Source organism: Aureimonas sp. Leaf324 (assembly GCF_001423245.1).
Taxonomy (GTDB): Bacteria; Pseudomonadota; Alphaproteobacteria; order Rhizobiales; family Rhizobiaceae; genus Aureimonas.
Window position 1 is genome coordinate 1 of the sequence record NZ_LMOH01000028.1, and the last position, 220,760, is coordinate 220,760.

223 protein-coding genes, 2 tRNA genes, 1 other RNA gene, 1 pseudogene and 1 riboswitch (1 of these 228 running past the window's edge) are annotated in these 220,760 nt (G+C 68.9%); of the genes and pseudogenes, 116 read left to right on the top strand and 111 right to left on the bottom strand.

Going from position 1 to position 220,760, the window contains the following annotated elements:
* Window positions 1–984: porin (locus ASF65_RS18025; RefSeq protein ID WP_055892359.1), on the top strand; the 984-nt coding region annotated here is incomplete at its 5' end.
* Window positions 985–1,264: 280 nt separating this feature from the next.
* Window positions 1,265–3,544 carry an NADP-dependent malic enzyme gene (locus ASF65_RS18030; RefSeq protein ID WP_055892362.1) on the top strand — a complete coding sequence of 760 codons (2,280 nt, stop codon included), beginning with the start codon at window positions 1,265–1,267 and terminating at the stop codon, window positions 3,542–3,544.
* 184 nt (window positions 3,545–3,728) lie between these two features.
* Here ASF65_RS18030 and yjfF read toward each other — a convergent pair whose 3' ends face one another.
* The 6 genes from yjfF to ASF65_RS18060 all read right to left on the bottom strand — a co-directional run bounded on the left by yjfF (window position 3,729) and on the right by ASF65_RS18060 (window position 10,881).
* On the bottom strand, window positions 3,729–4,691 hold the full coding sequence (gene yjfF, locus ASF65_RS18035; protein ID WP_055892978.1) for a galactofuranose ABC transporter, permease protein YjfF: 963 nt from the start codon (window positions 4,689–4,691) through the stop codon (window positions 3,729–3,731).
* 5 nt (window positions 4,692–4,696) lie between these two features.
* A complete protein-coding gene (locus tag ASF65_RS18040) occupies window positions 4,697–5,731 on the bottom strand; it encodes an ABC transporter permease (RefSeq protein ID WP_055892364.1) in 1,035 nt (344 codons plus the stop codon).
* Window positions 5,728–7,242, bottom strand: a complete 1,515-nt coding sequence (gene ytfR, locus ASF65_RS18045; RefSeq protein ID WP_055892367.1) for a galactofuranose ABC transporter, ATP-binding protein YtfR — start codon at window positions 7,240–7,242, stop codon at window positions 5,728–5,730. Before ytfR ends, ASF65_RS18040 begins: the two co-directional genes overlap by 4 nt.
* A gap of 155 nt (window positions 7,243–7,397) precedes the next feature.
* Window positions 7,398–8,366: a galactofuranose ABC transporter, galactofuranose-binding protein YtfQ gene (ytfQ, locus tag ASF65_RS18050; RefSeq protein ID WP_156369381.1), complete on the bottom strand. Its 969-nt coding sequence runs from the start codon at window positions 8,364–8,366 to the stop codon at window positions 7,398–7,400.
* 505 nt (window positions 8,367–8,871) lie between these two features.
* A complete protein-coding gene (locus ASF65_RS18055) occupies window positions 8,872–10,344 on the bottom strand; it encodes a mannitol dehydrogenase family protein (protein ID WP_055892369.1) in 1,473 nt (490 codons plus the stop codon).
* Between the two features lie 96 nt (window positions 10,345–10,440).
* On the bottom strand, window positions 10,441–10,881 hold the full coding sequence (locus ASF65_RS18060) for a MarR family transcriptional regulator (protein WP_055892373.1): 441 nt from the start codon (window positions 10,879–10,881) through the stop codon (window positions 10,441–10,443).
* A 255-nt stretch (window positions 10,882–11,136) separates the two neighbouring features.
* Here ASF65_RS18060 and ASF65_RS18065 point away from each other — a divergent pair, with 255 nt between their 5' ends.
* Complete coding sequence (locus ASF65_RS18065; RefSeq protein WP_055892375.1) at window positions 11,137–12,720, top strand: aldehyde dehydrogenase (NADP(+)); 1,584 nt, start codon at window positions 11,137–11,139, stop codon at window positions 12,718–12,720.
* Window positions 12,721–12,763: 43 nt separating this feature from the next.
* On the opposite strand, the gene ASF65_RS18070 is transcribed toward ASF65_RS18065, so the two are convergent.
* A complete protein-coding gene (locus tag ASF65_RS18070; protein ID WP_055892984.1) occupies window positions 12,764–13,675 on the bottom strand; it encodes a LysR family transcriptional regulator in 912 nt (303 codons plus the stop codon).
* A gap of 256 nt (window positions 13,676–13,931) precedes the next feature.
* On the opposite strand from ASF65_RS18070, the gene ASF65_RS18075 reads away from it, so the two are divergent.
* Genes ASF65_RS18075 through ASF65_RS18095 form a run of 5 tightly spaced genes read left to right on the top strand, consistent with a single transcriptional unit; the run spans window position 13,932 to window position 18,530 of the window.
* Window positions 13,932–15,140, top strand: coding sequence for an ABC transporter substrate-binding protein (locus ASF65_RS18075; protein ID WP_055892378.1), 1,209 nt, complete (start codon window positions 13,932–13,934; stop codon window positions 15,138–15,140).
* A gap of 11 nt (window positions 15,141–15,151) precedes the next feature.
* Window positions 15,152–15,973 carry an ABC transporter ATP-binding protein gene (locus ASF65_RS18080; RefSeq protein WP_082505833.1) on the top strand — a complete coding sequence of 274 codons (822 nt, stop codon included), beginning with the start codon at window positions 15,152–15,154 and terminating at the stop codon, window positions 15,971–15,973.
* Window positions 15,966–16,670, top strand: a complete 705-nt coding sequence (locus ASF65_RS18085; protein WP_055892381.1) for an ABC transporter ATP-binding protein — start codon at window positions 15,966–15,968, stop codon at window positions 16,668–16,670. The genes ASF65_RS18080 and ASF65_RS18085 overlap by 8 nt, the downstream gene beginning before the upstream one ends.
* A gap of 5 nt (window positions 16,671–16,675) precedes the next feature.
* On the top strand, window positions 16,676–17,563 hold the full coding sequence (locus ASF65_RS18090; protein ID WP_055892383.1) for a branched-chain amino acid ABC transporter permease: 888 nt from the start codon (window positions 16,676–16,678) through the stop codon (window positions 17,561–17,563).
* A 52-nt stretch (window positions 17,564–17,615) separates the two neighbouring features.
* Window positions 17,616–18,530: a branched-chain amino acid ABC transporter permease gene (locus ASF65_RS18095; RefSeq protein WP_244486822.1), complete on the top strand. Its 915-nt coding sequence runs from the start codon at window positions 17,616–17,618 to the stop codon at window positions 18,528–18,530.
* A gap of 12 nt (window positions 18,531–18,542) precedes the next feature.
* Here the strand turns inward: ASF65_RS18095 and ASF65_RS18100 are convergent, their stop codons facing one another.
* Window positions 18,543–20,552, bottom strand: a complete 2,010-nt coding sequence (locus tag ASF65_RS18100; protein ID WP_055892385.1) for a diguanylate cyclase — start codon at window positions 20,550–20,552, stop codon at window positions 18,543–18,545.
* Window positions 20,553–20,736: 184 nt separating this feature from the next.
* Here ASF65_RS18100 and ASF65_RS18105 point away from each other — a divergent pair, with 184 nt between their 5' ends.
* Window positions 20,737–23,406, top strand: a complete 2,670-nt coding sequence (locus ASF65_RS18105) for a bifunctional acetate--CoA ligase family protein/GNAT family N-acetyltransferase (RefSeq protein WP_055892388.1) — start codon at window positions 20,737–20,739, stop codon at window positions 23,404–23,406.
* 10 nt (window positions 23,407–23,416) lie between these two features.
* On the opposite strand, the gene ASF65_RS18110 is transcribed toward ASF65_RS18105, so the two are convergent.
* The gene (locus ASF65_RS18110) at window positions 23,417–23,611 is read right to left on the bottom strand and encodes a hypothetical protein (protein ID WP_055892390.1); all 195 of its coding nucleotides are present in this window, start codon (window positions 23,609–23,611) and stop codon (window positions 23,417–23,419) included.
* 220 nt (window positions 23,612–23,831) lie between these two features.
* On the opposite strand from ASF65_RS18110, the gene ASF65_RS18115 reads away from it, so the two are divergent.
* Window positions 23,832–24,947: a matrixin family metalloprotease gene (locus ASF65_RS18115; RefSeq protein WP_082505836.1), complete on the top strand. Its 1,116-nt coding sequence runs from the start codon at window positions 23,832–23,834 to the stop codon at window positions 24,945–24,947.
* A gap of 28 nt (window positions 24,948–24,975) precedes the next feature.
* Here ASF65_RS18115 and ASF65_RS18120 read toward each other — a convergent pair whose 3' ends face one another.
* The 7 genes from ASF65_RS18120 to ASF65_RS18150 all read right to left on the bottom strand — a co-directional run bounded on the left by ASF65_RS18120 (window position 24,976) and on the right by ASF65_RS18150 (window position 30,102).
* On the bottom strand, window positions 24,976–26,034 hold the full coding sequence (locus ASF65_RS18120; RefSeq protein ID WP_055892396.1) for an HlyD family secretion protein: 1,059 nt from the start codon (window positions 26,032–26,034) through the stop codon (window positions 24,976–24,978).
* A gap of 35 nt (window positions 26,035–26,069) precedes the next feature.
* A complete protein-coding gene (locus ASF65_RS18125) occupies window positions 26,070–27,665 on the bottom strand; it encodes an MFS transporter (RefSeq protein WP_055892995.1) in 1,596 nt (531 codons plus the stop codon).
* A gap of 113 nt (window positions 27,666–27,778) precedes the next feature.
* Window positions 27,779–28,237, bottom strand: coding sequence for a MarR family transcriptional regulator (locus ASF65_RS18130; protein WP_082505837.1), 459 nt, complete (start codon window positions 28,235–28,237; stop codon window positions 27,779–27,781).
* Window positions 28,238–28,310: 73 nt separating this feature from the next.
* Window positions 28,311–28,634 (bottom strand): hypothetical protein, encoded by a 324-nt coding sequence (locus ASF65_RS22175; RefSeq protein ID WP_055892401.1) that lies wholly within the window; start codon window positions 28,632–28,634, stop codon window positions 28,311–28,313.
* Window positions 28,635–28,749: 115 nt separating this feature from the next.
* Window positions 28,750–29,163, bottom strand: a complete 414-nt coding sequence (locus tag ASF65_RS18140) for a curlin (RefSeq protein ID WP_055892404.1) — start codon at window positions 29,161–29,163, stop codon at window positions 28,750–28,752.
* 64 nt (window positions 29,164–29,227) lie between these two features.
* Window positions 29,228–29,617: a curli-like amyloid fiber formation chaperone CsgH gene (gene csgH, locus ASF65_RS18145; protein ID WP_055892407.1), complete on the bottom strand. Its 390-nt coding sequence runs from the start codon at window positions 29,615–29,617 to the stop codon at window positions 29,228–29,230.
* Window positions 29,618–29,667: 50 nt separating this feature from the next.
* On the bottom strand, window positions 29,668–30,102 hold the full coding sequence (locus ASF65_RS18150; protein ID WP_055892410.1) for a curlin: 435 nt from the start codon (window positions 30,100–30,102) through the stop codon (window positions 29,668–29,670).
* A gap of 297 nt (window positions 30,103–30,399) precedes the next feature.
* Here ASF65_RS18150 and ASF65_RS18155 point away from each other — a divergent pair, with 297 nt between their 5' ends.
* Window positions 30,400–30,702: a hypothetical protein gene (locus ASF65_RS18155; protein WP_055892413.1), complete on the top strand. Its 303-nt coding sequence runs from the start codon at window positions 30,400–30,402 to the stop codon at window positions 30,700–30,702.
* Between the two features lie 147 nt (window positions 30,703–30,849).
* Window positions 30,850–31,254, top strand: a complete 405-nt coding sequence (locus tag ASF65_RS18160) for a host attachment protein (RefSeq protein ID WP_055892415.1) — start codon at window positions 30,850–30,852, stop codon at window positions 31,252–31,254.
* Window positions 31,255–31,321: 67 nt separating this feature from the next.
* Here ASF65_RS18160 and ASF65_RS18165 read toward each other — a convergent pair whose 3' ends face one another.
* Window positions 31,322–31,528: a hypothetical protein gene (locus tag ASF65_RS18165; protein ID WP_055892418.1), complete on the bottom strand. Its 207-nt coding sequence runs from the start codon at window positions 31,526–31,528 to the stop codon at window positions 31,322–31,324.
* Between the two features lie 267 nt (window positions 31,529–31,795).
* Here ASF65_RS18165 and ASF65_RS18170 point away from each other — a divergent pair, with 267 nt between their 5' ends.
* The 4 genes from ASF65_RS18170 to ASF65_RS21570 all read left to right on the top strand — a co-directional run bounded on the left by ASF65_RS18170 (window position 31,796) and on the right by ASF65_RS21570 (window position 35,293).
* Complete coding sequence (locus tag ASF65_RS18170) at window positions 31,796–33,847, top strand: PAS domain-containing sensor histidine kinase (protein WP_055892421.1); 2,052 nt, start codon at window positions 31,796–31,798, stop codon at window positions 33,845–33,847.
* 96 nt (window positions 33,848–33,943) lie between these two features.
* Window positions 33,944–34,609 (top strand): helix-turn-helix transcriptional regulator, encoded by a 666-nt coding sequence (locus ASF65_RS18175; RefSeq protein ID WP_055892422.1) that lies wholly within the window; start codon window positions 33,944–33,946, stop codon window positions 34,607–34,609.
* An 82-nt stretch (window positions 34,610–34,691) separates the two neighbouring features.
* Window positions 34,692–34,940 (top strand): hypothetical protein, encoded by a 249-nt coding sequence (locus tag ASF65_RS18180; RefSeq protein WP_055892425.1) that lies wholly within the window; start codon window positions 34,692–34,694, stop codon window positions 34,938–34,940.
* A gap of 209 nt (window positions 34,941–35,149) precedes the next feature.
* Window positions 35,150–35,293, top strand: coding sequence for a hypothetical protein (locus ASF65_RS21570; RefSeq protein ID WP_156369384.1), 144 nt, complete (start codon window positions 35,150–35,152; stop codon window positions 35,291–35,293).
* Window positions 35,294–35,363: 70 nt separating this feature from the next.
* Here the strand turns inward: ASF65_RS21570 and ASF65_RS18185 are convergent, their stop codons facing one another.
* On the bottom strand, window positions 35,364–35,801 hold the full coding sequence (locus tag ASF65_RS18185; protein WP_055892428.1) for a pyridoxamine 5'-phosphate oxidase family protein: 438 nt from the start codon (window positions 35,799–35,801) through the stop codon (window positions 35,364–35,366).
* Between the two features lie 213 nt (window positions 35,802–36,014).
* On the opposite strand from ASF65_RS18185, the gene ASF65_RS18190 reads away from it, so the two are divergent.
* Window positions 36,015–36,998 (top strand): DUF808 domain-containing protein, encoded by a 984-nt coding sequence (locus ASF65_RS18190; RefSeq protein ID WP_055892997.1) that lies wholly within the window; start codon window positions 36,015–36,017, stop codon window positions 36,996–36,998.
* A gap of 13 nt (window positions 36,999–37,011) precedes the next feature.
* Here the strand turns inward: ASF65_RS18190 and ASF65_RS18195 are convergent, their stop codons facing one another.
* On the bottom strand, window positions 37,012–37,410 hold the full coding sequence (locus ASF65_RS18195) for a DUF1761 domain-containing protein (RefSeq protein ID WP_055892431.1): 399 nt from the start codon (window positions 37,408–37,410) through the stop codon (window positions 37,012–37,014).
* Between the two features lie 152 nt (window positions 37,411–37,562).
* Between ASF65_RS18195 and ASF65_RS18200 the strand changes: the two genes are divergently transcribed.
* Both ASF65_RS18200 and ASF65_RS18205 read left to right on the top strand, forming a co-directional pair.
* Window positions 37,563–38,378, top strand: coding sequence for a cyclase family protein (locus tag ASF65_RS18200; protein WP_055892433.1), 816 nt, complete (start codon window positions 37,563–37,565; stop codon window positions 38,376–38,378).
* 193 nt (window positions 38,379–38,571) lie between these two features.
* Window positions 38,572–39,186, top strand: coding sequence for a hypothetical protein (locus tag ASF65_RS18205; RefSeq protein WP_055892436.1), 615 nt, complete (start codon window positions 38,572–38,574; stop codon window positions 39,184–39,186).
* Window positions 39,187–39,235: 49 nt separating this feature from the next.
* On the opposite strand, the gene ASF65_RS18210 is transcribed toward ASF65_RS18205, so the two are convergent.
* Window positions 39,236–40,024, bottom strand: coding sequence for a hypothetical protein (locus ASF65_RS18210; protein ID WP_156369385.1), 789 nt, complete (start codon window positions 40,022–40,024; stop codon window positions 39,236–39,238).
* Between the two features lie 397 nt (window positions 40,025–40,421).
* On the opposite strand from ASF65_RS18210, the gene ASF65_RS18215 reads away from it, so the two are divergent.
* On the top strand, window positions 40,422–40,910 hold the full coding sequence (locus ASF65_RS18215) for a CreA family protein (RefSeq protein ID WP_055892443.1): 489 nt from the start codon (window positions 40,422–40,424) through the stop codon (window positions 40,908–40,910).
* Window positions 40,911–41,117: 207 nt separating this feature from the next.
* On the opposite strand, the gene ASF65_RS18220 is transcribed toward ASF65_RS18215, so the two are convergent.
* Window positions 41,118–41,192 (bottom strand) — tRNA-Thr (locus ASF65_RS18220).
* 163 nt (window positions 41,193–41,355) lie between these two features.
* On the opposite strand from ASF65_RS18220, the gene ASF65_RS18225 reads away from it, so the two are divergent.
* Window positions 41,356–41,431, top strand: a tRNA-Phe gene (locus ASF65_RS18225).
* Window positions 41,432–41,468: 37 nt separating this feature from the next.
* On the opposite strand, the gene tenA is transcribed toward ASF65_RS18225, so the two are convergent.
* The 6 genes from tenA to ASF65_RS21075 all read right to left on the bottom strand — a co-directional run bounded on the left by tenA (window position 41,469) and on the right by ASF65_RS21075 (window position 45,698).
* A complete protein-coding gene (gene tenA / locus ASF65_RS18230) occupies window positions 41,469–42,155 on the bottom strand; it encodes a thiaminase II (RefSeq protein ID WP_055892446.1) in 687 nt (228 codons plus the stop codon).
* 161 nt (window positions 42,156–42,316) lie between these two features.
* Window positions 42,317–43,153 (bottom strand): bifunctional hydroxymethylpyrimidine kinase/phosphomethylpyrimidine kinase, encoded by an 837-nt coding sequence (gene thiD / locus ASF65_RS18235; RefSeq protein WP_055892449.1) that lies wholly within the window; start codon window positions 43,151–43,153, stop codon window positions 42,317–42,319.
* Window positions 43,150–44,100: an ABC transporter substrate-binding protein gene (locus tag ASF65_RS18240; protein WP_055892451.1), complete on the bottom strand. Its 951-nt coding sequence runs from the start codon at window positions 44,098–44,100 to the stop codon at window positions 43,150–43,152. Before ASF65_RS18240 ends, thiD begins: the two co-directional genes overlap by 4 nt.
* Entirely contained in the window at window positions 44,097–44,891 is a 795-nt protein-coding gene (locus tag ASF65_RS18245; RefSeq protein ID WP_055892454.1) for an ABC transporter permease, read from the bottom strand. Before ASF65_RS18245 ends, ASF65_RS18240 begins: the two co-directional genes overlap by 4 nt.
* 135 nt (window positions 44,892–45,026) lie before the next feature.
* A riboswitch (TPP riboswitch) is annotated at window positions 45,027–45,131 on the bottom strand.
* 104 nt (window positions 45,132–45,235) lie between these two features.
* Entirely contained in the window at window positions 45,236–45,487 is a 252-nt protein-coding gene (locus ASF65_RS18250; protein ID WP_055892457.1) for a DUF2171 domain-containing protein, read from the bottom strand.
* 40 nt (window positions 45,488–45,527) lie between these two features.
* Window positions 45,528–45,698: a DUF2934 domain-containing protein gene (locus tag ASF65_RS21075; RefSeq protein ID WP_082505838.1), complete on the bottom strand. Its 171-nt coding sequence runs from the start codon at window positions 45,696–45,698 to the stop codon at window positions 45,528–45,530.
* A 374-nt stretch (window positions 45,699–46,072) separates the two neighbouring features.
* Between ASF65_RS21075 and ASF65_RS18255 the strand changes: the two genes are divergently transcribed.
* Window positions 46,073–47,983 (top strand): potassium transporter Kup, encoded by a 1,911-nt coding sequence (locus ASF65_RS18255; protein WP_055892460.1) that lies wholly within the window; start codon window positions 46,073–46,075, stop codon window positions 47,981–47,983.
* A gap of 143 nt (window positions 47,984–48,126) precedes the next feature.
* Window positions 48,127–48,369: a hypothetical protein gene (locus ASF65_RS22180; RefSeq protein WP_055892462.1), complete on the top strand. Its 243-nt coding sequence runs from the start codon at window positions 48,127–48,129 to the stop codon at window positions 48,367–48,369.
* Between the two features lie 78 nt (window positions 48,370–48,447).
* Here ASF65_RS22180 and ASF65_RS18265 read toward each other — a convergent pair whose 3' ends face one another.
* Entirely contained in the window at window positions 48,448–49,509 is a 1,062-nt protein-coding gene (locus ASF65_RS18265; protein WP_055892465.1) for a glycosyltransferase family 1 protein, read from the bottom strand.
* A gap of 119 nt (window positions 49,510–49,628) precedes the next feature.
* Between ASF65_RS18265 and ASF65_RS18270 the strand changes: the two genes are divergently transcribed.
* Entirely contained in the window at window positions 49,629–50,807 is a 1,179-nt protein-coding gene (locus ASF65_RS18270) for an NAD-dependent epimerase/dehydratase family protein (protein WP_055892468.1), read from the top strand.
* Window positions 50,808–50,827: 20 nt separating this feature from the next.
* Here ASF65_RS18270 and ASF65_RS18275 read toward each other — a convergent pair whose 3' ends face one another.
* Window positions 50,828–51,157, bottom strand: a complete 330-nt coding sequence (locus tag ASF65_RS18275) for an antibiotic biosynthesis monooxygenase (protein WP_055892472.1) — start codon at window positions 51,155–51,157, stop codon at window positions 50,828–50,830.
* A 291-nt stretch (window positions 51,158–51,448) separates the two neighbouring features.
* On the opposite strand from ASF65_RS18275, the gene ASF65_RS18280 reads away from it, so the two are divergent.
* Window positions 51,449–52,264 carry a lytic murein transglycosylase gene (locus tag ASF65_RS18280; protein WP_055892475.1) on the top strand — a complete coding sequence of 272 codons (816 nt, stop codon included), beginning with the start codon at window positions 51,449–51,451 and terminating at the stop codon, window positions 52,262–52,264.
* A 102-nt stretch (window positions 52,265–52,366) separates the two neighbouring features.
* On the opposite strand, the gene ASF65_RS18285 is transcribed toward ASF65_RS18280, so the two are convergent.
* The 4 genes from ASF65_RS18285 to ASF65_RS18300 form a co-directional block, all read right to left on the bottom strand.
* Window positions 52,367–53,098 (bottom strand): glutathione S-transferase, encoded by a 732-nt coding sequence (locus tag ASF65_RS18285; RefSeq protein WP_055892478.1) that lies wholly within the window; start codon window positions 53,096–53,098, stop codon window positions 52,367–52,369.
* Between the two features lie 130 nt (window positions 53,099–53,228).
* Window positions 53,229–54,020 carry an ATP-binding cassette domain-containing protein gene (locus tag ASF65_RS18290; protein ID WP_055892480.1) on the bottom strand — a complete coding sequence of 264 codons (792 nt, stop codon included), beginning with the start codon at window positions 54,018–54,020 and terminating at the stop codon, window positions 53,229–53,231.
* The gene (locus ASF65_RS18295; RefSeq protein WP_055892483.1) at window positions 54,020–55,096 is read right to left on the bottom strand and encodes an ABC transporter permease; all 1,077 of its coding nucleotides are present in this window, start codon (window positions 55,094–55,096) and stop codon (window positions 54,020–54,022) included. Before ASF65_RS18295 ends, ASF65_RS18290 begins: the two co-directional genes overlap by 1 nt.
* 165 nt (window positions 55,097–55,261) lie before the next feature.
* On the bottom strand, window positions 55,262–56,236 hold the full coding sequence (locus ASF65_RS18300; protein ID WP_244486823.1) for a sugar ABC transporter substrate-binding protein: 975 nt from the start codon (window positions 56,234–56,236) through the stop codon (window positions 55,262–55,264).
* A gap of 262 nt (window positions 56,237–56,498) precedes the next feature.
* Between ASF65_RS18300 and ASF65_RS18305 the strand changes: the two genes are divergently transcribed.
* On the top strand, window positions 56,499–57,737 hold the full coding sequence (locus ASF65_RS18305; protein WP_082505839.1) for an ROK family transcriptional regulator: 1,239 nt from the start codon (window positions 56,499–56,501) through the stop codon (window positions 57,735–57,737).
* A 43-nt stretch (window positions 57,738–57,780) separates the two neighbouring features.
* Here ASF65_RS18305 and ASF65_RS18310 read toward each other — a convergent pair whose 3' ends face one another.
* Entirely contained in the window at window positions 57,781–59,388 is a 1,608-nt protein-coding gene (locus ASF65_RS18310) for a bifunctional metallophosphatase/5'-nucleotidase (protein ID WP_055892487.1), read from the bottom strand.
* A gap of 173 nt (window positions 59,389–59,561) precedes the next feature.
* On the opposite strand from ASF65_RS18310, the gene ASF65_RS18315 reads away from it, so the two are divergent.
* On the top strand, window positions 59,562–61,739 hold the full coding sequence (locus ASF65_RS18315; RefSeq protein ID WP_055892490.1) for a malate synthase G: 2,178 nt from the start codon (window positions 59,562–59,564) through the stop codon (window positions 61,737–61,739).
* Window positions 61,740–61,747: 8 nt separating this feature from the next.
* Entirely contained in the window at window positions 61,748–62,212 is a 465-nt protein-coding gene (locus tag ASF65_RS18320; protein WP_244486821.1) for a YqaA family protein, read from the top strand.
* A gap of 4 nt (window positions 62,213–62,216) precedes the next feature.
* On the opposite strand, the gene ASF65_RS18325 is transcribed toward ASF65_RS18320, so the two are convergent.
* Both ASF65_RS18325 and ASF65_RS18330 read right to left on the bottom strand, forming a co-directional pair.
* Window positions 62,217–63,608, bottom strand: a complete 1,392-nt coding sequence (locus tag ASF65_RS18325; protein WP_055892493.1) for a DUF459 domain-containing protein — start codon at window positions 63,606–63,608, stop codon at window positions 62,217–62,219.
* Between the two features lie 5 nt (window positions 63,609–63,613).
* Window positions 63,614–64,837 (bottom strand): lytic murein transglycosylase, encoded by a 1,224-nt coding sequence (locus ASF65_RS18330; protein WP_055892496.1) that lies wholly within the window; start codon window positions 64,835–64,837, stop codon window positions 63,614–63,616.
* 228 nt (window positions 64,838–65,065) lie between these two features.
* On the opposite strand from ASF65_RS18330, the gene galU reads away from it, so the two are divergent.
* Window positions 65,066–65,983, top strand: a complete 918-nt coding sequence (gene galU, locus ASF65_RS18335; protein ID WP_055892500.1) for a UTP--glucose-1-phosphate uridylyltransferase GalU — start codon at window positions 65,066–65,068, stop codon at window positions 65,981–65,983.
* A gap of 58 nt (window positions 65,984–66,041) precedes the next feature.
* Here galU and ASF65_RS18340 read toward each other — a convergent pair whose 3' ends face one another.
* The gene (locus ASF65_RS18340) at window positions 66,042–67,796 is read right to left on the bottom strand and encodes an outer membrane beta-barrel protein (protein ID WP_156369387.1); all 1,755 of its coding nucleotides are present in this window, start codon (window positions 67,794–67,796) and stop codon (window positions 66,042–66,044) included.
* A gap of 148 nt (window positions 67,797–67,944) precedes the next feature.
* Between ASF65_RS18340 and ASF65_RS18345 the strand changes: the two genes are divergently transcribed.
* Entirely contained in the window at window positions 67,945–68,943 is a 999-nt protein-coding gene (locus tag ASF65_RS18345; protein ID WP_055892504.1) for a KpsF/GutQ family sugar-phosphate isomerase, read from the top strand.
* Window positions 68,944–68,981: 38 nt separating this feature from the next.
* Here ASF65_RS18345 and hemH read toward each other — a convergent pair whose 3' ends face one another.
* The 4 genes from hemH to ASF65_RS18365 form a co-directional block, all read right to left on the bottom strand.
* Window positions 68,982–70,046: a ferrochelatase gene (gene hemH / locus ASF65_RS18350; RefSeq protein WP_055892507.1), complete on the bottom strand. Its 1,065-nt coding sequence runs from the start codon at window positions 70,044–70,046 to the stop codon at window positions 68,982–68,984.
* Between the two features lie 146 nt (window positions 70,047–70,192).
* On the bottom strand, window positions 70,193–70,570 hold the full coding sequence (locus ASF65_RS18355; RefSeq protein ID WP_055892509.1) for a hypothetical protein: 378 nt from the start codon (window positions 70,568–70,570) through the stop codon (window positions 70,193–70,195).
* Window positions 70,571–70,656: 86 nt separating this feature from the next.
* A complete protein-coding gene (locus tag ASF65_RS18360) occupies window positions 70,657–71,133 on the bottom strand; it encodes a nuclear transport factor 2 family protein (protein ID WP_055892512.1) in 477 nt (158 codons plus the stop codon).
* 130 nt (window positions 71,134–71,263) lie between these two features.
* Complete coding sequence (locus ASF65_RS18365) at window positions 71,264–72,709, bottom strand: homospermidine synthase (RefSeq protein WP_055892515.1); 1,446 nt, start codon at window positions 72,707–72,709, stop codon at window positions 71,264–71,266.
* 126 nt (window positions 72,710–72,835) lie between these two features.
* Here ASF65_RS18365 and ASF65_RS18370 point away from each other — a divergent pair, with 126 nt between their 5' ends.
* Window positions 72,836–73,807, top strand: a complete 972-nt coding sequence (locus ASF65_RS18370; RefSeq protein ID WP_055892518.1) for a small ribosomal subunit Rsm22 family protein — start codon at window positions 72,836–72,838, stop codon at window positions 73,805–73,807.
* A gap of 4 nt (window positions 73,808–73,811) precedes the next feature.
* On the opposite strand, the gene ASF65_RS18375 is transcribed toward ASF65_RS18370, so the two are convergent.
* Window positions 73,812–75,641 carry a M3 family oligoendopeptidase gene (locus ASF65_RS18375; RefSeq protein WP_055892521.1) on the bottom strand — a complete coding sequence of 610 codons (1,830 nt, stop codon included), beginning with the start codon at window positions 75,639–75,641 and terminating at the stop codon, window positions 73,812–73,814.
* A gap of 319 nt (window positions 75,642–75,960) precedes the next feature.
* Between ASF65_RS18375 and ASF65_RS18380 the strand changes: the two genes are divergently transcribed.
* Both ASF65_RS18380 and ASF65_RS18385 read left to right on the top strand, forming a co-directional pair.
* On the top strand, window positions 75,961–77,718 hold the full coding sequence (locus ASF65_RS18380) for a DUF882 domain-containing protein (RefSeq protein WP_055892525.1): 1,758 nt from the start codon (window positions 75,961–75,963) through the stop codon (window positions 77,716–77,718).
* A gap of 348 nt (window positions 77,719–78,066) precedes the next feature.
* Window positions 78,067–78,492 carry a MucR family transcriptional regulator gene (locus tag ASF65_RS18385; protein ID WP_055892529.1) on the top strand — a complete coding sequence of 142 codons (426 nt, stop codon included), beginning with the start codon at window positions 78,067–78,069 and terminating at the stop codon, window positions 78,490–78,492.
* A 77-nt stretch (window positions 78,493–78,569) separates the two neighbouring features.
* Here ASF65_RS18385 and ASF65_RS18390 read toward each other — a convergent pair whose 3' ends face one another.
* Window positions 78,570–78,830 (bottom strand): DUF2312 domain-containing protein, encoded by a 261-nt coding sequence (locus tag ASF65_RS18390; RefSeq protein WP_055892534.1) that lies wholly within the window; start codon window positions 78,828–78,830, stop codon window positions 78,570–78,572.
* Window positions 78,831–78,931: 101 nt separating this feature from the next.
* Window positions 78,932–79,231 (bottom strand): DUF1244 domain-containing protein, encoded by a 300-nt coding sequence (locus ASF65_RS18395; protein WP_055892539.1) that lies wholly within the window; start codon window positions 79,229–79,231, stop codon window positions 78,932–78,934.
* Window positions 79,232–79,416: 185 nt separating this feature from the next.
* Here ASF65_RS18395 and ASF65_RS18400 point away from each other — a divergent pair, with 185 nt between their 5' ends.
* Together ASF65_RS18400 and pyk are read left to right on the top strand one after the other, a co-directional pair.
* Complete coding sequence (locus ASF65_RS18400) at window positions 79,417–79,887, top strand: DUF1036 domain-containing protein (protein ID WP_082505841.1); 471 nt, start codon at window positions 79,417–79,419, stop codon at window positions 79,885–79,887.
* Window positions 79,884–81,320, top strand: a complete 1,437-nt coding sequence (gene pyk, locus ASF65_RS18405; RefSeq protein ID WP_055892542.1) for a pyruvate kinase — start codon at window positions 79,884–79,886, stop codon at window positions 81,318–81,320. The genes ASF65_RS18400 and pyk overlap by 4 nt, the downstream gene beginning before the upstream one ends.
* Window positions 81,321–81,324: 4 nt before the next feature.
* On the opposite strand, the gene ASF65_RS18410 is transcribed toward pyk, so the two are convergent.
* The 5 genes from ASF65_RS18410 to ASF65_RS18430 form a co-directional block, all read right to left on the bottom strand.
* Window positions 81,325–81,984 carry a tetratricopeptide repeat protein gene (locus tag ASF65_RS18410; RefSeq protein ID WP_055892545.1) on the bottom strand — a complete coding sequence of 220 codons (660 nt, stop codon included), beginning with the start codon at window positions 81,982–81,984 and terminating at the stop codon, window positions 81,325–81,327.
* Between the two features lie 72 nt (window positions 81,985–82,056).
* The gene (gene ykgO, locus ASF65_RS18415; protein WP_019998227.1) at window positions 82,057–82,182 is read right to left on the bottom strand and encodes a type B 50S ribosomal protein L36; all 126 of its coding nucleotides are present in this window, start codon (window positions 82,180–82,182) and stop codon (window positions 82,057–82,059) included.
* Between the two features lie 151 nt (window positions 82,183–82,333).
* A complete protein-coding gene (locus tag ASF65_RS18420) occupies window positions 82,334–83,416 on the bottom strand; it encodes a 5-(carboxyamino)imidazole ribonucleotide synthase (protein ID WP_055892548.1) in 1,083 nt (360 codons plus the stop codon).
* Between the two features lie 25 nt (window positions 83,417–83,441).
* Window positions 83,442–83,945 carry a 5-(carboxyamino)imidazole ribonucleotide mutase gene (gene purE / locus ASF65_RS18425; protein WP_055892552.1) on the bottom strand — a complete coding sequence of 168 codons (504 nt, stop codon included), beginning with the start codon at window positions 83,943–83,945 and terminating at the stop codon, window positions 83,442–83,444.
* Entirely contained in the window at window positions 83,942–84,145 is a 204-nt protein-coding gene (locus ASF65_RS18430) for a YdcH family protein (RefSeq protein ID WP_055893011.1), read from the bottom strand. Before ASF65_RS18430 ends, purE begins: the two co-directional genes overlap by 4 nt.
* A 289-nt stretch (window positions 84,146–84,434) precedes the next feature.
* Here ASF65_RS18430 and ASF65_RS21080 point away from each other — a divergent pair, with 289 nt between their 5' ends.
* The 8 genes from ASF65_RS21080 to ASF65_RS18465 all read left to right on the top strand — a co-directional run bounded on the left by ASF65_RS21080 (window position 84,435) and on the right by ASF65_RS18465 (window position 90,801).
* Window positions 84,435–84,608: a DUF465 domain-containing protein gene (locus tag ASF65_RS21080; protein ID WP_082505842.1), complete on the top strand. Its 174-nt coding sequence runs from the start codon at window positions 84,435–84,437 to the stop codon at window positions 84,606–84,608.
* Window positions 84,609–84,769: 161 nt separating this feature from the next.
* The gene (locus ASF65_RS18435) at window positions 84,770–85,429 is read left to right on the top strand and encodes a thiamine phosphate synthase (protein WP_055893014.1); all 660 of its coding nucleotides are present in this window, start codon (window positions 84,770–84,772) and stop codon (window positions 85,427–85,429) included.
* A complete protein-coding gene (locus ASF65_RS18440) occupies window positions 85,426–86,460 on the top strand; it encodes a tetratricopeptide repeat protein (protein WP_055892555.1) in 1,035 nt (344 codons plus the stop codon). Before ASF65_RS18435 ends, ASF65_RS18440 begins: the two co-directional genes overlap by 4 nt.
* Window positions 86,461–86,607: 147 nt before the next feature.
* Window positions 86,608–87,462, top strand: a complete 855-nt coding sequence (locus tag ASF65_RS18445; protein WP_055892558.1) for an inositol monophosphatase family protein — start codon at window positions 86,608–86,610, stop codon at window positions 87,460–87,462.
* 147 nt (window positions 87,463–87,609) lie between these two features.
* On the top strand, window positions 87,610–88,656 hold the full coding sequence (locus ASF65_RS18450) for a hypothetical protein (RefSeq protein ID WP_055892561.1): 1,047 nt from the start codon (window positions 87,610–87,612) through the stop codon (window positions 88,654–88,656).
* A gap of 4 nt (window positions 88,657–88,660) precedes the next feature.
* Window positions 88,661–89,695, top strand: coding sequence for a peptidoglycan -binding protein (locus ASF65_RS18455; RefSeq protein ID WP_055892565.1), 1,035 nt, complete (start codon window positions 88,661–88,663; stop codon window positions 89,693–89,695).
* Window positions 89,692–90,384, top strand: a complete 693-nt coding sequence (locus tag ASF65_RS18460; RefSeq protein WP_055892569.1) for a YafY family protein — start codon at window positions 89,692–89,694, stop codon at window positions 90,382–90,384. Before ASF65_RS18455 ends, ASF65_RS18460 begins: the two co-directional genes overlap by 4 nt.
* 48 nt (window positions 90,385–90,432) lie before the next feature.
* Window positions 90,433–90,801, top strand: coding sequence for a hypothetical protein (locus ASF65_RS18465; protein ID WP_055892571.1), 369 nt, complete (start codon window positions 90,433–90,435; stop codon window positions 90,799–90,801).
* A 38-nt stretch (window positions 90,802–90,839) separates the two neighbouring features.
* Here the strand turns inward: ASF65_RS18465 and ASF65_RS18470 are convergent, their stop codons facing one another.
* The gene (locus ASF65_RS18470; protein ID WP_055892575.1) at window positions 90,840–92,063 is read right to left on the bottom strand and encodes a PLP-dependent aminotransferase family protein; all 1,224 of its coding nucleotides are present in this window, start codon (window positions 92,061–92,063) and stop codon (window positions 90,840–90,842) included.
* A gap of 77 nt (window positions 92,064–92,140) precedes the next feature.
* Window positions 92,141–93,871, bottom strand: coding sequence for an ABC transporter transmembrane domain-containing protein (locus ASF65_RS18475; RefSeq protein ID WP_156369391.1), 1,731 nt, complete (start codon window positions 93,869–93,871; stop codon window positions 92,141–92,143).
* Window positions 93,872–94,146: 275 nt separating this feature from the next.
* On the opposite strand from ASF65_RS18475, the gene rpmE reads away from it, so the two are divergent.
* A complete protein-coding gene (gene rpmE, locus ASF65_RS18480; RefSeq protein WP_055892581.1) occupies window positions 94,147–94,368 on the top strand; it encodes a 50S ribosomal protein L31 in 222 nt (73 codons plus the stop codon).
* A gap of 130 nt (window positions 94,369–94,498) precedes the next feature.
* Here rpmE and ASF65_RS18485 read toward each other — a convergent pair whose 3' ends face one another.
* Window positions 94,499–95,020, bottom strand: a complete 522-nt coding sequence (locus ASF65_RS18485) for a DUF1465 family protein (RefSeq protein WP_055892584.1) — start codon at window positions 95,018–95,020, stop codon at window positions 94,499–94,501.
* 353 nt (window positions 95,021–95,373) lie between these two features.
* Here ASF65_RS18485 and ASF65_RS18490 point away from each other — a divergent pair, with 353 nt between their 5' ends.
* Window positions 95,374–96,375, top strand: coding sequence for an NAD(P)H-quinone oxidoreductase (locus ASF65_RS18490; protein ID WP_055892587.1), 1,002 nt, complete (start codon window positions 95,374–95,376; stop codon window positions 96,373–96,375).
* 145 nt (window positions 96,376–96,520) lie between these two features.
* The gene (locus ASF65_RS18495; RefSeq protein WP_055892590.1) at window positions 96,521–97,225 is read left to right on the top strand and encodes a DUF1013 domain-containing protein; all 705 of its coding nucleotides are present in this window, start codon (window positions 96,521–96,523) and stop codon (window positions 97,223–97,225) included.
* A 58-nt stretch (window positions 97,226–97,283) separates the two neighbouring features.
* On the opposite strand, the gene ASF65_RS18500 is transcribed toward ASF65_RS18495, so the two are convergent.
* Both ASF65_RS18500 and ASF65_RS18505 read right to left on the bottom strand, forming a co-directional pair.
* Window positions 97,284–98,099, bottom strand: coding sequence for an SDR family oxidoreductase (locus tag ASF65_RS18500; protein ID WP_055892592.1), 816 nt, complete (start codon window positions 98,097–98,099; stop codon window positions 97,284–97,286).
* Window positions 98,086–99,954 carry a glycoside hydrolase family 15 protein gene (locus ASF65_RS18505; RefSeq protein WP_055892595.1) on the bottom strand — a complete coding sequence of 623 codons (1,869 nt, stop codon included), beginning with the start codon at window positions 99,952–99,954 and terminating at the stop codon, window positions 98,086–98,088. Before ASF65_RS18505 ends, ASF65_RS18500 begins: the two co-directional genes overlap by 14 nt.
* 206 nt (window positions 99,955–100,160) lie before the next feature.
* Between ASF65_RS18505 and ASF65_RS18510 the strand changes: the two genes are divergently transcribed.
* The 8 genes from ASF65_RS18510 (at window position 100,161) to phoB (ending at window position 108,884) form a co-directional block, all read left to right on the top strand.
* Window positions 100,161–101,135 carry a hypothetical protein gene (locus tag ASF65_RS18510; RefSeq protein ID WP_156369388.1) on the top strand — a complete coding sequence of 325 codons (975 nt, stop codon included), beginning with the start codon at window positions 100,161–100,163 and terminating at the stop codon, window positions 101,133–101,135.
* 28 nt (window positions 101,136–101,163) lie between these two features.
* Window positions 101,164–102,447, top strand: coding sequence for an ATP-binding protein (locus ASF65_RS18515; RefSeq protein WP_055892601.1), 1,284 nt, complete (start codon window positions 101,164–101,166; stop codon window positions 102,445–102,447).
* 146 nt (window positions 102,448–102,593) lie between these two features.
* Window positions 102,594–103,637, top strand: coding sequence for a substrate-binding domain-containing protein (locus tag ASF65_RS18520; protein WP_055892603.1), 1,044 nt, complete (start codon window positions 102,594–102,596; stop codon window positions 103,635–103,637).
* A gap of 103 nt (window positions 103,638–103,740) precedes the next feature.
* Complete coding sequence (pstC, locus tag ASF65_RS18525; RefSeq protein WP_055892607.1) at window positions 103,741–105,219, top strand: phosphate ABC transporter permease subunit PstC; 1,479 nt, start codon at window positions 103,741–103,743, stop codon at window positions 105,217–105,219.
* Window positions 105,219–106,547, top strand: a complete 1,329-nt coding sequence (pstA, locus tag ASF65_RS18530) for a phosphate ABC transporter permease PstA (protein WP_055892610.1) — start codon at window positions 105,219–105,221, stop codon at window positions 106,545–106,547. Before pstC ends, pstA begins: the two co-directional genes overlap by 1 nt.
* A gap of 14 nt (window positions 106,548–106,561) precedes the next feature.
* Entirely contained in the window at window positions 106,562–107,371 is an 810-nt protein-coding gene (gene pstB, locus ASF65_RS18535; protein ID WP_280137651.1) for a phosphate ABC transporter ATP-binding protein PstB, read from the top strand.
* Between the two features lie 53 nt (window positions 107,372–107,424).
* Complete coding sequence (gene phoU, locus ASF65_RS18540; RefSeq protein ID WP_055892616.1) at window positions 107,425–108,147, top strand: phosphate signaling complex protein PhoU; 723 nt, start codon at window positions 107,425–107,427, stop codon at window positions 108,145–108,147.
* A gap of 2 nt (window positions 108,148–108,149) precedes the next feature.
* Window positions 108,150–108,884: a phosphate regulon transcriptional regulator PhoB gene (gene phoB / locus ASF65_RS18545; RefSeq protein ID WP_055892619.1), complete on the top strand. Its 735-nt coding sequence runs from the start codon at window positions 108,150–108,152 to the stop codon at window positions 108,882–108,884.
* A gap of 64 nt (window positions 108,885–108,948) precedes the next feature.
* On the opposite strand, the gene ASF65_RS18550 is transcribed toward phoB, so the two are convergent.
* Both ASF65_RS18550 and ASF65_RS18555 read right to left on the bottom strand, forming a co-directional pair.
* Entirely contained in the window at window positions 108,949–109,218 is a 270-nt protein-coding gene (locus tag ASF65_RS18550) for a DUF3297 family protein (protein WP_055892621.1), read from the bottom strand.
* Window positions 109,219–109,344: 126 nt separating this feature from the next.
* On the bottom strand, window positions 109,345–109,944 hold the full coding sequence (locus ASF65_RS18555; RefSeq protein WP_055892626.1) for a GcrA family cell cycle regulator: 600 nt from the start codon (window positions 109,942–109,944) through the stop codon (window positions 109,345–109,347).
* 414 nt (window positions 109,945–110,358) lie between these two features.
* Between ASF65_RS18555 and ASF65_RS18560 the strand changes: the two genes are divergently transcribed.
* The 7 genes from ASF65_RS18560 (at window position 110,359) to ASF65_RS18590 (ending at window position 117,864) form a co-directional block, all read left to right on the top strand.
* Window positions 110,359–111,564 carry an aspartate aminotransferase family protein gene (locus ASF65_RS18560; protein WP_055892628.1) on the top strand — a complete coding sequence of 402 codons (1,206 nt, stop codon included), beginning with the start codon at window positions 110,359–110,361 and terminating at the stop codon, window positions 111,562–111,564.
* Entirely contained in the window at window positions 111,561–112,496 is a 936-nt protein-coding gene (argF, locus tag ASF65_RS18565) for an ornithine carbamoyltransferase (RefSeq protein ID WP_055892632.1), read from the top strand. The genes ASF65_RS18560 and argF overlap by 4 nt, the downstream gene beginning before the upstream one ends.
* A complete protein-coding gene (locus tag ASF65_RS18570; RefSeq protein ID WP_055892636.1) occupies window positions 112,489–113,487 on the top strand; it encodes an Hsp33 family molecular chaperone in 999 nt (332 codons plus the stop codon). Before argF ends, ASF65_RS18570 begins: the two co-directional genes overlap by 8 nt.
* Before the next feature lie 152 nt (window positions 113,488–113,639).
* On the top strand, window positions 113,640–114,353 hold the full coding sequence (locus ASF65_RS18575; RefSeq protein WP_055892638.1) for a glutathione S-transferase family protein: 714 nt from the start codon (window positions 113,640–113,642) through the stop codon (window positions 114,351–114,353).
* A 71-nt stretch (window positions 114,354–114,424) separates the two neighbouring features.
* On the top strand, window positions 114,425–115,138 hold the full coding sequence (locus tag ASF65_RS18580; RefSeq protein WP_055893017.1) for a GntR family transcriptional regulator: 714 nt from the start codon (window positions 114,425–114,427) through the stop codon (window positions 115,136–115,138).
* Window positions 115,139–115,176: 38 nt separating this feature from the next.
* Window positions 115,177–116,376, top strand: a complete 1,200-nt coding sequence (uxuA, locus tag ASF65_RS18585; RefSeq protein ID WP_055892642.1) for a mannonate dehydratase — start codon at window positions 115,177–115,179, stop codon at window positions 116,374–116,376.
* A gap of 81 nt (window positions 116,377–116,457) precedes the next feature.
* A complete protein-coding gene (locus ASF65_RS18590) occupies window positions 116,458–117,864 on the top strand; it encodes an FAD-binding oxidoreductase (RefSeq protein WP_055892645.1) in 1,407 nt (468 codons plus the stop codon).
* On the opposite strand, the gene ASF65_RS18595 is transcribed toward ASF65_RS18590, so the two are convergent.
* The 5 genes from ASF65_RS18595 to ASF65_RS18615 form a co-directional block, all read right to left on the bottom strand.
* Window positions 117,861–119,084: a serine hydrolase gene (locus ASF65_RS18595; RefSeq protein WP_055892652.1), complete on the bottom strand. Its 1,224-nt coding sequence runs from the start codon at window positions 119,082–119,084 to the stop codon at window positions 117,861–117,863. The genes ASF65_RS18590 and ASF65_RS18595 overlap by 4 nt on opposite strands.
* Before the next feature lie 76 nt (window positions 119,085–119,160).
* Entirely contained in the window at window positions 119,161–119,691 is a 531-nt protein-coding gene (locus ASF65_RS18600) for a TIGR02281 family clan AA aspartic protease (protein ID WP_055892655.1), read from the bottom strand.
* A 109-nt stretch (window positions 119,692–119,800) separates the two neighbouring features.
* On the bottom strand, window positions 119,801–120,430 hold the full coding sequence (gene upp, locus ASF65_RS18605; protein ID WP_055892658.1) for a uracil phosphoribosyltransferase: 630 nt from the start codon (window positions 120,428–120,430) through the stop codon (window positions 119,801–119,803).
* Window positions 120,431–120,511: 81 nt separating this feature from the next.
* Complete coding sequence (locus ASF65_RS18610) at window positions 120,512–121,705, bottom strand: phosphopentomutase (protein WP_055892661.1); 1,194 nt, start codon at window positions 121,703–121,705, stop codon at window positions 120,512–120,514.
* 72 nt (window positions 121,706–121,777) lie between these two features.
* Window positions 121,778–122,224 (bottom strand): pilus assembly protein N-terminal domain-containing protein, encoded by a 447-nt coding sequence (locus ASF65_RS18615; RefSeq protein ID WP_055892664.1) that lies wholly within the window; start codon window positions 122,222–122,224, stop codon window positions 121,778–121,780.
* 241 nt (window positions 122,225–122,465) lie between these two features.
* Between ASF65_RS18615 and ASF65_RS18620 the strand changes: the two genes are divergently transcribed.
* The 9 genes from ASF65_RS18620 to ASF65_RS18660 all read left to right on the top strand — a co-directional run bounded on the left by ASF65_RS18620 (window position 122,466) and on the right by ASF65_RS18660 (window position 131,258).
* Window positions 122,466–122,642 carry a Flp family type IVb pilin gene (locus tag ASF65_RS18620; protein ID WP_055892668.1) on the top strand — a complete coding sequence of 59 codons (177 nt, stop codon included), beginning with the start codon at window positions 122,466–122,468 and terminating at the stop codon, window positions 122,640–122,642.
* A 66-nt stretch (window positions 122,643–122,708) separates the two neighbouring features.
* Entirely contained in the window at window positions 122,709–123,200 is a 492-nt protein-coding gene (locus ASF65_RS18625; RefSeq protein ID WP_055892670.1) for a prepilin peptidase, read from the top strand.
* 128 nt (window positions 123,201–123,328) lie between these two features.
* On the top strand, window positions 123,329–124,150 hold the full coding sequence (cpaB, locus tag ASF65_RS18630) for a Flp pilus assembly protein CpaB (protein WP_055892674.1): 822 nt from the start codon (window positions 123,329–123,331) through the stop codon (window positions 124,148–124,150).
* 2 nt (window positions 124,151–124,152) lie between these two features.
* Window positions 124,153–125,736 (top strand): type II and III secretion system protein family protein, encoded by a 1,584-nt coding sequence (locus ASF65_RS18635; protein ID WP_055892678.1) that lies wholly within the window; start codon window positions 124,153–124,155, stop codon window positions 125,734–125,736.
* Window positions 125,733–126,440, top strand: a complete 708-nt coding sequence (locus tag ASF65_RS18640) for a CpaD family pilus assembly lipoprotein (RefSeq protein ID WP_055892681.1) — start codon at window positions 125,733–125,735, stop codon at window positions 126,438–126,440. The genes ASF65_RS18635 and ASF65_RS18640 overlap by 4 nt, the downstream gene beginning before the upstream one ends.
* A 14-nt stretch (window positions 126,441–126,454) precedes the next feature.
* Window positions 126,455–127,729, top strand: coding sequence for a CpaE family protein (locus ASF65_RS18645; RefSeq protein ID WP_055892684.1), 1,275 nt, complete (start codon window positions 126,455–126,457; stop codon window positions 127,727–127,729).
* Window positions 127,730–127,742: 13 nt separating this feature from the next.
* A complete protein-coding gene (locus ASF65_RS18650; RefSeq protein ID WP_055892687.1) occupies window positions 127,743–129,209 on the top strand; it encodes a CpaF family protein in 1,467 nt (488 codons plus the stop codon).
* Complete coding sequence (locus ASF65_RS18655; RefSeq protein WP_055892690.1) at window positions 129,206–130,207, top strand: type II secretion system F family protein; 1,002 nt, start codon at window positions 129,206–129,208, stop codon at window positions 130,205–130,207. The genes ASF65_RS18650 and ASF65_RS18655 overlap by 4 nt, the downstream gene beginning before the upstream one ends.
* Before the next feature lie 61 nt (window positions 130,208–130,268).
* Window positions 130,269–131,258, top strand: coding sequence for a type II secretion system F family protein (locus ASF65_RS18660; RefSeq protein WP_055892693.1), 990 nt, complete (start codon window positions 130,269–130,271; stop codon window positions 131,256–131,258).
* Between the two features lie 76 nt (window positions 131,259–131,334).
* On the opposite strand, the gene ASF65_RS18665 is transcribed toward ASF65_RS18660, so the two are convergent.
* On the bottom strand, window positions 131,335–132,216 hold the full coding sequence (locus ASF65_RS18665) for a tetratricopeptide repeat protein (RefSeq protein ID WP_055892695.1): 882 nt from the start codon (window positions 132,214–132,216) through the stop codon (window positions 131,335–131,337).
* Between the two features lie 98 nt (window positions 132,217–132,314).
* On the opposite strand from ASF65_RS18665, the gene ASF65_RS18670 reads away from it, so the two are divergent.
* The 3 genes from ASF65_RS18670 to ASF65_RS18680 all read left to right on the top strand — a co-directional run bounded on the left by ASF65_RS18670 (window position 132,315) and on the right by ASF65_RS18680 (window position 134,981).
* Entirely contained in the window at window positions 132,315–133,697 is a 1,383-nt protein-coding gene (locus tag ASF65_RS18670) for a leucyl aminopeptidase family protein (RefSeq protein WP_055892698.1), read from the top strand.
* Between the two features lie 73 nt (window positions 133,698–133,770).
* Window positions 133,771–134,121, top strand: coding sequence for a MarR family transcriptional regulator (locus ASF65_RS18675; protein WP_055892700.1), 351 nt, complete (start codon window positions 133,771–133,773; stop codon window positions 134,119–134,121).
* Window positions 134,118–134,981 carry a C40 family peptidase gene (locus ASF65_RS18680; protein WP_055892703.1) on the top strand — a complete coding sequence of 288 codons (864 nt, stop codon included), beginning with the start codon at window positions 134,118–134,120 and terminating at the stop codon, window positions 134,979–134,981. The genes ASF65_RS18675 and ASF65_RS18680 overlap by 4 nt, the downstream gene beginning before the upstream one ends.
* On the opposite strand, the gene ASF65_RS18685 is transcribed toward ASF65_RS18680, so the two are convergent.
* From ASF65_RS18685 to ASF65_RS22360, 9 genes are all read right to left on the bottom strand, one after another.
* Entirely contained in the window at window positions 134,982–135,923 is a 942-nt protein-coding gene (locus ASF65_RS18685) for a glyoxylate/hydroxypyruvate reductase A (RefSeq protein WP_055892705.1), read from the bottom strand. It lies immediately after the preceding gene.
* The gene (locus tag ASF65_RS18690; protein ID WP_055892708.1) at window positions 135,920–136,579 is read right to left on the bottom strand and encodes an NUDIX hydrolase; all 660 of its coding nucleotides are present in this window, start codon (window positions 136,577–136,579) and stop codon (window positions 135,920–135,922) included. The genes ASF65_RS18685 and ASF65_RS18690 overlap by 4 nt, the downstream gene beginning before the upstream one ends.
* Entirely contained in the window at window positions 136,576–138,231 is a 1,656-nt protein-coding gene (locus ASF65_RS18695; RefSeq protein WP_082505844.1) for an ABC transporter ATP-binding protein, read from the bottom strand. The genes ASF65_RS18690 and ASF65_RS18695 overlap by 4 nt, the downstream gene beginning before the upstream one ends.
* Before the next feature lie 15 nt (window positions 138,232–138,246).
* A complete protein-coding gene (locus tag ASF65_RS18700; RefSeq protein ID WP_055892711.1) occupies window positions 138,247–139,302 on the bottom strand; it encodes a cation diffusion facilitator family transporter in 1,056 nt (351 codons plus the stop codon).
* Window positions 139,303–139,309: 7 nt separating this feature from the next.
* The gene (locus ASF65_RS18705) at window positions 139,310–140,533 is read right to left on the bottom strand and encodes an ABC transporter permease (RefSeq protein ID WP_082505845.1); all 1,224 of its coding nucleotides are present in this window, start codon (window positions 140,531–140,533) and stop codon (window positions 139,310–139,312) included.
* A gap of 4 nt (window positions 140,534–140,537) precedes the next feature.
* A complete protein-coding gene (locus tag ASF65_RS18710) occupies window positions 140,538–141,623 on the bottom strand; it encodes a microcin C ABC transporter permease YejB (RefSeq protein ID WP_055892714.1) in 1,086 nt (361 codons plus the stop codon).
* 38 nt (window positions 141,624–141,661) lie between these two features.
* Window positions 141,662–143,542, bottom strand: a complete 1,881-nt coding sequence (locus ASF65_RS18715; protein WP_055892717.1) for an extracellular solute-binding protein — start codon at window positions 143,540–143,542, stop codon at window positions 141,662–141,664.
* A 10-nt stretch (window positions 143,543–143,552) separates the two neighbouring features.
* A complete protein-coding gene (locus ASF65_RS18720; protein ID WP_055893025.1) occupies window positions 143,553–145,532 on the bottom strand; it encodes an extracellular solute-binding protein in 1,980 nt (659 codons plus the stop codon).
* A 217-nt stretch (window positions 145,533–145,749) separates the two neighbouring features.
* Window positions 145,750–146,760, bottom strand: a complete 1,011-nt coding sequence (locus tag ASF65_RS22360; protein ID WP_082505846.1) for a cytochrome c family protein — start codon at window positions 146,758–146,760, stop codon at window positions 145,750–145,752.
* 212 nt (window positions 146,761–146,972) lie between these two features.
* On the opposite strand from ASF65_RS22360, the pseudogene ASF65_RS22190 reads away from it, so the two are divergent.
* Window positions 146,973–147,686, top strand: a pseudogene (locus ASF65_RS22190) (3-deoxy-manno-octulosonate cytidylyltransferase); the annotation flags it as partial.
* Between the two features lie 30 nt (window positions 147,687–147,716).
* The gene (locus ASF65_RS21720) at window positions 147,717–148,571 is read left to right on the top strand and encodes a prephenate dehydratase (RefSeq protein WP_280137652.1); all 855 of its coding nucleotides are present in this window, start codon (window positions 147,717–147,719) and stop codon (window positions 148,569–148,571) included.
* A 63-nt stretch (window positions 148,572–148,634) separates the two neighbouring features.
* Here ASF65_RS21720 and ASF65_RS21095 read toward each other — a convergent pair whose 3' ends face one another.
* The 3 genes from ASF65_RS21095 to ASF65_RS18740 form a co-directional block, all read right to left on the bottom strand.
* Window positions 148,635–148,781, bottom strand: a complete 147-nt coding sequence (locus tag ASF65_RS21095; protein ID WP_082505848.1) for a DUF1127 domain-containing protein — start codon at window positions 148,779–148,781, stop codon at window positions 148,635–148,637.
* Between the two features lie 143 nt (window positions 148,782–148,924).
* Window positions 148,925–149,845: an NAD(+) diphosphatase gene (gene nudC / locus ASF65_RS18735; RefSeq protein WP_055892719.1), complete on the bottom strand. Its 921-nt coding sequence runs from the start codon at window positions 149,843–149,845 to the stop codon at window positions 148,925–148,927.
* The gene (locus tag ASF65_RS18740; protein WP_055892722.1) at window positions 149,845–150,264 is read right to left on the bottom strand and encodes an HIT family protein; all 420 of its coding nucleotides are present in this window, start codon (window positions 150,262–150,264) and stop codon (window positions 149,845–149,847) included. Before ASF65_RS18740 ends, nudC begins: the two co-directional genes overlap by 1 nt.
* 30 nt (window positions 150,265–150,294) lie before the next feature.
* Between ASF65_RS18740 and ffs the strand changes: the two genes are divergently transcribed.
* The 5 genes from ffs (at window position 150,295) to ASF65_RS18760 (ending at window position 154,855) form a co-directional block, all read left to right on the top strand.
* An RNA gene (gene ffs, locus ASF65_RS21100) (signal recognition particle sRNA small type) lies at window positions 150,295–150,391 on the top strand.
* Window positions 150,392–150,599: 208 nt separating this feature from the next.
* A complete protein-coding gene (locus tag ASF65_RS18745) occupies window positions 150,600–152,531 on the top strand; it encodes a DNA polymerase III subunit gamma/tau (protein ID WP_055893031.1) in 1,932 nt (643 codons plus the stop codon).
* A 25-nt stretch (window positions 152,532–152,556) separates the two neighbouring features.
* Entirely contained in the window at window positions 152,557–152,880 is a 324-nt protein-coding gene (locus ASF65_RS18750) for a YbaB/EbfC family nucleoid-associated protein (RefSeq protein WP_055892723.1), read from the top strand.
* Window positions 152,881–152,948: 68 nt separating this feature from the next.
* The gene (recR, locus tag ASF65_RS18755) at window positions 152,949–153,554 is read left to right on the top strand and encodes a recombination mediator RecR (RefSeq protein ID WP_055892726.1); all 606 of its coding nucleotides are present in this window, start codon (window positions 152,949–152,951) and stop codon (window positions 153,552–153,554) included.
* Between the two features lie 77 nt (window positions 153,555–153,631).
* Complete coding sequence (locus tag ASF65_RS18760; RefSeq protein ID WP_055892729.1) at window positions 153,632–154,855, top strand: lytic murein transglycosylase; 1,224 nt, start codon at window positions 153,632–153,634, stop codon at window positions 154,853–154,855.
* 61 nt (window positions 154,856–154,916) lie between these two features.
* On the opposite strand, the gene ppa is transcribed toward ASF65_RS18760, so the two are convergent.
* The 4 genes from ppa to ASF65_RS18780 all read right to left on the bottom strand — a co-directional run bounded on the left by ppa (window position 154,917) and on the right by ASF65_RS18780 (window position 157,675).
* Entirely contained in the window at window positions 154,917–155,492 is a 576-nt protein-coding gene (gene ppa / locus ASF65_RS18765) for an inorganic diphosphatase (RefSeq protein ID WP_055893033.1), read from the bottom strand.
* Window positions 155,493–155,596: 104 nt separating this feature from the next.
* Entirely contained in the window at window positions 155,597–156,103 is a 507-nt protein-coding gene (locus ASF65_RS18770; RefSeq protein WP_055892732.1) for a GNAT family N-acetyltransferase, read from the bottom strand.
* 157 nt (window positions 156,104–156,260) lie between these two features.
* The gene (locus ASF65_RS18775; RefSeq protein ID WP_055892735.1) at window positions 156,261–156,644 is read right to left on the bottom strand and encodes a PH domain-containing protein; all 384 of its coding nucleotides are present in this window, start codon (window positions 156,642–156,644) and stop codon (window positions 156,261–156,263) included.
* Window positions 156,644–157,675, bottom strand: a complete 1,032-nt coding sequence (locus tag ASF65_RS18780) for a zinc-binding alcohol dehydrogenase family protein (protein ID WP_055892737.1) — start codon at window positions 157,673–157,675, stop codon at window positions 156,644–156,646. Before ASF65_RS18780 ends, ASF65_RS18775 begins: the two co-directional genes overlap by 1 nt.
* A 162-nt stretch (window positions 157,676–157,837) precedes the next feature.
* On the opposite strand from ASF65_RS18780, the gene ASF65_RS18785 reads away from it, so the two are divergent.
* Window positions 157,838–159,277: an Nramp family divalent metal transporter gene (locus ASF65_RS18785; protein WP_055892740.1), complete on the top strand. Its 1,440-nt coding sequence runs from the start codon at window positions 157,838–157,840 to the stop codon at window positions 159,275–159,277.
* Between the two features lie 111 nt (window positions 159,278–159,388).
* On the opposite strand, the gene ASF65_RS18790 is transcribed toward ASF65_RS18785, so the two are convergent.
* The 3 genes from ASF65_RS18790 to ASF65_RS18800 all read right to left on the bottom strand — a co-directional run bounded on the left by ASF65_RS18790 (window position 159,389) and on the right by ASF65_RS18800 (window position 163,743).
* Window positions 159,389–159,580: a hypothetical protein gene (locus tag ASF65_RS18790; RefSeq protein WP_055892744.1), complete on the bottom strand. Its 192-nt coding sequence runs from the start codon at window positions 159,578–159,580 to the stop codon at window positions 159,389–159,391.
* Window positions 159,581–159,739: 159 nt separating this feature from the next.
* Window positions 159,740–161,569 (bottom strand): translational GTPase TypA, encoded by a 1,830-nt coding sequence (typA, locus tag ASF65_RS18795; RefSeq protein ID WP_055892747.1) that lies wholly within the window; start codon window positions 161,567–161,569, stop codon window positions 159,740–159,742.
* A gap of 125 nt (window positions 161,570–161,694) precedes the next feature.
* Window positions 161,695–163,743: a M3 family metallopeptidase gene (locus tag ASF65_RS18800; RefSeq protein WP_055892750.1), complete on the bottom strand. Its 2,049-nt coding sequence runs from the start codon at window positions 163,741–163,743 to the stop codon at window positions 161,695–161,697.
* Window positions 163,744–163,891: 148 nt separating this feature from the next.
* Between ASF65_RS18800 and ASF65_RS18805 the strand changes: the two genes are divergently transcribed.
* Window positions 163,892–164,380, top strand: a complete 489-nt coding sequence (locus ASF65_RS18805; protein WP_055892754.1) for a MarR family winged helix-turn-helix transcriptional regulator — start codon at window positions 163,892–163,894, stop codon at window positions 164,378–164,380.
* Window positions 164,381–164,384: 4 nt separating this feature from the next.
* Here the strand turns inward: ASF65_RS18805 and ASF65_RS18810 are convergent, their stop codons facing one another.
* From ASF65_RS18810 to ASF65_RS18820, 3 genes are all read right to left on the bottom strand, one after another.
* Window positions 164,385–165,401, bottom strand: a complete 1,017-nt coding sequence (locus tag ASF65_RS18810; protein WP_055892757.1) for an LLM class flavin-dependent oxidoreductase — start codon at window positions 165,399–165,401, stop codon at window positions 164,385–164,387.
* Between the two features lie 137 nt (window positions 165,402–165,538).
* Window positions 165,539–166,759, bottom strand: coding sequence for an argininosuccinate synthase (locus tag ASF65_RS18815; protein ID WP_055892759.1), 1,221 nt, complete (start codon window positions 166,757–166,759; stop codon window positions 165,539–165,541).
* Window positions 166,687–167,676: a phosphatase PAP2 family protein gene (locus ASF65_RS18820; protein WP_055892761.1), complete on the bottom strand. Its 990-nt coding sequence runs from the start codon at window positions 167,674–167,676 to the stop codon at window positions 166,687–166,689. Before ASF65_RS18820 ends, ASF65_RS18815 begins: the two co-directional genes overlap by 73 nt.
* Before the next feature lie 225 nt (window positions 167,677–167,901).
* Here ASF65_RS18820 and ASF65_RS18825 point away from each other — a divergent pair, with 225 nt between their 5' ends.
* Window positions 167,902–168,540 (top strand): LysE family translocator, encoded by a 639-nt coding sequence (locus ASF65_RS18825; protein WP_055892764.1) that lies wholly within the window; start codon window positions 167,902–167,904, stop codon window positions 168,538–168,540.
* Window positions 168,540–168,959: an EamA family transporter gene (locus tag ASF65_RS18830; RefSeq protein WP_055892766.1), complete on the top strand. Its 420-nt coding sequence runs from the start codon at window positions 168,540–168,542 to the stop codon at window positions 168,957–168,959. Before ASF65_RS18825 ends, ASF65_RS18830 begins: the two co-directional genes overlap by 1 nt.
* A 6-nt stretch (window positions 168,960–168,965) precedes the next feature.
* On the opposite strand, the gene ASF65_RS18835 is transcribed toward ASF65_RS18830, so the two are convergent.
* The 8 genes from ASF65_RS18835 to ASF65_RS18870 all read right to left on the bottom strand — a co-directional run bounded on the left by ASF65_RS18835 (window position 168,966) and on the right by ASF65_RS18870 (window position 174,533).
* Complete coding sequence (locus ASF65_RS18835) at window positions 168,966–169,625, bottom strand: glutathione S-transferase (RefSeq protein WP_055892771.1); 660 nt, start codon at window positions 169,623–169,625, stop codon at window positions 168,966–168,968.
* 46 nt (window positions 169,626–169,671) lie between these two features.
* Entirely contained in the window at window positions 169,672–169,893 is a 222-nt protein-coding gene (locus tag ASF65_RS18840; protein ID WP_055892774.1) for a BrnA antitoxin family protein, read from the bottom strand.
* An 11-nt stretch (window positions 169,894–169,904) separates the two neighbouring features.
* Window positions 169,905–170,342: a hypothetical protein gene (locus ASF65_RS18845; RefSeq protein ID WP_055892775.1), complete on the bottom strand. Its 438-nt coding sequence runs from the start codon at window positions 170,340–170,342 to the stop codon at window positions 169,905–169,907.
* 31 nt (window positions 170,343–170,373) lie between these two features.
* Entirely contained in the window at window positions 170,374–171,540 is a 1,167-nt protein-coding gene (gene rlmN / locus ASF65_RS18850) for a 23S rRNA (adenine(2503)-C(2))-methyltransferase RlmN (RefSeq protein WP_244486831.1), read from the bottom strand.
* Between the two features lie 253 nt (window positions 171,541–171,793).
* Window positions 171,794–172,294 carry an invasion associated locus B family protein gene (locus ASF65_RS18855; RefSeq protein WP_055892780.1) on the bottom strand — a complete coding sequence of 167 codons (501 nt, stop codon included), beginning with the start codon at window positions 172,292–172,294 and terminating at the stop codon, window positions 171,794–171,796.
* Between the two features lie 270 nt (window positions 172,295–172,564).
* Window positions 172,565–173,026, bottom strand: coding sequence for a YkvA family protein (locus tag ASF65_RS18860; RefSeq protein WP_082505849.1), 462 nt, complete (start codon window positions 173,024–173,026; stop codon window positions 172,565–172,567).
* Window positions 173,027–173,110: 84 nt separating this feature from the next.
* Window positions 173,111–173,692 (bottom strand): RNA 2',3'-cyclic phosphodiesterase, encoded by a 582-nt coding sequence (gene thpR / locus ASF65_RS18865; protein WP_055892782.1) that lies wholly within the window; start codon window positions 173,690–173,692, stop codon window positions 173,111–173,113.
* Between the two features lie 187 nt (window positions 173,693–173,879).
* Window positions 173,880–174,533 carry an arylesterase gene (locus ASF65_RS18870; protein WP_055892784.1) on the bottom strand — a complete coding sequence of 218 codons (654 nt, stop codon included), beginning with the start codon at window positions 174,531–174,533 and terminating at the stop codon, window positions 173,880–173,882.
* A gap of 95 nt (window positions 174,534–174,628) precedes the next feature.
* Between ASF65_RS18870 and ASF65_RS18875 the strand changes: the two genes are divergently transcribed.
* The 5 genes from ASF65_RS18875 to ASF65_RS18895 all read left to right on the top strand — a co-directional run bounded on the left by ASF65_RS18875 (window position 174,629) and on the right by ASF65_RS18895 (window position 180,159).
* The gene (locus ASF65_RS18875) at window positions 174,629–175,339 is read left to right on the top strand and encodes an ABC transporter ATP-binding protein (RefSeq protein WP_055892787.1); all 711 of its coding nucleotides are present in this window, start codon (window positions 174,629–174,631) and stop codon (window positions 175,337–175,339) included.
* A gap of 68 nt (window positions 175,340–175,407) precedes the next feature.
* Window positions 175,408–177,900, top strand: coding sequence for an ABC transporter permease (locus ASF65_RS18880; protein WP_055893040.1), 2,493 nt, complete (start codon window positions 175,408–175,410; stop codon window positions 177,898–177,900).
* A 213-nt stretch (window positions 177,901–178,113) separates the two neighbouring features.
* A complete protein-coding gene (locus ASF65_RS18885) occupies window positions 178,114–178,893 on the top strand; it encodes a Bax inhibitor-1/YccA family protein (RefSeq protein WP_055892790.1) in 780 nt (259 codons plus the stop codon).
* Between the two features lie 139 nt (window positions 178,894–179,032).
* Window positions 179,033–179,590: a GNAT family N-acetyltransferase gene (locus ASF65_RS18890; RefSeq protein ID WP_055892792.1), complete on the top strand. Its 558-nt coding sequence runs from the start codon at window positions 179,033–179,035 to the stop codon at window positions 179,588–179,590.
* Window positions 179,587–180,159, top strand: a complete 573-nt coding sequence (locus ASF65_RS18895; protein ID WP_055892794.1) for a cysteine hydrolase family protein — start codon at window positions 179,587–179,589, stop codon at window positions 180,157–180,159. The genes ASF65_RS18890 and ASF65_RS18895 overlap by 4 nt, the downstream gene beginning before the upstream one ends.
* Here ASF65_RS18895 and ASF65_RS18900 read toward each other — a convergent pair.
* From ASF65_RS18900 to acnA, 3 genes are all read right to left on the bottom strand, one after another.
* The gene (locus ASF65_RS18900) at window positions 180,140–180,520 is read right to left on the bottom strand and encodes a DUF2794 domain-containing protein (RefSeq protein ID WP_082505850.1); all 381 of its coding nucleotides are present in this window, start codon (window positions 180,518–180,520) and stop codon (window positions 180,140–180,142) included. The two genes, ASF65_RS18895 and ASF65_RS18900, sit on opposite strands and share 20 nt — an antisense overlap.
* Window positions 180,521–180,650: 130 nt before the next feature.
* Window positions 180,651–181,433 carry a DUF1223 domain-containing protein gene (locus tag ASF65_RS18905; protein ID WP_082505851.1) on the bottom strand — a complete coding sequence of 261 codons (783 nt, stop codon included), beginning with the start codon at window positions 181,431–181,433 and terminating at the stop codon, window positions 180,651–180,653.
* 177 nt (window positions 181,434–181,610) lie between these two features.
* Entirely contained in the window at window positions 181,611–184,364 is a 2,754-nt protein-coding gene (gene acnA, locus ASF65_RS18910) for an aconitate hydratase AcnA (RefSeq protein ID WP_055892798.1), read from the bottom strand.
* A 385-nt stretch (window positions 184,365–184,749) separates the two neighbouring features.
* On the opposite strand from acnA, the gene ccmA reads away from it, so the two are divergent.
* From ccmA to ASF65_RS18935, 6 genes are read left to right on the top strand one after another with little or no spacing between them, the layout of a single operon-like run.
* Window positions 184,750–185,418, top strand: a complete 669-nt coding sequence (ccmA, locus tag ASF65_RS18915) for a heme ABC exporter ATP-binding protein CcmA (RefSeq protein WP_055892800.1) — start codon at window positions 184,750–184,752, stop codon at window positions 185,416–185,418.
* Window positions 185,418–186,077, top strand: a complete 660-nt coding sequence (gene ccmB / locus ASF65_RS18920) for a heme exporter protein CcmB (protein WP_055892801.1) — start codon at window positions 185,418–185,420, stop codon at window positions 186,075–186,077. Before ccmA ends, ccmB begins: the two co-directional genes overlap by 1 nt.
* 11 nt (window positions 186,078–186,088) lie before the next feature.
* Window positions 186,089–186,517 carry a GNAT family N-acetyltransferase gene (locus ASF65_RS18925; RefSeq protein ID WP_055892805.1) on the top strand — a complete coding sequence of 143 codons (429 nt, stop codon included), beginning with the start codon at window positions 186,089–186,091 and terminating at the stop codon, window positions 186,515–186,517.
* A 41-nt stretch (window positions 186,518–186,558) separates the two neighbouring features.
* Complete coding sequence (locus ASF65_RS18930; RefSeq protein ID WP_055892808.1) at window positions 186,559–187,311, top strand: heme ABC transporter permease; 753 nt, start codon at window positions 186,559–186,561, stop codon at window positions 187,309–187,311.
* Between the two features lie 5 nt (window positions 187,312–187,316).
* On the top strand, window positions 187,317–187,472 hold the full coding sequence (gene ccmD, locus ASF65_RS21105) for a heme exporter protein CcmD (protein ID WP_082505852.1): 156 nt from the start codon (window positions 187,317–187,319) through the stop codon (window positions 187,470–187,472).
* Complete coding sequence (locus ASF65_RS18935; protein WP_055892810.1) at window positions 187,469–188,062, top strand: DsbE family thiol:disulfide interchange protein; 594 nt, start codon at window positions 187,469–187,471, stop codon at window positions 188,060–188,062. The genes ccmD and ASF65_RS18935 overlap by 4 nt, the downstream gene beginning before the upstream one ends.
* Here the strand turns inward: ASF65_RS18935 and ASF65_RS22315 are convergent.
* Together ASF65_RS22315 and ASF65_RS18940 are read right to left on the bottom strand one after the other, a co-directional pair.
* Window positions 188,059–188,184, bottom strand: a complete 126-nt coding sequence (locus ASF65_RS22315) for a hypothetical protein (RefSeq protein WP_280137649.1) — start codon at window positions 188,182–188,184, stop codon at window positions 188,059–188,061. The two genes, ASF65_RS18935 and ASF65_RS22315, sit on opposite strands and share 4 nt — an antisense overlap.
* Window positions 188,181–189,395 carry an MFS transporter gene (locus ASF65_RS18940; protein ID WP_055892813.1) on the bottom strand — a complete coding sequence of 405 codons (1,215 nt, stop codon included), beginning with the start codon at window positions 189,393–189,395 and terminating at the stop codon, window positions 188,181–188,183. Before ASF65_RS18940 ends, ASF65_RS22315 begins: the two co-directional genes overlap by 4 nt.
* Before the next feature lie 112 nt (window positions 189,396–189,507).
* Between ASF65_RS18940 and ASF65_RS18945 the strand changes: the two genes are divergently transcribed.
* Window positions 189,508–190,074, top strand: a complete 567-nt coding sequence (locus ASF65_RS18945) for an NUDIX hydrolase (protein WP_055892815.1) — start codon at window positions 189,508–189,510, stop codon at window positions 190,072–190,074.
* Here the strand turns inward: ASF65_RS18945 and ASF65_RS18950 are convergent.
* The 8 genes from ASF65_RS18950 to ASF65_RS18985 form a co-directional block, all read right to left on the bottom strand.
* Window positions 190,071–190,664 (bottom strand): YigZ family protein, encoded by a 594-nt coding sequence (locus ASF65_RS18950; protein WP_055892818.1) that lies wholly within the window; start codon window positions 190,662–190,664, stop codon window positions 190,071–190,073. The genes ASF65_RS18945 and ASF65_RS18950 overlap by 4 nt on opposite strands.
* A gap of 34 nt (window positions 190,665–190,698) precedes the next feature.
* Window positions 190,699–191,559: a tellurite resistance TerB family protein gene (locus ASF65_RS18955; RefSeq protein ID WP_055892820.1), complete on the bottom strand. Its 861-nt coding sequence runs from the start codon at window positions 191,557–191,559 to the stop codon at window positions 190,699–190,701.
* A 94-nt stretch (window positions 191,560–191,653) separates the two neighbouring features.
* Window positions 191,654–192,307 carry a septation protein A gene (locus ASF65_RS18960; RefSeq protein ID WP_055892823.1) on the bottom strand — a complete coding sequence of 218 codons (654 nt, stop codon included), beginning with the start codon at window positions 192,305–192,307 and terminating at the stop codon, window positions 191,654–191,656.
* A gap of 52 nt (window positions 192,308–192,359) precedes the next feature.
* Window positions 192,360–193,634 carry a signal recognition particle-docking protein FtsY gene (gene ftsY, locus ASF65_RS18965; protein WP_348271183.1) on the bottom strand — a complete coding sequence of 425 codons (1,275 nt, stop codon included), beginning with the start codon at window positions 193,632–193,634 and terminating at the stop codon, window positions 192,360–192,362.
* Between the two features lie 110 nt (window positions 193,635–193,744).
* Window positions 193,745–194,026 (bottom strand): hypothetical protein, encoded by a 282-nt coding sequence (locus tag ASF65_RS21580; protein WP_055892824.1) that lies wholly within the window; start codon window positions 194,024–194,026, stop codon window positions 193,745–193,747.
* A 23-nt stretch (window positions 194,027–194,049) separates the two neighbouring features.
* Window positions 194,050–195,282 (bottom strand): tRNA (N(6)-L-threonylcarbamoyladenosine(37)-C(2))-methylthiotransferase MtaB, encoded by a 1,233-nt coding sequence (gene mtaB, locus ASF65_RS18975; RefSeq protein WP_244486841.1) that lies wholly within the window; start codon window positions 195,280–195,282, stop codon window positions 194,050–194,052.
* 56 nt (window positions 195,283–195,338) lie between these two features.
* The gene (gene dapF, locus ASF65_RS18980; RefSeq protein ID WP_055892829.1) at window positions 195,339–196,232 is read right to left on the bottom strand and encodes a diaminopimelate epimerase; all 894 of its coding nucleotides are present in this window, start codon (window positions 196,230–196,232) and stop codon (window positions 195,339–195,341) included.
* 62 nt (window positions 196,233–196,294) lie between these two features.
* Window positions 196,295–197,059: a sulfite exporter TauE/SafE family protein gene (locus tag ASF65_RS18985; protein WP_055892833.1), complete on the bottom strand. Its 765-nt coding sequence runs from the start codon at window positions 197,057–197,059 to the stop codon at window positions 196,295–196,297.
* A gap of 200 nt (window positions 197,060–197,259) precedes the next feature.
* On the opposite strand from ASF65_RS18985, the gene rplS reads away from it, so the two are divergent.
* From rplS to leuC, 3 genes are all read left to right on the top strand, one after another.
* Entirely contained in the window at window positions 197,260–197,718 is a 459-nt protein-coding gene (gene rplS / locus ASF65_RS18990) for a 50S ribosomal protein L19 (RefSeq protein WP_055892835.1), read from the top strand.
* Window positions 197,719–197,826: 108 nt separating this feature from the next.
* Complete coding sequence (locus ASF65_RS18995) at window positions 197,827–198,879, top strand: bile acid:sodium symporter family protein (protein ID WP_055892838.1); 1,053 nt, start codon at window positions 197,827–197,829, stop codon at window positions 198,877–198,879.
* A 292-nt stretch (window positions 198,880–199,171) separates the two neighbouring features.
* On the top strand, window positions 199,172–200,587 hold the full coding sequence (leuC, locus tag ASF65_RS19000; protein WP_055892840.1) for a 3-isopropylmalate dehydratase large subunit: 1,416 nt from the start codon (window positions 199,172–199,174) through the stop codon (window positions 200,585–200,587).
* 45 nt (window positions 200,588–200,632) lie between these two features.
* On the opposite strand, the gene ASF65_RS19005 is transcribed toward leuC, so the two are convergent.
* Window positions 200,633–201,829 (bottom strand): GGDEF domain-containing protein, encoded by a 1,197-nt coding sequence (locus tag ASF65_RS19005; RefSeq protein ID WP_055892843.1) that lies wholly within the window; start codon window positions 201,827–201,829, stop codon window positions 200,633–200,635.
* 182 nt (window positions 201,830–202,011) lie between these two features.
* On the opposite strand from ASF65_RS19005, the gene ASF65_RS19010 reads away from it, so the two are divergent.
* A complete protein-coding gene (locus ASF65_RS19010) occupies window positions 202,012–202,482 on the top strand; it encodes a GNAT family N-acetyltransferase (RefSeq protein WP_055892846.1) in 471 nt (156 codons plus the stop codon).
* A gap of 39 nt (window positions 202,483–202,521) precedes the next feature.
* Here the strand turns inward: ASF65_RS19010 and ASF65_RS22320 are convergent, their stop codons facing one another.
* The gene (locus ASF65_RS22320) at window positions 202,522–202,647 is read right to left on the bottom strand and encodes a hypothetical protein (RefSeq protein ID WP_280137650.1); all 126 of its coding nucleotides are present in this window, start codon (window positions 202,645–202,647) and stop codon (window positions 202,522–202,524) included.
* A gap of 10 nt (window positions 202,648–202,657) precedes the next feature.
* On the opposite strand from ASF65_RS22320, the gene sdhC reads away from it, so the two are divergent.
* The 7 genes from sdhC (at window position 202,658) to dps (ending at window position 208,844) form a co-directional block, all read left to right on the top strand.
* Entirely contained in the window at window positions 202,658–203,047 is a 390-nt protein-coding gene (sdhC, locus tag ASF65_RS19015) for a succinate dehydrogenase, cytochrome b556 subunit (protein WP_055892848.1), read from the top strand.
* Between the two features lie 14 nt (window positions 203,048–203,061).
* The gene (sdhD, locus tag ASF65_RS19020; protein ID WP_055892851.1) at window positions 203,062–203,439 is read left to right on the top strand and encodes a succinate dehydrogenase, hydrophobic membrane anchor protein; all 378 of its coding nucleotides are present in this window, start codon (window positions 203,062–203,064) and stop codon (window positions 203,437–203,439) included.
* A 5-nt stretch (window positions 203,440–203,444) separates the two neighbouring features.
* Complete coding sequence (gene sdhA / locus ASF65_RS19025; RefSeq protein WP_055892854.1) at window positions 203,445–205,280, top strand: succinate dehydrogenase flavoprotein subunit; 1,836 nt, start codon at window positions 203,445–203,447, stop codon at window positions 205,278–205,280.
* 178 nt (window positions 205,281–205,458) lie between these two features.
* Window positions 205,459–206,613, top strand: a complete 1,155-nt coding sequence (locus ASF65_RS19030) for a phosphatase domain-containing protein (RefSeq protein WP_055892857.1) — start codon at window positions 205,459–205,461, stop codon at window positions 206,611–206,613.
* A gap of 145 nt (window positions 206,614–206,758) precedes the next feature.
* Entirely contained in the window at window positions 206,759–207,538 is a 780-nt protein-coding gene (locus ASF65_RS19035; RefSeq protein WP_055892860.1) for a succinate dehydrogenase iron-sulfur subunit, read from the top strand.
* A gap of 70 nt (window positions 207,539–207,608) precedes the next feature.
* A complete protein-coding gene (gene msrA, locus ASF65_RS19040; RefSeq protein ID WP_055892864.1) occupies window positions 207,609–208,232 on the top strand; it encodes a peptide-methionine (S)-S-oxide reductase MsrA in 624 nt (207 codons plus the stop codon).
* 108 nt (window positions 208,233–208,340) lie between these two features.
* Window positions 208,341–208,844 carry a DNA starvation/stationary phase protection protein Dps gene (gene dps, locus ASF65_RS19045; protein WP_055892866.1) on the top strand — a complete coding sequence of 168 codons (504 nt, stop codon included), beginning with the start codon at window positions 208,341–208,343 and terminating at the stop codon, window positions 208,842–208,844.
* A 102-nt stretch (window positions 208,845–208,946) separates the two neighbouring features.
* On the opposite strand, the gene fsa is transcribed toward dps, so the two are convergent.
* A complete protein-coding gene (gene fsa, locus ASF65_RS19050) occupies window positions 208,947–209,600 on the bottom strand; it encodes a fructose-6-phosphate aldolase (RefSeq protein ID WP_055892869.1) in 654 nt (217 codons plus the stop codon).
* Window positions 209,601–209,865: 265 nt separating this feature from the next.
* Here fsa and ASF65_RS19055 point away from each other — a divergent pair, with 265 nt between their 5' ends.
* From ASF65_RS19055 to ASF65_RS19095, 9 genes are all read left to right on the top strand, one after another.
* Window positions 209,866–212,058 carry a primosomal protein N' gene (locus ASF65_RS19055; RefSeq protein WP_244486842.1) on the top strand — a complete coding sequence of 731 codons (2,193 nt, stop codon included), beginning with the start codon at window positions 209,866–209,868 and terminating at the stop codon, window positions 212,056–212,058.
* A 77-nt stretch (window positions 212,059–212,135) separates the two neighbouring features.
* Complete coding sequence (locus tag ASF65_RS19060; RefSeq protein WP_055892871.1) at window positions 212,136–212,633, top strand: hypothetical protein; 498 nt, start codon at window positions 212,136–212,138, stop codon at window positions 212,631–212,633.
* A gap of 75 nt (window positions 212,634–212,708) precedes the next feature.
* Window positions 212,709–213,104, top strand: coding sequence for a DUF4345 family protein (locus ASF65_RS19065; RefSeq protein WP_055892873.1), 396 nt, complete (start codon window positions 212,709–212,711; stop codon window positions 213,102–213,104).
* Between the two features lie 211 nt (window positions 213,105–213,315).
* The gene (locus ASF65_RS19070) at window positions 213,316–213,876 is read left to right on the top strand and encodes a F0F1 ATP synthase subunit delta (RefSeq protein ID WP_055892877.1); all 561 of its coding nucleotides are present in this window, start codon (window positions 213,316–213,318) and stop codon (window positions 213,874–213,876) included.
* Window positions 213,876–215,405, top strand: a complete 1,530-nt coding sequence (gene atpA / locus ASF65_RS19075; RefSeq protein ID WP_055892880.1) for a F0F1 ATP synthase subunit alpha — start codon at window positions 213,876–213,878, stop codon at window positions 215,403–215,405. The genes ASF65_RS19070 and atpA overlap by 1 nt, the downstream gene beginning before the upstream one ends.
* Window positions 215,406–215,460: 55 nt before the next feature.
* Window positions 215,461–216,348 (top strand): F0F1 ATP synthase subunit gamma, encoded by an 888-nt coding sequence (locus ASF65_RS19080; RefSeq protein ID WP_055892882.1) that lies wholly within the window; start codon window positions 215,461–215,463, stop codon window positions 216,346–216,348.
* Window positions 216,349–216,454: 106 nt separating this feature from the next.
* A complete protein-coding gene (gene atpD / locus ASF65_RS19085; protein ID WP_055892884.1) occupies window positions 216,455–217,906 on the top strand; it encodes a F0F1 ATP synthase subunit beta in 1,452 nt (483 codons plus the stop codon).
* A complete protein-coding gene (locus tag ASF65_RS19090; protein ID WP_055892887.1) occupies window positions 217,906–218,139 on the top strand; it encodes a hypothetical protein in 234 nt (77 codons plus the stop codon). Before atpD ends, ASF65_RS19090 begins: the two co-directional genes overlap by 1 nt.
* Window positions 218,132–218,536: a F0F1 ATP synthase subunit epsilon gene (locus tag ASF65_RS19095; RefSeq protein WP_055892890.1), complete on the top strand. Its 405-nt coding sequence runs from the start codon at window positions 218,132–218,134 to the stop codon at window positions 218,534–218,536. The genes ASF65_RS19090 and ASF65_RS19095 overlap by 8 nt, the downstream gene beginning before the upstream one ends.
* 82 nt (window positions 218,537–218,618) lie before the next feature.
* On the opposite strand, the gene ASF65_RS19100 is transcribed toward ASF65_RS19095, so the two are convergent.
* The 3 genes from ASF65_RS19100 to ASF65_RS19110 form a co-directional block, all read right to left on the bottom strand.
* Window positions 218,619–219,140, bottom strand: a complete 522-nt coding sequence (locus ASF65_RS19100) for an N-acetyltransferase (protein ID WP_055892892.1) — start codon at window positions 219,138–219,140, stop codon at window positions 218,619–218,621.
* Window positions 219,137–219,652: an RNA pyrophosphohydrolase gene (locus ASF65_RS19105; RefSeq protein ID WP_055892896.1), complete on the bottom strand. Its 516-nt coding sequence runs from the start codon at window positions 219,650–219,652 to the stop codon at window positions 219,137–219,139. Before ASF65_RS19105 ends, ASF65_RS19100 begins: the two co-directional genes overlap by 4 nt.
* 77 nt (window positions 219,653–219,729) lie before the next feature.
* Window positions 219,730–220,760: the 3' portion of a divergent polysaccharide deacetylase family protein gene (locus tag ASF65_RS19110; protein WP_055892899.1), read on the bottom strand. The gene runs 145 nt beyond the window's last position; only the last 1,031 of its 1,176 coding nucleotides appear in the window; the start codon falls outside the window, past its right edge; it ends in the stop codon at window positions 219,730–219,732.

Here is a 220,760-nt window from a genome sequence, read left to right on the forward strand (position 1 = left end):
GTCCGCGCCCGTCTGAACTTCGACGCCCGCGAAGAGACCGAGCTCGGCACCCTGCGCGCCTTCGCCCGTCTCCAGGCGACCAACACCTCGGGCGCCAATAACGGCGTGGCGATGGACCAGGCCTACATCCAGCTCGGCGGCCTGCTCATGGGCTACCGTGACACGATGTGGTCGTCGAACATCGGCGGCATCGAGGACGGCCTCCTGACCGACACCGACCTCGTGGTCGGCGACTTCAACACCAACCAGGTGTCCTACACCTTCGCCCTCGGCGGCTTCTCGGCCTCGATCGGCCTCGAGGATGACGGCACCGGCGACGTGGTTCCGGACGTCCACGGCAAGCTCGTCTACTCGGGCGCGTTCGGTGGTGCCTACCTGTCGGCCGTCTACGACGAGACCTTCAACCGCGAAGATCTCCGCACCGCCTTCGGCAACAACTTCAACTTCGTGACGCTCTCGGGCAACTTCCCGACGCTCCTCGAGGACGGCAACAACGACGCCTTCGCTCTGAAGGGCGGCGTGCTCCTGAAGGACCTGGTCGCGGCCGGCTCGCAGCTGAAGATCGAAGGTCACTACGCCTTCGACCCGACGGTCTACTCGTCGATCTCGGGCCTCGCGACGGTCAATACCTTCGCCGCCAACAACCCGAACATCCTGAACCCGACCCCGGGCTCGCTGCCGATCTTCCTCGAGTGGGCCGCTGGCGCCGGTTACGCCCAGGCGTTCGGCAAGCTCGGCCTCGCGGTCTCCGGTCAGTACGGTGAGACCTTCGACACCCGCTTCTTCGCCCTCAGCCCGATCGGCACGGTCGTTCCGGTCGATCTGTCCGGCGAGTACTACTCGTTCGTCGGCAACGTCGGCTACCAGATCACGAACAACTTCGCGACGCTGGCCGAAGTCTCCTACCGGAACGTCGACTTCGGCGGCCCGATCGGCGACACCGACCAGGTCAACGGCTTCCTGCGCTTCCAGCGCAACTTCTAAGCCGATCGCGATACCGAAGGGGCTCCGGCCCCTTCGTCTCCTGCCTCCAGTTTCGAGGAGAGACCTGTCGTCCCGGGTCTCTCCTTTTTCGTTGGACGACCCGCACGGATCGCCCTGGCCGAGGTCGGTTCGCCGTCGCCCCCGGCCCCCGCGCAAAGCCTTGCGCCGCCGGGGGATTCGCTGCACTGCCGCATGCCCGACCCGTTGACGCGGCCCGGTCGACACGAAACAACGGCCCTCCGGTCGGCTCGTCGAGCCGGCCCAGCGAGCGAGGGATCCCATGGCCGAAACGACGCGACGCAGCGGCATCCGTACCACCGAGGCGGAAGCGCTCGCCTTCCATGCCGACGGTCGGCCCGGCAAGCTCGAGATCGCGCCGACGAAGCCGATGGCGACCCAGCGCGACCTCAGCCTCGCCTACTCGCCGGGTGTCGCCGTGCCCGTGAAGGCGATCGCCGAGGATCCGGCCCGCGCCTTCGACTATACGACGCGCGGCAACATGGTGGCCGTGATCTCGAACGGCACCGCGATCCTCGGCCTCGGCAATCTCGGGCCGCTCGCCTCCAAGCCGGTGATGGAGGGCAAGGCGGTCCTCTTCAAGCGCTTCGCCGACGTCGATTCCATCGACCTCGAGGTCGACACCGAAGACCCGGAGACCTTCGTCAACGCCGTGCGCTACCTCGGCCCCTCGTTCGGCGGCATCAACCTCGAGGACATCAAGGCCCCCGAGTGCTTCATCATCGAGCAGCGCCTGCGCGAGCTGATGGACATTCCCGTCTTCCACGACGACCAGCACGGCACCGCCATCATCGCCGCCGCCGGCATCATCAACGCGCTGCACCTGACGGGGCGCGAGATGAAGGACATCAAGCTGGTCTGCAACGGCGCCGGGGCGGCGGGCATCGCCTGCGTCGAGCTCGTCAAGGCGATGGGCGTGCCGCATGACAGCGTCATCCTGTGCGACACCAAGGGCGTGATCTACCAGGGCCGCACCGATGGCATGAACCAGTGGAAGTCGGCCCATGCCGCCCACACGGACGCGCGCACGCTGGAGGACGCGATGCGCGGCGCCGACGTGTTCTTCGGCGTCTCGGCCAAGGGGGCGCTGACGGCCGAGATGGTCCGCTCGATGGCGGCGAACCCGATCATCTTCGCGATGGCCAATCCCGACCCCGAGATCACGCCGGAGGAGGCGCACGCGATCCGCGACGACGCGATCGTGGCGACCGGGCGTTCGGACTACCCGAACCAGGTCAACAACGTCCTCGGCTTCCCCTACATCTTCCGCGGCGCGCTCGACGTGCGTGCGACGCAGATCAACGACGCGATGAAGATCGCGGCGGCCGAGGCTCTGGCCGCGCTCGCGCGCGAGGACGTGCCCGATGCCGTCGCCTCGGCCTACAAGGGCTCCGGCCGGCCGAAGTTCGGCCGCGACTACATCATCCCCGCGCCCTTCGACCCGCGCCTCATCACCCATATCCCGGAAGCCGTGGCCCGCGCCGCGATGGAATCGGGCGCCGCGCGCAAGGACATCGCGGACTGGACCGCCTATCGCAACCAGCTCGCCTCGCGCCGCGACCCGACCGCCGGCACCTTCCAGAACATCTTCGCCACGCTCCGCCAGCGCCCGCGCAAGGTCGTCTTCGCCGAAGGCGAGGAGGAACAGGTCATCCGCGCGGCGACGAACTACGTCACGCAAGGGCTCGGCCAGGCCGTGCTCGTCGGCCGCGAGGACCGCATTCGCGAGACGGCGCGCTTTGCCGGCGTCGAGCTGAAGGACGGGATCTCGATCAACAATGCGCGGCTTTCGGAGCGCACCAGCGCCTATTCCGAGCATCTCTACGGCCGGCTTCAGCGCCACGGCTACCTGCAGCGCGACTGCCACCGCCTGATCAACACCGACCGCAATCACTTCGCCGCCGCCATGGTGGCGCTCGGCGACGCCGACGCGATGGTGTCGGGCCTCACGCGCAACTACTCGGTCGTTCTCGACGACGTGCGCCACGTCATCGACCCGAAGCCGAACCGCGCCGTGATCGGCATCTCGATCGTCATCTCCAAGGGTCGCACGACCTTCGTCGCCGACACCGCCGTCCATGACATGCCGACCGCGCCGCAACTGGCGCGCATCGCCACCGAAGCCGCCCGCTTCGCCCGCAAGCTCGGCCACGACCCCCGCGTCGCCTTCCTCGCCCATTCGACCTTCGGCCATCCGGCCTCGGAGCGTTCCGAGCGCGTGCGCGAGGCGGTGGCGCTGCTCGCGCAGAACAGCGTCGACTTCGAGTTCGACGGCGAGATGGGCGCCGATGTCGCCCTCAGCCCCGAACTGATGGCCCTCTACCCGTTCTGCCGCCTCACGGGGCCCGCCAACGTCCTCGTCATGCCCGCCTTCCACTCGGCCTCGATCTCGACCCGCATGGTGCAGGAACTCGGCGAGGCTACGGTGCTCGGCCCCGTCCTCGTCGGCCTCGAGAAGCCGGTGCAGATCGTCAAGCTCGGCGCGACCGACATCGACATCGTCAACATGGCCGCCTTCGCGGCGTTCTCGGCGGAGGGATGAGGGCAGGGGCGCTGCCCCTGCACCCCGCCAGGGACATGATGTCCCTGGACCCTCCTCATTCGAAGGGTGTTCAAAGACAAAGGGGGCCGTTGGCCCCCTTTGTCTTTGGAAAACTCTCAAATGAAAAGAAGGGTTCGGGAATTCCTTCCCGAGCGGGGACCGGGGCGGCAGCCCCGCCATTCCCTCAGGCCGCGGCGGCCAAGCTGGTGCGCTTGGTGAGGCCGCGCTGGAGGGTGATGAAGGCGAAGAGGAGGATGCCGATGGCGATCTTGGTCCACCAGGACGAGAGGGTGCCGTCGAAGACGATGTAGGTCTGGATGAGGCCCGAGATCAGGATGCCGACGAAGGTGCCGGCGATGAAGCCGACGCCGCCGGTCAGAAGCGTGCCGCCGATGACGACCGCGGCGATCGCGTCGAGCTCGACGCCGACGGTCGCGAGCGAATAGCCGGAGGAGGTGTAGAGCGCGAAGACGACGCCCGCGACGCCGGCGAGCAGGCTCGACAGGGCGTAGATGCCGATGGTCACGCGCGCGACCGGCACGCCCATGAGTTCCGACGAGGTCGGGTCACCGCCGAGCGCGTAGACATAGGTGCCGAAGCGCGTCTTGTGGGCGATCAGCATGCCGACGGCGAAGACGGCGAGCATGACCATGGCGACGAAGGACAGGCGCCCGCCCGTCGGGATCGCCCAGTAGATGCGCTTCAGCGCGTCGAAGGCCGGGTGGTCGATCGGCACGGATTCGGTGGTGAGGAGGTAGCAGCCGCCGCGCGCGAGAAACATGCCGGCGAGCGTCACGATGAAGGGCGGCGTCTCGAGATAGTGGATCATCGCCCCCATCAGCGCCCCGAAGAGCGCCGATATGACGAGGATCGCGGCGATCATCGGGTAGGGGTGGTAGCCGTCGCGAATGGTGACGGCGAGGAAGACCCCGGTGAAGGCGATCACCGAGCCGACCGAGAGGTCGATGCCGCCCGACAGGATGACGAAGGTCATGCCCACCGCGACGATGCCGAGGAAGGCATTGTCGGTCAGGAGGTTGGCGACGACGCGCGTCGACAGCATCGCCGGGAACTGCACCGACGACAGGGCGAAGGCGACGACGAAGACGGCGATCGTGATGACGAGGGGCAGGAAGCGCGCGTTCATCAGCATCAGACCTTGCGGGGATTGGCGGCGGTCGGCGCGGCCGGGCCGGGCGCCGGGGCGCGGCGGGCCGTCAGGAGGCCGGTGACGCGCGCCATGGCCGGCGACTGGAGGACGAGGATCAGCGCGATCAGGACGGCCTTCAGGATGAGGTTCATCTCCGGCGGGAAGCCCGACAGGAGGATGCCGGTGTTCATCGCCTGGATGATGAGCGCTCCGACGAGCGCGAGCGGGATCGAGAAGCGCCCGCCCATCAGCGATGTGCCGCCGATGACGACGGCGAGGATCGCGTCGAGTTCGAGCCAGAGGCCGGCATTGTTGGCGTCGGCGCCGCGAATGTCGGCCGCCGCGATCAGGCCGGCGACGGAGGCGCAGAGGCCGGAGGTCATGTAGGCGGCGATCAGGACGGCCTTGGCGTCGATACCGGCGAGCGCCGAGGCGCGGCGGTTGATGCCGGTCGCCTCGATCAGGAGGCCGAGCGCGGTGCGCCGGACGAGAAGGATGACCAGCGCCGCCATCGCGAGCGCGATCACCACCGGCATCGGCAGGAACAGGAAGGACCCCGAGCCGATGAAGAAGAGCGTCGGGTCGTTGAAGGTGACGATGAAGCCCGAGGTGACGAGCTGCGCGATGCCGCGGCCCGCGACCATCAGGATGAGGGTCGCGATGATCGGCTGGATATCGAGGACGGCGACGAGGATGCCGTTCCAGAGGCCGCAGACGAGACCGACGCCGAGCGAGGCGAGGATGACGAGAGGGATCGGGACGCCCGCGACCGTCAGCGTCGCGGCGACCGCGCCCGAGATCGCCATGATCGCACCGACCGAGAGATCGACGCCCTTGGTGGCGATGACGAGCGTCATGCCGATGGCGAGCAGCATCACCGGCGCGCCGCGGTTGAGAACGTCGATCAGCGGCCCGTAGAGGCGCTCGTTGCGCACCGTGAGGTCGAAGAAGGAGGGAAACACCAGGGCGTTGACGCCGAGCACCAGGGCGAGGGCGAGAAGCTGGGGCAGCGCGGAGCGGAGGCGGGCGAGGGTCACGGGCGCATCTCCTCGGACGGCGTTCCGGCGATGGTGCGCATGATCGCGCCCGGCGAGACGTCCTCGCCCGTCAGGTCGCCGAGATGGCGACGGTCGCGCAGGACGCGCACGCGCGAGGCGTAGGTCGTGATCTCGTCGAGTTCGGAGGAGATGACGAGCATCGCCATGCCGTCCTCGCAGAGTTTCTCGATGAGGCGGACGATCTCGGCATGGGCGCCGACGTCGATGCCGCGCGTCGGTTCGTCGAGGATCAGGAAGCGCGGCTCGGTGGCGAGCCAGCGGGCGAGGATCGCCTTCTGCTGGTTGCCGCCGGACAGGAGGCGGATCGGCTTCTCGATGTCGGTCGTTCGGATATCGAGCGCCTTCACGAAGCGGTCGGCGATGCGCACCTGCTCGCGCATCGACAGGGGTTTCGCCCAGCCGCGCCGCGCCTGGAGGGCGAGGATGATGTTCTCGCGCACCGAAAGGTCGCCGACGATGCCCTCGACCTTGCGCTCTTCCGGGCAGTAGCCGAAGCCGGCGCGAATCGCCGCGCGCGGATTGACGAGGCGCACCGGCTTGCCGTCGACGATCGCCTCGCCCGTATCGGCGCGGTCGGCGCCGAAGACGAGGCGCGCGGTCTCGGTGCGACCCGAGCCGAGAAGGCCGGCGACGCCCACCGCCTCGCCGGGGCGGATCGCGAGGTCGAACGGCTCGACGCTGCGGCGGCGTCCGAAATTACGGAAGGCGACGCGCGGCTCGCCGGCCGCCTCCCGTGCGGGCGGGGCGTGGTGCACGGCCTCGCCAAGCTCGCGGCCGAGCATCATGGTGACGATGTCCATGCGCGAGGTCTCGGCGATCGCGCGCTCGCCGACGAGGCGGCCGTTGCGCAGCACCGTCGCGCGATCGCAGACGGCGAAGACCTGGTCGAGGAAATGGGTGACGAAGACGATCGCCATGCCCTGGTCGCGCAAACGCCGCATGGCGGAGAACAGGAGCTCGACCTCGGCCGCGTCGAGGCTCGCCGTCGGCTCGTCGAGGATCAAGACCTTGCCGGAGATGTCGACGGCACGGATGATCGCGACGAGCTGCTGCACGGCGACGGAGAGCTGCCCGAGCGTGGCGGACGGGTCGATCTCCAGCCCGTAGGCCTTCAGAAGCTCGGCGGTGCGGCGGCGCATGGCGCGGCCGTCGGTCAGGCCGAAGCGCGTCGGCTGGCGTCCGAGGAAGAGGTTCTCGGCGACCGACAGGTTGGGCAGGAGGTTGACCTCCTGGTAGACGGTGCCGATGCCGAGAGCCTGCGCCTGCCGGCTGTCGGCGGGGTGGATCTCGGTGCCGTCGAGGAGGATGCGCCCGCCGTCGCGGCGATAGACGCCGGTCAGCGTCTTGATCAGCGTCGACTTGCCCGCGCCGTTCTCACCGAGAAGCGCGTGGATCTCGCCCGCGCGCAGCGTCAGGTCGACCCCGTCGAGCGCCGTCATTCCGGCAAAGGTCTTGGTCAGGCCGCGGATGGCCAGAAGGTCGTGGGGCATGGCGTCGCTCGGGTCGGGGGAGCCGGGGGCGGTCCGTTCCGGCCGGCGCCTGGCGCGCGGCGGGTTCCCTGCCCCGAAAGGACCGCGCCGTCGGCCCGTGAGGCGACGGCGCGGCTGATCGAACTGACGGGACGGGTCCCGTCAGGCGGATCGGCTCAGTAGCCGAGGCCCTTCTTCGATTCCATCACGGCCTTCGGATCGTCGGCCTGCGTGTAGAGCTTCGATTCGGTCTGGATCCACTTCTTCGGCTCGGTGCCGTCCTTCTTGTAGGCTTCCAGCGCATCGAAGGCAGGGCCGGCCATGTTCGGCGTCAGCTCGACCGTCGCGTTCGCCTCGCCGGCCGCCATGGCGGCGAAGATGTCGGGCACGGCGTCGATCGAGACGACCATGATGTCGGAGCCGGGTTTCAGGCCCGCTTCCTTGATCGCCTGGATGGCGCCCACCGCCATGTCGTCGTTGTGGGCGTAGACGGCGCAGATGTTCTTGCCGCCGTTCTCGGCCTTGATGAAGCTCTCCATGACTTCCTTGCCCTTGGTGCGGGTGAAGTCGCCGGTCTGCGAGCGGGTGAGCTTGATGTTGTCGTGGCCCTTCAGCGCTTCCTCGAAGCCCTTCTTGCGGGCGATCGCGGGCGAGGAGCCCGTGGTGCCCTGGAGCTCGACGACGTTGCAGGGCTTGGAGCCAACCTGGCCGACGAGGTAGTCGCCGGCGACCTTGCCCTCGTGGACCTGGTCCGAGGTCACCGCGGTGAGGTAGAGCGAATCGTCGGTGGTCTCGATGTTGCGGTCGAGGAGGACGACTGGGATCTTGGCTTCCTTGGCTTCCTCGAGCACGTCGTCCCAGCCGGTGGCGACCACGGGGGCGAGAAGGATCGCGTCGACGCCCTGCGCCACGAAGGAGCGGATCGCCTTGATCTGGTTTTCCTGCTTCTGCTGGGCGTCGGCGAACTTCAGGTCGATGCCGCGCTTCTCGGCCTCCTGCTTGGTGACCGCGGTCTCGGCCGCGCGCCAGCCCGATTCGGAGCCGACCTGCGAGAAGCCGACCACCATGCCGCCCTGCGCGAAGGCGGGCGCGCCCATCACGGTCGCCAAAGCCAAGGCCGCAGCCAGCTTGCCCAACTTACCCATGTTCTTCCTCCCTAATGCCGGAGTCGAGCCGGCCGAAATCGAACCGGCCTCCCGAGCCGGCGAACGGGTCCGGCCGCGCCGGCCCCGCCCTTGCGGTCCTGTGATCCGCAATAACTCATACAAGTTCGAAACCCGGGCGTCTGTCAACTCGATTTCTCACACATGCGTGTTGACGCCTCGGCCCACCATTTCCCTGTGGATTTCGAGGGGAATGGCGAATTCAGCAATTTGATGAAACCGGGCGGAAACAAGGCCGTTGTAGGATCGAATTGCCGACTACGAGGAGAGCTTCCGGTGCGCATCGAGACCATGGTGTCCGTTTTCGTGAACCTGACCGCGCTGGCCATGCTGGCCGCGGGCACGACGCTGGCCGTCGCCATCCTCTTCCCCTGACCGCTCCGTCGGCCGATCGGGCTGGCGACCAACCGAAACGACGAAGGGCCGGACCTCGACGAGGTCCGGCCCTTCGGATTCCGTGGCTGGAGCGGGCCTTCCGGCTTGGGTGTCAGCCTGCGCGGTGGGCGAGGTATCCTTCCAGAACCGGGCGCACGCCGTCGCGCCACAGCGCCTTCAGATGGCCGGAGAAGGCCCCAGCATAGACGGGGTTCTCGGCAAGGTCGCCGAAGATGTCGCGCTGTTCCAGGAAGCGTCGGGGCTCGTCCTTGGCGGTGCGCGCGGCCGCCTGCAGCGCGTCCCAGTTCGGATCGTTCGGCTCGATTGCGGTGCCGTCCTCCAGCGTGCCGTAGCAGTAGCGGCACCACAGGGCGCCGACGAGCGCCAGGCCCGAAATGTCCTCGCCGCGGGCCAACCGCTCGCGCACCGAGGGCAGGATAAACTTCGGCTGGCGGTTGGAGCCGTCGAGGGCGAGGCGCCGCAGCGTGTCGGCGATCGCGGGATTGGCGAAGCGCGACGTCACGGTGGCGAGGTAGTCCTCGCGGCTGACGCCCTCGATGCCGGGCGCCGTCGGCAGGAGTTCGTTCTCCTCGACGTCGCGGAAGAAGCGAAGAACGAGGTCGTCGCGCATGGCGTCGTGCGCGTAGGTCAGGCCGAGGAGCGCCGCCGGATAGGCGATCGTCGCATGACCCGCGTTGAGGATGCGCAGCTTCATCAGTTCGTAGGGCGTGACGTCCTCGACGAAGGTGACGCCCACGGTCTCGAGCGCCGGCCGGCCGTTGCAGAAGTTCTCCTCGACGACCCACTGGATGAAGGGCTCGCAGAAGACCGGGCGCTTGTCCTCGATGCCGGTCTCCTCGCGCAGCGACTGGGCCTGCGCCGGGGTCGTGGCGGGCGTGATGCGGTCGACCATCGAGTTCGGGAAGGCGACGGCGGTCTCGATATGGTCGGCGAGTGCGGCGTCGGCCTTGCTGGCGAGGCCGGTGACGAGCTTGCGCGTCAGGTCGCCGTTGTGGGGCAGGTTGTCGCAGCAGAGCACGGTGAAGGGCGCGGTGCCCGCCTTCTGCCGCTCGGCGAGCGCCGCGACGATCAGGCCGAACACGGTGCGCGAGGCGGACAGGTCGGCAGCGTCGGCGGCGAGGTCGGGATGGTCGAGGTTCGGCTTGTCGCCGGAGAGGTAGTAGCCGCCCTCGGTGATCGTCAGCGTGACGATGCGGATCGCGGGATCGGTGAGGACCGCCATCGTGGCGGCGCGGTCGCCAGGCTCGACGAGGCGAACCACCGAGCCGATCACCCGCGTGCGGCGAACGCCCTCGTCGACCTCGGTCACGGTGTAGAGGCCGTCCTGCGCCGTGAGATCGGCGAAGGCCGCCTTCTCCTCCGGCCGCACGCCAAGGCCGACGACGGCGAAGTCGTGGCCCGCGCCGGTCGCGAACAGGTCGTCGAGGTAGACGCACTGGTGGGCGCGGTGGAAATTGCCGACGCCGAAATGCGCGATGCCGGGCGTCAGCGCGCCGCGGTCATAGGCCGGCACGTCGGCCGTCTTCGAGATTTCGGCCAGATTGCCGTTGCCGAGCGCCACCATCGTCGATCCTCCCTCGCGCGGCGCCGTCCTCGGCCGCCGCAGTCGGGCGATCTCATAGCGGATAAGTCGCCGCTCCGCACCAGTGGCCGCGTGGCGTCAGGTCGGATCGGCGTGGTTGAGCGCGTCGCGGATCGAGACGAGCTGGTGCCGCAGATCGGTCAGCTCGGCCATGGTCGAACCGCTCGCCGCCTTGGCCGCCTCGGGCAGCGGGCAGGCGTCGGCGCGCAGCGAGCGCCCGACCGGCGTCAGCGTCACCTCCACCACGCGCTCGTCGCGCAGCGACCGGTTGCGGCTGACGTAGCCCGCCGCCTCCAGCCGCTTCAGGAGCGGCGTCAGAGTGCTCGAATCGAGAAGCAGCCGCTCGCCGATGCTGCCGACCGTCTGCGGCTCCTCCTCCCAGAGCACCATCATCACGAGGTACTGCGGATAGGTCAGGCCGAGCCGGTCGAGCCTCGGCTTGTAGAAGCGATTGAAGGCGTGAGTCGCGGAATAGATCGCAAAGCACAGCTGCTCGTCGAGGAGAAGGTCCTTGCTCATCGGTGCTGCCGCCACTTCTTACAAAGGAATACCAACCTCACATGCCGCAATGCGGCTTCGTACGCAACACTTAGGTTGTCGCGCCTGATGCAGAGGCACCAGAGACCCCCTGTCGTTTGCATGTTCGAGTTCTCATTTGTCCGAGGAAACCGTCCCGAACGGGCCGCGCGAGGTTCCCTCCGCGGCGTCGAGGCTGTAATCGGAGCGCGAAGCGGCGGGCGCGCCGCACGGGTCGGGACACCACGGAGACCTCTCATGACCATTCAAGGCGAACAGATCATCGGCCAGGCCATCTCCAAGGGGGGGCAGGGCACGGTCTACGGCATCGAGGCGGCGACGGGCGAGAAGCTCGAGCCGGGCTTCGGCGGCGCCAGCCGGGCCGACCTCGACCGCGCCTGTGCGCTCGCGGACGCCGCGTTCGACACCTATCGCGAGGCCAGCCTCGAGGACCGGGCCCGGTTCCTCGAGACGATCGCCGACGAGATCCTCGCGCTCGGCGACGAGCTGGTCGAACGCTGCATGGCGGAGAGCGGCCTGCCGCGTCCGCGCATCGAGGGCGAGCGCGGCCGCACCATGGGCCAGCTGCGCCTCTTCGCCGGCGTCCTGCGCGACGGCGGCTATCTCGACGCGCGCATCGACCCGGCGATGCCGGACCGCCAGCCGCTGCCGCGCCCGGACCTGCGCCTTCGCAACGTGCCGGTCGGACCGGTCGCCGTGTTCGGCGCCTCGAACTTCCCGCTCGCCTTCTCGGTCGCCGGCGGCGACACGGCCTCGGCGCTCGCCGCCGGCTGCCCGGTCGTCGTCAAGGCGCACTCGGCCCATCCCGGCACGTCCGAGCTCGTCGGCCGCGCGGTGCACGCAGCGGTCGAGAAGTGCGGCATGCCGGAGGGCACGTTCTCGCTCCTGTTCGCGGCCGAGCGCGCCATCGGCGAGGGCCTCGTCGCCGACCACCGCATTAAGGCGGTCGGTTTCACCGGCTCGCGCACCGGCGGCACGGCGCTGATGAAGATCGCGGCCAACCGGCCGGAGCCGATCCCGGTCTACGCCGAAATGAGCTCGATCAACCCGGTGCTGCTCTTCCCGGGCGCGCTGAAGGACCGGGGCGCCGCGATCGGCAAGGCCTTCGTCGGCTCGCTGACGCTCGGCGCCGGCCAGTTCTGCACCAATCCCGGCCTCGTCATCGCGGTGGAGGGCGAGGGGCTCGACGCCTTCCTGAAGGCCGCCGAGGAGGCGCTCGTCGCCGCACCCGCCGCCGTCATGCTGACGCCGGGCATCTCGTCGGCCTATGCCAAGGGCGTCGCGGCGGTCGAGGGCCATGCCTCGGTGTCGGTGGTCGCCAAGGGGCAGGCCGGCGAGACGCTGCGCGGCCAGGCGGCGCTCTTCCGCGTCTCGGCCTCGGACTTCATAAAGTCGGCCGAGCTGCAGGACGAGATGTTCGGCTCGGCCTCGATCGTCGTCGTGTGCCGCGATGCCGCCGAGATGAAGTCGGTCGTGGCCGCGCTGGAAGGCCAGCTCACCGCGGCGATCCACATCACGGAAGCCGATCACGAGGCGGCACGCGCCGTCCTGCCGCTCCTGGAGCGCAAGGCCGGCCGCATCCTCGTCAACGGCTTCGGCACGGGCGTCGAGGTGGCGCATGCCATGGTCCACGGCGGTCCCTATCCGTCCACGGCCGACGGCCGCTCGACCTCGGTCGGCTCCAAGGCGATCGACCGCTTCCTGCGCCCGGTCTGCTACCAGGACCTGCCGGACGGCTTGCTGCCCGACGCCCTGAAGGACGCCAACCCGCTCGGCCTCTGGCGCCGGATGGACGGCAAGATGACCGCGCCAAAGGCCTGAACGGTCCGACGCTTCTGGAAAGGCCGCCTCCGGGCGGCCTTTTTCATGAGAGGAGCGGCGCGCCCGCGAAGGTGTCCGCCGCCGACTGCGCGGCGTCGCGGATGAAGTCCGACAGGAGCCGGATGCGCGGCGCGGCGACGAGATCGTCGTGGCAGATGAGCCAGTAGGCCCGCTCGATATGCACCTCGCGCGGCAGGACCGGCACGAGGTCGGGGTAGCGGCTGGCGATGAAGAAGGGCAGGACCCCGAGGCCGAAGCCGGCGCGCGTCGCGGCGAGCTGCGCCTGGATGCTGGAGCTCTGGTAGCTTGCCCGTGTGCCCGGCAGGACCTCGCGGAGGTAGTCGAGCCCTGGCGCGAAGATCATGTCCTCGATGTAGCCGATCACCGGATGGGCGGCGAGGTGCGCTGCGCTCCGGATCGGGCCGTGCGCGTCGAGATAGCCGCGCGAGGCATAGACGAAGAGCCGGTAGGACAGGATGCGCTCGCGCCGGTACGGCCCGCTCGACGGCGAATGCAGCGCCACCGACAGGTCGGCCTCGCGGCGCGACAGCGACATGATCTGCTGGATCGGCACGAGCTCGATGAGGAGCGCGGGATGGCTGCGGGCAAGCCCGGGCAGGTGGTCGGCGAGGAAGAAGTTGCCGAACCCTTCCGGCGTCGCGAGCCGCACCGTGCCGCGCGGTGTCGCGGGACCCTCGGTCGCCGCCTCCGCAAAGACCGCCGCATCGCGCTCCATCGCGTCCGCCCGTTCCACCAGCCGTTCGCCGAGCGCGGTCAGTCGGTAGCCGCGCGGCGAGCGCTCGAAGAGGCGCACGCCGAGGTCGCCCTCCAACCGATCGAGCCGGCGTGACACGGTGACGTGATTGGTGCGCAGCTCGCGCGCGGCCGCCGACAGCTGGCCGGTCCGGGCGACGGCAAGAAAGAAGGGCAGGTCGTCCCAGGAAAAGTCGCTCATGATCGTCTCCGTCTGTACGTTTTTGTACAGGTCATTTTCGGAAATGAACATTCATCTGCCGGCGAGGCGATGCTAGCGTTCCCGCATCGGCAGCATCGCGGGGCGGGAGGCCCCGGGTGCTGCAGGCGAATGGTCCGAACCGGCGCGATCGAAGGACGCGGGACGGACGGGGGAGGTTGCTTTGGGAAGGGAGGGGAAAACCCCCTTGCGCAAGGCACCTCTTCCCGACGTTCGTCGCAACCTGGGAGGACACCTGATGACCCGACTCGCCGCGCTTTCGACGCTTCTTCTCGCCGCCACGGTCCTGCCGGCCGCCGCCCAGGTTTCGGACGGCAAGGTGAAGATCGGCATCCTCAACGACCAGTCCGGCGTCTATGCCGACTTCGGTGGCCGCTGGAGCTTCGAGGCAGCGAAGATGGCGGTGGAGGACTTTGGGGGCAAGGTCCTCGACGCGCCGATCGAGGTCGTCACCGCCGACCACCAGAACAAGCCCGACGTCGCCTCCAACATCGCCCGCCAGTGGTACGACACCGAGCAGGTCGATTCGATCATGGAGCTGACGACCTCCTCGGTCGCGCTCGCCGTGCAGGGCCTGTCGAAGGAGAAGAAGAAGGTCACGATCACGACGGGCGCCGCGACCGTCGAGCTCACCGGCAAGCAGTGCAGCCCCTACGGCTTCCACTGGGCCTACGACACGCATGCGCTCGCGGTCGGCACCGGCGGCGCGCTGGTGAAGCAGGGCGGCGATACGTGGTTCTTCCTCACCGCCGACTACGCCTTCGGCTATTCGCTGGAGGAGCAGACCTCGAATTTCGTGAAGGCCAACGGCGGCCAGGTGCTGGGCTCCGTGCGCCATCCGCTCTCCACCACCGACTATTCCTCGTTCCTGCTGCAGGCGCAGTCGTCGGGCGCCAAGGTCATCGGCATGGCGAATGCCGGCCTCGATACCGCCAACGCGGTGAAGCAGGCGGCCGAGTTCGGCATCGTGCAGGGCGGCCAGCGGCTGGCCGCGCTTCTCTTCACGCTCGCCGAGGTCCACGGCCTCGGCCTCGAGGCGGCGCAGGGCTTGTCGCTGACCGAGGGCTTCTATTGGGACCGCGACGACGAATCGCGCGCCTTCTCCCAGAAGTTCTTCGATCGTACCCAGCGCATGCCGAACATGATCCAGGCCGGCACCTATTCGGCCGTGACGCAGTACCTGAAGGCGATCCAGAAGGCCGGCACCGACGAGACCGAGGCCGTCTCCAAGGCGCTGCACGAGATGCCCGTCGAGGACGTCTTCGCGCGCGGCGGCAAGGTCGGCGCCAACGGCCGCATGATCTACGACATGTACTTGATGGAGGTGAAGACGCCGGCCGAGAGCACCAAGCCCTGGGACTACTACAAGGTGCTCGCCACCGTGCCGGGCTCGGAGGCCTATATCGATCCGGCCAAGAGCGGCTGCCCGCTGGTCGCGGCGCAGTAGGCGGGGCCGAGATGGCGGGCGCGACCGTGCGCATCGACCGGCCGGGCATCGCCCCGGCCGGTGCCTCCCCGATCGCCGCCCGAGGCGAGGTCGTGCTCGCCTGCCGGGGCCTCCGGCGTGACTTCGGCGGCTTCACCGCGGTCAAGGACGTCGATCTCGACGTCCGCCATGCCGAGGTCCACGCGCTGATCGGGCCGAACGGGGCGGGCAAGACCACGGTCTTCAACCTCCTGACGAAGTTCCTCCAGCCGACCGCCGGCACCATCACGCTGATGGGCGAGGACATCACCAGGACCTCGCCCTCCAGGGTCGCGCGCATGGGCCTCGTGCGCTCGTTCCAGATCTCGGCGACCTTCCCGCACATGAGCGTCTTGGAGAACGTGCGCGTCGCGCTCCAGCGCCCGGCCGGGCTCGCCACGCAGTTCTGGCGCAGCCTGTCCGCCCTCGATCGGCTCGACGCGCGGGCGATGGAGCTCCTGCGCGAGGTGGGTCTGGAGGACGCCCGCCACCTGCAGGCGGCCGACCTGTCCTATGGCCGCAAGCGCGTCCTCGAACTCGCGACGACGCTCGCGCTCGACCCGAAGGTTCTCCTCCTCGACGAGCCGATGGCCGGCATGGGGCACGAGGACGTCGGCACGGTCGCGGCCATTATCCAGCGCGTCGCCGAAACGCGCGCCGTCCTGATGGTCGAGCACAATTTGAAAGTGGTCGCCGATCTCTGCGACCGCGTGACGGTGCTCCAGCGCGGCGAGATCCTGGCGGCGGGCGACTATGCCACCGTCTCCACCGACGAGCGCGTGCGAACCGCCTACATGGGGACCGACCATGGCTGAGCCCTTGCTTCGCGTGCGCGGCCTCAACGCCTGGTACGGCGAGAGCCACGCGCTGCACGGCGTCGACCTTGACATCCTGCCCGGCGAGACGGTGACGCTGGTCGGGCGCAACGGCGTCGGCAAGACCACGACGCTGCGCGCCATCATGGGCATCATCCCCAAACGCACCGGCGAGATCCGCTTTGACGGCCGCGACATGATCCGCGTGCCGCTGCATCGCACGGCCCATCACGGCATCGGCTTCGTGCCGGAGGAGCGCGCGATCTTCTCGAGCCTGACGGTGGAGGAGAACCTCCTCCTGCCCCCCGTCGTGGCGCCGGGCGGCATGGAGGTCGCCGAGATCTACCGCCTCTTCCCCAATCTCGAGGAGCGCCGCGGCTCGCCCGGCACCAAGCTTTCGGGCGGCGAGCAGCAGATGCTGGCGATCGCCCGCATCCTGCGCTCGGGCGTGAAGCTCATGCTCCTCGACGAGCCGACCGAGGGCCTCGCGCCCGTCATCGTCCAGCGCATCGGCGAGATCCTGACCACGCTGAAGGCCAGAGGCATGACGGTGCTTCTCGTCGAGCAGAACTTCCGCTTCGCCGCCAAGGTCGCCGACCGCTTCTATCTCATGGACCACGGACAGGTGCTCGACGGCTTCCCCGTCTCCGAGCTTCCCGCCCGCATGGCCCAACTCACCGAAACCCTCGGAGTCTGACCGGCATGACCATGGTCTTCGGCATTCCGATCCAGGCGCTTCTCGGCCAGCTTCTCGTCGGCCTCATCAACGGCTCGTTCTACGCGATGCTCTCGCTGGGCCTGGCCATCATCTTCGGGCTCCTGCGCATCATCAACTTCGCCCACGGCGCGCAGTACATGCTGGGCGCCTTCGTCGGATACCTGCTTCTGACCAACCTCGGCATCGGCTTCTGGTTCTCGCTGCTTCTGGCGCCGCTGATCGTCGGGGTCATCGGCGCGGTGATCGAGCGGCTCGCGCTCTCGCGCCTCTACGACCTCGACCATCTCTATGGCCTCCTCTTCACCTTCGGCCTCGCGCTCGTGATCGAGGGCACGTTCCGCTACCTCTACGGTGCCTCGGGCCAGCCCTACGCGCCCCCGGCCGCGCTCACCGGCGGCACCAATCTCGGCTTCATGTTCCTGCCGAACTACCGCGCCTTCATCGTCGTGGCCTCGCTCGTCGTCTGCATCGGCACCTGGGCGCTGATCGAGAAGACGCGGCTCGGCGCCACCTTGCGTGCGGCGACCGAGAACCCGGTCATGGTGCGCGCCTTCGGCATCAACGTGCCGCTCCTCCTCACCTTCACCTACGGGCTCGGCTCGGCGCTGGCCGGGCTTGCCGGCATCATGGCGGCGCCCGTCTATCAGGTGTCGCCGCTGATGGGCTCCAACATCATCATCGTGGTCTTCGCGGTCGTCGTCGTCGGCGGCATGGGCTCGATCGGCGGGGCGATCCTGACGGGCTACATGCTCGGCCTCTTCGAGGGGCTGACCAAGGTCTTCTATCCCGAGGCCTCCTCCATCGTGATCTTCGTCATCATGGCCATCGTGCTTCTCGTGCGCCCGGCCGGACTGTTCGGAAGGGCGGCTTGAGATGACGCAATCCACCATGACCCTGCCGCGCGAGCGCCCGGCCGCCAAGGTGATGGGCTTCGCGCTGGCGGCGATCGTCCTCGCCGCGCTCCTCGTCGCGCCGTTCCTCGTCTATCCAATCTTCCTGATGAAGGTCCTGTGCTTCGCGCTGTTTGCCGCGAGCTTCAACCTTCTCCTCGGCTATACCGGCCTCCTGTCCTTCGGCCATGCCGCCTTCTTCGGCGGCGCGGCCTATGCCACCGCCCATGCGGTCAAGGTCTGGGGTCTGCCGCCTGAGCTCGGCCTTCTCGCAGGCGTTCTGGCAGGCGCGCTGCTCGGTCTCGTGATCGGCTTTCTCGCGATCCGGCGGCAGGGCATCTACTTCTCGATGATCACGCTGGCGCTCTCGCAGATGTTCTTCTTCTTCTGCCTCCAGGCGCCCTTCACCGGGGGCGAGGACGGGCTGCAGGGCGTGCCGCGCGGGTTCGGACTTGGTCTCTTCGACCTCTCCCAGCCGCTCGCGATCTACTTCTACGTGCTCGCCGTGGTCCTGATCGGGCTGTTTGCGATCTGGCGCATCGTCCATTCGCCCTTCGGCATGATCCTCAAATCGATCCGCGAGAACGAGACGCGCGCGACCTCGCTCGGCCTCTCGGTCGGCTCCTACAAGCTCGCCGCCTTCGTCATGTCGGCGGGGCTGGCGGGGCTGGCGGGTGGTCTCAAGGCGCTGGTGTTCCAGTTCGCCACGCTCACCGACGTGTCCTGGCAGATGTCGGGCGAGGTGATCCTGATGACGCTGCTGGGCGGCATCGGCACGATGGCAGGGCCGCTCGTCGGCGCCGCGCTCGTCGTCTCCCTGCAGAACTATCTCGCGACCTCGGCCTTCCCCGTCACGGTGATCACGGGCCTCACCTTCATGGTCTGCGTGCTTCTCTTCCGCCGCGGCATCGTCGGCGAGATCGCCCATCGCCTCAAGCGGCGGGGCTGATACGATCCGCCGTCAGGCGGCGCGGGCGCGCACCTGGTTGCGGCCGGCGGCCTTGGCGGCATAGAGCGCCTCGTCGGCCTTCTGGATGATCTCGGTCGGGCCCGCCTTGGTGACCGAAAGCTCGGACCGCGAGGCGACGCCGATGCTGACCGTCAGCGTGCCGCCGTTGGCGTCCGCGTGCGGGATGGCGAGCGCGGCGACCGCGCGGCGGATCGTCTCGGCCCGCAGCAGCGCCTCGGCCGGGCCGATGCCGGGCAGGATGAGGGCGAGTTCCTCGCCTCCGTAGCGCGCGCCGATCTCGTCGTCCTTGCGCACGCAGGCGGCCAGCGTATCCGACACCATCGCGAGGCAGCGATCGCCGGCGGGATGGCCATAGCGGTCGTTGAACGCCTTGAAGTGGTCGACGTCGAGAAGGAGCAGGCTGAAGTCGGCGCTGCCGCTGGTCTCGGCAAAGGCTTCCTCCAGCCGGCGGTTGAAGGTTCGCCGGTTGGCGAGGCGCGTCAGTTCGTCGGTCGCGGCCAGAAGCTCCAGCTGGCGGTTCGCTTCCGCGAGCGCCGCCTCCGTCCGCTGCCGCTGGTCGACGTCGCGCATCGACACGACGCAGCCGCCGATCTCGTCGATCGGCCGCCCGGACAGCTCGACCCAGATCACCGTGCCGTCCTTGCGGCGCACGCGGTATCGCACGCCGCTCGCCTCGCCGCCGGTGCGGAACGTGTCGAGCAGCGAGCGCACGATCGGGCGATCCTCCTCGACGGCGAGATCCACGGGGCTCAGGCCCATCAGCTCGGCTGGCTCGTAGCCGAGGATGCGGCGGCTGGCGCCGGTGACCAGGGTCCGTTGGCCCTCGGCGTCGACGCAGGAGATCATGTCGACCGTGTTGTCCGCCACGAGCTGGAAGCGCCGCTGGCCGGCCGCGACGGCCTCTTCGGCGGCCTTGGCCTGCGCCAGCGTGAGTGCCGCGCGGTCGACCAGCTGGCCGAGGCGCCGGAACTCGGGCGCCTGCCAATGTCCCATGCCGGTGCGAACGTCGAAATTGCCGGCTCCGATCCGTTGCGCAGAGCGCGACAAGAGGGCGATCGGGCGCAGCTGCATCCAGTAGGCGATGAGCGCGGTGCCGCCGAGCGCCAGGATCAGGGCGCCGGCGCTGGCGAAGAGCGTCCAGCGCAGCCGGTTCTGCACGGTCGCGAAGACTTCCGCCGGCGGAACGCCGACGGCCAGCCACAGATCACCGGTGCTGGCGTTCGGGATCGGCTCGAACCCGTAGATCGTCGGCTGGCCGGCGAGGCTCTTTACGGCCGTCGTCCGGCCCGTCCGACCGGCGCGGATGACCGGAAACAGCTCGAAGTCGGGCGCCACGGTGCCGAACTCGACCGCGTGCGGCCAGCCGAGAATGACGCGCGTTGCGCGCGGCTGAACGATGGTCCAGGAATGGCCGGCCTCCTCCGACAGGAGCTGCACGTCGCGCTCGATCATCGACAGGTTGAGGGAGGCGAAGATGATGCCGCCGGAGGCGCGGCCGGGGGTCGGCGGCAGACGCATCGCGACCGCGATCGTGGGACGGCCGGTAATCGGGCTCACGAGGAAGTCGCCGACCACAAAGCGGTTGCCGCGCGAGTTGATCGTCTGCTCGAACAGGTCCTCGTCGTGGAAGAGCGACCCCGTCACCCCGCGGCTGTGGCAGAGGATCGTGCGGTCCGGCGCGATCACGCCGATCGACAGGAGCTGCGCGCGCTCGGCCTTGAGGCCCGCCAGCAGCGTGTTGCAGGTCGGCTGCTCGGCCTGCAAGACCTGCGGCATGTGCCGCAGCGTGGCCAGGAACTCCTGCGCGTCGTCGAAGACGCGGGCCATCTTGGCGGCGCCGAGGCGCGCCTCGTTGGCGACGTTCCGGTGCGCCTCGTGCTCGGCGTCGCGATAGGAGATGACGAGGCCGGTCACGATCAGTCCGATCAGCGGCAGCATGGCCGCCGCGATCAACAACAAGAGGCGAGCGCGCACGCCAATGTTGCGGAGGACGTTCATCATGGCCTTTCGATCGATCCTCAGCTGTCGTCTGCGCCACGTCGCCGTGCCGTCATCGCCCGGTTCTACGCTGTCGCCGCTTAACAATTCGGATGGCGATTGTCGTGATTTCTCGCCACCGCGACGGCGGCCGTCGAGGTGCCGCTGCGGCCTTGCCCGCGGCCGCCTCCCGCGCGAATGATGAGCCATGTCGATCCGAAACCTCGATGCCCTGTTCGAGCCCCGCTCCATCGCCCTGATCGGGGCCAGCAACCGCGCCGGTTCGGTCGGCGCGGTGCTGGCCCGCAACCTCTTCGGATCGGGGTTCAACGGGCCGGTGATGCCCGTCAATCCGCGCGAGACCTCGATCCGCTCCGTGGTCTGCTACCCCTCGCTCGACGCCTTGCCGATGGTGCCGGACCTTGCCCTCATCGCGACGCCCGCCGCGGGCGTGCCGGCGCTCGTCTCCGACCTCGGGCAACGGGGCTGCCGAGCGGCCGTCGTGATCTCGTCCGGTTTCGACGCCGACGGGCGGCGCGCGCTTCTCGAAGCCGCCCGGCCCCACCTCCTGCGCGTCGTCGGGCCGAACTGCCTCGGCGTCCTGTCGCCGCCGTCTTCCTTGAACGCGAGCTTCGCCCACCTGACGCCCCGCAAGGGGGATCTCGCCTTCGTCAGCCAGTCGGCCGCCATGGCGACCACGGTGCTCGACTGGGCCGACGTGCGCGAGATCGGCTTCTCGCATGTGGTCGCGACGGGCGACATGAGCGACGTCGATATCGGCGACCTTCTCGACCACCTCGCGCTCGATGCGCGGGCGCGGGCGATCCTCCTCTACATCGAGACCATCACGGACGCGCGCAAGTTCATGACCGCCGCGCGAATCGCCGCGCGCACGAAGCCCGTGGTCGTGATCAAGGCGGGCCGCAACGCCGGGCTTCAGGCGGAGCTTCGCCCCGAGATCGGTGGCGGGCGGGGCGCCGACGACGTCTACGACGCCGCCTTCCGGCGCGCCGGCATGTTGCGGGTCGAGACGCTGCGCGAACTCTTCGAAGCCGTTGCGACGCTCGCCACCGGTCTGCGGCCGAGCGGCGACCGGCTGGCGATCCTCACCAACAGCGACGCCGCCGGCACGCTCGCGCTCGACGCGCTCAGCGCCTTTGGCGGGCGGCTCGCGCGGTTCTCGGACGGGGTGTGGGAGCGGCTGCGGCCGGTCCTGCCGGGCTCGCCGTCGCCGCTCGGCCTCGTGAAGCTCGCACCCGACGCCTCGGCGAGCGCCTATTCCGACGCGCTGGCCGCGATCCTCGAGGCGGGCGAGCAGGACGCCGTCCTGGTGATGAACTGTCCGCAGGCGATCGCCGACGGCACGCAGGCCGCCCATGCGACGGTCGAGGGCGCGCGCAAGGCCCGCCGTACGCCGGTTCTCACCTGCTGGCTCGGCGAGCGCGCGGCGCGCACCGCGCGGCGCGTCTTTGCGGCCAGCAACGTACCGACCTACCAGACGCCGGACGAGACCGTGCGCGCCTTCACGCAGCTCGTCACCTACCGGCGCAATCAGGATCTCCTGATGCAGACGCCGGCCGTCGTGGCCCCGTTCGGCGTCGACCGGGAAGCCGTCGACCGGCTCGTCGGCGGGGCGCTCGCCGAGGGGCGCACGGCGCTCAGCGAGCCGGAATCGAAGGCGCTTCTCGCCGCCTACGGCATCGCCTCGGTGCCGACCGAGATCGCCGCCGACCCGGCGGAGGCCGCCACGCTCGCCGGTCGCATCGGTTTTCCCGTGGCGCTCAAGATCCTGTCGCCCGACATCGCCCACAAGAGCGACGTCGGGGGCGTGCGCCTCCAGCTCGACGATGCCGCGATGGTGCGCGAGGCGGCCGAGCACATGATCCGCACGGTGGCGGAACGCCAGCCCGGCGCCCGCATCGAGGGCTTCACGGTCCAGGCGATGATCCGGCGCGCCAACGCGATCGAACTGAGGCTCGGCATCGCCGCCGATCCGGTGTTCGGCCCGATCGTCCGCTTCGGGCAGGGTGGTACGGCCTCCGACATTCTCGACGACCGGGCCGTGGGCCTGCCGCCGCTGAACGCGGTGCTCGCCCGCGACATGATCGACCGGACCAAGGTGTCGCGGCTTCTCATGGGCTACAGCGACCGCCCGCCTGCCGATCTCGAGGCGGTGGTGGCGACCCTCGTCACCCTGTCGCGGATGGCGGCCGACCTTGCAGCTGTCGCCGAGCTCGACATCAACCCGCTTCTGGCCGACAGCGACGGCGTGCTGGTGCTCGATGCGCGCGTCGTGCTGCGCGCGGCGGCTGCCGCGGGCGAGGCGCGCTTTGCGATCCTGCCCTATCCCGAAGACCTCGAGACCGAGGTCGCCTCGCGCAAGGCACGGTTCCGGCTTCGGCCGATCCGGCCGGAGGACGAGCCGGCGCTGGTGCGCATGGTGGAGGCGAGCGATCCCGAGGACGTGCGCCTTCGCTTCTTCGCGCCGATGCGCCGCATCGGCCACGCCTTCGCCGCGCGCCTCACGCAGATCGACTATTCGCGCGAGATGGCGCTGGTCGCCGAGGATGCCGCAGCCGCGGAGCCCGGAGTGATCCTCGGCGTCGTGCGCCTCATCGCCGATCCCGACGGCGATCGCGCCGAGTTCGGCATCATGGTGCGCTCCGACCAGAAAGGCCGGGGGCTCGGCCGCATCCTGATGGATGCCATCCTCGGCTATGCGCGGGGGCAGGGCATGCGGACCATCTATGGCGAGGTCCTGGCCGAAAACGCCGCGATGCTCGCCATGGCGCGGCGCATCGGCTTCCGCCAGAAGGTCCATGTCGAGGATCCGGGGCTGCGGATCCTCGAATACGACCTGTCGGCGAAGACGACCTGAAGCTGGCGCTTCAGCGCGCGGGCTTGAGACCCCGGCGCACGAAGCCGGCCGAGACGTCCGCCTGGAAGCGGTGCTCGAGCTCGTGCTGGCGGCGGGCAAGGTTGCGGATGGCGGCGAGGAGATCGCCCCCGGCCTGGGCCACGGCCTCGTCCACGGCGGCGTCGAGTTCGTCGTGGCGTACGGCGGCGTTGATCATGATGCGCATTCCCGATTCCCGTTTCACTGAGGATGCCGGGTCGTCCGCAGGCAGGAAACCGGCAGCCGTTGCCTTTCCACCGATTCCGTCCCCGCCGTTCACGTTTACGGCATCACAAGGGTCGGGCACGATTTCATGGAGTCACATGGAGGACGTCTGCTAGAGAGCATACGAGAGAGGTCTATGGCCTTCCGTTAGGGAAGTTTGCTGAACCAACGAGGATTCGACGATGGCCGCCACACCCTTGACGGGATCGAAATGGGGCGACTCCGGCGTGGCTGGAACCCCGGCCGGCGCCGTGACCTGGAGCTTCGACACCACCGGTTCGCGATACTACGCCTACGACGACATTATCGCGTCCGAGGGCTATCGCAGCCTCGTGCGCCAGGCGTTCGACGCCTGGGAGAAGGTCGCCGCCATCGATTTCGTCGAGGTGGGGAGCGGTCCCGCCGAGATCCAAGTCGGACTGGACGCCATCGACGGGCGCGGTGGGACGATCGGCCAGGCCGTCTGGTATTCACGGGGGTCGGTGACCACGCATGCCGAGATCGCCGTCGACAGCGCCGAGACCTGGAGCCCGTTCGTTCCCAACGGCTCCAACTTCTTCGGCATGATGGTGCACGAGATCGGCCACGCGATCGGGCTGGAGCACTCCGACGATCCGTCCTCGATCATGTATCCGATCGCCAGCGCCTACATGGCCTTCTCCAACGAGGACCTTGCGGCGATCCAGGCGCTGTACGGTCCTGCCGCCGTGGCGGGACGGCTTCTCTACGGGACGTCGGCGCCCGACCTCCTCGTCGGCGCGTCCGGCAACGACACGGTCTACGGCTTCGAGGGGGCGGACAATCTCTTCGGCTACGCCGGCAACGATCTGATCGCCGGCAATCAGGGCAACGACCAGATCTTCGGCGGTCAGGGCAACGACATCGTCTACGGCGGGCGCGACCAGGACACCGTGTCCGGGAACCTCGGCAACGACACGGTCTATGGCGATCTCGGCAACGACACCGTTTATGGCGGGCAGGGCGACGATCTCGTCTATGGCGGTCGAGGCGACGACCTCGTCTCGGGCGACCTCGGCAACGATACGCTGGTCGGCGGCTTCGGCAACGACTGGCTCGCGGGCCGGGCCGGCGCGGACGTCTTCGTGTTCGAAGCCGGACAGGGCGACGACGTGATCGTCGACTTCAACGCGGCCGAAGGCGACCGGCTGGTCCTGTCCGGCCAGACCTACACGACGGCCGAGGTCAACGGCTCGGAGGTCCTCACCCTGTCGGGCGGCGGTACCATCACGCTTCTGGGCGTCGGCACCGCGCCGCTGGAAGCGGCCGCGCTCGCCTGAGCGCGGCGCGCCAACCCACGCGGATCCTTCAGTTCGCGTTCGGCACCGCGGCCTCGGCCGCCGTGTCGAGCCGCACCACCACCGACATGCCCGGCACGAGGTTCTCCGCCGCCGGCTGACCGGGATCGATGGCGATGCGGACCGGCAGGCGCTGCGCCACCTTGGTGAAGTTGCCGGTCGCGTTGTCGGGCCGCAGGACGGCAAATTCCGAGCCTGTGGCCGGCGCGAAGCGCTCGACGCGGCCGGACAGCCGTGCCCCCTGGAGCGCATCCACCGTGAAGTGGACGGGCTGACCCACGGTCATGCCCGGAAGCTGCGTTTCCTTGAAATTGGCGACGACCCAGACCGCCGAGGGCACGAGGCTCGTCAGCTGCGTTCCCGCCTGCACGAACTGGCCGAGCTTGACGCCGACCTCGCCGAGCCGGCCGGCCTTCGGCGCGAGGATGCGGGTGTTGGCGAGATCGATCTCGGCCAGCCGCACGGCGGCTTCCGCCCCTTCCACCGCGGCCTCGAGCGACTGGCGCGCCACGATCACGGTCTGCAGGTCCTGCCGCGACACTTCGAGCGAGGCCTTGGACTGGTCGAGCGCGGCCGCCGCCTGGTCGCGCGTGCGCGTCGCCACGTCGAGATCGCTGCCCGGCACGTAGCCCTGGCTCGCCAGCGGCGCGATACGGGCGAAGTTGGCCGTGGCCGTGTCGAAGGCGGACTGGGCGCTCGCGACCGCCGCCTCGCTCGCCGCGACCTTCGCCTCGGCCGACCGCCGCCCCTGCTGCGAATTGGCGAGCTGCGCCTTCTGCCCCGCCAGCGTCGCGCGCGCCTGCGCCACCCTTTGCGAGAAGATGCGATCGTCGATGCGTGCGATGAGCTGGCCCTCGGTGACGCTCTCGTAGTCCTGCACCGCCACCTCGGCGATCGTGCCGGCGAGCTGCGGGGCGATCACCGTCACCTGGCCCCGGACATAGGCGTCGTCGGTGGTCTCGACGCTGGTGGCGAAAGGCGGCAGGCGCCAGGCGTAGAGCACCAGCGCGACGCCGGCGAGGCCGACCGCGATGGCGAAGAGGGTGGAAAGGGAGCGGAGGAGCTTCATCGATCGGGCTTCGGAGGAACGGGGGAACGGACGGATCAGGCGGTCTGGACGTCGGCCGGGCCGGCGCGCCAGCGCTTGAGGTGGATGACGGCAAGATGCACGAGAAGAACGGCTAATCCGACCGAGGCCAGGATCGATACGGCCAGGAAGGCGTCGTTATAGGCGAGGATGTTGGCCTGCCGGGTCGCCTGCGTGCCGAGCGTCGCGAGCCCCTCGGCCTGCCGCAGGGCGGCGTCCGGCAGGACGCGGGCATAGGCCGCGCCGGTCTGCGTGATGCGCGCGGCGACGATCGGGTCGGAGAGGACGATGTTCTCGGCGAGCTGGCTCGAGTGGAACTTCTCGCGGATCGTCACGAAGGTGCGAAAGAGGGCCGAGCCGATGGCGCCGCCGAGCGACTGCGTCGTCAGGAACACGATCAGGAAGGACAGGATGTAATTCATCCCGCGCTTCATCGCAGAGCCGAAGCCGACGGCCAGCGCTGGCGGCAGAAACAGGACGCCGGCCGCCGAGATCAGCCCCTGACTGAGGAACATCTGCTCCGGGCCCGTCAGGACGGTCGCGCGTGAATCGAGATAGGAGCCGACGATCAGGCAGGAGAGCGCCGCAATATGGATATACGGGGCCCGGCCGGGACGCACGATCACGGTGCACAGGAGGCCGGCCGCGATCGCCGCGCCGATCATCACGAGGTAGAGCACCGTCATCTGCTCGTTCTTGAGGCCGAGCACCTGGAAGAAGCCGGTCGCTCCGCTCGCCTGCTCCGACAGGAGAAGGCGGAACAGGAGGAGCGTGCCGGCGAAATGCAGGATCTCCTTCGAGGTGATCCAGCGGATGTCGATCAGCGGGTTCGAGCGGTTGAGCTCGACCACGACGGCGACCGTCAGGCTGGTGAGGCCCAGCGCCAGAAGGCCGCCGATCCAGGGCGCCTCTAACCACCAGTAGAACGGGCCGACCGTCGCCACCACGGCGAGCGAGCCGAGGCCGACGGCGATGAAGACGTAGTTCACGACGTCCATCGGCTCGATCACCGGCGTCTTCGGCGGCGAGTTGAGCGGCAGGAGGCGGATGAAGGCGAAGCTGACCAGCGCCAGCGCGGTCTCGAGCAGGAACAGCCCGTTCCACCCGCCGAGATCGAGCAGCGTCGGCGACACGACGCGGGCGAGCGGGGCGGCGATCGACAGGTTGGTCATCGCGAGGCTGACGCCGACGGTCATCTTCCGCTCCGGCGGAAATGACTCCAGCATGTAGAGGAAGGCGAGCGAGGACATCGGCGAGGCGGCGACGCCCGCGAAGAAGCGCACGACGATCGCCGACTGGATGTCGTCCACGACGAGATGCAGCGAGGCGACCGCGACGAAGGCGACGATCGCCCAGGTCGCAAAGATGCGCAGGCCGAACTGCGCGCGCATCTTGGTCAGAAGCAGCGTCAGGCTGACATTGGGCGCGAGATAGGCGGCCGAGAGCCACACGGTCTCGTTGAGCGAGGCACCGAGCGGGCCCTGGATCTGGTAGAGGTTGGCGGTCACGAGGTTGAGGCCGAGCCCCTGCGTCATCGCGATCAGGGTCGAGGCGAGGATGTAGAGCCCCGCGAGCCAGGCGGGCTTGGGCACGAAGGGCGCGGGCGCCGGCATCGGCTGGCCGCGGCGGCGCGGGGCGGCGGCGGCCGCCGATCCGTCCGGCATGATGTCGGCGGGTGCGGGGCCGCCGACCTGCGCGGTCGCTCGCAGGGCGCTGGCGTCGTCGCTCATGCTCCGTTCCCTTCCGCCGGTGCATCCAGAACCGAGGCGATGCTGCGCAGGACCGTCAGCGCGGTCCCGACGTCGGCCGCCTCGCAGGTCGACAGGATCGTGTCGCGCAGGCGCGCCGAGATCGCGGCGACGACCTCCGCCTGCCTCGAGCCGTGGTCCGTCAGTTCGACATGCTTGGCGCGCCGGTCGCCCGGCACGGCGCGGCGCACGATCAGCCCGAGCGTCTCCATGCCGTCGAGCAGGCGGACCACGGTCGGTCCTTCAAGTTCGAGATCGCCCGCAAGTTCCGTCTGGCGCAGCGGCTGGCGCTCGGCGAGGACGGCCAGGACCCTTGCGCGCGGGTAGGTCAGCCCGTGCCGAACCACCTCGGCGTTGAAGCGCGTGCGCAGCTTGCGCCCGGCCTTCACCAGGGTTTCGGCAAACTCCGCCTTCAGCTCGGGGTCTATCAACGTCATTGACGCGATATAGATAGCGCCCTACCAATAAGCAAGAGACCGTTTCGCGCCACCGCTATGCCGGTGTCCACTTTCAGGCGCGCGCCTTGCGCGTCGGCGCGTGAAAGTCCGGCGGCTTGTTGCCGATCCACTTCAGGAACCGGTCGAGGTCGGGGTTGGACGCGAGGGGGATGCCGCTTTCGGCGTGCCGCTCGAGGTCGGTGTTCGTGAAATAGGCATGGAGCGTCCGATGGCAGATCGGATGCACCGGCACGGTCTCGCGCCCGCCGCGGCTCTTGGGGATCGGATGATGCCATTCGACCCGCGCGCCGAGCGGCCGGCCGCAGAGCCAGCAGGTCTGCGCCGCCCCATCCGGCCGAAGCTCGCCGACCTCCTCGTCCCGCCGCTTCCTCGCCACCCCGACCCTTCCTCGCATCGACTTCGTGCGAGATGCGGCGAACTCCGCACGCTTCAATGGGGCGAGCGGACGCAGGCCGGCGAAGGGCCTCCCGAGGTCCAGGCGGCAGGCCGTCCTACCAGCCGTAGCTGAAGGTCGCGCCGCTGCCGCCGTTGCCGCGTTGGACGATGTGGTCGTCGGTGCCCCGGCCGAACTGGAAGAGGCCGTAGGCGTTGCGGTTGCCGTCCTGCTCCAGCGTGCCGGAATGGCCGCTGCCGCGCTGCTCGACGAGGCCGAGATTGCCGCGCCCGCGCTGCACGAGGCCGGCGACGTTGTCGCGGCCCGTCTGGCGGATCGAGCCGTCGCGCACGTCGTTGTAGATCGAATAGAGGCGGAGCCCCGTCGCGAGCGCCCCGCCGGCCTCGCGGCCGGCCGGCGCATAGGTCCAGGACACGCGGCCGCCGGCGTCGGCCGGCGAGGCGAGGGCGCCGAGCGCGGCGGCGCCGAGCGCAAGGGCGATGGCGATGGAGTGCGGGCTGCGGCGGGTCATGGCGATCTCCGGTGGCCCGACGATCGCGGGCCGATGACAGGACTGGAAGGGAAGGGGCGGCGGATCAGATCCCGCCGCCGATGCGTTGCGAGCAGGACAGCGTCTCGCCCCCGACATCGAGATCGAGGTCGGCGCGGGCGGTGCCGCCGGAGAGGCCGAGCGAGACGGTGCCGAGCGTCGCCGCCCGGCCGGGCGCGGCCTCGAACGGACCGCCCTGCCGGATGTCGGTGCCCGCCCCCGACACCCGAAGGCTGTAGCGGCCGGCCACGGGCTTGTCGGCGTGGGCGAGCGCGGTGAGCGTCACCGATCCGCCGTTGCGATCGAGCCGGATCTCGCAGCGCACGGGCCCCGCCTCGCGCGGGGCCGCCATGGTCAGTCCCGCCGCCGCCATGGAGGCGACGGCGGCCAGGAGGAGCGCGCCGGCGCGGCGCGTGGCGGATGGGGTCGACGGCATGGCGTGGCTCCTGTTGGGCGGTGGGGTCGTTGTCGGGGCGAGGCTCGCGCTCAGTTGCAGGCCTGGACGAAGGCCGCGACGTTGCCGCTGCCCCCTTGGGCGACGTTCGCTTCGCAGCCGCGACCGACCTGCACGCCGGCCGCGATGTTGCCGTTGCCGTCCTGCGTCAGGATCGAGGTGTGGTGCGAGCCGAACTGGCCGATGCCAGCGGCGTTGCCGTTGCCGCGCTGGTAGGTGGCGGCGTCGTTGGTGCGCCCTTCCTGGCCGATGGCCGCGAGGTTGCGGTCGCCGCGCTGATGGGCACCGATGCGGTTGGAGACGCCGTCCTGCTGGACGCGGATGCGGTTGCGGAAGCCCGTCTGCGCACCGCCGGCCGCGTTCGACCAGCCGTACTGGTCGATGCGCACGTCGTTGGCGTGGGCGGGGGCGACCGCGGCAAGGCCGGCAAGGGCGAGAAGCGCGGCGGCGAGGGACTGGCGGACCATGGGGACGTCTCCGGAAAGAGCCAAGGGGGCTCGGGGGGTATCGACGCCCCCTTTGTGCGCCCCGCCGCCGGAACCCACTCTGAAGGGCGCATTCATCGCGCCTTCAGGGAGCCGCCCCAGGCTAACCGCGTCGGCGCTTGCGGTGGCGCATTCGTTCCTATTTTGTTCCAATCATGGGAATCGATTCCGGAGGCGATGGAATGCCGATGAAGTGCGGACGCTTGTGGAATGGCACGGGGGGCGAGGAACCAGCCGGGGCGCGGGGCGGTCCGCACGCCCGGCCGGAGCGAGCGCGCTATGGGCCGGCCGGCTGACGCCGTGGTCCAGCCGATCCGTAGCTTCGACGAGGGATGCCGGCGGCGCCTCGGGATCGTGATCGAATGCCGGTCCTGCGGGAAGCGCGTCACCTATCGAGCGCAGGACTTCGTCGGCTTCATCGCGCCGTCGGCCGAGATCGAGACCCTGCGGTGGCGCTGCGCCTGGTGCCGGACGCCCGCCGAGAGCGCCCGTTACGTCATGATCGAGAAGATGGACCGGCAGGATCTCGCGCAGTGGAAGCCGCCGCCCTGGATGAAGCAGCGACGCGGTCCGGTTGCGTGATCGGCGGGCCACGTCGGAACCCGCATCTGGAACCCGGCTGTTGCCCTGGGTCGGCAACGCCACCGGCGCAGGGAGCCTTCCCCGACGTTCGTGCGTTGCCATGCTCCACAGGCAGCGGATCGCCCGCTGCGACGAACGGAGACAGTGATGCAGATTCCCAAGGGCGCGACGGTCGCGGTGGTCGACGGACAGAAGCTCAGCCTGTTCGAGAACGGCGGGGACGCGGCGTCGCCCAAGCTGAACGCCCTGCCGATGGGCGACATCAACACCGACAACAAGAGCGGCGGCAGCGGCCATACGAGCAGCGCAGCCAATCCCGACGACGACACGCAGGACGAGGACGGCTTCGTGGCGGGCGTCGTCGACGTCCTCAACAAGCGGGCGATCGCCGGCAAGATCTCCGACATCATCATCGTCGCCGCGCCGCGCGCGCTCGGCGAGATGCGCAAGCACTACCACGTGAAGCTGAAGGAGGCCCTCGTCGGTGAACTGTCGAAGGACCTGACGGGCCAGACCTCGGCCGACATCGAGAAGGCGATCGCGGCGGCCTGATCGCCGGCGGTCGCATGAAGCCGCATCGGGGCCGGGCATCCGCGCCGGCCCCGACGACGGTGCGGGATCAGATGCTGCCGGGCATGCCGGGAACCGACGGCCCCGGCCGCGTCGGGTCGGGCTCGCCCGCGGGATTGGGGCCGACGGGCTTCGTTGGCAGGTCGTTGCCGAAGCCGGGGCTCACATCCGGGCGGCCGGCGACGTCGCTGTCCCCCGGGCCGGGAAGATCGGGCGCCGGCAGATCCTGCCCGGGCTGGTTGATCGTGTTCGACATGGTCATCTCCCTAAAATGGCTCCCGGGAAGGACGCTCGCCGAGACCGTTGGTTCCGGTCGGTGCTGCGGCTGAGGACCCGCGCAGCGCCGGCCACCCCCGGCGCCTTTCCTTCGTTGGCCAGCTTGCGACAGGCCGGGCGTGCGCTGTTCGCCGGGCGCGAGTTCGGCTAAGCCCTTGGGCAGCGCTGTTCGGCCCGACCGGCGCGATCGGCAGGGGCGACGCGGCGGCGTGCCGCGCCAACACCTTCATGGATCGACGACGTGAGCATGTCCGATGCATTCCTGGCCGGCGGCGGGGCCGCCTCGCGCATGATCCTCGAGCGCAACTGGTCCGACCATCCGCTTGGACCGATCGCGGGTTGGCCGAGCGAGCTGCGCGCCGCGCTCAGCCTGATCCTCAACTCGCCTGAATCCATGATCCTCGCCTGGGGGCCGGAGCTCAGCTTCTTCTTCAACGAGACTTATTTCCCGCTCCTCGGACCGCGCCTGCCATGGGCGATGGGCGAGCGCTTCGACAAGGTGTGGGCGGATGCCTGGGCGCAGGCGAAGCCCATCATCGACGCGGCCTTCGAGGGCCGCAGCCAGCGCTTCGTCGACCTGCCCTGGACCCTCGACACCGACCGGGGCGTGCGCGACACGTGGTGGTCGTTCTCCTATTCGCGCGTCCTCGATGCGCGGGGCGAGGTCGCCGGCCTCTTCATCTTCACCAACGAGACGACGGCGCGCGTGCTCGCCGATCGGGCGCTCTCCGAAAGCCAGGGCCAGTTGCGGACGGCCAACGAGACGCTGGAACGGCTCGTGGAAGAGCGCACCACCGAGCGCGACCTGATGTGGACCGCCTCGCCGGACCTGATGGTGGTGATCGACGGCGATGGGGTCTTCCACCGCGCCAACCCGGCCTGGACGCAGCTTCTCGGCTACGACCCGGACGAGCTCGTCGGCCGCCACGTCAACGAGTTCGTTCTGGCCGGTGACCATCAGGAGACCGTCGACGCCTACCTCCTGGCGGCGAAGGGCGGGTCGCCGCGGATCGTCAACCGGTACCGCCACAAGGACGGATCGGTCCGCTCGATCGCCTGGGCGACGATCCCGAACGGCGACGTGACCTTCGCCTTCGGGCGGGACGTGACCGAGGAGAGGGAGCGCGCCGAGGCGCTGCGCCTTGCCGAGGAGGCGCTGCGCCAGAGCCAGAAGATGGAGGCCGTCGGCCAGCTGACCGGCGGTCTCGCACACGACTTCAACAACCTTCTGGCCGGGATTTCCGGGTCGCTCGACATGATCCAGACGCGCATCCGCGAAGGCCGCGTCAGTGAGCTCGACCGCTACGTCGTCGGCGCGCAAGGGGCGGCGCGCCGCGCGGCCGCCCTGACGCACCGCCTCCTCGCCTTCTCGCGGCGCCAGACGTTGGAGCCCAAGCCCACCGACGTGAACCGCCTCGTGGCCGGTATGGAAGACCTCGTGCGCCGGACCGTCGGTCCGCAGATCGCGGTGGAGACGCGGCCTGAGCCCTGGCTCTGGCCGGCGCTCGTCGATCCCAACCAGCTCGAGAACGCGCTCCTCAACCTGTGCATCAACGCGCGCGACGCGATGCCCGATGGCGGGCGCATCCGGATCGAGACCGCCAATCACCGTCTCGACGAACAGGCGGCGCTCGAAACCGACCTTTCGCCCGGCGACTACCTCGCCCTGTGCGTGTCCGACACGGGCACCGGCATGACAGCCGACGTCCTGGAGCGGGCCTTCGACCCGTTCTTCACCACCAAGCCGATCGGCGTCGGAACCGGGCTCGGCCTGTCGATGATCTACGGCTTCACACGCCAGTCCGGCGGGCAGGTCCGCATCCGCTCCGACGTGGGCGTCGGGACCACCGTCTGCATCTATCTGCCGCGCCACGACGAGGAGGAGGCGATCGAGCCGGTCGCCCCGATTACCCTTCACCGCGCCGACAATGCCGGCCGGACCGTCCTCGTCGTCGACGACGAACCGCTAGTGCGCATGCTGGTGGTCGACGCCGTCGAGGACCTCGGATTTTCCGCGATCGAAGCCGAGGACGGCGTGCAGGCGCTGGAGGCGCTGCGCTCGGGCGCTTCGATCGACCTTCTCGTCACCGACGTCGGCCTGCCGAACGGGATGAACGGGCGGCAGGTCGCCGACGCCGCGCGCGAATTGCGCCCCGGCCTCAAGGTGCTGTTCGTCACGGGATATGCCGAGAATGCCGTCCTCAACGACGGCCATCTCGATCCCGGCATGCAGGTCGTCACCAAGCCCTTCGACATGACCGGCTTGTCGAACCGCATCCAGGGCATGGTCGGCGATTGAAGCATGTCCGCACTGGGCCCGCGACACGCACGGGACAGGGCCGGGCCCAGCCGTTAAACTCTAGCGTGCATCGTCATGCTCGGATAAAGTGTCGGGGTGCGAAAGAACCTGATCCCCGTCCTTCTGCAGGAGCATGCCGCAGGGCAGCTCGATTCTCTGGAGAACATTCACCGGATCGGATCGAAGCTCGCCCTCGAGGAGAGCGCTCACCACAACCTCTGGATCACCGACACGTCGCCGGCCGATCCCCTCGATTTCCGCTCGCTCGGCTCGGTCGAGACCATGGACGTGCGCGGAAGCCTGGCGCGGCTGCGGGATTATCCCGACCAGCCGTTCATCCGGCGCGACGTGATCCGCCCGATGCTCCATGTCATGGCGAACCGAACGCCGACGGTGTTCCACCTGAAGGCGACGATCCAGGACCATGTCGCCGTCTACGACAAGCTGATCATCCAGGTCGGCTCCTACAACGTCACCCTCGTTCAAGCCTATCTGGTGCTTCGCGTGTTCACGGAAGAACAACTCGCCCCTCGGGAGGAACAGCTTCTCGATCTCCTGGCCTCCGGCTATTCCGCCAAGGAGATCGGTCTCCTGACCAAGGTCTCGTTCCGCACGGTCGAGACGCAGATCGCGCAGCTTCGCGAGAAGATCGGTGCGCGCAACACGGCGCACGCGGCCGCCATCGGCACGGCGAGGCGCTTGACCCGGACGAACGGCGAACGACCGGACCGCGCGGCCGGGGGCGGGCGCGGCGGCACGTAGAAATACGCAAGGGTCGGATCGGTCTTCCCAGACACCCGCGTTCCGTTCGAAGAACGTCGGTGGACAACGCGAAGGACGATCCATGCGACATCGGCGCAGCTGCCGCTACACGAGCCTCGACCTGACCAGCATCCAGTCGCTCCGGCTGGCGGAAGCCGGCACCGTGCCGCGCCCCGTCGCTCGCCCGCGGGTCCAGAGCGGTGATCCGGTTGTCGACGTCTGCGAACTCGCTCTCGAGATCCTGAGGATCAGCGTGATCCACGAGTTCTCCGATGCCCGGACCTCGGCCGAACTCATCCTGCATTCCATGCTCAGGCCGGTCCGGCACTAGCGATCGTGCGCGCCCGAAGCTGGCCCCTCCGACGTGCGGGCGATCGGCGCGACGGCCGTGGGAACCGACCCCGCGCTCCGGCCCCCGCCGACGCAGGCCGTTCTCGGGAACCGGCGGACCTCTAAGACCTTTGAGAGGCTACGGGCCCGCAAGGCATGAAGCGCTCATTTCCGGGCCTTTGCAGCGTCGGGACATGACGGGAGACGTCCATGAAAGCCTTCACCATCACCGCGCTGCTGATTTCGGCCCTGGCTGTCGCGGGCTGCCAGTCGGCCAGCCCCGGGCGCGTGGCGCCGAGCGGCAAGAACTCGACCCCGTCCGGCGGCATCGTGCCAGCGCAGACGCCGGAGTAACGCCGGAAGCGGACCAACCGGCGGCGCCCTCGGCCCGCCGGTTGGTTTGGGCAACGCTTCGGCGGCGCGGTCAGCGCACCGGCACTTCGCCCTCGTCCTCGCCGTTCCAGAAATGGATGCGCGTCGCGTGGACCTTGATCAGGACGAGGTTCGGCGTGTCGACGCCGTCCTTAAACCAGTATTCGAGATCCTTCGTCCAGTGCGCCTCGAAGGCCGCCTTGTCGCGGATCAGTTCGGCCCGCCCTTCCACCGAAATGAACATCGGCGGCCGTCCGAGGAGCCCCTTCTTGCCCTGGAAGCCAAGCCCGACCCGCGGGTCGCGCTCGATGTCGGACACGGTCCGGGCCTCCGCGTAGGTGAAGAAGTACGAGTCGCCCTCGTAGGCGACGTCGCCGTTGTTGGACATCGGACGCGCCGCGATGTCGCCGCCCTCGGTGCGGGTCGACAGCATGCAGAAGTCGATGTCGGCCATCGCCTCGGAAATGTCCTTGAGCGTCATCTCGACCATGTCGGTCTCCGTTATTGGGACGACAGCAACGCAGGACCGCCCGCATCGCTCCCGGCAGATTCGCACGACGGGATCGCTCGACCTGCGCAGCGTCGAAGGCCCGGGGCTCGACGTCGTCTCGCTCGGGATGGCACGGTCGGTCCCACCACGGCTTCCTCGCCGCCGCCGTCACCCCATATGGCGGCGGGATACGACAACCGGAGCGACCTGCACGTGAGCGTTGGCCTTCTCGCCCTTCTCGACGACGTCGTCGCCCTGACGAAGGTCGCCGCGGCGTCCCTCGACGACGTCGCCGCCCTCACGGCCAAGGCCGGGACCAAGGCCGCCGGCGTCGTGATAGACGACGCGGCCGTGACGCCGCGCTACGTCGTCGGCTTCTCGCCCGACCGCGAGTTGCCGATCGTCTGGCGCATCGCGCGCGGCTCGCTCTTCAACAAGCTGGTCATCCTCCTGCCGATCGCGCTCCTGCTGCAGGCGTTCGCGCCTTGGGCGATCACGCCGCTACTCCTCGTCGGCGGCCTCTACCTCGCGTTCGAGGGAGCCGAGAAGATCTTCGAGATGATCGTCCCGCACGAGGCGCACGCCCACGAGCCGGCCTCGGCCCCGGCTGCGGCCGATCCCGTCGTCCTGGAAAACGAGCGCGTCGCCAGCGCCATCCGCACGGATTTCATCCTGTCGGCCGAGATCATGGCGATCACGCTCGCCAGCCTCGATGCGGCGTCGATCGGGATGCAGGCCGTCATCATGGCGCTCGTCGCGGTCGGCATCACCGCGGCGGTCTACGGCGCGGTCGCGCTGATCGTGAAGGCCGACGACGCCGGACTGGCGCTCGCCCAGCGCGGCACCGGCACGCTCGCCGCCTTCGGGCGCGCGCTCGTCCGCGGTATGCCGGGCTTCCTCAAGGCGCTGGCGCTCGTCGGGACGGCCGCGATGGTCTGGGTCGGCGGCGGCATCGTCGTCCACAGCCTGGCGACCTTCGGCATCGACGCGCCGGAGCACCTGATCCACGAGATCGCGGTTGCAGTGGGTGGCGCCGTGCCGGCGGCCACCGGCGCCGTGGAATGGATCGTGACGGCGGTCGGGTCGGGGATCGTCGGTCTCCTCGTCGGCTTCGCGATGATCCCGATCGCCGGCAAGGTCATCGCGCCCCTGTGGACGGCCGTGCGGGGCAGACGGGCCGCATCGGCCGGCGCCTGACGGGCCGGCGCGCTCACGCCGGCGGCTGCGTCAGGCCGATCGACCGGAGCACGACGGCCTGCAGCACCATGACGGCGAGCCAGTGGCCACTCTCGGCGGCAATCGTGCGGACAGACCATCCGCGCCGTCCGAAGCTGACCACCAGCGCCGGCAGCACGAAGCCGACCCAGATCACGACCGGCGTTCCGATCGCCATCACCCATTCGCCGGCCTCGGGCGGCGCCAGGATCAGCGCTCCCGCCAGAATGCAGGCGAGCCAGAACTCGGCCGCGAAGGCGAGCGCGACGAAGCCGCCCGATCGGGCCCGGCTGCCGGGCTGGGGATCGTCCGCCCTCCACCAGACGAGACCGACGAGCAGCCCGGCTACCGCGGCGGCGAGGATGGGTACGAGATTGTCGAGGATGTAGACCATCGGGCGCTCCCTTGTCGGGCAGCAACTGCGCCGGGGCGGGAAGCGATCCATCGGCGGGGTCGGGAAGCGCTGGCTTGCCCGACCGATCGGGACCGGCCTAGTCTCGACGCCGTGCCTCGCGCATCGGTCGAGGCGATGGGGGAGAAGCGGGCATGTGCCACCACTGCGTCATCGAGACGGTGAAGACGTCGATGCTCTCGCGCCGGTCGTTCCTCGGCGGCGCCGCCGCCGCCGCGGGCGGCTCGCTTGCGTCGAGCCTCGTCGTACCCCGCCCGGCACTTGCCGAGACCCGTGGCCGCGTCGTCGATCTCACCCACGCCTATGACGAGACGTTCCCGACCTTCGACGGCAAGCCGGGCATCGTCGCCGAGGAGGCGGTGAACTTCGACACGAGCGGGTATCAGCTCTTCAAGCTTACGATCTACGAGCACACCGGCACCCACATCGACGCGCCGCTGCACTTCAGCAAGGACGGCAGAAGCGTCGACGAACTGGAGCCGCAGAGCCTCGTCTGCCCCTTGTGCATCATCGACATCACGGCAAAGGCCGCGGACGACCCCAACGCAACCGTCGAGGCGGAGGATGTCGAGGCCTGGATCTCGGAGAACGGGGAGATTCCGGCCGGCGCCTGCGTCGCCATGCGGTCGGGCTGGGCCCGGAAGGTAGGCAGCCCCGCGTTCCGCAACGACGAGGCCAACCGCTTCGCCTTTCCCGGCTTCGGCCGGTCGGCGACCGACCGGCTCGCCGCGCTCGATGTCGCTGCCATCGGCGTCGACACGCTCTCGCTCGATCCCGGCAGTTCGGCGGACTTCGCGGTCCACACCTCCTGGCTCCCCGGCGGTCGCTACGGGATCGAGTGCCTGAACAACCTCGAGGATCTGCCGGTAAAGGGCGCGACCCTGTTCGTCGGGGCGCCCAAGCACAAGGGCGGGACCGGTGGTCCGGCCCGGGTCCTCGCCCTCGTCTGACGACGGATCGCCAGGCGAACCGCCGGTTGAAGGAGAGGCGATCCTCGAACGCATGTCCTCGCCCCCCAAGGTCGCGTCGGGAGGTCCGCTGCGACCAAGCGCGCTCGCCTTGAATTCACCGAGATCGGCGCCGTCTTCTGCGGGTCCCGGTCAGCCGCCCGACCGCCGGGCGCTCGAGGAAAGGCTTCTCGTCATGCGTCGACTGACACAAACCGCCGTTCTCCTGATCGGCACGCTGGCCGCATCAATGTCCCTTGCCGCCGCGCAGGACGGGCAGCCGTCCCGCGTGCGCGGCACGATCGCCGCCGTCGACGGCAGCACGCTGTCCGTCACCTCGCGCGAGGGGCCCGTGGTGACGATCACCATGGCGCCCAATGTCGGCGTTCGCGGCATCAAGGCGGCGTCGGCCAGCGACATCAAGACCGGTGACTATGTCGGCGCCGCCACGCTGCCCGCCGAGGGCGGCAAGGCGGGGGCGCTGGAGGTCCTGATCTTCCCGGCCACGATGAAGGGGGCGAACGAGGGCAGTTTTCCCTGGGATCTCCAGGCCAACTCGACCATGACCAACGCCACGGTTTCGAACGCCGTGGAAAGCGTTTCGGGCCGCGAACTGACGCTGACCTATCCGACGGGCTCCAAGCAGATCACCCTGCCGCCGGGCATTCCCGTCGTCACCTTCGCCGACGCGACGACCGCCGACCTGAAACCCGGCGCGCCGGTGTTCGTCCCGGCGACGAAGGCCGCCGACGGCTCGCTCTCGACGGCGTTCGTCGTCGTCGGCAACCAGGGCATCGTGCCGCCGATGTGAAGTGCGTCGTGATCGGCCCGGCCAAACGGCCGGGGCGGCCACGGCCCGATCACGCGGCGACGGCCGTGTCTTCGGTGCCATCGAACCGGACCGGCAGTCCGAAGGCCGCCTCGACGTCCGGATCGAGCGCATCCGTGATCCACTGCGCGTCCGCCGGCGCCAGCGGGTCGTAGCGTGTCGGCTCGAACACCCGGTTGCCGTTGCCCTTGTAGGACCAGACGCGCTCGAACTCGCCGGGCGTCGGAAGCCCGGTCGCTGCGGCGAGTTCGGCGACGACCCGCCGCGCATCGGTCTGCAGCGTCTCGTGCGAGAGAAGGGCGAGATTGGGTGCGCGCGTCTGGAGTTCGGCCCAGTGGCGCAGCTTCGCCGTCCGCTTGGCGATCGGGCTCGAAAACCGCAGGCCGGTCGCCGGATCGCGCTCGTGCATCATTTCCTGCCCGTGCAGCGGATGCTCCGGCGTGATGCCCCAGAACTCGTCGTCCCAATAGGCGTGCCAGGGCGAGCGCAGAAAGTCCGCGAAGGGGAGTGCCTTCACGTCCGGATGGGCATGCCACGGCTGCCGGTGCAGGCTGCACGTCCAGTCGAAGGCGTTGCGCGCGATGACCAGCACCAGAACATCGTCCCGGAAGAGAACCTGATCCGGCACGAACCAGTGTTTGAAGCCGTAGGCCTCGGTTCGTACCCCTTCGCCGAAGTTCGCCTCGATCGTCCGGGCGATCGCATGCGTTCCGGAACAGCGCTGGCCATAGATCTGGATGTGCCGGATGGCGCCCGAACCCCTCTTGAGGATGCGCAGGCCCGGCATCGGCTCGTTCCAGTCCAGTGTTGCGATCGACATGGCTCGGTCCTTCAGTGCCGCCCGTTCCCCCGAACGGACCCGGCCTCGCCCTGCTAGCAGACGCCGCCGGGGTCTGCCTCTGCATGCGCACCGCTAGCGGCATTCCGCCTCACATCGGGCTGCAGCCGCGGCGAGGCGAAGAGAAACCCGTTCGATCGCTTCGGCCGGAGCTCCGAGGCCGCGGCGTCGCTGTCGTGCTCAGCCGTCCATCCAGCCCGTCGACGGAGCCCAGCACTCGACGTTTCCGGTTGAACGGACGCGCTCCGCCCGCGGCGGCGTGTCATGCGGCGAATTGGGGGAAACGTCAGCCATTTTCCGCAAGCGATGATCCTCGGACCGCCGACAACTGCGGCCACCGACCTACCTCTTCCGTTCAGTCCGAACCCGGTGGTCCCCCATGATGCGCTTTCTCCTCCTCGTCGCCCTCGTTCTCCCGGTCGAGGCATACGCCCGCGACATCGGCGAGGTTTCCACCGCCTTCAAGCTGATCGGCCCGAACCACAAGATCGTCGTCACGGCTTTCGAAGACCCGAAGATCGCGGGAATCATCTGCTACGTCGCCCGACCGCGAACCGGCGGCCTCCGGGGTGCGGTCGGGCTGGCCGAGGATCCATCGATCGCCAGCGTCTCGTGTGTCCAGACGGGCCCGATCGTCTACAACGACACGATCAGCGGTGACGAGGAGGGCGAGCAGGTCTTCGACGAAAGCCGCTCCCTGATCTTCAAGTCGCTGGAAATCGACCGGCTGTTCGACAAGACGAACGGTAGCCTCGTCTATGTCGCGCGAACGACCCGCCTGATCGACGGCTCGCCGGACACCTCGCTCTCGGTCGTCGCCCCGATGGCGTGGAACGGCACGCAGCCGGCGACCCCCAGGGTTCGCTGAGCTGGCCATTTCGCAACGTTCTTCCGTCGAATCGGTCGCGTTTCCCCAGCATGGCATGCCAGGACAGCGCTGCGACGCCGTCGATCGAATCGGACGGTCGTCCGCAGGGCGCACGATGACGATGCGGCCCGCAAAGGCCGATCGAACCGCGTCTATCAGATCACCTGTCGGGAGAAGGTCGGGTGTCCCAGCCGAAGCCGGACGGGATGGTGCTGCGAGAGAGGATTGAACTCTCGACCTCTCCATTACCAATGGAGTGCTCTACCACTGAGCTACCGCAGCAAGCCGACGGCGGCTCTATTGCCACAGGCGGGCGGGGAGCGCAAGGCGTGACGTGCGACGCTTTTTTGACGACGCGTTTCACGGGGGGTGGACAGGCGATGAGGGCCTGACTATAAGGCGCGAACCGAACGGAACGACCCGCCTGGGCCGGCTCCCGAACGGCGCCCAAGTAGCTCAGTTGGTAGAGCATGCGACTGAAAATCGCAGTGTCGGTGGTTCGATTCCGCCCTTGGGCACCATTCCTTTCGGTGATCTGCTTCTCCTGATCCGGTCCTCCTACATCTGCGCGCTTTCGGCTTTGTCCAGGGCGTTCGAGCGATCGATACCCATTTGCCAGAACTCGGCCTCGAGCCTGCAGGCGGCCGAAAAGATGTTTTCGACCTCTCCGAGGCGCGCAATAGTCAGCGAGCGTTCCGCGAGGTGATCAAGATGCGCCCGGGCGCGGGCTGCCACTGTCTGGTAGGCGTCCCCCGCATATTCCGCGATCCATTCGCGATAGGGATGATCGGGCGTCACCGATGGCGCCAGCCGCGCGGCGATCTCGGCATAGCCGATCACGCAGGGCGCCAGTGCGACGTTGAGATCGAGGAGGTCGCCCGACTGGCCGCAGTCGAGGACGAATCGCGTGTAGGCGAGCGTCGTCGTGTGCTCGCTGGCCGCCTCCAGGGCCTCGGCCGTCACGCCCCAGCCAGCGCAGAGCCTGACATGGAGGGAGAGTTCGACGTCGAGGATGGCCTTCAGCGCGTCGTGAGCCGCCCGCATGTCGGCGAGCGTCCGGCTCTTCGTGATGGCCAGGGCGTTGGCGCGCGCGAACTGGATCAGGAACAGATAGTCCTGTTCGAGATAGGCGCGGAAGGCCGTGGCCGGCAGCGTGCCGGCGCCCATCCGCCGGACGAACTCGTGTTCGGCATAAGCGGTCCAGTCCGCGTGGGCGACCTCAGTCAAGCGGTCGAAAAGATCCATGGCAGGTCCTTTTGAGATGACGTGCGGCACGTTCGCGGACCCCCTACCGTTCCAGGTGCGGCGATGCCGTTCGGGCCGACAGGCTCGCGGTCGAGGCCCTGTCATCGGAGCGATGCGGGGATCCCGGCATCGGGCCGGCCCGGCCCGGCGTCGCTTGGGGATCAGGGCGCTTTGCTGTGCGCACTTCCTTCGGGAGGGGAAGCCGGCCACCAGCGATGGAAATGGTGGACCGGCCCTCGGCCCGAGCCGACGCGCAGGTCCGCGCCGGCGGCAAGCGCTTCGGTGAGATAGGCCTTGGCACGCGCCGCTGCCTCGTCCAGCGACGATCCGCGGGCGAGTTCGGCCGTGATCGCAGCGGCGAGCGTGCAGCCGGTTCCATGATCGTTCGAGGTGGCGACGCGCACGGCCGACAGGCGTTCGACGTCGTCCGGCCGGATCAGGAGGTCGACGCTTCGGGCGCCCGTTCCATGCCCGCCTTTGACGAGGACGGCGCGCGCGCCGAACCCGAGGATCGCGCGGCCCTGGGCCTCCATCTCGGCCTCGTCCGCGGCCCGCGACCGTCCGACGAGAAGCGCCGCCTCAGGAAGATTGGGCGTCGCGACGTCGGCAAGCGGCAGGAGTTCGGCGCGCAGGGCCTCGATCGCTTCCTCGCGCAGGAGCCGATCGCCGGAGGTCGCGACCATCACGGGGTCGACCACGGCGCGCCGGCTGTGCGCGCGCAGGCGCTCGGCGATGGCGCGGATGGTTTCGATGCGCGAGACCATGCCGATCTTGATCGCGCCGACCGTCAGATCCGACAGGACGGCGTCGATCTGCGCCGCGACGATGCCGGGCGACAGGTCCTCGATCGCGGTGACGCCGTGCGTGTTCTGCGCCGTGACGGCGGTGACGACACTGGCGCCGAAGACGCCAAGCGCCGAGAAGGTCTTGAGATCGGCCTGGATGCCGGCGCCGCCGCCAGAATCCGAGCCGGCGATGGTGAGGGCGATCGCGGTCACGGCTTGAGCTCCACGGCATAGTCGGCAAGCTCCGGCACGACGTCGATAAGGCCCTTGTCCTTCATGAAGGCGGCGAAGCGTTCATAGCGTCCGGCATCGAGCGCGAAGGGGCGCTTGGCGAAGCGCGGCAGCGTGTCGGCGAAGGCGCGCCGGTTGAGCTCGTCGTCGAGGTCGGGATAGGCCTTCAGGAACAGCGCCAGCGCCTCGTCCGGATGATTGGTCGCAAAGATCGCGGCCTTCTCGACGGCCGCGAGAAAGCGCGGAAGCCGCGGATCGTCGAGCTTGTCGCGGCTGGTGACGAAGATCAGCTCGTCATAGGCGGGCACGCCGTTCTCCTCGGGGAAGAAGGCCCGGCCCTCGTGCCCTTCGCGGCGCATCTGCGTCAGTTCGAAGTTGCGGAACGCGCCGATCGTGGCGTCGACCTGCCCCGCCAGAAGCGAGGCGGACAGGGCGAAGTTGACGTTCACGAGCTCGACGTCGGAGAGCTTCAGGCCGGCCGAGCCGAGCATCGCCGAAAGGACGGCCTCCTCGATCCCGGCGACGGAATAGCCGATCCTGCGACCCTTGAGGTCGGCAAGTGTCCTCACCAAGCCGTCGGCGCGCACCATCACCGTGTTGAGGGGGGTCTCAATGAGCGTGCCGAAGCGCACGAGCGGCAGGCCGGCCTTCACGTCGAGCATCAGGTTGGGTTGGTAGTGGACCGCGACATCGGCCTGGCCGGCCGCCAGAAGCCGGGGCGGAGCGGAGGGATCGGCGGGCGGCACGAGATCGACGTCCAGCCCCTCGGCCTGGAAGAAGCCCTTCTCGCGCGCCACGACGAGGGGCACGTGGTCCGGGTTGACGAACCACTCGAGGAGCACGGTCAGCTTGTCGGCCGCGAGCGCTGGGATAGGCGCAAGTGCGGCGAGGGCGAAGCCGGCGGCGGCCAGAAAAGTGCGGAAGGTCATCGGGCCGGGATCCTCGACAGGGCAGGGCGTTTCAGGAGGTAAGGGGGCGCCTCTTCGGCCGCCCAGGGGGCGAGGCGCGGCGCGATCTGATCGACCAGCGCGCGCAAGGCGAGGGTGAGCGCGGCCAGGATGGCGAGCGCGGCGAAGAGGAGATCGGTCTGCATCCGCGCGTTCGCCTGGATCATCAGGAAGCCGAGGCCGCCGGACGCGCCGACCCATTCGCCGATCACCGCGCCGAGCGGCGCCAGCGGTGCCGCGACACGAAGGCCGCTGACGAGGGCGGGCATGGCGAGCGGAATGCGCACATGCGCGAGCGCCTGAAAATGGCTCGCCTCGGTCATGGCGGTGGCGTCGAGAAGCTCGGGGTCCGTGCGCCGCAGCCCGTCGGCGAATGCCGAGGCGACGGGGAAGAAGATGATGAGCATGGCCATCACCACCTTCGAGGCGAGGCCGAAGCCGAACCAGAGGACGAGAAGCGGCGCGAGCGCGAAGACGGGCATCGCCTGCAGGATCAGGACCTGCGGCCAGAGAACGGCGCCGAACCGCGGCAACGCGACGGTCGCAAGGCCCGTGGCCGCACCGGCCGTCACCCCGAGGATCAGCCCGAGTGCGACCTCGACGAGGGTGACGAGCGATTCGCGTGCCAGCCGGCCGGACTGCGCGACGAGCGCATGCGCGACGTCGGCCGGCGGCGGCAGCATGTAGCGCGGCGGCTCGAGAAGAACGACGATCGCCTGCCAGGCGAGAAGCCCCGCCAGGAGGCCGAGCGCGACGGACCGGAGGGTGCGCACGCTGGATCAGGCCGGGCGCTGCGGGCGATCCGGGCGCGGCGGTGACACTTCGGCGAGATGAAAACGGCGCATGCGATCTCCCCGGCCGGGCGACGGCCACAAGAGATCCGGATGTCGAGCGGAGACAACGAAGGCGAGGACGCCCATTCCCGTTCCTACGCCGGTATGACCCGGATCAGGTTCAAGGGTTCGGCCGTCCGGCCATCTCAGCACCTGTGCGGTGCACCCCTCGGAATGTCGAAATGATTGCGCAGCAAACCTGCGAAGTCAACGAGGCCCGGTCCGTGGGCCCCGCTCTTGCGGCCCGGGACGCCCGGCGCCCCTCGCCGCCGCGAAGTCACGGGTCAGGCCGGCGAGCCGTCGCCTTCCTCTTCCATCGAGACGGCGACGTCGGCATTGGCCGACAGGCGCACCGTGCGGCCCTCGACCTCGGCGACGAGGCCGATCGGGACGTAATGATGGTGGCCCTTGTGCTCGCCCTCGCCGCTGTCGCGCTTCGTCAGCTTGATCCGGTGCTCCTCCACCCGGTCCACCGTGCCGACGTGAACGCCGTCGGCGCCGATCACGTCCATGTGCTCCGCGATATCCTGCCGCATGATGGTCTCTCCCGTCCCTGGTTTCGTCGATCCGTCCGCGTCAGCGCGCGACGAAGCGGTTCTCGTGGGTGCCGTCGTCCTTGCGCTGGTCGCCCTCGATCTGGCGGGCGGCCGCGGCCCAGAAATCATGTTCGTGCCCGGCCGGTCGACCGGCCTTTTCCCATAGGAAATAGGCCAGGTTCCGGATTTCCTGATCCCTGTCCGACGTCATCGCGGTCTCCTCGCACGCGTTCCGGTCCTGCTTCCGTAGCCTCGGGCGCGCATTGCCGCCACAGCGCTGGACTCCGACCTTTTGCTCTGGGTACATATGCCGCCGCGTTCGACCGGGAAGACGTGGCGAGCGGTGCCGGCGGGGCAATTTTCCGTCGCGCATCCACCCCGCGGCGGTGAGGCGACGCGCGTCATTTGCCGGACCGCATTTCCATGCTATGGCCGCTGCCGCATGGTCCGTGCACCCGTTCGCGGGGGAGCGGCGAGCGTTCCAACTGGCGCCGTCCCGACCCGGGCGTGCCATCAGCGAGAGGCGAAGGCGTCGAGCCTCTTGACCCCACCGTTCCGATCCATCCCGGAGGCCTCGTTCGAGGAATGACCAGCGGTCAGGCGGCCCCTGCGGCCGAGACGCAGATCCAGACGCGCGAAAACCCCCACGCCAAGAGCCTCGGACCTCTCGTCCTCGGCAGTATCGGCGTGGTCTATGGCGATATCGGGACGAGCCCGCTCTACGCCATGAAGGAATCGTTGCTGCATGTCGGCGGCGTGCCCTCGGCGAGCGAGATCATCGGCATCGTGTCGCTGCTCGTATGGTCGCTGATCTTCGTCGTCACCGTCAAATACGTGATGCTGGTGCTGCGTGCGGACAACCAGGGCGAGGGCGGTGCCCTGTCCCTGATGGCGCTGGCGCAGAAGGCGCTGGCCAAGCCCAACAAGGTGATCCTCGGCCTCGGCATCGTCGGCGCGGCGCTGTTCTACGGCGACGCGATCCTGACGCCGGCGGTCTCGGTGCTCTCGGCGGTGGAGGGCCTCAAGGTCGCAGCGCCCGGGCTCGATCCCTACATCGTGCCGATCGCGCTGGTGATCATCATCGGCCTCTACATGGTGCAGTCCTTCGGCACCTCGCAGGTCGCGCGCTTCTTCGGCCCCATCATGGCGGTCTGGTTCATCGCGCTGGCTGCGATCGGCGTCTCGCATATCGGCGACGCGCCGCAGATCCTGCACGCGCTCAACCCGATCAACGGCCTGTGGTTCATGACCAGCCACGGCATCATCGGCTTCACCGTCCTCGGGTCGGTGTTCCTGGCGGTGACGGGCGCCGAGGCGCTCTATGCGGACATGGGCCATTTCGGCAAGCGGCCGATCCAGATCGCCTGGCTCGGCTTCGTCGGTCCGGCGCTCCTCCTCAACTATCTCGGGCAGGGCGCCTACGCGCTGCACGACCCGGCGGTGCTGCCGAACCTCTTCTTCCTGTCGGCGCCCGAATGGGCGCGGTTCCCGCTGGTGATCCTCGCCACGATGGCGACCGTCATCGCCGGGCAGGCGGTGATCACCGGCGCCTTCTCGCTGACCCAGCAGGCGATCCAGCTCGGTCTCCTGCCGCGCCTGCAGATCGAGTACACGTCCGAGACCGAGCAGGGCCAGATCTACCTGCCGACCGTCAACTGGCTGATGCTGATCGGCGTCGTGCTGCTCGTCCTCTTCTTCCAGGATTCGTCCTCGCTCGCCGCCGCCTACGGCATCGCCGTGACCGGCACGATGGTGGTGACCAGCCTCCTGGCGATCGTCGTCTTCGCCTATGGCTGGAAGTGGGGGCTCGGCCTTGCGATCGCGGTGGTCACGCCGTTCCTGATGATCGACATGGCCTATCTCGCTGCCAACCTCCTGAAGCTGGCCGACGGCGGCTACCTGCCGCTGGTGATCGGCGGCTGCATCGTGGTGCTGATGGGCGTCTGGGTCCGGGGCGTCAGGCTCCTGAATTCCAAGGCCGCGCAGCAGAACCTGTCGCTCGAGACCTTCATCAAGGCGATGGAGACCTCGTCGGTCTCGCGCGTGCCGGGGACGGCGCTCTACCTCACCTCGACGCCGGAGACCGTTCCGTCGGCGCTCCTGCACAACCTGAAGCACAACCGCGTGCTGCACGAGCGCAACGTCATCGTCACCATCCGCACGGTGAACACGCCCTACGTGCCCTTGGCCGAGCGCATCGACTACCGGGAACTCGCGCCGGGATTTGCCCGGATCGAGCTGCATTACGGCTTCCTGGAGGAGCCGAACCTTGTGCAGGCCCTCATCCAGCTGCGCGAAAAGGGGATCAAGTTCGACGTGATGTCGACCACCTTCTTCGTTGGGCGCCGGCGCATCCGCTCGGCGGTTCGCTCCGACATGCCGCGCTGGCAAAGCCAGCTCTTCATCAAGATGGCGCGGCACTCCTATGACATGATCGACTACTACAAGATCCCCGCCAACCGGGTCGTGGAACTGGGCACCTACGTCACACTGTAAGGGTCGATCGCCCTCGCAAATCGGCCCCAGCGCCCTAGTTATCGTGTCAGGCGGTCGCTCCGGCCGCCATGTCGGGTTTTCCGTGCGCGCGGGCTTCGTTCTGCGCCGCCGGATCAAGGTCCCGGCCGGGAAGGACATGCATCATGGATATGCCAGTCAGGAGCGAGGCGTCGCGCTCGAGCGAGCTCGGCGACATCGCCAATCGCGCCGAAAAGGGTTCGGCGATGCGCATGATTAGCGCCGAGACCAAGGCGACGAACGACAAGACCAACCGCCTGCGCGCGCTGCGTTTGGCGCGCGAGGCCGAGGAAGCCGTGGCAGCGGCGGCGATCGTGGCGGCCAAGCCCGTCAAGCGGACCCGCAAGGCGGTGGCCAAGGCGGTCTGAACGATCACAGACCTTTCCGGTGGGTCGGATGCGACCCGCCGGACCACCGGTTCGACCGAGAATTCGGGGCAGGCGCCCTCAGGCCGCTTCGGCCAGCCGCACCGGCGGCACCCAGATTTCCTGCGGAATGCAGACGAGATTCGCCTCGAACTCGCGCGAACATCGCTCCCACGAAAACCCTTCCGCAAACTGCCGGCAGCCGTCCCGATCGATCGACAGGGCGCTGAGCGCCGCCGCGCGCAGGTCTTCCGACAGGACGGCATGCGGCGTGCCGCCGACGATGTCGCGCGGGCCGGGAACGGGCAGCGCCGCGACGGGCGTGCCGCAGGCGAGCGATTCCAGCACCACAAGCCCGAAGGTCTCGAAGCGCGACGGGAACACGAAGACGTCGGCCGCCGACAGGTGGCGCGCGAGGTCCGCGCCGTGGCGGTAGCCGAGGAAGTGGGCGTCCGGATGGGCGGCGGCCAGCCGCACCTTCGCCGGGCCGTCGCCCACCACGACCTTGGAGCCCGGCAGGTCGAGCCCGAGGAAGGCCGGCAGGTTCTTCTCGTCCGACACGCGGCCGAGATACAGGAAGATCGGGCGCGGCAGGTTCAGGAAATCCACGTCGAAGCCGGCCTCGCCGCGGCAGGGATGGAACAGCTCGGTGTCGACCGCCCGTCCCCAGCGCGAGATGTTGCGGAAACCGCGCGCCGTCAGCTCCTGCTCTAAAGTGTCGGTCTGCACCATCATGCCCGCCCCGCCATTGTGGAACCAGCGCTGCACAGCATAGGCCGCCGTGGAGCCGAAGCCGAACTTGCGGTCGAAGTAGTCGCCGAAGCGCGTGTGGAAGGACGTCGTGAACGGGATGTTGCGCGTGCGGCAGAAGCGGCGCATCGACAGCCCGATCGTGCCTTCCACCGGAATGTGGATCGAGTCCGGCCGGAAGGCCTCGATGCGGCTGGCGATCGTGCGGCCGGGCGCGACGGCGAGGCGCACTTCCGGGTAGCCCGGCGCCGGGATCGAATGCGGGCAGTCCTCCGGTCCGAAGAGTTCGACCTCGTGGCCGAACCGCCTCAGCCATCCGGCCGTGGTCTCCAGAACGCGGACGACGCCGTTCACCTGCGGCGCCGCCGCGTCCGATCCGATCAGGATGCGCATGTTTCACAGTCCCCCGATGCCGCGAAACGGAAGGTCCGTTTCCGAATGCTTTTTGCAATGATAGAGCTTGCGCTGACCGAGTGCGCCGGGGCGCGCCACGAGACGAAAGTGATGTCCGCATGAAGGTGATTGTTCTGGGTGGCGACGGGTTCTGCGGATGGGCCACCTCGCTCCACCTGTCGGCCGAGGGGCACCAGGTCACGATCGTCGACAACCTGGTTCGCCGGCGGACCGACGAGGAGCTCGGCGTCTCCAGCCTGACGCCGATCCGCTCGATCGAGGAGCGACTGCAGGCGTGGCGCGAGACGCGCAACACGCCGATCGACTTCGTGGAGCTCGACGTCGCGAAGGACTACGACCGGCTGGAGGCGCTGTTCCGTCAGGTCGCGCCGGACGCCATCGTGCATTTCGCCGAGCAGCGCGCCGCGCCCTATTCGATGAAGTCGCCCTGGCACAAGCGCTACACGGTGGACAACAACGTCAACGCGACGTCGTCGGTGCTGTGCGCCATGGTGGAGGCGTGTCCCGATGCCCATCTCGTCCATCTCGGCACGATGGGCGTCTACGGCTACGGCAAGACCAAGGGGATGACGATCCCGGAGGGGTATATCGACGCGACCCTGCGCTCGGCGGGCGCGGAGGCGACCGTCGAGATCCTCTATCCGGTGGATCCCGGCTCGATCTACCATATGACGAAGACCCTCGATCAGCTGCTCTTCCTGTACTACGCCAAGAATGACGGTTTGAAGATCACCGATCTGCATCAGGGCATCGTCTGGGGCACCTCGACGCCCGAGACCGACCTCGACGAGCGCCTCGTCAACCGGTTCGACTACGACGGCGACTACGGAACGGTGCTGAACCGCTTCCTGGCGCAGGCCGCGATCGGCCATCCCCTGACCGTCCACGGCACGGGCGGGCAGACCCGCGCCTTCATCCACATCCGCGACACGGTGCGCTGCATCGCGCTCGCCATCCAGTCGGCGCCCCGGCGCGGCGACCGCGTCAAGATCATGAACCAGATGACCGAGACGCACCGGGTGGGGGATCTCGCCCAGATGGTGTCGCGGATGACCGGCGTGCCGGTGGAGCATCTCGACAATCCGCGCAAGGAGATGGCCGAGAACGACCTCGTGGTCGCCAACGATTCGCTGATCAAGCTCGGCCTCGAGCCGACCCGCCTGTCGGATGGGCTGATGGAGGAGGTCGTCGAGATCGCCGGGCGGCACAAGGACCGCTGCGATACGAGCCGCATCGTCTGCTCGTCGCTCTGGGTACGCCCCATCGCGGCCGAATAGGGAGGCGCCGTCCGGCGCCCTCAGCTGCGCCGGCCCTCGGCGTCCACGGTCTGGATGACCTCGAAACCCTCGAATTCCGGATGACCGAGATAGAGCGGGCGCGTGCCGCCCGCTCCGCGATGGGCGGCGCGGAAGGCCTCCGATCGCGTCCATCCCTCGAACGCCTCGCGGCTCGCCCAGATCGTGTGCGAGGCGTAGAGCCCATGATCGTCGCGCTCCGGGCCTTTCAGCATGTGGAACTCGCGAAAGCCCGGCACCGTGTGGAGATGCGTCTCGCGGTTGGCCCACAGCGCCTCGAATTCCTCCGCCGCGTCGGGCAGGACCTTGAAGCGGTTCATGGCGATGAACATCGGCAGACTTTCGATCACGGGGATGAATGAGCTGGAGTTGGAGCCTCGATCCCGCCTTTCCAGCCCCTTCGTGTCGAACGGGGCTCGCGAAAGCGTGACGGCGCGGTGCAACGGCACGCGACGCAAAGCCGGTCCGCTCGCCACTTCGCAAACGCTTTCTTGTTGTTTAAGGCCGAAGAATCAATCGACGGTGGTGCATTGGCACCCACTTCACTCATTCGCCTGAACCAGCGCCGACCGGACCTTCGAGGGGGATCGCGGCGGCGGGCCAGACCACAAGGGGACCAACGCATGAAGAGACTTCCGCTGTTCCGGGCGGCCCTTGCCGCTGCCGCCATCAGCTTTGCGGCACCCGCGCTCGCCCAGAGCTGCGGCAACTCCTCGGCCGGCTTCCAGCCGTGGCTCGAGAACTTCAAAAGCCAGGCCGCCGCCAGCGGCATCTCGCAGGAGACGCTGCAGACCGCGCTCGGCAACGTCACCTACGATCCCAAGGTCATCAGCCTCGACCGCAACCAGAAGAGCTTCAAGCTGTCGCTCGACGCCTTCATGGAGCGCCGCGCGCCCGCCTCCTTCGTCAAGAAGGGCAAGGGCATCATCGCGCAGAACCGCGACCTCCTGAACCGCATCGAGCAGCGCTACGGCGTCCAGAAGGAGATTCTCGTCGCGATCTGGGGCATGGAGACCGGGTTCGGCGCCAACTCCGGCAACATGAACATCTTCCGCTCGCTGGCGACCCTGTCCTACGACTGCCGCCGCTCGGACTTCTTCACCGAGGAGCTGATGGCCGCGCTCCAGATCGTCAACCGAGGCGACAAGCGCGCGGCCGACATGAAGGGCGCCTGGGCCGGCGAGATCGGCCAGACGCAGTTCCTCGCCAAGAACTACCTGCGCTATGCCGTGGACTTCGACGGCGACGGCCGCCGCGACCTCATCCGCTCCAAGGCGGACGTCCTCGCCTCGACGGCCAACTTCCTGAAGCAGCATGGCTGGATCGCGGGCGCCGGCTACAATCCGGGCGAGCCGAACTTCGCGCGCCTCGTCGACTGGAACCGGGCGACGGTCTATCAGCAGGGCCTCGCGCTCTTCGCCACGAAGCTCGCGAACTGACCGCACGCCGCCGCGGCGGTGGTCGTCCAACGGAAGAGGGGCGGCGGCAGCGATGCCGTCGCCCTCTTTCTCATCAGGCATGGCCGGGCGGCAATCCGACGCTCACGCCCCGTCGAGTTCGGGATAGTGCCGAAAGATCCCGTCCTCGTTGAACGGAACGCGGCGCGGGCTCGCGAGATAGCACGCGACCGCCGGATGCTGCGCCACGGCGTCGTGGAGCGCGATGACACGGGCGTAATCGCCTTCGATCGAACCCATCCGACGCGGGAAGGCGTAGCGCAGGCCCTCCACCACCTGGAACAGGCCGAGATCGGCATAGGTGAGGCGATCCCCGACGAGGACGCCGTGGTCGTTCATCTGGAGAAGCCACTCGTACCAGCCGAGAAACTTCGGCATCCGCTCGCGCCGGAACGCCTCGGCCCGGCGCAGCGCCTCGGGCTTCTGGTCCTCGTAGTAGAGGCCTGTCCCGACGGGATGATGCGTGTCGTGCGCTTCCGTCACGAGGTCGGCCGTCGTCAGCGCGATGGTGCGCGCGAAGAGGCGATCGGCCTCCGCCTCCGGCGCGAGGCCGAGCCGTTCGCCGAGATAGGCCGAAATCGCGGCCGCCTGCGCGACGAGCCGGTCGCCGACGACCAGGAAGGGCGGTGCGAAGGGGATGTGGTGCCCGATGCCGGTTTCCAGGATGCGCATCATCGCGGCAACGCCGCCGCCGTCCGCTTCGTCGAGGCGCGCCATGTCGCGATAGGGCGCTTCGGCGGCTTCCAGCACCAGGCGTGGGAACTCGCCGCGGCCCTGGAGGCCGGGCCAGTAGTAAAGGTCGTAGCGTTCGCTCATGGCGCCGGTCTCTGGTGGCGGATCGTCCCGGAAGCTCGCCTCTTCCGGCCGCGGGTCAAGGCGAGGCGCGCCCTGAAACGCACGAAGCCGGCTCGCAGGCCGGCTTCGGAACGTTGGCGGTCTGGGCCGGTCAGGCCGCGAGGATCTCCGGCTCCGGTGCCTTGGCGCCCGTCATCAGTGCCACGGCATCCGACATCGTGATCGACTTCGGGTCCACCACGCACAGGCGCTTCGACAGGCGATGGATGTGGATGCGGTCGGCGATCTCGAAGACGTGCGGCATGTTGTGCGAGATCAGGACGATCGGCAGGCCGCGCGCGCGCACCTCGAGGATGAGGTCGAGAACCTTGCGCGATTCCTTGACGCCGAGCGCGGCGGTCGGCTCGTCGAGGATCAGGACCTTGGAGCCGAAGGCCGCCGCGCGTGCCACCGCGACGCCCTGGCGCTGGCCGCCCGACAGCGTTTCCACCGCCTGATCGATGTTCTGGATCGTCATCAGCCCGAGTTCGGACAGCTTCTCGCGGGCGATCTTGCGCATGCGCGGCTTGTCGAGCATGCGCAGGTACGAGCCGAGCGGACCCGGACGGCGCAGCTCACGGCCGAGGAACATGTTGTCGGCGATCGACAGGGCGGGCGAGAGGGCCAGCTGCTGGTAGACCGTCTCGATGCCGGCGTCGCGCGCGGCTTGCGGGTTGGCGAAGGTGACGGGCTTGCCGTCGAGGCGGACCTCGCCGGCGTCCGGCGTCACCGCGCCCGACAGGGCCTTGATCAGGGTCGACTTGCCGGCGCCGTTGTCGCCGATCACGGCGAGGATCTCGCCGGGATAGAGGTCGAAGTCGGCGTTGTCGATCGCCACCACGCGGCCGTAGCGCTTGTTCAGGCCGCGCGCCTGGAGAACGGGTTGGGTGCCGTACTGAACCATTACGCCGAGACCTTTCTGATCCACTGGTCGGCCGCCACGGCCAGGATGATGAGAGCACCGACGGTGAGGCGTGTCCACTGCGGATCGGTGCCGTAGATGCGCAGTCCCATGGCGAAGACGCCGACGATGAGTGCGCCGACGAGGGTGCCGAGCACCGAGCCGCGACCGCCGAAGAGCGAGGTGCCGCCGATCACCACCGCGGTGATCGCCTGGATGTTGGCTTCGTAGCCCGAGGTCGGCGAGACCGAGCCGATGCGCCCGATCAGCGCCCAGCCGGCAAAGGCGCAGATGAGGCCCGACACCGCGTAGACCGAGATCAGCACCTTGTTGGAGCGGATGCCCGACAGGCGCGCCGCGTCCTCGTCGTCGCCGATGGCGTAAACGTGGCGGCCCCAGGAGGTGTAGTTCAGGATGTAATAGAACAGCGCGACGAGGACGAGGACGCTGATCACCGCATAGGTGAAGACCGCGCCGCCGATCTGGAACGTGTTGCCGAGGAACTGGAGGAGCGGGGCTTCCGCCGTCACGTCCTGCGCCCGGATCGTGGCGTTCTGGGTGTAGATGAAGTTGATCGCCTCGTAGACGAACCACATGCCGAGCGTAACGATGAACGGCGGCAGTTTCACCTTGGCGACGAGGACGCCGTTGATCGCGCCGCAGAGCGTGCCGACGGCGAAGCCGACGAGGATCGCGATCGGGGCGGGCACCCCGTTCATCACGGCGAGATTGCCCATGATCACCGAGGACAGGACCATGATCGCGCCGACCGACAGGTCGATGCCGGCGGTCAGGATGATCAGCGTCTGCGCGACGCCGACGATGCCCACGATCGCGACCTGCTGGAGGATCAGCGTCATCGTGAAGGCATTGAAGAAGCGTTGGCCGATCAGGAGGCCGAACACCATGATGCCGAACAGGAGGACGATGATCGGCACCATCGTCGGGTTGCCGTGCAGGAAATGCTGGAGATGCTGCAGCGGGGTCCGGCCGTGGCCGGAGAAGTCGGCGACGCGCGTATCGCTCTTGGCGAGGCCGGATTCGAAGTCGCTGCCCTTCGTGGACGTGGTTTCGCTCATGGAACGAGGCCTCCCGGGGGCTGATGGCCGGTTCTGGCGCCGGCGTGCGCCTGGTGGATCCCTTGAGCGACGCGGGTGGCCCGTCGGGACGAGAAAGCGATGGGCGTGTGGGCGCTCGACGTCAAAGCGGGAAGCCCGGAGGCTTCCCGCAGTCTCGGAGGGGGATCAGCCCCAGCAGGCCTTGGCGGCGGCCGTCGTGTCCATCGACTTCACGCCGTCCACCGGCTGGTCGGTGACGAGGTCGACGCCCGTGTTGGTGATCTCGAGACCGGCCGAAGCCTCCGGCTTCTTGCCGCTCTCGGCGAAGGTCTTCACCGCCTCGACGCCCATCGACGCCATCTTCAGCGGGTACTGCATCGAGGTCGCGCCGATCACGCCGTCCTTGACGTTGGCGACGCCCGGGCAGCCGCCGTCGACCGAGACGATCGTCACCTTGTCGGCGAGGCCGAGGCCCTTCAGCGCCTCGTAGGCGCCGGCCGCCGCCGGCTCGTTGATCGTGTAGACGAGGTTGATCGTCGGGTCCTTCTGGAGAAGGTTCTCCATGGCCTGACGGCCGCCTTCCTCGTTGCCGTTGGTCACGTCGTGGCCGACGATGCGCTTGTCGTCCTCGTCGCCGACGACGTCCTTGTTCTTAACGTCGATGCCGAAGCCCTGCATGAAGCCCTGGTCGCGCAGGACGGCGACGGAGGGCTGCTGCGGGGTGAGGTCGAGGAAGGCGATCTTGGCGTTCTCGGCCTCCGTGCCCATCTTGGCCTTGGCCCACTGGCCGATCAGGACGCCCGCCTCGAAGTTGTCGGTGGCGAAGGTCGCGTCGGCGGCGGTGAGCGGCTCGAGCGGCGTGTCGAGCGCGATCACGATCAGGCCGGCATCGCGCGCCTTCTGGGTCGAGGAGGCGATCGCCTTGGTGTCGGAGGCAGCGATCAGGATGCCCTTGGCGCCGGCCGCGATGCAGCTCTCGATCGCCTGGACCTGGCTGTCGTGGTCACCGTCGACGCGGCCCGCATAGGACTGCAGGTTGATCCCGAGTTCCTTCGCCTTGGCCTCGGCGCCTTCCTTCATCTTCACGAAGAACGGGTTCGTGTCCGTCTTGGTGATGAGGCAGACGGTCATCGGCGATTGCGCGGAGGCGCCGGCCGTCATGGCGGCGAGACCGAGGGCGCCGAGCGCGGCGGATGCAAGAAAACGACGAATGGCCAAGGACGATCTCCCGAAACTGAAAGCGACGCCCGTCATGGCGTCCCGTCGGGCGGCTCTCCACGTCCGCGCCGAACGAAGGGCATCCAACAGCCTCGGGTTATACCTGTCAATCGATAACTCACGAAGATTTATTTATTGACAGGTTTTTCATGTTGGTGAAGGTTGATCTATTGCCGCCCGGTCTGGCGGCCAGGGGACCACATCCATGAACGATGCGAACCTGCCCGGCCTCGAGTCGCCGGCTGGCTCCGTTCGCGAAGCGACCGACGAGCGCCTGCGCGGCTCGAACCAGGCGGGCCTGCGCGCCCACAACGAGCGGGCGGTGCTGTCGCTGATCCGCCGGCACGGCGAACTCGCCAAGTCGCAGATCGCCCGCCTGTCCGGCCTGTCGCCGCAGACGGCCTCCGTCATCATGCGCTCGCTCGAGGCGGAGGGGCTGGTGCTGGCGGGCGAGCCCCGGCGCGGCCGTGTCGGCCAGCCCTCGGTGCCGATGCGTCTCAACCCGGACGGGGCCTTCGCCTTCGGCCTGAAGCTCGGGCGGCGCACCAGCGAGATCGTCCTGATGGATTTCGTCGGCCAGGTCCGCGATTCGCGCGACGTCCTTTACCGCTTTCCGCGCCGCGCCGAGATCCAGTCCTTCGTCGAGCGCGGCGTCGCGGATCTGCGTGCCAGCCTGCCGCCGGCGCTTCGGCGCCGCATCGCCGGGCTCGGGGTCGGCATGCCGTTCGAGCTCTGGTCCTGGGGCGAGGCCAACGGCGCGCCGAGCGGCGAGATGGAGGAATGGCGCCATCTCGACATGGCGACCGAACTCGAGGCGTTGACCGGCGAGGCGGTCTACATCGCCAACGACGTGACGGCCGCCTGCGGCGCGGAGCAGGCATTCGGCACGATCGATTCGGCCGACTACATCTACTTCTTCGTCGGCGCCTTCGTCGGCGGCGGCATCGTCATCGATGGCACGCTCGTGTCGGGCCGCACCGGCAATGCCGGTGCGCTCGGCTCGATGCCCGTGCCCGCGCCCGGCGGCGGTCGCCACCAGCTGATCCACGCCGCCTCGATCCACGTCCTCGAGCGCCGGGTCGAGGAGGCCGGCCGCTCGGCGGTCGAGCTTTGGCGCAAGGACGCCGACTGGACGGGGCTCGGAGACCTTCTGGAGGCGTGGATCGCGGAAGCTGCCGAAGGGCTCGCCCATGCCATCGCCTCCGCCGTCTCGGTCTACGACTTCGAGAAGGCGGTGATCGACGGCAGTTTTCCCGCTGCTGTGCGCGCCCGCCTGACGGAGGCGACGCGCCAGGCGCTCGGCCGGATCGATTTGCAGGGCCTGCCGCCCGTCGCGGTTGTCGAGGGCACGATCGGCCGGGCGGCGCGCGAGGTCGGCTCGGCAAGCCTGCCCTTCTTCGCCAAGTTCTTTCTCGACCACCGCGTGCTGCTCGCCGATCGCTGACGGCGCGGCGCCCGGCCGCGCCGGAGCCTTGCGGCCTCCAGCGCTACTCGACTTCGCGAATGCGCCCGTCGGTCGAGGCGATGTAGGGCGAGCGGCCGTCCTGGAGATAGGCGACCACCACATCCTCCATGTTCGGCCCGAAGTCGTAGGCCTTCTCGGCCCTGGTCGCGAACACGGCGTAGCCGTCGCCGCCCTGGCGCAGGAAGTTGTTGGAGACGACCGTGTAGGTCGCGGCCGGGTCGATCGGCACCCATTCGCCGGCGGCGGACGTCACGCGCACCGCCTTCACGCGGTCGACGCCCGGCGCGCCCTTGCGCGACCAGTCGAACTGGAGGCCCGCCACCTGCGGGAAGCGACCCGCACTTTCCTCGACCTGGCTGACGCCGTTTTCCAGCGCCGCCTTGATGTCTGCGCCGGTGAGCTGGAAGGTCGCCAGCGTGTTCTGGAAGGGGAGGACCGTCAGCACCTCGCCCATGGTGATCGGCCCGGCATCGATCGACGCGCGCACGTTGCCGCCGTTGCCGATCGCGATCGTCGTGCCCTGATCCTTGGTGCGGTCGAGGATCGCGTCGGCGACGAGGTTGCCCATCTGGCATTCGGCGACGCGGCACGTGTCGCGCTGGCCGTCGATCGGGGCGGCGGCTTCCGCGACGACCTTGGCCTTGATCTCCTCCAGCGGCTTGGCAAGCTCAGTGACGCGCGCCTTGATCGCCGCGTCCTCCGGCACCGAGGCGTCGAGAAGGATCGGCGCGCCGTCCGCCTTCGTCACACGTCCCTCGTCGTCGAAGGAGACGCTGAGCTTGCCGAGATATTTCGAGTAGGCGTAGGCCTGAACGATCGGCACGTCGCGCCCGTCCGGTCCCTTCACCAGCGTCGGATAGGGCCCCGCCGCCTTCGGGTCGGTGGAGGAGAGAAGCGTGTGCGAGTGGCCGCCGACGATGACGTCGATCGCGGGCACCTCGGCCGCCAAGCGCTTGTCCACCTCGTAGCCGGAATGGCTGAGGAGGATGATCTTGGTCACGCCGTCCGCGGTGAGCTTTTCGGCTTCGCGCCGGGCGGCCTCGACCGGGTCGGTGAAGGTGATCGACTTGCCGGCCGCCGTCAGTTCCTGGTTGTCCCGCGGCGTCAGGCCGATCACCCCGATGCGCTGGCCGTCCTTCTCGATCACGGTCGAGGGCTTCACGTGCCTTGCCAGCCCCGGCTCGCGCACGAGGTCGGCGTTCGCCATCAGCATGGGAAAGCGCACGGCGCCCGCGAACGTCTCGATCACCGGCACGCCGTCGTCGAACTCGTGGTTGCCAACCGCCATCGCCTCGAAGCCGATCGTGTTCATGAACTCGGCCGCGTCCTCGTTGCGGTAGCGCGTGTAGAAGAGCGAACCCTGGCTCTGGTCGCCGGCGTCGAGGAGGATCGTCGGCGTGGTGCCGGCCGCCGCGCGCTCGGCCTTCACCGCGCTCGCGATCCGCGCGACGCCGCCGAAGCATGCGTTCTCGGCCGCGTCCTTCTGTGAGCAGGGCCCGTCCGACTTCGATATCGGCTCCACGCGGCTGTGGAAGTCGTTGATGTGGAGGATCGTGAGGTCGAACGCGCGGGCGGGCAGCGCGGTGCCGGCACAAAGACAGACAACGAGGCCGAGGAGGGCGGATCGCATCAAGGGCTCCTTCGCTCTAAAACGGGCTGGCGCTTCGCCATGGGCCGGAGTGTCCCGGCGCGAAGCCGCTTTGGCAACCCTTCGGGCCCGTTCCCTACCCCTCCCGTTTGACAGGGATATTTCCTTCCCCCAAACCCGGACACACCATCGCTTGACTGGAGGAGCCCCGCGCCATGACCGAAACCGTCGAGATCCACGGCCTAAAGGTCGCCTCCGTCCTGAAGAGCTTCGTCGAGACCGAGGCCCTGCCGGGCACGGGCGTCGAGGCCGATGCGTTCTGGCGCTCGCTCGCCGAGATCCTCGCCGATCTCGCGCCGCGCAATCGCGAGCTCCTGTCCGTGCGCGACGAGATGCAGGCGCGGATCGACCGCTGGTGCGCCGAGCGGCAGGGGCGGGCGGTGGACGGCGCGGAGGCCGAAGCGTTCCTGCGCGAGATCGGTTACATCGTGCCGGAGGGCGACGCCTTCTCGGTCGAGACCGCCAATGTCGATCCGGAGATCGCGACGATTGCGGGCCCGCAGCTCGTCGTGCCCGTCCTCAACGCCCGCTTCGCGCTGAACGCGGCGAACGCGCGCTGGGGCTCGCTCTACGACGCGCTCTACGGCACCGACGCGATTTCCGAGGACGGGGGCGCCGCGCGCGGCCGGGACTACAACCCGGCGCGCGGCGCCAAGGTCGTCGCCTGGGTGCGCGACTTCCTCGACCGCTCGGCGCCGCTCGACGGCGCGTCCTGGAGCGAGGCCACCGGCTTTGCCGTTGCGGCGGGCCGGCTCGTCGTGCGCCTCGACGGCCGCGAGACCTCGATGGCGAGGCCCGATCAGTTCGCAGGCTATCGCGGCGCGGCGGACAAGCCGGACACGATCCTCCTCGCCACCAACGGACTCCATGCCGAAGTGGTGATCGATCCCTCGACGCCGATCGGCAAGATCGACCGCGCCGGCATCTCCGACGTGGTGCTGGAAAGCGCCGTCACCACGATCCAGGACTGCGAGGATTCCGTCGCCGCCGTCGACGCCGAGGACAAGGTCGCCGTCTACCGCAACTGGCTCGGCCTCATGAAGGGCGACCTCGCCGAGACCTTCGAGAAGGGCGGGCGGACGATGACGCGCCGCCTCAATCCCGACCGCGACTACACGGCGCCCGATGGCGGGGCGCTGACCTTGCCCGGCCGCTCGCTGATGCTGGTGCGCAATGTCGGGCATCTCATGACCAATCCGGCTGTCCTTCTGCCCGACGGCTTGGAGGCGCCCGAAGGCATCCTCGACGCGATGTTCACCTCGCTGATCGCGATGCACGATCTCCGGAAGACGGACGGGGCGAAGAACAGCCGCGCCGGCTCGGTCTACATCGTGAAGCCGAAGATGCACGGGCCGGACGAGGTAGAGTTCGCCGACGAGATCTTCTCGCGCGTCGAGACGGCGCTCGGCCTCGAGCCCGACACCCTGAAGATGGGCATCATGGACGAGGAGCGGCGCACCACCGTCAACCTCAAGGAGTGCATCCGCCGGGCACGCCGCCGCGTCGTGTTCATTAACACCGGCTTCCTCGACCGCACCGGCGACGAGATGCACACCTCGATGGAACTCGGACCGATGATCCGCAAGGGCGACATGAAGGCGTCCACCTGGATCAAGGCCTACGAGGACCGCAACGTCGACACGGGGCTCGCCTGCGGCCTCAAGGGCCATGCCCAGATCGGCAAGGGCATGTGGGCGATGCCCGACAAGATGGCCGCGATGCTGGAGCAGAAGGTCGGCCACCCGAAGGCCGGCGCCAACACGGCCTGGGTGCCCTCGCCGACGGCGGCGACGCTCCATGCGACGCACTACCACGAGATCTCGGTCGCCAAGGTGCAGGCCGGCCTCGAGGGCCATCCGCGCACCGAGCTCGCCGACATTCTGACGATCCCCGTCGCCGTTCGCCCGAACTGGACACCGGAGGACGTGCAGGCCGAGCTCGACAACAACGCGCAAGGCATCCTCGGCTATGTCGTGCGTTGGGTCGATCAGGGCGTCGGCTGCTCCAAGGTGCCCGACATTCACGACGTCGGCCTGATGGAGGACCGCGCCACCTGCCGCATCTCGTCCCAGCACATCGCCAACTGGCTGCGCCATGGCGTGGTGACGGAGGCGCAGGTCGTCGAGACGATGAAGCGCATGGCGGCCGTGGTCGACAAGCAGAACGCGGGCGATCCGGCCTACGAGCCGATGGCGACCGATCCCGATCGCTCGATCGCGTTCCAGGCGGCACTGGAACTCGTCCTGAAGGGCCGCGAGCAGCCGAACGGCTACACCGAGCCGGTCCTCCACCGTCGCCGGCTGGAGAAGAAGGCGGCGGCGCGCGCCGCCTGAGCCTCGGATTGAGCGAACTTCTGCAGGATGCGGGTCCCCTGTTCGTCCAGGGGGCCCTTTTCGTGTCCGCGTTCCTGTCGGCGACGCTGCTGCCGGGCTCGTCCGAGGCGCTGCTCGTCGCCCTGATCCTAAGGGGCGGTTTCGATCCGATCGTGCTGGTGCTGATCGCCACCGTGGGCAACACGCTCGGAAGCCTCTTCAACTGGGCGTGCGGGCGCTGGCTGATGCATCGGAGCGATGCGCGCTGGTTTCCCGTTTCCGAACGGCATCTCGGCCGGGCGCGTCGCTGGTTCCAGCGCTTCGGTCTGCCCTCGCTGCTCCTCGCCTGGGTGCCGGTGGTGGGCGATGCGCTGACGCTCGTCGCCGGTCTTCTCGGCGTGCGCTGGGCGCCATTCGTCGTTCTCGTCGGGCTCGGCAAGCTCGCGCGCTACGGCGTGGTGGCCGCGACGACGCTCGGCGTCCTCTCGCTCTGACCGGTCAGGGCTGGGTCGGTGCGGGCAGGCTGCGCGCGGCGGCATCGGCCGCGCTTTCCGTTTCCGGGGCTCCGGCATCCCGCGCCCGACGCCGCAACTCGTCCAGCGTCGTCGATCCGCGGAAGACGATCGCATTGCCTTGCGTCGTCGGCGACACGGCGCCACTGCGCCCCGTCCAGTTGAAATGATCGGCGCGACCTTCGGTCGGGTCCATCGGCGTGCCGGCGACCACGAGCTTGGCGCGCGGGCTGGCGTCGCTCTGCGCCTTGACGCCGGGCGCCACCGCGCCGCCGAGGAGATTGTCGCCGCCGTCGAGGCTGGGGTCGGAGAAGCTGACGGGCGGGGTCGTCGTCGCGGAGGCGAGATCGTTGACGGAGGGAAGATCGGCGGCCGACATCTGCTGCGATCCGAGGCTCGCCACGAGATCGTCGACGCTGAGGCCGAGAATGCGCGTGACCGGCTTCTCGACGAAGTAGGCGAGCTTGTCGGAGCCCGCACTGGTGAGGGTGATGCCGTCGGAATTGCGCAGCCGTGCGGTCTGCCCGGCCATGTCGGGGCCCGACGCGACGAAGGCGCCGTTGGCGTCGGTGAAGCCGCCCCAGACGTCGACGAACTCGCCGCCGGCCTTCAGCGCCGCCGTGCGATAGAGATCGTTGAAGTAGACCATGTCCTCGCTGGCGCGGTCGATGTCGAAGGGCAAGGCGCCGACCCAGACCAGCGATGCGCCCGAGGCGCGCACGGCCGAGGCCAGCGCTTCGACACGCGCGGTGTAACGGTCGCTCCACTCGGCCGTGCGCAGGGCGAGCGAGGACCCCGCGTCGCGGATCGCCTGCCGGTCGTTGGCGCCCAGCATGACCACCACGACCGACGGCTTGGTCTCTGCGATGGTCTTGCCGATCTCGGCGGGCCAGTCGAAATGATCCTCGCGAACGAGGCCGGACGAGCCGTCGACCTTCGCGACGACGCGAATCTCGCGGTTCTGCGACACGGCCTCTTCCAGCCCCTTGGCGAGCGAGCCGGCCATGAAATCGCCGACCACGAGAACGGTGCGCGCGGTCTCGCTCTTCTCCACCGGTGCGGCGGCGACGGTCGCGGCGGCGGCCGCACCGCCTCCTGCCGCGGCGATCGCCTTGCCGCCTTTCGGCCGCTGAGCGGCTGCGCTGGGGTTTCTCGCCTTGCGGACCTTCTTCACCTGTCGGCGCTGCGGCGGCTGCTCGACGCGCTGCGGCGGCTGGCGCGTTTCCGTGCGCCCGCCGCCGAACAGCATCTCGAGAAGGCCGCGCCGCTGCTGAGCCTCGGCGCGGGGGGCGTGGGAGGCCTCGGCGCCCACGACGCAAAGGGCCAGGATGGCGGACAGGAAGGCGCGGGACGCCCGCGCGTGGATCGTGTCCGCCATGATGCTCAGTGCTTCCGCAGGAGGTCGAGGAGGGCCTTCGAGGCGTTGCCGTCCTCGGCGACGCCAGCCCGGCGCTGGTAGGCCGTGATCGAGGCCTTGGAGCCCGAGCCGATCTTGCCGTCGATCTTGCCGTCGTAGAGGCCGTGGTTCGTCAGCCGCTGCTGCACCTCGTAGCGCTCCTCCATCGAGAGGGGCGTGTAGCCGCGCGGCCAAGCCTGCGCGAAGTCGCCGTAGCCGGCGATCCGGTCGGCGAGGTGGCCAACGGCGAGCGCGTACTTGTCGGCGTTGTTGTAGCGCTTGATGACGAAGAAGTTCTTGGTCATCAGGAACGCTGGGCCCGAGGCGCCCGCCGGCATCAGGAGGTTGGCGTTGTCGCCGGGGCTCGGGAAGGCGCGGCCGCTGACGCGCTGGAAGCCGCTGGCGGCCCATTGCGAGAGCTTGCGGTTGGAGCCGCGCATGTCGGCCGAGCCGGCGGGCGCCACGACCTCGTAGCCCCAGCTCTTGCCGGTCTGCCAGCCGTTCTTGGCCAGAAGGTTGGCAGCGGTCGCCAGCGCGTCGGGGATCGAGTTCCAGATGTCCGGATGGCCGTTGCCGTCCATGTCCACGGCATAGGCCTGGTAGCTCGTCGGGATGAACTGGGTGTGGCCCATCGCGCCGGCCCAGGAGCCGGTGAGGCCCTTCGGCGTCACGTGGCCGTCCTGCACGATCTTGAGCGCGGCCAGAAGCTGCGTTCGGGCGAACTTGGCGCGCTTGGGATCCATGTAGGCGAGCGTCGCCAGCGCCTGCGGCACGCTCTTCATCACGTCGTCGCGCTCGAGGATGCGGCCGTAGTTCGATTCCATCGACCAGATGGCGAGGAGGATGTGGCGGTCGACGCCGAAGCGCTTCTCGATCCGGTCGAGCCAGGGCTTGTACTGCACCAGCATCCGGCGCCCTTCGGCGACCGACTCGTCGTTCACCCGGTTGTCGAGATAGTCCCAGATCTTGTCCTGGAACTCGGGCTGGAAGCGCGCCTTCTCGATGACGTCGTGATCGGGCTCGCTGACGCCCGCGAACACGGCGCGATAGGTGTTGCGGCTGATGCCGTTCGCCACCGCCGTCTTCTCGAAGCCGGCGATCCAGTTGCGGAAACCGGCATCGGCGAGAGCGGGCGTCGAGGCCGTGGCGACCAAGAGCGCGAGGCAGCCCGCGGACAGGGCCATGAGGCGCTTGTGGATCGGTCCAGGCATGGGTCTACTCCTTGGAAGGACAGAACGTTAGCGAGGGCCTCGAGTCTAGAGGGCGGATGTGAACGCTTCCTTTACCACGTCCGGACACGAAAAGCTTTTCGATGTGTGAGGTGTCATCTAATCAGCATCTTCTTGGGCGAAATCACGGCGCTCGCGGGCGATTCGCTCGACGCGGCGTGTTGATCGAACATATAGTCACGATCTCGTAATCGGCAGGAAGGATCACGAATGCGCAAGGTCAGGAAGGCCGTCTTCCCGGTGGCGGGTCTGGGAACGAGGTTCCTCCCCGCCACCAAAGCAATCCCCAAGGAGATGCTGACGGTCGTCGACCGCCCCGTGATCCAGTACGTCGTGGACGAGGCCCGCGAGGCGGGCATCGAGCACCTGATCTTCGTCACCGGCCGTAACAAGGGCGTGATCGAAGACTACTTCGACATCCAGGTCGAGCTCGTGAACACGCTGACCGACCGCAACAAGCAGACCGAGCTGAAGCTCCTCGACAGCCTGCAGCCGACGCCGGGCACCGCGAGCTTCACCCGCCAGCAGGCGCCGCTCGGCCTCGGCCACGCGGTATGGTGCGCGCGCGACCTCGTCGGTCCCGAGCCCTTCGCCCTCCTCCTGCCCGACATGATCATGCAGGACACGCAGGGCTGCCTGAAGAAGATGGTCGAGCTCTACGAGGAGACCGGCGGCAACGTCATCTCGGTGGAGCAGTGCGACCCGGCCGAGACCCACAAGTACGGCATCGTCGGCAAGGGGCCCGAGGTCGGCTCGGGCTTCCGCATCGACGGCATGGTCGAGAAGCCGAAGGCCGACGAGGCGCCCTCGAACTTCTTCATCTCCGGCCGCTACATCCTGCAGCCCGAGATCTTCGACATCCTGTCGACGCAGGAAAAGGGCGCGGGCAACGAGATCCAGCTGACCGACGGCATGCTGAAGCTCGCCAAGCAGCAGGATTTCTTCGCCTACCCGTTCGCCGGCCGCACCTTCGACTGCGGCTCGAAGGAAGGCTTCATCCAGGCCAACGTCGCCTTCGCCCTGTGGCGCCACGACATCCGCCACAAGGTCTTCGACGACCTCGAGGAACTGATGCGCACGGTGGAGCCGGAAGAGCGCCGCGCCGTGCCGCGCCCGGCCGCCGAGTAAAGGCTTCGCGAGCACCGGACATGCGTGAGGGGCGCCGCAAGGCGCCCCTTTTTCGTGATCAGCGCTGGAGCCGCACCCCGAGCCGGAAGGTGTTGGCGTCGTAGTCGAGCCCCGGCAGCGGCGAATCGAACCGGTCGTAGCGGTAGCGCGCGGTCACCGCGAGGTATCGGCTCAGCCAGTAGGTGAGGCCGGTCTCGGCCGCATAGAGATTTTCGTCTCCCGCCACCGGGCCGTCGCGAAGGCCGGCGATCAACCGCCCCTCGAGATCGATCCGCGCGGTGGCGCGATGGCGAAGGCCGAGCGAGGCTTGATAGAGCGTGGAGGTTGCCAGACCCGACGTGTCCGGCTCGAAGAAGGTCTCGGCCCGCAGAAGAACGTCGGTGCCGCGCCGCGGCGACCAGTTCACCCGCGCGTCGATCGTCGGGCTCGCCTGCGTGCCGAGCCGATCGTCGTCCGGCACGTTCCAGGCGTAGCCGACCGCGACGTCACCCGACAGCTTCTCGCCCCAGTCGAAGCCGACCCCGCCGCGCAGCGCCGGAATGACGCTGTCGCGCGAGGGCGAGCCGAGAAGGGTCTCGTCGAACAGGCGGCGGCCGACGCTCGCCGCCACGAACGGGCGCAGCGCCGGCGTCGCGTCGTAACCGGTCCTGAGGCCCGCGCTCCAGGTGGTGAAGCTGTCGTCGAGGCGGCGCACGGTGCCGTCGAACAGCCCGTCGTCGCGGTCCTCGCGCACGGCCGACAGGTCGAGCTCGTTGTGAAGGCGGCCGACGTCGCGCGAGAGCGTCGCGCCGGCGGAATAGGCGAGGATGTCGCGCGTCGAGGCCTCCGCGGTGGCGGGGCCGCTCACCAGCGGATCGTCGCGGTCGAAGCGCAGGGCACCCCGCAGCGTCGCCGTCCAGTCGCGGCTCATGTCGAGGCGAAGACGTGCGTCGAGGTCGATCCGCGGAACGTCCTGCAGGGGGCCGGAATCGTTGCGGCGGAAACTCGTCAGGGCGTTGATCTCCGCCTCGTGGCGGTCCCAGTTCGACAGGAGGCGGACCGATCCGGCGGTCTCGGAAAAGGCGCCGCGCACCCCGTCCAGCGTGTTGGTGAGGTTGTCGGACGTGCCGAAGCTCTGCTCCAGCGTGGAATAGAGCGTGAAGGAGCCGAGCCGCAGGCCGAGCGGGGCGAACGGATCGTCCTGCGTCCGGGGCAGGGCGCGGCGAAGGTCGTCGAGGCCCGCGCCGCCCTGGCGGCCGAGCTGCGTGTCCTGCGTCGGGCTGCGGACGGGGCCGACGGCGCGGAAGAGGTCGGGCGGCAGGTCTGCCGCGGCGGGGCGCTGGCCGGTGTCGTCGGTCTCGAGCGCGGTCTCGGTCGGGGCGATGCCGTCGAGCGCGGCCGCAGCGCCGGTGCGCGAGGCGCGCGCCGGCCGCACGCCGGCATCGACCGGCTGGGCCGGCGAGGCCTGCCGCGTCGACTGCGGCAGGTTCTCGCGGCGCGGCTCGGGCGGGCCGGCGAAGAGGTCGAGCGCCTCGGCGGGATCGGCGGCGTCCGCGTCCGGCCGGACGGGCTGCGGCACGTCTGCCGGGTCGGCGAGCGGCGCGTCGAGGTCGTTCGACAGCTCGCGCTGGGCGGGATCGAGCGGCTGCGTCGCCTCGCGCTCGCTGGAATCCCGCGTCTGCGTGCGCAGGTCCATCGTGTCGGACAGGCGCATCTCGTCGGCGCGGCCCCGGATCGGCGGGACATCGCCGGCATCCTGCGCCGACGCGGACCCGGCGACCGGTCCGGCGCTGAGAAGCAGCGAGGCGAGGAGGGGGCGAAGGAGGGGCGTCATGTCCGATCGGTCGATGGGCACGGGGTCGGCCGGCCGGAGGGCGTCAATCCCCCTATCCGTAGGCGCCCATCATGGAGCCGGGCTGACCGGACGCACACCTCCGGCAGCCCTGCTGGCGCGCGCCGCGCGGCAGGAGTAAGGGAGGCGAATGACCCTGAACGCTCTTCCGCTCGCCGCCGACCCCGCCCCCGGCACCCAATCGGCGATCCGCACCGTCCGCACCGAGGCCGAGGGCCTGTCGCTCCTGGCCGAAGCGCTGGCGGGCGACCTCGGCGCCGCCTTCGAGCGCAGCCTCGACCTCATCGCGGGCGTTCGCGGGCGCCTCGTCGTCACCGGCATCGGCAAGAGTGGGCATGTCGCCTCGAAGATCGCCGCGACCTTCGCCTCCACCGGCACGCCGGCCTTCTTCGTCCATCCGGTCGAGGCCAACCACGGCGATCTCGGCATGATCGGGCGCGACGACGCGGTGCTCGCCATGTCGTGGTCGGGCGAGTCGGCCGAGCTCACCGGCATCGTCGCCTACACCCGGCGGTTCCGGATCCCGCTGATCGCCATCACCTCGCGCGAGGCGTCGGCGCTCGGCTCGGCCGCCGACGAGCGCCTGCTTCTGCCGCGCGCCACCGAGGCCTGCCCGCACGGTCTCGCGCCGACGACCTCGACCACTCTGCAACTGGCGCTGGGCGATGCGCTGGCCGTCGCGCTTCTGGAGCGCCGGGGCTTCAGCCCCAGCGACTTCCGCGTCTTCCATCCCGGCGGTCAGCTCGGCGCGAGCCTTCGCCATGTCGGCGACGTCATGCACAAGGGCGAGGCGTTGCCGCTGGTGGCGAGCGGCACAAGGATGGGCGAGGCGATCCTCGCCATCTCGCGCAAGGGCTTCGGCTGCGTCGCGGTGGTCGACGAGGCGGGGCGGCTGCTCGGCATCGTCACCGACGGCGACCTGCGCCGTCACCTCGCCTCCGACCTCCTGTCGCGCACCGTGGACGAGGTGATGACGCCCTCGCCCAAGACCATCCGGCCCGACACGCTGGCGGCCAAGGCGCTCGACATCATCAACGGCGCCAACATCACCGCGCTGATGGTGGTGGAGGACGAGCGGCCGGTCGGCATCATCCACCTCCACGACCTCCTGCGCATCGGCGTCGCCTGAGGGCGGCGGCGGTCTGACCCCGGCGACCGGGCCGCGCGTCAGTCGATCCAGCCGCGCAGCTCGCGACGGACCATGTGCTCGATGACGTCCATCCCGTCCTCGGAATCGTTGAGGCAGGGGATGTGGCTGAAGTGCTCGCCGCCGTGCTCGCGGAAGATCTCGCCGGCCTCGCCCGCGATCTCCTCGAGCGTCTCCAGGCAGTCGGAGACGAAGCCGGGGTTGAGAACGGCGATGCGCTTGATGCCTTGCTTGGCGAGCGCCTCGACGGTCTTGTCGGTGTAGGGCTGCAGCCACTCCTCCGGCCCGAAGCGGGACTGGAAGGTGGTCATGAAGCGGCCCTTCTCCCAGCCGAGCCGCTCCTCGACGAGGCGCGAGGTCTTCTGGCAGTGGCAGTGATACGGGTCGCCCTTGCGGAAGTAGCTCTGCGGAATGCCGTGATAGGACGCGATCACGCGCTCGGGTTCGAAGGGGAGCGAGGCGAGATGCGTCTCGATCGAGCGCGCGAGCGCCTCGATATAGACGGGCTCGTCGTGATAGGCGGGCACCGTGCGCACGGCCGGCATCCAGCGCTGCGCCATCAGGTGCTCGAAGAACTTGTCGTTCACCGTCGCCGTGGTCGAGGCCGAATATTGCGGGTAGAGCGGGAAGCAGAGGATGCGCTCGCAGCCCTCGGCCCGCAACGCCTCGACACGGGTCGCGATCGACGGGTTGCCGTAGCGCATGCCCCAGTCCACCACGACGTCGCGCTCGCCCGACATGCGCTGCGCGAGCTTCTCGCCTTGCGCGCGGGTGAAGGTGCGCAAGGGGCTCTCGTTGCGCTCCTTGTTCCAGATCTGCTCGTAGGCGTGGCCCGACTTCTTCGGCCGCGTGTTGAGGACGATGCCGTAGAGGATCGGGAACCAGGCGGCGCGCGGCCATTCGATGACGCGCTTGTCCGACAGGAACTCCTTGAGGTAGCGCCGCATCGGCTTGTAGTCGGTGCCGTCGGGCGTCCCGAGATTGACGAGGAGCACGCCCACCTTCTTCGGCTTCACGGGCGGATGGCCGGGCGGCAGCGGGCCGATCGCAGTGGAGGACGCGGCGGGGCTTGGGCTGGTCAGCATGGGCGCGTTCGCTTGCAAGGAACCGGAAACGACTGCGGCGGCGGGCCGTTCGGGTCCGCCGCCGCGATCGGATATGGACAGGGCAGGGCCTTCGGGCAAGCGGACAAAGCGTCCGCCCCGACTGACGCCCGCGGTCTGCCGCCCGCTCAGGCCTTGCGGCTGAACTCGAAGCGGCTGCCGTCGGCGTTCACGCAGGCCAGCCGGTCGGCCGACATCTGCGCGCAGTTGACCGAGACCTGCTGGTTGCGCGAGCGCGAGGTGTAGATGATGGTCGCCTGCGCCTGGCCGGTCTTGGTGTAGTTGCCCTCGGCCAGCACCGCGCCGGTCGCCGCTTCCTTCGAGGTGAAGCGCCCGCCCGCGAAGGTCGCGGTGTAGGCGACGGGGCCGCCCACCGACGACCACTGGCCCTCGAGGCCCGCCGGGCGCGGCGCCACCGCCATCTGCGCCGGCGGCGCCATGGTCTCGCAGGCCGACAGGGCGAGGGCCGCGGCAAGGACGGGCAGGGCGCGGGTGAAGGGACGCATCGGGAACTCCGGAGGGCCAGCGATCAAAGTTGATACAAGTTTAAGGCAGATGCCGCCCGGAGTCATGCGCGCGGATCGCGCTATCCTCAGCCGCGTGAGCTCGATCCCGCGAAGGCTTCCTCGCGTTTGGCGGCGATCACCGAGTGGATCGTGCCGATCGTCTCGATCGAGCGGATGCGCCCGTCCGTGGTGAAGGAGAACCAGTACATGGTGCTGCCGGTGACGAGCGAACCGTTGGTCTCGTCCTGGCGCGTCCAGTCGCAGCGGCTCGCGCCCTCGTCGTCCTCGACCACGATGCCGCGCGGTTTGTAGGAGATGTAGGTCGCGCGGCGCAGGAGCTCGTTCAGGAAGGACTTCGCCTCTTCCTCGCCCTGCAGGCGGTACTCGCCTTCCATCCGGTTGAACCAGGGCGCGTCGATGATGCCCGCGTTGCTGCGATTGGAGAACACGGCGCCGGGCGCGAAGTGACGCGCGATCGAGCCGGGCGAGCCGGACATCGCCGCGTCCATGATTTCGCGGATGATACTGCGCTTACGTTGGGCTTCCGACAGAAACTCGCCCATCACTCACTCCTCAAGCGCATCAAGCACTTGCGGTTGAAGGGTAGGGCATCGCAGCGGTTGTGCCAGACTATAAGGAAAAAGCCGCAGGATGACCTGCGGCTTTTCCACTGATGAATCTGGTTGTCCGACTTTACCGGACCAGGATGTTCCGGAACTGCCAGGGGTCCTTTTCGTCGAGATCCTCTGGGAAGAGGCCCGGGCGATCGGTCAGCGGCGTCCAGTCAGTGTAGTAGCCCTTCACCGGTCCGAGATAGGGACGCTGCACTTCGAGGCAGCGGCGATAGTCCATCTCGTCGGCCTCGACGATGCCGGCTTCCGGGTTCTCGAGCGCCCAGACCATGCCGGCCAGCACCGCCGAGGTCACCTGCATGCCGGTCGCGTTCTGGTAGGGCGCGATGCGGCGCGTTTCCTCCAGCGACAGCTGCGAGCCGTACCAGTAGGCGTTCTTCTCGTGGCCGTAGAGGAGGACGCCGAGCTCGTCGATGCCCTCGACCAGCTCGTTCTCGTCGAGGACATGGTGCTCCGGCTGGATCTTGCCGGCCGCGCCGAACAGCTCGTGCAGCGAAAGGACCGCGTCGTTGGCCGGGTGATAGGCGTAGTGGACGGTCGGCCGGTAGGTGACCTCGTCCTCCTTGTTGCGGTGGGTGAAGTAGTCCGCGATCGAGATGGACTCGTTGTGCGTGACGAGGAAGCCGTATTGCGGGCCCGGCGTCGGGCACCAGGTGCGAACGCGCGTGTTGGCGCCCGGCTGCTCGAGATAGATCGCGGCCTGGCAGCCCTTCTTGTGGGTCTTGCCGTTCTTGGGCATCCACTTCTCGTGCGTGCCCCAGCCGAGCTCGGCCGGCTGCATGCCCTCCGACAGGAAACCCTCGACCGACCAGGTGTTCCAGAAGACGTTGCGGGGCTTCGGCTTGGCGGCGACCTGCGTGTCGCGCTCGGCGATGTGGACGCCCTTGACGCCGACCTTCTTCATCAGCTTCGCCCAGCCCTCGCGGTCGTCCGGGCCCGGCTCCTCGAACTCGAGGTTGGTGTCGCGCGCGATGTCGACGAGCGCCTGCTTGACGAACCAGGAGACCATGCCCGGATTGGCGCCGCAGGTGGAGACGGCCGTGGTGCCGCCTGGATGCTTGCGCTTCTCCCTGCGCAGCGTCTCGCGCAGCGCGTAGTTCGTGCGGTCGGCGTTCGACATCGTGTCGTCGAAGTAGAAGCCGAGCCAGGGCTCGATCACGGTGTCGATGTAGAGGACGCCGAGCTCGCGGCACATGCGCATGAGATCGACCGAGCCGGTGTCGACCGACAGGTTGACGAGGAAGCCCTGGCCGCCGCCGTCCGTCAGGAGGGGCGTCAGCAGATCGCGATAGTTCTGGCGCGTCACGCCTTCCTGGATGAAGCGGATGCCGCGCTCGTCCAGAAGGTGACGGCTCGTGTCGCGCGGGTCGATCACGGTAAAGCGCGACTTGTCGAACTTGAAGTGGCGCTCGATCAACGGCAGCGTGCCGCGCCCGATGGAGCCGAAGCCGATCATCACGATCGGGCCGGTGATCTCGGCGTGGACCGGGAAGTTCTCGTCTGCCATGGGGTCCCTTTCGGTCTGGACGTGTCTGGAAGCGCCGGGCTAGAGCAGAACGCTGTCAAATAAAAGGGGCTTGGCGCTCGGAGGCCGGCGGAAGCACCGGACCGCGGGACGCCTGCGCATCGATCCATGGACCTGCCGACCCCCTTGCGTGCCGCGATCGAGGCGGAGATCGCCGGAACGCCCCTCGCCGACCTGCGCCGGGCGGGCGAGGTGCTGTCCGGCCGCTACCGCGCCGAGACGCGGGACGGGCGGATGCACCTGTCCGACGACCTGTTCGCCAAGGTCTACGCGGCCGCGCGCCTGCCGGCGACCTATGCCGCACTGCGGGCCTCCCTCGCTTCGCTGGCCGAAGGTCGTCCCAACTTCGCACCCGCAACGCTTCTCGACGTCGGCGCCGGCCCCGGCACCGCGCTCTGGGCCGCCGCGGACGCGTTTCCGGCGCTCAGTGGCGCGACGCTTCTCGAAGCCTCCGCGCCGATCCGCCGGCTCGGGCAACGGCTGGGCGCAGGCGCCTTCGCGTTCGCGCCGGACTGGCGTGCGGGGGACCTCGCGGCGGATCTCGCCGCCATGCCCGGCGCCGATCTCGTGACCCTCTCCTACGTCCTCGACGAGATCGCGCCGGCCGCGATCGCGCCGCTCGCCGACATGCTCTGGTCGAAGACCGGCGGCGTCCTCCTCGTCGTCGAGCCGGGGACCCCTGCCGGCTGGGCCCGTATCCTCGCTGTGCGCGACCGCCTGATCGCGGCCGGCGCGAAGGTCGTGGCGCCCTGTCCGCATGCGCAAGCCTGCCCGATCGTCGCGCCCGACTGGTGCCATTTCGCCCAGCGCCTGCCGCGCTCGCGCCTCCACCTGCGCGCCAAGGAGGCCGAGGTGCCCTACGAGGACGAGAAGTTCGCCTATGTCGCCCTCGCGCGCGACGCCCCGGCGGGACCGAGCTACCAGCGCGTCCTCGCTCCGCCGCGCGCCGGCAGCGGCAAGGTGCGCGTCAAGCTCTGCCGCCCCGACGGCACGATCGCCGACGCGCTGGTTACCAAGCGCGACGGGGATCGTTTCCGGGAGGCGAGGCGGGCCGACTGGGGCGACCGCCTCGAGCCTTGAACGGTCAGGCCGCCTCGTCCATTGCCTCCAGTTCGTCGATGAGCCCCGAGATCATCGACAGGCCCTGACGCCAGAAGGCGGGATCGGTGGCATCGAGGCCGAACGGGGCGAGGAGTTCCGAATGGTGCTTGGTGCCGCCAGCCCGCAGCATCGCGAAATACCGGTCCTGAAAACCCTCCTCGGCGTTTTGGTAGACCGCGTAGAGCGAGTTCACGAGGCAGTCGCCGAACGCGTAGGCATAGACGTAGAAGGGCGAATGAATGAAGTGCGGGATATAGGTCCAGAAGGTCTCGTAGCCCTCGCCGAGGTTCACCGCGGGGCCGAGGCTCCGCTTCTGGATCGCGATCCAGATCTCGCCGATGCGCTCGGCCGTCAGCTCGCCTTTGCGGCGCTCGATATGGATCTCGCGCTCGAACTCGTAGAAGGCGATCTGGCGGATCACCGTGTTGATCATGTCCTCGACCTTCGAGGCGATCAGGGTGCGGCGTTCGGCCGGTGATGCCGCGCGCTGGAGCAGCGAGCGGAAGGTCAGCATCTCGCCGAACACCGAGGCCGTCTCGGCGAGCGTCAGGGGCGTCGAGGCCATCAGGGCGCCCTGGTCGCCCGCCAGCACCTGATGGACGCCGTGGCCGAGCTCGTGCGCGAGCGTCATCACGTCCCGCGGCTTGCCGAGATAATTGACGAGCACATAGGGGTGCACGCTCGGCACCGTCGGGTGCGCGAAGGCGCCTGGCGCCTTGCCGGGGCGGACCGCAGCGTCGATCCAGTTCCGCTCGAAGAAGCGGCCGGCGATCTCGGCCATGTCGGGCGCGAAGTCGCGATAGGCCGACAGCACGGTCTCGCGCGCCTCGTCCCAGCCGATGTCGCGCTTGGCCGCGCCCGGCAGCGGCGCGTTGCGGTCGTAGAACTCCAGCGCGTCAAGGCCGAGCCACTTCGCCTTCAGGGCGTAGTAGCGATGGGCGATCGAGGGGTAGGCGTCCGACACCGCTTTGGCGAGAGCGTCGACCACCTCGCGCTCGACGCGATTGGCGAGATGGCGCGAGTCCGCGACGTCCTCGAACCCACGCCAGCGGTCGGAAATCTCCTTGTCCTTGGCGAGCGTGTTGGTGACCAGTGCGAAAGTGCGCAGGTTGCGGCGGAACACCTCGGCCAGCGCCGCCCCGGCCTTGGCGCGCCGGGCGCGGTCGGGGTCCTGCAGGAGGTTCAGCACCTCTTCCAGCGCCAGTTCCTCGCCGTCCACGGTGAAGCGCAGCGCCGTCATCGTCTCGTCGAAGAGGCGGTTCCAGGCGCCGTGGCCGGTCACCGACTTCTCGAGGAACAGCTCCTCCACCCGGTCCTCGAGCTGGAAGGGCTTGTCCTGGCGCAGATCGACGACCCACGGGCGGTAATGCGCCAGCTGCGCGTCGCGCTCCATCGCGGCGTCCATCGCCGGCTCGTCGATGCGGTTGAGCTCCAGCGCGAAGAACAGGAGGAGCGACGAGATGTCGGTGACGCGGGCCTGCATGTCGCCGTAGAACTTGGCGTTGGCGGGCGAGGCCGTGTCGCCGGCGTAGACAAGGCCGGCATAGGAGATCAGGCGGCCGAGAAGCTCTTCCAGCGCCTCGAACTCGGCGATCGCCGCCCCGAGCCCGTTCTCGCCCGCAGCTTGCGCCGCGTCCTCGAGACGTCCCTTCCAGCGCGCCTGGAACGCGCCCGCGCGGCGAGCGGCCTCATCGAGATCGCGGGCGATCTCGGGGGCGTCGATGCCGGCGTAGAGATCGGCCAGGTTCCATTCGGGAAGGGCGCCGGCCGCGCCGGAGGAAGGGCGGGAGGACGACGCGGACGCTTGGCTCATGGACGGAACACTCCGGGGGACGACGCGAGGCCGGACGCCTGTCGGTGGCGTCCGTTGGCAGGGGATATAGGACACCGGCCCGGGCGGCGCATACTTCAGATCCCGCGCGGCTCGTCACGGCGGTGATTCGGTCGGGGCCGCGAGAGTCGCCCGATTTTCACTCGCCGTTAACCAAAATCCTGTGTATTGGCGAAACAATGGACCAAGTGTCATTTTCGTGCCGCACTCTTTCCCGATGAGGCTTGTCAGCCTGATCGGGGGCCATAGAAATCTGGTGGGGACATCCATCAGCGGGACGACGCACCGGGGGAAATACCGCATGTTCGGATGGACCGAATGCGTATCGCCACGCGCCATCAAGCGCGCGGCGGTCGTCCTGATGGGCCTTCTGGCCGCAACGGCGGCACAGGCCGAGACGCGGACCCTCAAGCTCTATCACGTCCATCTCAAGGAAAAGTCCGAGATCGTCTACAAGCGTGACGGCAAGTTCCTGCCCGACGGCCTGAAGAAGGCCAACTGGGCGCTGCGCGACTGGCGCGAGAACAAGCCCACCACGATGGACCCGAAGCTCCTCGACCTTCTCTACGAGGCGCACAAGCAGTCCGGCTCGCGCGGCTATATCCACGTCATCGGCGGCTATCGTTCGCCCGGCACCAACAAGATGCTGCGGTCGCGCTCCAGCGGCGTCGCCGGCTCCAGTCTTCATATGTCCGGCAAGGCCGTCGACTTCTTCCTGCCCGACGTGCCGCTGAAGAAGGTGCGCGACATCGGCCTGCGCATGCAGCTCGGCGGCGTCGGCTACTATCCGCGTTCCGGTTCGCCCTTCGTCCACTTCGACACCGGGAAGGGCCGCTACTGGCCGCGCATGAGCCGCAGCGAGCTCGCCAGCATCTTCCCGAAGGGCAACACGATCCACGTCCCGTCCGACGGCAAGCCGCTGGCCGGCTACGAGACGGCGCTCGCCTCCTACAACAAGCGCAAGGGCGCCAACGACGTCCAGATCGCGTCCTCGTCGCGCTCCGGCGGCGGCCGCTCGCTTCTGGCCGCCATCTTCGGCGGCGGCGCGGACGAGGCGGAGGACGAGGCCGAGGCGACGGCGGCACCGGTCGGCCGCGCCCCGGCGGCCCGTCCCGCGCGCTCCGCGCCCGAGCCCGAGGTCCAGATCGCCGCGGTGCGTCCCGCCCCCGCCCTGCCGCCCGCCGCGCTTCCCGCCGGCGTCGCCATGCCCGAGCGCGACGCCTTCGACGGCACGAGCCCGGCCCGCGCGGCCCCGCCGTCCGCCATTCCCGCCACTGAAACCACCGTCGCGGCCCTGGTTCCGGCCCGCGTGCCGCTGCCGACCCGCGCGCCGGTCCGCCCGGATGCCGTCGATCCCGCCACGACGCTCGTCGCCGCGCTGGAAGCCGAAGCCGCGGCCGAAGTTGCGCCCGGCGCGCCGACCCAGCTCGCCTATGCCGTGCCGATGCCCCGGGCCCGGCCGCCCTTCGAGGCCGTGCTGCGCGCCGACCAGGCCGCCCTGCCGACACCCCGCATGATCGGCGCCGAGCCCGAACTGACGCCCGAATCCATCATCGCTGCCGCCATGGCGGAGAGCACCGCGGCCGCCGCCGGAGCGGAGCCGGCTGCCCGTCCTGCCGTCACGCCGTCGCATCGTCCGGCTGAGGCGACGGCCGTCGCCGCCCTTGCCGCCGCAGCGCCGATCCCGGCTTCGTCGCAGCCGGTCCGCGTCGCGTCACTGGCCACGCCAGCGGTCTCGAAGTCCGCTGCCCGGCCGGCCATGTCGGCCAAGGGCGGGCGCGTCGTCGGCGACGAGGCGGCTCTGGCCGCCGCCCGCCGCGCCGCCCAGCCGTCCGCGCGCATCATCGCCGAGCGCGTCGAGGTCGCCGCGCTGATCGCCAACCCCGAGCGCCGCGCATTGGAGGCCGACCTTCAGCGGCCCGTCGCCCACAGCCTGATCGGCAACGTGCCGGACGCGGTCTTCGCGCATGGCTTCTCGCGCAAGACCGGCGCCCCGTCAGCCGCGGGCCGCTTCGAGGGCAAGGCCGTCAACTTCATGCCGGTCCACAAGATCAACTGACGGACCGCTTCGATCGCTCGACGCCCGCGCCTTCGGTGCGGGCGTTCGCGTTTGTGCAGTCGAGGCTCTGCCAGGTGCTGGGCCCCAAGTTTTCGCGGGCGGCTGCATCCGATGTCAGCTGAAATCTCAAGTTGATTGCGGCAGACGTTCACCACCGGAGATGTGCTGAACTTGTCATGCCGCGATCCGAGCTTGACAAAAATCAGATGGTTTCTCAGATACCGTTTGAATCAACGATGGTGCATAGTTGCTTCGCCGGCCTGCCAAGATGATTCGCGTTTCATCGCGATCTCGGCAGGGAAAGGGACTTCGGCGGCTGTCGCGCCTGACGATCGGATCGGAAAAGACATGGACGAGTTGAACCTGCCGGACGACAATGATGACCTGATGGAGCTGACGGCGGACGTCGTCGCGGCCTATGTCAGCAATCATTCCATGGCGGTCGCCGATCTGCCCGCCCTGATCGCGGACGTCCACAGCGCGCTCGGCATGACCGGCGCGCAGCCGGAGCCGCCTCCGGCCGAGAAGCCGAAGCCCGCCGTTTCCGTGAAGAAGTCGGTGACCGACGAGTACATCGTGTGTCTCGAGGACGGCAAGAAGTTCAAGTCGCTGAAGCGTCACCTGATGACGCACTACAACCTGTCGCCCGAGGAATACCGCGAGAAGTGGGATCTGCCGGCGGACTATCCGATGGTGGCGCCGAGCTATGCGGCGGCGCGCTCGCGTCTCGCCAAGCAGATGGGCCTCGGCCACAAGCGTCGTCGCGGCCGCTGACGCGTCCAACGTTGGTCCCATGAAAAACGCCTCCGGCCCGGGCCGGAGGTGTTTTTCGTTTCAGGGTGTCGCGCGGCTCACTCGCCGGACGGCATCATCCCCAGCGCCTGGAGGTAGAGGTCGAGGATCGCGTCCATCTCGGCTCGCTCGTTGGCGTCCTGCTTGCGCAGCGAGATCACCTTGCGCAGCACCTTGACGTCGAAGCCGTTGCCCTTGGCTTCGGCATAGACGTCCTTGATGTCGTCGGAGATCTGCTTCTTCTCCTCCTCGAGGCGCTCGATGCGCTCGACGAAGGAGCGGAGCTGATCCTGGGCGACTTCCTCGGTGGCGTTGGACATGGGATGACCTCGTAACGGACGACTGGGGCGGGGCGCCGGAACCGGCGACCGCTTTCCCCTCTTCGATGACGCCGAATGGTTACCCGAGCGTTACGCCGGCCTCAATCGTGCGGCGTGGATGCGTCGAACGCGGCTTGCGCCTCGGCGCCCGCCTCGCGCTGGTGGCGGGCGCGCCACTCGTCGTAGGGCATGCCGTAGACGATCTCGCGAGCCTCGTCCTTGCCCATCGGCCGACCGGCCTCGGCGGCGGCCTCGGCGTACCAGTTGGACAGGCAGTTGCGGCAGAAGCCGGCGAGATTCATCAGGTCGATGTTCTGCACGTCGGTGCGCTCGCGCAGATGGTCGCGAAGTCGCCGGAAGGCGGCGGCTTCCAGTTCGGTGGTGGTCGGCGCGCGGTCCATGCGAGGTCCCTCCGTTCAGCATTCGGGACCGATATCGGGCCCATCGTCGCGGGCCGCAAGCGGCCCGACGGGCGCGATCGTATCGATTTAATAAAAAGAATGGGCCATCGGGCCCGCCCCGTCTTTGACAGTTTTACCGACTATGCGAGAAGGGCCCGCCGCCGTCCTTATCCAAAGGGTCGCCCATGCCGTCTTGCCCGATCCTGGGGCTCCGTTCCCCGATCGCCGCCGCCGTTCTGACCCTTGGTCTTTCCGTCCTGTCGCTGCCTCTGTTCGCCGCTGTCGCCCGTGCCGATTTCCGGGTGTGCAACGGTACGCAGGCTCTGGTGGGCGTGGCGGTCGGTCAGCGGACGGCGGAAGGGTGGGTGAGCGAGGGCTGGTGGCGCATTCCCGCGACGACCTGCCGCTCTGTCATCGAGGGTGAGCTGCAGTCGCGCTACTATTACATCTACGCCGAGGACGCCGAGGGCGTCGGTCGGTGGGCGGGCGACATCGACATGTGCATCGCCGAGAACGAGTTCAAAATCGTCGGGGTCAAGGACTGCTTCGCCCGAGGGTACCAGAAGATGGGCTTTCGGGAATACGACACCGGCGGGCAAGGCAGCTGGATGGTCCAGCTGACGGAAGCGGCACGCGAAGGAACCGACCAGCCATGAAACGCAATCGCCGCGTGAAGATTCTTGCAACGCTCGGGCCGGCCTCGTCGGACGAGGCGATGATCCGCAAGCTGCACGAAGCGGGCGCAGACGTCTTCCGCATCAACATGAGCCATACCGACCACGATTCGATGCGCGAGCTCGTCGCCCGCATTCGCCGCGTGGAAGCCGCCGTCGACCGGCCGATCGGCATCCTCGCCGACCTGCAGGGGCCGAAGCTGCGCGTCGGCAAGTTCGCGGATGGCAAGGTCGACCTCAAGCCCGGCGACATCATCACGCTCGACAACAATCCCGAGCCCGGCGACGCGACGCGCGTCTATCTGCCCCATCCCGAGATCCTCGAGACCGTCCAGCCCGGCCATCGCCTCCTGATCGACGACGGCAAGCTGCAGCTGCGCGCCCTCTCGACCACCGGCACCGCGATCCGCTGCGAGGTCGTGGCCGGCACGCGCATCTCCGACAAGAAAGGCGTCAGCCTGCCCGACACGCTGCTGACGAGCGGCGCGCTGACCGACAAGGACCGGCGCGACCTCGACGCGGTGCTGGAGGCCGAGGTCGACTGGCTCGCCCTGTCCTTCATCCAGCGCCCGGAGGACCTCGCCGAGGCGCGCAAGCTCTCGCGCGGACGCGCTGGCCTCCTGTCGAAGATCGAGAAGCCGCAGGCCGTCGAGCGCCTCGACGAGATCATCGAGCTGTCCGACGCGATCATGGTGGCGCGCGGCGATCTCGGCGTCGAGATGCCGCTGGAGCAGGTGCCCGGCATCCAGAAGCGCATCACCCGCGCCGCCCGCCGCGCCGGCAAGCCGGTCGTGGTCGCGACCCAGATGCTGGAATCGATGATCACCGCCCCGGTGCCGACGCGCGCCGAGGTGTCGGACGTGTCGATCGCCGTCTTCGAGGGCGCCGATGCGATCATGCTGTCGGCCGAGTCGGCGGCGGGCGCCTATCCCGTCGAGGCGGTGCAGACCATGGACCGGATCGCGGTCGAGGTGGAGAAGGACCCGCTCTATCCCGGCATCATCTTCGCGCAGCGCCCGGCCGCCGAGGCGACCGGCGCCGACGCCGTGTCGCTCGCCGCGCGCCAGATCGCCGAGACGCTGCAGGTGGCGACGATCGTCACCTATACCTCGACCGGCACGACGGGCCTTCGTACGGCGCGCGAGCGCCCGCAGATCCCGATCCTCGCCCTGTCGCCGATCGAGGCCACCGCGCGCCGCCTCAGCCTCGTCTGGGGTCTCCACTGCGTGGTGACGGACGATGCCTCCGACATGGAGGACATGGTCAACCGCGCCTGCCGCCTCGCGGTCCAGCAGGGCTACGCTCGCGTCGGCGAGCGGGTGATCGTGACGGCCGGCGTGCCGCTGCGCACGCCCGGCGCCACCAACATGATCCGCATCGCCTATATCGGCTCGGACGGCCTGTCGGCCATCTGACGGATCAGGCCGGCTGGCCGGAAACTTCCTCGGCCAGCCGCCCCGCCGCGTCCTGCGCGGCCTTCAGCGTCGGATAGATGGCGAGCGCGCGGCTATAGGCGTCCAGCGCCTCCCGGTCGCGGCCCAGCTCCTCCAGCATGGCGCCAAGCCCCGTCAGCGCGCCGAAATGGCGCGGCTCGCGCTTTAGCACCTCCTCGACGTCGGCCATCGAAAGCGCGTAGCGATTCTGCGTGTAGTGCAGCGTGGCGCGCCGGTTGTAGGCTTCCGCATAGTCGGGATCGAGGACGATCGCCTGGTCGGTGAAATCCAGCGCCGCCGCCGCATCCTTGCGGGCGATGGCCTGCGTCGCGCGCAGCATCAGGAGATCGACCGTCGCGCTGCCGCTTTCGAGCCAAACGGACTGGATCTCGTTGGCGATCCCCGTCGCCTTCTCGGCATCGGATTCGCGCTTCAGCCGTTCGAACAGGCCGTCGAGCCGAGCCTCGCGCGTTTCGGCGACAGGCGGCGCCGCATCGGGGAGACCGCTCGCCGTGGCGGCCGGCGTCTCGGGGCCGGGCAGGGCGCCGGGCGCCGTCGCGTCCTGCGCCATCGAGGGCGCAGTCACCGCGGCGGAGACGAGGGCTGCGGCGAGAAGGGGAATCTTGAAACGGGAAAAGGCGCGCATGGGACGAACTTACGTCGTCCCGGCGCGCCTTCCAAACAATTTCCGAGGAGCCGCTGGAGCGGCCCGCAAGCGTCAGCCCTGGCGCGCCTTGTAGCGCGGGGCCAGCTTGTTGATGATATAGATGCGGCCCTTGCGGCGAACCAGGCGGTTGGCGCGGTGGCGGCCCTTGAGGGACTTCAGCGAGTTCTTGATCTTCATGACTTCGACCGTCGATTGCGAGGCGACGATCGGGCCCAGTCCCATTCCGCCGCATAATGAAAAACGCGCCGTGGGGGCGCGTCGACCTGGGGTGGCAATAACGGCAGGCGGGGTGCGATGTCAACCATGTGACGGCGCCCCGCGCTGCCTTTCAGATGGCCTTTCGCGGGCTCAGCCGGGTGACGTGCCCCATCTTGCGGCCGGGCCTGGCCTCACGCTTGCCGTAGAGCGTGACCAGTGTGTCGGGCTCGCCGAGAAGCGCCTCGGCGCGCTCGACATCATGGCCGATGAGATTTTCCATCACGCAGTCCGAATGGCGGTTGGTGGCGCCCAGCGTGTGGCCCGCGACCGCGCGGATATGCTGCTCGAACTGCGAGATCGTGCAGGCCGCCTCGGTCCAGTGGCCCGAATTGTGGACGCGTGGCGCGATCTCGTTGACGAGGAGCGTGCCGTCCGCGCCCACGAAGAACTCGACGCCGATGACGCCGACATAGCCGAGCCTGTCCATGATCGCTCGCGCGGTCTCGACCGCCCGCTCGGCGATCTCCTGCGGCACCTTTGCCGGCACCTTGGAGCGACTGAGGATGCCCATTCGGTGGACGTTCTCGGCCGGATCGAAGGCGACGAAGGAGCCGTCCCGTCCGCGCGCCGAGATCACCGAAATCTCGCGCTCGAACGGCACCTTCTTCTCGAGGATCGACGGCACCGAGCCGAGGCTCTCGAAGACGTCGTCGTGCGGGCCGCCTTCGGCGATCGTCGCCTGCCCCTTGCCGTCGTAGCCGAGGCGGCGCGTCTTCAGGATGCAGTCGCCGCGAAGGTCGAGCAGCGCGTGGTCGAGTTCCTGCGGATCGTCCACCGCCCGCCAGGGCGCCGTGGCGATGCCGATGCCGTTGAGGAAGGCCTTCTCGACCACCCGGTCCTGCGCGACCTCCAGCGCCTCGATCGGCGGATGGATGGGCTTGGGCCCACCCAGCGCCCGCAACGGGCCGACCGGCACGTTCTCGAACTCGTAGGTCACGACGTCGCTGCGGTCGGCGAGCTGGCGGAGCGCGGCCGCGTCGTCGTAGGCGCCGCGGATCAGGTCGTTCGCGACCTGCGCCGCCGGGCAGTCCGCGTCGGGATCGAGCACCAGCGTGCGGAAGCCGAGGCGTGCGGCGCTCGACGCCAGCATGCGGCCGAGCTGGCCGCCGCCGATGATGCCGATCGTGGAGCCGAAGGGGAGGGGGGCTGTCATGCGGTCCGCCTCGATAGGGGAAGGATCAATGCGCAGGCGCCGCGTCGTCGACAGGACGCTCGGCGACGGCTTCGCTCTGGCGCTGACGCCACGCGTCGAGACGCCCGGCGAGCCCGGCGTCGGTGAGAGCGAGCACGCTGGCGGCGAGAAGTGCGGCGTTCACGGCGCCGGCCCGGCCGATGGCGAGCGTGCCGACGGGAATGCCGGCGGGCATCTGCACGATCGACAGGAGGCTGTCCTGGCCGGACAGTGCCCGGCTTTCCACCGGCACGCCGAAGACCGGCAGCGGCGTCATCGAAGCCGTCATGCCCGGCAGGTGGGCAGCCCCCCCGGCGCCGGCGATCACCACCTTGAAGCCCTTGTCGCGCGCGCCCTTGGCGAAGGCGACGAGTCGGTCGGGGGTGCGGTGGGCCGAGACGATCAGCGCCTCGTGCGCGATGCCGAGCGCGTCCAGCGTCTCGACGGCATGCTTCATGGTGGCCCAGTCCGACTGGCTGCCCATGATGACGGCGACGGGCGGTGTCGTCATGCGATGATGTCCGGCAGGACCTGATCCTCGAGATCCTGGAGGCGGTCCTTGATCAGGAGCTTCTTCTTCTTCATGCGCTGGATCTGCAGCCGGTCGCAGCCGGTCGTCTCCATCGCCTCGATCGCGGCGTCGAAATCCGCGTGTTCCTGGCGCAGCCTTGCGAGCTGCAGCCTGAGTTCGGCCTGTTCCTGATCCGCCACCAAGGTCCCCTCGAACGCGATACCCTTCGTGCCCCGGCACCCGGTCGACGGGCCGCGGCATCACAAAAAATCGACCCCGCGTCCTCGGCCCGCGCGAAACCCGCGCAAATCCTGATCCCGGACGCTCCGACCCCGCCTCTTCGTTATCAGGATGGAGGCAATTTAAAAACCCGGGTCTTGATCCGCATTCGACAGGCCAAAACTTATATGACACCTTCATGTCGTCCACGGCGCCTCGGTCGTCCGGGCGTCGATGGAGGAAGACTAGAGACCCAAAAGGAGCTCAAGAATGTCCTTGGATGCCCATCTCGCGACCCTGGAGCAGCGCCACTCGGCCCTGAACGAGGAAATCGCCACGGCCCACACCAAGCCTGCCATGAGCGATGCGGAAATACAGGACCTGAAGCGGCGCAAGCTGCAGCTGAAGGACGAGATCGAGCGTTTGCGTCAATCGACCCACTGACCGCCAATCAGCATTCTTGGGCGCGGCCTCACGAGGGGTCGCGTCCTTTCCGATCCTGCCGCGACCCTTGTAGTCTCGCCGCAATCGGTATCTACAGCAGCCCGCCGGCCGAGCCGGCCCCCGACCCGGCGCTCCCGGCGCCCGCTGCGCAGATGTTTCTCATGACCGAAGACGACCGTATCCGCCCCCGACTGGTCCTGGCGACGACCCTCCTGCCGGACGGCGATGCCGGCGAGGCGGCCCTGAGGGCTGCGCTCGGCGCGGGCGACGTCGCCTCGGTGCTGATCGATCCGGCCGGCCGCCAGCCCGGCCCGTTCCAGGATTTCGCCGAACGGCTGGTGCCGCTGATCCAGGAAGCGGGCGCGGCCGCGATCGTCGCCGAGGACACGCGCTGCGCCGGCCGCGTGCGCGCCGACGGCTTCCACGACGCCTCGGGCAGCGTCGCCGCGCTGCGTGAGGCGGTCGGCCGCTTCTCGCCGCGCCTCATCGTCGGCGGCTCCGGCTTCACCACGCGCCACGATGCGCTGGAGGCGGGCGAGTGCATGCCGGACTACATGTTCTTCGGCAAGCTCGGCGCCGACAGCGCGGCCGCGCCGCTGCGCCGGAACCTCGAACTGGCCGAATGGTGGGCCTCGATCGTCGAGATCCCCTGCATCGTGCAGGGTGGATCGGATCTGGCGACGCTCGCCAGCGCGATCGAGACGCGCGCCGAGTTCATCGCGCTGTCGAGCGCCGTCTTCGCCGATCTCGGCGCGGCGGCCGCGCAGGTCGAGGCGGCCAACCGGATGATCGACCGGGCGATGGAGGAGGCCACGGCATGAAGCGCGCCGCGCTCCTCGCCACCCTTCTCTTCGGCTCGCCGGCTGTTGCGCAGGATGCGGCCGCCCCGGCGCCGCCTGCACCCGACGCTGCGACCGCCGCGCCATCCGCCGGCACGTTGCCGGCGCCGGCGCTGTCGCCCAACCTCTTGCCGACGCCGGTCGCGAAGGCCACCGACGATCCCGATGCCGCTGACGGCACCTCGGCGAGCGCGCAGGCCTATGGGGCCTTCCAGCGCGGCTACTACCTGTCGGCGCTCCGGATCGCCGAACCGCTCGCCAATCTCGGCGACCCGGCCGCGCAGACGCTGCTCGGCGAGATCTATGGGCGCGGGCTCGGCGTGCCGCGCGACGAGACCGAGGCGGCGCGCTGGTACGGCGTCGCGGCCAAGGCCGGCGTGCCGGAGGCGCAGTTCCGCTACGCGATGCTTCTGATCGAGGGGCGTGCGGTCGCGCACGACGACGCCATGGCCCGCGACCTGATGAAGGCCGCGGCCGATGCCGGCAACCCGCTCGCCGCCTACAACTACGGCCAGATGCTGATCCGCGCCGCGCCGACCGGCGGCTTCGGCGATGCCGCCGGCTATTTCCGCAAGGCGGCAGAGTCCGGCCTGCCCGACGCGCAGTATGCGCTTTCCCAGTTCTACGCCTACGGCAAGGGCGTCGAGAAGGCCGACGACGCCGAAGCGCGCCGCTGGCTGACGGAAGCCGCCAAGAGCGGCAGCGACACGGCGCAGATCGAGCTCGGCATCTGGCTGATCAACGGCCGGGGCGGGGCGCCGGACCCGGTGGAAGGTTTCCGCTGGCTGAAGGGCGCGGCCGAGCGCGGCAACCCGATCGCCGTCAACCGCATGGCCCACCTCTACAAGGACGGCGTCGGCACCCCGCGCGACCGGGCGCAGGCGGCGATGTGGACGGTGCTCGCCCGGCGTGCTTCCAATTCCGATGCGACGCTCGACGGCTGGTTCCGCACGCTGCCGGACGCCGACCAGAAGGGGGCGCTCGAAGCCGCCAACCGGTTCCGGGCCAGCTGACGCGCCGGACTTGAACCGGCCGGCGTTTTGTGGTTCCAAGGCGCCCGTTCCCCATTTCGTCCCGTGCCGCACCCGGCTGCGGGAGTGCGGCGTCCGCCCCGGCGGCCGCCGCCCGTTCTTTCGATTGTTGTCAGGAAAGTGGAAGCCATGGCCCGTTCGGCGCTGATGAACGTGATGACGCAGGCCGCCATGAAGGCGGGGCGCTCGCTCACGCGCGATTTCGGCGAGGTGCAGAACCTCCAGGTCTCGATGAAGGGACCGGCCGACTTCGTGGCCCATGCCGATCGCAAGGCCGAGGAGATCGTCTTCCAGGAACTGTCGCGCGCGCGGCCCGACTGGGGCTTCCTGATGGAGGAGCGCGGCGCGATCGAGGGCCGCGATCCCCAGCACCGCTGGGTCGTCGATCCGCTCGGCGGCGCCACCAACTTCCTGCACGGCATCCCACATTTCGCGATCTCGATCGGGCTGGAGCGCGACGGCCAGATCGTCGCCGGCGTGATCTTCAACCCGGCGACGGACGAGCTCTACTCGGCCGAAAAGGGCGGCGGCGCCTTCCTGAACGATCGGCGCATCCGCGTCGCCGCGCGCACCAAGCTCGCCGAATGCGTCGTGGCGACGGGCATTCCCCATCTCGGCCATGCCGACCACGCGCGCTACCTCTTCGAGGCCCGCAAGATGATGGGCGAGGCGGCCGGCATCCGCGCCTTCGGCTCGACGGCGCTGAACCTCGCCTACCTCGCCGCAGGCCGCATCGATGGTGTGTGGGAGCACTCGCTGCAGCCCTGGGACGTCGCGGCCGGCTCGATGCTGGTGCGCGAGGCCGGCGGCTTCGTCACCCATTCCGACGGCTCGAAGTTCGAGTTCGTGGAGGGCGACATCGCCTGCGGCAATGAGATTATCCACCGCGCGCTGGTGGGCGAACTGAAGAAGGCGGCGACCGCCATGCGTGGAACGCCCCAGCCCAAGGCCGAGGACGCCGACGCGCCCGAAGCCGCCTCCTGACGCCGGACGGCGTATCCCGGTGGCCCGGTTTCGGGCCGCCAAAGCCTTGTGAGCCGCGCGCTTTTGCCGAAAAACCGGTTTGCAGCGCGCGCCCGCTCGGCTAGCTTCGCGCCCAGCCAGCGACTTCGCCAAGCGGGTGCCGTATCGATGCAGGTTTCGAGTTCTCCTCCCGACGGCCGCCCCCTCGCGCATAGGGGGCCGGAACGGTTCTCCAGCCCGCTCGTCTTCCTGTGGGCGATGCTGGTGTTCCTGGCGCTCGCCGGGTTCGTGGCGATGATCCTCGGCCGGCAGGTCATTCAGGCCTTCTCGACCAATCCCGGCCTCAACGGGCTGATCCTCGGGGTCCTCGCCGTCGGCATCCTGATGGCCGTCCTGCAGATTGGGCGGCTGGCGCGCGAGGTGCGCTGGCTGAACGCCCTGCGCGACAACGACCGCGAGCGCCGCGCGCGATCGCCCGTGCTGCTCGCGCCGATGGAGGCGATGATCGGCCACGGCGCGATGCCGCGCTCGCTTCCCGCCCCATCGGTGCGCGCCATCCTCGATTCCGTCGGCGGGCGCCTCGACGAGCAGCGAGACGTGTCGCGCTATCTCGTCGGCCTTCTCGTCTTCCTCGGCCTTCTCGGCACGTTCTGGGGCCTTCTGACCACGATCGGCTCGATCTCGGCGACGATCCAGTCGCTCGATCCGGCGGCCGGCGATGCGGCGACGGTGCTCGATTCGGTCAAGAACGGCCTGTCCGCGCCGCTGTCCGGCATGGGCACGGCCTTCTCGTCCTCGCTGTTCGGCCTGTCGGGCTCGCTGGTGCTCGGCTTCCTCGACCTTCAGGTCGGGCGCGCGCAGAACCGCTTCTACATCGAGCTCGAGGACTGGCTCTCGACCGTCGCGGTCGAGGCGGGCCATGCCATGCCGGCGACGGTCGCCGTTCCCGACGGCGCGGTCATCGGATCCAGCGGCGAGGAGTTCCGCCTCCTGTCGGACCGGATCAACCGGCTGGTGCTGGAGCACTCCACCAGCCCCCGCACCTCGGCCGCGATGGCAAACCTTGCCGAGAGCATCCAGGGTCTCGTCCAGCACATGCGCGGCGAGCAGCAGACGCTGCGCGACTTCGTCGAAGCGCAGGCGGGCGAGCAGCGCGAGATGCGGCGCGTTCTGGAGCGGCTCAACCGGTCGCTGACCGAGATCGAGCGGAACTGACGCCATGGCGCTCGGGCGCGGACGCCGGCTGCGGCGCGAGGTCGACTACTGGCCGGGCTTCGTGGACGCCCTGTCCACGCTGCTTCTGGCCATCATGTTCCTTCTGTCGGTCTTCGTGATCGCGCAGTTCCTGCTCAGCCGCGACCTGTCGGGCCGCGACACCGTGCTCGACCGGCTGAACTCGCAGATCGCCGAGCTCAACCAGCTTCTGGCGCTGGAGCGCTCCAACTCGACCGATTTCCAGGACCAGATCTCGGCGCTGCAGGCCTCGCTTGCCGGTGCCGAGACCGAGCGCACGCGGCTTCAGGCGGCGCTCGACGGAAGCCGCGCGGGGGCGGGCGCTTCGGGCGCCGGGAACCAGGTCGGCGATCTCCAGGCGGCCGTGGAATCGGAGCGCCAGGTGTCGGCGCAGGCTCGCACCCAGATCGACCTCCTGAACCAGCAGCTTTCGGCGCTCCGCCAGCAGATCGCGGCGCTCGAGGACGCGCTCGGCGCCTCCGAGAGCCGCGACCGCGAAAGCCAAACCCAGATCGCCGATCTCGGCCGCCGCCTGAACGTCGCGCTCGCGCAGCGCGTGCAGGAACTGGCGCGCTACCGCTCGGACTTCTTCGGCCGCCTGCGCGAGATCCTCGCCGACCGCGACAACATCCGCATCGTCGGCGACCGGTTCGTGTTCCAGTCCGAGGTGCTGTTCTCCTCGGGCGCCGACGTGCTGCAGCCGGCGGGGCGCGACGAGATGGAAAAGCTCGCCGAGGCCATCATCCAGCTCGACCGCGAGATCCCCTCCGACATCAACTGGATCATCCGCGTCGACGGCCATACCGACAACGTGCCGATCACCGGCGGCCGGTTCACCGACAACTGGCAGCTGTCCACCGCCCGCGCCGCCGCCGTGGTGCGCTTCCTCGTCGGCGCGGGCGTTCCGGCCAACCGCCTCGCGGCGACTGGCTTCGGCGAGTTCCAGCCGCTGGTGGCGGGCGACACGCCGGACGCGCGTGCCCGCAACCGGCGCATCGAGCTGAAGCTCACCGAGCGATGACGCGCGCCGCACGGCTCCTCGATCTCGTGGAGCTTCTGCGTCGTCACCGGCGCGCAGTGGCGGGCGAGACGCTCGCCGCCGAACTCGGTATCAGTCTGAGGACGCTCTATCGCGACATCGCCGTGCTTCAGGGGCAGGGCGTGCCCGTCGAGGGCGCGGCGGGCCTCGGCTACGTCCTGCGTCCCGGCCTCACGCTTCCGCCCCTGATGTTCGACGAGGACGAGATCGACGCGCTGGTGCTCGGCCTGCGCCTCGTCACGCGGCGTCTTCCCGAGACGCTCGGTCCGGGCGCGGCCGGTGCGCTCGCCAAGATCGAGGCGGTCCTTCCTGCGAACCGTTCGGCCGAAGCGGTGCAACTCTTCGCAGGCGGCGCGGCGGCCGAGGAGTTCGCCTGCCTCGGCACGATCCGCGAGGCGATCCGGGCGGAGGACGCGCTCGCGATCCGCTACACCGACAAGGCGGGCGTCGCATCGCAGCGCGCCGTTTGGCCGATCATCGTCGGCTTCTTCGACCAGGCGGAGGTGCTCGCCGCGTGGTGCGAGATGCGCGGCGACTTTCGCCATTTCCGCCTCGACCGGATAGCCGAAGCCGTGCCGGCCGGGCGACGCATGGGCCGCCGCCACCGCGTGCTCCTGGCCGACTGGCGCCTGATGCGCGACGCCGAGCGCTGTGCTGCTGACATGGGCTGACAGGAGGACGGTTTAGGCAGGGGACGTTCAAACCGAACGGAGCCCGTCATGACCCCCTACCTCCTCTTCTATGTCGAAAATCCTGCCGACTCGGCTCGGGCGATCGAAGCCCTTTTCGGCCTCGCGCCCGTCGAGCGGTCGCCGACCTTCGTCCTCTTCGTGTTGGACGGCATGCGCCTCGGCTTTTGGCGCGCCGACGGCGTGGAGCCGGCACCGCAGCCGCGCGGCGAGAACAGCGAACTGTCGATCGGCGTCGACACGCGCGAGGCGGTCGACCGCCACCATGCCGGCTGGCAGGAGAAGGGTCTTGCCGTCCTCCAGGCGCCGACCGAGATGGACTTCGGCTACACCGCCGTTGCTTCGCTGCCCGGTCCGTTCCGCCTTCGCGTGTTCCGGCCCGGCGAGATGCAGGGCTGAAAAGGCATGACCAGGGCGTCGTCGGGCCTGGCGTGGCCTCAGCGACGCGCCAGTTCGTCGCGGATCAAACGGCCGAGGCGGGGGATGCCTTCCGTCACCGCGCGCTCGTCCGCGAGCGTGAAGGACAGGCGGAGCGTGTTGCGGCCGGAGCCGTCGGCGAAGAAGGCGCTGCCCGGCACGAAGGCGAGGCGCTCCTCCGCGACCGCGCGCGCGAGAAGGGCGGTCGTGTCGATGCCGTCCGGCAGCGTGACCCAGATGAACATGCCGCCCTCCGGCCGGCTCCACGCGACGCCGGCGGGCATCGCCGCTTGAAGCGCGGCGAGGATCGCGTTTCGCCGCTCGCCGTAGACACGGCGGACGGTCTCGACCTGCGCGGCGTAGCTCGTCTCGGCGACGTGCAGGATCGCCATCTGGTTGATCGAGGGGCTGTGGAGGTCGGCCGCCTGCTTCATCAGGACAAGCTTCTCCACGATGCGGCGCGGCGCGCAGATCCAGCCCATCCGCAGGCCGGGCGCCAGGATCTTGGAGAAGGAGCCGCAATAGATGGTGCGCGCGGCGTCAAGACCGCCGGAGCGGGCGCAGTCGAGCGCGATGATCGGCGGCACCGGCTCGCCGTCGTAGCGCAGCGCCTGATAGGCGGCGTCCTCGATCACGGCGCAGTCGAGCTCACTCGCGAGATCGAGCACCCCCTCGCGCTGCGCACGGGTCAGCGTCTCGCCGGTCGGGTTTGCGAAGTCGGGCACGAGATAGGCGAACTTGACGCGGCCGCCAGCCGCGGCGGCGGCCTCTGCGTACTCGGCCGGCGTCGTGTTGCCGCCGTTCGGCTGGAGGCGCGCATAGGTCGGCTCGTAGGCGTTGAACGCCTGGAGCGCGCCGAGATAGGTCGGCCAGGTCACCAGCGCCGTGTCGGCGGGCGACAGCATCAGCTTGCCGAGATAATCGAGGCCCTGCTGCGAGCCGGAGGTGATGAAGATGTTGCCCTCGTCGCAGGGCACGCCGAGATCGGCCATGTGGGCGGCCAGCCAGCGGCGCAGCGGCAGGTAGCCCTCGCTCACCTGATACTGCAGCGCCGCGTTGGCCCCGGCGCCGCCGAGAACGTCGGCATAGGCCCGGCGGAACGCCTCGTGCGGAAACAGCGACGGGTCGGGAATGCCGCCGGCGAAGGAGATGATGTCCGGCTGGTCGAGGAGCTTCAGGAGCTCCCGGATTTCGGACGCCTTCATGCGGCTGGAGCGGGTGGCGAAGAGATCGGTCAGGGTCATGTCTTTCCTCCTGACCCTGCTTCACACCCGGCGAGAAAATATGTCAATAATGCTGACCTATTTTCTCGGACGGGACCTTATTCGGCAGCCCCGCGTAGGGCGGCTTCCGCCGCGCCGAACTGGAGGCGCGCGAGGCGGGCATAGGCGCCGCCGGCTTGGATCAGGCTGGCATGCGTTCCCTCCTCGACGATCCGCCCGGCATCCACCACGAGGATGCGGTCGGCCTTCAGGATGGTCGCGAGACGATGGGCGATCACGAGGGTCGTGCGGCCCCGCATCAGCCCGTCCAGCGCCTTCTGTACGAGGCCCTCGCTTTCGGCGTCGAGCGCCGAGGTCGCCTCGTCGAGAAGGAGGATCGGCGCGTCGCGCAGGATGGCGCGGGCGATCGCCACACGCTGGCGCTGGCCGCCCGACAGGGTGATGCCGCGCTCGCCGACCGCCGTGTCGAAGCCGTCCGGCAGATGGCGCACGAAGGGCGTCACGAGCGCCGCCTCGGCCGCCGCCTCGATCTCGGCGCGGCTCGCCTCCGGCCGGCCGAAGGCGATGTTGGAGGCGAGCGTTCCGGCAAACACCGTCACGTCCTGCGGCACCAGCGCCATGCGACGGCGGAGCGCTTCGAGCCCGACATGGCGAATGTCGATCCCGTCGACCGTGATGCGGCCGGCCGTCGGATCGTAGAAACGCTCGAGCAGGGAGAAGATCGTCGACTTGCCGGCGCCCGACGCGCCCACCAGCGCCACGGTCTCGCCGGGGCGCACGTCGAAGGACAGGCCGCGCAGCGTCTCGCGGCCGGGGCTGGTCGGATAATGGAAGGCGACGTCCTCGAAGCGCACCGCGCCGAGCGCGCGGGCGGGAAGGGGCAGGGGGGCGGCGGGATCGGCGATCTCCGGCCGGTCCTCCAGAAGCTCCGACAGGCGCTCGGTGGCGCCCGCCGCCGCCGTCAACTCGCCCCAGACCTCCGAGAGTTGGCCGAGGCTGGAGGCGGCGAAGACGGCGTAGAGCAGGAACTGGCCGAGCGTGCCCGGCGTCATCGTGCCGCCGATCACCTGCTGCGCGCCGACCCAGAGCACGGCGACGATCGAGGCGGTGACGAGGAAGATCGCAAAGGCCGTCAGCGCGGCGCGCGCCGAAACCGAGCGGCGCGCCGCCTCGAAGGCGTCGTCGACGGCCGCATCGAACCGGCCGCGTGCCTCCCCTTCCGCGGTGAAGGCCTGGACCGCGCGCACGGAACCGATCGCCTCGCCGGCATAGGCGCTGGCGCCGGCCAGAACGTCCTGCGCGGCGCGCGAGCGGGCCCGCACCTGACGGCCGAAGGCAACGAGCGGCAGGACGATGAGCGGGATGGCGCCGAGCACGATGGCGGACAGGCCGGGGCTCGTCACCACCATCATGGCGGCCGCGCCGATGAAGAGGATCGAGTTGCGCAAGGCGAGCGAGGCGGTGGCGCCGACCGCGGACTTGATCTGCGTCGTGTCGGCGGTGAGGCGCGAGACGATCTCGCCCGACAGGTTCTTGTCGTAGAAGGCCGGCGACAGCGTCAGGACATGGGCGAACACGTCCTTGCGGAGCGCCGCGACCACCCGCTCGCCGATCGTGATGACGAAGTAGTAGCGCCCGGCACTCGCCAGCGCGAGGACGAGCGCCAGAACGCCCAACATGCCGAAATAGGTGTTCACGAAGCCGGCGTCGGCGGAGGCGAAGCCGTGGTCCACCACGCGGCGCACGGCCAGCGGCAAGGAGAGGGTGGTGACCGAGGCGAGCGCCAGGAAGAAGAGCGCGGCGGCCACGTGGCCCTTGTGCTCCATCATGTAGGGCCACAGGCGCGCCAGCGGCTTCAGCGTGCGGCGGGACGCCCCGCTGCCGGCTTTCTCGGCGGTTCCGTTTCGCAAATCGGCTGTCCCTTGCGACCGCCTGCGCGGCCCTTGTGCGCTATCGGGCCCTGATGTATAGGCTCGCCCTTGAATTTGAAAGCGATCGCGCTCCTCATTCCGGTCCTTGGTCGAAATGTCCACCCGGCACCCCGCCGGCGGGCCATCACTTGGGATCTCAGTGGGTGCGAGCGCGTGAAGCTGGGAACGAAGAGATGAAGCAGAACATCCACCCCGACTACCACACGATCACGGTCGTGATGACCAACGGCACCGAGTACCAGACCCGCTCGACCTGGGGCGCCGAGGGCGACAAGCTCAACCTCGACATCGACCCGATGAGCCACCCGGCCTGGACCGGCGGCAACCAGCAGATGCTGGACCGCGGCGGCCGCGTGTCGCGCTTCAAGAAGCGCTACGAGGGCCTCGGCATCTGATTGCCGACCTTTCTGCGAGTTCTCGAAAAACCCGGCTTCGGCCGGGTTTTTTGTTGCCCGCAGCCCAAACGAAAAGGGCGCGCCGGACCATGATCCGACGCGCCCTCGATCTTCGCAGGAGATGGGAGCCTCAGACGGCGAAGGCCGTCCGCAGAAGGTGCATCTGCTCGCCCACCGGGTTGCCCGACGCTTCCGGCCGCGGCTCGCCGTAGATCTCGCGGTCGAGGATCGCGACGCGGCGCTCCAGCATCACCGCGCGCTTGACAAGGTCGCGGAACGCTTCGGGCAGCTCGTCGTAGAAGGGCGAGTCGGCGCCGCCGCCGATCCCGTCGAGCCGCACCTTGACCTTCTCGGCCTCGACCTGCGCACGCGACATGTCGCCCTGGTTGGCGGCGCGCTGCAGGAGGAGCCACGAGGCCACCTGCATCAGGCGCGTCGTCAGGCGCATGGATTCGGCGGCATAGAGCGTCGAGGCGCCGCGCGAGATGGTGCGCGCGTCGCGTCGTCCGTCGCCGTCGAGATAGGCCGCCGTCTCGTCGACCAGCGTCATGCCCTCGTCGAAGATCGGCTGGAAGTTGGAGGAGAACGCAAGCCGCTCCGCCAGCTTGATCGTCCGGGCTGAATCGCTGTGATCGAGAACTGAGTGTGTCATGCGCGGGAAAACCGATCTTGAAGCGAATCGTTGCACGCGACGCGGCGTCCGAACGCGCGTCGCTGCCCTGTTGCCGCTAGAATCCACTGCCCGGCCCCCTTCCGCAAGCCGCGCTGCCTCAGGATAGTTAACGGCCGGAAAGCATGTGGACAGTCCGCGATCGCGGCAAAAAGAGAGCCGCACGGGGCGGCTCTTGAAGTTCAACAGGGAGATTCGACAACCGGCAAGGTCGCCATCCAAAGCAATCTGGACTGCCCCGACTATGCGCCGGAATGGTGAACGAGGCGTTAACGGGGGACAGACATTTGGTCGCCTCGCGTTAAGTGTCGTCCCGCAGCCAGGAGATCGGCCCCATGACGACGCCCCAAGAGATGACGATCATTGCCCTCGACGGCCACGGTGGGCCGGAGGTCCTGAAACCCCGCCGTGCCCCGGTGCCGCGCCCCGGTGCGGGCGAGGTGCTGATCGCGGTTCGGGCGGCCGGGGTCAATCGGCCGGACGTCCTCCAGCGGATGGGCGCCTACCCGCCGCCGCCCGGCGCACCGGACTGGCCGGGCCTCGAGGTCGCCGGCACGGTGGCGGCGGTCGGGCCGGGCGTGTCGCGCTGGCGCGAGGGCGACCGGGTGATGGCGCTCCTGTCCGGCGGCGGCTACGCCGAGTTCGCCCTAGCGGACGAGGGCTCAGTGCTGCCGGTTCCCGGCGGCATGGGCTTCGTCGAGGCGGCGGCGATCCCCGAGACCTTCCTCACCGTCTGGCACAACGTCTTCCAGCGCGGCGGGCTGACGTCCGGCGATACGTTTCTCGTCCATGGCGGCACGTCGGGCATCGGCACGGTGGCGATCCAGCTCGCCCACGCCTTCGGCGCCCATGTCGCGACGACGGTCGGCAGCGACGACAAGGCTGAGGCCGCGCGGCGCCTCGGGGCCGATCGCGCGGTGAACTACCGCCGCCAGGACTTCGCGGCCGCCCTCAAGGACTGGCAGGGCGGCCGCGGCATCGACCTTACGCTCGACATGATCGGCGGCGACTACCTGCCCCGCAACATCGAGGTGGCGGCCGTCGACGGCCGCATCGTCCAGATCGCCCATCTCAACGGGCGCAAGGGCGAGGTCGATCTCTTCGCCATCATGCGCAAGCGCCTGACGCTGACCGGCTCGACGCTGCGCGCGCGCGACAAGGCGTTCAAGGCGGCGCTCGCCGCCGAGCTCGAGGCGAAGGTCTGGCCGCTCCTGTCGGAGGGGCGCGTGAAGCCGCTGATCGACACGACCTATCCGCTGGAGAAGGCGTCCGAGGCGCATGCCCACATGGACGTCGATCACATCGGCAAGATCGTCCTCGCCGCCTCGCCCGAGTAGGTCGGACGGAGACCGCTGGCCCCGGCGCCGCGCATCGTTCCTTGCGAAGCGCGCGGCGCATGCCTATAGTCAGCGTCGATTTCCGGAATTCGTGGCGTGACCACAGCCTGCCTGACCGGGGCCGGCCTACAGGAGACCTATATCCATGGCTCAGCAGCTTCTGATGCCCAAGGCCACGGCCGTCTGGCTCGTCGACAACACGTCCCTGTCCTTCGACCAGATCGCCGAGTTCTGCACCCTGCACCCCCTGGAGGTGAAGGCGATCGCGGACGGCGAAGCGGCGCAGGGCATCAAGGGCATGGATCCGATCATCACGGGCCAGCTCACGCGCGACGAGATCGTGCGGGCCGAGAAGGACGAGAAGTATCGCCTGAAGCTCGCGCCGCCCAAGGTGCGCGTGCCGGAAGCCAAGCGCAAGGGACCGCGCTACACGCCGGTCTCCAAGCGCCAGGACCGCCCGAACGCCATCCTCTGGCTGGTGCGCAACCATCCCGAGCTGAAGGATCCGGCGATCTCGCGGCTCGTCGGCACCACCAAGCACACGATCGAGCAGATCCGCGAGCGCACCCACTGGAACTCGGCCAACCTGCAGCCGATGGACCCGGTGACGCTCGGCCTCTGCTCGCAGATCGATCTCGACCTCGAGGTCGAGAAGGCCTCGCGCGGCATGCCACGTCCGGAAGAGGTGGCCGAGGAGGAGCGCCTGCTGTCGGCCGCGCAGACCCAGAACTACCGCTCCGGCAGCGCCCGCGAGGACGGCGAACTCGATGCTGCCGCCGTGTTCGCCAAGCTCACCTCGATGCGCCGCACCGAGCCGGAGGAGAACGCGGAGGAGGACGAGCTGCGCTGAGCGCACGTCCCCTCGTTCGAGCGATGCGAAGGGCGGCCCGGAGCCGCCCTTTTTCGTGTCAGCCGTTGCCCTTGAAGCCGGGGTAAAGCGCCATGCCGCCGTCGACGAACAGCGTCTGCCCGGTGATGTAGTCCGCGGCATCGGAGGCGAGGAACGCGACCACGCGTCCGACATCCTCGGGATCGCCGACGCGCCCGTAGGGAATGAGCTTCAGCATCGCGTCCATGCCGCCCGCCTTCTCGCGCTCCGACTGGTTGATCGCGGTGGCGACGGCGCCGGGCGCGACCGCGTTGACGCGGATGCCCTCGGAGGCGACCTCCTGGGCGACCGATTCCATCAGGAGCTTCAGCCCGCCCTTGGAGGCCGCGTAGTTGACGTGGAAGGCCCAGGGAATGCGCTGGTGCACGGAGGAATCGAAGATCAGCTTGCCCAGCGCGCGGCTGACCTCCGGGCGGCGTCCCTTGGCGCGGAACCGGCGCACCGCCTCGCGCGCCATCAGGAAGCCCCCGGTGAGATTGGTGCTGATCACCGCGTTCCAGTCGTCGAGCGTCATGTCGGTGAGGGCGGCGTCCTTCTGGCGCCCGGCGTTGGACACGGCGATGTCGACCGGTCCGAGCTGGCGCTCCGCCTCGTCGAATAGGCGCGCGACATCGGCCTCCGCGCTGACATCGCCCTGAACGGGGATCGCGCGCCGCCCGAGCGCCTCGATCAGCGCGACGGTCTCCTCGGCGCCCTCGCGCGAGCCGCGGTAGTTCACCGCGACGTCTGCGCCCGCGCGCGCGAGCTCGACCGCGCAGGCGCGGCCGATGCCCGCTGAGGCGCCCGTGACGACGGCCACCTGGCCGGCGAGCGAAAGAAGGTCAGAAGATGCCATCGGGGTCCTCGATCATCTGGAAGCCGGCGTGGTGGGGGTCGGACCGGTCCGCCGTCAGCGCGCGGTTCAGCCAGATCGCCGCCGAGATCAGCGACAGGTGGGTGAGCGCCTGCGGGAAGTTGCCGAGATGCTGCCCGTCGGTGGAGAGTTCCTCGGCATAGAGGCCGAGATGGTTGGCGTAGGAGTGCAGCTTCTCGAACAGGAGCCGCGCCTCCGCGACATAGCCGGTGCGCGCCAGCGCCTCGACGTACCAGAACGAGCAGATCGAGAAGAAGCCTTCCTCACCCTCCAGCCCGTCGTCGTTCTCCGGCCCGTTGACGTAGCGCTTCACCAGGCAGTCGTGGACGAGATTCTCGCGCACCGCCTTCAAGGTCGACACCCACATCGGGTCGCGCGGGTTGATGAAGCGCACGAGCGGCATCAGGAGCACCACGGCATCCAGCGTATCGCCGCCCCGGAACTGCGTGAAGGCGCCGATCTCCGGGTTCCAGAACTCCTCGACGATGGTCTTCTGGATGGCATCGCGCTGCTGGCGCCAGGCGACGAGATCGGCCGGCATCGACTCGCGCGTGGCGATGCGGATGGCGCGGTCGATCGCCACCCAGCACATCAGGCGCGACGAGAGATATTCCTTGTCCTCGCCGCGGCTTTCCCAGATGCCCCGGTCGGGCAGGCGCCAGTTGACGCAGAGCCAGTCGATGAGCCCCGCGAGCTTCGCCCAGACCGAATAGCTCGGTTTTCCCCGCGCGCGCGTCGCGATGTAGACGGCGTCCATGAACTCGCCGAAGATATCCATCTGGCGCTGGTCGAAGGCGCCGTTGCCGACGCGCACCGGCTTCGAGCCGCCATAGCCGGACAGGTGCGGGAGTTCGGCTTCCGGAATCTGGGCGCGCCCGTCCATGCCGTACATGATCTGCAGGCCCGACCGGTCGCCGTCGCTGACCGTCACCCGCTCCATCAGGAAGTGGATGAAGGCCTCCGCCTCGTCGTAGTAGTTGAGGCGCGACAGGGCATAGAGGGTGAAGGCCGAGTCGCGAACCCAGCAGAAGCGGTAGTCCCAGTTGCGCTCGCCGCCGACGACCTCGGGCAGGCCGAAGGTCGCGGCGGCCGCGATCGAGCCGTGCTCGGCCGAGGTAAGAAGTTTCAGCGTCAGTGCCGAGCGCACCACGAGTTCGCGCCAGAAGGTCGGATACTGTCCGCGCGACACCCAGTCATGCCAGTAGGCCCGCGTCTCCCGGAACGAGGAGCGCACGTAGTCCATGTCGGGCACGCCCCAACCCTCGTGGCCCGGACACAGGATCGCGTAGACGGTCTCGCCTTCGCTCAGCGTGATCTCGCCGACGACCGTATTGTCCTCGATGCGCAGCGGGATCGAGGTGTGGAGCCACATGGTCTGGGGCGTCCCGTCGTCGCGCGACCAGGCGATGCGCGCGGTGCCCTCGTCCAGCGACACGGCCGGGCGCAGGCTCGCATATTCCGGCCGCGGGTCGAGATGCAGCGCGAAGGTGACGCGGCCCATGATCGCCTTGGCGCGACGCACGATGCGCCCGGAGCCGTCGAGCGGCATGAAGTCGGAAATTTCGCCGATGCCGTTCGGGCCGAGAAAGCGCGTGAGCAGGATATTGGTGTCGGGCAGGTAGATCTGCTTCTGGCCCATACCCTCGGCCATCGCCCACAGGCGGAACTCGCCGCCGTTCTCCGGGTCGAGCAGGCTGGCGAAGAGCGTCGGCGAATCGACATTGGGATGGCACAGGAAATCGATCCGCCCGTCGGGCGCCACCAGCGCGAGCGTCTTCAGATCGCCGATCACGCCATGTTGGCCGATCGGGTTGGGCGTGGCGTTCGGGGGCGGCATGGGGTGGATTTCGCACGCTGTTGGCTTGTTCGTCGGCAAAAGGTCGGGCGCCCCGGCGGAAAGGAAAGGCCGGATCGGTCGGGGCCTTGCGCCGCAGCACCGCGCGAAGGTTCGCGCGCGATTGCTCCATTCCGCCGCATTCGCTATCCAGATGCGATGCCGAGGCACCGTCGCGACGGTGTCGCCTCGATCGGCCGGGAGATGTCATGAGCGCAATGGAAGACAGCCTGCGACGCGCCCTCGCGGGTGGCGACGCGAGCGATCCGGCCTTCCGGGAAAGCATCTATGCCGCCTCCGAGCGCGCGCTGGAGCGGATGCTGGAAACGCGCGGCGGCAGCGAGGACGAGGCGAGCGCGCAGCGCGCCAAGCTCGCCGAGACGATCGACCGCGTCGAGGCCGACTACGCCGACTGGCCGTCCACCGCGGACGTCGCGGAAGCCGAGGCCGATCCGGGCTTCATGCCGCCGGCGGCCCCGTCCGCCGAACCCGGCGCCGCCCGCGTGCTCGAGCCTCGCAGCCCGCGCGCCCTCGATCCCGTGGAAGCCGCTGGCGAGCCGGCGGACGGGGCCTGGACGCCGGGCGGCGAGCGGGTGTCGGCCAGGCCTGCGCGCACCGGCCGCTCCGTGCTCCTGGCGGCCGTGGCCTTTGCGGTCGTCCTCGCGCTCCTCGCCTATTTCGTCGGCGGCATGATCCGCGGCTCGGGGGTGGACGCGCCGACGGCGCAGTCCGAGACATCCGCACTCGACTGGATCACCGTCTTCAGCGGCGACGATCTCGAAAGCCTGTCGACGCCCGAAGGCGGGCGGATCGAGGCGGCGCCCCGCTCGGGCGGGCGCGACGCCGTGCGCGTTTCCGGGCCGGCGACCGGCGAGGGCGAGGTGCTGATGGCGATCGGGCCGGGCGTCGTCGGCGAGATCGCCGGCTCCAACGTGCGAATCGAGGTGACGGCCGGCTCGCCCGACGGCACGCCGCGTGCGTTCTCCGTGCGCTGCCTCTTCGGCGGCACAAGCCTGTGCGAGCGCCAGAGCTTCTCCACCACGATGACCGAGGAAGCCTTCATCTTCGACGTGCCCGTGCCGGCCGATGCCCGCTCGCCCGCCTCGATCGCGATCGAGCCGGGCGTCGACGGCACCACCAACGATGTCGACGTCTTCTCGCTGCGCCTTCGCCGCGTCGGCTGATTCCCCTATCAAACGCACAAGGTGACGCGTGGACGAGACGGGACGCTCCGCCAGGGACACCGCGCGGCGCTGGCTGCGATACGCGCCGGCGCTGATCTGGGCGGCCGGCCTCGTGACCGCGGCCGCGACCACGCCGGAGATCCGAGCGACCGCCATCCTCTTCGTCGTCGCCGGCCTCGCGGTCCATCTTCTCCTGCGCAACGCGAACCGGACGCTGCCGAAGGGAGGCGCGAGCGCGCGCACCCGGCGCCAGCCGCTCTGGCCGGACGCCAGCGTGAAGAGCGTCGTCGAGGCGGTTCGCGAGCCGGCCCTCATCGTCGATCGCACGCTGGCGCTGCGCTATGCCAATGCCGGCGCGATGCGCGCCTTCGGGCCGCTCGTGCTCGGCGATCCGATCGCCATGCGGTTTCGCGCGCCCGATCTTCTGGCCGCGCTGGAGCGCGCGGTCGAGAACGACGAGGCCGAGCAGGAGGAACTGACCGAGCGCCTGCCGACGGATCGCTCCTGGGGCATCGACATCCTGCCGCTGCGCCTCGCCGGCGAGGCGCGTCCGCCGTTCTTCCTGCTGCTTCTGCGCGACCACACGCAGGCGCGGCGGCTGGAGCGTATGCGCACCGACTTCGTGGCCAATGCCAGCCACGAGCTGCGCACGCCGCTCGCCTCGCTCACCGGCTTCATCGAAACGCTGAAAGGGCCGGCGCGCGACGATGCCGCCGCGCGGGCCCGCTTCCTCGACATCATGCAGGATCAGGCGCGGCGCATGTCGCGGCTGATCGACGACCTCCTGTCCCTGTCGCGCATCGAGACGCGCCGGCGCCTGCGCGCCAACGAGGCGGCCGACATCGCCGACGTCCTGCGCACCGTCGCCCGGCAGCTCGGGCCCCAGGCCGCCGAGAGCGGGTTGGCGATCCAGCTCGTCGGGCTCGACGGCGACGGGGTCCTCGTCAACGGCGACCGCGACGAGCTGATCCAGGTCTTCGCCAACCTCATGGAGAACGCCTGCAAGTACGGCAGCGACGGCGGGCGCGTCGAGATCGGCCTCCGGCGCGACGGCGAGGGGATCGAGGCCTATGTCCGGGACTTCGGCAAGGGCATCAAGGCCGAGCACGTGCCGCGCCTCACCGAGCGCTTCTACCGGGTGGAGGAGGGCACCGCCGGCAAGCCGGGCACGGGCCTCGGCCTGTCGATCGTGCGGCATGTCCTCACCCGGCACCGCACGCGGCTGGCGATCACATCGGAGCCCGGAAAGGGCGCGACCTTCTCGGTCCGTTTCGTCCGTTTTTTGGATGCGTTCGATAAACCCGAGAGATAACAGCGGGTTGCGCTGTCATAAATTGCATATGCTGTTGTCATATAGGAGTTGCGCGGGGTCGATAGACCAAGCGGCGAACCGGCACCGCAGACTCATCGAAGTCGGGCGGTTCGCTTTCGAAACTCCATGACGGAGACAACCTCGTGTTGAACAAGACGCTTGCCGGCCTCGCGCTCGGCGCTGCCTTCGCCCTTTCCAGCCAGGCCTTCGCGCAGTCCGCCGAGCCCGTGCAGGCCGCCGGCTCCTCGACCGTGCTGCCCTATGCGCAGATCGTCGCCGAGAACTTCGGCGAGGTCTATCCGGACTTCCCGACCCCGGTGGTCGAGTCGGGCGGCACCTCGGGCGGCTTCCGCCAGTTCTGCCAGGGCGTCGGCCCGGCGACCGTCGACATCGCGAACGCCTCGCGCCCGATCTCGGATTCCGAGAAGAAGGCCTGCATGGACGGCGGCGTCAACGACATCCAGGAAGTGCGCTTCGGCTATGACGGCATCGTCTTCGCCTCGGCCGCTCAAGGCCCGAGCTTCGCGCTGACCCCGACCGCGGTCTTCAACGCGCTCGCCGCCAAGATCGTCAAGGACGGCAAGGTCGTCGACAACACCAACGCTGCCTGGAACGAGGCCGACGCGTCGCTGCCGAGCCAGCCGATCGCCGCCTTCATCCCGGCCGAGAACCACGGCACGCGCGAAGTCTTCGACCAGAAGGTCCTCGACGCCGGCTGCAAGGCCTCGGGCGCCCTGGAGGCCTTCAAGGCCGCCGGCATGGACGACAAGGCGGCCGCCGCGCAGTGCCACCAGGTCCGCAACGACGGCAAGGCGACCGACATCGCCGGCGACTACACCGAGACGCTGGCGCGCATCGCCGCCAACCCGCAGGGCATGGGCGTGTTCGGTCTCGCCTTCTACGAGCAGAACCAGGACAAGCTGAAGGTCGCGACCGTCGCCGGCGTGACCCCCTCGGTCGCCACCGTCGCCTCGGGCGAGTATCCGGTGTCGCGTCCGCTCTTCTTCTACGTGAAGAAGGCGCATATCGGCGTCGTTCCGGGCCTGTCCGAGTTCGTCGACTTCTTCCTGTCCGAGCAGATGATCGGCCCGGACGGCCCGCTCGCCCAGTACGGCCTCGTCCCGGCGCCGGACGCCCAGCGCGAGGAAGCCCGCCAGAAGTTCGCGGCCGGCACCACGATCGGCGGCTGACCGGAGTTTCGCGACGCGGCCCCATGCGGGCCGCGTCGTTCTTCTCGACGGCCCGGACTTCCGGGCCGTTTCGTTCGTTCATCCTGTCGGGAGACGCGGGACGGTGTCCATCCTTGCAATCGTTCTGACCGTGCTGGTGCTGGGCGCCGTCGGTTTCGTTCTGGCACGCCGACGAAGCGCCATGCTCGCCGCCGCGTCCACCGACAAGCTGCATTCACGCTCGATCTATCACGGGGTCTACGCCGCCATGGCGACGACGATCCCGGCGCTCCTCCTGATGGCGATCTGGCTCGCCGTCTCGCCCGTCGTGGTGACGAGCCTCGTCGTCGTGCCGGACGCGACCGCGACCGAGACGAACCTTGCGCCCGCGCTGCGCGCCAGCCTCGTGCGCTCGATCGGGCAGGGCATCCGCCTCCTTCCGCCCGAGGAGCGCGAGAACCTCGAAGAGATCAACGTCGCGGACCTGCGCCCGATGCTCGCCCGGCGCGGCATCCCGGTGCCGACCGAGGCGACCGACTCGATGATCCGCCAGGCGCTCGAGCGCAACCGGCTCGAAGACACGAGCCGCATCGCGATGACGGTCGTCGTGGTAGGCGTTGCGCTCGCCGGCCTTGTCTTCGCGCTGCGCCGCGTCGCCGTCCGTCTTCGCGCCCGCAACCAGGTCGAGCGGGTGGTCAAGTCGTTCCTGGTCCTCTGCTCCTCGATCGCGATCCTCACGACGGTCGGCATCGTCTCGTCGATGCTCTTCGAATCGATCGACTTCTTCAGCCGTGTGCCGCCGTCGAGTTTCTTCTTCGGCACCGTCTGGGAGCCGCGCTTCGCGGCCGCCGGGTCGACCGCGACCGGCCAGTTCGGCCTCATCCCGCTCCTCATCGGCACGCTTTACATCGCCTTCGTCGCGATGCTCTTCGCGGTGCCGGTCGGCCTGTTCGCCGCGATCTACATGGCGGAATACGCCTCGAACCGCGTGCGCTCGGTGGTGAAGCCGCTGCTGGAGGTCCTCGCGGGCATCCCCACCATCGTCTACGGCTTCTTCGCCCTGATCACGGTCGGCCCGTTCCTGCGCGACCTCTCGGCCGACATCAACGGCCTCCTGACGGGCGACTACACGAGCTTCATCCAGGCCCAGTCGATCCTGACCGCCGGCCTCGTGATGGGCATCATGCTGATCCCCTTCGTGTCGTCGCTGTCGGACGACATCATCACCGCCGTGCCGCGCTCGCTTCGCGACGGGTCGCTGGGCCTTGGCGCGACGCCGTCCGAGACGGTGAAGAAGGTGGTGCTTCCGGCCGCGCTTCCGGGCATCGTCTCGGCGCTCCTCCTCACCGCCTCGCGCGCCATCGGCGAGACGATGATCGTGGTGCTGGCGGCCGGCATCGCCGCCAACATCACCGCCAACCCGTTCGAGGCGATGACGACGGTCACCATCAAGATCGTCTCGCAGCTGACCGGCGATCTCGACTTCACCTCGCCGCAGAGCCTCGTCGCCTTCGCGCTCGGCATCACGCTGTTCGCGATCACCCTCGTCCTCAACGTCATCGCGCTGGCGATCGTGCGCAAGTATCGGGAGCAGTACGACTGATGAGCGACGCGACCTTCCCCACCGGCGGCCGCACGGTCGCCGACGCCAAGGCGCCGCCGCGCCGCGACATCGGCCTGAAGAAGCGCTACGCCTCCGAGCGTCGCTTCAAGGCCTACGGCATCTCGGCGATCGCGATCGGCATGATCTTCCTGGCGACGCTGCTCTACACCGTGATCAGCCAGGGCTACACCGCCTTCTGGCAGACGCAGATCCGCCTGCCGATCACCTTCTCGCAATCCGTGATCGACCCGAAGAACACGGGCGGCAAGGACATGCAGGCGCTGCGCCTCGCCAACTATCCGAAGCTCGTCCAGGACGCGCTGGTCCAGCGCCTCGGCATCGACCCGAACAATCGCGCCGACGTCGCGGCCGCGACCCAGCTCGTCTCGCAGGGCGTGCGCACCCAGCTCGGCGGCATGGTGATGTCGGATCTTTCCGTCATCGGCACCACGCAGGACGTCTGGCTCTATGCCAACTCCACCGTGGACTCGGCCGTGAAGGGTCAGTTCGACCTGTCGATCCCCGAGGAGCGCCGTCCGATCAAGGACAAGCAGCTCGAGTGGATCCGCACGCTCGAGCAGTCGGGCGACCTCGAGCAGCGCTTCAACACCGGCCTCTTCACCTTCGGCGCCTCGTCGCGCGCCGAGACGGCGGGCGTCGGCGTCGCGATCATCGGCTCGCTCTACATGATGGCGATCGTGCTGGCGCTGGCGCTGCCGATCGGTGTCGCCGCTTCGATCTACCTCGAGGAGTTCGCCCCGAAGAACCGCTTCACCGACTTCATCGAGGTGAACATCAACAACCTCGCGGCCGTGCCTTCGATCGTCTACGGCCTTCTCGGCCTTGCGATCTTCGTCAACTACATGGGGCTGCCGCGCTCGGCCTCGCTGGTCGGCGGCCTGGTGCTGACGCTGATGACGCTGCCGACGATCATCATCGCGACGCGCGCGGCGCTGAAGGCGGTGCCGCCCTCGATCCGCGCCGCCGCCCTCGGTCTCGGCGCCTCCAAGATGCAGATGGTGTTCCACCATGTCCTGCCGCTCGCGATGCCCGGCATCCTGACCGGCACGATCATCGGCCTTGCCCATGCGCTCGGCGAGACCGCGCCGCTCCTCCTGATCGGCATGGTGGCCTTCGTCGCCAACTATCCGGCGACGCCGATGGACCCGGCCACCGCGCTGCCCGTTCAGATCTACATGTGGGCGAACGAGGCCGAGCGCGCCTTCGTCGAGCGCACCTCCGGCGCGATCATCGTGCTGCTCCTTTTCCTGGCCGTGATGAACATCACGGCGATCATTCTTCGCCGCCGCTTCGAGCGGCGCTGGTAGAGGCGACACTCATGATGGAACAGCTTCCGATCAAGGCGGGCGCACCGGTGGCCGCGGGCAGGACCCCCGCCGCCAAGATGCGCGGCAAGGGCGTCTCGGTCTTCTACGGCCAGAAGCAGGCGCTCTTCGCGGTCGATCTCGACGTCTACGAGCGGCAGGTGACGGCGCTGATCGGCCCGTCGGGCTGCGGCAAGTCGACCTTCCTGCGCACGCTCAACCGCATGAACGACACGGTGGAGGGCGCGCGCGTCGAGGGCCTCGTGGCGCTCGACGGCGAGGACATCTACAATTCGGGCATCGACGTCGTGGAACTTCGTGCCCGCGTCGGCATGGTGTTCCAGAAGCCGAACCCGTTCCCGAAGTCGATCTTCGAGAACATCTCCTACGGCCCGAAGATCCACGGTCTCGCCAAGTCCAAGACGGACCTCGAGGAGATCGTCGTCACCTCGCTGCGCAAGGCGGGCCTGTTCGAGGAGGTGAAGGACCGGCTGCACGATCCCGGCACGGGCCTCTCGGGCGGCCAGCAGCAGCGCCTGTGCATCGCCCGCGCCATCGCCGTCAGCCCCGAGGTCATCCTCATGGACGAGCCCTGTTCGGCGCTCGATCCGATTGCGACCGCGACCGTCGAGGAACTGATCGACGAGCTGCGCCAGAACTACACGATCGTGATCGTCACGCACTCGATGCAGCAGGCGGCCCGCGTCTCGCAGCGCACCGCGATGTTCCACCTGGGCAAGATCGTCGAGGTCGGCCCGACCGAGAAGATGTTCCAGAATCCGGACGACAAGCGGACGCAGGACTACATCACCGGCCGCTTCGGCTGACCGGATCGAGGCACAACCGGGCGGCGGCCCCAATCCATGAAGGGAGACGCGTCATGGAACACCATATCGTCACGTCCTACGACGAGGAACTGAAGTTCATCCTGCGCCGCATCTCCGAGATGGGCGGCCAGGCGGAGCGCATGGTGGAGCAGGCCGTGTCGGCCCTGATCCGCTCGGATGCCGGGCTCGCCCAGTCGGTGGTCGCCGACGACGTCCTTCTCGACGCCGCCCAGCGCGAGATCGACGAGCACGCGATCATGACCATCGGCAAGCGCCAGCCGATGGCCCACGACCTGCGCGAGATCGTCGGTGCGATCCGCATCTCGAACGATCTCGAGCGCATCGGCGATCTCGGCAAGAACATCGCCAAGCGCGTGCTCGCCACGCAGGAGCACACCCAGCCGGTGCAGCTCGTGCGCGGCATCGAGCACATGTCGGAACTGGCGCTCGGCCAGTTGAAGGAGGTGCTCGACGCCTATGCCACGCGCGATCACCTGCGCGCCGAGGCGATCCGCCGGGGCGACCAGGAGATCGACGCCCTCTACACCTCGATCTTCCGCGAGCTCCTGACCTACATGATGGAGGATCCGCGCAACATCACCGCCTGCACGCATCTCCTGTTCTCGGCCAAGAACATCGAGCGCATCGGCGACCACGCGACCAACATCGCGGAGACGATCTTCTACATCAAGACCGGCAGCCAGATGGAGATCGAGCGCCCAAAGGGCGACTCGACCCCGACCCTGGTCGCGCCGGTCGGCGCACGGGGCGCCTGACGATGGCGCCGCGGATCACGGTGGTCGAGGACGAGGAGGCGCTCTCGATCCTCCTTCGCTACAATCTCGAGGCCGAGGGCTACGTGGTCGATACGATCGCGCGCGGCGACGAGGCGGATCTGCGCCTCAAGGAGCAGGTGCCCGACCTTCTGCTCCTCGACTGGATGCTGCCGGGCCTCTCGGGCGTCGAGCTCTGCCGGCGCCTTCGGGCACGGCCCGAGACCGGGCGGCTGCCGATCATCATGCTGACGGCGCGCGGCGAGGAGTCCGAGCGCGTGCGCGGCCTGTCGACCGGCGCCGACGACTACGTGGTGAAGCCGTTCTCGACGCCGGAGCTCATGGCCCGCGTGCGCGCCATGCTCCGCCGCGTGAAGCCGGAGCGGATCTCCTCGCAGCTTGTCGCCGGCGACATCGACCTCGACCGCGAGACGCATCGCGTGCGCCGGGCGGGCCGCGAGCTGAAGCTCGGGCCGACGGAGTTCAAGCTTCTGGAATTCTTGATGCAGTCGCCGGGCCGGGTGTTCTCGCGCGAGCAGCTGCTCGACGGTGTCTGGGGCCGCGACATCTATGTCGACGAGCGCACGGTCGACGTCCATGTCGGGCGCCTGCGCAAGGCGGTGAACCGCGGGCGCCAGCGCGATCCGATCCGCACCGTCCGCGGCGCGGGCTATGCGCTGGACGAGACGTTCACGGCCGCCGCGCCGCGCGCTTCGAGCGTTCGCCCAGAGGCCGTCTGACGGCCTCGGAGTTCAGGCTGGGGTAAGGGAGCGGGCGGCCGGTTTCCCGGCCGTCGCGCAGCGATTACGCCGCGTCGCCCTTGAGGAAGGGCTCGACCGTACCCTTCAGCTTCAGGAGGATCGGCTTGCCCTTGCGGTCGCGCGCCGTGCCGGCCGCGACCTTGATCCAGCCTTCGCTGACGCAATATTCCTCGACATTGGTCTTCTCGGAGCCGTTGAAGCGGATACCGATGCCTTGCGACAGCAGGTCCTCGTTGTGGAACGGGCTGTCGGGATCGATGGCGAGGCGGTCGGGAAGGGTGTCTTGGCGGTCGGGAAGGGTGTCTTGGGTCATGGGCGCCCCCATAGCGCAAGCGCCCGGCCCATGCCAGTGCGCGGTGGCGAATGTCTCGCGGCTCTCCCTCAAGACGAAACGGCCCCGCGCTGGGGCGAGGCCGTTTTCCAAGGTGCGAGCCAGACGTCAGCGAACGCGGCGGCGCTCCGACACCGGCTGGAACGCGATGCGCGCGTGATGCTGGCAGTAGGGCGAAGCGTCCGGCGCATGGTTGCCGCAGAAGCGGAACTCGTCCGACAGCGGATCGCCGAGCGGCCATTTACAGGTGCGGTCCGACAGCTGGACGAGCGTCAGGTTGCGCGAGATCGGAACCACCTCGGCGGGGCCGTGCGCCACCTCGGCGCGCCCGACGATCTCGTCCTGCTCGTCCGGCTCCACCTCGATCTTCAGCGCGGTCGCGCCGAGCGTCGCAGGACGCACGGTGCGCGGGGCCGCTGCCACCGCCGGGCTGATGACGGCGACCGCGGGGGTCTGGACCGGCAGGACGCGCGGTGCCGGCACCTCTTCGGGCATCGTCTCGACGAGAACCGGGCGGGGGGCGCGGGGCGCGATCGACGCTTCGATCGGCGCCGAGGCCTTGAGCCGGCTGTCGAGCTTCAGACGATGGACCTTGCCGATCACGGCGTTGCGGGTCACGCCGCCCAGTTGCGCGGCGATCTGGCTGGCGCTCAGGCCATCGCCCCACAGTTGCTTGAGAAGATCGATCCGCTCGTCGGTCCAGCTCATGAACTGACTCCTAACTCTTGACCCGTGCGACGCGTCGCCGATCCGCGCAGCATGAAAGAGGACGATCCTCGAACCACCAGATCTGGTGGACAACCGATCTCGTCGCACGAAATATGGTGTCCAGGCCCAACTTAACGCGCCGCAGGGCGCTGTGGCAAGGTGCGCACAGTGTTGCACGAATCGCTTTTGCGGTTTTTCAACAGGTCAATGCGCCGGGGCGAGCGGGCGGAACGGCCGCAAATCCGGGGTTTCGATTGACAATCCCGCGTTGCGACATGGTATAGCGAGCCGCTGCCGCGGGCCCGTTTCCAAGGGCTCGTCCACCGTGAGGGCGGCACGGCGGCAAGCCCCGAGCGGGCCGCCATGTGCCGTCGCCCAGAACCCGTTCCGGGAAAAACCGAAGAAGTCAGCCCCATGTCCGAGCACGACAACCCGCTTTTCGCCACCTTCGCCCGTGCGGACCTGCGCGTCGAGCGAGGTGAGGGCGTGTGGCTCGTGACCGAGGACGGCCGGCGGTTCCTCGACTTCACCGGCGGCATCGCAGTCAACTCGCTGGGCCACGCGCACCCGCATCTCGTGGCCGCCCTGAGCGAGCAGGCGGCCCGGCTGTGGCACGTCTCGAACCTCTTCCAGATTCCGGGGCAGGAGCGCCTCGCCGCGCGCCTCGTCGAGGCGTCCTTCGCCGACAAGGTGTTCTTCACCAATTCTGGCGCCGAGGCGCTGGAATGCGCGATCAAGACCGCTCGGCGCTACCAGTACGTCTCGGGGCATCCCGAGCGCTTCCGCATCGTGACCTTCGAGGGTGCCTTCCACGGGCGGACCCTCGCGACCATCGCGGCCGGCGGCCAGAAGAAGTATCTCGAGGGCTTCGGCCCGAAGGTCGAGGGCTTCGACCAGGTGGCCTTCGGCGACATCGAGCTGGTGCGCGCGGCCGTCGGGCCGGAGACCGCCGGCATCCTGATCGAGCCGATCCAGGGCGAGGGCGGCGTGCGGTCCGCGGCGCCCGAGTTCCTGCGCCAGCTTCGCGCGCTCTGCGACGAGCACGGCCTGATGCTGATCTTCGACGAGGTTCAGACCGGCGTCGGGCGCACCGGCCGCTTCTTCGCCTACGAGAACGCAGGCGTCGAGCCCGACATCCTGGCGTCGGCCAAGGGCATCGGCGGCGGCTTCCCGCTCGGCGCGTGCCTCGCCACGGCCGAGGCCGCCAAAGGCATGACGGCCGGCACCCACGGCACGACGTTCGGCGGCAACCCGCTCGGCATGGCGGTCGGCAATGCCGTGCTCGACGTCGTCCTCGCCGACGGCTTCCTCGACGAGGTGCGCCATACCGCGCTTCTCTTCAAGCAGAGCCTCGCCTCGCTGAAGGACCGCTTCCCCGACATCGTCGAGGAGGTGCGCGGCGAGGGACTTCTCATCGGCCTCAAGCCCCGCGTGCCGAACGGCCAGTTCGTGGAGACGCTGCGCCGTCACCAGATGCTGGCGGCGCCCGCCGGCGACAACGTGGTGCGCTTCCTGCCGCCGCTGGTCGTCAGCGCGGACGAAGTGCGCGAGGCGATGAACCGGATCGAGGCGGCCTGCGCCGAACTGTCGGCCGGCTCCAGCGAAAGCTCCGCAGCATGAACGCTTCGATCCAGCACCCCCGGCACTTCCTCGACCTGTCGGCCATGTCGCAGGGTGACCTGCGCGCCATCCTCGACGATGCCGGCGAGCGCAAGGCGCTCGGCCGCGCCGGGCCGAAGCCGCTCGACGGGCGGGTGCTGGCCATGATCTTTGAGAAGCCCTCAACGCGCACCCGCGTGTCGTTCGACGTCGCCATGCGCCAGCTCGGCGGCGAGACGCTGTTCCTGTCGGGCTCGGAAATGCAGCTCGGCCGCGCCGAGACGATCGCCGACACGGCGCGCGTCCTGTCGCGCTACGTCGACGCGATCATGATCCGCACCACCGAGCACGCCCGCCTTCTGGAAATGGCCGAGGCCGCGACCGTGCCGGTGATTAACGCTTTAACCGACGACACGCATCCCTGCCAGATCATGGCCGATCTCCTCACCTTCGAGGAGCATCGCGGGCCGGTGAAGGGTCGGACTTTCGCGTGGACCGGCGACGGCAACAATGTCCTCAATTCGCTGATTGAGGCGGCGGGCGCCTTCGACTTCTCGCTGCGCATCGCGACCCCTGAGGGTTCCGACCCCGACCCGCGCTATGTCGAGCGCGCGCGCGCCGCCGGAACGCGCCTGCACCTCACGCGCGACGCCGAAGAGGCCGTTTCGGGCGCCGACTGCGTCGTCACCGACACCTGGGTCTCGATGGGGCGCGAGGCCGAGGCGCGCGGCCACAACGTCTTCATGCCCTATCAGGTCAATGCGGCACTGATGACCCGCGCCAACCCGCAGGCGCTCTTCATGCACTGCCTGCCCGCCCACCGCGGCGAGGAGGTGACCGACGAAGTGATCGACGGGCCGCAGTCGGTGGTGTTCGACGAGGCCGAGAACCGACTCCACGCGCAGAAGTCGATCCTGGCCTGGGCTTTCGGCGAGGTGGCCGCGCATGGCTGACCATAGCCCCGAACTCGGCGAATTCGGCTTTGCCGGCGACGATGCGGTGGTGCCGTTCGCGGTCGAGGCGCTCGACGCGCGCGGCCGCGCGGTGCAGCTCGGCTCGATGGTCGACGCGATCCTCGCGCGCCACGACTATCCCGAGCCGGTCGCCCGGCTTCTGGCCGAGATGATCGTCCTGACCGTCCTTCTCGGCACTTCGCTGAAGTTCGACGGCAAGTTCATCGCGCAGACGCAGACTGACGGGCCGGTCGATCTCCTCGTGGTGGACTTCACCATGCCGTCGAGCGTGCGGGCCTATGCCCGCTTCGATGCCGATCGCCTCGCCGAGGCGATCGAGGCGAAGCGCGTCGAATCGACCGAGCTCCTCGGCAACGGCGTTCTCGCGCTGACGATCGACCAGGGCCCGCACATGCAGCGCTACCAAGGCATCGTCGAATTGTCCGGCGCCTCGCTGGAAGCGGTGGCGGAAACCTATTTTCGCCAGTCCGAGCAGATCCCGACCACGGTTCGTCTGGCCGTCGCGCGCATCGCGCGCCGGCAGGACGGCGGCGGTTTCCTGCAAGGGTGGCGCGCTGGCGGCCTCATCGCGCAGTTTCTGCCCGAAGCGCCCGAACGGATGCGCATGGTCGACCTGCCGGGCGGCGACGCCCCGGAGGGAGCGGAGGTCGAGATCTACGACGAGGACGACGCCTGGACCGAGGTGCAGGCGCTGGTCGGCACCGTCGAGCCGTCGGAGCTCGCCGATCCCGATGTCGGGGTCGAGCGTCTCCTGTTCCGCCTGTTCCACGAACGGGGCGTGCGCGTCTTCCCGGCGACACCGGTGCGCGACGACTGCTCGTGCAATCGCGAGAAGATCCGCGGCGTGCTTCAGGGCTTCTCGGCCGACGATCTCGCCCACAGCACGCAAGACGGCCGCATTCAGGTGACCTGCGAGTTCTGCGGCGAAGCCTACGAGTTCGCCCCGGAGGAGTTCGAACCGCAGTCCTGACGACGGCGGGGCGAGCCGCCCGCCGCCGGGCACGGCTCGGGAGGCACCCGCCGAGCGCCGGGTGCCCGGACGCCGCGTCTTGGAGCCGGTTGTCGCGGCGACGTCGCTGTTCCATCCTCGCGGCCGCTGCCGCCACCCGAGGATGATCCCGCATGGACGCCGAAGCCTTTCGCCGCGGTCCGATCCGCATCACTGCCTATGACTGGGTGCCGCGGTTCGCTGAGGGGCACGTGCGCGACCTGCGGCTGCGCTGGGCGCTCGAAGAAGCCGGATTGCCCTACGAGGTCGACCTCGTGGCGCAGGGGGCGCAGCGCGGGCCCGCCAATCTCCAGCGGCAGCCCTTCGGGCAGGTGCCCGCCATGACGGTCGGCGGGCAGACGCTCTTCGAGACGGGCGCCTGCGTCTGGCGCATCGCGGAGACGAGCGACGCGCTTCTGCCGGCGGACGAGGCGGAGCGCGACGCCTGTCTCTCCTGGACCTTCGCCGCGCTCGATACGATCGAGAAGCCGATCGCCATGATGGCCATGCTCCGGTTCTTCACCAAGGACAAGGCGGCGGCCGCCGCGGTCGAGCCCGACGTGTCGGCGCTTCTCGCCGAGCGCCTCGGGCGCTTGGCCGGGACGCTCGGCGACGCTCCGTTTCTGGTCGGCGAGCGCTTCACGGTTGCCGACCTGATGATGACCGCCGTTCTGCGCGATGCGGAAGAGGTCGACCTGCAGGCGTTCCCGTCGCTCATCGCCTATGTCGCCCGTCACGAGGCGCGCCCGGCGTTTCAGGCGGCGCTCGACGCCCAGCTCGTGCCGTTTCGCGAGAATGCGGCGCGCTACCGCCGTCCACGCTCCGGCGCCATCGATCGGTTGGGCTGACGGACGACTTCTCAAGCTCATACTGGCATACTAGTATGCCAGTATGAGCTTGTCCGTTGCCGCGTCTTCCGATGTCTGATGCGCCGTCCGCCCTTGGTCGCGGAGGCCCCGCCGCGGTGCGCCCGGCGCGCCGGGTCACGTCGGCGACGCAGGTCTTCGAGACCCTGCGGGCGGACATCGTGGCGGCTCGACTTCCGCCGGGCACGCCGCTCGCCGACCGCGGGCTGGTGGAACGGTTCGGCGTCAGCCGGACGCCGGTCCGCGAAGCTCTCACCCGTCTGTCGGAAATCGGCCTCGTCGACGTGCGGCCGCAGGCCGGAACCTTCGTCTCCCGCGTGCCCGTCGCGGCGATCCCGGAGGCGGTGCTGATCCGCAAGGCGCTGGAAGGCGTCACAGTCGAGAAGGCCGCCGAGCGGGCAGAGGCGGGTCGTCTCGGGTCGCTGGAGCGTCTCGTTCGGCGGCAGAAGGCCTGCGCGGCGGCGGGCGACAACGACGGGTTCCACGAGGCCGACGAGGCCTTTCACGCGGCCATCGCCGATCTCGCCGGCCATCCCGGCATCTGGGCACTGGTGACGCAGGCCAAGGTCCAACTCGACCGCGCGCGCCGCCTGACGCTGCCGATCCTCGGCCGGGCCGAGCAGGTGATCGTCGAGCACGAGACGATCGTGGCGCGGATCGCCGCGAACGACGCCCGGGGAGCGCGGCACGCGATGGAGGGACACCTCGGCGCCGTCATTCCCGATGTCGCCGAGATCCGCAGCCGCCATCCCGACTATTTCATTTGAGGACTGCCGGCACCCGCGCCGGACGAGGGGGAGTATCGATGCGCCAAGGATGGAGATGGTTCGGACCGAAGGCCAGCGTGACGCTGGACGAGGTCCGGCAGGTGGGGGCGACCGATGTCGTCTCGGCGCTGCACGAGATGCCGATCGGCAAGGTGTGGACGCGTGAGGCGGTCGAAGCGCGACGCGATCTGATCGAGACGACGCCGCCCGGCCGCACGCCGCTCGCCTGGTCGGTGGTGGAAAGCATCCCGATCCCGGACGCCGTGAAGCGCACCGGGGGCGCCGCCAGATCCGAGATCGAGGCCTGGATCGCCAGTCTCGAAAGCGTTGCGAAGGCCGGCATCGGCACGGTCTGCTACAACTTCATGCCGGTGGTGGACTGGTGCCGCACCGACCTCGACTTCGTGACCGACACCGGCGCGACGGCGATGCGCTTCGACTTCGAGACCTTTGCCGCGTTCGAGTTGCACATCCTCCAGCGGCAGGGTGCCGAGCGCGACTACACGCCGGAGGAGCAGGCGCGGGCCCGCGCGCGCTTCGAGGCGATGGGCGAGGGCGAGGTCGCCGATCTCACGCGCAACATCGCGAGCGCGCTGCCGGGCTCGACCACCGAGCCGATGACCATCCCGGCCTTCCGCGACAAGCTCGATCAGTATCGCGATGTCGACGCCGCGCGCCTGCGCCGGCACCTCGTCGAGTTTCTGGAGGCGGTGACGCCGGCAGCCGAAACCTTGGGCGTCAAGCTGACGCTGCACCCCGACGATCCGCCGCGCCCGCTCTTCGGCCTGCCGCGCGTTGCCTCGACGGAGGACGACTACGCCGCGCTCTTTGAGGCCGTGCCGTCCGCCGCCAACGGCATGTGCTTCTGCACGGGAAGCCTCGGGGTGCGCGCCGACAACGACCTGCCGGCGATCGCCCGCCGCTTCGCGTCGCGCATCCACTTCGCCCATCTGCGCGCCACCAAGCGCGAGACGGACCCGCGCACGTTCCACGAATCGGCCCATCTCGAGGGCGACGTCGACATGGTCGCCGTCCTCAAGGAACTCGTCGCCGAGGACCGCCGCCGCGACAAGGGCGCGACCATCGTCTTCCGGTCCGACCACGGGCACCGGATGCTCGACGACCTCCACAAGGATGTGACGCCCGGCTATCCCGCGACGGGGCGCATGCGGGGCCTTGCCGAACTGCGCGGCATCCTCCACGCCCTCGACCATCCGCCGGAGCGCCCGTCTGCCTGACGGCCGGACGGCCGTGGCGGTTGTGCTCGGCCCCCTCCCGCCTCTACAGGTCGTCCGATCGAGGTGAGGAGCGGGACGGGCATGACGGAACTGGCGGAGCGTCTGGCGGAGATCCTTGGGCCCAAGGGGTGGATGCCGGCGGCCGAAGCCGGGCCCTTTCAGCGGGACTGGCTGGACCGATACGGGGCGCCGCCGCTCGGCGTCGCACGGCCCGCCTCTACCGCCGAGGTCTCGGCGGTTCTGGCGGCGGCGCATGCCGCCGGCGTCGCCGTCGTGCCGCAAGGGGGCAACACGGGCCTGTGCGGCGGCGCGGTGCTGGGCAGCCCCGGCGGGGTGATCCTGTCGCTCGGGCGCATGAACGGTTGCGGCGCGCCCGATGCGGCCTCGGGTTCGATCGAGGTCGAGGCGGGGCTGGTGCTGCAGGTGCTGCACGATCGTCTCGACGGGTCCGGCCTGATGTTCCCGATGCATCTGGGCGCCGAAGGCAGCGCGCAGGTGGGCGGGCTGATCGGCACCAATGCCGGGGGCAGCCACGCCTTCCGTTTCGGGATGATGCAGGATCTGGTCCTCGGCCTCGAAGTGGTGCTCGCCGACGGCACGGTCTGGAACGGCATGCGCGCCGTCCAGAAGGACAATGCGGGCTACCAGCTTCGCCGCCTCTTCTGCGGCTCGGAAGGGACACTCGGGGTCGTCACGCGGGCCGTCCTGAAGCTGCATCCCGCGCCCCGCCAGCGCGCGACCGCGCTCCTCGTCCTGCTGGACGAGGCGGCGGCTGTCACCTTCGGCACGCGGCTTCGCGCCGAGGCCGGCGAGGTGCTGACGGGGCTCGAATTCTTCTGCGAGCTCGGTCTCGACCTCGCGCTGCGCCACGTGACCTCGCTCGGCTATCCGCTCGAGACGCGCGGCGGCACCTATCTCCTCGTCGAGATCGCCAGCGCCTCGGAGCGGATGCCGCTCGAGGACATCCTCACCGCGATGCTCGAATGGGGCATGGAGGAGGGCCTCGTGCTGGATGGAACGATCGCCGCCTCGGACGCGCAGCGCGGCGCCTTCTGGCGGCTGCGCGAGGAGCAGCCGGAGGGCCAGCGGCTCGAGGGTGCTCAGCTCAAGCACGACGTCGCCGTGCCGCCCGGCCGGATCGCCGAGTTCGTGGCGGCGGCAGGCGCGCGGTGCGAGGCCATCCTGTCCGGCGTGCGGATCAATCCGTTCGGGCATCTCGCCGACGGCAACATCCACTACAACCTGTCGCCGCCGGAGGGGGCCGCCGACTTTGGCGGCACGGCGCAGGAGCTCGGGCTCGCCGTCGCAGGGCTGGCGACCGAGATGGGCGGCAGCTTTGCCGCCGAGCATGGGCTCGGGCAGGCCAAGATCGCGCTTGCCGACGCGCTTCGCTCGCCCGTTGAGCGCCAGCTCATGCGCTCGATCCGCCGGGCGCTCGACCCGGCGGCGGTCCTCAACCCTTCAGCCGTGGTTTCGGCGCGCGACTAGTCGAGCGCGGCGGCGACCGCGTCGAAGAAGACCAGCGGGTCCACCGGCTCCTTGCCGGTGGGCTTGGGCTGCGCGCCGAAGGTGACGATGACGACGTTGCGCTTCGGGTTGATGTAGATGTTCTGGCCCTGGATCCCGATCGCGGCGAACGCCCCGTCGGCGATCGAGGGCTCGGTCCAGCCGGTCCACCACATGTAGCCGTAGTCGAGCTTCGAGCCGTCCTTGAGGGTCGTCGGCCCCGCGGCCGCCCTCACCCAGCCGTCCGGCAGGATGGAGGCGCCGCCGATCACCCCGTTCTCCAGGAAGAACTGGCCGAAGCGCGCGAAGTCGCGAAGGGTCGCCGAGAGGCCGGAGCCGCCGATCTCGTGGCCGTCCGGGGAATCCAGCCACCAGTTGGCGTCGGCCTCCATGCCGTAGGGCACCCAGATCTTCTCGGAGAGGTAGTCTGCGAGCGGCTTGCCGACCGCGCCGCGCACGATCTCGCCAAGCACCTGCGTCTCGCCGGTCGAGTAGGTGTTGACCGTGCCGGGCTCGGCGGCGCGCGGCAGGCTCGCCATCAGCTTCATCGCCGAGCCCGGCTCCTGCGAGATCTGCGCCTTCAGGAGGGCGCGGCGGTCGGAGGCGGGGTCGGTGTAGGTCTCGTTCCAGCGCACGCCCGAGCTCATCATCAGGATGTCACGCAAGGTGACGCCCTCGTAGGCGCTGCCCTTCAGCGCCTCGACATATTGGGTGACCGGCGCGTCGAGGCCGGAGAGCTTGCCCTCCTTGATCGCGATCGCGGCGAGCGTCGAGGTGATCGACTTGGCGACCGACATCGACATCCAGCGCGTTTCGGGCGTGTTGCCGCGCTGATAGGTCTCGTAGGCGACCTTGCCGTCCTTCAGAACGATCATCGCGGTGAAGCTGTCGAGCGCCAGGACGTCGTAGAGGTCGTAGGTCTCCTCGCCCGAGCGGAAGCTGACCTCGCCGAGCGGCTTCTCGGCCGGCCGCAGCTCGCGCACCGTGCCGCCCGCCCGGATCGTGCGCGTCGGGAAGAGGCGGTCGATGTTGCGGAAGGTGGCAACCGCTTCGTCCGGCAGGAGCTTGCCGTCGTAGATCTGCGAGACGGTCCCGATGCGCTCGCCGCCGTGCGGACTGTCGGCGGCCCGCGCCGGCAGCGCCGCCACCAGGGCCGAGACCGCGGCCAAGGCGAGGCCCGTCGTTGCAAATCGTTTCATCATGGAATGTCTCCCCAAATCAGCGAGGGGAGTGTTTCCCGGCAGGACCGGCGGGGCAACCCGTCCGATGGTGATTTGGCTACTGGACCAGCGTCAGCCGGCCGTCGGCGACCTCGAACCGCGACAGGCGCTTCAGGAAGCTCATGCCGAGAAGCGTCACGCCGGGGCCCTGGCCTTCGAGCACCATGACATCGACATCGGCGGCCTCCACCGGACCGATCGACAGATGGCGGACCTTGGCGAGCGCGGCGCGCACGGTTCCCTGTGCGGTCTGGGCGCGATGCACGAAGTCCGACGGGTCGACCCAGACGCCGAGCCGGCGCGCGGTCTCCTGCCCGAGCGCGACATAGGTCGCGCCCGTGTCGACCATGACCTCCTCGTTCCGGCCGTCGAAGCGCGCCTCGACGCGGAAATGGCCGTCGGCGCCGGCGGGAAGCCGAACCATCCGGCCGCTTGGGCGAGGCACGGCGGCCTCCACCACCGCGACCGGCGGCTCCAGGCGCTCGACCTCGCCCTCGGACACGAGGCTCGCCCGGTAGCGCTCGAAGGCGGAGGGGAAGACCAGCGCGACGGCCGTGGCGCCGATCAGGAGGGGGAGGAGCTTCGTCATCGGCCGGCATCCGGGGCAGGCGCGCCGAAGGGGCGCACTGCCGCCAGCCTGACGGAACCGGGTTGCCAAACCGTTAGGGCGCGCCGGGCCCGCGTGCGAGCGCTGCTCCCTACTTCGTGCCGTACATCCGGTCGCCCGCGTCGCCGAGGCCGGGGATGATGTAGCCCTTCTCGTTCAGCCCCTGGTCGATCGAGGCGGTGAAGACGGGAATGTCGGGATGGGCGTCGCGGAAGCGGCGGATGCCTTCCGGGGCGGCAAGGAGGCAGAGGAAGCGGATGTTGCGCGCACCGCGGTTCTTCAACATGTCCATCGCCGCGACCGCCGAATTGGCGGTGGCCAGCATCGGGTCGACGACGATGATCAGCCGGTTCCCGAGATCGTCGGGCGCCTTGAAGTAGTATTCGACCGGCTGGAGGGTCTCGTGGTCCCGGTAGAGGCCGACATGGGCGACGCGCGCTGCCGGCACGAGGTCGAGCATGCCCTCGAGGAGCCCGTTGCCGGCACGCAGGATGGAGGCGAAGACGAGCTTCTTGCCCTCGAGGATCGGCGCCGACATCGGCCCCATCGGCGTTTCGATGTCGATCGTCGTGATGTCGAGGTCGCGCGTCACCTCGTAGCAGAGAAGGGTCGAGATCTCGCGCAGGAGGCGACGGAAGCTTGCCGTCGAGGTCTCCTGCTTGCGCATCAGGGTCAGCTTGTGCTGGACCAGCGGATGATCGATCACGGTGACGCCGTCCATGCGGGCAGTTCCTTCGGCTGATGTCGTGGCAGAGCGTGTAGTGCCTGGCGACGCCGCCGCCAAGATCACGCAAGCCGGCGCTTAGAGAAAGCTCGTTCCGTGCGGCCCGGGCGCGAGCCCGAGATGGGCCGCGACGCTTTCCCCGATGTCGGCGAAGGTCGGGCGCAGGCCGATCGCCGACGGGGCGATGCCGGGGCCGAACCCGAGGACGGGCACGCGCTCGCGCGTGTGGTCGGTGCCGGGAAAGGTCGGGTCGCAGCCGTGGTCGGCCGTAAGGATCACGAGGTCGCCGGGCTTGAGGCGCGCGTCGAGCTCGGGCAGGCGCGCGTCGAAGGCCTCGAGCTCGGCGGCATAGCCCGCCACGTCGCGCCGGTGTCCGTGCAGGGTGTCGAAATCGACGAAGTTCGCGAACACGAGATCGCCGTCTCCGGCATCGTCCACCGCGCCGAGAAGCCTGTCGAACAGCGCCATGTTGCCGTCGCCCTTGCGCACCTCGCTGATGCCGCGATGGGCGAAGATGTCGCCGATCTTGCCGATCGCGATGACGCGGCCGCCGGCCGCGATCGCCCGGTCGAGCACGGTCGGCTCGGGCGGCGGCACGGCGTAGTCGCGCCGGTTGGCCGTGCGCCGGAAGCTTGAGGCGTCGCGGCCGACGAAGGGGCGGGCGATCACGCGGCCGATGGTGAGCGCGTCGACATGGCGGCGGGCGATCTCGCACAGGGCGTAGAGGCGGTCGAGCCCGAACGCCTCCTCGTGCGCGGCGATCTGGAGGACGCTGTCGGCCGAGGTGTAGAAGATCGGCTTTCCCGTGCGGATGCTCGCTTCCCCCTCGGCCTCGATGATCTCGGTGCCGGATGCGTGACGGTCTCCGAGGATCCCCGGCAGGCCCGCTTCCTCGACGATGGCGGCGACCAGCGGAGGCGGAAAGCAGGGCTCCGTGCGCGGAAAGTAACCCCAGTCGAACGGCACCGGCACGCCCGCGATCTCCCAGTGCCCGGACGGCGTGTCCTTGCCGCGGCTGGTTTCCTCGGCAACGCCGAAAAGGCCCTGCGGGGCCGGGCCGCCGTCGAGCCCGGCGGCGGCGAGGAGTCCGAGGCGCTCCAGGAACGGCAGGCGGAGCGGGCCCTGCCGCAGCCCGGCGCGGTCGGCCTTTCCGTTCGAGGCGGCCTCGCGGATATGGCCGAACGTGTCGGCCCCTGCGTCGCCATAGGCTGCCGCGTCCGGCGCGCCGCCGATTCCGAAACTGTCGAGCACGATCAGGATGGCGCGGGGCAAGCTGGTTCTCCTCTCGATGTCGCTCTTTCTGTCATGAAAGCGGCGCAGAGGGGAGGAGGGGCGTTGCTGCCGTCAGTTGCTCGGCTGGGAGAGACCGTCGTGGCCCTGGACCTGCGCCACGGCACTGCCGAACGCGCCCGTATCGTCGCCGATCGCGACCTTTGGTTCGCAGGTCGGTGCGCAGGAGAAGGTCTGCCGTGATCCCTGGCGGTAGACGCGAAGCGAGTGATCCTCGGCGGCCGACACGACCACGCTGTCGTCGAGCATCACTTCGCCAGCCGTATCGAGGACGACGAGATTGGTGATGCCGTAGGAGCGTCCGGTCATCACCAGCGTGCGGGCGTCGTGGATCGTGATGTCGGCGATCGACGGATTGCCGATGATCACGCTGCCGGCCTGGCGCGGGATGCGCAGGATGCGCGCCTGGTCGATCGGCACGGTCAGCCCGTCCGGGCTTCCCGCCTGGGCGAGCGAAGGGGCACCGAGAGCGAGGACCGCTGCGAGAACAAGGAGACGCATCGAACAAACTCCGCCGGGCGCACGATGCCGGCCCCCATCCTTAATGCGCGGATGCTTAAGGGAACGTTGCAGGACGGCGTTTGCCAATCATTCACCTTGTGATGCGGGTTCGTGTCTTAACCTTTGATTAGGTCTGTTCCTTAAGCGAGCGGCAAACGCTCCTCTGTAATTTGGAGCTTACCGAACGACGGACGATATCGGGTCGTCGGGACAGGTTTCCAACGAACGGGCAGGAGTTTCCATGTTCAAGCTCATCAGGCGTTTTCGCAAGAACGAGTCCGGCGCGACCGCCATCGAGTACGGCCTGATCGCCGCGCTCGTCGGCGTTGCCATCATCACCGGCGCCACCACGCTCGGCACCAAGCTGGGCACGACCTTCAGCAACATCGCCGGCAAGTTCGGCACTGCTGTTCCCTGATAACCGTCGAGCAAGGCGAGGCCGCGTCCGCGGCCTTGCCTTTTTTCGGAAGAAGGATCCGGCATCATGGCGTCCCTGCTGGTTCTGGTTTTCGCTGGGGTCATGATCGCGGCAGCCGCGACCGATCTTGCCAGCATGACGATCGCCAATCGCCTCGTCGTCGCGCTTGCGGCGGCGTTTTTTCTGTTCGGCCTGGCGGCAGGCTTCACCCCCACGGTCTTCCTGCTTCATCTGGCGGCGGGTTCGGGCGTTCTCGCCATCACCTTCGGCTGTTTCGCCGCCGGCTGGATGGGCGGGGGTGATGCCAAGCTGATCTCGGCCGTGGCCCTGTGGCTCGGACCGACGCCCGAGCTCGCATCCTTCGCGCTGTGGACCTCGATCCTCGGCGGCGTCCTGACGCTTGCCTTCCTCGCCGTCCGGTCCATCCTGTCGCCGACCACGGGACTGGCTCCGGTGGATCGTCTTCTTCGGTCCGATACCGGCATCCCCTACGGCGTCGCGATCGGGGCCGCGGGACTGGCCATGGTCCCTACCATGCTGGCGTCGCTTCCCGCCTGAGGTCAGGCGTTCATCATTATTGACGCAGCGTGAACCGCGTCAGCAAAGCGTTAACCATGCCTTGAGGATTTATCCTCCATAACGCCTCATCGGTCGATTTCCAAAGGACCGCAGGAGGAGTTGAGAGGATGCAGGCTTCGCGCTTGGCGATCTTCGGCGTGGCAGCCGTGGCGGCGATCGGCGCCGGGTTCCTCGCATTGCACCTCGGTGGCCCTGCACCCGAACCGATCATCATATCCACCCAGCCGGTACAGCCTCCGATCAAACTCGTCGAGGTGCTCGTCGCCTCGCACGATATCGGCATGGGGGCAGGCACCGAAGGCGCCCTCGACTGGATGAAATGGCCCGAGGACGGCGTTTCCGCGACGCTGATCCGCCGCGACAGCAGACCCGACGCCATCACCGAACTGAAGGGCACCATCGCCCGCCAGCGCTTCTTCGCCGGCGAGCCGATCCGCGAAGCCAAGCTGATCCGTTCCGACCGCGGGTTCATGTCGGCGATCCTGCCGTCGGGCAGCCGCGCGGTCGCGGTCCAGATCGCGCCCGACACGTCGGCCGGCGGCTTCATCCTGCCCAACGACCATGTCGACGTCATCATGACACGCGCCCGGCCGTCCGTCGATGGCCAGCCGCCGAGCTACGACACCCAGACCGTCCTCAAGAACCTGCGCGTTCTGGCCATCGACCAGTCGGTGGAAGAGAAGGAGGGCGAGCGCGTCGTCGTCGGCACCACCGCCACGCTCGAGGTCGACGCCGCGCAGGCCGAGGCGCTGACCGCCGCCCAGCGCATGGCCGAACGGCTCGTCCTGTCGCTGCGCTCGCTGGCCGATTCCGTGCCCGGCTCGCCCGGCTACGCGGCCTTCCTGCTCGACCAGCAGAAGCGGCCCACCAACACCGAGATCCGCCTCGTCCGCTACGGCAAGACGACCAACCTGACCACGGGGAACTGACCATGGCCGACCGCATCCTGCGTCCCCTGGCCCACCTCGCGCTGGCCGTCATCGCCGTGGGCCTTCCCGAAGCGGCGCTGGCCGCCTCGAACGACGCGATCATCTCCGTCAGCCGCCTGAACCAGACGATCCCCCTCGGGCTCAACAAGTCCAAGGTCGTGGACCTGCCGCGCGACGCGCATGACATCGTGGTGGCCGATCCGTCCGTCGCCGATGCGGTCACGCGTACCGCGCGCCGCATCTACCTCTTCGGCAAGGCGGTCGGTCAGACCAACATCTTCGTCTTCGACGCCGCAGGCCGCGAGATCGCGGTCCTCGATCTCAAGATCGAGCGCGACATCGATGGGCTTGCCGCCACCATCCGCCGCTTCATCCCGACCGCCGACGTCAAGGCGGAGATGCTGAACGACAACGTCATCCTGACCGGGACGGTGGAGAACGCGCAGGACGCCGCCCGTGCGGTGGACCTTGCGACCATCTTCACGCGGGGCGGCGAGGCGACCACGGGTCAGTTCGTCCAGACGACGACGGCCGGCGGGAGCACGGGTGCCGGTGGCGCCGCCTTCGGCGCGGTCTCGCAGATCAATCCGACCATCCAGCGCAGCCAGATCGTCAACCTTCTCCAGATCCAGGGCGAGGACCAGGTCACGCTGAAGGTGACCGTCGCCGAGGTCCAGCGCTCGGTCGTCAAGCAGCTCGGCATTGATGGGATCGGCGTCGCATCGTCCGATGGCATCGCGTTCGCGGCGGCCAGTTCCAACCCGTTCGGCCTCGGCAAGGCGATCTCTTCGGCCGGAGCCGACCTCTTCAACGGTGGCAACAGCGACAACGGTATCTCCGCGCAGCTGCGCGCCATGGAGCAGGCCGGCGTGATGCGCACGCTCGCCGAACCGAGCCTGACCGCGATCTCCGGCGAGAGCGCCTCGTTCAAGGTCGGCGGTGAATTCTCCGTCGCCAGCGGCAAGTCGGAAAAGGCTCCAAGACGCACGCCCATCCTCGGGCAGAACGGCGCGATCATCGGTTTCGACAACGAACCCGGATCGGTGGACTACGAACACAAGGAAATCGACTACGGCATCGGCCTCGACTTCACGCCGGTGGTTCTGTCGCCGGGACGCATCAGCCTGAAGATTCGCACGGCCGTGTCGGAGCCGACGTTCGAGTCGCCCTACGCCATTCCGGGTGGCCTTGCGCCGGGCGTCAATCTCGTCGGAATCCGCAAGCGCCTCGCCGACACCACGGTCGAGCTTCCGTCCGGCGGCTCGATGGTGATCGCTGGTCTCGTGCGCGACGAGATGCGCCAAGTCATTTCCGGCTATCCCGGCCTGTCCAAGATCCCGATCCTCGGCACCCTGTTCCGCTCGCGCGACTTCCAGCGCTACGAGACCGAGCTCGTCGTGATCGTCACGCCCTACCTCGTGCGGCCCGTCGCGCGGCAGGATCTCGCCCGGCCCGACGACAATCTCGCCTTCACCTCGGATGGCTCCGGCAATCTCCTCGGCCGGATCAACCGCGTCTACGGCCAGTCCGAAACCGCCCTTCCGTCCGGCCGCTACCACGGCACTGTTGGATACATCTACAAATGAGCGCGCTCGCGAATGCCCCCGCCGCCCGCCGCTTCGCCACGGCCGGCCTGATCCTGGCGACCCTTGCCTTCGCCGGCTGCGCCGAAAGGCCGGACGCCTCGCTGAACTTCGTCCCCGACGACTACCGGGCGCGGCATCCGATCATCGTCGGCGATGCGACGCAGAACCTCGACATCCTGCCCTCCGCGGCCGACACGCGCCTGACCCACGCCGACCTGACCCGCGTGCAGAGCTTTGCCAACCGCTTCCGGGCGTCGCGCGCCGCCGCGATCAGCGTCCAGGTCCCGGTGCGCACGCGCAACGCCGCGGCCGCCTCGCTGGTCGCAAGGGACATGCTGCGCGCCCTCCATCGCGAGGGCGTGCCGCGTTCGCGCATCGTGTTCTCGTCCTACGAGGTCGCGGGCGGCGACGAGGCCTATCCGATCCGGCTGTCCTACACCGGCCTTTCCGCGGGCCTCGACCACCCGTGCGGCCAGTGGCCGTCCGACCTCGGCGACACCTATCAGAACCGCAACTACGAGAACTTCGGCTGCGCCTCGCAGGCCAACCTCGCCGCGCAGATCTCGGACCCGCGCGATCTTCTCGGGCCCCGCGGCATGAGCGAGATCGATGCCGAACGCCGCACCACGGTGATCGGCGACTATCGACAGGGTCGGTCGACGGCCTCCGAGCGCAGCAATACCGAATCGAACTACAGCTGGTAGGAAGGCGAAACGCCATGTCGCTCCTGTCCCCATCCGAGACGGCCTACCATCTCGACGACGAGACGCTGCGCGAACGGCTCGAGGCGCTCCGCCCGATTCCGCGCATCTCGATCCAGGCCTTCTGCGAGACGCCGGAGGTCGCCGGCGCGATCGAGGCGGCCGGCTCCGATCGGCGCATGGCCAAGGCGCATCTGCGCGTCCATACAGGCGGCATCCGCGCGGCGGCCGAGCACTATGCCTCGGCCCCGACGCCCAATCTCGTGATCCTGGAATCGCAGTTCGGCCCCGCCGAACTCCTGGCCGAACTCGACACGCTGGCCGACGTCTGCGATCCCGGCTCCAAGGTCGTGGTGGTCGGTCACTGCAACGACGTCTCGCTCTATCGCGAGCTGACGCGTCGCGGGATTTCGGAATATGTCCTCGCCCCGCTGACGCTTGCCGAGTTCATCGGTCTCGTCTCGCAGCTCTTCGCCGCTCCGGACGCGGCGCCGCTGGGTCGCTCGGTCGGCTTCGTCGGGGCCAAGGGCGGCGTCGGCGCCTCCACCGTGTCGCACAACGTTGCCTGGTCGATCGCCAAGCTGTTCTCCTCCGACGTGATCCTCGCCGATTTCGACCTCGCCTTCGGCACCGCCAACATCAACTTCGACAAGGACCCGCCGCAGGGCATCGCCGAGGCCGTGTTCTCCGCCGACCGCCTGGACGACGTGTTCCTCGACCGTCTCCTCGCCAAGTGCGCCGACCACCTGTCGCTGCTCGCCGCCCCCTCCACGCTGGATCGGACCTACGATTTCTCGACCGAGGCCTTCACGCCGCTGATCGAGGCGGCCCAGCGCGTCACGCCGTCGGTGGTGCTCGACCTGCCCCACTCCTGGAACGACTGGACGCGCGACGTCCTCCAGCGGATCGACGAGATCGTGATCGTGGCGACGCCCGATCTCGCCAACCTTCGCAATGCCAAGAACCTCGTCGAGACCCTGAAGCGGTTGCGCCCCAATGATGCGCCGCCGCGCCTCGTGCTCAACCAGACGGCCATGCCCAGGCGGCCCGAGATCGACATCGCCGAGTTTTCCGAGCCGCTCGGCCTCACGCCGCTCGCCACGATCGCCTTCGACCCGGCCGTGTTCGGCGCGGCGGCCAATACCGGGCGCATGGTCTGCGAGGCCGAGCCCAAGCACCCCTCGGTGGAAGCCTTCGCCGAGATCGCGCATGCGGTGACGGGACGCAGTTCCGCCAAGCGCGCGCAGAAGTCCACGCGCTCGGGCCTCTTCGGCCTGATGCGCCGTCGTTAGTCGCGGAGGGAACATGTTCGGAAAGCGCGGCCCCGATACGCCCGCCAAGGTTCCCGCGCCAGCCGTCGCACTCGCGGCGTCCCGCGCGCCCGTCTCCGCGCCCGTGGTCCCGGCATCCGCGCCGGCGCCGATGCGCCGCGCCCCGGAGCCGGCCGCCGCCGCCGCCCCGCCCTCGGCAAAGATCCGCCCCGACAGCTACTACGAGACGAAGAGCAAGGTCTTCGCGGCGCTGATCGACACGATCGACCTCAGCCAGCTCGCGCGCCTCGAGACCGAGGCGGCGCGCGAGGAAATCCGCGACATCGTCAACGACATCATCGCGATCAAGAACTTCGCGATGACGATCGCGGAGCAGGAGGATCTTCTCTCCGACATCTGCAACGACGTCCTCGGCTACGGCCCGTTGGAGCCGCTGCTCGCGCGCGACGACATCGCCGACATCATGGTCAACGGCGCGCGCCAGACCTTCATCGAGGTGAACGGCAAGGTGCAGGAAGCGGGCGTGCGATTCCGCGACAACCAGCAGCTTCTCAACATCTGCCAGCGCATCGTCTCCCAGGTCGGCCGGCGCGTCGACGAATCCTCGCCGATCTGCGACGCGCGCCTGCCGGACGGCAGCCGCGTCAACGTCATCGCGCCCCCGCTCGCGATCGACGGCACGGTGCTCACGATCCGCAAGTTCAAGAAGGACAAGCTCACCCTCGACCAGCTCGTCACGTTCGGCGCGATCTCGCCGGAGGGCGCCGAAATCCTCCAGATCATCGGCCGGGTGCGGTGCAACGTCGTCATCTCGGGTGGCACTGGCTCGGGCAAGACGACGCTTCTCAACTGCCTGACGCGCTACATCGACGAGGACGAGCGCATCATCACCTGCGAGGACTCGGCCGAACTCCAGCTCCAGCAGCCCCACGTCGTGCGCCTCGAAACCCGCCCCCCCAACATCGAGGGCGAGGGCGAGATCACCATGCGCGACCTCGTAAAGAACTGCCTGCGCATGCGACCTGAGCGCATCATCGTCGGCGAGGTGCGCGGCCCCGAGGTCTTCGATCTCCTGCAGGCGATGAACACGGGCCACGACGGGTCGATGGGCACGATCCACTCCAACAGCCCGCGCGAGTGCCTCAACCGTATCGAATCCATGATCGCCATGGGCGGCTTCTCGCTTCCCTCGCGCACGGTGAAGGAGATCGTCACCGGCTCGATCGACATCATCGTGCAGGCCGCGCGCCTGCGCGACGGCTCGCGCCGCATCACCCACATCACCGAGGTGCTGGGCATGGAAGGCGACGTCATCACGACGCAGGATCTCTTCGTCTACGACATCCTCGGCGAGGACTCGCGCGGCAAGCTCCTCGGCCACCACCGTTCCACCGGCGTCGGCCGTCCCGCCTTCTGGGATCGCGCGCGCTACTACGGCGAGGAGCAGCGGCTGGCCCGCGCGCTCGACGCCGCCGAGGTCAAGGGTGTGGGGCCGCAATGATCGTCGGCCTTCTTTTCGCGCTTCTCGTCTCCGTCTCGCTCGGCGCGCTCACCTACGCGATCCTGGAGCCGAGGCTCCAGACCGAGAAGAACGCCCGCAGCCGGCTCGGCCTCTACAAGCAGAGCGAAAGCGAGGTGAACGCCAAGCGCGTCGCGCGCGACCGTCTGCAGGAGGTCGCCAAGCGGCGCAAGTCGATCCAGAGTTCGCTGGACGAGCTCGACGGCAAGCAGAAGGCCCGCAATCGCCACACCCGCAACGTGCCGATCGAGCGGCGCATCACCCAGGCGGGCCTGAAGTTCTCGATGCGCGCGTTCGTGCTGGGCAGCATCGGGCTCGGCTTCGTGATGGCGCTGATCACGCTCGTGATGGGCGCGCCGCTTCTTCTGGCCGCCGGGCTCGGCGTCGTCGGTGGTCTGGGCGTGCCGCGCTGGTTCCTGTCCTTCATGCGCAAGCGTCGGCAGAAGAAGTTCACCGAGGAGTTCGCCAACGCCGTGGACGTCGTGGTGCGCGGCATCCGCTCCGGCCTGCCGCTGAACGACACGCTGCGCATGGTGGCGGCCGAGACGCCCGAACCCGTCCGATCGGAATTCGCGCGCATCGTGGAAGGGTTGCAGATCGGCCTGTCGATGACCGAGGCGGTGGAGCGGCTCTACCAGAACATGCCGCTGCCCGAGACGAACTTCTTCGCCATCGTGGTGTCCATCCAGAGCCAGGCAGGCGGCAATCTCGGCGAGGCGCTGTCCAACCTCTCGCGGGTTCTGCGCGATCGCAAGCGGATGAAGGGCAAGATCCAGGCGATGTCGATGGAGGCGAAGGCGTCCGGCGCGATCATCGGCGCCCTGCCGTTCATCGTCGGGTTTCTCGTCTACCTCACGTCGCCCGACTACATCGGAATCCTGTTCACGACGTCGATGGGCAACATCGTCCTCGCCTGCGCCGGCTTCTGGATGTCGATCGGCATCATGGTCATGCGCAACATGATCAACTTCGACTTCTGACAAGGCACGCGGCCTGCCGGCCGGCGCTTTCGTCCGTCCCTCTTTCGAAGGTGCAGCGCCCATGGACGCCGTCCTCAGCCTCATCGGCCTTTCCAGCGAGGCCGCGCTCGGCCTTCTGGTCGCCATCGCCGTGTTCGCCACGTTCCTGTCGATCGCGCTGCCGCTGATGAGCGGGCGCGAGATGAAGACGCGCATGCGCTCCGTGGCGCTGGAGCGCGACGAACTGCGCGCGCGCGAGCGGGCGCGCATGGCGAGCGAGCGCGACAACAAGCGCGGCAAGGGGCTCCGCAAGGAGCAGGATCGCTCGTTCGCCGCGCGCGTCGTCGAGAAGCTGGACCTGCGCAACGCCCTGATGGACGAGGCGACGCTCACCAAGCTCAAGGTCGCGGGCCTCCGCACGCAGCGGGCGACGACGCTCTTCCTGTTCTGCCGGGTCGCGCTGCCGCTGGTCTTCGGTCTTCTTGCCGCCTTCTACATCTTCGGCATCGGCCTCCTTGGCGATTACACGGTGCCGGTCCGGATCTTCGTCTGCATCCTGGCCGCCTATGCCGGCTTCTACGCGCCCAACTTCTACGTGAAGAACCGGGCGTCCAAGCGCGGCCAGTCGATCGGCCGCGCCTGGCCGGACGCGCTCGACCTTCTGCTGATCTGCGTGGAATCGGGCAATTCGATCGAAGCCGCCTTCCGGCGCGTCGCCGACGAGATCGGCATCCAGTCGATCGAACTGGCGGAGGAACTCGTGCTGGTCTGCGCCGAGCTGTCCTATCTGCCCGAGCGCCGCCAGGCGTACGAGAACCTCGTCTCGCGCACCGGCATGGAATCGGTGCGCTCGGTCTCCACCGCGCTGATCCAGGCCGAGCGCTACGGAACGCCGCTCGGCGTCGCGCTGCGCACCATGTCGCAGGAAAGCCGCGACACGCGCATGATGGCCGCCGAGAAGAAGGCCGCCGCCCTTCCGCCCAAGCTCACCGTACCGATGATCCTGTTCTTCCTGCCGGTGCTGTTCGCGGTGATCATCGGCCCCGCCGTCATCCAGATCATGCAGCGCTGAACGCGAAAGCGGAAAGGCCCACCTCCTTGCGAAGAGCGGGCCTTTTACGTCCTTTGCGACCGAAGGGCAAAGCGGCTCAGCCGCGATCCTCCGCGGCGAGTTCCGACCACGTGTTCTTCTGCGCCAGCATCTGGCGGAGGTAGGCGACGTTGGCCTTGGCCTCGTCGGGGCTGAGGACGGCGGAGGCGGTGCGCTCGGCCTCGTCGAACCGGCCCTGCAGGCCCATCACCAGCGCGAGGTTCTGGCGCACGCGCGCATCCGCGCCCGGCAGTTTTACGGCGCGCGACAGATAGGTTTCGGACTTCGGCAGGTCCTTCGACAGGAGATAGGACATGCCGAGATTGGACAGGATCGACGGCTCGTTCGGTTCGAGGACGAGCGCCTTCTCGTAGAGGACGCGCGCCTTCTCCGGCTGGCCGAGCTGGTCGAGGATCGCACCCTCGGCCGACAGGAGGCGCCAGTCCGGGCGGTCCGGCGTCTGTGCCCGGCGCACGGTCTCCAGCGCCTTCGGCAGGTCGCCGGCCGCCGCCAAGGCCTTGCCGTAGGCCGCCAGCACGTCGCGATCGTCGGGATGGGCGATCGCCACCTGCCGCATCACGGCGAGCGACTGCTCGTTGCGCCCGTTCATCTGCAGCGCCGAAGCGAAGGCGAGGCCGTTCGCCTTGTCCTTCGGGTTGCCCTCGTAGCGCGCGCCATAGGCGCGCACCGCGCTGGCGAGTTGCTCGGCCGACATCTCGGAGAGCGCGGGCTCGCCGCGCGGCGCCGTCGAGGTGCTGGAGGCGGTGGACGGGCCGATCGAGCCGGTATGCATGCGCGAGGTCTGGTTGCACCCGGCCAGAAGCGCCAGCGTCAGGAAACCACCGGCCAGCGCAAGGCGCCTTGCATGGGTCGCGGAGCGGGCGTAGGCCCCTGCCTCGAGCGAGGCTTCGGGCCGGCTGGTGGGTTCGAAGGCGCGCATGGGTCCCGATCCGGCTGTGCAGTCTGTCGCCTCAGCCATAAATCGTTAACCTTACCGCTCCCTTAATCCTCTGGAGCGCACGCGAGGACCTTAGTGAGATGACCGACCGCCTCCTGTCCGCCGCTCACGACGCCCGACCCGTTCATCCCGTGGGGGAGGGCGACCTCGGCGGCCTTCCCGCGCCGCTCGGGTCCTGGGCGCAGGCGATGGGCTGGAAGGGGGGCGCAGGTGGCGTTCTCGTAGCGCCCGGCCCTGAGGGCGCACCCGGCTCCGCCGCGCTCGGCCTCGGTGCCGCAGGCGCGAGCCCGGCCGAGCGTGCGCTTCTGACGGGTGCCCTCGCGACCGCCCTGCCGGCGGGGGACTGGGCGCTCGCCGACGGTCACGGGCTCGACCCGGACTTGGCCGCGCTGGGCTTCCTGATGGGTGCCTATCGTTTCGACCGCTACCGCTCCAAGCCCGCCGAGGACGGTGCCCGCCTGGCGCTGCCCGAGGGCGCCGACGAGGCGCGGGTCCGCCTTCATGCCGGCGCCGTCGCGATGGTGCGCGACCTCATCAACACGCCGACCAACGATCTCGGACCCGACGGCATCGAGGCGGCCGCCCGCGCGCTGGCAGACGAGTTCGGCGCCGCCCTTTCGGTGATCAGCGGCGATGCGCTGCTGGCCGAAAACTTCCCGATGATCCATGCGGTCGGCCGCGCGAGCGCCGTTGCGCCGCGCCTCATCGACATGACATGGGGCCCGGCCGACGCCCCGCGCGTGACGCTGGTCGGCAAGGGCGTCGCCTTCGATACGGGCGGCCTCGACATCAAGCCGGCCTCCGGCATGCTCCTGATGAAGAAGGACATGGGCGGCGCCGCGAACGTCCTCGGCCTTGCGCGCATCGTCATGGGCGAGGGGCTGCGGGTGCGCCTGCGGGTCCTGATCCCCGCCGTCGAGAACGCGATCGCCGGCAACGCCTTCCGCCCCGGCGACATCCTCAGGAGCCGCAACGGCAAGACGGTCGAGATCGGCAACACGGATGCGGAAGGCCGGCTGATCCTCGCCGACGCGCTGTCACTCGCCGACGAGGAGGCGCCCGAGATTCTAGTCGACATGGCGACGCTGACGGGCGCCGCGCGCGTCGCGCTGGGACCCGACCTGCCGCCCTTCTACACCGACGACGAGGCGCTGGCCGAAGCGATCACGGAAGCCAGCGTCGCCGTGCACGATCCGCTCTGGCGCCTGCCGCTCTGGAAGCCCTACACGAAGAATCTCGCCTCGAAGATCGCCGACATCAACAACGTCACCACCGACGGCTTCGCCGGCTCGGTGACTGCCGCTCTCTTCCTTCAGGGCTTCGTCTCGCAGGCGAAGTCTTGGGTGCATTTCGACGTGTTCGGCTGGCGCCCGCAGGCCGGACCGACGGGACCCGCCGGCGGCGAGGCGCAGGCGATCCGCGCGCTCGCGAAAGTTCTGCGCGAGCGCTATCCGTCCTCTTGAAACAGCCTCAATTCCTCTGTCCTGTGACCGAACCGGCTCCGAAACGAGGGCCGGTTCGGGGTGGGGACCGAGGATGGGTATCGAAATCCGGCCGGCGCAGGCGCTTCGTCTGCTTCACGGCAACGCATTGAAGCAGGCACATGATTCGGGGCCCGACCTGACGACGCGCCAGACCGCGATCCTCCTCACCGTCTATCTCGAGCCGCCCCCACATACGGTGCGCGGCCTTGCCGAGCGGCTGAAGGTGACGAAGCCGGTCGTCACCCGGGCGCTGGACACGATGGGACGGCTGGAGCTTCTGGAGCGTCGCCGCGACCCGGCGGACCTGCGCAACGTCCTCGTGCGCCGCACCGTGAAGGGCAGCCTCTTCGTGTCGCAGATGGCCGACCGGCTGGTCGACGAAGCCGGAGGGCTGGCGCGATGACCGTGGCTCTCGATCGGCGCCTTCATGCCGTGCGCCCGGACCTGGCCGACGAACGCCTGCGCGGGCGCGTCGAAGCCGACCGCTTCGTCGCGGGCGAGGCGGCCCATGTCGATGCCCCGCTCGCCGACCTTCGCCGCCACCCTTCGCCCGACGCGCCGCTGGAAACGCAGGCGCTGCACGGCGAGGCGGTGACGATCTTCGAGGAGACCCCGGAAGGCTGGTGCTGGGTCCAACTGGAGCGCGACCGCTATGTCGGCTGGATGCCGACCGCCGCGATCCTCGCCGGACCGGGTCCCGAGGCGACCCATCGCGTCTGCGTGCTGCGCACCTTCGTGTTTCCGGGACCCGACATCAAGCGTCCGCCGATGCGCGACCTGATGCTCGGCGCGGGTGTCGCCGCGAAGGGTCAGGCCACCAACCCCAACGCGACCTACACGCTGATCGCACCCTTCGGTGCGATCGTCTCGCAGCACCTGGAGCCGATCTCCGCCGTCGCGCCGGACTTCGTTTCGGTGGCGGAAGGGTTCCGGCAGGTGCCCTATCTCTGGGGCGGCAAGTCGCCGTCCGGCATCGACTGCTCCGGTCTCGTACAGTTGTCGCTCCTGCTGTCGGGGATCGAGGCGCCGCGCGACACCGATCTGCAGGCGGCGTCGCTCGGGCAGGCGCTCGGCCCCGACGAGCCTCTGCGCCGCGGCGACCTCGTGTTCTGGCGCGGCCATGTCGGCATCATGCTGGACGGCGAGACGCTGCTCCACGCCAACGCCCATCACATGATGACGGCCGCCGAGCCGCTCGCGACCGCCGAGGCGCGGGCGCTCGCCAAGGGCTCGCCCGTCACCGTCCGCCGCCGTCTCGGCTGATCAGTAGCCCGCGCCGCGGTCCACGACGTTGGTGAGGCTCTCGCCGCGCCGGTGCGCGGCGATCTGCGCCATGATGATGGGCGCGAGCGCGGCGGGGTCGGAGGAGGCTGCCGCATGCGGCGTCACGAAGACGCGCGGATGGCGCCAGAGCGGGCTGTCGGCCGCCAGCGGCTCGCGCTCGAAGACGTCGAGCGAGGCTTCCATCAGCCGCCCGTCGTTCAGGGCCCGCAGGATCGCGGAGTCCTTCTGGAGGCCGCCGCGGCCGGCATTGATCAGCGAGGGCGTGCCGAGCGGCGTCTCGCGCTTCAGCTTGGACAGGAACCCGTCGTCGATCATGCCCCGCGTCTCCGACGTCAGCGGCAGGAGGACGACGAGGATGTCGGCGCGCGCGAGGATCGCGTCGAGACCCGCATCGCCGTCGAAGCACTCGACGCCCTCGATCGTCTTCGGCCGTCGGCTCCAGCCCGAGACGCGAAAGCCCAGCGCCTTCAGCTTCTCGGCCGCGTCGCGTCCGAGTTCGCCGAGGCCGAGGATGCCGACCTCGATCTCGGACGCCGCCGGCTGGCGCCGCTCGTTCCAGATCCGCACCGCCTGCTGCGCCCGGTAGGTCATGCCGCGGCGATGATGGTCGAGGACGCGCCAGACGACATACTCGCTCATGCGGGCAGTGAGGTCGTCCGCCACGATGCGCAGGATCGGAACGTCCGGCAGGGTCTTGTCCTGCAGGATGTGATCGACGCCCGCGCCGAGCGAGAAGACCGCGCGAAGGTTGGGCAGGTTGGACAGGACGCCCGGCGGCTGCTTCCAGACCACGGCATAGTCGATGCTCTCGTCGGCCGCACTCGCCGGGCGCAGCACGATGGTTTCGCCGGGCGCGGCGGCGAGCAGCGCCTCCGTCCAGCGCGAGGGATCGAAACCGGTGACGGAAAGAAGGATGCTCACGTGTCGGTATCCGTTTGCGTCGAATCGACGAGGAGTTTCGCACGGGCGCGGCCGTGTCGCGCGAACCAATGTGTCGCTGCGACCAGGAACCCGTTCTGCACGGCGCCGCGGTCGACCGCGGCGAGCAACTCCTCGAAGGGGGCCGATATGGCGAGGATGTCCTCGTCCTCGTCGGCCTTGCCGCCTCGTCCGGTGAGATGCGCGGTGTCGACGATCGCGAGGAAGATCATCGCGAGTTCGTCGGTGAGGCCCGGCGTCGAGAGGATCGAGAAGCAATGGGCGATGGCGCTCGGCACGAGCCCCGTCTCCTCCGTCAGTTCGCGCGCCGCGCCGCCGGAAGGGTCCTCGCCCTCGTCGATGCCGCCGGCGGGCAGTTCCAGCGGCGCGGCGTGCGGGGTCGCGAGCGCCGCGCCGATCCGAAACTGGCGGATGACCACGATCGCATCGCGCGCGGGATCATACGGGATGACCACCGCGCAACGTCCGCCGCGCACGATCTCGCGCCGGACGCGGGCCGGCCGCGCGTCGCCCAGCGGCTCGTGGCTGAGGGTCAGGACGTCGAGCGGGCGGAAGCCGTCGAAAACACGCCGCTCCTCGCTGACGGTGAAGTCGAGCGCCTGATCCTCCAGGCGGGTGCGGTAGATCGAACCGCTCACTGGGCGACGTCCTCGCCCGATGCCGTTTCGATGCGGAAGGCGGCCGCCATCAAGGCCTTGGTGTAGTCGGTCTTCGGGCGCTCGAAGATCTCCTCCGAGGGCCCTCGTTCCACCACCTCGCCGCCGCGCATCACGATGACCTCGTTGGCGAGCGCGCGCACCACCTTGAGGTCGTGGCTGATGAAGAGATAGGCGAGGTCGTGCTTTCGCTGGAGGTCGCGCAGGAGGTCGACCACCTGTGCCTGCACGCTCATGTCGAGCGCCGAGGTCGGCTCGTCCAGCATCACAAACCGCGGATTGAGCACCATGGCGCGGGCGATGGCGACGCGCTGGCGCTGGCCGCCGGAGAACTCGTGCGGATAGCGGAAGCGCGTCGCGGGATCTAGGCCCACTTCCTCCAGCGCCGAGACGACGCGCGCGTCGCGCTCCGCCTTCGAGAGCTTCGGCTGATGCACCTGCAGGCCCTCCGCCACGATGTCGGCGATCGGCATGCGGGGGCTGAGCGAGCCGTAAGGGTCCTGGAACACGATCTGGATACGGTCGCGCCAGTCGCGCATCTCGCGCGACGACTTGGTGTCGATACGCTCCCCGTCGAAGCGGATCTCGCCCTGGCTGGCGATCATCCGACAGAGCGCGAGGCCGAGCGTCGTCTTGCCCGAGCCCGATTCGCCGACGACGCCGACCGTCTGCCCGGCGCGCACGGCGATGTCGATGCCGTTCACCGCCTTCACGTGGTCGCTCACGCGCCGCATGAGGCCGGTGCGCACCGGGAACCAGACCTTCACGCCCTTGCCTTCCATGACGAGCGGTGCATTGGCGTTGGCGGCAGGGGGGCGGCCCTTCGGCTCGGCCGCCAGGAGGTGCTTGGTGTAGGCGTGCTGTGGGTTGGCGAAGATGTCGGCCGTTGGCCCCGTCTCGACGATCTCGCCGCGATACATCACGCAGACCCGGTCGGCGATGCGCCGGACGATGCCGAGATCGTGGGTGATGAAGAGAAGGCCCATGTCCCGCTCGGCCTGCAGCCGCTTCAGGAGTTCCAGGATCTGGGCCTGCACCGTCACGTCGAGCGCCGTCGTCGGCTCGTCGGCGATCAAGAGGTCCGGCTCGTTGGCGAGCGCCATCGCGATCATCACGCGCTGGCGCTGGCCGCCCGACAGTTGGTGGGGGTAGGAGCCGAGCCGCTTCTCCGGTTCGCGGATGCCGACCTGATGCAGAAGCTCCAGCGTGCGCTCGCGCGCGGCGCGATCGGACAGGCCGCGGTGGATCTTCATCACCTCGCCGATCTGCCGCTCGATCGTGTGGAGCGGATTGAGCGAACTCATCGGCTCCTGGAAGATCATCGATATCTTGTTGCCGCGAACGCCGCGCAGCGCCTTGTCGTCGGCGGCGATGAGGTCGCGCCCCTCGAAGACCACCGCGCCGCCGGGATGGCTGGCGGACGGATAGGGCAGGAGCTTCAGGATCGACAGCGCCGAGACGGACTTGCCCGACCCGGACTCGCCGACGAGCGCCACCGTCTCGCCCTTGTGGATCGAAAAGGAGACGCCTTTGACGGCAAGGCTCGTCTCGCCGTTCTGATGGAAGGCGACCTTCAGGTCGCGCACGTCGAGAAGCGGTGCGCTGGCGTCGGGGCGGGGGGCGATCTGGCTCAAGCGGCTCTCATCCTCTCAGGCCGGACGGGGCAGGGCGCCGTGGGCGTGGTCGTGCCCGTGATGCCCGTGGTCGTGATGGTGACCGTGGGCGTGGGCGTGGCCAGAGCCGTGATCGTGTCCGGCATGGTCGTGGACATGATCGCCGCCGCAGGTCGTTCCGGCGTCGGCGCAGCGGCCGTGCTCGAGTTCCACCGTCGCGTGGTCGATCTGGAAGTCGGCGCTCAGCATCGCCTTCACGCGGCGCACCACGGCCGTTCCGTCGGCCCCCTCGGGAACGCAGACATGAAGCGTCGCGGCACGCCGACGCGGCGTGATCATCCAGACATGGACATGGTGCACGTCCTCGATCCCGGGGACCCTTGCGCTAAGCTGCCGACCGACCTCCGCTCCGTCGACGCCGGCTGGCGCGCCCTCCAGAAGAACGTGCGCGGATTCGCGCACCAGCCGCCAGGCGTTGGTGAGAATGAGCAGGCAGACGAGGACGGAGAGGATCGGGTCGATCTGCGTCCAGCCGGTGGCGAGGATCACCAGCGAGGCGACGATGGCGGCGACCGAGCCGAGAAGGTCGCCCATCACATGCAGCAACGCGCCGCGCATGTTGAGGTCTTCCTTGTCGCCCCCGTGGAGCACGAAGAAGGCGGCGATATTGACAAGGAGGCCCGCGACGGCGACGGCCAGCATCGGGCCGGCGAGGATCTCGACCGGCTCCGAGAACCGCCGCCACGCCTCGTAGACGATCACGGCGGTGATGCCGAAGAGCACGAGGCCGTTGGAATAGGCGACGAGGATCTGGAAGCGGTCGTAGCCGTAGGAGCGCCGGGCGTCGGCCGGCCGAAGCGCGAGGCGCGCGGCGGCAAAGGCGAGGACGAGGCCCGCGAAGTCCACGAACATGTGCCCGGCGTCGGCCAGCAGCGCCAGCGAGCCGGAGATCAGGCCGCCTGCGATCTCCGCCAGCATGAAGAGGCCGGTGAGGGCCGCCGCGATGCCGAGCCGCTTGTGGCTGGCATGCGCGGCATGGTCGTGGTGATCGTGGTCGCCGTGATCGTGCGAATGGCCGTGATGGTCGCTCATGACGCGTTCACCGGAAGCTCTTGCGGGGGTCGAAGGCGTCACGCACCGCTTCGCCGACGAAGACGAGAAGCGACAGCATCAGGGACAGGACCGCGAAGCCGGAGATGCCGAGCCAGGGCGCCTGCAGGTTGTTGCGCCCCTGCGCCAGGAGTTCGCCGAGCGATGGCGAGCCCGGCGGCAGGCCGAAGCCGAGGAAGTCGAGCGAGGTCAGCGTCGTGATCGAGCCGTTCAGGATGAAGGGCAGGAAGGTGAGCGTCGCGACCATCGCGTTGGGCAGGAGGTGGCGGCCCATGATCGTCCAGTCGCCGACGCCGAGCGCCCGCGCAGCGTTGACGTATTCGAAGTTGCGCGCGCGCAGGAACTCGGCGCGCACGACGCCGACGAAGGCAACCCACGAGAACAGGAGCATGATGCCGAGGAGGATCCAGAAGCCCGGCGGCAGGATCGCGGCGACGATGAGGAGGAGGTAGAGGACTGGGATCGAGGACCAGATCTCGATGAACCGCTGGAAGAGAAGGTCGACCCAGCCGCCGAAATAGCCCTGCACGGCGCCCGCAAAGACCCCGATCACGGCGGACGCCGCGGTGAGGATCAGGCCGAACAGGACCGAGATGCGGAAGCCGTAGATCAGGCGGGCGAGGACGTCGCGCGCCTGGTCGTCGGTGCCGAGCCAGTTCCAGTTGCCGATCGTGCAGTTCGGATCGTTCACGCCTTGGCTGTAGCGCGCGCAGCGCTCCTCCTTGGAGAAGGTCCACGAGGGCGGCGACGGCGCGGGCGTCGGGATCTCGTTGTTGACGCTCTGGTACGAGTAGCGGATCGGCGGCCAGATCATCCAGCCGTTGGCGGCGATCTCGTCCTGGATGAACGGGTCGCGGTAGTTCGTGACCGGCAGGAACCCGCCGAAGACCTCCTCCGGATAGTCGGTGAAGATCGGCGCGTAGTACTCGTTCTTGTAGGAGATCAGGATCGGTTTGTCGTTGGCGACGAACTCGGCGAACAGCGTCACGACGAAGAGGACCATGAAGATCCAGAGCGACCACCAGCCGCGTCGGTTGGCCTTGAAGTTCTGCCAGCGGCGCTGGTTGAGCGGCGACAGCCGAGACGGCGTGCCGAGGGCAACGATCGGCGGTGCGTTCTGGGCGACGCCGCTCGCGCCCCCTTGCGCTTCGCGCAGCACGGCGGGCTCGGGCGGGCGATCCTTCGCGTTGCGATCCTCGATGGTGTCGGTCATCGGATCAGACCTCCCGCCGCTCGAAGTCGATGCGCGGATCGATCCAGGTGTAGGTGAGGTCGGAGATCAGCGTCGTCAGGAGCCCGATCAGCGAGAAGATGTAGAGCGTGGCGAAGACGACCGGATAGTCCCGCTTGTAGATGCTCTCGAAGGAGAGGAGGCCGAGCCCGTCGAGCGAGAAGATGGTCTCGATCAGGAGTGAACCGGCGAAGAAGGCCGAGATGAAGGCGCCGGGAAAGCCCGCGACGATGATCAGCATCGCGTTGCGGAAGACATGGCCGTAGAGGACGCGCCGCTCGGTGAGGCCCTTGGCGCGCGCGGTCGTCACGTACTGCTTGCGGATCTCGTCGAGGAACGAGTTCTTCGTCAGCAGCGTCGTCGTGGCGAAGGCCGAGAGCGACAGCGCGATCAGCGGCAGCGTCAGGTGCCAGAAGTAGTCGACGATGCGCTCCGGCCAGGAGAGCTGGGCCCAGTTGTCGGAGGTGAGGCCGCGCAACGGGAACCAGTCGAGGAACGAGCCGCCCGCGAAGAGGACGATCAAGAGCACCGCGAAGAGGAAGCCCGGAATCGCGTAGGCGACGATGATGACGGCGCTCGTCCAGGTGTCGAAGCGCGAGCCCTCGTGCAGCGCCTTGCGGATGCCGAGCGGGATCGAGATCGCGTAGGACAGGAGCGTGATCCAGAGGCCGAGCGAGATCGACACCGGGAGCTTCTGGATGATGAGGTCGACGACCGTGGCGTTGGAGAAGAAGCTCGTGCCGAAGTCGAAGCGGGCGTAGTTCCAGATCATCTCGCCGAAGCGCTGCCAGGCCGGCTTGTCGAAGCCGAACTGCTCGTTGAGCCGCTGGATGAACTCGGGGTCCAGCCCTTGCGCCCCGCGATAGCCCGACGTGTCGCCGCTCTGCGCCGCCGCGTCGCCGCCGCCGCCGCCCAGGCGATCGGCCGCGCCGCCGCCCTGACCCTGCAGCCCGGCCACGATCTGCTCCACCGGCCCGCCCGGCGCGAACTGGATGACCACGAAGGACACGGCCATGATGCCGAGCAGGGTCGGGATCATCAGGAGCAGACGTCGGAGGATGTAGGCTGCCATTCAGCGGTCCCGTTGTGCGAAAGCGTCGGTGGGCGCGGTCAGGCCCGCCCGGCCGCCTTGGCCTTGGATTCGTCGTACCACCAGAGCTGTTCCACCGGGAAGCTGTAATCGGGCTTGGTGGCCGGCATGCCGAACATGTCCCACCAGGCGACGTTGTGGCCTTGGGCGTGAAGGTTGGGGATCCAGTCCAGCCGCCAGCGCAGCACGCGGTCGAGCGCGCGCATCAGGACGGTGAGATCCTCGCGCGTCTTCGCCTCGCCGATCCGGTCGAGAAGAGCGTCCACCGCCGGGCTCGCCATGCCGGGATAGTTGTAGGATCCCGTGCGGTCGCGGGACGTGGAGCCGAAGAAGCTCGTCAGGCTCTCGCGCGTCGGGGTACCGTTGAGGCCGAAGCGGCAGAGGATCATGTCGAAGTCGAAGCGGCTGAGGCGGTCCTGATACTGCGCGGCATCGACGACGCGCATCGTGGCGTCGACGCCGAGCAGCTTCATGTTCTCGACCATCTTGCCGTAAACGCGGCCCTGCTCGGGGTCGTTCAGGAGGTATTCGAGCCGGAACGGCTGGCCGGCGGCATCGACGAGCGCCGAGCCGCGGCGTGTCCAGCCGGCGGCGGCGAAGAGCTCCGAGGCTTCCCGCAGGATGCGCCGGTCGCGTCCCGATCCGTCGGTGACGGGCTGCGTCCAGACCTTGCCGAAGACCTCGGGCGGCAGGTCGGCGCGCAGCGGCTCCAGCACGGCCCGCTCCTCGGGCGAGGGCGCGCCGGTCGCGACATAGTCCGACAGTTCGAACGGCGATTGCGAGTGCAGCCGCAAGCCGAACAGGAGATTGGCGTTGGTCCACTCGAAATCGAAGCACAGGTTGATCGCGCGGCGCACCCGCGCGTCGGAAAACTGCGTGCGGCGCTGGTTCAGCGCCCAGCACTGGAAGTTCGGCCACTTCTCTTCCGCGAAGGTGTCGCGCTTCACCCGGCCGTCTTGAATGGCAGGGAAGTTGTATTCGCTCGCCCAGGCCCGCGTCGTGAACTCCTCGCGATAGGTCACGTCGCCCTTCTTGAAGGCTTCCAGCGAAGCCTGCCGGTCGCGGAAGCACTCGACGCGGATCGTCTGGAAATGGCCGAGCCCCTGGGCAAACGGCATGTCGCGGCCCCAGTAGTCCGCGCGCTTCTCGTATTCGATGTAGCGGCCGGCGGCATAGCGCCCGACGCCCCAGGCGCCCGATCCCGGGATCACGTCGAAGCCGCCCTGGCCGAACGGGCGGTTCTGGAAGAAGGCGGCGGGGACGATCGGCATCGACAGGGTGGCGAGCGCGGTCGGTACGGTCTGGCGCCCGGAAAAGACGATCCGCACGGTGCGCTCGTCCTCGGCCGCGACCTCGCGCACCTCCAGCAACTGGATCGCGAGGCTCGGATGGCCCTCCCGCTTCAGGGTCTCGTAGGAGAACACGACGTCGGCCGCGGTGACCGGCGCGTCGGTCGAGAAGCGGGCTTGCGGCCGTAGCCGGAAGGTGAAGCGGTTGCCGTCGGCCGAGACCGCGACGCTCTCGGCGAGAAGGCCGTAGAGGCTGTCGGGCTCATCGAGCGTCGAGAGCATCAGGCCCTCGTAGAGCATCTCCATCCGCGGCGGGGCGTTGCCCTGCAGGACGAGCGTGTTGAACGTATCGAACGTATCGGGCGACTGGTTGAAGTACCAGGACGGCACAGTGAAGGTGAATCGCCCGCCGTCGGGCGCGTCCGGGTTCGCGTAATCGAAGCGCTGGTAGCCCGCCGGATATTTCAGGTCGCCGAAGGCCGAGAGACCGTGCAGCGGCGTGTCGGCCGGGTTGTCGGCGAAGGACAGGCGGGGGAGGGCGGCGCTGGCCGCCGCGCCGAGCGCCAGCTTGCCGAAATGTCGGCGGCTGATGCGGATGAAGCTTTCGGTCACGCGCGGCGCCTCACGGCCGCTGCGGTGGGATGGCGGGTGCCGTGGCCGGGTCGGGCGCGCCCGCGGCCGCCTGGTCCTCCGGCGTGTTCACGGCGACCTCGCCCTTCACCCACCACGAGAAGGGATCGATGCCGGCATAGGCCGGGCGCGTCGCGGGCATGCCGAACTTGTCCCACCACGCCAGCCAGATCGACGGGTTGTGGTACTGTGGCACGACGTAGAAGTTCCAGAGCAGCACCCGGTCGAGCGCATGGGTCGCGGCGACGAGGCTGTCGCGATCGGGCGCGTAGATGATCTTCTCGATGATCGCGTCGACCGCCGGATTGCGGATGCCGGCCGCGTTGCGGCTGCCCGGCTGGTTCGCGGCCGCGCTCGACCAGAAGTCGCGCTGCTCGTTGCCGGGCGACAGCGACTGCGCCATCACGTCGGTGACGATGTCGTACTCGAAATTGTTGGTCAGCGCCTGATACTGCGAGGCGTCGACGATGCGCGTCGAGGTCTCGATGCCGAGCCGCTTCAGCTGGTTGGCGAAGGGATCGATGACGCGGCTCGACGACGGATCAAAGGCGAGGAACTCGATTCGGAACGGCTCGCCTTTGGCGTTCACCAGCTGCGAGCCCTGCCGCTTCCAGCCGGCCTGCGTCAGGAGCTCGAACGCCTGGCGAAGATACGTTCGCTCGGCGGCCGGGTCCGAATAGTCCGGCAGGGTGAAGGGCGTCGTGAAGACCTCCGGCGGGACCTCGCCGCGCAATGGCTCGAGGATCTTCAGCTCCGCCTCGCTCGGCAGCCCCGACGAGGCGAGTTCGGTCCCCTGGAAGTAGCTCGTGGTGCGCTTGTACTGGCCGTAGAACAGCGACCGGTTCATCTCCTCGAAATTGTAGGCGAGGGTCAGAGCTTGGCGCGTGCGCGGGTCAGCGAACTTGTCGCGCCGCGTGTTCATCACGAAACCCTGCATCGGCTCGCCGGTCTCGGACGGAAAGGCCTCCTTCTTCACCCGGCCGTCGCGAAAGGCGGGAAAGTCGTAGCCCTGCGCCCAGCGACCGGCGCTGTTCTCGGAGCGGTAGTCGGCAAAGCCCCCGCGTTTGAAGGCTTCCCAGCCCGCGCTCTGGTCGCGGAAATAGGTGTAGCGGATCTCATCGTAGTTATAGCGCCCGACGCGCGGGCCCTTCGAAGCGGCCCAGTAGTCCGGCACCCGCTCCCAGGTGATGGTCGAGCCCGGCTGGTAGGCCTTCACGCGATAGGGGCCGGAGCCGACGGGGATCTCCAGCGTCGGATTGTCGATGTCGCGCTTGGCGCCCTGCGCGTCCGTGCCCTCCCAGAAGTGCTTCGGCAGCACCACGAGATCGCCCATGATGTTGGGGAGTTCGCGGTTTCCCGTCTGGTTGAAGCGGAACGTCACCTCGCGCTCGCCGGTGACTTCGGCGCCGGTCACGTTGTGATAGTAGTTAGCATAGAGCGGCGACAGGCGCGTCACGGTCTGGAAGGTCCAGACGACGTCCTCGGCGGTGATCGGCTGGCCGTCGTGGAACCGGGCCGCCGGGTCGAGGCGGAAGGTCACGGACGAGAAGTCGGCGGGATAGCGCATCGCCTCGGCGATCAGCCCGTGGCTGACGCCCGGCTCGTCCAAAGCCTGATCCATCAGCGTGTCGTAGGCGATGCCGCCGCCGAACGCGGCAAAGCCCGCGGCCGGCGTCCCGCGCACGGGCAACGGATTGAAGCTGTCGAACGTGCCCGCCGCCTGGAGGTTGAGGCGGCCGCCCTTCGGCGCATCGGGGTTCACAAAATCATAATGCCGGAAGTCGTTGCCGTATTTCGACGGCCGGATCAGCGACGACCATGTGCGCCATTCCCCCGCTTCCATCCCGGCCGGCGCCGCCGCGCCGGCCGGAGCGGCTGGGGCGGCTTGGTCCTGCGCCGCTGCGAACGGGATGCCGACGGCGAGGAGAGCGGTCAGGGTCAGGGCGGACAGGGCGCGCGAGACTGGCGGCAAATCGATCTCCATCTGGCAGGGCCGGCGCGGCGCGCGCACCGGATGCCCGGACCCCGCCCGAGCTTTGTGGCCTTCCTCGGGCGAAAGGCGGTGGTGACGAAAGTGTAAGCTTCGCCTTGTCTCTGTCCAGAGATGCGGCCGCGTTCGCGGGGGCCGGAACGACGAAAGCCGGACCTTGCGGCCCGGCTTTCACGAAGGGTTGCGGTCCCGGACGGCCTTACTGGGCCGGCGCCGGCGCAGGAGCGGCGTTGTCGGCCGGGGCGGGCGCGGCCGGGGCAGGGGCCGCAGGAGTCGGGGATGCCGGCGCTGCGGGGGCCGGTTCAGCCGGTGCAGCCGCGGGCGCGGCCGGTGCCGTGGCGGGAGGCGTCGAAGGCGCCGGGTTCTCCTGCGGGGCCTGCGTGCCGGGCTGCGAAGGCGCGGCCTGGCCGGACTCGGTCGGCGGCACAGGCGCGCCGGCGGGGCGGTTCTCGGCGTTGGTGCCGGTGGCCGGGACCGTGCCGGACGCCGGCGCGGTCGGCGCGCCGCCGGTGGTCTGGTCGGTGGTGCCGGCGCCCTGGGGCTGCGTCACCGCGTCGTTCGGCAGGGCGTTGGCGTTGGTCGTGGCGTTCGGCGCGGTCTCGGCCGGAGCCGCAGCTCCTTCCGCGGGCGCTTCGCCGCCGGCCGGCGCGCCGGCGTCCGGCGCGGGCGGGGCCGGCGGGTTGTCCGACAGCGTGCCGAGATAGGCGAGGAGGTCGGCGCGCTCCTGGTCCTTCGGGATGCCGGCGAAGCCCATCGCCGTGCCCTTGATGTACTGCTTCGGGCCATGCAGGAAATGGTTCAGGTGATCCCAGTCCCAGACCACGCTCTTGCCCTGCGAGAACTCGGTCATCGCGGCCGAGTAGCTGAACCCCTCGTGCGAGGCGATCGGGCGGTTCACGACATCCCACAGGTCGGGGCCGACCTTGTTGGGTCCGCCCTTCTCGCCGGAATGGCAGGCCTGGCAGCGCTTGAAGATCGCCGCGCCCGCCTCGGCATTGGCGGTCTGCATCAGCTGGCCGACCGGCGTCACCTCGTTGGCGGCGGGCGCGGCGCCCCCGCCGGCGGGGGCATCGGGCACGGCGATCGCGAAGCCGGGCTGCTCGGGCGCCTCGGCATGGAAGATGCCTTCGGCCAGAAGGCTGCCGCCGAACAGAACGAACACGGTGCCAAGGAGGGCACCGAAGATCTTGTTGGCCTCAAACGAATTCATGATAAAGGGCGGCTCCCTCTGCAGCCGGCGCAAGGGGCCGACGACACGCGCTTTCGATCGTCCACGGGCACAAAGCGCGATCCGCCGGTTCCCGGCGGCCTGGCTCGGGCCCGTCAATTGGAAGCGTTCTGACATTCCGATCGGAATCGATCAAGCGCCCTCCTGTCACAGCTTCGCCTAAATTTCCTGCGGCCGCACCAGAGTCCCGACCCATGTCCACCCTGATCCTGATCCCGTCCCGGCTGGCCTCGACCCGGCTTCCCATGAAGCCGCTGGCCGACATCGGCGGACGTCCGATGATCGTGCGCGTGGCCGAGCGGGCCCGCGATGCCGGTATCGGCCGCGTCGTGGTGGCGTGCGACGACGCGGCGATTCGCGATGCGGTCACGGCTGCGGGTTTCGAGGCGGTGATGACGGGCTCGCACCACCAGTCCGGCTCCGACCGCATCTTCGAGGCGCTGGAGATCATCGATCCCGCAGGCGAGATCGACACGATCATCAACCTCCAGGGCGACCTGCCGACGATCGAGCCGGAAACGATCCGGGCCGTGCTGCGGCCCTTCGCCGATCCCGCCTGCGAGATCGCGACCGTTGCCGTCGAGATCGAGAACCCCGCCGACCGGGCCGACCCGAGCGTCGTCAAGCTGATCGGCACGCCGGTCGCCGAGAATCGGCTGAACGCGCTCTACTTCACGCGCGCGACCGCGCCGACGGGCGACGGGCCGCTCTATCACCATGTCGGCATCTACGCCTATCGCCGCACGGCGCTCGCCCGCTTCGTGGCGCTGCCGCCGTCGCCGCTGGAGACGCGCGAGAAGCTGGAGCAACTGCGCGCGCTGGAGGCCGGCATGCGCATCGACGCCGAGATCGTCGACGCCGCACCGCTCGGCGTCGACATGCCCCACCAACTGGAGGAGGCGCGCCGCTTCTACGAGCCGGCGACGCGATCGAACCGCATCTCGTTCCAGGGCGAGCCCGGCGCCAACTCCGACACTGCCTGCCGGACGATGTATCCCGATCTCGAGCCGCTGCCGTGCCCGACCTTCGAGGATGCGCTCGCGGCCGTCACGCGCGGCGAGGCGGATCTCGCGATGATCCCGATCGAGAACACGATCGCCGGCCGCGTCGCCGACATCCACCATCTCCTGCCGGTGTCGGGCCTTCAGATCGTCGGCGAGTTCTTCCTTCCGATCCGCTTCCAGCTGATGGCCAAGCCCGGCACGGGCCTTGCCGACATCCGCGAGGTGCACAGCCACATCCACGCGCTCGGCCAGTGCCGCGGGATCCTCCGGCGCAACGGCTGGAAGCCGGTCATCTCGGGCGATACGGCGGGCGCGGCGCGCATCATCTCGCAGATGGCGGAGCGCTCCGTCGCGGCGCTGGCGCCCCGGCTGGCCGCCGAGCTCTACGGCCTCGACATCCTCGCCGAGAACGTCGAGGACGCCGAGCACAACACGACGCGTTTCGTGGTCCTGTCGCGGCCGGGCCGCGGCGAGGACCTCTGGGCGCCGCGGTCCGGCGAGATGGTCGTCACCACCTTCGTCTTCGAGGTGCGCAACCTGCCGGCTGCGCTCTACAAGGCGCTCGGCGGCTTCGCCACCAACGGCATCAACATGACGAAGCTCGAAAGCTACCAGCTGGAAGGCAAGTTCGTGGCGACGCAGTTCTTCGCCGATATCGAGGGGCACCCGAACGACCCCGGCGTCGCGCGGGCGCTCGACGAATTGCGCTTCTTCTCCAAGCGCGTCTCGATCATGGGCGTCTATCCCGCCTCGCCCGACCGACCGACGCACCCCGGCGCCGCGGAATAGAGCGCCAACGAGAAAGGCCCCGCCGGAGCGGGGCCTTTTTCGTATTCGGTGCGGTGTCTCGGTTCAGCGACCGATGCGAACCATGCGCTCGATGTCGCCGCGCATCACGCCGATGTCGCTCAGCATGCGGTCGTCCATGCTGTTGAGTTCGATGACGGTGCGGCGGTGCGAGCGGAAGGACTGAAAGCGCTTGGCGATGGAGTTGAGCATGGGAGCCTCGGAGATCAATAGAATTCGTTGAACCCGATATACGCCTTGGGCCTGCTTAAAAGGAGAGCAGGTTTAGCACGCCTGTTGTGCAGCGCGTGCATAACTCAGCCAATTTGTGGTTCATCAAATCTTAATGCCTTTGATCAGGGCAGCTCTCTGCCGCTTGCGAAGGCAGCCAGGAGATGATGGGCGATCGTAAAGCGAGCCGGCGCGACGAGGCCGTCGGGATGCCGGTGCTCCAGCATCGCCTGGACCTCGGTGCGATCGAACCAGCGGCAGGCCTCGAGTTCGGTGGCATCGAAGGTGATGGGAGACTGCGGAGCCTTCGCCATGCAGCCGATCATCAGCGATCCGGGGAACGGCCAGGGCTGCGAGGAGTGGTAGCGCACCGCCTCAACCACGAGCCCCGCCTCCTCCAGCGTCTCGCGGCGCACGGCATCTTCCAGCGTCTCGCCGGCCTCGACGAAACCGGCGAGGCACGACCACATGCCCGGCGCGAAATGCGGCTGGCGGCCGAGAACGCAGCGCCCCTCGCCGTCGTGCACGAGCATGATCGAGACCGGGTCGGTCCGCGGGAAGACGACGTGGCCGCACGCCGTGCAGCGGCGCCGGAAGCCGGCGGCCTCGGAGACGGTCGGCGCACCGCAGCGACCGCAGAAGCGGGCCGAGTCATGCCAGTTCAGGAGATGCGCACCCTGCGCGAGGTCGCCCTCGACCTCGGGCGACAGAAGCTCGCGCATTCCGAGCGTTCGCAGATCCCACAGGGCGGTCCCCTCCGGCAGGTCGGATCCGTCGATGCCGGCCACCAGTCTCGGCGCGCCGGCTTCTTCATGGCCGAGCAGGATCTCGATCGGCGACGATCCGAGAAGCGCCTGCGCCTCGGCCACGCTGAAGCCGGGATCGGGCGCCTCGCCGCCGCCGCAGAGCCACTGGCCCCGCGCTGCCAGATAGACGCGCGCCTGCGGGTGGCCGAGCGCCTGCCCGAGCGACGTGTCGGTGCGCAGTTCGCCGTCACGGCGCAGCGCGTTGGCGGCATAGCCGAGACGAATGGGAGCGTCGGACATTAGCGGAGGCCTTCCTGGACGGAGCGGATCAGCGCCTCGTCGGCGCCGGAGCCATAGGGGAGGGCGCTCTCGAAGCCCCAGACCGGCTTCGGCCAGTTGGGATCGCCAGACGAGCGCGCGACGACATGCAGATGGAACTGGCGCACCACGTTGCCGAGGGCGCCGATGTTGATTTTCTCCGGGCGCGTCGCGGTATCGAGCGCCCTTGCCACCGCGTTCGCCTCGTCGAGAAGCTGACGGCGGTCGGCGTCCTCGAGATCGAAGAGCTCGACGAGCCCTGCGCGCCGCGGCACGAGGATCAGCCAGGGCCAGCGGGCGTCGCGCATCAGGAGGAGCCGGCAGAGCGCGAGATCGCAGACCGGTGTCGTGTCGGCCTCCAGGCGGGAATCGAGCACGAAGGCGGATGGGTCGGCTTGCATTTCGATGCGTTCTCCACGATATGGACGGTGGGAGGTTGGTGGTGGACGAGCCGCTCGCCAATCGGGTCAGGTCCGGAAGGAAGCAGCCCCAACGAATCCGGCACGGGTCATCGTGCCAGCCTCCCACCCTTCCGTCCCGCACCCGATGGTCTCATGCGATTCGCCTGTCATAGGCGATGAACCGTTCGGCTGCGAGGTGCCGAGCGCCGCTTCGGCACGCTGCGACATCGCCCCTCCAGGCTACCGCGCCGATTGCATTCAGCGAAAAGCCGCGTAGGGTCGCGCCGGCGCGCCCGGTGGCCCGGATCGCCGCGCCCCGCATTCGAATGGAGCCGATGGCCGAGGACCCCCATCCCCAGACCGCCGCGACGCCCTACCGGGTCCTCGCGCGCAAGTACCGTCCCCGTTCCTTCGACGACCTGATCGGCCAGGAGCCGATGGTGCGCACGCTCACCAACGCCTTCGAGGCCGGCCGTATCGCGCAGGCCTGGATGCTGACGGGCGTTCGCGGCGTGGGCAAGACGACGACCGCGCGCATCCTGGCGCGGGCCCTGAACTACGAGACCGACACGATCCACCAGCCGACGATCCACATGATCGAGCCCGGCATCCACGATCAGGCGATCATGGAAGGGCGGCATGTCGACGTTGTCGAGATGGACGCGGCCTCGCACACCGGCATCGACGACATCCGCGAGATCATCGCGCAGGTGCGCTACCGCCCGGTCTCGGCGCGCTACAAGGTCTACATCATCGACGAGGTCCACATGCTCTCGACGCAGGCCTTCAACGGCTTGCTGAAGACGCTGGAGGAACCGCCCGAGCACGTGAAATTCGTGTTCGCGACCACCGAAATCCGGAAGGTCCCGATTACGGTCCTGTCGCGCTGCCAGCGCTTCGACCTGCGTCGCGTCGATCCCTCATTGATGATCGCGCATCTGCGCCGCGTGCTCGGCGCGGAGCGTGTCGAGGCCGACGACGACGCGCTGCGGCTCCTTGCGCGGGCTTCCGAGGGCTCGGTGCGCGACGCGCTGTCGCTAACCGACCAGGCGATCGCCCACGGCGCGGGTCATGTCGACGCCGGCACGGTGCGGGACATGCTGGGGCTCGCCGACCGGGCGCGCATCGTCACCCTGTTCGAGCTTCTGATGCGCGGCGACGGGGCGGCAGCGTTGCGCGAGTTCGCCGGGCAGTACGATTTTGGCGCCGATCCGCTGGTGGTGCTGACGGATCTGGCCGACTTCACCCACCTCGTGACCTCGCTGCGTTTCGTGCCGGAGACGGCGGGCGATGCGTCGCTCTCGCCCGTCGAGGTCGAGCGCGGGCGCGAGTTCGCCGAGCGCCTGTCGGTGAAGACGCTGTCGGAGGTCTGGCAGATGCTCCTCAAGGCGATCGAGGAAACACGCGCCGCCGCGTCCCCCCGGCAGGCCGCCGAGATGGCGCTGATCCGCATCGCCTATGCCGCGACGATGCCCTCGCCGGAAGACCTCGCGCGTCTCCTGGCCGAGGCGGGCGGGCTTCCTCAGGCGCCGCCGCCGAACGGATCGGCGATGTCCTCGCGCGGCGATGCGCCGTCCAGCGCGGCCCCTTCGCCGCCGCCGGTCATGGCGTCCGCCGTTCCGGCCGCCGGCGTTCCGCAGATGCGCTCCTCCGGGCCGTCTCTCGCCGCCCGCATGGTGGCATCCGCCCCGCAGCCGATGGCCGCGACCGTCGCGCCCACGCCTGCGATCGAGGCGGACGCAATGCCCGCCTCCTTGCGCGATCTCGAAAAGCTCGCGGGCGAGCGCCGCGATTCGCGCATGAAGGCCTGGATCCGCCGCTACCTCCGCCTCGTGCGCATGGAGCCGGGCCGCATCGAGATCGAGCTGGCCGGCGGCGCGCCGGTCACGCTGTCGGGCGAACTCACCAAGAAGCTCTTCGAGTGGACCGGGCTTCGCTGGGTGGTGACGGTCGCCGGCAAGGGCGGCGGTCAGACGCTGGAGGAGGTCGATGCCGCGCGCCGGGCGCAGCTCATCGCCGAGGCCGAGGCCGATCCCGAGGTGGCCGCGATCCTCGCCGCGCTGCCGGGCGCCAAGGTCCGCGAGGTGCGCCTGCGCGGCGAACCCGAGCCCGAGGCGGCGGACGACGACGGCCCGCCGCTCGCCGAGGACGACGGACTGCCGGAGCGCATCGACATCGACCCGTCCGACCTTGGCTTTGGCGGCGAGGATGACGACATGGGGGAGGGCGTCGCCTTCGATGCCGACGCCGAACTCGACGACGATTGATCGCAACAGCTGAAGGACCGCGCGCATGAAGGATCTCATGGGCATGATGAAGCAGGCCAAGGCCATGCAGGAAAAGATGCAGGGGCTGCAGGCCGAGATCGCCGAGACGACGGCGAGCGGCCAGGCCGGCGGCGGCGTCGTGTCCGTGACGCTGAAGGGCACGGGCGAGCTTGTCGCCGTCGAGCTCGATCCCTCGCTCCTGAAGGCCGACGAGAAGGACATTCTGGAAGACCTCCTCGTCGCCGCCCATGCCGATGCCAAGCGCAAGCTCGACGCCGTGATCCAGGACAAGACGCAGGCGCTCACCGCCGGCCTGCCGCTGCCTCCCGGCATGAAGCTGCCGTTCTAGACCTTCCTGCCGTTCCGAACGGCCGGGCGTCCCGCGCCCGGTTCCGCTTGACCCGAGGCCGCCCTCCCATGTCCAAGACCATCGCCGGCCCCGAGATCGAGCGGCTGATCCAGCTCCTGTCGAAGCTGCCGGGGCTCGGGCCCCGCTCGGCCCGGCGCGCGGCGCTGCATCTCGTGAAGCGGCGCGAGCAGATCCTGCGACCTCTCGGCGACGCGATGGCGGAGGCCGCCGAGAAGGTGCGCATCTGCTCGAACTGCGGCAACATCGACACCCGCGACCCCTGCACGATCTGCTGCGATCCGGCCCGCGACCAGACCACGGTGATCGTGGTCGAGGACGTGTCCGACCTCTGGGCGCTGGAGCGGGCGAAGGCGCTGAACGCCGCCTATCACGTCCTCGGCGGCGTCCTGTCGCCGCTGGAGGGCGTCGGTCCCGACGATCTCACCATCCGCCGCCTCGTCGAGCGCGTGGCGGAGGGCACGATCCGCGAACTCGTGATCGCGGTGAACGCGACGGTCGAGGGACAGACGACGGCCCATTACATCATCGACCAGCTCGCCGACTTCGATGTGTCGGTGACCCGTCTCGCCCACGGCGTGCCGGTCGGGGGCGAACTCGACTATCTCGACGAGGGCACCTTGTCGGCCGCCATGCGCTCGCGCACGAAGATCTGACCGTCCCCGCCACGAGATCGGCACAAGGTCGCTCCTATAGCCTTCCGGCAGGACGAGATATGCCGGGGACACCAGCCATGAAGACGATCGCCTGGGCGCTGGCCGCGCTCCTTTCGGCCAGCGGAATGGCGCAGGCGCAGGACGTGCAGGCGGGCTTCCGCGCATTCCTGCAGAACGACATTTGGCCGGAAGCGCGCGCCGCCGGCGTCTCGCGCGCCACGTTCGACGCCGCCTTCGATGGCGTGAAGGCCAACACCAAGCTCCCCGACCTCCAGCTTCCCGGCGACAAGACCAAGGTCGAGGAGGTGAACCGGCAGGCCGAGTTCCAGAGCCCGACGAGCTATTTCGACGAAGCCAAGATGGCTGCGACCGCCGCCAAGGGCCGCGCGATGCTCCAGCAGTATGCCGGCCCCATCAAGCGGATCGAGGAGCGCTACGGCGTGCCGGGGTCGATCCTCGTCGCCGTTTGGGGACGCGAGTCGGGCTACGGGGCGGCCAAGATCCCCTACGACGCCTTTGAGGTGCTGGGCACCAAGGCCTATCTCGCGCGTCGCAAGGAGATGTTCCGCGCCGAACTGATCGCGGCGCTCCGGATCGTCGAGGACGGGGACCTCACGCCGCAGCAGATGAAGTCGTCCTGGGCCGGCGCGCTTGGGCAGCCTCAGTTCATGCCGACGAAGTTCCGGCAGCTTGCGGTCGACTTCGACGGAGACGGCCGCCGCGACATCTGGAACTCGGTGCCGGACACGCTGGCCTCGATCGCGAACTATCTCCGCCAGTCCGGCTGGCAGCCGGGCCGCGGCTGGGGCTTCGAGGCCAGCGTCCCCGCGTCCGTTTCCTGCACGCTGGAAGGGCCCGACCAGGGACGCCCGATCGCCGACTTCGCCAAGGCGGGCGTGACCCGCGCTTCCGGCCGCGCCTTTCCGGCTGGCGAGATGCGAGCCACCGGCCATCTCCTGATGCCCGCCGGCCGTTTCGGCCCGTCCTTCATCGCGACGCCGAACTTCTACGTCATCAAGGAATACAACAACTCCGACCTCTACGCCCTGTTCATCGGCCATCTCGCCGACCGGATGGGCGGCGCGGGCCCGTTTTCGGGCGACTGGCGCAAGGTCTCCGGGCTGACGCGCGGCGACGTCGCCCGGCTGCAGGAACGGCTCGTCGCGCGCGGCTACGACGTCGGCCGGCCGGACGGGCTGGCCGGCTTCAAGACGCGTCGCTCGATTGGCGCGGTCCAGGAAAAGGCGGGCCAGCCCGCGACCTGCTGGCCGACGAAGGAACTCGCGGCCAGCATCCGCTGAAGGCGCAAACGAAAAAGGGGGCCGCAGGGCCCCCTTTCTCATCCCGTCGGAGCGCGATGGCTCAGGCGTTTTCCTGGCCGACCGGCGTCGGGTTCTTCTCCGACTCCTTGGCGTTGTCGTAGCGCTCGACCGCCTCGCGGATCATCTGCTTGGCTTCGGCCGAGCCGGCCCAGCCGCCGATCTTCACCCACTTGCCGGGCTCCAGATCCTTGTAGTGCTCGAAGAAGTGCTCGATCTGCTTCAGAGTGATCTCGGGCAGGTCGGTGTGCTCGAAGACCTTGGTGTAGCGCTGCGTCAGCTCGGGCGAGGGGACCGCGATCACCTTCTCGTCGAGGCCCTTGTTGTCCTCCATCTTGAGGACGCCGATCGGGCGGCAGTTGATGACGCAGCCGGGGAAGAGCGGGCGGGTCGAGCAGACCAAGACGTCGATCGGGTCGCCATCGTCCGAGAGCGTGTGCGGCACGAAGCCGTAGTTCCCGGGATAGGTCATCGGCGTGTAGAGGAAGCGGTCGACGAAGAGCGCGCCCGAGTCCTTGTCCATCTCGTACTTGATCGGATGGCCCCCGACCGGCACCTCGATGATGACGTTGATGTCCTCGGGCGGGTTCTTGCCGCGAGCGATGGCGTCGATGCGCATGGGGATCTCCGAGTTGAACTCGGCGGTTCCTAGCCAATCGTCGCGCGAGAGGCAATCGAGCTCGGACGGAAGGGTGAACGCCACGTTCGGGCGTTCGCAGTACTTCACATGAAACAGTAGGCGACCTTGTGGAGGGCGACGCCCTCGAACGTCTCCGATCCCGTCGCCACGTCGACGCCGCCGGACGCCTCGTAGAAGCGCACCGCGTTCTCGTTGTCGGCGAGCGACCAGACCGCGACGCCCTTGAGTCCGCGGGCGCGCAAGAGCGTGCGGCAGGCGTCGAACAGGCGGCGACCGAAGCCGACGCCCTGGAATTCCGGCTTGAGGTAGATCTCGTAGACCTCGCCGTCGACGCTCAGCCCTCGGGTGCGGTTGCGCCCGACCGTGGCGTAGCCGACGATCTCGCCGCCGTACTCCATCACGAGGATCGTCGCACGGTTGGCGATCGCCCGCGACCACCAGTCCGGTCCCCGGCGCTCCACCATGGCGGACAGGGCCTTGTGCGGGATCAGCCCCCGATAGGCCGCCGTCCAGGAGGCGGCGTGGACGATCGACAGCGCGCCGGCATCGGCGGCCTCGGCAAGTCGGACATCTGCGGCGATCGTCTTCATATCGCGTTAACTATGAACGCTGCGGGACGATCCATCGAACGCGACGAAAATGTGGACCGGATGTGTCGAAGCCATGCCATGCGGCGGGTCGTAACCCGGCGGGGCGCACGCCCTCAATGCCCGCCCGCGATTTCGAGGGCGCCATGCACAGGCGGGATCATCCCCGCCCCAAGACGCCGAGCGCCAGCGCCTTCTGGATGCCGGCCAGGTTGGTGCCGCGCGACAGGTTCTGCAGGAAGGGCTGCGGCTGGCCGGAGACCCAGATGCGCAGTTCGGCATCGGCGTCGAAGGAGCCGGCCGTCTCGATCGAGAACATCGTGATCGCGCGATACGGGATGGAGTGATAGGCGCGCTTGCGCCCGGTCATGCCCTGCTTGTCGACGAGGATGATGCGGCGGTCGGTGAAGACCATCTGGTCGCGCAGGATCTGGAAGGCGACCTCGATCGTCTCGTCCGGCAGGAGCACGGGGTCGAGTTCGCGCGCGAGCGCGCCGACGTCGAGGTCGCTCGCGAGGCCGAGCAGTCCGGACAACAGTCCCATCATGAGGCTCCTTCAGGCGTGGCCGGCCAGCCGGCGATGACGGTCTTGCCGAGCGTGCGCCCGGTCTCGACGAGGCGATGCGCCTCGCGCACCGTCTCCGCCGTGATCGGGGAGAGGGTGCGCGTGCGCGTCGTGCGGATGCGTCCGGCATCGACGAGGCGCGAGACCTCGGCGAGCAAACGATGCTGTTCGATCATGTCGGCGGTCTGGAACACGGGGCGCGTGAACATGTACTCGAAATGCAGCGAGACGGATTTTGTGCGGATGGGTGCGAGGTCGAGGTCGGCGCTGTCGATGACGCAGAGATGGCCGAACGGCCGGATCATCGCGCCGATGTCGGCCATGTGGCGCGGCGTCTGGGTGACGCCGAAGACGTAGTCGACCGGCCCGAGGCCGAGCGCCTCGATCTGCGGCGCCATCGGCTGCGCATGATCGACGACGTGGTGGCAACCGTGGTCGAGCGCGAACGCGCGGGTTTCCTCGCGCGAGGCGGTGCCCACCACCGTCAGGCCGGTCAGCTCGCGGGCGATCTGCGTGGCGATCGACCCGACGCCGCCGGCCGCGCCGATGACAAGCAGCGTGCCCTTTTCGCTAAGATCAGGCTGGATGCGGAAGCGGTCGAACAGCGTCTCCCAGGCCGTGATCGCCGTCAGCGGCAGCGCTGCGGCATCCGCGAAGTCGAGGCTCGTCGGCTTGCGCGCCACCAGCCGCTCGTCGACCAACTGGTATTCCTGGTTCGAGCCCGGCCGGTCCACCGCGCCGGCATAGAACACCGCGTCGCCCGGCCGGAACAGGGTGGCGTCCTCGCCCACCGCCTCGACGGTGCCGGCCGCGTCGAAGCCGAGAATGCGCGGCAGGCGCGAGGCATCCGCCACCGGGCCGCGCTGCTTGGTATCCACCGGATTGATCGAGACCGCCTCGACCCGCACGAGAAGGTCGCGCCCGGCCGGCTGGGGGCGGGGCAAGTCGAGATCGACGAGATGCTCCGCCGACCTGTCGGGAGGCGACGCCGCGTATCCCACCGCTCTCATGGATGACCTCCGCCCCGTTGTGCCCGGCTGACCTAAGGCATAGGCCGCCGGCATCAAGATCGCGAGAGACCGGCCTTCGGTCCGCTGCGCCCTATCTCCCTCGTGTTGACGGTGGGGACCGTCTGCCGCACACGCGGCGAGAATACGTAAGCAGGAGGGACAATGACAGATTCCACAAGGGGAGGGCGCGGCTCCGCCGCCGACCTCTTCCCGACCCATGTGCTGGGCCGGCCGGAGGTGCGCGAACTGCCGCCCGCACCCACCAACACCGCCAAGCTCATCGGGCCGGGCATCGTGGCCGCCGGCGTCGGCCTGTCGTCGGGCGAGTTCATCCTCTACCCCTACATCGCCAGCCAGGTCGGCATGGCCTTCGTCTGGGCCGCGCTCGTCGGCGTCATGACGCAGTTCTTCCTGAACATGGAGATCGAGCGCTACACGCTGGCGACCGGCGAGACGGTGCTCACCGGCTTCAGCCGCTTCTGGCGGCACTGGGGTCTCGTGTTCGCGCTGATGACCTGCTTCGCCAACCTCTGGCCCGGCTGGGCGACGAGCTCGGCCACCATGCTGTCCTACATCGTCGGCGGCGAGCCGCGCTGGATCGCGATCGGCATGCTCCTCGTCATCGGCCTGATCCTGACGCTCGCCCCGGTCGTCTACGTCATGCTGGAGCGGCTGCAGATGGTGAAGGTGGCCGCCGTCGGCATCCTGATCCTGATCGCGGCCTTCTTCGTCATCACCGCCGACGACTGGGCGGCGCTGCCGCAGATCGTCACCACCGCGACGATCCCGACCGAACTCGGCTTCGCGCTCCTTCTCGGCGCGCTGGCCTTCGCAGGCGCGGGCGGTGGTCAGAACCTCTGCCAGTCCAACTGGATCCGCGACAAGGGGTTCGGCATGGGCAAATACGTACCGCGCATCATGAGCCCGGTCACCGGCCAGCCGGAGGCCGCGCCCTCCACCGGCTTCGTCTTCGAGCCGACAGCTGAGAATATGGCGCGGTGGCGCCGCTGGTGGCGCTTTGCCAATGTCGAGCAGCTCGTCACCTTCGTGCTGATCACCTTCATCACGATCACCTTCACCTCGCTTCTCGCCTACGCCACCGTCTACGGGCAGGAGGGGCTTCCGAATTCCGTGGCCTTCGTGCAGAGCGAGGGGCTGGTGCTGGCCGACAAGGTCGGCGGCTGGTTCGGCGCGCTGTTCTGGTTCATCGGCGCCTTCTCGCTCTTCGGGGCAGCGACCGGCATCGTCGACTACACGGCGCGCCTGTCCGCCGACGTGCTGCGCACCTCCTACATGAGAGACGCGAACGAGAGCCGTCTCTACTTCCGGATCGTGTGGGGCCTCGTCGCGATCGGCATCGCGGTCCTGCTCTTCGGCCTGACGCAGCCGCTGGTGCTGCTCGTCATCTCGGCCTGCACGGGTGGCCTGATGATGTTCATCTACTCGGGCCTCCTGATCCTCCTCAATCGGAGGCTTCTGGTGCCCGAGCTTCGGCCGGGCGTCGGTCGCATCGCGGCGCTCGCCTGGGGCTTCCTTCTGTTCGGCTTCCTGTCGATCCTGACGCTCGGCCAGCAGATCCCGAAGCTCTGGGGCGCCGGCTGATACGACAAAGGGCGGCGCCGGTAGCGGCTCCGCCCTTTCCAACAAGCCGGCGGCGTGTGGGCGCCGTCGGCGATCATCCGCTCTCCTTCGAACCGCCCGGAGGCTGTGAAGTCAGAGCCTGGCGTGCGGATGGCGCAGGCGCGGCGGCTGGCGAAACAGCCAGGGCATGCCCTGCGTCGGCTGCAGGGACGGATCGGACCCGTGCATGTTGAGCATGGAGGTCCAGGCGTCACGGTTCATGTCCGTGGGTTGGCGGTCGTTGCTGGCGGTGATCTCGCGGCCTTCGGGCGACAGGTACGACATGGCGCTTCCTCCTTGTCGCAAGAACGGGAGGCAGCAGTCGCCGTTCCTCGGAATGATGAAGGAATCATCAAGATGATGAAGTCGTGAACAGCTATCACGACGAAGGGGACGCGGTTGCCCGCGTCCCCTTCGAAATCGTCCGTCCGATACGTCCGCCGGTCAGGCGACCTTGCGGCTCTTCTCGAAGCGCTTGCGCTCGTTCGGGTCGAGATAGAGCTTGCGCAGGCGGATGTTCTTCGGCGTCACCTCGACCAGCTCGTCGTCCTGGATCCAGGACAGGGCGCGGTCGAGCGTCATGCGGATCGGAGTCGTCAGCTTCACCGCCTCGTCCTTGCCGGCGGCGCGGATGTTGGTGAGCTGCTTGCCCTTGAGGACGTTCACCTCGAGGTCGTTGTCACGGCTGTGGATGCCGATGATCATGCCCTCGTAGACCTTGACGCCCGGATCGATGATCATCGGACCGCGGTCCTCGAGGTTGAACATGGCGTAGGCCACGGCTTCACCCGATGCGTTGGCGATGAGAACGCCGTTGGTGCGGCCCGCCAGCGCGCCCTTGTAGGGGGCGTAGGCGTGGAACAGGCGGTTCATGATCGCCGTGCCGCGCGTGTCGGTCAGAAGCTCCGACTGATAGCCGATCAGGCCGCGCGTCGGGGCGTGGAACACGAGACGCTGGCGACCGCCACCCGACGGGCGCAGCTCCTTCATCTCGCCCTTGCGCTCGCTCATCTTCTGAACGACGACGCCCGAATGCTCCTCGTCGACGTCGATCACGACCTCTTCGATCGGCTCCAGCGTCTCGCCGGTCTCCTCGTTCTTCTGCATCACGACGCGCGGACGCGAAACGCCGATCTCGAAGCCTTCGCGGCGCATGGTCTCGATCAGGACGGCGAGCTGCAGTTCGCCGCGGCCCGACACGAAGAAGGAGTCCTTGTCCTCCGATTCCTCGATCTTCAGCGCGACGTTGCCCTCGGCTTCCTTCAGGAGGCGGTCGCGGATCACGCGGCTCGTCACCTTGTCGCCCTCGGTGCCCGCGAGCGGGCTATCGTTGACGATGAAGCTCATGGTCACGGTCGGCGGATCGATCGGCTGCGCCTTCAGCGCTTCCGTCACCGACGGGTCGCAGAACGTGTCGGCGACGGTGCCCTTCTGCAGGCCCGCGATCGCGACGATGTCGCCCGCCTCGGCGTACTCGATCGGCGTGCGCTCGAGACCGCGGAAGGCGAGGATCTTCGAAATGCGGCCGGTTTCCAGCTGCTGGCTCTGGCCGTTCAGCACCTTGATGGTCTGGTTCGGCTTGATCGAGCCGGACTGGATGCGGCCCGTGATCAGGCGGCCGAGGAACGGGTTGGCCTCGAGGATCGTGCCGATCATCTTGAACGGCTCGTCCTTGCCTGCGGTATCGGGCTCGGGAACGTGCTTCACGATGAGGTCGAAGAGGGGCTCGAGACCCTTGTCCTGCGGACCGTCCGGGGCTTCCGCCATCCAGCCGCCGCGGCCCGAGCCGTAGAGGACCGGGAAGTCGAGCTGCTCGTCGGTGGCGTCGAGGTTGACGAAGAGATCGAAGATCTCGTTCAACACTTCCTCGTGGCGCTCGTCCGGGCGGTCGATCTTGTTGATCGCGACGATCGGCTTCAGACCAACTTTGAGCGCCTTGCCGAGCACGAACTTGGTCTGCGGCATCGGGCCTTCCGACGCGTCGACGAGGATCACCGCGCCGTCCACCATGTTCAGGATGCGCTCCACCTCGCCGCCGAAGTCGGCGTGGCCCGGGGTGTCGACGATGTTGATCCGCGTGTCCTTCCACTCCACCGAGGTGGCCTTGGCGAGGATCGTGATGCCACGCTCCTTTTCGAGGTCGTTGGAGTCCATCGCACGCTCTTCGGTCCGCTGGTTCTCGCGGAACGAACCCGACTGGGCGAGGAGCTTGTCGACGAGAGTCGTCTTGCCATGGTCAACGTGCGCGATGATCGCGATGTTGCGGAGCTTCATGTGTCAGGTCACCGAAAGGGGTTGAAACGCGTTTGGAGGCGCGTCTCGAAAGAAACGGCCCAAGGACGTCGCGGTCATTGGGCCGTCCATAACGAATTTTTCGCGATTGCGAAAGGTGCCCCTTGTCAGACGGCGAAACCGCGCTTGCGCATCAGGGCGTCCGGATCCGGCCCGCGGCCCCGGAAACGCTCGTAGAGCGCGACGGGATCGTCGGAATTGCCGGCGGCGTATACATTTTCCCGCAGGCGACGCGCGGTTTCCCCGTGGAACGGATCGCCAGCCTCGCCGAAGGCCTCGAACGCGTCGGCGTCGAGAACCTCCGACCACATGTAGGAGTAGTAGCCCGCCGAATAGCCGTCGCCCGAGAAGATGTGGGCGAAGTGCGGCGAGCGGTGCCGCATGACGATCTGCGGCGGCATGCCGAGCGCGTCGAGGATCTCCGCCTCGCGCGCCATCGGGTCGACGGGCGCCTCGGCTTGCCTGTGGAACAGGAGGTCGACGAGCGCGGAAGCCGTGAACTCCACCGTGTCGAAGCCGGCGTCGAAGGTGCGCGCGGCCTCGAGCTTCTTCACCTCGTCCGCCGGCAGCGGCTGGCCGGTCTCGGCATGCAGCGCGTGGCGCTCGAGCATCGCGGGCACGGTCAGCCAGTGCTCGAAGAGCTGCGAGGGCAGCTCCACGAAATCGCGCGCGACCGCCGTCCCGGCGAGCGAGGGGTAGGTGACGTCCGACAGGAGCCCGTGCAGCGCGTGGCCGAACTCGTGGAACAGCGTGCGCGCGTCGTCCACCGACAGGAGCGCCGGCTGGCCCCGGGCGGGCTTGGCGAAGTTGCAGACGTTATAGATCACGGGCGTCTGGCCGCCGTCGATCCTGTGCTGCGAACGAAGCGCGCTCATCCAGGCGCCCGAGCGCTTGGAGGTGCGGGCGAAATAGTCGCCGATGAAGAGGCCGCGCTCCGCGCCGTCCCGGTCGCGCACCAGCCAGACGCGCGCGTCCGGGTGCCAGGCGCGAACGTCCGGCAGCGGCTCGAAGGTGAGGCCGAAGAGGCGTCCCGCGACGTCGAAGGCGGCATCGATCATCCGGTCGAGCTGGAAGAAGCTCTTCAGCGCGCCTTCGTCGATCGCGAACTCGGCCTGCCGCCGCTTCTCGGCATAGTAGCGCCAGTCGGAGGCGGCGAGCGGCGCGTTGTCGCCCTCGCTGGCGGCAAGCGCCGCCAGCGTCTGCGCATCGCCCGTCGCGCGTTCGCGCGCCTTGTCCCACACACGCCGCAGCAGCGCTTCCACGGCGTCGGGGGTCTTGGCCATCGTGTCGTCGAGCTTGTAGTCCGCAAACGACGCGAACCCCAGGAGCTTCGCCTTCTCGGCCCGCAGCGCGAGGATCTCGGCCAAAACCGGCCGGTTGTCGGTCGCGCCCTCGCGCTCGCCACGCCGCGTCCAGGCCGAGAACACCTCGTCGCGCAGCGTGCGGTCCGGGCAGTAGCTCAGGAACGGCACGACGATCGAGCGCGACAGCGTGACGACGTGACCGTCCACCCCGCGCTCCTCGGCCGCGTCCGCCATGGCGGAGACCAGGAACGGCGGCAGGCCGGCGAGGTCGCTTGCGGCGACGGGCCGGGCATAGACGCTCTCGTCCGCCAGCACGTTCTGCGAGAAGCGCGTGCCGAGTTCGGCGAGTCGGGCGTTGATGTCGGCGAACCGCTGGCGATCCTCGCCTTCGAGCCTCGCGCCCGATCGCACGAAGCCGGCATGGGTGCGCTCCAGAAGGCGCAGGGCTTCCGCGTCGAGACCACCCTTATGGCGGCGTGCGAAGAGGGCATCGATGCGCTCGAAGAGCTTGGCGTTCAGGGAAATGCGCGAGCCGTGGCGGGAGAGCTTCGGCGAGACCTCACGCTCGACGCGCTGGATGCCCTCGTTGGTGTTGGCGCCGGCCAGCGTGAAGAACAGTGCCGCCACGCGCGACAGCGGGCGTCCCGCGCGCTCGAGGGCGAGGATCGTGTTCTCGAAATCGGGGGCCGCCGGGTTCTCGGCGATTGCATCGATTTCTCTCGCATGCGATTCCATCGCGCGATCGAAGGATGTGGAGAAATCGTCGGGGGACAGGGCGGCGAAGTCCGGGAGTTTGTGCTCGCCCGGGAACGCAAAGCGGGAATCGAACGCTTCGATCTGTGATTCTGTCATTCTTGGAACCATTTTTAAAGAATCATCCCTTGCCCGTGGCCATCGAATGAAGGACACGGTTTCGCGAGATCAAGGACTTCCCGTCCCGTCCGAAGCAAGGCCGGACGTTGGGTTATGAAGAAGGCGGCGGTCAGTGCCAGACTTGACGATGGGAAATGCGTTCGGGTTTCTTCTCGGCGACACGTCGCGACTCTTTCGACAATATTTCGAAAAGACCATCGCGGAAAACGGCCTCGGTCTCACGCCCGGTGAAATCCGCGCCCTCGGCCACGTGATCCGCTTCCGCGGCTCGCGCCAGGCGATCCTCGCCGAGCGTATGGGCGTCGAGCCGATGACGCTCTCGGCCTATCTCGACCGCCTCGAGGCGCGCCAGCTGATCCGCCGCGCCATGGACCCGAACGATCGCCGGGCCAAGCTGATCGAGCCGACCGACGAGGCGTTCCGCATCATGCGCGAACTCGACCCGCTGTTCGACCAGATCTATGCCTCTGCGACGCAGGGTCTGTCGGCGGACCAGATCCAGGTGGCCGGCGAGGTGCTGCGGGCGATCCGCGCCAATCTCAGCAACGACCCCCAGCTGGAAGAGCCGGTCAACCTCCTCTGCACGACGGCGCCGAAGCCCGACGCCCTCGCCTGACCGCCTATTCGGCGGCCGCGGCCAGCGGCCGGCTGCCGATCGCCTGCATCGCCTCGGCCGCCAGCGTGAAGGAGCGCACCCGCGACGCGTGGTCGTGGATCTGGCCGGTGAGGATCACCTCGTCCGGCCGGTAGCGGTCGACCAGCCGCTCCAGCCCGACGCGTACGCGATCCGGCCCGCCGACGACCGACACCCGCAGCGCCTCGTCGACCATCGCCCGGGCGCCGGGCTCCAAGACCTCGTCGATATCGTCCACCGGCCGCGGCAGCGGCCCCGGCTGGCCCGAGCGCAGCCGCGCGAAGGCCTGCTGCATCGAGGACTGGAGACGTCGCCCTTCCGCGTCGGTGTCGGCCGCGAAGACATTGATCGCCAGCATGAAGTGCGGCTTGTCGAGTTCCTCGGACGGGCGGAAGGTCTGGCGATAGACCTCCGCCGCATCGTCGAGCGCCTGCGGCGCGAAATGCGAGGCGAAGGCATAAGGCAGGCCGAGATGGGCGGCGAGCTGCGCGCCGTAGAGGCTGGAGCCGAGGATCCAGACCGGCACATGGGTTCCCGCGCCCGGCACCGCGCGCAGCCGCTGGTTCGGCTCGGCATCGGCGAAATAGGCCATCAGTTCCAGGACGTCCTGCGGGAAGTTGTCGGCGCTCTCAAGGTTCCGGCGCAGCGCGCGCGCCGTCATCATGTCGGTGCCGGGCGCGCGGCCGAGCCCGAGGTCGATCCGGCCGGGATAGAGCGTCGCCAGCGTGCCGAACTGCTCGGCGATCACCAGCGGCGCATGGTTCGGCAGCATGATGCCGCCCGACCCGACGCGGATGGTCTTCGTGCCGGCCGCGACATGCCCGATCACCACCGCCGTCGCGGCGCTCGCGATGCCCGTCATGTTGTGGTGCTCGGCCAGCCAGTAGCGGTTGTACCCGAGCCGTTCGGCGTGGCGCGCGAGATCCAGCGAGTTCGCCAGGGCATCGGCTGCCGTGCCGCCTTCGGGAATGGGCGACAGGTCGAGAACGGAATAGGGGATCATCGTTCGCCTTCCATATGATTTTCCCCAAGGTGGGGGTGCGGCGGGCCGATGGAAAGGGGCGGCAGCCGGAACCGGCCGCAACGAAAAAGGGCCGGCGGATCGCTCCGCCGGCCCTCGTCATCTCTGCCCGGCGCGGCTCAGAGGCCGTTGCGCTTGGCGAGCGTGCGCAGGCGCAGCGCGTTCAGCTTGATGAAGCCGGCGGCGTCCTTCTGGTCGTAGGCGCCCTGGTCGTCCTCGAAGGTGACGAGCTTGTCGGAATAGAGCGACTTCGGGCTGGTGCGGCCGGTGACTATGACGTTGCCCTTGTAGAGCTTCAGCGTCACCTCGCCCTCGACGTGTTCCTGGCTCCGGTCGATGAGGGCCTGCAGCATCTCGCGCTCCGGGGAGAACCAGAAGCCGTAGTAGATGAGCTCCGCGTAGCGCGGCATCAGCTCGTCCTTCAGGTGCGCCGCGCCCCGGTCGAGCGTGATGCTCTCGATCGCGCGGTGCGCGGCCAGCAGGATCGTGCCGCCCGGCGTCTCGTAGACGCCGCGCGACTTCATGCCGACGAACCGGTTCTCGACGAGGTCGAGGCGGCCGATGCCGTTGTCGCGGCCGTAGTCGTTGAGTTTGGCGAGAAGCGTGGCCGGCGACAGCCGCTCGCCGTTGATCGACACGGCATCGCCGCGCTCGAAGCCGACGGTGATGACGGTCGCCTTGTCGGGCGCGGCCTCGGGCGAGATCGTGCGCATGTGCACGTATTCCGGCGCCTCGATGCTCGGGTCCTCGAGCACCTTGCCCTCGGAGGAGGAGTGCAGGAGATTGGCGTCGACGGAGAAGGGCGCCTCGCCCTTCTTGTCCTTGGCGACCGGGATCTGGTTCTTCTCGGCGAAGTCGAGAAGATCGGTGCGGCTCTTGAACGCCCAGTCGCGCCAGGGGGCGATGATCTTGATGTCGGGGTTCAGCGCATAGGCCGACAGCTCGAAACGGACCTGATCGTTGCCCTTGCCGGTCGCGCCGTGGGCGATGGCGTCGGCGCCGGTCTTCTTCGCGATGTCGATCAGGTGCTTGGAGATCAGCGGCCGGGCGATCGAGGTGCCGAGGAGATAGACGCCCTCGTAGACCGCGTTGGCGCGGAACATCGGGAACACGAAGTCGCGCACGAACTCCTCGCGCACGTCCTCGATGAAGATTTCCTTGATGCCGAGCATCTCGGCCTTGCGGCGCGCCGGCTCGAGTTCCTCGCCCTGGCCGAGGTCGGCCGTGAAGGTCACGACCTCCGCGCCGAGCTCCGTCTGGAGCCACTTCAGGATGATCGAGGTGTCGAGGCCGCCGGAATAGGCGAGAACGACCTTCTTGACGTCGCGCGGAAGAGCCATGCTTCGGAATGTTCCCGGATAGTGGACGATCGCGCCCCCAGATGCGGACGCCGACGACGTCGCGCGGGATGCCAGGCCCCGAGACGTCCGTCGGGCGCTCTTAACAAAGCACCGGGAATGAAGGAAGAGCGCGCCGCGGCGCCGAGCGCTCCGAGGCGTCCGGCCAGCGCCCTCAGCTGGATATCGGCGCGGGCGTCGAGCTCGGCCGCCCGGCGAGCCACGAGACGCTGCATCCCCGCCGCGGCGATCGCGACGAAGAGCCGCGAGACGAGCACGTCGGAGAGGAAATGGCTGCCGAAGGCCATCCGGTTCACCGAGGCGGCGATCGCGAAGGGCACGAGGACGACCAGCGCCGCCGGCCGCCACCGGCGGGGCAGAAGCAGCACCAGGACCGGCAGAACGGCGGCCGACGCGGCCTCGCCCGAGGCGAAGGAACAGTTGCGCGCGCAGGCTTCAGAGACCTGCCAGACGGCCGTGAACACATGGTCGCCGCCGAAGGCGACGACGTCGTGCGGGCGGGCGCGACCGAACGTGTTCTTCAAGAGATGAACGACGCCGAGCGGCGCCAGGGCATAGGTCCCCAGAACGACGAGAACGGCGGACGGCCGGGGCAGGCCTGCGGTTCGCCCGGGGCTGGCGAAGCCGCGCGCGAGGAGGACCAGCCCGACCGTGAGAGCGATCCAGGCCGGCAGCGCCCGGTTCAGGTCGCGCAAGGCGAGAAGAACCGGCGAGTCCGACAGCGGGAACCCGCCCCCCGTCGAGGCGAAGACGCGCGAGGCCGTAAGGTCGAGGCTGGGGGCGGCGAAGAAGAGGCCGCTCACCGTGAGAAGCGCGGCCAGGAGCAGCACCTCCGGTGACGGGTCGGCGCGGCCGGCGGCGTGCGGCCGGCGATGAAGGCCTTCGAGACAGAAGGTCATCGCACAGGGTATCGCCCTTTCGCGCCGCGTGCCTGCGATCACGACAGTCCTCCCGATGCCCGGCCGGTCGCCGGCGATGGATCCGATCGATCTTTCCTAGGGGCAGGGGATGACGTAGGAGTGATCCCAGGATGACGGCCCTGCGACAGCCGCGGCGATCGCACGCGTCCGACCCTGGAAAAGCCCACCCGCGCCAAGCGTGCGGACCATGCTCACGGAGGCCGCATGACCTTCCTGCCGGATCTGCCCGCGCTTCTCGCCTTCACGGTCGCCGCGATCGTGCTGACGATCACGCCGGGGCCGGACATGACGCTGTTTCTCGGGCGAACGCTGGCGCAGGGGCGCACCGCCGGCTTTGCGGCCTATTGCGGCGCCTGCACCGGCTCGCTGATCCACACGACGCTCGCCGCCGTCGGCCTGTCGGCGCTGATCGCCGCCTCGCCGGAGGCGTTCCTGGCGCTCAAGGTGGTGGGCGCGGCCTATCTCGTCTGGCTCGCGGTCCAGGCGATCCGCCACGGCTCGTCGCTTTCGGTCGAGCGCGCCAAGGCGCCGCCGCAGTCCTTTGCGGCCAACTGGGCGACGGGGATCGGGATCAATCTCCTGAACCCCAAGATCATCCTGTTCTTCGTGACGTTCCTGCCGCAGTTCGTCGCCGTCGGCGATCCGCATGCGGGCTCGAAACTCTTCTTCCTCGGCGTCTACTTCATCCTCGTCGCGACGCCGATCACGGTCGCGATGATCTTCGCGGCCGACCGGATCGCGGCGACCCTGAAGGGCAAGCCCGCGGTGATGCGCTTCATCGACTGGCTGTTCGCCTCGGTCTTCTCGGCCTTCGCGATCCACATCCTCCTCGCCCGCGCCTGATGGGCTGGCTCGGCTGGGCGCTGGCCTCGGCGGCCTTCGCAGCCCTGACGGCGGTGTTCGGCAAGATCGGCGTCACCGGCGTCCAGTCCGACTACGCGACCTTCCTGCGAACGCTCGTCATCGTCGCGCTGATCGCGGCGGTGGTGACGGGGGGCGGCCACTGGCGCTCGCCCACCGAGCTTCCCGGCCGCTCGCTCGTGTTCCTCGGGCTGTCGGGGCTGGCGACCGGGGCATCGTGGCTCTGCTACTACCGCGCGCTGCAACTCGGACAGGCGGCGCAGGTCGCGCCGATCGACAAGTTGTCGGTGGTGCTGGTCGCGGTCTTCGGCGTCGCCTTCCTTCAGGAACGGCTGAACGCCGCCAACTGGGCCGGCATCGCCCTGATCGCGGGCGGAACGATCCTCGTCGCCTGGCGCTGAAGCCACTCAGGCGTAGGCGTAGGGCCCACCGCGCTCCAGTGCCGCCCTGAAGGCCGGCCGCGCATGGATGCGCTCGACGAAGGCCGGCAGATGGCGGCGCTGCCCGAAGCCGACGCGTGTGCCTGCCGCCTCCAGCGGAAAGCTCATCATGACGTCGGCGAGCGTCGGCTGCGGGCCGGCGAACCAGCCGGTCCCGGCCAGGGACGCGTCCCAGTAGTCGAGGAGGTCGGCGAGGCGCGGGGCGAGAAAGTGGGTGTCGACGCCCTTCATCAGGGCTTTGGCCAAGGGACGCACGACGAACGGCGCCTGCGACGGAATGCGCGCGAAGACGAGCTTCATCAGAAGCGGCGGCATGGCCGAGCCTTCGGCGTGGTGCAGGAAGTGCTGCATCCGCCACCAGTCGGCCGAGTCCGGCTCGGGCTGGAACCGGCCGCCGCCGTGGGTCTCGGCGATGTAGGAGACGATCGCCCCGGTCTCGGCCAGCGTGAGGTCGCCCTCGGTGATCACCGGCGACTTGCCGAGCGGATGGACCCGTTTCAGCTCGGGCGGCGCGGCCAGGCTCTTCGACCGCTCGTAGCGCCGGACCTCGTAGGGCACACCGAGCTCCTCGAGAAGCCACAGGACGCGCTGCGAGCGCGAGTTGTTCAGGTGGTGGACGGTGATCATGCCCGGCGAACTGGCACGATCGCGCTCCTTGCCAAGGGCGGCGCGTCTATTTCCCGGCCGCCTTGCGCAGCGCGTCGGCCATTCGGTCCTGCCAGCCGGGGCCCTCCTCCTGGAACCACTCCAGCACCTCGGAATCGACGCGCAGCGTCACCTGCTCGCGCCGCCCGGGAATGGCGACGGGCTCGCGCACGCGCTCGGGCGCCTTGGTGGTCGCGGCCTTGAAGGCGGCCTCGGCGGCATCGCGGGGATTGGTGGGGCGTCGGGCCATGAGGCGATCCTTCAGGCTTGCGGAGGGGGGAGGGCAGTCGGACGCCGACGCCAGCGGCCTGCGCCATGCCCGGCGACGATCCAGTAGACGAGGCCGAAGGCAAGGCCCGCGACGATCATCGCCGTCTCCAGCGCCGCGCTCCCGGCGCCCGGCGGAATGCGCGCGGCGGCAAAGCCGCCGACGAGCCCCGCCGCCGCATGCAGGATCAGCGAGCGCTGCCCGAGCGCCTCGGTCAGCACCATGAAGAGGCCCCAGGGGACGAGGGCCAGCGTGCCCACCTGCGCGGCCTGCGCGAAGAAGCCGAAGACGAGTTCCGTCCAGACGAAGGGATCGACGCCCGCGGACGCCGGAATGTCGATGAAGGGCCAGAGCAGCGCGAAACTCGCGGCAAAGCACGCGAGCACGAAGCCGGTCGGGATCAGGAAGAGGAAGCGCAGGACCTGGATCACGGGAGGTGCACCGAGCCGGCCGGGCGGGGTGTCACCCGGCGACCGCCGCCTCCAGCGCCAGCCGGTCGCCGCGCTTCATGCGCTCCGACTCCGACTTCAGCTGGCCGCAGGCGGCGAAGATGTCGCGCCCGCGCGGCGTGCGGATCGGCGAGGCATAGCCGGCTTGGTTGACGAAATCGGCGAAGCGCTCGATCTGGTCCCAGTCCGAGCATTCGTAGGGGCTGCCTGGCCAGGGGTTGAACGGGATCAGGTTGATCTTGGCCGGAATGCCCTTCAGCAGCCGCACGAGCTCGCGCGCGTCGGCGAGGCTGTCGTTGACGCCCTTCAGCATCACGTATTCGAAGGTGATGCGGCGGGCGTTGGAGAGGCCGGGATAGGCGCGGCAGGCGTCCATCAGGTCCTGGATCGGGTACTTCTTGTTGATCGGCACGAGCACGTCGCGCAGCTCGTCCGTCACCGCATGGAGCGAGATGGCGAGCATCACGCCCATCTCCTCGCCGGTCTTCTCGATCATCGGCACGACGCCGGACGTCGACAGGGTGATGCGTCGCTTCGAGAGGGCCAGACCGTCGCCGTCCGACACCACGGCCAGCGCCGACTTCACGTGGTCGTAGTTGTAGAGCGGCTCGCCCATGCCCATCATCACGACGTTGGACACGAGGCGCCCCTCGGAGGGCACGATCGCGCCCTGCGGCGTCGAGGCTTCCGGAAAGTCGCCGAGCCGCTCGCGCGCCGTCAGCACCTGGCCGACGATCTCGGACGGCTCGAGGTTGCGCACGAGGCGCTGCGTGCCGGTGTGGCAGAAGGTGCAGGTGAGGGTGCAGCCGACCTGGGACGAGACGCACAGCGTGCCGCGCCCTTCCTCGGGGATGTAGACGGTCTCGATCTCGACCGGGCGACCGGCGCCGCGCGAGGGAAAGCGGAACAGCCACTTGCGCGTGCCGTCGACGGAAATCTGCTCCTCGACGATCTCCGGCCGCGCGATCTCGAAATGCTGGTCGAGCGTCGCGCGAAGGTCCTTCGAGACGTTGCGCATCTCGTCGAAGTCCTTGACCCCGCGCACGTAGAGCCAGTGCCAGAGCTGCTGGACGCGCATCCGGGCCTGCTTGGCGGGAATGCCGGCTTCGACCAGCGCCGCGCCCATCTCCTCACGCGACAGGCCGAGGAGAGACCGCTTGGCGGGGGCGGCGGCCGGCATCGCGCTCGGGCGGACGGCCTGCGCCGCAGTCGTGAGATCGATCGACACGCTCATGGATGCACCTTGCCCGCGCGAGACTGCGATCGGCCCCGCTTTTCGTTCTGCGTTTCGTCTGGATCGATCTCAAATGATCCGAAACGGGCATTTTCGCAAGGGCTGCGGGCGATTGGCTGCCATGTGGCAGCACCGCGCGCATGAAAAAGGCGCCGGTCGGCCCGGCGCCTCGGTTCCTGCCAACCGGTCTGTCGGCGGCCTATTTGCAGTTCGCCAGCGAGTTGATCGCCGCCGTCACGCCCGAGAGTGAATAGGTGTAGTTGGTCTGCGTGCCGCGCTGCGACACCGCATCGACCTTCATCGCCTTGCCGGACTTCAGCGCGGCGACCAGCTGCGGCTCCTCGGCGGCGTTCTCGACCCAGGCGCTCTCGCCGCGCGTGAACAGCGTGAACTTCTTGCCGTCGATGTCGACCGTCACCTTGGAGCCGTCCTTCATCGGATAGCCCATGACGACCTGCGGCTCGTAAGCCTTCTTGTTGCTCGGCTTCTGGGAGACGAGGAAGAAGATGTCGCCGTGATCGACGCTCGCCGGCTGCTTCGTCTTCGGCGTCGAGAGGATGTAGCAGACCTTGGAGCCGCTGGAATCGTAGGAGTAGCTGCCCCAGTCGTTGAACTGGTTCACGCGGGTCGGGGTCTGGGCGGCAGACGCCACGCTGGAGAGCGCCACCATCGCCACCGCTGCCGTCAGAGCATGTTTCATGGAGTTCGTGTCCCCGCTTGGTCCGGAATGCCATTGGACGCACGACCTTCGAGAGGTCGAGCGCGCTCGTGGCCGCAGGTTGGGCGATAAGCCTTTCCACAGGGTAAACGAACCGGAAAGTTCCGAATGGGCATTCGAAACTTCATCGCGTCCCGGCAAACGACCGTGCGCGGCTGCGGCCCGCCCACGAGCGACCGTCGCGACGAGGACGGAACGAATGGGGCGATAGTGGGACGCTGGAGCCGGCCGCCCAAAGCGGGCGGCGCCGTCTCAGGCCGAGCGTGCCGCCTCGTCGGCTCCGTCGCGCAGCGTCTCGCGGGCGCGCTCGTAATGCTCGGGCCGGATGTTCTTCTGCACCGCCGTGAAGGCAGCCAGGAGCACCGCCGCGTCGTCGGTGAAACCGAGGCCGACGATGAAATCCGGCACGACGTCGAAGGGCAGGACGAAATAGGCGAGGGCCGCCAGGAGGATGCCGCGCGACGCCGTCGGGGTCTGCGGGTCGAGCGCGCAGTGATAGGAGGCGACGACGTCCTCCATGAAGGGAATGTGCCGGGCGGCGCGCTTCAGCGTCGACAGGAAACCCTTGCGCACGCGCCGCTCCTGCCGGGCCTGTTCGGCCTCGTCGCCGGGCAGGAGGATCTCGCCGACCAGCACCTTGTCCGGGGCACCGAGGGTCGTGGTCCCGGTCTCGCCTGTGGTGTTGCCGGCGATCGGCCCGCCTTCGCTCGTCATGCCCGTCTCCTCGAAATCGATGGCCCCCGCGCTCGCCGATATGGCGCGGCCCCGGCCGGGTTTCAAACCGGCCGGGGTCGGCCTTCAGCGGGCGGCCATCGCCAGCATGCCGGCGTCGCGCTGGCTGGGCAGGGCGTCGAGCGGGAAGGCCTCTTCCATCACGTAGGGCCCGCCGCCGACCGAATCCTTCGACGAGAACAGGACGAAGCGCGAGGCCTGGAAGGTCGGTGCGCGGAAGCCGCCGCGCAGCGCGAGATAGTGCGCGACCTCCTCGCTCTTGCCGTTGCGAAGCCGCGCCAGCGTGACGTGGGGCGTGAAGCGGCGGGGATCGGCGGGAACGCCGAGACGCTGCAGGATGCGGTCGATCTCGCCCTGCAGGAGGTCGAGCGGGCGCGAGGGTTCGACGTCGGCATAGACCGAATGCGGCTTCTTGCCGCCGAAGGCGCCGAGCCCGCGCAGCGTCACCGGGAAGGGCGCGCGCGACACCCGGTCGAGCGCGGCGACGATCTCGTCGGCGAGGCGCGCCTCGATGTCGCCGATGAAGCGCAGCGTGAGGTGGTAGTTCTCGGGCTCGATCCAGCGGGCGGAAGGCAGGCCGCCGCGCAGGAAGGAGAGGGACATCGCGGCGTCACGCGGGATCTCGAGGGCGGTGAACAGTCTCGGCATTGGACGATCCTTCCCGTTCGGGGCCACGCTCGAGACCAGGCGCCTGCCTGTCACGCAAACGCGACCGAGTGCCTTACCCCATCGAAACTTTCATCACCGATCGTGGACTTCAAGGCTTGGCCGAGGCTTCTGCACAGAAGCGGTCCCGGCGTTGCTGCGATGCACCGTATGGTCGGGGACGATGGCGTCAGCCCTGCGCGCGCCCGCTCGTCTGCAGCGCCTCGATCACCTGCGGCAGAATGCCCTTGACGATCACCGCCACGCCTTCAGCGTTCGGGTGCATGTAGTCGGCCTGGTTCAGGCGGCCATTGCCGGCGACGCCCTCGAGGAAGAACGGATAGAGCGGCACGCCGTGCTTGGCGGCGAGCTCGCCGTAGATCGGGTTGAACTTCGCGGCATAGTCCGGGCCCATGTTGGGCGGGCTGATCATGCCGGCGAGCAGCACCTGCGTGTTCGGCCGCGCCTTCAGCTTGGTCAGGATCGCGTCGAGATTGGCGCGCGTCACGTCGGGGCTGACGCCGCGCAGCGCGTCGTTGGCGCCGAGTTCGACGATCACGACTTTAGCGTCTGTCGGTACCGACCAGTCGAGCCGGGCGAGGCCCCCGGTCGTGGTGTCGCCGGAAACGCCCGCGTTGACGACGCGCGCCGCGTGCCCCGCGCCGTTCAGGGCCGCCTGGAGCTGGTCGGGGAAGGACTCGCCGGGGCCGACCCCGTAGCCGGCCGACAGGCTGTCGCCGAGGGCCACCACCTGCGGAGCGGTCTCCTGCGCCCGCGTCGGCGCGCCAAGCGCCAGGCCGAGACCGATCGTCACGAAGGCGAGAAGCGATTGGAAGCGCTGCATGGGCCACCCATATTCCGCGTTGCGGCACGACGCCCCGCTCGCCGGAATGCGGGTGCGGGACGCTTGTCCGAAGAGGATATAGGAAGGGCGTCGCCTTGGCTGAAGCAGCGGTCCGGTTACGAAATGTTCAACTGACGCTGGGAACCGGCCGCAGCGCGGTGCACGTCCTGAAAGGCATCGATCTCGACGTCGCGCGGGGCGAGTCGGTCGGCATCGTCGGCCCCTCGGGCTCCGGCAAGTCGACGCTTTTGATGGTGCTGGCCGGTCTCGAGCGGGCGGACGACGGGCTCGTCGAGATCGCGGGCCAGGCGCTCGGGCCGATGAGCGAGGACCAGCTCGCCGCCTTCCGCGGGCGCCATGTCGGCATCGTCTTCCAGTCCTTCCACCTCATCCCCAACATGACGGCGCTCGAGAACGTCGCCGTGCCGCTGGAGCTGGCCGGTGTTCCCGACGCCTTCGTGCGGGCCGAGCGGGAGCTTGCCGCCGTCGGCCTCGGCCAGCGCGTCACCCACTATCCGGGCGAACTCTCGGGCGGGGAGCAGCAGCGCGTGGCGCTGGCCCGTGCTCTCGCGCCTGAGCCCGACATCCTGATCGCCGACGAGCCGACCGGAAATCTCGACGGCGAGACGGGCGCTCAGGTCGCCGATCTCCTGTTTTCCGAGCAGGCCCGGCGCGGCATGACGCTGATCCTCGTCACCCACGACAGGACGCTCGCCGCACGCTGCGGGCGCGAGGTCGCCGTGCGGTCCGGCGTGATCGAGCGCGGGTCGGCCCCCGCCGCAAAGTTCGCGGAAGCCGCCCAGTGAGTCATGTCGCGCCCGCCAAGCGCCCGCCCGCCGGTTTCGCGCTCGCGCTCCGCTTTGCCCTGCGCGAGATGCGCGGGGGCCTCCGCGGCTTCGTCATCTTCCTCGCCTGCCTGACGCTCGGCGTCGCCTCGATCGCCGCGGTGAACTCGGTGTCCGAGATGATGACGAGCGGCATCCAGCGCGAGGGCCGCACGATCCTGGGCGGCGACATGCGCTTCGGCCTCAACCAGCGGCAGGCGAGCCCGGAGGAGCGATCCTGGCTCGCCGGCTACGGCACCGTCGCCGAGATCGGTTCGCTGCGCTCCATGGCGCGCCTGCCCGACGGCTCCAACCAGACGCTGAGCGAGGTCAAGGCGGTGGACGGGCTCTACCCACTCTTCGGCGCCGTCGGGACGGACCCGGCCACCCCGCTGCCGGATCTCCTGGCCGAGCGAAACGGCCGCTTCGGCGCGCTGGCCGCGCCCGAGTTCTTCGATCGCCTCGGCATCGCGCCGGGCTCGACGATCCGGCTCGGCACCATCGAGATCGAATTGCGCGGCGTCCTGACGCGCGAGCCGGACGTCCTATCCGACGGTTTCATTTTCGCGCCGCGCCTGCTCGTCTCGCTCGACGCGCTCGCGGCCACAGGCCTCGTCCAGCCGGGTTCGCTCGTCGAATACGACTACAAGCTCCGCTTCGCCGACCCGGCGACCGATCCGGAAGCCGTGAAGGCCGAGGCCAACCAGCGTTTCCCGCAGGCCGGCTGGAGCATCCGCGACGCCAGCGAGGCGGCGCCCTCGCTCCAGCGCAACATCGAGCGCTTCTCGCAGTTCCTGACGCTTGTCGGCCTCACCGCGCTGGTGGTCGGCGGCGTCGGCATCGCCAACGCGGTCGCCGCCTATCTCGATTCCAAGCGCACCGTGATCGCGACCTTCAAGAGTCTCGGCGCAAGCGGCCGCTTCGTGGTCACGATCTACCTCGTCCAGATCCTGATCCTCTCGACGGTCGGCATCGTGCTCGGGCTTCTCCTCGGGGCGACGGCGCCGTTCTTCGCCGCGCGCTTCCTCGAAGCTCATATCCCGATCGCCGCCGAGGCCTCGATCTATCCCGGCGCGCTCCTTCTCGGCGCGCTGTTCGGCTATCTCACCGCGCTCGCCTTCGCGATCCTGCCGCTCGGGCGCACGCGCGACATCGCGGCGACGGCATTGTTCCGCGCCAACGACGGGCCGGGAAGCCTTCGCATGCGCTGGGCCTATGCCGGCGCGGCGCTGGGCCTTGCCGCCGCGATCGCCGCGCTGGCGCTCGTCATGTCGAGCGACAAGCGCGTGGCCGGCGTGTTTCTGGTGGCGACGGGCGTCGCCTTCGTGATCCTGCGCCTTGTGGCCATGGCGATCCGCTGGGGTGCGGCGCGCCTGCCGCGCGTGCGCTCGACACCGCTGCGGCTGGCGATCGGCAACATCCATCGCCCGGGCGCGCTGACGGCCTCGGTCGTCCTGTCGCTCGGCCTCGGGCTGACGCTCCTCGTCACGCTCGCCTCGATCGACCGGAACCTTCGAGCCGAGATCGGCGGCACCCTGGCGGCGCGCGCGCCGAACTTCTTCTTCGTCGACATCCAGTCCGCCGAGGTCGAGCCATTCCGCGCCAAGATCGCCGAACTCGCGCCGGGCTCGACCCTGACCGACGTGCCGATGCTGCGCGGGCGCATCACGCAGCTGCGGGGCGAGGACGTATCCAAGATCGAGGTGCCGCCGGAAGGCGCCTGGGTCCTGCGCGGCGATCGCGGCATCACCTACGACGCGACGCTGCCGGGCGGCGCGCGGCTGACGGCGGGAGAGTGGTGGCCGGCGGACTATACCGGCGAGCCGCTCGTGTCGTTCGCCGCCGAGGAGGCGGGCGAACTCGGGCTGAAGCTCGGCGACACGATCACCGTCAACGTCCTCGGTCGCGACATCACCGCCCGCATCGCGAACCTGCGCGAGGTGCAGTGGGAGTCGCTTGCGATCAACTTCGTGATGGTCTTCTCACCCAACACCTTCGCGGGCGCCCCCCATGCCTGGCTTGCGACGCTCGACATGACGAACGACACGGCGGACGCCGAACGCGCCGTCCTGTCGGGTATCTCCAACACCTTCCCGGCGGTGACGACGGTGCGGGTCAAGGATGCGCTGGACGCCGTGAACGCGCTCGTCGCGCAGCTGGCGCTCGCGATCCGCGCGGCGGCCGCCGTGGCGCTCGTCGCCTCGGTGCTGGTCCTGTCGGGCGCGCTGGCCGCCGGCAATCGGGCACGTGTCCACGATGCGGTGGTTCTGAAGACGCTCGGCGCGACGCGCGCGACGCTGATCCGCGCCTATGTGACGGAGTACATGTCGCTGGGAGCGGCGACGGCGCTGTTCGCCGTCGGGGCCGGGGCGCTCGCCGCCTGGTATGTCGTCGCGCGCATCATGCGCCTGCCCTTCGCCTTCGACGGCGGGCTGGCCGTAACGACGCTGGTGGCGGCACTGGTCCTCACCGTCGGCTTCGGGCTGGCGGGCACCTGGCGGATCCTCGGCCAGAAGGCGGCGCCGGTTTTGCGGGAGCTGTGATCCACGAAAGGCGGTTAACGCCCGCCAAATAACGGAAATTTAATCGCCAAAGCCGCGTTACGGCGGTCGTCGGGCTCACCGACGGCCTTGTGAACGGGTGGGCACCTTCGCATATTTCACTGCAAAGGCAGCTGCGAGTCCCGCCAGCGGCGCCTCGGCCCGGTCGCGGGCCGAACGACACCCGACGGGACGCTACGCGAAAGGACGACGTTGATGGCTGAAAAATGGAACCAGGGCGTGAGGAGCGTTCCGGCTGCTGGCAGCCGGGTCGACGCCTCGATCGACCAGGGCCTGCGGGCCTACATGCTCAAGGTCTACAACCTGATGGCGATCGGTCTCGTCATCACCGGCGCGGCGGCCTACGGCCTGTTCTCGCTGGCGACCACGACCGACCCCTCGCTGGCGGCCGCCCAGATCAACGGCACCATGCTGACCCAGCTCGGCGTGACGGTGTTCGTCTCGCCGCTGAAGTGGGTGCTGATGCTGGCGCCGCTGGCGATGGTGTTCTTCCTGTCGTTCCGCGTCCACAAGATGAGCGTCTCGGCCGCGCAGACGACCTTCTGGGCCTATGCCGCGATGGTCGGCCTGTCGCTTTCGACGATCTTCCTCGTCTACACGCAGGAATCGATCGTTCAGGTGTTCTTCATCACCGCCGCCTCGTTCGGCGCGCTGTCGCTCTTCGGCTACACGACGAAGCGTGACATGTCGGCGATGGGCTCGTTCCTGATCATGGGCGTCTTCGGCATCGTCATCGCGATGCTGGTCAACATCTTCCTGCAGTCCTCGGCGCTGGGCTTCGCGATCTCGGTGATCGGCGTCCTCGTGTTCGCCGGCCTCACGGCCTACGACACGCAGCGCATCAAGGAGATGTATTGGGAGGGTGACGACACGCTGGTGGCCGGCCGCAAGGCGATCATGGGCGCGCTGTCGCTGTACCTGAACTTCATCAACATGTTCATGTTCATGCTGCAGCTTTTCGGCAATCGCGACTGAGCGATCCCGGCCGAGGTCGGACAGATGGAAGGGCGGCTCTCGAGGCCGCCCTTTTTCGTGGGCCCTTCCCGGCTTTGCGTTGAGGGGCGGGGGCGGCCCCTCTAGAGTGGCGGCCACCGAATCCTCGAATGCAGACCCGATGAGCGCCTTCACGATCCGCAATGCCATCCCGGCCGATATTCCGGCGATCACCCGCATCTACGAGGAGGCCGTGCTCCACGGCACCGCGACCTACGAACTCGTGCCGCCGGACGAGACCGAGATGGCCACGCGGATGTCCAACACGCTGCGGCAGGACTATCCGTACTTCGTCGCCTGCGACCAAGACGGCGCGGTGATCGGCTACGCCTATGCCGGGCCGTTCCGCGCCCGGCCCGCCTATCGCTGGACGGTCGAGGACTCGATCTACCTCGCGCCGGAAGCCAAGGGGCGGGGCGTCGGCACGGCGCTGCTGCGTCGCCTCCTCGATGCCTGCCAGGATCAGGGCTTCCGCCAGATGATCGCGGTGATCGGCGGCGCCGACAACCAGCCCTCGATCAAGGTGCACGCCAAGCTCGGCTTTACCCATATCGGCATCTTCGAGGGATCGGGCTTCAAGTTCGGGCGCTGGATCGACACCGTCCTCATGCAATTCGCGCTGAACGGCGGCAAGGACACGCTGCCGGACGAGACGGTCTATCCCGGCACGCTGACGTGACGACGGCGCTCGTCGTCATCGACGTTCAGCGCGCTTTTGCCGAATGGGAGACCGGGGGCCGCCGGCGAAACAACCCGGACGCCCTGCGACGCATCGCCGATCTCTTGGCGACGTTCCGGACCGCCGGACTGCCCATCTTCCATATCCGCCACGAGAATCCGGCGCCCGGTTCGTCCTTCCACCCGGACGCGAGCGGCCGCATCGTGGAAGATGCCGCGCGCGAGCACGGGGGTGAGCCGGTGATCGTGAAGCGCGTGAACAGCTCCTTCATCGGCACGGACCTCGAAGCGCGATGGCGCGACGCAGGCGTGCGGACGGTGGTGATCTGCGGCGCGACCACCAACCACTGCGTGGAGACCACGACGCGCATGGCCGGCAATCTCGGCTTCGACGCGCGGCTGGCGGAAGATGCTTGCTGGACCTTCGACCTGCGGGGGCCGGACGACCGCCTGCACCGGGCCGAGGACGTTTACGCGATGACGCTCGCCAACCTGTCGGACGAGTTCGCGACGATCGTCACCGCCGACGCGGTGGTGCGCGAACTCGGGCTCAGTCCTCGATCAGCTTGAGGCTCTTGTCGAAGACGCGCAGCACCAGGTCCAGTTCGTGGCCGCGCTTCATCACGAGGCCACTGGCGGCGGTGACGCTATAGGCGCCCTGGCGCCGGGCGAGTTTGGGGTTCTTCTCGACGCGAAACAGGGGCATCTCGGACGCGCGGCGGAAGATCGAGAAGACGGCGCGGTCCTTCAGCGTGTCGATCGCGTAGTCCCGCCACTCGCCCGCCGCCACCATGCGCCCGTAGACCCGCAGGATCTGGCCGAGCTCGTGCCGGTCGAAGGACACGATCTCCGGCGCGGGCGAGGTCCGGGCCGTGGCGAGATCGATCAGGGTGGCGGAAGGCTGCGGCTGCGAATCGGTCAAATCGTCCATTCCCCATTGCCGTGCCGCCGAAACGGGCCGGCGTCGTCGGTCAGGCCCGTCGAGGCGCCGTGAGCCTGCGACATCATCCTGTCATGGAAATAGAGTCCGGCCCAGCCGGTTGCAACGACAGCGGCGCCCGTCAGAACTCGAGCGCGGCGGCGGCGATGATCGGACCCGGCTTGTTGTCGGGGCCGACGGCCTGGAGGAGGGCGGCAAGGCTCGTCCGCTCGCCGTCGTTCTCGGTCAGCATGCCAAGCGGCATCTCCACCTCGATCGCATCGCGGTCCACCGAGCCGAGAACGCGCCAGTCGCGCACCGGATAGTGGTCGACGCGCCTGACATGGCCCGCCGCGTCTCCCGGCACCGTCGTCTCGACCCGCTCGGCGTAGGTCACGAGCACGAGGATCGGGGCGGGCCGGGCGGGATCGGCGCCGGGCGCCCGCGCCTCGATGCGCAGCGTGTCGCCCCGCGTGTGCATCACGACCTCGCCGCCGAGCTTGGCACAACCGAAGGGCGCGTCCTTCAACGCGGTCGCCAGGGCCGCCTCGTCGCCGCCCTCCACCGCCTTCTGCCCGTTGACGACGACCTGCGGCGTGACGAGGGCGCCGAGCTTCAGCCGCTTGGCGTAGGACTTCTGGCGGTCGGTGTTGCGCCGGTCGGCGAGCTGGTCCTTCGGCCCGGCATAGTCCCAGTAGTCGACGTAATAGGCAAGGACGACGACATCGGGCTCGGCGCCGAGGCGCGCGGCGGCGACGCCCGCGGGCTGGCAATCGCCGCAGTTCTGACTGGTGAAAAGCTCCAGCACGCCCCGCACGTCCCGGCTGGAGACGCTGCGCTCCTGCGCCGCCGCGGGGCTTGCCGCCGACAGGCCGAGCGTTGCGAGACAGGCCACCCCGAGGGCGGGCAATTGGCGGGATGCCATGGTCCGAGCTCCGTCACGCTTCCATCCGAACTAGATGGACCGGAGAGGGCCCGGACAGAAGCGCCGATCGATCGCGGCGCGTTCAATTGGGGGTGAACCTCTGGTTGATGCGAAGACGCCGCCGCCCTTTCGGGCAGCGGCGTCGGAGATCGCTCGGGGGCTGGATGCCCGTGCGGATCAGGCGGCGAGCTGGCGCAGCACGTAGTGCAGGATGCCGCCGTTCTTGAAGTACTCGAGCTCGTCCAGCGTATCGATGCGGCAGAGCAGCGGAACGGTCAGCACCTCGCCGTTGGCGCGGGTGATGGTGGCGTTCATGGTCTGGCGCGGACGCACCTCGGTCAGGCCCTCGATCGTCACCGTCTCGTCGCCGGTGAGGCCGAGCGACTGCCAGCTCGTGCCCTCCTGGAAGACGAAGGGCACGACGCCCATGCCGACGAGGTTCGAGCGGTGGATGCGCTCGAAGCTCTGCGCGATCACGGCGCGCACGCCCAGAAGCACGGTGCCCTTGGCCGCCCAGTCGCGCGAGGAGCCGGTGCCGTATTCCTTGCCGGCGAAGATCACCAGCGGAACCTCGTCCTCTTGATACTTCATCGCCGCGTCGTAGATCGGCAGCTGCTCTCCGCTCGGGAAGTGCTTGGTGATGCCGCCCTCGACGCCCGGCACCATCTGGTTCTTGATGCGGATGTTGGCGAAGGTGCCGCGCATCATGACTTCGTGGTTGCCGCGACGCGCGCCGTAGGAGTTGAAGTCCACCGGGCGCACCTGATGCGAGACGAGGTACTCGCCCGCCGGGCCGTTCTTCTTGATCGAGCCGGCCGGCGAGATGTGGTCGGTCGTGATCGAGTCGAGGAAGAGCGCGAGGACGCGGGCCTGCTTGATGTCGGTGACGGCTTCCGGCGTCATCGACATGCCCTCGAAGTAGGGCGGGTTCTGCACGTAGGTCGAACGATCGTCCCAGTCATAGGTGAGACCACCCGAGACCGCGATCTTCTGCCAGTTCGGGTCGCCCTTGAAGACGTCGGAGTAGCGGCTTTCGAAGAGGTCGCGCGTGACCGTCTTGCGGACGATCTCGGAGACTTCCTGCGTGGTCGGCCAGATGTCCTTCAGGAAGACGTCGTTGCCGTTCTGGTCCTGGCCGAGCGGGTCCTTGGTGATGTCGACGAACATCGAGCCGGCGATCGCGTAGGCGACGACGAGCGGCGGCGAGGCGAGATAGTTCGCCCGCACGTCCGGGTTCACGCGGCCTTCGAAGTTGCGGTTGCCCGAGAGCACCGACACGGCGACGAGGTCGTTCTTGTTGATCGCCTCGGAGATCGGCTCGGCGAGCGGGCCGGAATTGCCGATGCAGGTCGTGCAGCCGTAGCCGACGAGGTTGAAGCCGAGCGCGTCGAGGTCCTTCTGGAGGTCGGCCTTCTCGAGATACTCGGTGACGACCTGGGATCCCGGCGCCAGCGAGGTCTTGACCCAGGGCTTCGGCTTCAGCCCGAGCGCGGCCGCCTTGCGGGCGACGAGGCCGGCGGCGACCAGGACGTTCGGGTTCGACGTGTTGGTGCACGAGGTGATCGCGGCGATCACGACGTCGCCGTCGGAGATGCCGTGCGCGGCGCCTTCCACCGGATGGCGCACGGTCTCGGGCGTCTGGGCCGGGGGCACCGCGCCCTCGTCCATGAAGCGCGAGTCACCGACCGAGGACGGCAGTTCGCTCTTCTTGCGGCCGCCCTGAAGCTCGGTGAGGGCCGTGCGGAACTTCGACGCGGCCTCCGTCAGCGCGACGCGGTCCTGCGGGCGCTTCGGGCCGGCGAGCGAGGGGACGACGGAGCCGAGATCGAGCGAGAGCGTGTCGGTGAAGACGGGCTCCTGCGCCGACGCGTCAAACCACATGCCTTGCGCCTTGGCATAGGCCTCGACAAGGGCGATGCGCTGCTTGTCGCGGCCTGTCGCCTCGAGATAGGCGACCGTGTCCTTGTCGATCGGGAAAAAGCCGCAGGTCGCGCCGTATTCCGGCGCCATGTTGGCGATGGTCGCCTGGTCTTCCAGCGTGAGGTTGGCGAGACCGGGGCCGAAGAACTCGACGAACTTGCCGACGACGCCCTTCTTGCGCAGCATCTCGGTGACGGTGAGCACGAGGTCGGTCGCCGTGGTGCCCTCGGGGAGCTTGCCGTCGAGACGGAAGCCGATGACCTCCGGGATCAGCATGGAGATCGGCTGGCCGAGCATGGCGGCCTCGGCCTCGATGCCGCCGACGCCCCAGCCGAGAACGGCCAGACCGTTGACCATCGTCGTGTGGCTGTCGGTGCCGACCAGCGTGTCGGGATAGGCGATCGTCTCGCCGTTCTCGTCCTTCGTCCAGACGGTCTGGGCGAGGTATTCGAGGTTGACCTGGTGGCAGATGCCGGTGCCCGGCGGCACGACGCGGAAGTTCTGGAAGGCGCCCGAGCCCCAGCGCAGGAACGTGTAGCGCTCGCCGTTGCGGTCGTACTCGACGTCGACGTTCTTGGCGAACGAGTCGGGCTGGCCGAAGTAGTCGACCATCACCGAGTGGTCGATCACGAGGTCGACCGGGACCAGCGGGTTGATCTTGTTGGGGTCGGCGCCGAGCGTCTCGGTGGCGTCGCGCATGGCGGCGAGGTCGACGACCGCGGGAACGCCGGTGAAGTCCTGCATCAGGACGCGCGCCGGGCGATAGGCGATCTCGTGGCCGGCCGAGCCCTTGTCGTCGAGCCACTTGACCATGGCGCGGATGTCGTCGGCCTTGACCGTGCGATCGTCCTCGTTGCGCAGCAGGTTCTCGAGGATGACCTTCAGCGAGTAGGGCAGGCGCGAGGCGCCGGTCAGACCGTTCTTCTCCGCCTCCTTGAGGTCGAAGTAGACATAGGTCTTGCCGCCGACGTCGAGCGTCTTGCGGCTTTTGAAGCTATCGGGGTGGGACATAGAACTCTCGTTCCTTCTCGAACCAAAGAATGTCCGAAAGGCGAACGACCGCCGCACCCCGGGCCGGGCACGATGGAGAATGCGGGTACGACCATTTCCGCCCGTCCGCCTCAGTACCCACTTTCAAAAAAGCGGGGCACGGAGATCGGCGCTGATGACTCCACGCCGGTCGCTGGAGTGGTTGGCCGCCCTTATAGGCAAGATTGTAATGGCTATAAAGGGGGCAAATCGCGCTGGTGGCGGCTTTGGGTTAGCGAATTCCATCCTCGCGCCATGCCCGGCCTATCCGGCTTGCCTTCGCGGGGGCGCGCCGTCAGAAACGAGGCTCTGAAATCGCCCGCCCGCCGACGGTGCGGGCCTTGCCGAAGAGGCCGTGCCGCCCGTGATGCAACTGACCCTTTCCGGCCTCGTCGTCGGGCGCGGGCGGCGCGCCCTGACACCGCCGCTCGACCTGCGCCTGAGCGCGGGCGAGGCGCTGGTCGTGACCGGGCCGAACGGGGCGGGCAAGTCGACGCTCCTGCGCACGCTCGCCGGGCTTCTCGCGCCCCTCGACGGCACGATCGCGATCAAGGGCGCCGTCGCCGGCGACGGGGAGGCGGCACGCCGACCGATCGAGGCGAGCCACTATCTCGGCCACCTCAACGCCATGAAGCCGGGGCGCACGGTCGGGGCGGAGCTCGCGTTCTGGCGCGCTTTCCTCGGCCGGCCGGCGCTGAGCCCGGACGAGGCTCTCGCCGCGGTCGGGCTGGAGGGCGCCGAAGCGCTCGCCGTCGGCGCGCTGTCGGCCGGCCAGCAGCGACGCGCGGCTCTCGCCCGGCTCCTCGTCAGCGACCGGCCGCTCTGGCTCCTCGACGAGCCGACCACTGCGCTCGACAGCGCCTCGCAGGCCCGCGTCGCGACGCTCTGCCGGGGTCGGCTGGCGAGCGGGGGTATCGTCATCGCGGCGACGCATCAGCCGCTCGACGTCGGGCCCTCGCGCACGCTGGCGCTGGAGCCGCTGACAGCGGCCGAGCACTTCGTGCCCGAGGTGGGCGGCTGGGACGAGATCGGCTGATGCGCGCGCTGTTCCTGCGCGATTTCGCGCTGCAATTGTCCGGCTCGGGCGGGGGGCTGGTCGGCGTCGTGTTCTTTCTAGCGGTGGTCGCGACGATTCCCTTCGGCGTCGGGCCGGATCTGGCGCTCCTGTCGCGGATCGGGCCGGCGATTCTGTGGATCGGGGCGCTCCTGTCGACGCTCCTCACCCTCGACCGGCTGTTCCAGGCCGACCGTGACGACGGCGGCCTCGACCTTATCCTGAGCGGACCCGTCGCGCCGCCGCTCGCCGTCCTGTCGAAATGCGCCGCGCTCTGGGTTGCCGCCTGCCTGCCGCTGGTGCTGGCGAGCCCACTGCTCGGCCTGTTCCTGGCGCTGGAGCCGCGCGCGCTCCTCGCCACCGCCGCGACGCTTCTGGCCGGCACGCCGGCGCTCGTCCTGATCGGGGCGGTCGGGGCCGGGGTCGCGGCCTCCCTGCCGCGCGGGGGCGTCCTCGTCTCGGTGCTGGTGCTGCCGCTCGCCGTGCCCGTCCTGATCTTCGGGGTGGCCGCGACCTACGGCGCGGTCAACGACCCCGCGCCCTTCCGCTCGCCCTTCCTGATCCTCTGCGCGCTGACGCTGCTTTACGGGGTCCTCGGACCGCTGGCGGCCGCCGCGGCGCTCAAGCTGTCCTCCGACTGAGCCGCCATCCGATGACCTACGAACTGCATGCGCAATCCCCGTCCGTCGCCGACTTCCGGCGCCTGCGCGAGGTGACGGGACTGAGCACCAAGACGCAAGAAGCGGCCGAACGGGGGCTCAAGGGAACGCTGTTCGCCGCCGTCATCCTCTGCGAGGGGCGCACGGTCGCCATGGGCCGCGTGATCGGCGACGGCGGTTGCCACTACCAGATCGTCGACATGGCGGTGGAACCCGAGCATCAGGGCCGGGGTCTCGGCAAGCGCATCTTCGCCGCGCTGATGGACTGGCTCCACGAAAACGCCCCGAAAAGCGCCTATGTCAGCCTTATCGCCGACGGCGACGCGCGCCACCTCTATGCGAAATACGGCTTCGAGCCGGTGATGCCGGCCTCGATCGGCATGGCCCAGTGGATCGGGGGTCGTCCGGCGAAGGGAACCTGACGTTTGCGGACGCGCCGGACACGCACTAAAGCTTGGAACCCATGAGCGACCTCGCCGCCCGTCCTTCCCGCTTCGCTATCCTGGCGAACCCGACCCGGTTCCTGGAACTGTCGGGGCGCCTGCAGCCGTGGCTCTACGCGATCGCGCTCGCATGCCTCGCGTTCGGCCTCGGCTTGGGCCTCGCCGCGCCGGAAGACTACCAGCAGGGGACCACGGTGCGGATCCTCTTCGTCCACGTGCCCTTCGCCTGGCTGTCGATGATGGTGTGGACAGTGATGAGCGTCTCGGCGCTCGGGCTCCTCGTTTGGCGCCATCCGATCGCAGAAGTGTCGATCCGCGCCGCCGCCCCGATCGGTGCGGTGTTCACCTTCCTCTGCCTCTTCACCGGCTCGGTCTGGGGCCGCCCGATGTGGGGGACGTGGTGGGTGTGGGATGCCCGCCTGACCTCGGTCTTCGTCCTGTTCCTGATGTATCTCGGCCTGATCGCGCTGACACGGGCCTTCGAGGAGCCGCAGCGCGCGGGGCGCATGGCCTCGGTCTTCGTGCTGGTCGGCTTCGTGATCATCCCCATCATCAAGTTCTCGGTGGACTGGTGGAATACGCTGCACCAGCCCGCCAGCGTCCTGCGCATGGACGGGCCGACGATGGACGCCGCCTATCTCTGGCCGCTGTTTCTGTCGGCAATCGGCTTCTCGTTCCTGTTCTTCGCCCTCCACCTTACCGCCATGCGCACCGAGATCCGTCGCCGCCGCCTGCTCAGCCTCCAGCGCCGCCGGGCGCTCGGGAGCGCGTGACCACGATGGCAGGCAGCTACTTCGCCTTCGTCGCGGCCGCCTACGGCATGGCCGCCGTCGCGGTCGGGGGCCTCGGCCTCTGGGTCTATCTCGACGCGCGCTCCGTGCGCCGTCGGCTCGCCGAGCTCGAAGCGGCGTCAGGCCGGGGGCGAGCGCGATGAGCGAGGCGGCCAAGCGCGCACGCCGGCGCCCCGTCCTCGTGATGCTGCCGGTCGTCCTCTTCGCGGGGCTCGCAGGCGTCTTCCTCTACCAGCTCATGTCGGGGCACGACCCGCAGGTGCTGCCCTCGGCCCTGATCGGCAAGCCGGCGCCCGAAACCCGCTTGCCCCCGTTGGCGGGACTCACCACCGCGTCCGGCGCCCCGATGCCGGGGCTCGATCTCGTGCCGGGTGACGGCCGCGTTCGGCTGGTCAACGTCTTCGCTTCGTGGTGCGTGCCCTGCCGGCAGGAGCACCCGGCGCTGATGGCGCTGTCGCAGGACCCGCGCTTCGAGGTCGTCGCGATCAACTACAAGGACAAGCCGGAGAATGCGCTCGCCTTCTTGCGCGATCTCGGTAACCCGTTCGACGCGCTCGGCACCGACGAGGCCGGACGCTCGACGATCGACTGGGGCGTCTATGGCGTGCCGGAGACGTTTCTGGTCGGGCCGGACGGCACGATCCTCTGGAAGCAGACGGGACCGCTGACCCCACAAAGCGTCGAGGGCGGGCTCCTGCCCGCCCTGGCCAAGATCGCGCCGGCCAAGGGTTAGAAACAGAAGCCGAAGGCCATGCCGGTCCAGAGGCCGAGCCCCTCGGCCTGCCACAGCGCATAGCCGATCGCCGAGAGCCCCGCGAGGAGGGCGAAGGCCGTCCATTCCACCGTGCGGCTCATGCGGCGGCCACCGCATCTGAGCGCACCGGCGCGTCGCGGATCGGCAGGTTCGCGAGCCCGGCGATCACGGCCAGCGCGATCGAGACCGTCCAGGCGAGGTCGTAGCTGCCCGTGCGCTCGAACAGGAGCCCGGCCGCCCAGGCGCCGAAGAACGCGCCGATCTGGTGGCTCATGAAGACGATGCCGAACAGCGTCGACAGGTAGCGGACGCCGAAGATCTGGCCGACAAGCCCGCTTGTCAGCGGCACGGTGCCGAGCCACAGGAAGCCCATGGCGCAGGCGAAGATCGTCGCCGAGAGCGGCGTGAAGGGCACGGCGAGGAAGCCGACGATCACGACGGCCCGCCCGAAATAGATCGCGGCGAGAACGTTCTTCTTGCGAAGGCGGTCGGCGGAGAGGCCGAAGACGTAGGAACCGAAGATGTTGAACAGGCCGACCAGCGCCAGCGCCCGCGCGCCGACGCTGGGGTCGAGACCCTGGTCGACGAGAAAGGCCGGCAGGTGCGTCGCGATGAAGGCGACATGGAAACCGCAGACGAAGAAGCCGACGTTGAGGAGCCAGTAGCCGCCGTGACCGCCGGCCTGCCGCAGGGCGTCGCCGAGCTTCTGCGGCGGCAGCGAGGCGGCGGAAGGCGCCGACGCGGGCCGGCCGGCGATGCCCGCGGCCAGCACCACCATCAAGGCGGCCAGCGCCGCGCCGGCGAGAAGCGCGCCGCGCCAGCCGAGCCCTGCGATCGCCATCTGCATGGCGGGCACGAGCAGGAACTGGCCGACGGAGCCGCCGGCTGTCACGATGCCGAAGGCGAGGCCGCGCTTTTCGGCCGGCACGAAGCGACCGACGGCGCCGAGCACCACGACGAAGGTCACGCCGGTCATCGCCAGGCCGAGGAGGGTGCCGAGCGTCATCTGCAGGCCGAAGGCGCCCGAGACCTGCGAGGCGAGGACGAGACTGACCGCGTAGAGGAGGCCGCCCGCGGCCGCGACGCGCCCCGCGCCGTGCCGGTCGGCGATCGCGCCGACGAAGGGCTGGGCGAGGCCGAGAAGGAGGTTCTGCAGCGCGATGGCGAGGCCGAACGCCTCACGCCCGACGCCGATCTCAAGCTCCACGGGCCGCAGGAGCAGGCCGTAACTCTGGCGCAGGCCCATGGCGATGGTGACGATCACCGCTCCGCAGAGGAGGGCAATCCAGGGGGAGCGGGCGACGGTCGTCATGGCACCTGTCCTCGAAGCGGTAAGGCCGGCTTCGGATCGGGTCTAGCGCAAAGCGACGCTCGCTGCCAGCGGACCCGTCGCCGATGCCGGCGCGCGCCATATCTCCGTGCCGATGACGCTCGACCCCGCCTTTTCCGTCCGCGTTCCCGATGGGGACGTCCTGCCACGCACGGTCTGCGACCACTGCGGATTCACAGCCTACGAGAACCCGAAGATCGTGGTGGGATCGGTGGTGCGCTTCGAGGGGCGCGTCCTCCTCTGCCGGCGCGCGATCGAGCCGCGGCGCGGCTTCTGGACGATTCCCGCCGGCTACATGGAGCTGAACGAGACGCCGGAGGCGGGCGCGATGCGCGAGGCGCGCGAGGAGGCGGGGGCGACCATCGCGATCGAGCGCCTGCTCGCGATCTACTCGGTGCCGCGCATCAGCCAGGTGCAGCTGATCTTTCGCGCCGAACTCGCCGACCCGGCGGTGGTGGCGGGCATCGAGACGCTGGAGTTGAAACTCTTCGCCTGGGACGAGATTCCCTGGGACGACCTCGCGTTTCCCTCGGTGCACTGGGCGCTGAACCACGAGCGCGAGGCGGAAGGCGGCGCGCCGCTCGTTCCCTTCGGCAATCCGGAAGGCTCTGCCGGCGACCGCATGCCGGACGGCCGCCCGCTGCCCGTCGGCGACTTCTAGACCGGCTCCTCCCGGCGCACGACCAGCCGGCCGCTCGTCAGGTCGCTCAGCGTTCGCAGGAGCGCCTCGGCGCCGTCCGCGGGACAGCGGATCCGCAGCCGTGCGCCGGTGTCGGTGAACGTCTGGTCCTCGACTGATGCACCCTCGCGGGCAGCAATGCGCGACTGGACGAGCGCGAGATCGGAGAACTGGCATTCGATCTCGAGCGCGACGGTCGGCACCAGGGGCACCGTCTCGGCCGCGCGCAGGCACGCGGCGGCGGTGCCGCCGTAGGCGCGGATCAGCCCGCCGGCTCCGAGCAGGATACCGCCGAACCAGCGCGTGATGACCACCAGCACCCGGTCGAGCTCGCGCCCATCGATCGCCTGGAGGATCGGCTTGCCGGCGGTGCCGCCGGGCTCGCCGTCGTCGCTGAAGCGATAGACCGCGCCGATGCGCCAGGCCCAGCAATTATGGTTCGCCTGCGGGTCGCTCCATTCGGCGAGAAGCCGCCGGGCGTCCGCTTCCGTTTCGATCGGCGCGGCGCGCGCCCGGAAGCGGCTCTTGCGGATCTCCTGCGAGACCTCTTCGGATCTGACGAGGGCGAACATGGGCGGCAGGCTTGGCGCCCGCCGCCCCGTTTCGTCAAGCCTGCACTTCGTCGGCCGCGCGGCGGATCTCGGCGACGAGATCGGGCGCGAGGTCGAGGCGGGTGGCGAGATCGTCGAGATAGGCGCGCTCGGCCGGATGGTCCGCGTCGATCGCCAGCACCGAGGCGGTGTAGACCTCGATCGCGGTCTCACGGTCGCGCACCTCGGCTGCGATCTGGTCGATCGACATCGGCCGGCGCATCTCGTCCATCAGGAGACCCTTCTCCTCGGCATCGAGGTCGAGGTCGTCGATGCGCCCGAAGATCGCCTCCTCCTCGGCGCGGTCGATATAGCCATCGGCCTTGGCGGCCGCGATCATCGCCGACAGGAGCAGGCGGGCGCGGCGCTCGGCCTCCGTGTCCTCTTCCGGGTGGAAGCGCGTGCCGGCGGCATGTGGGATCTCGCCATGGGGCAGGCGGGCCGCGCCGGCATGGGCGGCGGCGTTGCCGGCCGCCTGCTGCTGCGCCTGATAGTTCTGCCAGGCCTTGTAGCCGAGGCCCGCGACGAGCGCGAGGCCGCCGAGCTTGAGCGCCGAGCCGCCGACGCCCCGGCCCCCCTTGCCGCCGAGGATCTTCGAGGCGAGGCCGCCCGCGAGCGCGCCGCCGATCGCCTTGCCCGCAAGGCCGCCGCCCATGCTGCCGGAGCCGCCGCGCGAGCCGGAGAGGACGCCGCCGATCAGGTCGCCGATGCCGCCGCCCGAGCGCGCACCGGTGCCGCCGAGCGCGCCGCCGAGCGTCTTGACCAGGGTGTCCTGGAGCGAGCCGCCGCCTTGGCCCGGCTGGCGATAGCGGGGATCTGCGTTGTAGGCCCGACCGGTACCCAGGAACTGATCCAGAAGCTTCTGCGCGTTGACCATTCGTCCACTCCTCGGGTTTCCTTGTCTGGAAACCGATGTGGGATGGCCGGAGGCCGCTGCAAGCGCGGGCCGGTCGCGATACCGGCCCCTACGGTCACGCTTTCTTGTCGAAGAGCGGCTCCAGCGAATGGCGCTTCAGGAGCGGGAACTGGAAGAGCATGAAGGCGACCGTGATCGGCATCGTGCCCCAGACCTTGAAGGCCACCCAGAAGTCGGTCGAGAACATGCGCCAGACCACCTCGTTGAGGATGGCGAGGAAGACGAAGAACAGGCCCCAGCGCAGCGTCAGCTTGCGCCAGCCCTCGTCGTCGAGCTTGAACGCCTGGTCGAAGACGTAGCCGAGCAGCGGCTTGCCGAAGGCGAGGCCGCCGAGAAGGACGGTCGCGAACAGGCCGTTGACGATCGTCGGCTTCATCTTGATGAAGACCTCGTCCTGCAGCCAGAGCGTCAGCGTGCCGAACACCACGACCACGAGGCCCGAGACGATGGGCATGATCGGCAGCGAGCGGGTCAGCGCGTAGGACACGCCAAGCGCCACCACGGTCGCGACCATGAAGAGCGCGGTCGCGACGAAGAGCGGGCCGCCGAGGTTGCCGAGCGCCGGCACCGCGTCGGCGATGGCCTGCCCGCGCGAGTTGGCGAAGAAGAAGACGACCAGCGGTCCGAGTTCCAGCGCGAACTTCAGGAGCGGGTTGACCTGCCTGCGTCCCGGCGCGTTGGGCGGCTTCTCGATGATCTCGTCGGACATGGGATCGTTCCTTTCCCGGATGGAGCGGTGTCCCGCGCCATCGCGGCTGATTTCAGGCGCTGCCGGCGCGGCCCGCGATGGCTTCGGCGAAGTCGCGCGCCTTGAAGGGCTCGAGGTCGTCGATGCCCTCGCCGACGCCGACGAAGAACACCGGCAGCTTGTGCTTGGCGGCGATCGCCACGAGGATGCCGCCGCGCGCCGTGCCGTCGAGCTTCGTCATCACGAGACCGTTGACGCCTGCGACGTTGCGGAAGATCTCGACCTGGTTGAGCGCGTTCTGGCCGGTGGTGGCGTCCAGCGTCTGGAGCACAGTGTGGGGCGCGTCCGGCTCGCGCTTCTGGAGGACGCGCACGATCTTGGCGAGCTCGTCCATCAGTTCGGCCCTGTTCTGGAGGCGGCCGGCGGTGTCGATGATAAGGACGTCGGAATCGTTGCGCACGGCCTCGTCATAGGCCTCGAAGGCGAGGCCCGCCGCATCCGCGCCGATCGACTTGGCGACGACGACGGAATTGGTGCGCTCGCCCCAGATCTTCAGCTGCTCGACGGCGGCGGCGCGGAACGTGTCGCCGGCGGCGAGCGTCACCTTGAGGCCGCCGCGCACGAGCTTGGCCGTCAGCTTGCCGATGGTCGTGGTCTTGCCGGTGCCGTTGACGCCGACGACGAGGATCACGTGCGGCTTGACCGACAGGTCGAGCTCGAGCGGCTTCGCCACCGGATCCAGCGCCTTCGCCACCTCGTCTGCGAGGATGGCGCGCACGGCATCGCCCGAGATTTCCTTGCCGAAGCGCCCGTCCGACAGGCGGTCGGTGATGCGCATCGCGGTCTCGACGCCGAGATCGGCCTGGATCAGGACATCCTCGAACTCCTGCAGCGTCTCCTCGTCGAGGCGCCGCTTGGTGAAGAGCGCGGTGATCTGGCCGGAGAGCTGGTTGGAGGAGCGCGCGAGCCCCTCGCGCAGGCGCTGGAAGAAGGGCCTTCTCGGCTCAGCCGCGAGGACCGCGTCGGCGCGCGCCTCGCGAAGGCTCCAGCCTTCCCCCTCGGTGCCGACGCGGCCGGGGATCGGCGCGCGGGCGCTCTCCGGCTCCGGCGGGAGCGGGGCGTCGAGCCAGGCGAACTCGTCGTGGTCGGGCTCGCGCGCGTCATCGACCGGCGTCGCTTCGATCGGGGCGTCGTGGACGGCGGCCGCGTCGATGCCGCCGTCGCCCTCGACCAGCGCGGCTTCGGCGGGGGCGAGCGCACTCTCCGGCTCGACCGCCCGGTCGTCGGCCGGCTCGTCCACCGGCTCGTCGAGCCAGGAGAAGTCGCCTTCGGCTTCCTTCTCCGGCACCAGCGGCTCGTCGAGGAAGGCGGTGTCGTCGTCGCTCTGCGGCTCCTCGGCCGGGGCGACCGCGACCGGCGCGAGCGCGACGGGAACCGGCGTCGCCGCCGGTTCGGCCTCTAGTTCAGAGTTTTTTTTTCAGCCGGGACGGCCGAGCCGTCGGGATCCTTGGGGCGGAGCGGGGTGATGCCGCCGCCGGCCGGCTCGTCGGCCGCCGCGCCCGCTTCCGAATCGACGTCGGCCGAGGCCATCGCCGGCTGGTGGATTTCCGGCACGGTGGAGTCGGGACGCGCGGCCGTCGTATCCTGCGCGCGCGGCAGGCCGCCGGATTCGGGAATGCGCTCCTCCTCCTTCGCCCCGAAGGAGAAGATGCGGCGGAAGAAGCCCTTTTGCTCGGCCATGCGATGCGATCCGATCGGTCTGGTCAGGCTGCGGCGCGCGCGGCCGGGAGAGGGGTGGCGACAAGGCGTTCGCCCGTTTCGCCTTGAATGATAGCGTCGACGATCTCGCCGGGGAGCCCGGCGTCGATCTGGCAGAGCGTGAAGTCCTCGGTGCGGCCCAGCCCATCGCGCTCCACGAGGACCGATCGGCGCTGCCCGACGGCGCGCTGCAGGTGGGCGCGATAGGCCGCGTCGCCCAGCGCCCGCAGGCGGGCGGCGCGCGCCTTGATCACGGGTTTGGGCAGCTGCGGCATGCGCGCGGCCGGCGTTCCCTCGCGCGGGCTGAACGGAAAGACGTGGAGATGCGTCAGCCCGCAATCGGCGACGAGCCGCAGCGAGTTCTCGAACATCGCCTCGGTCTCGGTCGGAAAGCCGGCGATGATGTCGGCGCCGAAGACGATGTCGGGGCGCTTTTGCCGCAGCTCGGCGCAGAAGCGGATGGAATCGTCGCGCAGGTGGCGGCGTTTCATCCGCTTCAGGATCATGTCGTCGCCGGCCTGCAGCGACAGGTGGAGATGCGGCATGACGCGGCGGTCGCCGCCGATCGCCTCGACCAGCGCCTCGTCGGCCTCGACGCTGTCGATCGACGAGAGGCGCAGGCGTCGCAGGTCCGGCACGTGGCGCAGGATGGACTGGACGAGGGTCCCGAGGCGCGGGCTCCCCGGCAGGTCGGCGCCCCAGCTCGTCATGTCGACGCCGGACAGGACGACTTCCGCGTAGCCGTTGCCGACCAGCCGCTTGACCTGCTCCACCGCCGCGCCCATCGGCACGGAGCGCGAGTTGCCGCGGCCGTAGGGAATGATGCAGAAGGTGCAGCGGTGGTCGCAGCCGTTCTGCACCTGAACGATCGCGCGGGCCCGGCCCTCGATTGCATCCACCATGTGGCCGGCGGTCTCGCGCACGCTCATGATGTCGTTGACGCGGATCTTCTCGGCCGCGGCGACGCCGAAGTCGGGCAGTGCGCGGTAGCTGGCCGCCGAGAGCTTCTCCTCGTTGCCGATCACCGCGTCGACCTCGGTCATGTCGGCAAAGCGCGCGCCTTCGGTCTGCGCGGCGCAGCCGGTGACGACGATGCGCGCGTCCGGATGGTCGCGGCGGGCGCGGCGCACGGCCTGGCGCGCCTGCCGCACGGCCTCGGCCGTCACCGCGCAGGTGTTGACGAGGATCGCCTTGCGCCCGTCGGACCCGAGGCCCGCCTCGCCGGCCTCGCGCTTCATCACCTCCGCCTCGTAGGTGTTAAGGCGACAGCCGAAGGAGATGACCTCGACGCCGCTCACGCGTGGGCCTCCGCGGGGGCTTCGTCGCGGCGATAAGCGCCGGTCGCGGGATCGAGCGTGCCCGACCATTCCCATTCGGCGGGGCCGGTCATCAGGACGTGGTCGTCGCCGCGCCACTCGATCAGGAGTTCGCCCCCGGCCGGCACGGTGACGGCGACGATGCGCCCGGTCCGCCCGGTACGCGCGGCCGACACCGCCGCCGCGCAGGCGGCCGACCCGCACGCCTTGGTCAGCCCCGCGCCGCGCTCCCAGGTGCGAAGGTCCAGCGCCTTGCGTGAGGTCACGCGGGCGATCGAAATGTTGGCACGGTCGGGGAAGAGAGGGTGGTTCTCGAGGATCGGGCCGAAGCGGTCGAGCGCATAGGACCAGACGTCGTCCGCGACCCAGAAGATCGCGTGCGGATTGCCCATCGAGGCGACGGAGGGCGAGTGGAGGACCGGCGCGTCGATCGGGCCGATCTGGAGCTCGATCGCGCGGGTGTCGGCGAACTCTTCCGACAGCGGAATGTCGCGCCAGTCGAAGCGGGGACGCCCCATGTCGACCGTCAGCAACCCGTCCTCGCGCTCGAAGGCTTCGAGAAGCCCGGCCCGCGTCTCGAACACGAAGTCGTGCACGCCCGTCTCGGCGGCGAGCGCCTGCACGACGCAGCGCGTGCCGTTGCCGCAGGCGCCGGCCTCCGAGCCGTCGGCATTGATGATCCGGACATAGGCGAAGGTGCCGGGCGTCACCGGATCGTGGATCGCCATGATCTGATCGAAATGCGTCTCGTCCCGCCCGGCGAGCGCGCGCGCGGCCTCCGGCTCGATGCGCGCCGCCGTGCCGCGCAGGTCCGCGACGAGGATCTCGTTGCCGAGCCCGTTCATGCGGGCAAAGGGGATCGGATGCGTCATGGTCGCAAGTCGGGTCGAGGGGTAGGGTTCGCGGCCTATATGGCAAGAACCGTGCGGCATTGCTACCCGGCCGCGTTGCGCCAGAAATAGTAGACGGCAAGCCCGAGGCCGACGGCGATCACCACCGCGCGCACATAGGGCTGGGGCACGCGCTTGGCGGTCCAGACACCGGCATAGCCGCCGAGCGCGACGCCCGGGATCATCACCATGGCCTCGGGCCAGGCGACGACCCCGCCCGACACGAAGACCACGATGGCGACGACCGCGATCACGGTGGCGAGCATGTTCTTCAGGGCGTTGAGCTTGTGGTAGTCGCCGCCCTGCGTGAGGCCGAGCGTCGCCAGCATCATGATGCCCATGCCGGCGCCGAAGAAGCCGCCGTAGATCGCGGTCAGGAACTGCACCACCGGTCCGGCGAGCCCCTTGCCGCGTCCGGCCTCCTCGGCATGGCGCGCCTTCGGCTTCAGCCACGGTCCGGCGGCGAAGAGCGCGGTCGCGGCGAGGAGCAGCCAGGGCACCATCGACTGGAACTGCGGATTGTCGAGCGACAGGAGGATCAGCGCCCCGACGCCGGACCCGAGCACCGAGGCGAGCGCCAGCATCAGCGCGCCGCGCCACATCCGCCGGATGTCGCTCCAGTAGGCGAGCGTCGAGGTGACGTAGCCGGGGAACTGGACGATCGACGAGGTGGCGTTGGCCGAGATCGGTGAGATGCCGCCGAGCGTCATCGCGCCGAAAGTCAGGAACGTGCCGCCGCCGGCGACCGCGTTGATCGCGCCGGCCAGAAAGCCCGAAACAAAGAGCGACAGGGCATAGACGAGCGTCATGAGGCGGCCTCGAACGGCGGGAACGCCCGTTCCCATAGGCGAACCGCGCTCGCGCGCAAGGGCAGGGACGCGCGAAAGCCGCCGCCCCTCGACAAGGAGCGCCTGCGCGTGTAAGAGCGCCACGCTTTCCTCAGAATAACTTGACCGTGTTTCACGGCCATGACCGGCTCGATCCGGCATGAAACGAACCGAGGCAGACCATGAACATCATCGCCGAACTGGAGGCCGCAGAGGCCGCCCGCATCGCCGCCATCCGCACCCTTCCGGCCTTCTCGCCGGGCGACACGCTGCGCGTCAACGTCCGCGTGACGGAAGGCACCCGCACCCGCGTGCAGGCCTACGAGGGCGTCTGCATCGCCCGTTCGGGTGCTGGCATCCAGGAGAACTTCACGGTTCGCAAGATCTCCTACGGCGAAGGCGTCGAGCGCGTGTTCCCGATGTACTCGCCGTCGCTGGAGTCGGTCGAGGTGGTCCGCCGCGGTCGCGTGCGCCGCGCCAAGCTCTACTACCTGCGCGATCGTCGCGGTAAGTCGGCCCGTATCGTCGAGGCGACCAACGTGCGCGCCCGCAAGCTCAACGACGACGCCCGTTCGGTGGCCGCCAACGAGCGCGCCGCCAAGGAAGCCGCCAAGACCGCTGCCAAGGAAGCCGCCGAGTAAGCTTCGGCGATTCGTCGCTTTCGAGACTGGCAAAGGGCGGCCTCGTGCCGCCCTTTCGCGTTTCCGGCCCTCACGATGCGAGGCGCCGGGCCAAAGGATGAACCCATCATGAGCCTTCGCTCCCGTCTTCGCGCCATCCCGGTCGACCGGTTCCTGCTTCTCCTGATCGCGACCGTCGCGCTCGCTGCCGTCCTGCCGGCACGGGGCCAAGTGGCCGAGGCCTTCGACTGGATCACCTACGGGGCGATCGCGCTCCTGTTCTTCCTCTACGGCGCGCGCCTGTCGCCGCAGGCGGTGTGGGCGGGCCTCCTGCACTGGCGGCTGCAGGGCCTCGTGTTCCTGTCGACCTTCGCGCTGTTCCCGCTGGTCGGGCTTCTGGTCTACCCAATGGCCGGTCAGATCCTGCCGGCAGAACTCGCGCTCGGGCTCCTTTACCTCACGCTCCTGCCGTCCACCGTGCAGTCCTCGATCGCCTTCACCTCGATCGCGGGCGGCAACGTGCCGGCGGCGCTGACCAGCGCGTCGGTGTCCAACATGCTCGGCGTCGTCGTGACGCCGCTCCTGGTGCTGCTTCTGGCCAGCGGATCGGGCGGGGCGATCTCGTTCGATGCGATCGAGAAGATCGCGCTGCAGATCCTCGCGCCCTTCGTCGCGGGGCAGGTCGTGCGGCCGCTGATCGGCGCCTGGCTCGCCCGCCACAAGCCGGTGACGACCGTCGTCGACCGCGGCTCGATCCTCCTCGTCGTCTACGCCGCCTTTTCGGAAGGCGTCGTCGCGGGCGTCTGGACGAGCCTCGACTGGCAGGACCTCGCGGTCGTCGTCCTCCTCGACATCGCGATCCTCGCCTTCGTCCTGTCGGTGACGACGCTTCTCGCCCGCAAGCTGCGCTTCTCGCGCGAGGACGAGATCGCGATCGTCTTCTGCGGCTCGAAGAAGAGCATGGCGACCGGCATTCCGATGGCGGGCATCCTGTTCGCGGGTCATGCGATGGCGTTGGTGGTGCTGCCGCTGATGCTGTTCCACCAGATCCAGCTCTTCGCCTGCGCCGCGCTGGCCCAGCGCTATGCCCGCCGCACGTCCGGTCCGGTGCCGAGCGTGACGGAGGCGGCTGCGGCGGAGCGCCGGAGCGTCGAGGATGCGGTCGCCACGACCAACCCTTGAGACGGTGAGCGGCGGCGCGCAGCGGGCCATTGCGCGGCTGCGCGTGCGGGCGTATTTTGGAACGATGCGAAGACGCGCGCGATACAATGGCCGCCTGCCGACCACGCTGGGGTTCTCCCCGGTGGAGGATCGTGCGCGCATGCCCGGCCGCTTCTTCTATCGGCAGATCTCGGCCGTCCACCTAGCGGCCTGAGCCGCCGCGACGGCGCGGCCCGCATGCCCCCAACGTTCCCGTGATGTCCGGCACGGCGGCCCCACGGCCGTCCGGCCCCACCGAAGACGCGAAGAGCCGATGAGCGACCAACCGAAGCCCCGCACCCTCTACGACAAGATCTGGGACGACCACGTCGTCTCGACCGGCGAGGGGGGCGAAAGCCTCCTCTACATCGACCGCCACCTCGTCCACGAGGTGACGAGCCCGCAGGCATTCGAGGGCCTGCGGGCGGCCGGCCGAAAGGTCCGCCATCCCACGCGCACGCTCGCCGTCGTCGACCACAACGTGCCGACCTACGACCGGCGCGGCGGCATCCACAACGAGGAAAGCCGCATCCAGGTCGAGACGCTGGCCAAGAACGCGGCCGAGTTCGGCGTCGAGTACTTCAACGAGGTCGACGAGCGACAGGGCATCGTCCACATCATCGGGCCGGAGCAGGGCTTCACCCTGCCGGGCATGACGATCGTGTGCGGCGACAGCCACACCTCGACCCACGGCGCCTTCGGGGCGCTCGCCCACGGCATCGGCACCTCGGAGGTCGAGCACGTGCTGGCCACCCAGACGCTGATCCAGCAGAAGGCCAAGAACATGCTCGTCCAGGTGGACGGGCAGCTTCCGCCGGGCGTCACCGCCAAGGACATCATCCTCGCCATCATCGGCGAGATCGGCACGGCGGGCGGCACCGGCTACGTCATCGAGTTCGCCGGCGAGGCGATCCGCGCCCTGTCGATGGAAGGGCGCATGACGATCTGCAACATGACGATCGAGGGCGGCGCACGCGCCGGCCTGATCGCGCCGGACGAGACGACCTTCGCCTATATCAAGGACAAGCCGCGCGCACCGAAGGGCGCGGCCTTCGAGCAGGCCGTCGCCTACTGGCGCACGCTGCACACGGACGAGGGCGCCCATTTCGACAAGGTCGTGCGTCTCGACGCCGGCAACCTGCCGCCGATCGTCTCCTGGGGCTCCTCGCCCGAAGACGTCGTGTCGGTGACGGGCACCGTGCCCGATCCCGACGCCATCGACGACGAGAACAAGCGCGAGACCAAGAAGCGGGCGCTCGACTACATGGGCCTCACGCCGGGAACGCCGATGACGGACCTCACCGTCGACCGCGTCTTCATCGGCTCCTGCACCAACGGGCGCATCGAGGACCTGCGCGCCGTCGCCAAAGTCGTGGAGGGCCGTAAGGTGGCCGACACCGTCTCGGCGATGATCGTGCCGGGCTCGGGTCTGGTCAAGCTGCAGGCCGAGGCCGAGGGGCTCGATGCGATCTTCAAGGCCGCGGGCTTCGACTGGCGCGAGCCGGGCTGCTCGATGTGCCTCGGCATGAACGAGGACCGCCTCAAGCCCTACGAGCGCTGCGCCTCGACCTCGAACCGCAACTTCGAGGGGCGGCAGGGCTTCAAGGGCCGCACGCATCTCGTCTCGCCCGCGATGGCTGCCGCGGCCGCGATCGCCGGCCGTTTCGTCGACATCCGCGAGTGGCGCTGAGGCGTTGAGAGCGCCCGGACGGCTTCGGCCGAACCGGGCGCCGGTCTAACCGGCGAAGATGGTGCCGGCGGCAAGGGACTGCGTCGCCGCCGGGGTCGATGCCGGGTCCTCGATGTCGATCACCACCGTGTCGCGCCCTTCGGCCTTCGCGCTGTAGAGCAGGTGGTCGGCCCGATCGATCGCGTCGAACAGCGTTTCGTCGCGACCGAACGCCACCACGCCGAAGCTCGCCGTCACCGACAGGTCGGTGAGCGGCGCCGGCCAGCGGATCTGCCGCGCCGAGATGCGCACGGTCTCGGCAAGTTCCAGCGCGGACGTGCGGTCACGGCCCGCCACTACGATCGCGAACTCCTCGCCGCCGATGCGCGCCACCAGCCCGTCCGCGCCCGCAAGGCCGCTGCAGAGCGCCGCATAGCCGCACAGGACGGCGTCGCCCGCCTCGTGGCCGTAGCGGTCGTTGATCAGTTTGAAATGGTCGAGATCGCTGAGGACGAGCGTGAGGGCGGCATCCGGCCAGTTGCGTCGACGCATCGCCTCGACGCCCTGTTCCAGGCCGCGCCGGTTCAGCGCCCCGGTCAGCGCGTCGGCGGTCGATTCCTCGCGCAGGCGCCCGATCACGTCGAACACCGTCGTCAGGATCACGCTCAGCGCCAGAAGGATGCCCGTCGCCGCGCCGTTCAGCTGGAACACGAAGCCCCAGGGCGATTCGCGCCAGTTGGATACGCCGAGATCCTCCGGCGAGGCGTAGAGAAGAAGGACGTTCTGCAGGCCGAGACTCATCGTGATCGTGCCGCACAAGCCGACGAGGAGCGGCCGCAGCGTGCCCGGATCGCGCCGCATCTCGATCGCCGAAAGGAGCATGAGGGCCGCACAGGCCGTCTGCACCGAAAAGACCTCGTGCAGCACCGACCCGTCGAGGAAGGCGAGACTGCCCGCGGCACCCGCGCTGCCGGCCCCGACGACGAGGGCGAGCCATGTCCAGCGCGGGCGGCGCCCGGCGCGCGCGGCGAAGGCGGCGTTGGCGATCGCCAGCGCGATCAGGAACAGCGTGTCCTCGAATGTTGGCTTGAGGACGCTGCCGGGCGCCGTCGGCAGGACGGTGAGGGCGAAGCCGAGGGCCGCGACAAGGAACGCCGCGCTCCACCACCGAAGGCTGGAATGGAGGCGCGACAGCAGGAGGAAGCAGAGCGCGAAGGCGCAGAAGAGGAACGGCAGGGACCAGGCGAGAATATCGGCGCGCATTCCTCCTCCCTGTCCTTCGCATGACGCAACGTTGCCTGCGCCATGATTTGACGCCGCCTGTTGCGGCCCCATGAAAATCACTAGCCGCAGCGGCAGCCAGGCGCAATCGGCCTTCCCGGCTTCGGCCATCGATCCGCCGGCCGCGACTTGACGCTCACGCGCTTCCGCCGCACACCAGCGCCATGAGCCAGAGCGAAAGCGTCCCCGACATCGAGATCGGCCTCCTGCGCCTGAAGGATGCGCGCGAACTCGCGCCGCTTCTGGCCGCCTACAATCAGGCCATGTTCCGCGGCGCGCCGGGCGCGCCAGACACGTTCTATGCCGAGCAACTGCTGCAGGACCGGACCGGCGAGATGCTGGGCGCCCGGCTGGACGGCGAACTCGTCGGGTTCCTCCAGTTCTACGACCTGCCGGACCTGTGGACGGGCATGCGCGCGGGGCTCGCCGACCACGTCTTCGTCGACCAGCGGCACCGCCGCAAGGGCATTGCCAAGGCGATGGTCGACGTTCTGGCCGAGGAAGCCGATTCGCGCGGCTGGTCGCGCCTCGTGCTCCATGCGCCGCGCCATGGCGGATCGGGGCGCCACCTCTACGAGAAGGTGGCCGAGCCCGCCGACTGGTCGAGCTACGTCCTGCGCTTCCTCGACCGCTGACGACCGGCGGTCGCCGCCCGCCTGCGACGCAAGCGACATTCAATCGGTTTGGGCGTGAATGCGACCGATCGCGGCTTGATTTCGCAGCCGCACAGGTTCTTTAGAAGCAATCCAGCCGCGTTCGGGCGCCATGCCCGGCGTTCCATGCCAGCCGCGATCGCCCATGGAGTGATCCTTGTCCGACATCAAATCCGCCCGGCCGCTGTCGCCGCATCTCACGGTCTACCGGTTCCGGCCGACCATGGCCATGTCGATCCTGCACCGCATCACCGGCGGCGCGCTCTATGTCGGCACGGCGCTCGTGGTCTGGTGGCTGATCGCGGCGGCCAGCGGGCCGGACGCGTTTTCCTATGCGTCCGCCTTCTTCGGATCGATCATCGGCCGGCTGATCCTCTTCGGCTACAGCTGGGTGCTCCTGCACCACATGGCCGGCGGCATCCGCCACCTCGTCTGGGACACGGGCGCGGGCCTCGGCCGCGAACAGTCCACCAAGTTCGCCATCGCCACGCTGGTCGCCTCGCTCGTCGGCACGGTGCTCCTGTGGCTGGTCGTCGTCATCCTGTGAAGGAAGGGTCCGTCATGGACATGAGAACTCCCCTGAAGCGGGTCCGGGGCTACGGCGCGGCCGGCGAGGGCACCGGGCATTTCTGGATGCAGCGGCTGACCGCCGTCGCCAACCTCTTCCTGATCTCGTTCTTCGTCGTGCTCCTGATCGCGCTGCACGACGAACCCTATGAAGGCGTGCGCGCGGCCTTCGCCAACCCGCTGGTCGGGCTGGTGATGGGGCTTGTCGTCATCTCCGTGTGCGTCCACATGCGTCTCGGCATGCAGACCATTATCGAGGACTACATCCACGGCGGCGCGAAGGTTGCCCTCGTCATCCTCAACACCTTCTTCGCCGTCCTCGTCGCCTCGGCGAGCCTTTTCGCGATCGTCAAGATGAGCTTCGGAGCCTGAACACCATGGCGACAGCCCAGCCCCATCGCAGCGCGCCGGCCCAGAACGGCAAGGCCTACACATTCATCGACCACACGTTCGACGTCGTGGTCGTCGGCGCCGGCGGCGCGGGCCTTCGCGCCACGCTCGGCGCGGCCCAGGCCGGCCTGAAGACCGCCTGCATCACCAAGGTCTTCCCGACCCGCTCGCACACCGTGGCGGCGCAAGGCGGCGTGGCCGCCTCGCTTGGCAACATGGGCGAGGACAACTGGCGCTGGCACATGTACGACACCGTGAAGGGGTCGGACTGGCTGGGCGACCAGGACGCCATCGAGTACCTCGTGCGCGAGGCCCCCAAGGCCGTGTACGAGCTCGAGCACTTCGGCGTGCCCTTCTCGCGCACCACCGACGGCAAGATCTACCAGCGCCCGTTCGGGGGCATGACCACCGATTTTGGCAACGGCCCGCCGGCGCAGCGCACCTGCGCCGCCGCCGATCGCACCGGCCACGCCATCCTGCACACGCTCTACGGCCAGAGCCTGCGCTACTCGTCCGAGTTCTTCATCGAGTATTTTGCGATCGACCTCATCATGGACGAGGAAGGCGCCTGCCGCGGCGTCGTCGCCATCAACATGGACGACGGTTCGATCCATCGCTTCCGCTCCAAGAAGGTGATCCTGGCGACCGGCGGCTATGGCCGCGCCTACTTCTCGGCCACCTCCGCCCACACCTGCACTGGCGACGGCAACGCCATGGTGCTGCGCGCTGGCCTGCCGCTGCAGGACATGGAGTTCGTGCAGTTCCACCCGACCGGCATCTACGGCGCGGGCTGCCTGATCACGGAAGGGGCGCGCGGCGAGGGCGGCTACCTCACCAACTCGGAAGGCGAGCGCTTCATGGAGCGTTACGCGCCGTCCGCGAAGGATCTCGCCTCCCGCGACGTCGTCTCGCGCTCCATGACCATGGAGATCCGCGACGGCCGGGGCGTTGGCAAGAACAAGGACCACATTTTCCTTCACCTCGACCATTTGGACCCGAAGATCCTGCACGAGCGCCTGCCGGGCATCTCCGAGTCGGCCCGCATCTTCGCGGGCGTCGACGTGACCAAGGAGCCCATCCCGGTCCTGCCGACCGTCCACTACAACATGGGCGGCATCCCGACGAACTATCACGGCGAGGTGCTGACCAAGCGCGACGGCAACCCGGACTCGGTCGTGCCGGGCTTGATGGCCGTCGGCGAGGCGGCCTGCGTGTCGGTGCACGGGGCCAACCGCCTCGGCTCCAACTCGCTGATCGATCTCGTGGTGTTCGGCCGCGCGGCGGGCCTGCGCTGCGCCGAGACCGTCTCGGCCGGCGAGGGCCACGCCCCGCTGCCCGCGAACGCCGGCGACAACTCGCTCGCCCGCCTCGACCGCTTCCGCTACGCCAAGGGCTCGACCTCCACGGCCGAGCTTCGCGACAACATGCAGCGCACGATGCAGTCGAACTGCGCCGTGTTCCGCACGGGCGAAATCCTCGAGGAAGGCCACGAGAAGATCCATCAGGTCTGGAAGGCGTCCGACGACGTTCGCGTCACCGACCGCTCGCTGATCTGGAACACGGACCTCATCGAGACCCTGGAATACGACAACCTGATCGCCCAGGCCGTCGTGACCATGGACTCGGCCCGCGCCCGCCAGGAATCGCGCGGCGCCCATGCACGCGAGGACTTCCCCGACCGCGACGACGTCAACTGGATGAAGCACACGCTGAGCTTCTGCGACACGGTCGCCAAGACCGTGACGCTGGAGGACCGGCCAGTGCACACCTACACGATGTCGAACGAGATCGAGTACATTCAGCCGAAGAAGCGCGTGTACTGAAGGCGCGGGGGCCAATCGTCCCCAGTTTCTCGAATCAAGGGGTCGCTGCTTCGCGCTGCGACCCCTTTTTCTTGAGGAGAGCCACCTACGAGAATTCGTCGGTGGTCCTGCCTCCGCGTGGTACCGCCGCTTCCCGCCGCACCCGCGCTTTGCTATCGCGGGTGGCATGAGATCGGACATGTTGCGCGGGTTTGGCCGGCACATCCTTCGCCAAAGCCGGGTCCTGCGCTTCAGGATCAAGCGTGCGGTCGGACTGACGGATCGGCCGACGCTGGTCGTCTACCCCGGGCGCGTGGCGCGCGGGCGGCTGCACATCCTCGGGCGCGTCCTGGAGGATGAGGGCGTTTTCGACGCCGCCCATTCCAATTCCACGCTGCGCAACCTCTGGCTGACCTTCAAGCGCTACGAGACCGACGAGATCGGGGCTGCCCGGGTGCGATACGAGGGGCCGGTGGGCTCGGGCGAGCTCGTCAGCGACAGCGAGGGCTATGTCCGGCTCGACATCGACGCCACCCATCTCGGCGAAGGCACTGCGCCTTGGACGCCGATCCGTTTCCATCTCGAAACGGCGAAGGGCTACGATTTCGAGCCCGTCGATGCCGAGGGGAGGGCCCGCGTCGTCTCGCCCGCCGCCCGCTTCGGCATCATCTCCGACATCGACGACACGATCATCCACACCGGCGCCTTCAAGATGCTGCGCCACTGGCGCATCGTCACCGCCAATTCGCCGGAAGCCCGCACCGCCTTTCCCGGCGTCTCGGAATTCTACCGCGCCCTCTGTGACGGCGTGGCGGGACCGCAGACCAACCCGGTCTTCTACGTCTCGTCGAGCCCCTGGAACCTGTCGGACATCTTCGAGCGCTTCATGGCGCAGAAGAACATTCCGGCCGGCCCGATGCTCCTGCGCTCCCTGTCCGACGACGCCCTCGGCTGGCTGCTGCGGCGCCATCGCAGCCACAAGGACCGGGCGATCGACGACCTGATGGCGGACTATCCGGGTCTCGACTTCGTCCTGATCGGCGACAGCGGCCAGAAGGACGCGACCGTCTATGCCGCGGCGGTCGAGCGGCATCCGGGGCGGGTTCTGGCGGTGCACATCCATGACGTGCGGCCGGAGGGCACGGTCTCGACCGAGGTCGAGCGCGAGCTGAAGCGCATCGAGGCGGCGGGCGTTCCGACGACGCTCGGGCGGACGCTGGAACAGGCGAGCGCGCACGCCGAGGCCGCCGGCCTGGTGGTGGCCGGCACGCAGGCCGCCGTGATGGCCGAGATCGCCGAGGAGGCCGGCAAGCCAACGCGCTTCGGCCCGTTCCCGGTGATCGTGCAGCCGTGAGCGGAGATACCGCGGGGGCCACGAAGACGGGCGCCGACATACAAACGGTTTAAGCCCGGGGGCGACACCGTGGCGTGTTGCACTGCCCGCGCATTCGTGTTTAGCCCCATTCTAAAGACGCGCATCCCCTGTCCAGGACCCGGCCATGGTCGAACTCACGCTCCCCAAGAACTCCACCGTCCAGAAGGGCAAGGTCTGGCCGAAGCCGGCCGGCGCCAAGACCGTGCGCGAGTTCGGCGTCTACCGCTGGTCGCCGGACGACGGCCAGAACCCGCGGCTCGACACGTTCTACGTCGACACCGACGACTGCGGTCCGATGGTGCTCGACGCGCTGCTCTGGATCAAGAACAAGGTCGATTCCACCCTCACGCTGCGCCGCTCCTGCCGCGAGGGCATCTGCGGCTCCTGCGCCATGAACATCGACGGCTCCAACACGCTCGCCTGCACCAAGGGCATGGACGAGGTGAAGGGCGCGGTGAAGGTCTATCCGCTGCCGCACATGCCGGTGGTCAAGGACCTCGTGCCCGACCTCACCGTGCCCTACGCGCAGCTGCGCTCGATCGAGCCCTGGCTGAAGACCGAGACGCCGGAGCCCGAGAAGGAGTGGCGCCAGAGCCACGAGGACCGCGAGAAGCTCGACGGGCTCTACGAGTGCATCCTGTGCTTCTGCTGCCAGACCTCGTGCCCGAGCTACTGGTGGAACGGCGACCGCTATCTCGGCCCCGCCGTGCTGCTCCAGGCCTATCGCTGGCTGATCGACAGCCGAGACGAGGCGACCGGCGAGCGCCTCGACAACCTCGAGGATCCGTTCCGCCTCTACCGCTGCCACACGATCATGAACTGCACGCAGGCCTGCCCCAAGGGCCTGAACCCCGCCAAGGCGATCGCCGAGATCAAGAAGATGATGGTCGAGCGCCGCGTCTGATCGCCGCCTTGCATCCGCCGGGTTCAGCGCGCCGTAGTTAGAGGTGCCGACCCCCCGCGGAGACCCTTCGATGACGCGTTCATCCTTCCTGCGGCCGGGCGTTCTCGCGCTCGGCCTTTTTGCTGTCCTCACCCCGATCGCCGCACAGGCCGACGAAGCGATCCTTGCCGGCGGCTGCTTCTGGTCGATGGAGACCGATCTCGACCGCGTTCCCGGCGTCACGCAGACCGTGTCGGGCTACACCGGCGGCCATCTCAAGAACCCGACCTATCAGGACGTCGTCACCGAGACGACCGGGCACTACGAGGCGGTGAAAGTTACGTACGATCCGACCAAGATCACCTACGACCAGCTCCTCCAGGCCTACTGGCATTCGATCGACCCGACCGACGCGGGTGGCCAGTTCTGCGACCGTGGCGACAGCTACCGCACCGCCGTGTTCGCAATCGGCAGCGGGCAGATGAAGGCGGCCGAGGCCAGCAAGGCCGCCGTCCAGAAGGAGTTGGGACAGACGGTCGCGACCGCGGTCCTGCCGGCGGCCGAGTTCTACCCGGCCGAGGACTACCACCAGGACTACGCCCGCAAGAATCCCGGCCACTACAAGCGCTATCGCATCGGCTGCGGACGCGATGCGGCGGTGAAGGCCGTCTGGGGCGCGAAGGCGCAGGCCGAACTGACGGCCAAGCTCGACTGAGGCGTCGTGGCGCGCGGGGGAACCGAAACCCTCCCTCGCGCGTAATTTCCCCGACGCGACCGGCGTGCGATGGCGCGCCGGCTTTGTATGCGGGCTCAGGAGACTTCGATGGCCAAGCAGGGCAAGACCCCGATCCATCCGACCAAGAACACCTTGAACGAGAATTTGCGCCACTCGATGATCGAGCTGCTGCAGGTGCACCTCGCCTCGGCCATCGACCTCAGCTACCAGGCCAAGCAGGCGCACTGGAACGTCAAGGGGCCGAACTTCTACGGAACGCACCTCCTGTTCGACAAGCTCCACGAGGAAGCCGAGGAGTATGTCGACACGATCGCCGAGCGTCTGACGGCTCTGGGCGGCCAGGCCCGCGGAACGGTGCAGGCCGCGTCCGAAGCGAGCGTGCTCGATCCCTATCCGCTCGATCTCGTCGACCTGATGGGCCACCTGAAGCGCCTGGCCGACAGCTACGCCAAGTGGGGCGGCGCGCTGAAGGACGCCGTGAAGGAGTCGGACGAGGCGGGCGACGACCTGACCGCCGATCTCTTCACCGAAGTCGGTCGCGGCATCGACAAGTCGCTCTACTTCCTGGAAAGCCACTTCCAGCACGCCTGATCGATCCCCCGCGCGTCGGACGACCTCCTCCCCGAACGGCGCGCACGAAAAAGGGCGGCTCTCGCGAGCCGCCCTTTTTTGTTGGTCCGCTTCGGGCGGAGCTTACTCGATCGTCTGGCCTGTCTTCGCCCAGTCGGCGATGAACGCCTTGAGGCCGTTGTCGGTGAGCGGGTGCTTGACGAGCGACTTCAGCGTGGCCGGCGGCACGGTCGCGACGTCGGCGCCGATCAGCGCGGCCTCGCGCACGTGGTTGGGCGTGCGGATCGAGGCGGCGAGGATTTCGGTCTCGATGCCGTAATTGTCGTAGATGCGACGGATGTCGGAGATCAGCTCCATGCCGTCGATGTTCATGTCGTCGAGACGGCCGACGAAGGGCGAGATGTAGGTCGCGCCGGCTTTCGCCGCGAGCAGCGCCTGGTTGGCCGAGAAGCAGAGCGTGACGTTGGTCTTGATGCCGTCCTCGGTGAAGCGCTTGCAGGCCTTGAGGCCGTCCAGCGTCAGCGGCAGCTTGACGACGATGTTGGGCGCGATCGCGGCGATGATCTTGCCCTCGCGCATCATGCCGTCGAAATCGGTCGAGGCGACCTCGCCCGACACCGGGCCGTCGGTGACTTCGCAGATTTCCTTGAGGAGTTCCTTGAGCGGCCGGTTGGCCTTCAGGACCAGCGACGGATTGGTGGTCACGCCGTCGATCAGGCCGGCGTCCTGCAGTTCCCTGATCTCGGCAATATCGGCCGTATCGACGAAAAATTTCATGAAATTCGTCCTTCGTTCACCGGCGGACGGCCAGCCCCTCCCATGGGGCCGACGGCGCCGCCGTCGATCCTGATGTCTGGTGGTGTATAGGACCCGGTATCGGAAGCAAGCGGGAATCAGCCGCGCCCGGCCTCGCCCGAGACCCTTTCATCGCACCGCGTGAAGAACGATATGGGGGGCGGAGCGCCCCATTGCGAGCGCCGGTTTTCCCTTAATGTCGCGACGGCCCCGCTTGGATCAGACACCCGCCCCGTTCACCGATCTCCTGTTCGCGCCGGACGAGCGTCCGGCCGAGCCGAAGGTCGTGCCGGTGCTGGTGCCCCTGCCGGCGGAGCGCCCCTATTCCTACCGCGTGCCGGAGGGGATGGCGGTGGAGCCCGGCTCGATCGTGCAGGTGCCGCTCGGTCCGCGGCAGGTGGCGGGCGTCGTCTGGGACCAGCCGACCGATCCGGTGGACGCGAAGAAGCTGCGGGCCATCACCCACGTCTTCGACTGCCCGCCGCTCGACGCCACGATGCGACGCTTCATCGACTGGGTCGCCGACTACACGATCTCGCCACCGGGCCTCGTGGCGCGCATGGTGCTAAGGGCGCCGGTCGCCTTCGACCCGGAGCCGCACGTGGAGGGCCTGCGCGCGACCGGCGCGCTGCCGCCGCGCATGACGCCGACGCGCCAGCGCGTCCTCGATACGCTGGAGCAATCGCCCGAATGGACGCGCTCTGGGCTGGCAAACGCCTCCGGCGTCGCCGTTTCCGTCGTCGACGGCCTCCTGAAGGTCGGTGCGCTCGAGCCGGTGTCGCTGCCCCCGCATCCGGCCGTCCCCGCGCCCGATACCGCCCACGGCCGCGCCGAACTGACGCCCGACCAGCGCGAGGCCGCCGACCGGCTGATCGCGCCGGTGGAGGCCGGGGGCTTCTCGGTCTCGCTGCTCGAAGGCGTTACCGGATCGGGCAAGACCGAGGTCTATTTCGAGGCGGTGGCCCGCGCCCTCGACAAGGGCCGTCAGGTGCTGATCCTCCTGCCCGAGATCGCGCTGACCCAGAGCTTCATCGACCGCTTCCACCAGCGCTTCGGCGCCGAACCCGCGCAGTGGCACTCCGACGTGCCCCCGCGCATGCGCGAGAAGGTCTGGCGGCAGGTGGCCGAGGGGCGCATCAAGGTCGTCGCCGGCGCGCGTTCGGCCCTTTTCCTGCCCTTTCCCGACCTCGGCCTCGTGATCGTCGACGAGGAGCACGACCCCGCCTACAAGCAGGAGGACCGGACCTTTTACCACGCCCGCGACATGGCGGTCGTGCGGGGGCGGGAAGGAGGCTGCCCGGTGATCCTCGCATCCGCGACGCCCTCGCTGGAAAGCCGCGTCAACGCGCGGGCCGGGCGTTACGCCCATGTGCCGCTCGGACGCCGCTTCGCCGACGCGGCGCTGCCCGACCTTTCGCTGGTCGATCTGCGTCGCCACCCGCCGGCGCGCGGCCGCTTCCTGTCGCCCGTGCTCCTGACGGCGATCGAGGAAACGGTGAAGCGCGGCGAGCAGGCGCTTCTCTTTCTCAACCGTCGGGGCTACGCGCCGCTGACGCTCTGCCGCGCCTGCGGCCACCGCTTCCAGTGCTCGCAGTGCTCGGCCTGGCTGGTGGACCATCGCCTGCGCGGCACCCTGCAGTGCCACCACTGCGGCCACGCACAGCACCGCCCGGAAAGCTGCCCGTCCTGCGGGACGCTCGACCATCTCGTCGCCTGCGGGCCGGGTGTCGAGCGCATCGCCGAGGAGATGCTGGAGACCTTTCCGGACGCGCGCACGATCCTCCTGTCGTCCGACCTGCCGGGCGGCGCGCGGCGGCTGCGGCGCGAGCTCGACGCGGTGGCGGATGGCGAGGCCGACATCGTGATCGGCACGCAGCTCGTCGCCAAGGGCCATCACTTTCCGCTGATGACGCTGGTCGGCGCGGTGGATGCCGACCTCGGCCTCGCCAACGGCGATCCGCGCGCCGCCGAGCGCACGTTCCAGCTCCTCCATCAGGTGACGGGCCGGGCGGGGCGCTCGGGGCTGCCGAGTCGCGGCATGATCCAGACCTGGAGCCCGGAGCACCCGGTGATGCAGGCGCTGGTCGCCGCCGATCCCGACCGCTTCTACGACCGCGAGGCCAATGAGCGCGAGCGCGCGGGGCTGCCGCCCTTCGGCCGGCTCGCCGCGCTGATCGTCTCGGCCGACACGCGCCGCGAGGCGGAGGAGCACGGGCGGGAACTCGCCCGCGCCGCGCCGCAGGATATGGGGCTCGAAGTGCTCGGCCCTGCCGAGGCGCCGCTCGGGCTGGTGCGGGGGCGGCACCGTTTTCGGCTTCTGGCGCAAGGCGGCCGGCGGGCGCCGCTCCAGGCGTTCCTGCGCGCGATGATCGCGGCCGCGCCCAAGCCCCGCGGCTCGGTCCACGTCCAGATCGACATCGACCCGCAGAGTTTCCTGTAAGCACCGTCTCGCCCTTGCGGCAGGCCGTGCGATCCTGTCATGGCAGGAGCGTGGCCGGACGGCGCGGGAGGGATGGCATGGGGTTCGATCGGCGGGTGCTCGGGGGCCTTCTCGTGCTCTTCTGTGCGCCCGCCATGGGGCAGGACCTCGGCGCCGCGCCTGCGCCCGTCGCCGGACCGCCGGCCGCGCAGGACACGATCTTCTGGTATCCCGCGCCGTCGCGCTGCACCTACTTCACGCCCGAAGCCCGCAGCGCCTTTCGCTTCGACGATCCGCAGACCTGGCGCTTTGCGTTCCTCGTAATGCGCGAAACCAGGGCAGAAAACCCGGTCGAACGCGGCTACGTCATGGTCGACGGCGTGCTGCGCGAGCTGGAGAAGGTGCGCTCGGGCGCCGACGGCGCAGAGGCCGTCGTCACCGTCTGGCGCTCGGCGGGCGAGCCGCGCGTCAACGTCCACATGACGGTGCGCGAGACCGGCCGCGCGGCCGAGACGGTGAACCTCGCCGGCACGATGACGCTGATTCGCGGCGACGGGCGGCGGGAGATCGCGGTGGAGGGAAACTGCACCGGCTGAGCCCACCGGCTTTGCCGCTTCGTTCGATTTCCGCTAAGCCGACGCCCGACCCGAACTCTTCCCGCGCGAGCCCCGATGCCGATCACGCTTCCCACCACCACGGTCGACGCGCTGCCGTTCGCGGCCGCCTGCTTCAGCATCCTGTACGGCCTCTTCGCCCTGTTCGCGCCGGGCACCTTTCTGCGCATGGCCAAGCTCCAGCCGATCGGCGAGCGACGGGTCGGCCTGTCCGAGATCCGGGGCTCGCTCGCAGGATTTCCGCTCGGCGTCGGGCTGGCGACTTTGTTCTTCTTCGACCAGCCGTTCACACAGATGACGCTGGGGACGGGGTGGCTGTTCGTGGCCTTCGGCCGCCTCGTCTCGATCCTGTCCGACGATGCCTCGACCTTCGGCAACTGGCTCTGGCTCCTCGTCAACCTGATCGTTGCGGGCGCATGCCTCGCGCCGGTTTTCGGGTTGGTGCCGGCCTGAGGCCGCCCCTCGTAAACCATGCTGTGAACCCGCGTTTTCAGCCCCTTCGCTCTGTTGTGGAGCGGGAAACCCTGTGCTAGACGACCCCTCATCGCGGTCAGCCCGGGGCAGGTTCCCGGAGCTCGCGACCTTTTTTTGAACAGTTCCCACGAGCCTTCGCGACGCGACCGGGCGGACGCGGGAACCCAGATAAGAAGAGAAGCGATCGTCCGTGGCACAATCCTCCTCTCCGGTTTCCGGGGTCGCCGAACGCTACGCCCAGTCCCTCTTCGAGCTTGCTCGCGACGACGGTTCGATCGACGCGACGGAGTCCGAGCTTCTGCAGTACCAGCAGCTGATCGATGAGAACGCCGACTTCCGGCGTCTCGTCGAAAGCCCGGCCTTCACCTCGGACGATCAGCTTCGCGCGATCTCCGCGGTGGTCGCCGAGACGCGTCCGAGCGGGCTCGTCGGGAACTTCCTGAAGGTCGTGGCGGCCAACCGTCGCCTCTTCGCCCTGCCGTCGATCGTGCGCGGCTTCCGCGTCATGGCGGCCGAGCATCGCGGCGAGGTCGACGCGGAAGTCGTCAGCGCCCATCCCTTGAGCGACGATCAGCGGCGCGAACTGCGCGACGCGCTCGGCCGCTACACGTCGAAGACGGTCACCATGCGCGAGAGCGTCGACCCTGCGATCCTGGGCGGCCTCGTGGTCCGCATCGGCTCGCGCCAGATCGACACCTCGCTTCGCACAAAACTCTCATCCCTTAAGCTTGCGCTGAAAGAGGTCGGCTGATGGACATCCGGGCCGCGGAAATTTCCGCAATCCTCAAGAACCAGATCAAGAACTTCGGCAACGAGGCGGAAGTCTCCGAGGTCGGTACGGTTCTTTCCGTCGGTGACGGCATCGCCCGCGTCTACGGCCTCGACCAGTGCCAGGCCGGCGAAATGGTCGAATTCCCCGGCGGCGTGCGCGGCATGGCGCTGAATCTCGAGTCCGATAATGTCGGTATCGTGATCTTCGGCTCCGACCGCGACATCAAGGAAGGCGACACCGTCCGCCGCACCGGCGCGATCGTCGACGTTCCGGTCGGCAAGGGCCTGCTCGGCCGCGTGGTCGACGGTCTCGGCAACCCGATCGACGGCAAGGGCCCGATCGAGTCCACCGAGCGTCGCCGCGTCGACGTCAAGGCGCCCGGCATCATTCCGCGCAAGTCGGTGCACGAGCCGATGTCGACCGGCCTCAAGGCCATCGACGCGCTGATCCCGGTCGGCCGCGGCCAGCGCGAGCTGGTCATCGGCGATCGTCAGACCGGTAAGACCGCCATCCTGCTTGACACCTTCCTCAATCAGAAGCCGGCGCACGACGCGGGCAACGAGAAGGACAAGCTCTACTGCATCTACGTGGCGATCGGCCAGAAGCGCTCGACCGTCGCGCAGTTCGTCCGCACGCTCGAAGAGCGCGGCGCGATGGCCTACTCGATCGTGGTCGCGGCGACCGCCTCGGATCCGGCTCCGCTCCAGTACATCGCGCCGTTCGCCGGCTGCGCCATGGGTGAGTACTTCCGCGACAACGGCATGCACGCTGTGATCGCCTATGACGACCTGTCCAAGCAGGCCGTGTCCTATCGCCAGATGTCGCTGCTGCTGCGCCGTCCGCCGGGCCGCGAGGCCTACCCGGGCGACGTCTTCTACCTGCACTCGCGCCTTCTGGAGCGCGCCGCCAAGCTCAACGACGAGATGGGCTCGGGCTCGCTGACCGCGCTTCCCGTGATCGAGACGCAGGCCAACGACGTGTCGGCCTACATCCCGACCAACGTGATCTCGATCACCGACGGCCAGATCTTCCTCGAGACCAACCTGTTCTACCAGGGCATCCGCCCGGCGGTGAACGTCGGTCTGTCGGTGTCGCGCGTCGGCTCGGCCGCCCAGGTCAAGGCGATGAAGCAGGTCGCCGGCTCGATCAAGGGCGAGCTTGCGCAGTACCGCGAGATGGCGGCCTTCGCGCAGTTCGGCTCGGACCTCGACGCCTCGACGCAGCGCCTCCTCAACCGCGGCGCGCGCCTGACCGAGCTCCTGAAGCAGCCGCAGTTCTCGCCGCTGAAGACGGAAGAGCAGGTCGCGGTGATCTTCGCCGGCACGCAGGGCTACCTCGACAAGCTCAAGGTCTCCGACGTCGGCCGCTTCGAGGAGGGTCTCCTCACCTCGCTGCGCACCGAGCACAAGTCGGTGCTCGACACGATCGCGACCGAGAAGGCGCTGTCGGACGACACACGCGCCAAGCTCAAGTCGGTCCTCGAGCACTACTCGAAGTCCTTCGCCTGAGCCTCAACGCCGCTCGCACTAACGGCTCCGGCCGCCCAGGAGACTGACCCGACAGATGGCTTCGCTCAAGGATCTGCGAAACCGCATCGCCTCGGTCAAGGCGACGCAGAAGATCACCAAGGCCATGCAGATGGTCGCGGCGGCCAAGCTCCGACGCGCCCAGGACGCGGCCGAGGCGGCTCGCCCCTATTCCGAGCGTATGGCATCGGTCCTGGCCAATATCGCGGGTGCCATGGAGGACGGCGAGGGCCTGCCTCTGATGATCGGCACCGGCAAGGACGACGTGCACCTGCTCGTCGTCTTCACCTCCGACCGCGGCCTATGCGGCGGTTTCAACTCGCAGATCGTTCGTCTGGTGCGCGAGCACATCCGTCGGCTTGAGGCCGCCGGCAAGACCGTCAAGATCATTTCGGTCGGCAAGAAGGGCGCGGACCTGATGCGCCGCGACTTCGGCGACCGGATCGTCGCCCGTCTCGACCACGGCGGGGCACGCACGATCGGTTTTGCGGCCGCGGAAACCGTCGCCGACAAGGTGATGGAGCTCTTCGAGGCCGGTCAGTTCGACGTCGCCACGATCTTCTACTCCGCCTTCGTCAACGTGATCACCCAGGTTCCGACGGCCCAGCGGATCATCCCCGCCGAGGTGCCGAAGGCCGAGGCGGCGACGACGGATGCCGGCGGCGCCACCGCGCTCTACGAGTACGAGCCGGGTCCGGAGGAGATCCTCGCCGATCTCATCCCGCGCAACATCAAGGTCCAGCTCTTCCGCGCGCTGCTCGAAAACGGCGCCTCGGAGCAGGGCGCCCGGATGAGTGCCATGGACAACGCCACGCGCAACGCCGGCGACATGATCAACAAGCTCTCGATCTCCTACAACCGTCAGCGCCAAGCGCAGATCACGACGGAACTGATCGAGATCATCGCGGGCGCCGAAGCGCTCTAAGGACTTGTCGGCAGCGCCGCGACGGGCGGCGCGCCAGGAAACGACATGATGGGCGCGGAGGGGCGGGGCCGCCGGACGCGCCGGACACTTTCGAGAGGACACTCGCATGGCTGACACACTGGATATGAACGGCCGACGCGGCCGGGTCTCGCAGGTCATCGGCGCCGTCGTCGACGTGCAGTTCGACGACCATCTGCCCGAGATCCTCAACGCGCTGGAAACCGACAACAACGGCAACCGGCTCGTGCTCGAGGTCGCCCAGCACCTCGGCGAGAACACCGTGCGCACCATCGCGATGGACCTCACCGAAGGTCTCGTGCGCGGCCAGCTGGTGACCGACACGGGCACTCCGATCCAGGTTCCGGTCGGTGACGGCACGCTCGGCCGCATCATGAACGTCATCGGCGAGCCGATCGACGAGATCGGCCCGATCCAGTACGAGACGAAGCGCGGCATCCACCAGCCGGCGCCTCCGTATGTCGATCAGAACCCTGAGTCGCAGATCCTCGTCACCGGCATCAAGGTGATCGATCTTCTCGCGCCCTACGCACGCGGCGGCAAGGTCGGCCTGTTCGGCGGCGCCGGCGTCGGCAAGACCGTTCTGATCCAGGAACTGATCAACAACGTCGCGAAGGCGCACGGCGGTTACTCCGTGTTCGCCGGCGTCGGCGAGCGCACCCGCGAGGGCAACGATCTCTACCACGAGATGATCGAGTCCGGCGTGAACAAGGACCCGCACGAGAACGGCGGCTCCACCGCCGGCTCGAAGGCCGCCCTCGTCTACGGCCAGATGAACGAGCCGCCGGGTGCGCGTGCCCGCGTCGCGCTGACGGGGCTCACGATCGCCGAGAACTTCCGCGACCAGGGCCAGGACGTTTTGTTCTTCGTCGACAACATCTTCCGCTTCACGCAGGCGGGTGCCGAGGTGTCGGCGCTTCTCGGCCGTATCCCGTCGGCGGTGGGCTATCAGCCGACGCTCGCGACCGACATGGGCGCGATGCAGGAGCGCATCACCACCACCCACAAGGGTTCGATCACCTCGGTGCAGGCGATCTACGTGCCCGCCGACGATCTGACCGATCCGGCGCCAGCGACCTCGTTCGCGCACCTCGACGCGCGTACGGTTCTCAACCGCGCGATCTCGGAAAAGGGCATCTACCCGGCCGTCGATCCGCTGGACTCCACCTCGCGCATGCTGTCGCCGCTGATCGTCGGCGAGGAGCACTACGAGGTTGCCAACCGCGTCCAGCAGATCCTGCAGAAGTACAAGTCGCTGCAGGACATCATCGCCATTCTCGGCATGGACGAGCTGTCCGAAGAGGACAAGCTGACGGTGGCCCGCGCCCGCAAGGTCGAGCGTTTCCTCTCGCAGCCGTTCTTCGTCGCCGAGGTGTTCACCGGTTCGCCGGGCCAGCTCGTTCCGCTGGAAGACACGATCCGCTCGTTCAAGGGTCTGGTCGAGGGCGAGTACGACCACCTGCCGGAAGCCGCCTTCTACATGGTCGGCTCGATCGACATGGCGATCGAGAAGGCCCAGAAGATGGCCGCTCAGGCCTGATGACGATGGTCGCGTCCGAAACCCTGAAGGTGGAGGACGCGGTCAACACGACCTGCCCCTGGTCGGGACAGCCGATCTCGGGCGACGCGTTGACCCTCTATCGCGAACGGGTGGTCGGGTTCTGCAATCCCGGCTGCCGCGACAAATTCGAGATCGCGGTTCGACATTTCGACACCGCGCTTCAGGCCGAGCTCCACATGGGGGCTCAAGCAAGGCAGGCGGATCGTGGCTGAGAGCTTCAAGTTCGAACTGGTGTCTCCGGAGCGTCTGCTCCTGTCCGAGCAAGTGTCGGCCGTCGTCGCTCCCGGCAGCGAGGGCTACTTCACGGCGATGCCGGGCCACGCGCCGTTCATGACGACGCTGAAGCCGGGCGTCGTGCAGGCGACGCTGGCGAACGGCGGCGAGCGCCGGATCTTCGTGCAGGGTGGGTTCGCCGACATCAATCCGGAGGGCTTCACGCTGCTCGCCGAGCACGCGATGCCGGTCGAGGAGATCAACGTCGCCGATCTCGACCAGCAGATCCGCAACACGGAGGAAGACCTCGCCGACGCCACCGACGCCACCGTCCGGTCGCGCGCCGAGCGTCAGCTTGCTGACCTTCGCAACGCCAAGGAAGCGTTGGGCCTTTAAGCCCTTCGCCGAACGCGGCACACGACTGTTTCGAAGGCCCGGCTGCCGCAAGCGTCCGGGCCTTTCTCGTTGTGAGAAAACTCTAGTCCTGTTCGTCGCCGGCGCCGAAGGCGTCGGGATAGACGAGGACGCCGGACCATCCGTCGAGCGCTCCCGGCACGAGTTCGATGGCCTGAAAATTGGGGCCGGCCCACGGGACGATGGCGCCCTTCGCAAGGTTCGCACGGAAGCCGAGGCGCCCGTAGAACCCGGGGTCCCCAAGGACGAAGACCGAGCGCCAGCCGCGCTGACGGGCGAGGTCCAGCCCGTAGCGCACCAGACGCGCACCGATGCCCTCGCCCTGACGGTCCGGAACGATGGCGACGGGCCCAAGCGCCAGCGCCTTCTCCGCGCCGTCCAGCGCCGTGAAGAGCGCGTGTCCGACGAAATAGTCGCCGTCGACCGCCACGACGGAGATGACGTCGTAACCCGCGGAGACGATGGCGTGCGGGAGGCGGGCCTCCTCGTCGCGTCCGAAGGCCGTCGCGTGGATCGTCTCGACGAGGATCAGTTCGCCGGGCGCCATCTCGCGCAGGACGATGTCGTGCACCGTATCGACCATCATCGTCCGGTCTCCAGATGGCGGAAGGCTGCGATCACCTCCTCGTAGACGCCACGCTTGAACGGGACGACGAGTTCGAGCACCTCGTCGAACGACTTCCAGGCCCACTCGCTGAACTCGGCGTCGTGACCGCCGGGCGGCGGATCGATGGCGATCTCGCTCTCGTCGCCCTCGAAGCGGAACGCGAACCATTTCTGCATCTGGCCGCGGAAGCGCCCCTTCAGGGCGACACCGACGAGATGGGGCGGCAGTTCGTAGCGGACCCAGCCGTCCGTCGCGCCGAGAGGCGAGACGGAGCGGATGCCGGTCTCCTCGTAGAGCTCGCGCTTGGCCGCGACGAGCGGATCCTCGCCCTCGTCGATGCCCCCTTGCGGCATCTGCCAGAGCTGCGAGGCGCCGTCCATTTCGCCCTCGGGCTCGGCGATGCGTCGGCCGACGAAGACCTTGCCCTCGTGGTTCAGGACCATGATGCCGACGCAGGGGCGATAGGGCAGCGAATCGGGGGGCGTGGACATGCGAGCTCCAAAGTGCTTTCGCAAACGCTAACGCATTCGCACAAGCGAAGGAACGCCGTTGCCGAATAGGTGACCTGTCAGCCGCGCGCTTCGGGGTCGAAAGCGAGCGCGGAGATCGGTACGATCTCGATCCCTCGTCCCGATGCCGCGGCGGCCCAACGCTTGATGCCGTCGATCGACACGTCGAAGGCGCTGGCCGTGCCGATCGCCGTTCCCTTGGCGCGGGCGATCCGCTCGAGGACGTCGAGCTGCTTCTCGATGGCGGCGGGTTCGCGCTCCGTGTCGATCACGAGATCGGCCGAGGCGAAGGACGTGCCGTTGGCCATCGCCACGTCGCGCGCCTCGGAGCGCAGGGACGTGCCGTCATCGAGATAGAGGAGGCCGCGCTTCGACAATTCGCCGAGGAAAGGCTGGAGGGCGGCGGGGTCGGCGTTGAGGCGCGCGCCCATGTAGTTCATGACGCCGACATAGTTGGTGATGCGCCCCATCGACCAGTGAAGGTCGTCGAGGCGCCCGGCCGCCGCGTCGGCGACCTTCAGCGTATGGGGACCAGCCGAGACGTCGGGATAGCCGAACGGCTCCATCGGCGCCTGGAGCAGGATCTCGTGGCCCTTGCGGCGGCCCGTCTGCATCCAGCGGTCGAGACTGTTGCCCTCGGCCGCAAAGGCCAGGGTCACCCCGGCCGGCAGTTCCTCGACGGCACGCATCGAGCCGCTCTGGCTGACGCCGAGCCCGCCGACCACGATGGCGATGCGGGTGCCGCCGGTGCCCGACCAGGCGCCGGCATAGACGTCGAGCGGGCGGCGCCCGTCGGCGCCGCGAACGGGCAGGGGGCCGAAGTCCGTGGCCTCGAGAAGCGCTTGTTCCGGCATGTGCGAGAAGGCGGCGGGCTGGCGCAGCGATCCCGGCTCGAGAACGCGGATCGAGCCCGTCATCGGGTTGGCGTCGTCGACGAGCGGGCGCTCGCCCTCCGCATCCGAGATCGTGAACCCGCCGCCCTGTTCCATGCGCAGGACGTTCGGCTGGCGCTCGGCGGGTTCCGGGCGGCGCTCGGCCACCTGTTCGGCGACCTGGACGGGCGAGGGCGGAGCGGGCGGCGCGAAGGCTG

Bases quoted from the DNA above. Each gene is read 5' to 3' on its own strand.
- ASF65_RS18030 (WP_055892362.1), top strand. From the start codon at position 1,265: ATGGCCGAAACGACGCGACGCAGCGGCATCCGTACCACCGAGGCGGAA.
- yjfF (WP_055892978.1), bottom strand. From the start codon at position 4,691: ATGAACGCGCGCTTCCTGCCCCTCGTCATCACGATCGCCGTCTTCGTC.
- ytfR (WP_055892367.1), bottom strand. From the start codon at position 7,242: ATGCCCCACGACCTTCTGGCCATCCGCGGCCTGACCAAGACCTTTGCC.
- ytfQ (WP_156369381.1), bottom strand. From the start codon at position 8,366: ATGGGTAAGTTGGGCAAGCTGGCTGCGGCCTTGGCTTTGGCGACCGTG.
- ASF65_RS18055 (WP_055892369.1), bottom strand. From the start codon at position 10,344: ATGGTGGCGCTCGGCAACGGCAATCTGGCCGAAATCTCGAAGACGGCC.
- ASF65_RS18060 (WP_055892373.1), bottom strand. From the start codon at position 10,881: ATGAGCAAGGACCTTCTCCTCGACGAGCAGCTGTGCTTTGCGATCTAT.
- ASF65_RS18065 (WP_055892375.1), top strand. From the start codon at position 11,137: ATGACCATTCAAGGCGAACAGATCATCGGCCAGGCCATCTCCAAGGGG.
- ASF65_RS18070 (WP_055892984.1), bottom strand. From the start codon at position 13,675: ATGAGCGACTTTTCCTGGGACGACCTGCCCTTCTTTCTTGCCGTCGCC.
- ASF65_RS18075 (WP_055892378.1), top strand. From the start codon at position 13,932: ATGACCCGACTCGCCGCGCTTTCGACGCTTCTTCTCGCCGCCACGGTC.
- ASF65_RS18080 (WP_082505833.1), top strand. From the start codon at position 15,152: ATGGCGGGCGCGACCGTGCGCATCGACCGGCCGGGCATCGCCCCGGCC.
- ASF65_RS18085 (WP_055892381.1), top strand. From the start codon at position 15,966: ATGGCTGAGCCCTTGCTTCGCGTGCGCGGCCTCAACGCCTGGTACGGC.
- ASF65_RS18090 (WP_055892383.1), top strand. From the start codon at position 16,676: ATGACCATGGTCTTCGGCATTCCGATCCAGGCGCTTCTCGGCCAGCTT.
- ASF65_RS18095 (WP_244486822.1), top strand. From the start codon at position 17,616: ATGGGCTTCGCGCTGGCGGCGATCGTCCTCGCCGCGCTCCTCGTCGCG.
- ASF65_RS18100 (WP_055892385.1), bottom strand. From the start codon at position 20,552: ATGATGAACGTCCTCCGCAACATTGGCGTGCGCGCTCGCCTCTTGTTG.
- ASF65_RS18105 (WP_055892388.1), top strand. From the start codon at position 20,737: ATGTCGATCCGAAACCTCGATGCCCTGTTCGAGCCCCGCTCCATCGCC.
- ASF65_RS18110 (WP_055892390.1), bottom strand. From the start codon at position 23,611: ATGCGCATCATGATCAACGCCGCCGTACGCCACGACGAACTCGACGCC.
- ASF65_RS18115 (WP_082505836.1), top strand. From the start codon at position 23,832: ATGGCCGCCACACCCTTGACGGGATCGAAATGGGGCGACTCCGGCGTG.
- ASF65_RS18120 (WP_055892396.1), bottom strand. From the start codon at position 26,034: ATGAAGCTCCTCCGCTCCCTTTCCACCCTCTTCGCCATCGCGGTCGGC.
- ASF65_RS18125 (WP_055892995.1), bottom strand. From the start codon at position 27,665: ATGCCGGCGCCCGCGCCCTTCGTGCCCAAGCCCGCCTGGCTCGCGGGG.
- ASF65_RS18130 (WP_082505837.1), bottom strand. From the start codon at position 28,237: ATGACGTTGATAGACCCCGAGCTGAAGGCGGAGTTTGCCGAAACCCTG.
- ASF65_RS18140 (WP_055892404.1), bottom strand. From the start codon at position 29,163: ATGACCCGCCGCAGCCCGCACTCCATCGCCATCGCCCTTGCGCTCGGC.
- csgH (WP_055892407.1), bottom strand. From the start codon at position 29,617: ATGCCGTCGACCCCATCCGCCACGCGCCGCGCCGGCGCGCTCCTCCTG.
- ASF65_RS18150 (WP_055892410.1), bottom strand. From the start codon at position 30,102: ATGGTCCGCCAGTCCCTCGCCGCCGCGCTTCTCGCCCTTGCCGGCCTT.
- ASF65_RS18155 (WP_055892413.1), top strand. From the start codon at position 30,400: ATGGGCCGGCCGGCTGACGCCGTGGTCCAGCCGATCCGTAGCTTCGAC.
- ASF65_RS18160 (WP_055892415.1), top strand. From the start codon at position 30,850: ATGCAGATTCCCAAGGGCGCGACGGTCGCGGTGGTCGACGGACAGAAG.
- ASF65_RS18165 (WP_055892418.1), bottom strand. From the start codon at position 31,528: ATGTCGAACACGATCAACCAGCCCGGGCAGGATCTGCCGGCGCCCGAT.
- ASF65_RS18170 (WP_055892421.1), top strand. From the start codon at position 31,796: ATGTCCGATGCATTCCTGGCCGGCGGCGGGGCCGCCTCGCGCATGATC.
- ASF65_RS18180 (WP_055892425.1), top strand. From the start codon at position 34,692: ATGCGACATCGGCGCAGCTGCCGCTACACGAGCCTCGACCTGACCAGC.
- ASF65_RS21570 (WP_156369384.1), top strand. From the start codon at position 35,150: ATGAAAGCCTTCACCATCACCGCGCTGCTGATTTCGGCCCTGGCTGTC.
- ASF65_RS18185 (WP_055892428.1), bottom strand. From the start codon at position 35,801: ATGGTCGAGATGACGCTCAAGGACATTTCCGAGGCGATGGCCGACATC.
- ASF65_RS18195 (WP_055892431.1), bottom strand. From the start codon at position 37,410: ATGGTCTACATCCTCGACAATCTCGTACCCATCCTCGCCGCCGCGGTA.
- ASF65_RS18200 (WP_055892433.1), top strand. From the start codon at position 37,563: ATGTGCCACCACTGCGTCATCGAGACGGTGAAGACGTCGATGCTCTCG.
- ASF65_RS18205 (WP_055892436.1), top strand. From the start codon at position 38,572: ATGCGTCGACTGACACAAACCGCCGTTCTCCTGATCGGCACGCTGGCC.
- ASF65_RS18210 (WP_156369385.1), bottom strand. From the start codon at position 40,024: ATGTCGATCGCAACACTGGACTGGAACGAGCCGATGCCGGGCCTGCGC.
- ASF65_RS18215 (WP_055892443.1), top strand. From the start codon at position 40,422: ATGATGCGCTTTCTCCTCCTCGTCGCCCTCGTTCTCCCGGTCGAGGCA.
- tenA (WP_055892446.1), bottom strand. From the start codon at position 42,155: ATGGATCTTTTCGACCGCTTGACTGAGGTCGCCCACGCGGACTGGACC.
- ASF65_RS18240 (WP_055892451.1), bottom strand. From the start codon at position 44,100: ATGACCTTCCGCACTTTTCTGGCCGCCGCCGGCTTCGCCCTCGCCGCA.
- ASF65_RS18250 (WP_055892457.1), bottom strand. From the start codon at position 45,487: ATGCGGCAGGATATCGCGGAGCACATGGACGTGATCGGCGCCGACGGC.
- ASF65_RS21075 (WP_082505838.1), bottom strand. From the start codon at position 45,698: ATGACGTCGGACAGGGATCAGGAAATCCGGAACCTGGCCTATTTCCTA.
- ASF65_RS18255 (WP_055892460.1), top strand. From the start codon at position 46,073: ATGACCAGCGGTCAGGCGGCCCCTGCGGCCGAGACGCAGATCCAGACG.
- ASF65_RS22180 (WP_055892462.1), top strand. From the start codon at position 48,127: ATGGATATGCCAGTCAGGAGCGAGGCGTCGCGCTCGAGCGAGCTCGGC.
- ASF65_RS18265 (WP_055892465.1), bottom strand. From the start codon at position 49,509: ATGCGCATCCTGATCGGATCGGACGCGGCGGCGCCGCAGGTGAACGGC.
- ASF65_RS18270 (WP_055892468.1), top strand. From the start codon at position 49,629: ATGAAGGTGATTGTTCTGGGTGGCGACGGGTTCTGCGGATGGGCCACC.
- ASF65_RS18275 (WP_055892472.1), bottom strand. From the start codon at position 51,157: ATGTTCATCGCCATGAACCGCTTCAAGGTCCTGCCCGACGCGGCGGAG.
- ASF65_RS18280 (WP_055892475.1), top strand. From the start codon at position 51,449: ATGAAGAGACTTCCGCTGTTCCGGGCGGCCCTTGCCGCTGCCGCCATC.
- ASF65_RS18285 (WP_055892478.1), bottom strand. From the start codon at position 53,098: ATGAGCGAACGCTACGACCTTTACTACTGGCCCGGCCTCCAGGGCCGC.
- ASF65_RS18290 (WP_055892480.1), bottom strand. From the start codon at position 54,020: ATGGTTCAGTACGGCACCCAACCCGTTCTCCAGGCGCGCGGCCTGAAC.
- ASF65_RS18295 (WP_055892483.1), bottom strand. From the start codon at position 55,096: ATGAGCGAAACCACGTCCACGAAGGGCAGCGACTTCGAATCCGGCCTC.
- ASF65_RS18300 (WP_244486823.1), bottom strand. From the start codon at position 56,236: ATGACGGCCGGCGCCTCCGCGCAATCGCCGATGACCGTCTGCCTCATC.
- ASF65_RS18305 (WP_082505839.1), top strand. From the start codon at position 56,499: ATGAACGATGCGAACCTGCCCGGCCTCGAGTCGCCGGCTGGCTCCGTT.
- ASF65_RS18310 (WP_055892487.1), bottom strand. From the start codon at position 59,388: ATGCGATCCGCCCTCCTCGGCCTCGTTGTCTGTCTTTGTGCCGGCACC.
- ASF65_RS18315 (WP_055892490.1), top strand. From the start codon at position 59,562: ATGACCGAAACCGTCGAGATCCACGGCCTAAAGGTCGCCTCCGTCCTG.
- ASF65_RS18325 (WP_055892493.1), bottom strand. From the start codon at position 63,608: ATGGCGGACACGATCCACGCGCGGGCGTCCCGCGCCTTCCTGTCCGCC.
- ASF65_RS18330 (WP_055892496.1), bottom strand. From the start codon at position 64,837: ATGCCTGGACCGATCCACAAGCGCCTCATGGCCCTGTCCGCGGGCTGC.
- galU (WP_055892500.1), top strand. From the start codon at position 65,066: ATGCGCAAGGTCAGGAAGGCCGTCTTCCCGGTGGCGGGTCTGGGAACG.
- ASF65_RS18340 (WP_156369387.1), bottom strand. From the start codon at position 67,796: ATGACGCCCCTCCTTCGCCCCCTCCTCGCCTCGCTGCTTCTCAGCGCC.
- ASF65_RS18345 (WP_055892504.1), top strand. From the start codon at position 67,945: ATGACCCTGAACGCTCTTCCGCTCGCCGCCGACCCCGCCCCCGGCACC.
- hemH (WP_055892507.1), bottom strand. From the start codon at position 70,046: ATGCTGACCAGCCCAAGCCCCGCCGCGTCCTCCACTGCGATCGGCCCG.
- ASF65_RS18355 (WP_055892509.1), bottom strand. From the start codon at position 70,570: ATGCGTCCCTTCACCCGCGCCCTGCCCGTCCTTGCCGCGGCCCTCGCC.
- ASF65_RS18360 (WP_055892512.1), bottom strand. From the start codon at position 71,133: ATGGGCGAGTTTCTGTCGGAAGCCCAACGTAAGCGCAGTATCATCCGC.
- ASF65_RS18365 (WP_055892515.1), bottom strand. From the start codon at position 72,709: ATGGCAGACGAGAACTTCCCGGTCCACGCCGAGATCACCGGCCCGATC.
- ASF65_RS18370 (WP_055892518.1), top strand. From the start codon at position 72,836: ATGGACCTGCCGACCCCCTTGCGTGCCGCGATCGAGGCGGAGATCGCC.
- ASF65_RS18375 (WP_055892521.1), bottom strand. From the start codon at position 75,641: ATGAGCCAAGCGTCCGCGTCGTCCTCCCGCCCTTCCTCCGGCGCGGCC.
- ASF65_RS18380 (WP_055892525.1), top strand. From the start codon at position 75,961: ATGTTCGGATGGACCGAATGCGTATCGCCACGCGCCATCAAGCGCGCG.
- ASF65_RS18385 (WP_055892529.1), top strand. From the start codon at position 78,067: ATGGACGAGTTGAACCTGCCGGACGACAATGATGACCTGATGGAGCTG.
- ASF65_RS18390 (WP_055892534.1), bottom strand. From the start codon at position 78,830: ATGTCCAACGCCACCGAGGAAGTCGCCCAGGATCAGCTCCGCTCCTTC.
- ASF65_RS18395 (WP_055892539.1), bottom strand. From the start codon at position 79,231: ATGGACCGCGCGCCGACCACCACCGAACTGGAAGCCGCCGCCTTCCGG.
- ASF65_RS18400 (WP_082505841.1), top strand. From the start codon at position 79,417: ATGCCGTCTTGCCCGATCCTGGGGCTCCGTTCCCCGATCGCCGCCGCC.
- pyk (WP_055892542.1), top strand. From the start codon at position 79,884: ATGAAACGCAATCGCCGCGTGAAGATTCTTGCAACGCTCGGGCCGGCC.
- ASF65_RS18410 (WP_055892545.1), bottom strand. From the start codon at position 81,984: ATGCGCGCCTTTTCCCGTTTCAAGATTCCCCTTCTCGCCGCAGCCCTC.
- ykgO (WP_019998227.1), bottom strand. From the start codon at position 82,182: ATGAAGATCAAGAACTCGCTGAAGTCCCTCAAGGGCCGCCACCGCGCC.
- ASF65_RS18420 (WP_055892548.1), bottom strand. From the start codon at position 83,416: ATGACAGCCCCCCTCCCCTTCGGCTCCACGATCGGCATCATCGGCGGC.
- purE (WP_055892552.1), bottom strand. From the start codon at position 83,945: ATGACGACACCGCCCGTCGCCGTCATCATGGGCAGCCAGTCGGACTGG.
- ASF65_RS21080 (WP_082505842.1), top strand. From the start codon at position 84,435: ATGTCCTTGGATGCCCATCTCGCGACCCTGGAGCAGCGCCACTCGGCC.
- ASF65_RS18435 (WP_055893014.1), top strand. From the start codon at position 84,770: ATGACCGAAGACGACCGTATCCGCCCCCGACTGGTCCTGGCGACGACC.
- ASF65_RS18440 (WP_055892555.1), top strand. From the start codon at position 85,426: ATGAAGCGCGCCGCGCTCCTCGCCACCCTTCTCTTCGGCTCGCCGGCT.
- ASF65_RS18445 (WP_055892558.1), top strand. From the start codon at position 86,608: ATGGCCCGTTCGGCGCTGATGAACGTGATGACGCAGGCCGCCATGAAG.
- ASF65_RS18450 (WP_055892561.1), top strand. From the start codon at position 87,610: ATGCAGGTTTCGAGTTCTCCTCCCGACGGCCGCCCCCTCGCGCATAGG.
- ASF65_RS18455 (WP_055892565.1), top strand. From the start codon at position 88,661: ATGGCGCTCGGGCGCGGACGCCGGCTGCGGCGCGAGGTCGACTACTGG.
- ASF65_RS18460 (WP_055892569.1), top strand. From the start codon at position 89,692: ATGACGCGCGCCGCACGGCTCCTCGATCTCGTGGAGCTTCTGCGTCGT.
- ASF65_RS18465 (WP_055892571.1), top strand. From the start codon at position 90,433: ATGACCCCCTACCTCCTCTTCTATGTCGAAAATCCTGCCGACTCGGCT.
- ASF65_RS18470 (WP_055892575.1), bottom strand. From the start codon at position 92,063: ATGACCCTGACCGATCTCTTCGCCACCCGCTCCAGCCGCATGAAGGCG.
- ASF65_RS18475 (WP_156369391.1), bottom strand. From the start codon at position 93,871: ATGATGGAGCACAAGGGCCACGTGGCCGCCGCGCTCTTCTTCCTGGCG.
- rpmE (WP_055892581.1), top strand. From the start codon at position 94,147: ATGAAGCAGAACATCCACCCCGACTACCACACGATCACGGTCGTGATG.
- ASF65_RS18485 (WP_055892584.1), bottom strand. From the start codon at position 95,020: ATGACACACTCAGTTCTCGATCACAGCGATTCAGCCCGGACGATCAAG.
- ASF65_RS18490 (WP_055892587.1), top strand. From the start codon at position 95,374: ATGACGACGCCCCAAGAGATGACGATCATTGCCCTCGACGGCCACGGT.
- ASF65_RS18495 (WP_055892590.1), top strand. From the start codon at position 96,521: ATGGCTCAGCAGCTTCTGATGCCCAAGGCCACGGCCGTCTGGCTCGTC.
- ASF65_RS18500 (WP_055892592.1), bottom strand. From the start codon at position 98,099: ATGGCATCTTCTGACCTTCTTTCGCTCGCCGGCCAGGTGGCCGTCGTC.
- ASF65_RS18505 (WP_055892595.1), bottom strand. From the start codon at position 99,954: ATGCCGCCCCCGAACGCCACGCCCAACCCGATCGGCCAACATGGCGTG.
- ASF65_RS18510 (WP_156369388.1), top strand. From the start codon at position 100,161: ATGAGCGCAATGGAAGACAGCCTGCGACGCGCCCTCGCGGGTGGCGAC.
- pstA (WP_055892610.1), top strand. From the start codon at position 105,219: ATGAGCGACGCGACCTTCCCCACCGGCGGCCGCACGGTCGCCGACGCC.
- pstB (WP_280137651.1), top strand. From the start codon at position 106,562: ATGGAACAGCTTCCGATCAAGGCGGGCGCACCGGTGGCCGCGGGCAGG.
- phoU (WP_055892616.1), top strand. From the start codon at position 107,425: ATGGAACACCATATCGTCACGTCCTACGACGAGGAACTGAAGTTCATC.
- phoB (WP_055892619.1), top strand. From the start codon at position 108,150: ATGGCGCCGCGGATCACGGTGGTCGAGGACGAGGAGGCGCTCTCGATC.
- ASF65_RS18550 (WP_055892621.1), bottom strand. From the start codon at position 109,218: ATGACCCAAGACACCCTTCCCGACCGCCAAGACACCCTTCCCGACCGC.
- ASF65_RS18555 (WP_055892626.1), bottom strand. From the start codon at position 109,944: ATGAGCTGGACCGACGAGCGGATCGATCTTCTCAAGCAACTGTGGGGC.
- ASF65_RS18560 (WP_055892628.1), top strand. From the start codon at position 110,359: ATGTCCGAGCACGACAACCCGCTTTTCGCCACCTTCGCCCGTGCGGAC.
- argF (WP_055892632.1), top strand. From the start codon at position 111,561: ATGAACGCTTCGATCCAGCACCCCCGGCACTTCCTCGACCTGTCGGCC.
- ASF65_RS18570 (WP_055892636.1), top strand. From the start codon at position 112,489: ATGGCTGACCATAGCCCCGAACTCGGCGAATTCGGCTTTGCCGGCGAC.
- ASF65_RS18575 (WP_055892638.1), top strand. From the start codon at position 113,640: ATGGACGCCGAAGCCTTTCGCCGCGGTCCGATCCGCATCACTGCCTAT.
- ASF65_RS18580 (WP_055893017.1), top strand. From the start codon at position 114,425: ATGTCTGATGCGCCGTCCGCCCTTGGTCGCGGAGGCCCCGCCGCGGTG.
- uxuA (WP_055892642.1), top strand. From the start codon at position 115,177: ATGCGCCAAGGATGGAGATGGTTCGGACCGAAGGCCAGCGTGACGCTG.
- ASF65_RS18590 (WP_055892645.1), top strand. From the start codon at position 116,458: ATGACGGAACTGGCGGAGCGTCTGGCGGAGATCCTTGGGCCCAAGGGG.
- ASF65_RS18595 (WP_055892652.1), bottom strand. From the start codon at position 119,084: ATGATGAAACGATTTGCAACGACGGGCCTCGCCTTGGCCGCGGTCTCG.
- ASF65_RS18600 (WP_055892655.1), bottom strand. From the start codon at position 119,691: ATGACGAAGCTCCTCCCCCTCCTGATCGGCGCCACGGCCGTCGCGCTG.
- upp (WP_055892658.1), bottom strand. From the start codon at position 120,430: ATGGACGGCGTCACCGTGATCGATCATCCGCTGGTCCAGCACAAGCTG.
- ASF65_RS18615 (WP_055892664.1), bottom strand. From the start codon at position 122,224: ATGCGTCTCCTTGTTCTCGCAGCGGTCCTCGCTCTCGGTGCCCCTTCG.
- ASF65_RS18620 (WP_055892668.1), top strand. From the start codon at position 122,466: ATGTTCAAGCTCATCAGGCGTTTTCGCAAGAACGAGTCCGGCGCGACC.
- ASF65_RS18625 (WP_055892670.1), top strand. From the start codon at position 122,709: ATGGCGTCCCTGCTGGTTCTGGTTTTCGCTGGGGTCATGATCGCGGCA.
- cpaB (WP_055892674.1), top strand. From the start codon at position 123,329: ATGCAGGCTTCGCGCTTGGCGATCTTCGGCGTGGCAGCCGTGGCGGCG.
- ASF65_RS18635 (WP_055892678.1), top strand. From the start codon at position 124,153: ATGGCCGACCGCATCCTGCGTCCCCTGGCCCACCTCGCGCTGGCCGTC.
- ASF65_RS18640 (WP_055892681.1), top strand. From the start codon at position 125,733: ATGAGCGCGCTCGCGAATGCCCCCGCCGCCCGCCGCTTCGCCACGGCC.
- ASF65_RS18645 (WP_055892684.1), top strand. From the start codon at position 126,455: ATGTCGCTCCTGTCCCCATCCGAGACGGCCTACCATCTCGACGACGAG.
- ASF65_RS18650 (WP_055892687.1), top strand. From the start codon at position 127,743: ATGTTCGGAAAGCGCGGCCCCGATACGCCCGCCAAGGTTCCCGCGCCA.
- ASF65_RS18655 (WP_055892690.1), top strand. From the start codon at position 129,206: ATGATCGTCGGCCTTCTTTTCGCGCTTCTCGTCTCCGTCTCGCTCGGC.
- ASF65_RS18660 (WP_055892693.1), top strand. From the start codon at position 130,269: ATGGACGCCGTCCTCAGCCTCATCGGCCTTTCCAGCGAGGCCGCGCTC.
- ASF65_RS18665 (WP_055892695.1), bottom strand. From the start codon at position 132,216: ATGCGCGCCTTCGAACCCACCAGCCGGCCCGAAGCCTCGCTCGAGGCA.
- ASF65_RS18670 (WP_055892698.1), top strand. From the start codon at position 132,315: ATGACCGACCGCCTCCTGTCCGCCGCTCACGACGCCCGACCCGTTCAT.
- ASF65_RS18675 (WP_055892700.1), top strand. From the start codon at position 133,771: ATGGGTATCGAAATCCGGCCGGCGCAGGCGCTTCGTCTGCTTCACGGC.
- ASF65_RS18680 (WP_055892703.1), top strand. From the start codon at position 134,118: ATGACCGTGGCTCTCGATCGGCGCCTTCATGCCGTGCGCCCGGACCTG.
- ASF65_RS18700 (WP_055892711.1), bottom strand. From the start codon at position 139,302: ATGAGCGACCATCACGGCCATTCGCACGATCACGGCGACCACGATCAC.
- ASF65_RS18705 (WP_082505845.1), bottom strand. From the start codon at position 140,533: ATGACCGACACCATCGAGGATCGCAACGCGAAGGATCGCCCGCCCGAG.
- ASF65_RS18710 (WP_055892714.1), bottom strand. From the start codon at position 141,623: ATGGCAGCCTACATCCTCCGACGTCTGCTCCTGATGATCCCGACCCTG.
- ASF65_RS22360 (WP_082505846.1), bottom strand. From the start codon at position 146,760: ATGAATTCGTTTGAGGCCAACAAGATCTTCGGTGCCCTCCTTGGCACC.
- ASF65_RS21095 (WP_082505848.1), bottom strand. From the start codon at position 148,781: ATGCTCAACTCCATCGCCAAGCGCTTTCAGTCCTTCCGCTCGCACCGC.
- nudC (WP_055892719.1), bottom strand. From the start codon at position 149,845: ATGTCCGACGCTCCCATTCGTCTCGGCTATGCCGCCAACGCGCTGCGC.
- ASF65_RS18740 (WP_055892722.1), bottom strand. From the start codon at position 150,264: ATGCAAGCCGACCCATCCGCCTTCGTGCTCGATTCCCGCCTGGAGGCC.
- ASF65_RS18745 (WP_055893031.1), top strand. From the start codon at position 150,600: ATGGCCGAGGACCCCCATCCCCAGACCGCCGCGACGCCCTACCGGGTC.
- ASF65_RS18750 (WP_055892723.1), top strand. From the start codon at position 152,557: ATGAAGGATCTCATGGGCATGATGAAGCAGGCCAAGGCCATGCAGGAA.
- recR (WP_055892726.1), top strand. From the start codon at position 152,949: ATGTCCAAGACCATCGCCGGCCCCGAGATCGAGCGGCTGATCCAGCTC.
- ASF65_RS18760 (WP_055892729.1), top strand. From the start codon at position 153,632: ATGAAGACGATCGCCTGGGCGCTGGCCGCGCTCCTTTCGGCCAGCGGA.
- ppa (WP_055893033.1), bottom strand. From the start codon at position 155,492: ATGCGCATCGACGCCATCGCTCGCGGCAAGAACCCGCCCGAGGACATC.
- ASF65_RS18770 (WP_055892732.1), bottom strand. From the start codon at position 156,103: ATGAAGACGATCGCCGCAGATGTCCGACTTGCCGAGGCCGCCGATGCC.
- ASF65_RS18775 (WP_055892735.1), bottom strand. From the start codon at position 156,644: ATGGGACTGTTGTCCGGACTGCTCGGCCTCGCGAGCGACCTCGACGTC.
- ASF65_RS18780 (WP_055892737.1), bottom strand. From the start codon at position 157,675: ATGAGAGCGGTGGGATACGCGGCGTCGCCTCCCGACAGGTCGGCGGAG.
- ASF65_RS18785 (WP_055892740.1), top strand. From the start codon at position 157,838: ATGACAGATTCCACAAGGGGAGGGCGCGGCTCCGCCGCCGACCTCTTC.
- ASF65_RS18790 (WP_055892744.1), bottom strand. From the start codon at position 159,580: ATGTCGTACCTGTCGCCCGAAGGCCGCGAGATCACCGCCAGCAACGAC.
- typA (WP_055892747.1), bottom strand. From the start codon at position 161,569: ATGAAGCTCCGCAACATCGCGATCATCGCGCACGTTGACCATGGCAAG.
- ASF65_RS18800 (WP_055892750.1), bottom strand. From the start codon at position 163,743: ATGACAGAATCACAGATCGAAGCGTTCGATTCCCGCTTTGCGTTCCCG.
- ASF65_RS18805 (WP_055892754.1), top strand. From the start codon at position 163,892: ATGGGAAATGCGTTCGGGTTTCTTCTCGGCGACACGTCGCGACTCTTT.
- ASF65_RS18810 (WP_055892757.1), bottom strand. From the start codon at position 165,401: ATGATCCCCTATTCCGTTCTCGACCTGTCGCCCATTCCCGAAGGCGGC.
- ASF65_RS18815 (WP_055892759.1), bottom strand. From the start codon at position 166,759: ATGGCTCTTCCGCGCGACGTCAAGAAGGTCGTTCTCGCCTATTCCGGC.
- ASF65_RS18820 (WP_055892761.1), bottom strand. From the start codon at position 167,676: ATGACCTTCTGTCTCGAAGGCCTTCATCGCCGGCCGCACGCCGCCGGC.
- ASF65_RS18825 (WP_055892764.1), top strand. From the start codon at position 167,902: ATGACCTTCCTGCCGGATCTGCCCGCGCTTCTCGCCTTCACGGTCGCC.
- ASF65_RS18830 (WP_055892766.1), top strand. From the start codon at position 168,540: ATGGGCTGGCTCGGCTGGGCGCTGGCCTCGGCGGCCTTCGCAGCCCTG.
- ASF65_RS18835 (WP_055892771.1), bottom strand. From the start codon at position 169,625: ATGATCACCGTCCACCACCTGAACAACTCGCGCTCGCAGCGCGTCCTG.
- ASF65_RS18840 (WP_055892774.1), bottom strand. From the start codon at position 169,893: ATGGCCCGACGCCCCACCAATCCCCGCGATGCCGCCGAGGCCGCCTTC.
- rlmN (WP_244486831.1), bottom strand. From the start codon at position 171,540: ATGCCGGCCGCCGCCCCCGCCAAGCGGTCTCTCCTCGGCCTGTCGCGT.
- ASF65_RS18855 (WP_055892780.1), bottom strand. From the start codon at position 172,294: ATGAAACATGCTCTGACGGCAGCGGTGGCGATGGTGGCGCTCTCCAGC.
- ASF65_RS18860 (WP_082505849.1), bottom strand. From the start codon at position 173,026: ATGACGAGCGAAGGCGGGCCGATCGCCGGCAACACCACAGGCGAGACC.
- thpR (WP_055892782.1), bottom strand. From the start codon at position 173,692: ATGCCGAGACTGTTCACCGCCCTCGAGATCCCGCGTGACGCCGCGATG.
- ASF65_RS18870 (WP_055892784.1), bottom strand. From the start codon at position 174,533: ATGCAGCGCTTCCAATCGCTTCTCGCCTTCGTGACGATCGGTCTCGGC.
- ASF65_RS18880 (WP_055893040.1), top strand. From the start codon at position 175,408: ATGCGCGGGGGCCTCCGCGGCTTCGTCATCTTCCTCGCCTGCCTGACG.
- ASF65_RS18885 (WP_055892790.1), top strand. From the start codon at position 178,114: ATGGCTGAAAAATGGAACCAGGGCGTGAGGAGCGTTCCGGCTGCTGGC.
- ASF65_RS18890 (WP_055892792.1), top strand. From the start codon at position 179,033: ATGAGCGCCTTCACGATCCGCAATGCCATCCCGGCCGATATTCCGGCG.
- ASF65_RS18900 (WP_082505850.1), bottom strand. From the start codon at position 180,520: ATGGACGATTTGACCGATTCGCAGCCGCAGCCTTCCGCCACCCTGATC.
- ASF65_RS18905 (WP_082505851.1), bottom strand. From the start codon at position 181,433: ATGGCATCCCGCCAATTGCCCGCCCTCGGGGTGGCCTGTCTCGCAACG.
- acnA (WP_055892798.1), bottom strand. From the start codon at position 184,364: ATGTCCCACCCCGATAGCTTCAAAAGCCGCAAGACGCTCGACGTCGGC.
- ccmA (WP_055892800.1), top strand. From the start codon at position 184,750: ATGCAACTGACCCTTTCCGGCCTCGTCGTCGGGCGCGGGCGGCGCGCC.
- ccmB (WP_055892801.1), top strand. From the start codon at position 185,418: ATGCGCGCGCTGTTCCTGCGCGATTTCGCGCTGCAATTGTCCGGCTCG.
- ASF65_RS18925 (WP_055892805.1), top strand. From the start codon at position 186,089: ATGACCTACGAACTGCATGCGCAATCCCCGTCCGTCGCCGACTTCCGG.
- ASF65_RS18930 (WP_055892808.1), top strand. From the start codon at position 186,559: ATGAGCGACCTCGCCGCCCGTCCTTCCCGCTTCGCTATCCTGGCGAAC.
- ccmD (WP_082505852.1), top strand. From the start codon at position 187,317: ATGGCAGGCAGCTACTTCGCCTTCGTCGCGGCCGCCTACGGCATGGCC.
- ASF65_RS18935 (WP_055892810.1), top strand. From the start codon at position 187,469: ATGAGCGAGGCGGCCAAGCGCGCACGCCGGCGCCCCGTCCTCGTGATG.
- ASF65_RS22315 (WP_280137649.1), bottom strand. From the start codon at position 188,184: ATGAGCCGCACGGTGGAATGGACGGCCTTCGCCCTCCTCGCGGGGCTC.
- ASF65_RS18940 (WP_055892813.1), bottom strand. From the start codon at position 189,395: ATGACGACCGTCGCCCGCTCCCCCTGGATTGCCCTCCTCTGCGGAGCG.
- ASF65_RS18945 (WP_055892815.1), top strand. From the start codon at position 189,508: ATGACGCTCGACCCCGCCTTTTCCGTCCGCGTTCCCGATGGGGACGTC.
- ASF65_RS18950 (WP_055892818.1), bottom strand. From the start codon at position 190,664: ATGTTCGCCCTCGTCAGATCCGAAGAGGTCTCGCAGGAGATCCGCAAG.
- ASF65_RS18955 (WP_055892820.1), bottom strand. From the start codon at position 191,559: ATGGTCAACGCGCAGAAGCTTCTGGATCAGTTCCTGGGTACCGGTCGG.
- ASF65_RS18960 (WP_055892823.1), bottom strand. From the start codon at position 192,307: ATGTCCGACGAGATCATCGAGAAGCCGCCCAACGCGCCGGGACGCAGG.
- ASF65_RS21580 (WP_055892824.1), bottom strand. From the start codon at position 194,026: ATGGCCGAGCAAAAGGGCTTCTTCCGCCGCATCTTCTCCTTCGGGGCG.
- mtaB (WP_244486841.1), bottom strand. From the start codon at position 195,282: ATGAAGCGCGAGGCCGGCGAGGCGGGCCTCGGGTCCGACGGGCGCAAG.
- dapF (WP_055892829.1), bottom strand. From the start codon at position 196,232: ATGACGCATCCGATCCCCTTTGCCCGCATGAACGGGCTCGGCAACGAG.
- ASF65_RS18985 (WP_055892833.1), bottom strand. From the start codon at position 197,059: ATGACGCTCGTCTATGCCCTGTCGCTCTTTGTTTCGGGCTTTCTGGCC.
- rplS (WP_055892835.1), top strand. From the start codon at position 197,260: ATGAACATCATCGCCGAACTGGAGGCCGCAGAGGCCGCCCGCATCGCC.
- ASF65_RS18995 (WP_055892838.1), top strand. From the start codon at position 197,827: ATGAGCCTTCGCTCCCGTCTTCGCGCCATCCCGGTCGACCGGTTCCTG.
- leuC (WP_055892840.1), top strand. From the start codon at position 199,172: ATGAGCGACCAACCGAAGCCCCGCACCCTCTACGACAAGATCTGGGAC.
- ASF65_RS19005 (WP_055892843.1), bottom strand. From the start codon at position 201,829: ATGCGCGCCGATATTCTCGCCTGGTCCCTGCCGTTCCTCTTCTGCGCC.
- ASF65_RS19010 (WP_055892846.1), top strand. From the start codon at position 202,012: ATGAGCCAGAGCGAAAGCGTCCCCGACATCGAGATCGGCCTCCTGCGC.
- ASF65_RS22320 (WP_280137650.1), bottom strand. From the start codon at position 202,647: ATGGGCGATCGCGGCTGGCATGGAACGCCGGGCATGGCGCCCGAACGC.
- sdhD (WP_055892851.1), top strand. From the start codon at position 203,062: ATGGACATGAGAACTCCCCTGAAGCGGGTCCGGGGCTACGGCGCGGCC.
- sdhA (WP_055892854.1), top strand. From the start codon at position 203,445: ATGGCGACAGCCCAGCCCCATCGCAGCGCGCCGGCCCAGAACGGCAAG.
- ASF65_RS19030 (WP_055892857.1), top strand. From the start codon at position 205,459: ATGTTGCGCGGGTTTGGCCGGCACATCCTTCGCCAAAGCCGGGTCCTG.
- ASF65_RS19035 (WP_055892860.1), top strand. From the start codon at position 206,759: ATGGTCGAACTCACGCTCCCCAAGAACTCCACCGTCCAGAAGGGCAAG.
- msrA (WP_055892864.1), top strand. From the start codon at position 207,609: ATGACGCGTTCATCCTTCCTGCGGCCGGGCGTTCTCGCGCTCGGCCTT.
- dps (WP_055892866.1), top strand. From the start codon at position 208,341: ATGGCCAAGCAGGGCAAGACCCCGATCCATCCGACCAAGAACACCTTG.
- fsa (WP_055892869.1), bottom strand. From the start codon at position 209,600: ATGAAATTTTTCGTCGATACGGCCGATATTGCCGAGATCAGGGAACTG.
- ASF65_RS19060 (WP_055892871.1), top strand. From the start codon at position 212,136: ATGGGGTTCGATCGGCGGGTGCTCGGGGGCCTTCTCGTGCTCTTCTGT.
- ASF65_RS19065 (WP_055892873.1), top strand. From the start codon at position 212,709: ATGCCGATCACGCTTCCCACCACCACGGTCGACGCGCTGCCGTTCGCG.
- atpA (WP_055892880.1), top strand. From the start codon at position 213,876: ATGGACATCCGGGCCGCGGAAATTTCCGCAATCCTCAAGAACCAGATC.
- ASF65_RS19080 (WP_055892882.1), top strand. From the start codon at position 215,461: ATGGCTTCGCTCAAGGATCTGCGAAACCGCATCGCCTCGGTCAAGGCG.
- atpD (WP_055892884.1), top strand. From the start codon at position 216,455: ATGGCTGACACACTGGATATGAACGGCCGACGCGGCCGGGTCTCGCAG.
- ASF65_RS19090 (WP_055892887.1), top strand. From the start codon at position 217,906: ATGACGATGGTCGCGTCCGAAACCCTGAAGGTGGAGGACGCGGTCAAC.
- ASF65_RS19100 (WP_055892892.1), bottom strand. From the start codon at position 219,140: ATGATGGTCGATACGGTGCACGACATCGTCCTGCGCGAGATGGCGCCC.
- ASF65_RS19105 (WP_055892896.1), bottom strand. From the start codon at position 219,652: ATGTCCACGCCCCCCGATTCGCTGCCCTATCGCCCCTGCGTCGGCATC.